The sequence below is a fragment of the Maribacter cobaltidurans genome, assembly GCF_002269385.1.
Taxonomy (GTDB): Bacteria; Bacteroidota; Bacteroidia; order Flavobacteriales; family Flavobacteriaceae; genus Maribacter; species Maribacter cobaltidurans.
Genome location: NZ_CP022957.1, coordinates 3,020,344 through 3,251,029, shown reverse-complemented (window position 1 = coordinate 3,251,029; position 230,686 = coordinate 3,020,344). Strand labels below are relative to the sequence as shown.

Sequence of the window (230,686 nt, the reverse complement as noted above, 5' to 3'; positions counted from 1 at the left end):
AAAAGAATCGAGGTGATACCAAACGTTGAAAAGATCTGACCAACTCAAACCTTAAAAAGACTTCAAAAGAACCGTCATTAAACTGGGTTCCTCCAAGTTCTGTGGTTTCCCTATCATAAGCCAATCCTAACATAAATTGTTCGGATATTTGAAAACCGACCAACGCACTTACTGCAGCATCCCATCTGTATGCCGCACCGAAGGTAAATTTATCATTGAACATAAAATTGGCCGAGAGATCCACCTGTAAAGGAGCCCCTCCCACAACCTTGGTCAAAAGTGCTGGTTTAAATTTTAGATTCCCGTTCAAGTCAAAAACATATCCAGTTATCAGGTAAAAGTTTATTCTTTCCTTTGATAAGAACTCAAGTGCATTGGCATCCGTTTGGGAATTATCAAAATGTTCTGTCTGTAATAGATTGGGAGCGGATAGACCTACATAAAAATTATTGGTATGATAATACATTCCCAATCCAAAATTTGGCGAAAACCTATTTTCGATATTATCCGTACTTACCGGTTCCGCATCAAAATTTCTTAGTTTATTAAAATCAAGGCTCAAAATATTGCCACCAGCCTTCAATCCAAACGATAGTTTGGCCTCCCTTGAAACCTCTATAGTATAGGAGACCATGGCATCCAAATAGGTTTCCTGTACCGTTCCATTACCTATCTCATCGTTTACAATTGACACCCCATAACCCAATTTGCTATTTCTTATCGGTGAATGTAAATTAAGTGTAAAAGTACTTGGGGCACCTTCCAGACCAACCCATTGAGAACGGTATAGGCCAGCCATACTCAATTGCCCCCTTGATCCTACATAACCAGGATTAACAGTCATGGTATTATACATGTACTGCGTATATTGGGCATCCTGTTGGGCATTTGCTTCATTCATAAAAATAGAAGCAAATGCTAAAAAAATAAGGCCCTGATAATTGATTTTCATATAGTTAAGCTTTTATCGGCTGATGTAAATATACTCACTATCCACAAAATTTTCCCCGTCCAATGTAGTATAGTTGAATATGTAAAAGTATACCCCAGAAGGCAAATAATCCTCTACGCTTAGCGTTGAACGACCCCGGGAGCGACCATCGAACACGTTGTTTTGATTGTTATAATTTTCTCCTTCATATACCGCTACTCCCCATCTGTTAAAAATTTTCAAGGTACTTTGTCTTATATTCTCCGTACCTCGAATAAAGAGAAAGTCATTTCGCCCGTCTGCATTAGGGGTTATTAATTGGTTTACTTCTACTTTCTGGGCAATGGACTCCTCTACTAAGATACTCACTGTAGCCGTATCACAGTTTCCTTCGGAGTCACACACCGTATACTCTAAGCTGTCCGTTCCATTAAAGTTTTCATTGGGAGTATAAACGACGATATCATCCGTGATATCGTCCGGGGTTCCGCCATTGTTTATTTCCACTATTCCATTTGCAGGATCAGTTACAGTAAATTCACCATCTACCGGAATTCCAGTATCATTGGCCAAAACGTCTATATCTATGGACGTGTTGTGAGGGGTAGTAACTTCGTCATCGACGACATCCAACATCTGTGGCGTACCCACATTTATAGTTACTGTAGCGGTATCACAGTTACCTTCCGTATCACAAACCGTATACTCAAAGGTGTCCGTTCCGTTAAAACCGGCATTGGGAGTATAAACTACTATATCGTCTGTGATATCGTCCTGTGTTCCGCCATCGTTTATCTCCACTATTCCGTTGGCAAGATCGGTTACGGTCAATTCACCATCCGTTGGAATTCCAGTATCGTTGGCCAAAACGTCTATTTCTATGGTCGTGTCCTCAGGCGTAGTTACTTCGTCATCGACAACATCCAACACTGGAGGTGTACCTACAGTTATCGTTACGGTAGCCGTATCACAGTTTCCCTCGGTATCGCAGACCGTGTATTCAAAGCTATCCGTTCCGTTAAAACCAGAATCGGGGGTGTAAACTAAAATATCGTCCGTGATGTCGTCCGGTGTTCCGCCATCGTTAATCTCCACTATTCCGTTGGTTGGCTGGGTTACAGTAAGTTCTCCGTCTGATGGAATATTCAAGTCATTCTCTAATACATCAATCTCCGTTGTAGTATCCTCAGGGATTGCGGCCTCATCGTCCACAACGTTAATTAGGTCTATCGTTGGATCTAAGTAATCAGGTGTTCCATCACCATCCGTGTCGTCATTAGTGGGGTCATCATCACCATCAGGATCCTCATCGGGCGTGTTGATGCCGTCCCCATCATCGTCCAAATCGCGATAGTTCACGTCCTCGGTTCCGTCTGTATCCGGTAAATCATTCGCTGGGTCATCTATTTCATCATTTACGTCGAAACCATCGTTCACGTCACTGCCTTCATAGCCGTCGTCCAGTCCGTCACCATCGGTATCGATACCCGTAAAGGTCTGGTCCGGGATACCGTCAAAATTGAAGTCGTTCCCCTCGTTGTTGTCCGGTACCAAATCATTATCCGAGTCGTTGTCAAGGTAATCCAATTCATCGGTACCGTCCGTATTGACAGGGATAAGTCCACCGGGGTAGGCACTGTTCACACCTTCATTACTTAGATAAGTTGCCTCATCGTCATCGTTCGGTGCTATATAGCCGTCCGTGGTCTGTGCCTCCACATTGTCCGGGATTCCGTCATTATCACTGTCTATATCCAAATGGTTTGGATATCCATCGCCGTCCGAATCCAAAGGATTTGTCAACGGGTCATCGTCAATGTCCAGATTCGGGTCCTCCACTGTATCCAAAATTCCATCATTATCATCGTCCAAATCTACGCTATCGGGAACGCCGTCCCCATCCGTATCCGTTCCTGGAGAATCGGGATCTAAATAATCAGGAGTTCCATCGTTGTCCGTATCGTCATTAGTCGGGTCCCCATTACCGTCAGAATCCTCATCGGGAGTGTCGATGCCGTCTCCATCGTCATCCAAATCACGATAGTTCACGTCCTCTGTACCGTCCGTGTCAGGAAGGTCGTTGGCAGGGTCATCAATCTCGTCGTTGACGTCGAAACCGTCGTTCACATCGCTGCCTTCATACCCGTCGTCCAGTCCGTCACCGTCGGTGTCGATACCGGTAAAGGTCTGATCCGGGATACCGTCAAAATTAAAGTCGTTCCCTTCGTTGTTGTCAGGTACCAAATCGTTATCCGTGTCATCGTCTAGGTAATCCACTTCATCCACACCGTCCGTGTTGACGGGTGTAAGCCCTCCTGGATAGGCACTGTTCACCCCATCATTACTAAGATAGGTGGCCTCATCGTCATCGTTGGGAGCAACATAACCCGATGTGGTCTGCGCTTCAACATTGTCCGGAATACCATCGTTATCGCTGTCGATGTCCAAATGGTTTGGATATCCATCGCCATCCGTATCCAAAGGATTTGTCAACGGGTCATCGTCACTGTCTAGATTCGGGTCCTCCACCGTATCCAAAATTCCATCGTTATCATCGTCAAGATCTACACTATCGGGAACACCATCGCCGTCCGTATCGATAGTAGCACAAACATCCGGCTTAAGATACAAATGGACCCAGTTTTCCAAATTTGCAGACGTAGTAAAAAATCTAATTGAACTAACATTCTTATCCGAATACCATCTTGCAGCCTCAGGAAGGAAAAAAGAGTTACTAGAAATATTTTCAACATAATACTCGTTTACGTTGGTAACAGATTGAACTGTATTTGGCAAATCATCAGTGCTCAACATGTAATCAACATTATCCAAGGCCTCGATTCCATCCCGCTTATGAGCCTGCAAGTACCTTGAATGTTCTGCGATTACATAAACGGGAACTGTCCCTGAAAAACTGAAAACCAAAGAATTGTTTTGGTCAACAGAAAAGAAATTCCCATAAACATTTTGATTCCCAAAACTGACAGATACAATAACACTTCCCTGTGGCAAGTTCCATTTGCTACTAATATCCTGTACAAATTCCTCATAAATGTTATTCTGATTTAACTCAGAAATGTAAAAATCCGTAGTAAACAATTCCAAAAACTGATATTCGTTACAATCATTATAGTTACCCTCCAACGTTCCTCCATCAGAATTTTGGTTATCTAGTTTGAAGCCAATTCCAAAATGGGCGTTTACGGTAAGAAAACCAAATAAGAACGCGAAAAGAATCGTCCAATGTTTCGACTTAGAAACAAATAATTTATTGCATAGATTTTTTACGTGCATAATGATAAGTTTTAAAACATATCACCTCAGCATGTAAGTCAAAGGGGGTAGGATTTGGGATTCTCCTATTGGGAAATTACACGCAAGATACATTCTTAAAATGCAAGTATTGTTTAATTCGGATAAGTTGTTAATAAATCTCCATAAACTGTGAAAAAATACTTACATACTCCCTAAATATAGTCTTTAAGGCAATATTTAACTTTAAAAGTCATCATCCTGTTTAACCAAAATCATTAACAAATGCATCCCATTTACAAAGTGGTCAATTTAGCTTATTTTTGCCGCAAATTTTGACCGAATGAGTTTCAAAAAAGAAATTGAAAGAAGAAGGACTTTTGGTATTATTTCGCACCCAGATGCCGGTAAAACTACACTTACTGAAAAATTATTATTATTTGGGGGAGCCATTCAAGAAGCTGGTGCTGTAAAAAACAACAAAATAAAGAAAACGGCGACAAGTGACTTCATGGAAATTGAAAGGCAGCGAGGAATTTCCGTGGCTACTTCCGTTTTGGCCTTTATTTACAAGGATAAAAAAATCAATATTCTCGATACTCCCGGACACAAAGATTTCGCAGAGGATACTTTTAGGACCCTGACCGCGGTAGACAGCGTAATTGTAGTCATTGATGTGGCAAAAGGTGTGGAGGAACAAACTGAGAAGTTAGTGGAAGTTTGCCGCATGCGTAAAATTCCCATGTTGGTTTTTATAAACAAACTGGACAGGGAAGGACAGGATGCTTTCGACCTACTGGATGAACTCGAACAAAAACTTGGACTTTCAGTAACTCCATTGAGTTTTCCTATAGGTATGGGATACGATTTTAAGGGTATTTACAATATTTATGAAAAAAACATAAATCTATTTAGCGGTGACAGCAAAAAGAATATAGAGGAAACAATTGCCTTTGATGATATTGAAAGTCCTGAATTGGAAAAAATAATCGGTACAAAAGCAGCCGAAAATCTCAGAGACAACCTGGATTTGGTGTGGGGAGTGTACCCAGACTTCGAAAAGGAACTTTATTTAAAAGGGGAACAGCAACCGGTATTCTTTGGTTCGGCATTAAATAATTTTGGGGTAAGGGAATTGCTGGATTGCTTTATAGAAATTGCTCCTTTTCCAAAGGATAAAATGGCCGAGGAGCGATTGGTAAAAGCCGATGAAAAAAACCTGACAGGATTCGTATTTAAAATTCATGCCAATATGGACCCTAAGCACAGGGATCGTTTGGCATTCGTGAAGGTAGTTTCCGGTACGTTTGAGCGCAACAAACCCTATCATCATGTGCGGTTGGACAAGAATTTGAAATTTTCCAGTCCCAATGCCTTTTTTGCCGAGAAAAAAGAAATTGTAGACGTCTCCTATCCAGGGGATATTGTAGGACTCCATGATACCGGGAATTTCAAAATCGGGGACACCTTGACCGAAGGAGAAGTTTTACATTATAAAGGTATTCCCAGCTTTTCACCCGAGCACTTTCGGTATATAAACAATGCTGATCCCATGAAGTCTAAACAGCTTTATAAAGGAATTGACCAATTGATGGATGAGGGTGTAGCTCAGTTGTTTACTTTAGAAATGAATGGTCGAAAAGTAATCGGAACAGTTGGTGCATTACAATTCGAAGTAATCCAGTATCGGTTGGAACACGAGTATGGCGCAAAATGCAGTTATGAGAATTTTCCAGTATATAAAGCCTGTTGGGTGGGGACAGATAATACTAAAAGCGATGAGTACAAGGAATTTATCCGGGTAAAGCAAAAGTTTCTGGCCAAGGACAAAAGGAATCAGTTGGTGTTTCTGGCCGATTCTCAATTCTCCCTACAGATGACACAGCAAAAATATCCTTCAGTAAAACTATATTTTACTTCTGAACTAGAATAAAAAAGTCCCGCTTTAAAGCGGGACTCTTCTTTTCTTATGCCTCTCCTGTAGGACCAAAATTTAAGGGTATGGTCGGTTGTTCATAATCCTTAATGGTACCATGGGCCTTTTCAAATCGTTGTACATTATCGTTTAATGCCTTTAAAAATTTCTTGGCGTGCTGGGGCGTCAATATAATTCTACTTTTGACCTTTGCCTTTGGAGCACCGGGCATCATACTAATAAAATCAACTACAAATTCTGAAACTGAGTGATTTATAATGGCCAAATTCGAGTAGATACCCTCAGCCGTTTTTTCATCCAACTCTATATTGATTTGTTTCTGATTTTGATTTTTATTTTCGCTCATACTACGTACAAATGATATTAGAAATAAAAAACCCTCATATGCATGAGGGCTTTTAATATTAGAATCTTAAGGCTTCTTTTCTAGCCATGATTTCATCGTATTCTTCTTTAGATCCTACGATTATGTTCTCATAGTCCCTCATACCAGTACCTGCCGGTATTTTGTGCCCTACGATTACATTTTCTTTCAGACCTTCCAAAGTATCCACTTTACCACTAACGGCCGCTTCATTCAATACCTTGGTTGTCTCTTGGAAGGAGGCCGCTGATATAAATGACTTGGTCTGCAACGAAGCTCTCGTGATACCTTGCAGTATAGGAGTTGCTGTTGCAGCAACTGCATCCCTTGCTTCTACCAATGCCTTATCATTTCGTTTAAGAACCGAGTTTTCATCCCTTAGCTCTCTTAGAGTAACGATTTGACCTGGTTTAAGGTTTTCAGAATCACCGGCTTCCATTACTACTTTCTTACCAAAAATCTCATCATTTTCAATGATAAAATCATCTTTATGAATCAATTGGTTTTCCAAGAAAATAGTATCTCCCGGATCTTCTATTCTTACTTTACGCATCATCTGTCTAACAACAACCTCAAAGTGCTTGTCGTTAATCTTTACACCTTGTAAACGATATACTTCCTGCACCTCGTTAACCAAGTATTGCTGTACAGCCGATGGACCTTTGATGGCCAAAATATCCTCTGGAGTAATGGAACCATCGGAAAGTGGCATACCAGCTCTAACGTAGTCATTTTCTTGAACAAGAATCTGGTTAGATAGTTTTACCAAATATTTTTTTATCTCTCCCAATTTGGATTCGATAATGATTTCTCGGTTACCCCTTTTAATCTTACCGAAAGAAACAACACCGTCAATCTCGGAAACAACAGCCGGATTAGAAGGATTACGTGCTTCGAACAATTCGGTTACCCTTGGAAGACCACCGGTAATATCCCCTGCCTTGGCAGACTTACGAGGTATTTTAACCAAGATTTTACCCTCTTTGATTTTATCTCCATCGTCCACCATAATATGCGAACCAACAGGAAGGTTATAGGAACGTAATGTTTCTCCTTTACTGTCTTGGATAAGCAACATTGGTATCAATCTCTTATTTCTAGATTCAGAGATTACCTTTTCTTGGAAACCAGTTTGCTCATCTATCTCAACTTGATAGGTAACACCTTGCTCAATATTCTCATAGGCAATCTTTCCTGGGAATTCGGAAACGATAACTCCGTTATATGGATCCCATGAACAAATCAAATCTCCTTTTTGGATTTTAGCCCCATCTTCGATGAAGAGCTGTGAACCATAAGGAATATTATTTGTACTTAGGGTGATACCCGTTTTACCGTCTACTACCTTAATTTCAGATGTTCTAGAAATAACGATATCTACTGGCTTACCATCAGAGTTTTCACCTTTGACCGTTCTTAGGTCCTCAATTTCTGCAATACCGGAGAATTTAGCCTCAAGCTTATTATCCTCGGATATGTTTCCTGCAATACCACCCACGTGGAAGGTACGCAATGTCAACTGAGTACCGGGCTCACCAATGGATTGGGCAGCAACAACACCAACAGCTTCACCTCTTTGTACCATTTTATTAGTAGAAAGGTTTCTACCATAACACTTGGCACAGATTCCCTGTTGCGCCTCACAAGTCAATGCAGATCTTACCTCTACCGTTTCTACAGGAGAAGCCTCAATTTTCTTAACATCGGACTCCATGATTTCCTGACCGGCAGTCAATAATAGCTCCTCAGTGATTGGATCGTAGACATCATGTAATGACACACGTCCTAAAATACGCTCCCCTAAGGTCTCAACGATTTCTTCATTCTTTTTAAGTGCCTGAACTTCAACACCTCTTAAAGTTTCACAATCTTCTATATTGATAATAACGTCCTGTGAAACGTCCACCAAACGACGTGTAAGATAACCTGCATCCGCCGTTTTAAGGGCAGTATCCGCAAGTCCTTTACGTGCACCGTGTGTGGAGATAAAATATTCAAGAATTGAAAGACCTTCCTTAAAGTTAGAAAGAATAGGGTTTTCAATAATTTCACCACCCCCGGCAGTAGATTTTTTAGGTTTCGCCATCAATCCGCGCATACCTGTCAACTGACGAATCTGCTCTTTGGAGCCCCTCGCACCAGAATCCAACATCATATATACCGAGTTGAATCCTTGTTGGTCTTCCCTAATACGCTTCATCGCCAATTCTGTCAACATGGCATTTGTAGAAGTCCAAACATCGATTACCTGATTATAACGCTCGTTATTGGTTATAAGACCCATGTTATAATTGGCCATAATACCATCGACCTGGCCATTGGCATCGGCAATCATATCATGTTTCTCCGCTGGAATGATAATATCACCTAAACTAAAGGACAATCCACCCTTAAAGGCGAAATCGTATCCCATAGTTTTAATCTTATCCAAGAAATCGGCAGTCGTAGGCACATCAGTAACGGATAAAATATCCCCGATAATATCCCTTAAGGATTTCTTGTTCAATACTTTATTAATATATCCGGCAGCTTCAGGCACTTCCATATTGAACAATACCCTTCCTACAGTAGTTGGAATGATTTGGTATACCAGTTCTCCCTCTTCATTAAAATCTTTGGCCCTAACCTTAATTCCTGCATTCAAGGCTACTTTACCTTCATTGAAAGCAATTTCAACCTCTTCCGCAGAATAGAAAGTTAACCCTTCTCCCTTTACAGGTGCCTCTGGAGTGGATATACGCTCTTTAGTCATATAATAAAGACCCAAAACCATATCCTGGGAAGGTACCGTAATTGGAGAACCATTTGCCGGGTTCAAAATATTATGGGAGGCCAACATTAACAATTGAGCTTCCAAAATAGCTTCTGGTCCCAATGGCAAGTGAACAGCCATCTGGTCACCATCAAAATCCGCGTTGAAGGCTGTACATACCAATGGATGCAGACGAATTGCTTTACCTTCTATTAATTTTGGCTGAAACGCCTGTATACCCAAACGGTGCAATGTAGGAGCACGGTTCAACAATACAGGGTGTCCTTTCAATACATTTTCAAGAATATCCCAAACAACAGGTTCTTTCTTATCTATAATCTTTTTGGCAGACTTAACGGTCTTTACAATACCCCTTTCAATCAATTTTCTAATGACAAAAGGTTTGTATAGCTCAGCAGCCATATCTTTTGGAAGACCACATTCGAACAATTTCATTTCTGGTCCAACTACGATAACCGAACGTGCCGAATAATCCACACGTTTACCCAATAGGTTCTGGCGGAATCGTCCTTGTTTACCTTTCAAGGAATCTGAAAGCGATTTTAATGGTCGGTTAGACTCCGTTTTAACCGCTGAAGCCTTTCTGGTGTTATCAAAAAGTGAATCAACAGCTTCTTGAAGCATACGTTTCTCATTTCTAAGAATAACTTCAGGAGCTTTTATCTCTACCAATCTTTTTAGACGGTTATTTCTGATAATTACCCTTCTATATAAATCGTTCAAATCGGAAGTCGCAAAACGACCACCATCTAAAGGAACCAATGGACGTAATTCTGGTGGAATTACCGGAATCACTTTCATGATCATCCACTCGGGTAGGTTTTCACGATTATCCTGAGATTCCCTCAAAGCCTCAACCACTTGAAGTCTTTTTAAAGCTTCGGTCTTTCTTTGTTTTGAAGTCTCCGTATTTGCCTTATGTCTCAATTCAAAAGAAAGGTCCTTCAAATTGATTCTTCCCAAAAGATCGATCAAACACTCGGCACCCATCTTTGCGATGAACTTATTTGGATCGGTATCCTCCAAGTATTGATTCTCCTGTGGAATGGATTCCAAAATGTTCAAATACTCCTCTTCGGTCAAGAAATCCATTTTCTGAATTTCCTCACCCTCAGGTCCTTTTGCAATACCGGGTTGAATTACTACATATCTTTCATAGTAAATGATCATATCCAATTTCTTGGAAGGAAGACCTAGCAAATAACCGATTTTGTTAGGCAAGGAACGGAAATACCAAATGTGGGCAACCGGAACTACCAAATTGATGTGACCTACTCTATCCCTACGTACCTTTTTCTCAGTAACTTCTACACCACAACGGTCACAAACAATACCACGGTAACGGATTCTCTTATACTTACCACAGGCACATTCGTAGTCCTTTACAGGTCCGAATATACGCTCACAGAACAATCCGTCACGTTCTGGTTTGTGCGTTCTATAGTTAATTGTTTCAGGCTTTAGAACCTCACCTCTGGACTCTGCCAAAATTGCTTCCGGCGAAGCCAATCCGATTGAAATTTTATCAAACCTTTTTACTTGATTATTATCTTTTATTCTAGCCATAATAGCGTACTGATAATGATTTTAATTGTGTTTAAAATAGCCTCTTAAGACCAGTGCTTATTCTTCCAACCTAATATCCAAACCTAATCCCTTAAGTTCGTGCATCAGTACATTGAAAGATTCTGGTAAACCAGGTTCCGGCATAGTCTCACCTTTTACGATGGACTCATAGGTCTTAGCCCTTCCGATAACATCATCCGACTTCACGGTCAATATTTCACGTAAAGTTGCCGAAGCACCGTAAGCCTCCAAGGCCCAAACTTCCATTTCTCCAAATCGCTGACCTCCAAACTGGGCTTTACCACCTAATGGTTGTTGCGTAATTAAAGAGTATGGTCCTATAGAACGTGCGTGCATCTTGTCATCTACCATGTGACCAAGTTTCAGCATATAGATAACACCTACAGTAGCAGGCTGATCAAAACGTTGTCCCGTTCCTCCATCATACAAATGAGTATGTCCAAATCTAGGGATACCGGCTTCATCCGTATACGCATTGATTTCGTCCAGAGAAGCACCATCGAAAATCGGAGTAGCAAACTTTCTACCCAATTTTAGTCCGGCCCAACCCAATACGGTCTCATAGATCTGACCAATGTTCATACGGGAAGGTACACCAAGAGGGTTCAACACAATATCTACTGGTGTTCCGTCTTCCAAGAATGGCATGTCCTCTTGACGCACTATTCTAGAAACGATACCCTTGTTACCATGACGACCTGCCATTTTATCACCTACTTTAAGCTTACGTTTTTTGGCAATGTAAACTTTGGCCAATTTCATGATACCTGCAGGCAATTCATCACCTACGGAAATAGTAAACTTATCCCTTCTTAGGTTACCTTGAAGGTCGTTCAATTTAATCTTATAATTGTGAAGTAAGTCCGCTACAGAATTATTGGTATCTGCATCCGTAGTCCAACTTCCACCAACCAAGTGGGCAAAGTCATCAACAGAATTCAGCATCTTCATGGTGTACTTCTTACCTTTTGGTAATACTTCCTCACCTAAATCATTTAATACACCTTGAGAAGTTTTACCATTTACCAAAGTAAATAGCTTTTCTACCAAGATATCCTTTAACTCTTGGAACTTAACTTCATATTCCAATTCCAATTTGGATAGTTCCTCCTTATCTTCGGAACGCCTCCTCTTATCCTTTACGGACCTGGAGAATAACTTCTTATCTATTACGACACCTCTAAGAGATGGTGAAGCTTTTAAAGAAGCATCCTTCACATCACCGGCCTTATCACCGAAGATAGCACGTAACAATTTCTCCTCTGGAGTAGGGTCTGATTCTCCTTTTGGAGTAATCTTACCAATTAAAATGTCTCCAGGTTTCACTTCCGCACCGATACGAATCATACCGTTTTCATCCAAATCTTTTGTTGCTTCTTCCGAAACGTTTGGAATATCATGTGTAAGTTCTTCAGCTCCTAGTTTAGTATCCCTAACCTCTAAAGAATATTCATCAACGTGGATAGAAGTAAATATGTCCTCTCTAACCACTTTTTCAGAAATCACGATAGCATCCTCAAAGTTATATCCCTTCCAAGGCATGAACGCTACGGTAAGGTTTCTACCCAGTGCCAATTCTCCTTTCTCAGTTGCATAGCCCTCACACAATACCTGACCTCTCTTGACCCTATCACCTTTCTTAACGATAGGCTTTAAGTTGATACTGGTACCTTGGTTTGTTTTTCTAAACTTCACCAAATAGTATGTTTTTTCATCTTCATCAAAAGAAATTAATCTTTCTTCGTCCGTTCTATCATACTTGATGATGATTTTCTGGGAATCCACATATTCTATAACTCCGTCCCCCTCGGCATTAATCAATACCCTAGAATCTGAAGCTACTTGTCTTTCCAAACCAGTACCAACGATTGGTGATTGCGGTTTTAAAAGTGGAACTGCTTGGCGCATCATGTTTGATCCCATCAAGGCCCGGTTCGCATCATCATGCTCCAAGAAAGGAATCAGGGATGCCGAAATAGATGCAATCTGGTTTGGTGCAACGTCCGTATAGTGAATCTCAGCTGGATCTACTACCGGGAAGTCGCCTTCCTCCCTTGCAATAACCTTATCAGTATCAATTTGTCCATTTTCCTTCAATGGAATGTTTGCCTGGGCAATTTTCATTCCCTCTTCTTCCTCTGCACTTAAATAGACATAATTCTCCAAATCAACTTTGGAATCTTCCACCTTTCTATACGGTGTTTCCAAAAAGCCCATTGGGTTTACCTTGGCAAAAACCGAAAGTGAAGAAATCAAACCAATGTTCGGACCTTCAGGAGTTTCAATAGGACAAAGACGACCATAATGTGTGTAGTGAACGTCACGTACCTCAAAACCTGCTCTTTCTCTTGAAAGACCTCCAGGTCCTAGTGCCGATAATCTCCTTTTGTGCGTAATCTCCGCCAATGGATTCGTTTGGTCCATGAACTGAGATAACTGGTTGGTACCAAAGAAGGAGTTGATAACAGAAGACAAAGTCTTTGCATTGATCAAATCAATTGGGGTAAATACCTCATTATCACGAACGTTCATACGCTCACGAATGGTTCTTGCCATACGTGCAAGACCAACACCAAATTGAGAAGACAATTGTTCCCCTACAGTCCTAACACGACGGTTGGAAAGGTGGTCAATATCATCAATCTCCGCTTTGGAATTGATAAGCTCTATTAAATATTTTATGATGGTAATGATATCTTCCTTGGTCAAGACCTGCTTGTCCATCCCTATATCAAGACCTAATTTCTTGTTCATTCTATAACGACCAACCTCACCTAAGTTGTAACGTTGATCAGAAAAGAACAATTTATCAATAATGCCTCTTGCCGTTTCCTCATCGGGCGGCTCAGCGTTACGTAATTGTCTATATATATGCTCAACAGCCTCTTTTTCAGAGTTTGTTGGATCTTTTTGAAGCGTATTGTGGATAATGGCATAGTCAGACTGTGCATTGTTCTCCTTATGTAATAGAATCGTTTTTACATCTGCTTCCAAAATTTCTGCAATATGCTCTTTTTCAAGAACCGTATCACGATCTAATACGATTTCGTTTCTCTCGATGGAAACTACCTCACCAGTATCCTCATCAACGAAATCCTCATGCCAAGTATTCAATACCCTTGCGGCAAGCTTACGACCTAAAACTTTCTTAAGTCCGGCATTGGAAACTTTTACTTCCTCGGAAAGATCAAAAATTTCCAAAATATCTTTATCCCTTTCAAACCCAATTGCTCTAAATAAGGTTGTTACGGGTAATTTTTTCTTTCTATCGATATAGGCATACATGACACCATTGATATCGGTAGCGAATTCTATCCAAGATCCTTTAAAAGGAATTACCCTGGCAGAATATAACTTGGTTCCATTGGCATGGAAAGATTGCCCAAAGAAAACACCAGGAGAACGGTGCAACTGGGAAACAACAACCCTTTCCGCCCCATTAATTACGAACGTACCACTAGGAGTCATGTAAGGAATAGTTCCTAAATAAACATCCTGTACGATAGTTTCAAAATCTTCGTGTTCCGGATCGGTACAATATAATTTCAATCTAGCCTTTAAGGGAACACTATAAGTAAGACCACGCTCAATACATTCTTGGATGGAATATCTTGGCGGATCGATAAAATAATCTAAAAATTCCAGTACAAACTGATTTCTAGTATCAGTAATTGGAAAGTTTTCCATGAAGGTGTTGTACAATCCCTCATCACCTCTTTGATCAGATTTAGTTTCAAGTTGAAAAAAGTCTTGAAAAGATTTAATCTGAATATCCAAGAAATCCGGATATTGCGGAGTGTTCTTAGCGGATGCAAAATTTATTCTTTCAGTCTGATTTGTGAACATCTACGGACAGTGTTTTGATCGTGAGTACTATTGGGGTGGTATACCTCTTAATATACCTAATTCTATAAAAAGGCTTAGGTCTAGCCGCAATAAGCGAAAAGACCTAAACCAAAAGTAATATGGTTAAAGCTATTATTTAAGCTCAACTTCCGCTCCTGCTTCTTCCAATGATTTTTTGATACCTTCTGCCTCGTCTTTAGCGATACCTTCCTTAACAGCTTTTGGTGCGCTATCAACGATATCCTTAGCATCTTTCAATCCTAAACCAGTTAATTCCTTAACCAATTTAACAACTGCTAGTTTAGAAGCACCTGCGGATTTCAAAATTACATCAAATTCTGATTTTTCCTCAGCGGCCTCACCACCTTCAGCGGCACCACCACCAGCAGCAACAGCTACTGCAGCAGCAGCAGGCTCAATACCGTATTCTTCTTTTAATATGTCAGCTAACTCGTTTACTTCTTTTACCGTAAGGTTAACCAATTGTTCTGCGAAATCTTTTAAATCTGCCATTTTCTATCGTTTAATAAAATTTTAAAATATACTTAGTTTTTAGTGCGTACTTATTTTTCGGATAATGTTTTAAGGATTCCGGCAAGTTTACCTCCACCAGATTTAAGTCCGGAAATAACGTTTTTAGCAGGGGATTGTAACAATCCAATGATTTCCCCGATCATTTCCTCTTTAGACTTAATGCTTACTAGAGCATCCAAAGTTTCATCACCTATGTAAACTGCTTCCTCAACAAAGGCTCCTTTTAATAAGGGCTTGTTTGATTTTTTTCTGAAATTTTTAATGAGCTTCGCAGGTGCATTACCTACTTCAGAGAACATTAAAGAGGTATTTCCCTTTAATACTTCTGGAAGTTCACCGAATTCCTTTTCGGAAGCCTCCATTGCCTTTGCAAGCAATGTATTCTTAACTACAGCTAGTTTTATGTTTGCCTTGAAACAAGCCCTCCTTAAATCTGAGGTTGTTCCTGCGTCCATTCCAGAAATATCAGCTAGATAAATAATGGAATTCTCACCCAACTGCGTAGTTAAATCCTGTATAACCGTTGCTTTTTCTTCTCTTGTCATAATTGATATTTTTAACTAGCAGTGCTTAAACTGACTTTGGGTCTAATTGAACACTTGGACTCATAGTGCTGGACATGTAAATACTTTTCATATAAACACCCTTTGCTGCAGTCGGTTTCATTTTGTTCAAAGTCTCCAATAGCTCCTTGGCGTTGCCCGCTATTTTATCAGGTGAGAAAGAAACCTTTCCTATCGCTGCGTGAACGATACCTGTCTTATCCACTTTGAAATCAATTTTACCTGCCTTAACTTCGGACACGGCCTTAGCTATATCCATAGTTACGGTACCTGTCTTTGGATTGGGCATTAAACCTCTTGGTCCCAAAACACGACCTAAGGGTCCTAATTTACCCATTACGCTTGGCATGGTGATGATAACATCAACATCGGTCCAACCATTTTTAATCTTATCCAAATATTCGTCCAATCCAACATAGTCGGCACCTGCTTCCTTAGCCTCGGCCTCCTTGTCTGGAGTTACCAAAGCAAGAACCTTAACATCCTTTCCGGTACCGTGTGGCAATGTTACCACTCCACGAACCATTTGATTCGCCTTACGTGGATCTACGCCCAAACGCACCGCTATATCAACAGATGCATCGAACTTTGCACTTGTTATTTCTTTTACTAAAGCAGAAGCCTCTTCCAAAGAATATAATTTATCCTTTTCAATTTTAGAGTGAGCTTCCTTTTGCTTCTTTGTCAACTTTGCCATTTAATTGCTTTTTAAGATTTTAAAAAGGTCTTTTACCCGCTACCTTCATACCCATGGAACGCGCAGTACCCGCAATCATACTCATTGCCGATTCTAGCGTAAATGCGTTAAGGTCAACCATCTTATCTTCGGCTATTGCCTTGATTTGGTCCCAGGTTACACTACCCAATTTTACTCTGTTAGGTTCGCCAGATCCTTTTTTAATCTTAGCCGCTTCCAATAGCTGAACTGCCGCTGGTGGTGTTTTTACGACAAAGTCAAATGACTTGTCCTTATAAACGGTGATAACAACAGGTAAAACTTTACCTTGTTTGTCCTGTGTACGAGCATTGAACTGTTTACAGAACTCCATGATGTTAACACCGGCAGCACCTAAGGCGGGTCCAACCGGTGGCGATGGATTCGCTGCACCTCCCCTAACTTGTAGTTTAACTACTTTACCTACTTCTTTTGCCATTGTTTAAAATTAAATTGAAAGCGTGTTAATGGAAGCAACACTACTTTTAAATATGTAACAATTATCTTAAATCTTTTCTACTTGCATATAGCTTAATTCCAATGGTGTTTTTCTTCCGAAAATCTTTACCATTACCTCCAGCTTACGCTTTTCTTCATTTATTTTTTCAACGGTTCCATTGAACCCATTGAAAGGGCCATCGATTACCTTAACCGTTTCTCCAAATACAAATGGTATGGCGACACTGTCCGTATTGACAGCAAGTTCATCCACCTTACCAAGCATTCGGTTGACCTCCGATTTTCTTAATGGAACAGGATCACCTCCTTTAGTTTCTCCCAAAAAGCCAATTACATTGGTAATAGATCGGATAATGTGCACCATTTCCCCACCTAAATTGGCCTTTATCATAATATAACCAGGAAAATAAACCCTTTCCTTATTGATTTTTTTACCGTTTCTAATTTGAATCACCTTTTCCGTAGGAACCAAAACCTCCTCCAGATAATCAGAAAAACCATGACGCTCGACCTCACTTTCAATGTAGCCCTTTATTTTGTTTTCCTGACCACTTACAGCCCTAACCACATACCATTTCTTTTCCAATACTTCTGACATAGAGCTCAAATTAGTTTAATACATAATCAAAATACAGCTGAACCACCCTACTAAAGACTGTATCCACACCCCAAGTTGCCAATGCAAAAATGATTGAGAAAACCGCAACTATTACCATTAGGTTGGAGGCTTCAGCCTTAGAAGGAAGGGTAACGTTATTCCTTAACTCCTCAACGGATTCTTTAATGTATGTAAGCATTTATACTGTATTAAGTTTAATAAATCTTGGATTTGAAAATTTTAACCGTCCCTTTTTGACAACTCAGTAGAGACTTACTTTAATTTCCTTTCGGATAAATTCACGTCTCAACAAAATCCAATCCTATTACTGCACGGGAGGAGAGACTCGAACTCCCGACACCTGGTTTTGGAGACCAGTGCTCTACCAACTGAGCTACACCCGTATTTGCGTATCTACGTTGTAAAGAAGACACGCATTTATATTTACATTTAAAGGTATCCGTCAAAAGACGGACACCCTTAAAATACATATTACATTAAAAAATTGGATTAATCCAAAATCTTAGTCACCTGACCAGCACCTACAGTTCTGCCTCCTTCACGGATAGCGAAACGTAGACCAACGCTAAGAGCGATTGGCTGAATCAACTCAACAGTAATTGTAAGGTTATCCCCAGGCATTACCATCTCAACTCCAGAAGGAAGTGAAATATTTCCAGTAACGTCAGTAGTTCTTACATAGAACTGAGGACGGTAGTTATTGTGGAATGGAGTGTGACGACCACCTTCTTCTTTTTTCAAGATATAAACTTCTGCCTCAAATTTAGCGTGTGGCTTAACAGAACCTGGCTTACAAATAACCATTCCACGGCTAATTTGAGATTTTTCAATACCTCTTAACAAGATACCAACATTATCACCAGCTTCCCCTCTATCCAATATTTTACGGAACATTTCAACACCAGTAATCGTAGAGCTCAATTTCTCAGCACCCATACCTATGATATCCACAGCATCACCTGTGTTCGCAATACCTGTTTCAATTCTACCAGTTGCAACAGTACCACGTCCAGTAATTGTAAACACGTCCTCAACAGGCATCAAGAACGGCTTATCAACATCTCTTTCTGGCAATTCGATCCAGTTATCAACAGCTTCCATCAACTCCATAACCGTATCAACCCATTTTTGTTCTCCGTTCAATGCACCTAGGGCAGAACCAGAAATAACAGGTCCGTTATCACCGTCGTACTCATAGAAAGAAAGCAATTCCCTTACTTCCATTTCAACAAGCTCCAAAAGCTCCTCATCATCAACCATGTCAACTTTGTTCAAGAAAACAACGATTCTAGGAATACCTACCTGACGGCCCAATAGTATGTGCTCACGAGTTTGTGGCATAGGACCATCTGTAGCGGCAACAACCAAAATAGCACCGTCCATCTGGGCAGCACCTGTAACCATGTTTTTTACATAATCCGCGTGACCAGGACAGTCAACGTGTGCGTAGTGACGGTTAGCTGTTTGGTACTCAACGTGCGATGTATTAATTGTAATACCTCTTTCCTTTTCTTCTGGAGCGTTATCGATTGAATCGAAACTTCTCTTTTCAGAAAGACCTGCGTTTGCCAGAACTTCTGTGATAGCAGCAGTCAATGTAGTTTTACCGTGATCCACGTGTCCAATAGTACCAATATTTAAGTGCGGTTTGGAACGATCGAAAGTTTCCTTTGCCATGTTTATTTAATTTTAATCTTAGTTTATATTAGTGTACAAATTTATACCTTAATTGAGCCAATGACGAGATTTGAACTCGTGACCTCTTCCTTACCAAGGAAACGCTCTACCCCTGAGCTACACCGGCGTAAAGTGTTGAATCTGCAATGTAGCAGACTCCTGCCTTCGCAGGAATGACAACAAAGTCAAGAAAATAGAGCGGGAGACCGGGTTCGAACCGGCGACATTCAGCTTGGAAGGCTGACGCTCTACCAACTGAGCTACTCCCGCTTATACATTTTCAAAATTTCAATTTAAAATACTTTTCGGCAAAACTATGTGGGGAGAGCAGGATTCGAACCTGCGAAGACATAGTCAGCAGATTTACAGTCTGCCCTCGTTGGCCGCTTGAGTATCTCCCCTATTTACCAGTATTTTAAGAACTTACGAGCCGATGGAGGGACTCGAACCCACGACCTGCTGATTACAAATCAGCTGCTCTAGCCAGCTGAGCTACATCGGCACTTTTCATACTTTTTTCAGCATAAAAAAGTCCGCTATTTCTAACGGACTGCAAATGTATAGATTTATTTGTTTTTTCAAAACAAATTTTCAAAAATTTTATTCAGGCATGTGGCCTTAATTTTTCTTTCCTCTTAATCAGTTTTCTTTCTAAAGAACTACATGCTGTATCCACGGCCTCTTCAAAGGATTTACACTGTTTTTTCACCATAAAATTGTTCTTTGGGACATTTAACTTAATTTCCACAATCTTGTTCTCCTTGGAGCTTGTATTCTCAACCTTCAAATAAACATCTGAACTTATGACTTTGTCATAAAAGGTTTCCAGCTTATCCAAACGGTTTTGCAGAAAATCAATCAATTTAACATCTGCATTAAAATTTACGGATTGTGCGTTTACTTTCATAAGCTAAAATTTTAATGTCCCTTAATGTTAATGGGACGGAATTAGACTATCTATTTATTTTTTCCCCTAGGGTGGGAAGAAGCGTGAATTCTTTTAAGTTCTGCAATGCTATTATGCGTGTACACTTGTGTCGACGCCAAACTTGCATGTCCCAACAACTCCTTTACTGAATTGAGATCGGCACCTTTATTTAAAAGATGTGTAGCAAAGGTATGCCTCAATATATGGGGACTCTTTTTCACCTTAGCAGAAACCTTTCTAAAATACTTATTTATAATTCTATAAACAAGGGTTTCATATATTTTATTGCCTGTATTGGTCAGGAAAACAGTGTCCACATCCTGTATTGTTTTTAAGCATTCCCTATCCCCTAAATATATCTCAAACAAAACAACGGTCTCCCTTAACAAAGGAATAATTCGCTCCTTGTTTCTTTTGCCCAAAACCTTCATTGATCTTTCTTGCAAGTCAACATTTTTTAGCTTCAAGTTCACCAATTCAGCCCTTCGTATACCCGTTGAATAAAGTAAGTGTATTATCAACTGGTCTCTTTTACCTTCAAAATCATCCGAATACTCTATACTGGTTAAGACATTGTCCATCTCCGTCTCGGAAAAGGGAGTCTGTATTTTTTTTGATGTTTTTAGGGCCTTATGCTTCGCCAAGGGATTAATGTCTATCTCGCCTATTTTTTGTAGAAATTTATAATAGGCCTTTAATGATGCAATCTTTCGATTGATGGTCCTTGTACTAACCCCATTTTCAGACAACGAGACTACCCAATTCCTTATAACATTATAAGGTATGGTATCAAGATCATCAACATGATGGTCCAATCTGCAGAATTCCTGAAATTCAAGAAAATCCTTACGATACGCCTGCACGGTATTCGTGGAGTATTTCTTTTCCAAGGACAGGTATTCAATAAATTGAATCAAAAACATATTCCAAAGTTAGGAAATGTAATCCTGGAAAAACACCCTAAATAAAAAATCCCGCCTTGGGCGGGATTCTTAAAATTTGTACAAGTAAAAAACCTAGATTTCCTCTTGGTCTCTTAAACCTTGAATATACTGTGCTTTTTGTATTTGTGCTCTTCTCTCTACTGAAGGCTTAGTAAACTGCTGACGTTTTCTCAACTGTCTCATTGTACCTGTCTTATCAAACTTTCTCTTGAAACGTTTTAAAGCTCTATCTATGTTTTCTCCTTCTTTTACTGGTATTATTAACATGGGCTACAACCTCCTTTCTTTATGATTAAGGGCGCAAAGATAAAAACTAATTTTCAATACACAACTTTTGGGTGAATTTAAAAATCCAAATCAATGAATTAATCTGCAGCTGGTCGATATTCTTTTTTATCAATGATAATCTTGGCAATAATTTCTCTAAGAATTTCGGAAGTTCCACCACCAATGGGACCTAATCTACTGTCTCTTAAAAGTCTTGCCATTGGGTAATCCTCTATATAGCCATATCCACCTAAAAATTGCAAACATTCATAGGCAACCTCGTCGGCCATCTTAGTCGATTTTAGTTTTGAAATGGTTGCTTCCTTGACTACGTACTCACCCTTATCCAATCTACCGGCCACATAGTAGTTATATTGTTTACACATTTCAATATCGGCATGCAAGTCCACAACACGATGGCGTAAAGCCTGAAATTTGTCAATGGTCTTCCCAAAGGCCTCCCTTTCTGACATGTACTGTAATGCATAGTCCAAAGCATACTCAGCTCTGGCATGGGCATTTACCCCCATAATTAAGCGTTCCAAACTAAAATGCTCCATAATATAGGAAAAACCCATATTCTCCTTTCCCATTAGATTTTTTAATGGAACCTCAACATTATCAAATGCCAATTCGGCTGTATCCGAAGCTCTCCAGCCCAATTTGTTCAACTTATTTGCGGTAACTCCTTTGCTTTTACGATCAACCACAAAAATACTTATGCCCTTATTCCCCAATTCCATATCGGTTTTTGCCGCTACAATCATGTAATCTGCATACACGCCATTGGTAATAAAAGTTTTTGATCCGTTCAGAATATATTTATCCTCCTTTTTTATGGCCGTTGTTCTCATGCTTGCCACATCACTACCACCAAAAGGTTCCGTTATACAAAGACAACCTATTTTTTCACCATCTACACTTGGTGTCAAATATCGCTCCTTAATGTCATCATTCGCCTCCTTATTCAAATGGGTCATGGCCAAATAGGCGTGGGCCCAAATGGCAGCCGCAAAACCTCCAGAATTTATTTTTTGCAACTCCTCCAACAAGATTACCGTATAGAAAATATCCAATCCCAGACCTCCATAGGCTTCTGGGGTGGCTAAACCAAAGTAGCCCATCTCCCCAAACTTTTTCCAAATAAATCGATCTATAGTACCTGTTCTTTCCCATTCTTCTACGTGGGGAACCACCTCCTTCTGCAAAAAATCCTTAAGGCTTTGCCTGAATAAAAGATGTTCCTCCGTGAAGTAAATCGTGCTCATAGCTTTATTTTTTGAGCGACAAATATAGTGGAATTCTATCAATCCTATCGGCCGGAAAATTCTCGATTTGCAACAATTCGTCAAAGGAATCGATACCTCCGTTAAGCTCCCGATATGCGACAATATTTTCCGCTACAGACCTAGGTATGTACACAAGTTTTGCCAATTCCGCAACCGTTGCCGTTTCTAGGTCAATTTTCTGAATCTGAGGTGCTTTAAGCACCTTATATCTTTGAAGTACACGTTGGGCAACTTCGGGATCTAACCCATATACATCGTTCAACTGGTCGTTTATTAAAAAACCTCCCAACCTATCCCTAAATTTCACGATTCGTTCAGACAATTTGTCCCCTATTCCATTTATTGATTTTAGCTCTTCGGCAGTAACCCTATTGATATCTAATATGGAAACCGATTTAAGTTCGTTTTTGGGTGAGCTAATTGGCACCCTATTCCTTGATCCACTTATTTTAACCTTCTGTGTCCATTCCGGAAACTTAAAGCTTTTGGATATTTTATTCAGCAAAGAATCCGAAACTCCAGTGACTTGCTGAAATTCTTCCTCGGAATTCACAAATTTCCCCTGTTCCCTAAATTCGTGTAAACGTTCAATTTCATCCAACGACATTCCTAACGTATAACCTTTATAATCTGTAATGAAATTAGGGTTGAAGGGATAGATTATTATGGAATCCTTTTGTGCTTGCCGTTCTTTTAATGAATCGATTTTTGACTGGACTTCATCATTAAGAATCAAAGGGTCATTCCTATCGACCTTAAACTGGGTATATAAACAAAATAGTATTTGGACCAGAACAATAAGCAACAATAAAAAGAAAATCCCACTCCGTTCCTGTTTATTGAACTTAAAGTGGGATTTTTTCAATGCCATCAGATAAAACTATTCGGAAACTGCCTTTACCTTTAATTTTATGGCATTCATATATTTCTTCAATTCAGCTTTTACCTTGGGTGCCAAGATTACAATACCCACCATATTGGGAACCATCATACCAAAAATCATAGCATCTGAAAAACCGATTACAGAACTCATACTAGCCGATGCCCCAACTATCACGAAAAGACAGAAAATAATTTTATAGGTATATTCCGTTTTTTTGGTCCTTCCAAAAAGATAGGCCCATGCTTGATAACCATAATAGGACCAAGAAATTTGGGTACTAAAGGCAAATAACACTACGGCCACTGTTAGCACATAAGGGAACCAACTGATTACCGAACCAAAAGCCCCGGATGTCAAAAGTATGGCATCTGCATCATTAAGACCTGCATTGCCAGGGTCAACATTGCCCGTAATAATTAAAACCAAAGCGGTCATTGTACAAACCACCACCGTATCAATAAACGGCTCCAATAGAGCAACCAATCCCTCGGATGCTGGATATTTGGTTCTAACGGCAGAATGCGCAATGGAAGCCGAACCGACACCGGCCTCATTTGAAAATGCAGCCCTTCTAAAACCTTGAATCATAACCCCTACTGCACCACCAACGATGCCAACTGGAGCGAAAGCACCTTGAATTATCTCATTGAAGGCCCAACCGATCATATCAAATTTTGCAATTAATACAAATAAAGACGCCCCTACATAAATGACTACCATAAAAGGAACAATCTTGTCGGTCACCTTGGCTATAGACTTAATACCGCCAATAATAACGATACCAACTAGTACGGCCATAACCACACCAAAGACCCACCTATAACCAAAGATGAAAGATTCCGTACCTCCGGTCATATTTTCAAAAAGTTGAACGGCCTGGTTCACCTGGAACATATTACCTCCACCAAATGAGCCTCCAATGCACATTACCGCAAAGGCCCCAGCCAATATTTTTCCTAAATTTTTATTCTTGAGTCCTTTGTTCAAATAGTACATAGGCCCACCAAAAATGGTACCATTTTCTCCAACATCCCTATATTTTACCCCTAGCGTACACTCCACAAATTTGGAGGCCATTCCCAAGAGTCCCGCGATTATCATCCAAAATGTAGCCCCTGCACCGCCTATGGAAACCGCTACCGCTACTCCTGCAATATTTCCAAGGCCAACCGTTGCCGATAATGCCGCTGTCAATGCCTGAAAATGAGAAACCTCACCATTGGAACTTTCATCCCGTATGGTATCAAGAATATCTCCATCAACAACAATTTCATCCTTGTTATCGGCCAGGTGCTTGTCAAGACTTTCCACCTTGTTCAAATCCACTCCGGCTGCAATACCTTCTTCCCCGTAGAGCTCCTTAGCTCCATATTTCTCAATATCCTCGTACTTGCCCATTACAACCTTTAAGGCCGTCCATACTCCTGTGAAATTGATAAAACGGAAATAGATGGTAAAGAACCCCGCCCCAAGTATTAAGGGGAACAATACCCAATATATTTTTATGTTCTCTGAAAAAGGTATCTGATAAAAAATAAAGTCTACGAACCACCCTGTCAGATTTCCGAAAACTTTATCGATTTTTTCATCTATACCCATTTCTCCTGCCTCTTGGGCCATTGACAAAAATGGTAACATGAACGAACAAAAACTCAGAAGTCTATACTTCATACTCTTTTGGATTTTTTAGTTAGTTAGAATGGCAATATCACAAAAAAAAAGAACCCATTCAAATTATAACGTTGAATTAACTTAAGTCAATATGAAACATTTCATTCAATTTTCTAATTTGTTCGGGTCGCCCCAATACAATTACCTTGCTTTTTGGCTGTAATTGTAAATCTGCTTCAGGATTGATAATGTATTCCCCGTCGGGTGCAATATAACCAATAATGGTACATCCCGTTTTTCTACGTAAATCCAAATCTCTTAGCGAATTACAGTCAACCTGATTTGAGAAATCCTCTATCGCAACCTCTTCTAAATTTGTTGTATGTTCCCCTTCTACCGAAAGCTTGTCCATAAAGGTTATCAAATCGGGCATTACCACTAAGGAAGCCATATGATCTCCTCCTATCTTATCCGGCATTATAACTTTGTTCGCCCCGGCCAGCTGCAATTTTCTTTGTGATGTTACCTGTGAGGCCCTGCTAATGATGAACAATTTGGAATTTAATTGCCTAGCTGAAAGTACAACGAAAAGATTGGCCGCATCATCTGGTAGGGTAACAATTAAATATTGGGCCCTATCAATACCAGCGGCGAGCAATACTTCGTCCTCATTGGCGTCTCCCTCCATGAACAAAATATCTTCTTCATACTTTTCAAGTAGCTCCTTATCCTTTTCTATAACAACAAAAGGTTTTTTGTACGCTTTTAACCTTTCTGCAGCCTGCATTCCGTTTCGGCCAAACCCGCAGACTACAACATGATTGGATAACTTGTCAACCGTATTTTTCACTTTTTTTTGTTTTAAGATTTGTGGATTATTCCTGCTTAATAAATATTCTGTAATCACCGAAATGGCAAAACCAACGATAAACACACTTGTCACTATTAATATGACCGTAAAGATTTTACCTTCCACACCCATGGGCCTCACCTCTGAGAAACCCACAGTGGTCACGGTAATTATAGTCATATAAAAGGCGTCTATCCAAGCGTAATCTGCAATAAATCGATAGCCCAAAACCCCGAATAAAAGCACCATAACCATTAGGGTCAATGCCAAATAGATTTTAGAGCGAAAAAGTTTAACCATAATTATAGATCAAAAACAGACGTTCTTTTGGTATACACCAAATCCTTGATTTTAAGCCAAAAGGCCAAAAATAGATATAGGGCAAACCCGAAGCCCAAGGTCATAAAGGTAAGATAGATAAAAGAGGTACGCACCACTCTGGCTCTAATACCAAGTCTATCGGCTATTCTTCTACAAACCTCGAACCCTCTCTTTTGGAGATAATGTAACAAGTCATAGAATATTTTCATACGGATAAAATTAGGTTTTTAAATTTAATAATCGGGTGCCTACAACACACCGTAAACATTTATTATTGCTACAATAGTTATTGTATAATTGCAATAGGGATTGACTTTCCCAGGCCGAATTTACCTCAATATTCAAATTCCTGTAACTATCTATGATTCCGTTCTTCTCCGCTTTAATTTTCTGAACTGTACCAAGAACACGCTCCGGTTGAGCCATTCCCTTGTGTTTTTGATAACAGAACCTAAGTGGGACAATAGTATTGATGGTCAAAAGGTCCACAAATTTTTTGGAAATCCTTTTAACTCCTCCTTTTGAAGTTTTTCCAAAATTATAATGTGAATCCCAATACGTTGAGGCACTTATTCCAAATTGTTGGAATATTTCATCATCGCTACAATGCATGAGGTGATGGAACAAATTATTGTTACCACCGTATAATGTAGCAAACTGTGATAACCGAATGGTAGGAAAATTAGGAGGCCTTAGTTTAAAAAACGAGGCAGAGCCGATTGAATGGTCAATATTGAATTTATGCCTTAAGTATTGAAAATTTTTCCTTAACTCTCCATAATACGAATCGATACTATTATCTGATTCTAAAAGACCGGCCATTCCAAAAAGCAAACTTTCCAACTCCAAAGGTTTGCCAATTAAATGTCTTACAATGGAAAAATCCAAATGCAAACCAATCTGCATAAAAGCCTCTCCATTGATTTTGCTTCCAAAATTTTTTAATAACAATACAAATAGAACCTTTTCCCAATCCTGTCCACATTCTTCCAAAAGGATTAAAATTACTTTGGATTTGTCCTCCAACCTTTCCAAATACAATCGCTCTTGCCAATGTATAAAATCAAATTTCGGGATTGTGTTGATATCATTTCCACAATTGATAAATCTTTCCCTTTGCCCTTGCATTAATTTTTGATATCTGCCCAATAGCTGTGAGTCTATATAGTTTTTCAACTCTAGGGTGGGAATTTCAGTACCATCGGCCCTAAATACGGATACATCGTCATTCCATACTACGTGAAGAATAACATTATCATAATTTTTATCCTCTTGATGGTTATGCGCATACCAATCTGAAGAGTTAACATGAATTTCAACGTTACCTGCCCAAAGCTGATCAGCAATCCGCACTTGGGCATTAAAAAAATCCGGTCCGCTCAGGTGATTATGTGAGCCAGAATTCAAAATTGTCAGATTCTCACCCTTTGAAGCCTTTAAGCCCTGGACAGGATATTTTTTGTACTTCCATATATAATGTAACAAGTCCTCGCGCATGTTTTAAAACTAAAAAGACCCGCTATTGGGCGGGTCTACAATTTAGTATTTAAATTTTATCTATTCGGCTACCTCTCCTTCCCAGTTCATAAAACCACCCTCTAAATTATAGGCATTTTTAAAACCAAGACTGTTCATAATGGCACAAGCCTGCCCTGACCTGTTACCAGACCGGCAGTATACATAATAATTTTTGGTCTTGTCCAACTTCTCCAGTTCATCAATAAACCCTTGTCCTTTATAAATATCAATATTGGTTGCATTGGGAATATATCCTTCCTCAACCTCATCTTCTGTACGAACGTCAAGGATAAATGCATTATCATCATTTTCTAATTGGGAAGTCCATTCCTCCTGTGATAAATCTGCCATCGCTATAAATCTTTTTTCAAAAGTAAAGGATCTAATCTAAAACTTTAAAAATTGTTTTAACAAAAATTTAGAAAATATAATGGTTCAATTCCAACTATTCATCATACATTTGTATATACAAATATTGTTTATACATGAATGTTGAGGAAGTAATTAAAACTACTAAAAAAATACCTATTGAAACCAGAACTATAATACATCTGTCCTTGGTAAGTAATAAGGTAAGTGAAATGATGACCTGTAGCCTCAAACCTTTTGGAGTTTCCATTCAACAATTTAATGTACTCCGTATTTTAAGAGGTCAGGGGGATAAACCGGCTAATTTATCCACTATCAATGATAGAATGGTTACGAAAATGAGCAATACGACCCGCTTAGTGGACAAACTATTGTCCAAAGGCTATGTTGAAAGGCAAATTTGCCCGGAAAACAGAAGAAAGGTTGAGATAAAAATTACAAAAGAGGGGCTTAATGTTCTAAATGACATTGATGGCATAAAAGTTGAAACAGAAAAGAAAATCCTTTCAAGTTTTAGTCAAGAGGAGCTAAAAAAGCTTAATGATTTATTGGATAAATTTTAAGAAGAAACATGAAAGAAATAATAAAGGATTTAAATTGGAGATACGCTACCAAAAAATTCGACACTACAAAAAAAGTTAGTCCAGAAGACCTAAATACATTACTGGAAGCTACCAGATTGAGTGCTTCTTCCTATGGTTTACAACCTTATCACATATTTGTTGTGGAAAATAAAGAAATACGTGAAAGGTTAAAACCCCATTCTTGGAACCAATCTCAAATCACCGACGCTTCCCACCTGCTTATATTTTCAAGTAGACAGGATTTTGGCGAGGAACTGATAGATGAATACTTGGCCAATGTTATGCAAACAAGGGGGCTCCCCGGTGAGGCCATAAAAGGATATTCAGAGTTTATGAAATCTAAATTAATGAGCTTATCCGATACCGACAAAAGCATTTGGACTTCTAGACAAGCCTATATAGCCCTTGGTAATCTGATGACGGTTGCCGCTTCCTTAAAAATCGATACTTGCGCAATGGAAGGTTTCGAGTCTGAAAAATATGATGAAATCCTTGGATTGGAAGACCAAGACCTCACCACAACGGTGGTATTGGCCATAGGTTATCGTTCCAGTTCCGATGAAACACAGCATTTGGCCAAAGTGAGGCACCCAAAAGAAAAATTATTTACCCATATATAATCATTAACAAAAGTTCAAACAATTAAATTAAAGACATGAAAAAAACAGTTTTAAGTATTGCATTGACCATGATTTTTGGATTTTCGGCAACTGCGAATTCACCAATCGATGGAGAAAAAAAAGAAGTTAAAGTAAATGAAAGTAAAGTTACGTGGAAAGGTTACAAAGTAACCGGCTCCCATGAAGGAACCATTGAGCTAAAATCTGGCCATTTGATGATGGACGGAAAAAAATTGACAGGTGGTGAATTTGTGGTAGACATGACCTCCATTACCAATTTGGATATGGCATCCGGAGAGGGAAAAGAGAAACTTGAGGGGCATTTGAAATCTGATGATTTCTTTGGGGTAGAGAATTACCCAACGGCAAAATTGGTGATCACCTCAGCAGAGCCCATGAACAAAAACTCCTATTCCGTTAAGGGCGACTTAACTATTAAAGGTAAAACCAATCCTGTAACATTTGTGGTTTCAATCTATGAAAATAAAGCTACCGCTACACTTAAGGTAGATCGAGCCAAGTATGATGTGCGATATGGTTCAGGAAGTTTCTTCGATAATCTGGGAGATAAAACAATTTATGATGAGTTCGATTTGGTAGTTGATTTAGCTATCTAGCACTTTAGAACGAAGACAAATATTATTGCTTTAAAATCCTCTTGAAATAACATCAAGAGGATTTTTGTTTTTTTTGGATATAAAATTTGTGACTTTCAATTTCCTTTCTATATTTACGCCAATGAAAACAATGAAAAATACTTGGTGGTGGAATAACTTACGACAATATTCGTGAGCTGGTTCTCCATTTAAACAATATAGAGGCTTGTCATCACGACAGGCCTTTTTTAATTTATAACCTTTATCATGTCCTACACCTTAAAGACATATTCAAAAAAAATACTTGCGGACACTATAACGCCCGTCAGTGTGTATTTAAAAATTAGAGATAAGTTTCCCAATAGCATCCTGTTGGAAAGCAGTGACTACCATGCCAATGACAACAGTTTTTCCTATATATGTTGTAATCCCATTGCATCCATAAAAATTCAGGATGAAAGAATTTACAAGGAATTTCCCGATGGCAGAAATGAAACTCTTGAAATTACTGAGGATACAGATGTAGTCTCGGAAATTGATGCTTTTGCCAAAAGTTTCAAGATAACTGAACAGGACTATAAATTTATAACCAATGGACTTTTTGGTTTCATGGCCTATGATGCTGTACGTTATTTTGAAGATGTGGAAATTTCCAAAAAACCGAATTCGGTCGAAATTCCGGATATCTATTATGCCGTCTACCAAAACGTGATCGCCATAAACCATTTTAAGAACGAAGCTTACATTTTCGCTCACTGTTATGATTCGGAGAATAATATTTCGGAAATAGAACGATTGTTGAACGTTAGGACATTTGCCTCCTATAATTTTTCCAAGGAGGGAGAAGTCAAAACAAACTTGAAGGACGAAGAATACAAACAACATGTAGAATTGGCAAAAAAACACTGTCAACGCGGTGATGTCTTTCAGTTAGTTTTGTCCAGAAGGTTTTCCCAAAAGTTTAAGGGTGACGAGTTCAATGTCTATAGAGCATTGAGATCAATAAACCCATCTCCTTACCTTTTCTTTTTTGACTATGGCGATTTTAAAATTTTTGGAAGCTCACCGGAAGCGCAGTTGATCGTTAAAAACGGTAAAGCGGAGATCCATCCCATTGCAGGCACCTACAAACGTACTGGAAACGACGAAAAAGATGCCGAACTGGCTAAAAAATTAGCCTTGGATGACAAGGAGAACAGCGAACACGTGATGTTAGTTGACTTGGCCAGAAACGATTTAAGCCGAAATGGCAATTTGGTCAATGTGGACACCTATAGGGAGGTACAGTATTTCTCCCACGTAATCCATTTGGTCTCCAAAGTTACGGGCTTGAAAAAACCGGACATCCCTACTCTAAAAATTGTAGCGGATACATTTCCCGCTGGAACTTTAAGTGGAGCCCCAAAACACATGGCCATGCAACTCATTGAAAAATATGAAAAAACGAGTCGGAGTTATTATGGAGGGGCAATCGGTTTTATGGATTTTAATGGCAATTTTAACCATGCCATAATGATCAGAACCTTCTTAAGTAAGAATCATGAACTTCATTTTCAAGCCGGTGCAGGGCTAGTCGCGGCGTCAAATGCCGATGACGAGTTACAGGAAACGTACAATAAATTAGGGGCTTTGAATAAAGCCCTGGAAATCGCAGAAACTATCTAGATGGCAAGAAAGATATTAATGATCGATAATTACGATAGTTTCACCTATAATTTGGTTCACTATCTCGAGGATTTGGATTGCGAAGTAATCGTAAAACGAAACGACCAGTTACATTTGGAAGACGTAGACGATTATGATGAAATTGTGCTTTCCCCAGGACCTGGAATTCCCGATGAGGCCGGCTTGTTAAAAACCATTATTGAAAAGTATGCACCAACCAAACGTATTTTTGGAGTCTGCCTGGGACAACAGGCCATTGCCGAAGTCTTTGGCGGGTCCCTGGTCAATTTAGACCAAGTTTACCATGGGGTGGCGACCAAAATAAGAATTACGGTCAATGACTATATTTTTGACGGTCTTGGGAAGGAATTGGAAATAGGCAGATACCATTCTTGGGTTGTAGACCCCAATCTGCCAGATTGCCTAGAGGCGACTTCCCTAGATGAAAACGGACAAATTATGTCGCTCAGACACAGGGATTACGATGTTAGGGCCGTACAATTTCATCCAGAATCCGTACTAACTCCAGACGGAAAAAACATGTTGAAAAACTGGTTAAAACACAAAAAATGAAAGAGACACTTAATAGACTCATTAACCATGAAATCCTGGAAAAGGAGGACGCGAAACAGATTTTGGTCAATATTGCCAAGGGAGATTACAACACCAGTCAGATTGCCGCTTTCTTAACCGTTTATATGATGCGGAGCGTAACTATAGAGGAACTGGAGGGTTTCCGTGATGCTTTGTTGGATTTATGCTTGGCTGTGGATTTATCGGAATACAACCCTATTGATTTATGTGGTACAGGAGGTGACGGCAAAGACACCTTCAATATTTCTACTTTGGCCTCATTTGTTACCGCTGGAGCGGGTCTTAAGGTTACCAAGCACGGCAATTACGGGGTTTCATCAAAATGTGGGAGTAGTAACGTGATGGAATTCCTAGGCATTAAATTCAGCAACGAGGCGGATTTCCTGAAAAAATCCATTGAGGAAGCAGGCATTTGTGTGCTCCACGCTCCCCTATTCCACCCCGCTATGAAAAATGTAGCTCCTATTCGAAAGGAATTGGCGGTAAAAACCTTTTTTAATATGTTGGGACCGATGGTAAATCCTGCATTTCCAAAAAATCAAATGGTGGGTGTTTTCAATTTGGAATTGGCAAGAATGTATGGCTATCTATATCAGAATACCGATAAGAACTTTACGGTTTTACACGCTCTGGACGGCTATGATGAAATCAGTTTAACTGGAGATACAAAAACGATTTCCAATGGGTCCGAATCCATCCTTAGACCCTCGGATTTTGGTGTTTCGCCTATATTGGCTGACACTATTATAGGTGGTGAGGACATCCCGGAATCCGCTCAGATTTTTATGAACGTATTGAACGGAAGGGGAACGGAGGCGCAAAACAATGTGGTATGTGCCAATGCGGGGATAGCCATTAGTACCGTTAAGGGTTTATGTCCAAAAGAAGGTTTTGAACTTGCGATGGAATCGCTTAAAAGTGGTAAAGGACTAGCCGCTCTAAAGAAATTACAAGCCATTAGCGCATCATGAATATTTTAGACAAAATAGTTGCCGACAAGAAAAAAGAAGTCGCCCTGAAAAAATCCATAATTCCCGCCTCACAATGGGAAAAATCGGTTCTTTTTGAGCGAAATAGAAATTCCTTGGCAGAAGCTTTGAAAAAAAGTAAAACAGGCATTATAGCGGAACACAAAAGAAGATCTCCTTCTAAGTCCACCATCAACCAAAATACCAATGTGGGTCAGGTTGCCCAAGGATATCAAAAGGCAGGTGTTTGTGGCATGAGCGTTTTAACGGACATGAAATATTTTGGAGGTTCGTTGGAAGATTTGCTATTGGCTAGGGCATCAGTAGATATTCCGCTTTTGAGAAAGGAATTCATTATTGATGAATACCAACTTTTGGAAGCAAAGGCCCATGGTGCCGATATCATTTTGTTGATTGCCGCAGTACTGACCACATCTGAAATTAAGAAGCTCTCGGAATTTGCCCAGTCTTTAAATCTTGACGTGTTACTGGAGGTTCATAATGAGGAAGAACTTAAGAAATCCATCATGCCAAGTTTGGATATGTTGGGCGTCAATAACCGAAACCTGAAAACATTTGATGTCAGCTTGGATACAAGCAAGGAATTATCCCTACTTATCCCGGATGATTTTGTGAAGGTCTCCGAAAGTGGTATAAGTTCTATTGAAGCCATTAAGGCTTTAAAACAATTTGGATATAAAGGGTTTCTAATTGGTGAAAATTTTATGAAAACCGAAAATCCTGGTCAAAGTGCCACAGAATTCATTAAATCGTTGGAACAATGAAATTGAAGGTCTGTGGTATGAAACACAACATTGCCGAAGTGGCTGCCCTTAGACCAGACTACCTTGGGTTTATCTTTTGGGATAAATCCAGTCGTTTTTTTGATGGTGAGATACCAATACTTTCCGAGGCGACTAAAAAGGTCGGGGTTTTTGTTAATGCGCCAATTGACCAAGTGCTTGAAAACATATCCAAATATAAATTGAATGCAGTGCAGTTACATGGCTCAGAAAGTCCACGGTACTGCGAGGACCTAAAAAATGAGTATTTAAGTACAGTTCAACAAGAAAACAAGGAAAACGAAATAGAAATCATTAAAGTGTTTTCCATCAAGAACGAATTTGATTTTTCAGTCTTGGTCCCTTACGAAGAAGTGTGTGATTATTTTCTGTTTGACACCAAGGGAAAATTGCCTGGAGGCAATGGCTATACATTTGATTGGTCCGTTTTAAAAAATTACCCCTCTACCAAACCCTATTTCTTAAGCGGCGGTATTGGCCTACAAAACGTGGAAAGTATTGTATCGTTTATGAAGCAACCAAAATCACAATACTGTCACGTAATCGATGTCAACAGCAAGTTTGAGGTGGCACCGGGATTAAAGAATATTGAAGAATTAGAAAATTTTAAAAATGCATTGTGGGAGATTTAGTCAATTATAGCATCAGTGTTTTTATGGGCTTTTTTGCCATTATGAACCCGATAGCGAATACACCCATTTTCTTAGGGTTGGTAGAAGGCCAAACAAAGGAGGAAAAGAAAAAAATTGCAAAAACCGCAACCTTAATAGCCTTTGTGATTATAGTTGTTTTCGCATTGGCGGGAAAATATATTTTCGACCTTTTTGGTATTACCATTCCGGCATTCAAAATCACGGGAGGCTTATTGATTTTTTATGTAGGCTTTGAGATGTTGATGTCCCAGAAATCGAAAATACATACAAATCAAAATGATGAAGAACCCAATAACGTAAGCGTGTCACCCCTGGCCATCCCCATATTGGCGGGGCCTGGTACCATAGTGACCGCTATGAACTATGTCACCCACGCAAATTTTGTACATATTGCCATCGTAGTAGCGGTATTTGGGGTAATTGTTCTCTTAACCTATTTGGCATTCGTTTCAAGTGATTTCATCGTAAATAAAGTGGGACCTAATTTGATTGCCGTAATCTCAAAATTAATGGGACTCATCTTGGCCATCATTGGAACGGGTATGTTGACCGAGGGTATTAAATTGACCTTTAACCTATGACATTTCAAATGATTGAACAACAAAAAGCAAGTCGATTCGATTTACCGGAGTACAAAATTATTGATTGCTCTGTAGAACTAAAAAAAAGCTGTCTTAAAAAATTAATATTATGACAAAAGAAAAAAGTTTGTCCATAAAAAACAGTGGAGGCTTTCATGTAGACGAAAAAGGTTATTATGGAGAATTTGGAGGAGCCTTTATTCCAGAGATGCTATACCCCAATCTGGAAGAGTTACGCCAAAAATATTTGGAAATAATGTATGAAGAATCCTTTCAAAAGGAATTCCATCAGTTATTAAGAGACTATGTAGGTAGGCCTTCACCTCTGTATTTTGCGAAAAGATTATCCGAGAAGCACGGTACAAAAATTTATTTAAAAAGGGAAGACCTCAACCATACAGGCGCGCACAAGGTGAATAATACCATTGGGCAGATATTAATGGCCAAACGGTTGGGCAAGACCCGCATTATTGCCGAAACCGGTGCAGGTCAGCACGGAGTGGCCACGGCAACCGTATGTGCCCTCATGGGAATACAATGTGTAGTGTACATGGGTGAAATCGATATAGCAAGGCAAGCCCCCAATGTAGCCCGTATGAAAATGCTGGGTGCCGAAGTAATACCCGCCACATCAGGAAGTAAAACCTTGAAAGATGCCACGAACGAGGCTATTCGTGATTGGATCAATAACCCTGTGGACACTCATTATATCATTGGTTCGGCCATTGGACCACACCCCTACCCTGATATGGTGACCCGTTTTCAATCGGTTATATCTGAAGAAATTAAATGGCAATTAAAAGAAAAGGAAGGAAGGGAAAATCCAGATTATGTTGTTGCTTGTATTGGTGGCGGGAGTAATGCTGCAGGAACCTATTATCATTTTCTTGATGAACCCAAAGTGGGCATCATTGCGGTAGAGGCCGCAGGTAAAGGCATTGATTCCGGGGAAAGTGCTGCCACCTCGGCACTTGGAAAAATCGGAATCATTCATGGGTGTAAAACCATGTTGATGCAAACACCGGATGGTCAGATTACGGAACCCTACTCGATTTCGGCAGGATTGGATTACCCTGGTGTTGGCCCCATGCACTCACACTTATATAAATCCGGCAGGGCCGAGTTCTATTCCGCAACGGACGATGAGGCCATGACGGCAGGATTGGAGCTTTCCCAACTGGAAGGAATTATTCCGGCCATTGAATCTGGTCATGCCTTTGCCATTTTTCAGCACAAAAAATTTAATCCGGACGATGTGCTTGTAATTAGTCTCTCCGGTAGGGGCGATAAAGATTTACAAACTTATATTGATTATTTTAAGCTAGCCTAAACCATGAGTAATCGAATACTTGACAAATTGAATTCGGACAAAAAATTATTGTCCATCTATTTTACGGCCGGATATCCTTCCTTGAACAGTACGTTACAAATCATTGAGGAGTTGGAGAGGAATGGCGTGGATATGATTGAAATAGGCCTGCCATTTAGCGACCCTTTGGCAGATGGTCCTACCATACAGGAAAGCTCCACGGCCGCCTTAAAAAATGGGATGACCACCGAAATACTCTTTGAGCAACTGAAAAATATTCGCAAGACCGTTGCCATTCCCTTGGTCATTATGGGCTATTTTAATCCCTTCCTACAATATGGGGTGGAGGAATTTTGTGAAAAATGTGCATCCATTGGTATCGATGGTCTCATTTTGCCAGACCTTCCATTGGATGTCTATCAATCTCATTACAAAGAAATCTTTGAGAAGTATGGATTGTTAAATGTATTTTTAATAACCCCCCAGACCAGTGATGAACGTATTCACCAAATAGATAATGCCTCCAACGGTTTTATTTATATGGTAAGTTCGGCAAGCGTCACCGGATCCAAATCGGGTTTTGGAAGTGAGCAAGAGGCTTATTTTGAAAGAATTGCCAACATGAATTTAAAAAATCCACAAATCGTGGGCTTTGGAATTAAAGATGCGGAGACTTTTCAGCAGGCCACCCAAAAGGCAAAAGGTGCAATCATCGGTTCGGCATTTATAAAATATCTTACCGAAAAAGGAGAAAACAATATCTCGGAATTCATTCAATCGATTCGATGAAATTTATAAACGACTGGAAAATAATTATTTTACTTTGCCTTACTTTAGGTTTGGCCCCTTTTTTTCCAGAACCTCATATTTGGGGGAAAATTAAATGGATTATGGGTGGTGCATAGGGCATGGCATTTATGGATTGGTTCGATGTCCTTTTCCACGGTTTTCCATTTCTACTTTTAATACGGAAAATTATATTATCCCTGTTTAAAAAATAGTCCCAATCCAATCGGTAGCCCTATCTTTAGGCTTACCTTATTAAGTAATCCTATTGAGTCAATAAATCATGAAAAAGATACTATTCCTTCTTATTTTTATAACATCCATTTTTAAGTCAACTGGTCAAGATTCCTCGGCTATTAAATCACAGGTACGTAAAACCATAGATGAACTTAAGGAGTTCGTTGCCATTCCTAACGATGCGCTAAATCCTGATGATATTGACGATAATATTTTATGGCTCCGAAACAAGTTTAGTCAGCGTGGTTTTAACACAAGTATTTTGGAAACCGATGGGCTTCCGCTATTCTTTGCATCATTACCGATGGACGACAACAAACCGACCATTCTTTTTTATATGCATTTTGATGGACAATCCGTAGACCGTTCCCAATGGAATCAAAAAGACCCGTATCTGCTTACCTTAAAATCCGAACAAAACGGGGAATGGAAGGAAGAATCTTTTGCCGAGTTGAACAAGGATATTAATTATGATTGGAGATTGTTTGGTAGGTCAACTTCTGATGATAAGGGCCCCATTGTTATGTTTCTTAACACTATTGATTTATTAAAGGCTGACGATGCTGAACTTCCCTTTAACATAAAGGTAATCTTGGACAGTGAGGAAGAAAAAAGTAGCGCACCCTTGCCCCAAGCGGTAAAAACGTACAGGGAGCTTTTAGAAGCTGATTTTTTAATCATAAGCGACGGTCCCATACACCCCTCCGGCTTACCTACGGTGGCTTACGGTTGCCGCGGAATTACAACCTTGTCCTTGACCACTTTTGGTCCAATAAAACCTCAGCATAGTGGTCATTACGGAAATTTTGCTCCCAACCCTGGATTTATATTGTCCCAACTACTGGCAACTTTTAAAGATAAAGATGGCCGTGTAATCATTCCAGGATATTATGATGGTATTGTTTTGGATGAAGCTACGGAAAACATCTTAAAAAGCGTCCCCGATGATGATACTGAAATCAAGGAAAGGCTCCAATTTAAATCGGCTGATAAGGTAGGTGATTTTTATCAAGAGTCACTGCAATACCCAAGTTTGAATCTAAGGGGATTGGGTTCAGGTTGGGTCGGTGAAGAGGCAAGGACCATAGTACCTGCAACCGCAACTGCTGAAATGGACCTTAGATTGGTTCCAGAATCTGATGGCAACCAGCTTAAAAATTTGGTAAAGGAGCATATCAAAAATCAAGGTTTTTATATTACGGACACCATTCCAACAAAACAAGAACGATTAGAACATGAAAAAATCATTATGGTTACCGAAGGTTCTGTAACGGATGCCTTTAGAACGGACTTGGACAATCCTTACGGAAATTTTATTGTGAACACCTTAAAAGACGAATTTCATGAAGACGTAGTGCAAATACGGATCATGGGAGGTACCGTTCCTATTTCACCTTTCGTGAATGAACTTAAAATTCCTGCTTTTTTGGTTCCATTAGTCAATCCGGACAATAACCAACATAGCCCCAATGAAAATTTGAAAATTGGGCAAATCGCCTATGGAATCCAAGCCTTCTATAGCATTTTAAGTACTCCTCTCTCAAATTAAGTCTGGTTTTAACATCCACTAACAAAGGTTTAATGCCACCTTAACTGAGTTTGCCCTTGCTGTTTCTTATCTTAAGGATGAATAAAAAAAGAAACATAATGGGAATTATAAAAGATAAAAAAAAGTTTAAAAGAAAACAGGAACAGGAAAATCCTACAAATCCTACTGGTAATACCAAAATTGATACGAACAAATTCGATATTAATGAAAAGACAATAAAAGACCAACAGAACAAAAAATAATTGTCTGAATAACCATAATAAAAAAGCCCGGCTCAGTGAGCCGGGCTTTTTTAATTTCCAGTTAATTCTCGCTACTAGGCTGAATTCCTACTAGCATTAATATTACCATAAAGAGATCGGGTCACAATTTTCTCATACAGATCTTGATGTTGGGTACCCTGACTAATTTTCTGCAGTGCATACTGCTGTATTACCAATAAGGGCAAAACAATATCCTCTCGAATTTTAATGGACTCCCTAGAAATGGCCTCTTTTTCCATCAATACTTCCATACCGGATAATTTAAGTAGCATTTTCTTGGAAAGCTCGAATTCCTGAAGCAATATCTCCCAAAAAGTACCATATTCATCATCCTCTTTCATATAGCTGGTCAATTCAAAATAACATTTGGAAAGACTCATCATACTGTTCATCATCAAGGCTTGAAAAAAGGGCACCTCATCATACAGTTTTTTTGCTTCCTCAAAACGGCCTTCATCCTCCAACTTTTTTAGAGCTGTACCAATACCAAAATATCCTGGTACGTTCTGTTTTAATTGGCTCCACGAACCTACGAACGAGATAGCCCTTAAATCTGAGAGCTCCAATTTTGCCTTATTCCCCCTTTTACCGGGCCTACTGCCAATATTTGCTTTGGTATAATATTTAAGGGTACTCATGTTCTCCAAGTAGGGCATAAATTTTTCATGATGTTTTAGGGCATCATATTTCGAAAAACTTAATTCCGAAAGTTCCTCAATAAGTGTTCTGGACTCTTCAGAGATTGTTATTTCCTTTCCTAAGATGGAATTGGAAAGACCTGCGGTCAACAATTGCTCGCTGTTATAAATAAATTGCTCTTTGGTTCCGTAGGTACTCGTTATAGTCTGCCCCTGTATGGTCAATTGTATTTCATTGTTGGCCACCTTACTGGTCTGCGCAGCGTAGAATCGGTGGGTTTTTCCTCCACCCCTTGCTGGTGGTCCTCCCCTACCATCAAAGAAAATAGCATTGATTCCATTGTTTTCACAAACACCTGAAAGCGATTCTTTAGTCTTTAGAATAGACCAGTTGGCCTTAAGATAACCACCATCCTTGGTACCATCGGAGAAACCAAGCATAATAGTTTGTTTATTGCCCCGCTGGAGGACATGTTCCCTGTACTCCTTCATATTGAACAACTGTTGCATGGTAGCTTCGGAATTGTCCATTCCGTCCATAGTCTCGAATAACGGAACTATGTCAAAAGTGATTTTCTTATCGGCCCAACCGCACCATCTAAACAAGGCATATACAAATAGAATACTGTAAATATCTTCGGAATTACTGATGATATATCGGTTACAACCCTCCTCACCATTTTTCTCCTGAATCGTCTGTAATTGAGAAATGTTCGCAATAGTGTCCTTAACGATATCTTCTGAAAAATCGTTTGGAGAAAGTTCTAATTTTTCATGAATCAGAATTCTGATAAGTTCGTCCTCCGACAGCTCTTTCAAATCCTCCTTAATAAAGCCTTTTTGTTTCAATACCTCTGTCATTACCTTAGTATGCATGCTATGATCCTGACGGATATCAATGGTCGCGAAGTGGGTCTTAAATATTTTAACCTTATCAATAAACTTATCCAAATCCTTTAGGTACAGACTATTGTATTTGCCGACCAAAGCTTCCCGTATCGAGAGCAATGGCTTGATAATATCATCATATCCAACGTCCTTGGTACTATCGAACATCGCATTGTATAAATTTCCTCTCAATTCATTAAGAGGCTCCTGAACTGCCCTGAACGTTAGTTTTTGCTGTAGTTTCTTTAAATCGTTGTAATAGCATTTCATCAACGTTAAACGAAGCTCGTTCATTACATCCCTTGTTATGTCTGCAGTTACAAAAGGGTTTCCATCTCTATCCCCACCGGGCCAAAAGCCCAGTTTAACGATATCATGATTCTCAAACTTCTTTGACCCTGTACTTCCCTTTATATAAGAGTACAGATCACCTATGGCATCATAGTACACATTTCTTAGGGTATAGATAATGTTCTTGGCCTCATCCAATGGGGTAGGTTTCTTGGCATTGATCAATGAAGTGAGTCCCAATTGCTGTAGGGCCACATCTATTTCATCAATCCGATCTTCAAGAATTAGGGTTCTAAGATTGGTAATAATATCAAGAACCGCAGGTGTGTAGAATTGGGTTGGGTGCGCGGTCAACACAATTCTTGCACTAAAATTATCCAGTTTGTCCCCAATCTGATCCCATAACCCGTTTCTTTCTACCAATTGAAAATAATCCCTTAAAGAAAGAGAACTGGAATGTCTATGCAATTTGGGGAACGCGGCGTCTTCAACACTATCATAAAGTACCACTTGTCGCTCCACATATTGAACCACACGGAACATGAAATCTATCTTGTCCTTTTCGGAGGACGCATTCACGAACTTTTCAAAGAACATATCCAATATTTCCCTTGGATTTAGTCCCTGATGTAGACCTTTTTCCGATTGATCCATTAAAAGAGGAATCAACATACCGACGTTTTCAACATTACTGTACGGTAGATTAAGAAAAAGACTATTGTAAACATTGAATTTATTTTCGACGGATTTTTTAAACTCCTCTAATCTTTCTGACTGCTGCATACATTAATTTAATTTTCAATTTATAAATGTTCCTCCTGCTTCATTTATTCACCTATAAAGGTCGATATTCTTTAAGAATGAAAAGCATGAATAAGCTTAAATAACAAAATAGATTTCCTTTACCACAAAAACAACAGTTTTGACAACAATAATTGAATAAAACCAAAAAACCGGCTTAGTTTTACCCTGTAATCGAGTAAATAATTTTTTCATTTTCATATAGTGTTCTCGTAAAAGAGTCTTGCCAAATAGCAAGGCTCTTTTTAGTTTTGGTTATACCCAAAAAATCTATATGAAGAACCTGCGGTATTGCATTACCCTATAATCCAAGGTATTAAAATCCGGTTTTTTTTCCTTCATCTGCTTGTATTCCGCTAAACTTCCAACGGCTCTGTTGGCAGCCCCCGAAGGAGCAATCAAGGAGACGGTTTGAATTTTTCTTTTTGTTTTTGGGTGGATAAAATCATGGATTCTTGGTATCCTATCCGAAACAAGGCGTAGACCAAGTCCATATTCCTTTAAGTGTTTCCTAAAGAAGTATTCAGGACCATTTTTACTGTTTCCCCCTGTAAATAAAAGTGTCTCTATCTTTGGAAAGAGTTCCAAATAATATAGAAGATTACGCAATTCAATATTTTCCATGCCAAGGTCAGAAGCATCCACCTTGCTGCGTTCCGCCGATGCTACAATATCACAAATACCAATTTTTTGACGAATCAAGAAGTCCTTTCGCTGTTGAACGGCTTTATCCGAGGTTTCAAAAACAAGTCCCAAATTGAAAATTTCATTCAAAATAGGCCATAATTGCCCATCCCGACTGCCATAACAAAAATCCACATCCCCTTCCTTGAGGTCCCCCGTTGTAAACCTAGGTGGCGGCAAGGTTCCAACTATAAGTTTGGTAGCTTCCTTAAAAAGAAAAGGTTTATATGGATGTGTGTGCTTGAACAAGCCGATACCGGATTACGGGAAATTTTGATAGAATGTTGCCCTGATAGGGATTTAACTAGCAATTTACTAACTTTATGGGTATAAACTACTGCAACTATGGGTAAAGGTGACAAAAAAACAAAAAGGGGAAAAATAGCTAATAATTCCTATGGAGCTAGAAGACCTAAAAAAATTAAAAGAAAGCCATCTGTAGAGGAGAAAATAAAAATTGGCAAAAGGAAATAAATCAATAATCTATCCTGAAATTAAATTCGACCTGATTTTCCTCATCAATGCCCAATTCATAGGTATAAAAGCCAATGGGTAGAGAATCTATAGCTAAAGGGTTTGGAGTATAGGTAAGAGTTGTGGAATCTGTAACAATAGTTAGCCCCATTTCCTCGGCCGCACTCAAAAATTCATAATATTCTGAAAGTCCTCCCGCCGAAATATTTTCATAAACCGTATCCTTTTCAACAATCCGGACTTCGTTAAAGTTAAAATCCGTTTGGTTCTTTATACGAATATTTACGGAATCCACATTATCATCGCGGTCCGTACAAGAAAGAATAACACCTAAAAAAACCACGCATACCAACAGAAACCTTCTCATGTCTTAATATAAGGATTAGCTATACCAGTAAAACGAAGGGAAGGGCAATATATTTTATCGAATAAAGACAGGTTCGTTTTCTTTTAAGGTATGTTCTTTACTAAACTCATAATCATCTAGGTCGAAACCTTTGATGTCCTCCAAAGACCTTGCACCCGAATCCAAAATATATCGCACCATGGAGCCCCTAGCTTTTTTAGCAAAAAAGCTTATGACCTTTAATTTGTCATTTTTCCAATCTTTAAATATTGGCGTAATGACAGGTACTTTCAGTGTCTTTTGGTCAATAGCGTTAAAATATTCGTTACTGGCCAGATTGACGAATAATTCTCCTTCTACGAGCTCGTTATTTAACTCGTCAGTCAATACCTTTTTCCAGAATTCATATAGGTTCTTTTTCCTACCTACTTTTAAGGAAGTGCCCATTTCCAAGCGGTAAGGCTGTATTAAATCCAGGGGTTTAAGAATTCCATATAATCCGGATAGGATACGCAAGCTATCTTGTAGGATGTTTAGCTTTTCTTCTGGAATCGAATATGCATCCAAGCCTTGATATACATCACCATTGAATGCATACACGGCAGGTCTTGCATTCTCCATGGTAAAGGGAGTTTTAAAACTTTGATTACGCTCCCAGTTCAATTGTGCTAAATTATCTGAAATGGACATGAGTTCTGAAAGGGCTTTGGGCTTTTTCTTAGCTAAAATTTTGTTCAGCTTTTGTGCTTCTTCCAAAAATTTTGGTTGGGAAAATTTGTCCGTTGGCAATTTACTTTCAAAATCCAGTGATTTTGCAGGGGATACTACAATTTTCATACGTTTTAATTTTCTTTTACAATGCTCCTTTTACTTTTCTAAAGAAACCAAAAATATAGTTTTTTTGCACCTTGTAAAATGGTTGACATAAGAGAGTTTTGATAGTTCTATCAATACTATCTATATGCTATTTTGGGCATAATTTCTCCATTTATCGATGCACGTACCCATATCAATGGGTATGTCCGAATCGAATTTCATATGCTTCCCTGTTACCGGATGTATAAAGCCCAAGGTTTTCGCATGTAGGGCCTGTCTAGGGAGTACCTTAAACGCATTCTCAACAAATTGCTTGTACTTAGTGAAAGTGGTACCTTTCAATATTTTGTCCCCACCATAGCGTTCGTCGTTGAAAAGAGTATGGCCAATATATTTCATATGAACCCGTATTTGATGGGTTCTACCTGTCTCCAATTTACAGGATACCAAGGTTACGTAACCAAGGCGTTCCAGAACCTTATAATGTGTAACAGCCTCCTTACCATCTTCTCCATCTGGAAATACATGCATTTGCAGTCGGTTCTTAGGATTTCTTCCGATGTTGCCGATTACAGTACCTTCATCATCATCAACATTTCCCCAAACCATTGCAATATATTCCCGCTCAGAAGTCTTATCAAAAAACTGTTTTGCCAAATGTGTCATAGCGGCTTCGGTCTTTGCAATGACCAGTAGTCCGGATGTATCCTTGTCAATTCTATGAACTAAGCCTGGCCGTTCATTGCTATTGGCAGGTAAATTTTCAAAATGATATATCAAGGCGTTTATCAGGGTTCCCGAATAATTTCCATGGCCGGGATGGACAACCATTCCCGCTGGTTTATTTACCACCAAAAGGACATCGTCCTCATAAACAATATCTAGGGGAATATTTTCAGGTACTAATAGATGTTCATGCGGCGGATGTTCAAAAAGGACTTTGATTTCATCCCCGGCCTTTACCTTATAATTGGATTTTACAATAGCTTCATTGACCCAAACGTGCCCATCCTTTGCGGCCTGTTGAATTTTGTTCCGGGTGGCATTTTCTATGAAGTTCATTAAAAATTTATCCACCCTTAAAGGATCTTGTCCTTTGGAGGCCACAAATCTGTAATGCTCAAAAAGATCGTCGCTATCTTCTTGTTCCAAACTAGTTATTGAGGTCATCATTATTCAGAATCGGTCTGGGTGGTACTTCCGGAAACATTTCCATTACCACAGATCAATTCAATTTTTGAGGTTTTGGGAAGTTTGTCACCTGGTTTAATGTCCTTCCCCTTATGCTTTATGTAATAGACCATATCCTTTCCCAATTGATCTATATAGGTTACCCTCTGCACGTCCAATCCCACTGCTTTTAGCATGGACGATGCATTTCGCTTTGTAACCTGTATAATATTGGGAACGGTCACTTTCTTATATCCAGAAGGATTGACCGTAAAATAAATTTTTCTATTGTTCTTTACCTTGGTACCTGCAGAGGGGTTTTGTTCAATAATGGAAAATCTAGGATACTCCGGATTATAATTAGCGGAATCCACTACTTCATATCTCAAACCTGCGCTCTCCACCTTTTTTCGCATATCCATAACGGAAAGCTTTGAAAAATCTGGAACTTCTACAAATTCACCATGATTGGTAGTAATGTTCAACCATCTAAACACCAAGAAAAGCAGTATCACCAAAATACCTAAGGCTAGTCCTAATTGAATCAGTAAAGTCTTGCTCTTTAAAAACCTGAAAAAATTTCTCATTTGATTTTTTGATTGGTACAAATATAATAAATGCCCTTGTACAAAATCGTGATTGAAAATTGGTAAAATATATTAGGAATAAAGTGCTATATAGAATTCAATTCTTTTTTCTTTAACGGGAATAATCCATATTTGTAGCATAAACCTCTAACTTAATTCATGAAAAAAAATATTGCTATCATTATGGGGGGCTATTCCAGCGAGTATAAGGTATCCTTGAAAAGTGGAAAAGTTGTTAACGATTATTTGGACAAGGAAAAATTCAACTGTTTTCCTATTCATATTTATAAGAATAAATGGGTGTATGTCGATGAAAATAACATTGAAGTTGCCGTTAACAAACATGATTTTACCGTAAAAAAAGATGGTAATACGATTAAATTTGATTGTGTATTCAACGCCATTCATGGATCACCCGGTGAAAATGGGCTTTTACAAGCCTATTTTGAGTTACTAAATATTCCCCAAACTTCCTGCGACTTTTACCAGGCAGCACTTACATACAATAAAAGGGATCTATTGAGCGTATTAAAACCTTATGGAATTAAATCCGCACCCTCATATTATCTAAATAAGGGAGATCTAATTAATGAAGAAGATATTATAAGTACAGTTAAGCTTCCATGTTTTGTTAAGGCGAACAAATCCGGAAGTAGCTACGGAATTTCTAAAGTATACAAACAAGAAGATTTGCATAAGGCTATCGAATTGGCTTATCAAGAAGATGATGAAATCATTATCGAAGGATTTTTGGACGGAACGGAAGTTTCCGTTGGTGTCATTACCTATAAGGGAAAAACAAAAGTTCTACCCATAACCGAAATTGTATCAGAAAATGATTTTTTCGATTACGAAGCAAAATATGAGGGTAAGTCTCAAGAAATTACTCCGGCGAGAATAACAAAAACGCAAGAAGAAAACGTGAGCCGTTTGGCGAAAAAAATTTATGAAGTGCTTAAAATGAAAGGCTTTTCAAGAAGTGAATTTATTTTTATGGGAGATGAGCCCTTTTTATTGGAGGTAAACACCACTCCAGGGCTTACCACTGAAAGTATATTGCCAAAGCAAGCCGCCCAAGCCGGAATAAGCCTCCCTGAACTATTTGAAAATGCCATTAACGAAGTTCTGTGATAAATTGAGTATTTTTAGCTGATACGATTATTTCAATTATATGAGGCGTGCTATTTTTCCCGGTTCCTTTGATCCACTTACTCTGGGCCATCATGACATTATCATGCGTGGTATAACCCTTTTTGACGAACTTGTTATTGCTATCGGGAAGAATGCCGAAAAAAAATATATGTTTACCCTTGATGAACGGATGTCTTTCATTAAAAAGTCATTTATCAGTGAACCTAAGATCAAGGTCTTGACATATGAAGGTTTAACGGTAGACTTTTGCAAAAAAGTAAATGCAAATTACATATTGAGAGGTCTAAGGAATCCAGCTGATTTTGAATTTGAAAAGGCTATCGCACATACCAATCGTAAACTTTCCGAAATAGAAACCGTATTCCTTCTCACATCATCAGGGAAATCCTACATAAGTTCTTCCATAGTTAGGGACGTTATCAGAAACGGTGGAGATTACACTGGACTGGTCCCCGAATCTGTAAGGGTTTCATCTTAAATAAGAATTCCAGGCGCATCCAAAATTCCCGTAATACTGAACAAATCTATCAAGATTTATGGTATCAATGTAAGAAAATACAACAAAATAAGACCTGTTCACAACAAATTTTGATTACTTACTTATTTATCCGATATTATTGTAGGAAATTACATATATATGTTGATTAACCCCCATATTCAATCCACATCATATTTAATAAAGCAATTGCCCACGCTTACAGTCTTTATTGATCGTGAATTCAAGATTATCCATGCTTCGGACAAATGGCTTTTTACATTTGGCGAAAATAGCGGTGCCATTCTTGGACGTAGTCTTTTCGAAATATTTCCGGATTTGAGCATAAAATGGCAAACCGTTCTTAAAGAATGTTTCGAAGGCAAAGCAAACCCAATGGGGGTTCAAAAATACAAGGATTCACATCTAAATGAAAAGTGGTATGAATGGTCCAACACATGTTGGTACAACGAAGAGGAGAATATTATTGGCGCTATCATTCAGATAAACGATGTAACCGAATCCCTTGAAAAAGAACTTGAACTTGAAAAAACCAAGGTACAGTTAAAGCATCAATCAGAAATATCTAAAACTGGTAGATGGGAATACAACATTTTAAACGATGAAATAACATGGTGCGACATTACCAAGGCCATTCACGAAGTAAGTCCGGACTATGTTCCCAAATTGGATACCAGTATAGGATTTTATAAAGAAGGTTATAGTAGAAATGCTATTTCCATGGCCATATATGAAGCTCAGGAAAAAGGAACCCCATGGGGTATTAAACTACAGATCATAACGGCTACGGGAAAGGAAAAATGGGTTTTTGCAGCAGGTAAACCCCTTTATGAGAAAAGAAAACTCATTGGTTTTACTGGGACCTTTCAAGATATTGATGAGCAGGTTCTTGCCAACGTGGAAACCAAAAAAAACGAAAAACTTTTAAGAACATTGGTTGATAACTTGCCATTGAATGTATATGTCAAGGATATCCATTCCAAAAAGATTTTGGTTAACAGAGCAGAATGCCTCTATCTAGGTGCTAAAAACGAAGCAGAGCTTTTAGGCAAGGATAATTTTGATATTTATGATTATGAAACCGCCAAGAAATTTACGGAACAGGACATAAAGGTTATGAGCAGTCTAGAACCTATACTAGGCGAAGAAGTGATTAGTACCAATAAAAGAGGAATACAAACTACTTTTCTAACTTCTAAAATACCTTTGTTGGATGAAAAAGGAATGGCAAACGGACTTGTAGGTATCAGTTTGGATATTACCAACATGAAACAAAAGGAGAAAGAACTACGGAACTTAATCGATGTCACCTCATTACAAAATAAAAAACTCATCAATTTTGCACATATAGTTTCCCATAACCTCCGCTCGCATACGGCAAATTTTTCAATGTTATTAGACTTCTTACAATATGAGGAGGACGAAAAGGAGAAAGCGAAAATAATGGATATGCTCAATAGTTCATCAGGAAATTTATTAGAAACTATTGAAAACCTAAATCAGGTTTTGGCCATAAATACCAACATCAACATAGAGAAAAAAGAAGTCAATCTTTACGACAAGGTAAAAATAGTAGAAGAAAATTTGAAAGATTTCATAATCGAAAACAATGCCGAGATAGAAAACAAAATAGTAAATACTCAAACCATAAAGGTAATACCCCAATATTTAGAAAGTATCTTGATAAACTTTATTACCAATGGAATCAAATATAAACACCCTAAAAGAAAACCTAAAATCTCCTTGCATCTATTGAAAGAAGAAAATTATTCGGTATTGACTATAACTGATAATGGTTTAGGAATAGACTTGAAAAAATACGGGAACAAACTATTTGGAATGTACAAAACCTTTCATTCGCATGAAAATGCAAGGGGAATGGGCCTCTACATCACAAAAAATCAAATTGAGTCCATGGGAGGAAAAATTGAAGTTGAAAGCAAGGTAGGATGTGGTACTACGTTTAAGGTTTTTTTTAATGAAAAAAATTAAATTCATTGGAATTATAGATGATGATCCAATAACGGTTTTCGGTATAAAAAAAATGTTAAATACCGTTGTGGAATGTGAAACTATAGAGGCTTACCAGAATGGTAAAATTGCATTTGATTCCATCAATAAAAAATTTATGGGGAACGAAGACATTCCAGAAATCATATTTTTGGATATAAACATGCCTATTATGGATGGATGGCAATTCTTGGAAGAGTTTCTTAAACTGCCCATTAAACAAAGAGTCCGCATTAATATTGTTACTTCATCCATTGACCTTTTCGACAAAAATAAAGGGGAGTATTTTAAGGATAAAACCCATCATGTAATAACCTTCAATAACAAACCCATAAAAAGACATGTAATAGCAGAAATTACAAAGGTCGCTTAAATTGGGCGTTTGGTGATTTTGACTACTTTTACAATGAGCGCATCGTATTATCAAATACTTGATGAAGTTTATTGTTATGAAAAAGTTTTTTATACCCCCATTTTTAGCTTTGTTCTTTCTTGCCTGTGAAAGCAAGACCGAAGATGTTGAGCTGGATTTTCCAATCACTTTTGAAACCTCTAATGGTACCGAAACCGCAACATACGAAGAGGTGGTCGATTTCTATTTGAAATTGGCAAAGGAGTTTCCCGAAATAAATACACAAACTATTGGAACCACGGATAGTGGTCTACCTTTACATTTAGTGACGTACAATGTGGATGGTGATTTTAATTTCAATAAAATAAATAAGGAAAAAACTGTCTTGTTTATCAATAACGGGATTCATCCGGGTGAAAGTGACGGAATTGATGCCACTATGTTGCTCTATCGGGATTTGGCTAGTGGAAAAATACCAGCACCAGAAAACACCGTAGTGGTTACCATACCAATTTACAATATTGGTGGCTCCCTGAATAGAAATTCAACTTCACGGGCGAACCAAAACGGACCAAAATCCTATGGTTTTCGTGGAAATGCACTCAATTACGATTTAAACAGGGATTTTATAAAAACGGATTCTAAAAACGCCAGGACCTTTGCCCAAATTTTTCATTTGATCAAACCCGATGTATTCGTTGATAACCATGTGAGCAATGGCGCAGACTATCAATATACCTTGACGCATCTATTTACCCAACACAACAAATTGGGCGGAGATTTGGGTACATATATCCATGAAACATTTATGCCGGCCTTGGAAGACTCCCTAGCTCATGACAATTGGGATATTACGCCCTATGTAAACGTGTTTAACAAGCCTCCGGAAATTGGCTTTTCCCAGTTTATGGACCACCCTAGATACTCTACAGGGTATACCACGCTTTGGAATACCCTTGGAATAATGGTTGAAACCCATATGTTAAAACCATACAAGAAAAGAGTAGATGGCACCTATGAATTGATGAAAAAAATGATAGCTCTTACCGAAAGGGATGGCAAGAATATCAAGGAGCTGAGAAACAAAGCCAAATTAGCTTTTTTAGAAAAGGAATATTACCCCATTAAGTGGGCAGTGGATAGTTCTAAAGTTTCCAAAATCACATTTAAAGGATTTCAAGCTGATACTATTTTAAGCGAAGTAACAGGTTTTGAACGATTAAAATACAATAGGGAAAAGCCCACGATAAAAGAAGTCATGTATTACGATTATTATCAAGCAATGGACTCCATTAAAATTCCCGAAGCATATATCATAAAGAAAGAGTGGAAAGGGATAGTAGATTTGCTAAATCTGAATGGAATCAAGTTTGACCTTATTGAAACGGATACCGTCAAACATGTTGAGTCCTACAAGATTGAAAGTTTTGAGACCTTAAACAGACCATATGAAGGTCATTATTTGCATTATAATACCAAAGTGTTATCGAACAAGGAAAATGTCTTGTTAAAGACCGGTGACATTATAGTGCCCACTCATCAAAACGGTATTAGGTATATATTGGAAACCCTTGAGCCCTCAGCCGTAGATTCATTTTTCAACTGGAATTTTTTTGACCCCATTTTGCAACAGAAAGAGGGTTTTTCCCCATACGTTTTTGAGGACACAGCCCTTAAAATACTCCAAAATGATTCAGTTTTAAAACAAGAATTTGAAGCAAAGAAGGAAAAGGAAAAAGCATTTTCAGAAAATTGGTATGAACAACTAGATTGGATATTTAAAAAATCCGAACTTTATGAAAAAGCACATAATCAATATCCCGTTTACAGGGTTTTCGAAAATTAAAATCCGGAAAACTGAATAATCTCAATCTCCTTCGAACAAAATTTTAATGTTCACATAAGAGTTCTGTAAGGCCTTTTGAATCTTCTTTGGCCCTTTCCATTTCACCTTAACGATACCTTCTTTTTTCTCAGGCTTGAGTTTTCCAGAATAATCGGTCTTCATGGCATACCAATGTACTTGTTTTAAGGTAATGGTTCCGCTATTCTTGAAAATATGGTACGTTGTTCTCAGAAAATTTTCAATTCTTAGACCCTTTACACCGGTTTCCTCCATGACTTCCCTAATGGCACAATCCTCTATGGACTCTCCCTTATCCAATTTTCCCTTGGGCAAATCCCATTTTTCGTTTCGGTAAATAAAAAGTACTTTCCCTTTTGGGTTTGTGACCACCCCTCCTGCCGCTACGACCAATGGAATTTCTTGGGTAAATTTCTTTAAGATTTCCTCAGAATTGGGATGATAAATATAGGCCTCTGCAAGCTTTTTCTTTTTTAAGGCCTTAATGGCATTATTGATAGATTCTTGATTCAAAAGGAAATACTCGCCCTCGGCTGTTTCGGAGAGTTTATTTGTTAAAATCAGGGGCAGTTCATTAACAAAAACTTTATACATTTGCTACATGGTTTTAAACATAAACACGGCTAAAAAAACAGCTGAGCTTTTGCTACAAATTAATGCAATTAAATTGAAACCCGAAAATCCTTTTACATGGGCCTCAGGTTGGAAATCTCCTATTTATTGCGACAACAGAATATTACTTTCCTATCCCTCCATTAGAAACTATATTAAGCACGAAATGGCAAAACAAGTGGAATCCATTTATGGCATGCCTGACGTAATTGCCGGAGTAGCCACTGGTGCCATTGGCATGGGAGCGTTGGTAGCGGATGCCCTTGGATTACCTTTTGTTTATGTAAGACCGGAACCAAAATCACATGGTAGGCAAAATCAGATTGAAGGATATCTGGTACCACACCAAACCGTTGTGGTTATAGAAGACTTGATAAGCACCGGTAAAAGCAGCCTGAATGCAGTGGAAGCCCTTAAGGCGCAACAGGCAAATATAAAGGGAATGTTGGCTATTTTTACTTATGGATTTGAAACTGCCAGTGTCAATTTCAAGGAGAAAAACGTTGAACTTCATACCTTGAGCGATTATGATCATCTAATTGAACAGGCATCGGAAACCAATTATATACAGGAAGAGCAGCTCAATACCTTAATGGATTGGCGAAAGAACCCTTCTAAATGGTTACAACAATAGAATATGTTTATAGAAACACCCAAAACAGTAGTCGCCAAAAGCGCAGAAAACACATTTGATTTTTTGAACGATTTGTCCAATTTTGAGCAGTTAATGCCAGAAAATATAGATAAGTTCGAGGTTTTGAATGAAAATAGATTTTTATTCTCCCTAAAGGGGATGCCAGAAATTGTGCTTGAAAAAAAAGAACAATTTCCCTATTCCAAATTAGTGTTAGGTGCGGCCAGCGATAAACTTCCGTTTACATTAACTGCAGATATAACCGGGCTTCAAGAAAATAAATGCGAAGTAGCCCTTCTTTTTTCTGGAGAATTCAATGCCATGATGGCCATGATGATAAAATCGCCCATCACCAATTTTATGAATACCCTTTCCAACAACCTAGGAAAAATTTAAAACAATAGCTTTATTTCCTTAATATCAAATTGTTGTAGGGTGTCATTCTCAAGTTGCACCAATAACATACCTTCTTTACTAACGCCCAGAATTATTCCACTGAACGTTGAACCGTTCATATTTTGGAACGTACTGGCGACACCTCTTCTAAACAAATTAGATTGATATTCCTTATAAATCTCATGCGTACTACCAATTTCGAGATTGCTTAAACCAGACTTTAAATTTTGCAATAGCGCATGTAATAGCTCATCCAAATCAAAATCTTTCTGTGTCTTGTTTTTTAGGGAAGATGCCTTCGGATTACCCGGAAAATGTATTTGGTTTACGTTTAGCCCTATACCTATTATTGCGGACTTCAAATCCGTTCCAGAAATAATGTTTTCAATTAATATTCCGCAAATCTTAAATGAACCTGACATAATGTCGTTTGGCCATTTTATCTTAATTCTTGGAACCTGAAGACTTTTCAAGGAATTATAAACCGCCAATGCAACGGACATATTCAAGATAAAGTGTTTATCCAAAGTAAATCCAGACATCTCTTTTAAAACACTGAATGTTAGATTCTTACCCGGTTCCGTTTGCCATGAACTATCCATCTGGCCCCTACCCTTTGTCTGGGTTTTGGCTACCACTACGGCGAAATCCTGGACCGTATTCCTTTTCACCAATTCCTTTAAATAGCTATTGGTGGACTCGGTGGCATCAAGTTTGATTATCTCCATGTATGGATGCTTTGGGCCAATCTTTAATCAATTGTTAAAAACTAGGCTTAAAAGAGCAAAAAAACAATAACTTTGTAGAAATTAAAACTTTTGAATGCAGAAAAGGAAAACTAGTGCAGATGAGTTAATTGCATTGATTTTACAGGGAATAGAAGAAGTAAAAGGACACAACATAAATTTACTTGACCTAAGGGAGATTGAAAATACCGTTTGCGACTATTTTATAATATGTAATGGTACTTCCAATACGCATGTAAATGCAATCGTAAGTTCGATTCAAAAAACAGTAAGTAAGGCCAGCAAGGACAAACCTTGGCATGTAGAAGGTACAGAAAATGCCGAATGGGTTTTAATGGACTATGTGAATATAGTCGTCCATGTTTTCCAAAAGCACATCAGGGAATTTTACGATATTGAAGGTCTTTGGGGGGACGCAAAGTTTACCACCATAGAAAGCAGCGTTAATAATTAAAAATAAATAATGGCAAAAGAGAATAGTACGAGTCCCAAAAAACCAAAATTCAGTTCTTGGTGGATATATGGATTGGTAGCAGTATTGCTTATTGGCTTTCAGTTGTTTAGTAGTGATGATTTGGCAAGTACCAAAAAAACGACTACATCTGAATTACAGGAATATTTAAGAAACGGAGATGTTAAGAAAATTTTGATCATCACCAATACCAATCAGGCCAAGGTATTTCTTACTGATGAGGCCATGAAAAAGGAAGTCCATAAGGATGTAGCTGAAAAGTCCTTTTTACCCACTTCCGGTAACGTACCCCAGTATACCTTGGATTATGGAGATCTTCAAATCTTTCAAAATGAAATTACAGAAATAAAAAAGGAGAACAACCTGGATACCATTATAGAATTCGGAAAAGAGTCAACGGCTATATTGGACTTTTTGCTTTCCTTATTGCCCTTTGTCCTAATTATTGGTATTTGGATATATCTTATGCGAAGGATGTCCGGCGGAGGCGGAGGCGGTGCAGGCGGCCAAATCTTCAATATTGGCAAATCCAAGGCAAAGCTTTTTGATGAAAAAACGGATACAAGAACCTCTTTCAAAGATGTAGCAGGTTTGGAAGGAGCCAAGGAAGAAGTCGAGGAAATCGTTGAATTTTTAAGAAATCCGGATAAATACACATCCTTAGGAGGTAAAATTCCTAAAGGAGCATTGTTGGTAGGGCCCCCAGGAACAGGTAAAACACTTTTGGCCAAGGCTGTGGCCGGTGAGGCAAAAGTTCCTTTCTTTTCACTTTCAGGTTCAGATTTCGTAGAAATGTTTGTAGGTGTTGGTGCCTCCAGAGTTAGAGATTTGTTTAAGCAAGCCAAGGATAAATCTCCGGCTATCATTTTTATTGATGAGATTGATGCCATTGGTAGAGCGAGAGGTAAGAACAATTTTACCGGTTCGAATGATGAAAGGGAAAACACCCTAAACCAACTATTAACGGAAATGGACGGTTTTGGAACGAATACAAATGTAATTGTATTGGCGGCCACTAACCGTGCAGATGTGCTCGACAAGGCATTAATGCGTGCAGGAAGATTTGATAGGCAAATTTATGTTGATTTGCCGGATATTAGGGAACGAAAAGAGATTTTTGAGGTGCACCTAAGACCTATTAAAACTGCGGAAACCTTAGACCTTGATTTCTTGGCAAGACAGACGCCGGGCTTCTCTGGTGCAGACATTGCCAATGTATGTAACGAAGCCGCATTGATTGCAGCAAGAAAGGAACAAAAAGCAGTAAATAAACAGGATTTTCTAGATGCCGTTGATAGGATTGTTGGTGGTCTAGAAAAGAAAAATAAAATAATTACTCCAGGGGAAAAAGAAACTATTGCATATCACGAAGCTGGCCATGCAACCGTTAGTTGGATGTTGGAACATGCTGCTCCTTTGGTTAAGGTAACTATTGTACCAAGGGGACAATCACTTGGTGCTGCCTGGTATTTACCAGAAGAAAGACTTATTGTAAGGCCAGATCAAATGTTGGATGAAATGTGCGCCACAATGGGTGGTAGGGCTGCCGAAAAAGTAATTTTTGATAAAATTTCCACAGGTGCCTTGAGCGATTTGGAAAAGGTTACAAAACAAGCTAAGGCTATGGTAACCATATATGGGTTAAATGATACTATAGGAAACCTAACATATTACGATTCCTCAGGGCAGGACTCTTATGGCTTCTCCAAACCTTACAGTGAGGATACTGCCAAAAAAATAGACCAGGAAATTTCAAAAATCATTGAAGAGCAATATCAGAGGGCCATTAAAGTTCTAACAGAAAATAAGGATAAACTTACTACACTAGCCCAAAGGCTATTGGAAAAAGAGGTTATCTTTAAGGAAGATTTGGAAAAAATATTTGGAAAAAGGTCTTTTGACAAGGATATTTTAGAAGAGGAAAAGAAAAAACAAGAAGCGGCTAAGTCCAAAAAAGATGCTGAAGAAGACGAAAAAATAGCTGAAAATAGTTAATTATGTAATTCTTTCGGCTTTTAAAAAAGTTGGATTGGTAGATTAATCATTTAAATGGGGCTTTTAGATATATTATTTGGTGGAGGAAAAAAGAAAATTTCCAAGGAAACTGCGGAAACACGTGGTGAACACATGCCGGATTTGTCGCTCCCTGTAGATGAAAAATTCACCATACACTTCAAAAAGAACGGGGGCAAATTTATCTATTGCATATCAGACCAAGAGGTAATTAAAGCCATTCACAGTATTACGGAGGAAAATGGTTGGGAAGACCATCCTTTTTTTGCCATGAATCCGCAATTGGTTAAAAAATTCTCAAAAGAGAATCTCTCCTTTACGGAAAGAATAAAGGAAAGCGAAGTATTTTTTACCACCTGTGAACATTTGATTGCCCAAAACGGCAGTATTCTAGTATGTTCGAATCAGTTGTTGGAAAAGAAAATAAATGAACTTCCCAGTAACGTTATTGTATACGCAACTACAAGTCAGTTAGTTGAATCCATTGGTGAAGGATTAAAGGCTATAAAGAAGAAATACGGACCATCTATTCCAGCCAATATTACAACCCTAAAACACTTTAAAGCTACAGAGGAAAACTCCGATGATTTCTTAACATACGGAAGTAGTACTAAAAATCTTTATCTTTTATTGTTGGAAGATTTATAGTATGAAAGAGGTTTTAAGAAGATCGCTTACTGGAGCAGTTTATATTATACTTTTATTATCCGCTGTATTTCTAAGTTCAGATGCTTTCGATTTTCTCTTTATGATATTTGGGCTTGCGTGTCTGTATGAATATAAGCGTCTTGTAAACCTAAAGGGATATTATATTTTTTTGGCATATCTAAGCCTATGGTGGGCCTATATTTATCTGATTCACGACCAAATTTTAGTAAACATATTAATGGTTATTACCATTTTTGTAGATGTATACTTATTGTTCTATCTTTTTTCCAAGAAGCAAAGAAGTTTTTCCACTTTTTATAAATTCCTTATTGGATTATTTTATATTGGGGGTGGATGCATATTCCTTACCATGATACCCTACAAAAATGATGCATTTGCCAAACTTCTGATAATGGGCATTTTTATACTCATATGGGTTAATGATTCATTCGCCTACATTGTTGGAAAAACATTGGGTAGAACTAAATTATTCCCTAGGGTTTCACCAAAAAAAACTGTGGAAGGAACCATTGGAGGTTATATCTTTGCACTGTGCGCCGCTTATATCATGGGAACACAGGAGCAAATCATTGGACCTGTTCAATGGATGGTTCTTGCAAGTGTCATAGTGGTAACCGGTAGTTTGGGGGATTTAATTGAGTCCAAACTAAAAAGAGCGGCAGGTGTTAAGGACAGTGGAGCCATACTCCCCGGACATGGCGGTATGTTAGATCGTTTGGATAGCTTGGTTTTCGCCGCACCTTTTGCATACTTAACATTAAATATTTTCACCTATGTTTCATAGAGAGGGTCAGAAAATAATATTGGCAACTTTTTTTATCACGGGAATTGCAATTTTATTGGCACATTTCTTCGTAAACACTTCATGGATAAAACTAGCCATCCAAATTACGGCTTTGGTTTTACTCGTTCTTATCCTTCAATTTTTTAGAAATCCAAAAAGAAGAACCAACAAAACATTCGATGAAATATTGGCCCCTGTTGATGGAAAGGTTGTGGTGATTGAAGAAGTAGAGGAAACCGAATATTTCAAGGACAAAAGGAAGCAGGTATCCATCTTCATGTCTCCCATAAATGTTCATGTTACAAGATATCCGGCTAGCGGAAAGGTTAAATATTCCAAATATCATCCAGGGAAATACTTAGTAGCTTGGCATCCAAAATCCAGTGAGGAAAACGAGAGAACAACAGTGGTCATTGGAACCCCAAAATTTGGAGATGTTTTGTTTAGGCAGATTGCCGGTGCCATGGCCCGTAGAATCGTAAATTATGCAGAGGTTGGCGAGAGTGTACAACAAGGTGACGATTCTGGATTTATCAAATTCGGTTCAAGGGTAGACCTGTTCCTACCACTAAATTCACAAATTAACGTTACCTTAAACCAAAAAGTAAAAGGAGCCGTAACCTGTATCGCCACATATGTGAATCCTAATGAGCAAGAAGAATCTACGTACTGATTTTGAGGCAGCGGTTGAATTCGTGAATACCTATGAATCACCTATCCCTGCCGATATTTTACTTAAACTTTATGCCTATTACAGGGTTGCCAATAAGAACTATACAAATCCAGGAAGCAAAACCCCATTGATTAATGCTTTCAAGGCAAATGCCCTAATACAGGCGCAGAACATTAGTATTGATGATGCCATGAAAGCTTATATAAAATTGGTTGATCTTGAATTAAAGCACTAGTTTTTAGACTTCATTGGTAAAGATCATCCAAATCTGCATGGCACAGGTCAATAAATAGCTGACTCACTTTTGAGCTGAGATCTATAAAAAACCGCTCCCCTTTCTCCTTAGTAGCCAATTCCGGATTTCCAGTACCCGTATCTGTACTAATTTTGGACCATTCCCTTTCTGCCCAAACGCCACCTTCGGAAAAAGCCTTTATCTTAAACTTCTTGTGGTCACCTTTCCCCCATTTTTCCTTTGGTAACACCAAATCAGGTCGAATAGAAAGCATCAAACTCGTTTCCATTTCATCGGCATGGTCTCCCTCATGATCAAAATATTGATACTTGTCCATCATCTGCGGGAAAAAACAAAAACAAATGAACATTTTAGGAAACAAAAGCCCCAATTCTCTTACAAGGGGCTTAAAATCATTTCCTCCGTGACCATTGAATATCAACAACTTGTAAATACCCTGTTCGTTCAAAACCGTAATTATATCCTTTAAAATGGCAAATTGGGTACTTGGATTCAGGTTGATGTCCAAATAGATATCTTTTTGACCCGTATTCACCCCAAACGGAATTGTGGGTAACACAATCACTTTATTTCCATCTTCCCAAGCCATCCTTGCAGATTCCGCAACGATGGCTTCTGCCTGGTAATTATCCGTTGCATACGGAAGGTGATAATTGTGGGCTTCGGTTGCACCCCAAGGCAAGACGGCCAGTTCAATATTCTCATCCTTTAGATGATTCCAATTGGTTTCGGCCAAAATATAAGGTCTGATCATAACAATATGCTTTTCTTTTTTAATGAACTCGAGAAATAGATACCTCCAACCATGGTGGTCAAGAAATAGAATAAAATCAAGGTTTTACCCATTGGAAAATAAGCATTCATTCCAAACCAATTACCCGTTGAAAAAATCAACATACATCCTAGAACACCCCTTAAAACCTCAATCCATAAAGCAAAGGGATCACCATCCATTAGGGAAGTGTACCCATAAACACCAACAAATACGATACCCCCATACAATATCAATTCTCCTGTGGTAAGATTTCCAAAATTACCAAACATGAACAACAACAAAATTAGGGACATAATGAGTTGAAAAATTAAATACCCATTAAAAGCTCTCGATGTAGGGGTACTGTATCTTTCAAAGCCATATACGTCCGTGATAATTTCCACAGGATACTTATCCTTAACATCATTGGGTCTCCACCCTGTAGGCATAAACCAAATTCTAATTTTATCCCAAATATTCTTCGTTCGCCAAGCATCCAAGAACAATCTCCAAAGATGCTGAAAATTAATACGGATAGGGTTCCATGTTCTGGCAGGCTTTAGAATTCCATATTGTGGTGGAATATCTGGCAATTCCTCCTGAAAAGTTCCGAACATACGGTCCCAAATGCTGAAAACTTGTCCCAAATTCTTATCAATATACTCCGGATTTATGGCATGGTGAACCCTATGTTGGGATGGTGTTACTATTATATATTCCAGCCATCCCATTTTTCCTATATGTTGTGTATGGTACCAAAATTGGGCAAATAACTGAATAGGAGCCAGTATGGCAATAATTTTATTTGGAACGCCTAAGAGGGCCGCAGGTAGCAAAAGAAAGGGGAAATAACCCAATAAATTGGATATGGATTGTCTTAATGCACAGGCAAGATTGAATTTTTCGCTGCTATGGTGAATAACGTGCTGATTCCAAAAAAAATTGACTTTATGGCTTAACCTATGGTTCCAATAGCCCGCAAAATCAATGGCTACAAAACCAATGACCCAAGTTAGCCAAGTTGGTTTAATATTCGTAATTGCTAAATGCTCCAATAAATATGGGTAGGATATCAAAACCAATACTATACCCAGGGAGTCCTTAATAATATTGGTAAGTCCCGAACTAATGCTGGATACAGTATCCAAAACGGTATACTTTTGGTCTTTTACAAAGTGGCCATAGGCCATTTCTATAATCAATAAGAGTATAAAAAATGGTATGGCAAATAGCAATGCGGTTGCGTAGGTTTCCAAAACTTTTCAATTGACCCTTAAAAGATACAAAGTCCTACTTAAAATCTAATAATGTAATTGTTTTAAGGTTCAAACCTTAGGATGTAGCCTTTACTATGGACATTTTCGATTTTGATTCTTGAATCCCTTTCAAGGAATTTTCTAAGACGAGTAATAAAAACGTTTAAACTTTTCTTGTTGAAGTAATCGTTTTTGCCCCAAATCTTAATTAAAATATCTTTGTGCGGACACAATTGATTCTTTTTGTCCACCAAATACTTCAATAGTTCACTTTCCTTTACCGTCAGATTAATTTTTTGGTCATCAACTACCAATTCTTGATTTAAAGAATTGAAATGGTACTTACCAATGGTATATGCATCCACCTCTACTTTTTTACTGGCCGTATTATCCAATCTTGATAAAAGGTTTTCTATTCTTATGACCAATTCTTCCTCATCTATTGGTTTTTTTAAATAGTCTACAGCACCCAGATAAAAACCTTTCAACACATCTACCTTTAAGGATTTTGCCGTTAAAAAAATAAAAGGCAGATTGGAATAATCTTCATTCATTTTCTCTGCCAATGTAAAACCGTCCATTTCTGGCATCATTACATCCAATATTGCCAAATCATAGTTGGATTGATCTAGTTTCACCAAGGCTTCCTTGCCCTGCTTTGCCCATGATAGCTCAAACCCCTTCATTCTTAAATACTCTGACAACAAATAACCCACGGCTTCATCATCCTCAACCAATAATATTCTTTTTTTTACTTCCATCCTTTCAATATTGGAATTGTTAAAACAACTTTTGTACCTTTCATCTCCTCACTCTCCATATACACCTTTCCTCCATGATTTTTTATTACTTTTTGTACATAGCTTAGTCCAAGACCATATCCTTTTACATTATGCAAATTCCCATTTTCTACCCTAAAAAATTTTCTAAAGACCCTTTGTTTATTATCTTTTGAAATTCCTATGCCGTTATCGGTTACTTCTATATAAAGCGAAGAATTATCCTTGTATGCTTTTAGTTTTATTTTTGGATCACCTGAGTATTTCTTCGCGTTGTCCAAAATATTATTGATTGCATTTTCCAAATGAAAAACTTCTGCATTGATCAAATATTCATCACCCTCTAGTTCAAATTGAAAAGTGCCTTTTTCGATGGTTACCAAGGTGTCAAATTCAGAACAAAGGGTCTTTAAGTAAGGTTTGAAGTCTACCTTGGTTAAGGTAATAACACTTTTCCCCGATTCCAAGCTCGCCAATTCCAAAACTTTTTCAATATGATTTGACAAACGGTTAACCTGCTGCCTGATTATTCCCAATACCGGTTTTTGTTTTTCAGAGGCGGTCTCATCCAATATTTTGGTAGCCAACCCAATGGAAAATACAGGGGTCTTTAATTCATGGGTGAGGTTATTGATGAACTCATTGGTCGTGGTAATAACGTTACTCTGCCAATAATAGGTCCTTAATACCCAAATAATGGTGACACAAATACCTATCAGAAACAATATACTGGGAAAGGTTAGTCCGTTTAATTTCCCCAAAAAATAATTATGGAGGTTTTCAAAATGAAGTTCAAGAACCATGGGCTTGCGCAATAAATCCGGCAGATAACCTTCCAACTCTATCGGGTAGGACTCCGTGCCTTCGCCCAATTCGAGTTTATTTGATGAGTTTAATATATAAATGCTATCCTTGGAAAACAGGGTATATGAAAATTCGGACTCAATTCCCTGATGCATCAATTGTTCTCTTATAAAGTCCTCTAAAAACATGTTGGAAACATTTTCAAGGCTATCAACGGTAACCCTAAAAAAAGAAGTATCTCTTTCCATAGCACTACCCATTAAAAAGGTTAGCCTATTATGCTCCCTTAAACCTTCCTTCACTACATCCGCTACCCGTTCTATCTTCGTCCCAAACTGTACTTTTGCCAAATTAAGACCTATACGCAAATATTGATATTGCACAATGGCCAAACCGATTATGGAGACCAAAAACAATCCTATATAGATATATCTCTTTTTCAAAACAGCTACTAAATAACCTAAATAACCGGTTTTATTAATGAATTTTAATATTCCATTAAGTTCATTAACCTTTCATTAAACCTCTTTACCCTCTACTTAAACCAAATGGGTGACCAATTCCCCTAAGTTTGTCAATGTTAATAAATTAATCTTGAGTTTAGTTACTATTTATAACATTATGTTAAAAGCCAACTCTTTGTAGCGCGGAGTTGGCTTTCGTTATTACCGCTCATTCCATACCACCAACTTAAAATTTAATCATGTTCAAAAGACCGTATTTCATATTGCTACTATTCTTAGTACTATCGATAAACAGCATAAAGGCACAAGGGTGCGTTGCCATCCGCCATTTTTCTTCTTGTGTGGGCAGTAGTCTGGAAAATAATTTATTGGGAACAGGAGACTTACAAATTGGCGTAAACTATAGGTATTTTAAATCATTTAGGCATTTTAGGGGCACTGAGGAAGAACCAGATCGTTTGGCCAATAATACCGAAGTCATTAACCATTCCCATGCCTGGGATTTTTTTGCCACTTATGGAATTAGCAAAAGAGTTTACACAAGTATTACCATTCCTACGGTAATAAACACCCGATCATCCCTATACGAACATGGCCGAGATGAAAGAAATGTAACGTTCTCCAGAGGATTGGCCGATATACGATTTGGGTTTGGTTATTGGCTTTTCGATATGGAAAAGTCTCCTAATGGAAATCTTGCATTGGGACTGGGAGTAAAATTACCAACGGGCGATTATAATGCATCGGACATTTTTTATAATGTTGGACCCAATGGAGAGCCACAAACGAGACCCGTCGATCAATCCATTCAACCCGGGGACGGAGGTTTTGGTGTAACCCTGGATTTTCAGCTTTATCAAAAAATTGCCACGGACTTTTTTGGATATGCAAGTGGTTTTTACCTGATAAACCCAAGGGAAACAAATGGAGTAAGAACCTTTAGGGAAACTTTAAGCCCTATATTGGAAAATGAAGCTATTATGGCCGTTCCAGATCAGTACTCTTTAAGAGGAGGACTTAGCTATACAATTTCCCCAACTTTCTCATCCTCGCTTGGCGCAAGGTTTGATTGTGTACCGGTTAAGGACTTAATTGGCGGTAATGAAGGTTTTAGAAGACCAGGAAATGTGCTATCCATTGATCCAGGATTAAGTTTTATGAAAAGTAATTTCTCCATAAACTTGAATGTACCCTTTGCTGTGCGAAGAGAAAGACCTCAAAGTTTTACGGACATGCAAACCGAAAAACTAACAGGTAGCCCAAGAAATGGTGATGCAGCCTTTTCGGACTATGTAATAAACCTTGGGGTTACCTATAGATTTTCCAATAATAAAGTAAAACTTTCTCCAGAACTGGAGGATACCTTTAAATAGAAATTCACTATAAATACAAAACCAAATGAACTTGCAAAACATTAAAAACCGTTATTTACAAATATCCATTGGTCTGGTTTACTTATGGTTTGGAGCCCTAAAATTCTTTCCCAACGTAAGCCCTGCAGAAGAACTGGCAACGAATACCATAAACGAACTAACCCATTTCTTAATACCGTCCAATATTGCAATAATCTTGTTAGCGCTATGGGAAACAGCGGTAGGAATTTGTTTTCTCTTAAACTTTCATAAAAGATGGTCCATAAGGATTGCAACCGTTCACATGTTCCTAACCTTCACTCCTCTCTATTTTTTTCCGGAATTAATTTTTAACGACAACATATTTTCATTGACCTTAGTGGGCCAGTATATTATAAAAAACCTTATTATTCTTGGAGCTTTGGGCGTTCTATGGCTAGAAACAATACCGACAAGTGTAGCAAATAAAGAAAAGGAAAAGACTGCTGCAGCGCCAACGTTAGGTTTTAATAAGCTATTTAGGCTTCGTTGGACAAAATAACATCAATACCTAGTTTGGCCCTACCATAATATGGGCCCTATGGGTACCGGGATCCATGAGCCAAGGCATTCCCTTTGCATGTGGCTTATCCGGCAATCCCGTAGATTCCGTAGTCGCAAAAGGAATATAAATAACATATCTAAATTTTCCGTTTGCCAAATCCCCGGTGGAACTGTCATAATCCTCATCGGAACCATAATAGACATACATCATACTAGGTTCTTTGGGCATATCCAATGTACCCTGGGATACCTCATCCCCCCTAATCTTGCGAATCTCCATTACATCCTTTCCTTGGGCCCTGAGCTCCCTACCCCGTTTCATGAAAGGTTCCAGTTTTTTCGAATAGCATGAGACGCTTATTCCTTCCCTGTTAGGATCATCGGAAAGACAAACTAAATTGCTTGTCCCTTCCCGAAGGACTACGAAATCCCCATCTGCGTTATATCCATATACCATTGTATCGCTACTGTCAGCCTCAGGAACTGGTAATAATGCCGTTTTTATTTGGATTTCTTTAGGTAATATTTTTCCTTTTTCGCCCTGGGCAAATGACCCTGCAAAAGAACTAAGTACTAGTAGTAAAAATAAATTCTTCATAATCAACTTGATTTATCCTAAATATAAGAAATAATACGCTTACATTCCATTAAGGAATGTTACCAAAACAAAAAACCAATCCTAGGTTAAGAATTGGTTTATAATACTTAAAAACAGTTAATTTACAGAGGTTTACGACCAGAAATGATATTGTAAAGAATTACCACAACGGCAATTACCAAAAGAATATGTATTAAACTACCTGTTGCTAAACCTGGAACTACCCCCAGCATACCTAACAACCATATTATAATACAAATAACTGCAACCAACCATAATAGACTTTTCATAATTTTAGTGTTTTTGATTCAGAAGGAAATTAGTCGATTTTAAATCAATATATTTCCTTTAACACTATGATTATTAACCCATTTGAATGGATTGAGACCTATTGCCTATTTCAAGTTGGACAAGCTCTTTTCCAAGGTCTCGATTTTCGCCTCGGCATCGGCTTGCTTTTTTCGTTCCATTTCGATTACTTTTTCAGGTGCATTGTTCACAAAACGTTCGTTGGAAAGCTTCTTTTGAACCGAATTCAAAAACCCCTTTGTATATTTTAATTCTTCCTCAATTTTGGCCTTTTCAGCATCCACATCGATTGCCCCACTGATTGGAATAAAATATTCATTGGATTTTACTCTATAGGAAAGCGCACCTTCTACAGCACCCTCTACATAAGAAATGGAGGAAAGATTGGTCAATTTGGATATTATTGAATCCCAGTCCGGCCCTTCATTTTCCTCATCTAAAATTGAAAGTTCCAAAGGTTCTTTCATTGGAATATTTTTTTCCTTTCTGATGGTTCTAATACCTGCCACGACCTCGGAAGCAAACTCAAATTTCATGATGAGCTGATCATTCGCCTCAAATTTCCGGGGCCATTCCGAAACGATCAAAGCTTGAGAAGAATCACGTTCGGCAATATGTTGCCAGACTTCCTCGGTCAAAAATGGCATAAACGGATGTAATAATTTTAAGTTCTGTTCAAAGATATGTATGACCTCATCAAAGGTTTTTCTATCAATGGGCTGCTGGTAGGCTGGTTTGATAATTTCCAACAGCCAAGAACTGTAATCGTCCCAAACCAATTTATAAATGGCCATTAACGCATCGGAAATTCGATACTTGCTAAAATGGTCCTCAATTTCACTAAGAGTACGATTAAACTTGGCCTTATACCAATCGACACCCATTTTGGAGGCTTCTGGTTGTGGAATATCCACAACTTCCCAACCTTTCAAAAGTCGAAAACCATTCCATATTTTATTCGCAAAATTCTTTCCTTGTTGACATAGGTCCTCATCGAACATTAAATCATTGCCCGCTGCAGAACTTAATAAAAGTCCTACCCTTACACCATCAGCTCCGTATTCATCGATAAGTTTTAGCGCATCGGGAGAATTTCCTAGTGATTTGGACATTTTTCTTCGCTGCTTATCACGAACCAATCCTGTAAAATAAACATTTTCAAAGGGTCTTTCATCCCTATATTCATATCCCGCAATAATCATCCTCGCCACCCAAAAGAAAATGATATCGGGTCCAGTTACCAGGTCATTGGTTGGATAATAATAATTGACCTCTGTATTATCTGGCTCCAAAATCCCATTAAATACACTTATGGGCCATAACCAAGAAGAGAACCATGTATCCAATACATCTTCATCCTGTCTTAAATCTTCCTTGGTGAGATTATCATTTTGAGATTTTGCCTTTGCCAATTCAAGGGCCTCTTCCTCATTTTTTGCCACCACAAAATCATCCTGGCCGTCCCCATAGTAAAAAGCAGGTATTCGTTGTCCCCACCACAGTTGACGGGAAATATTCCAATCCCTAATGTTCTCCATCCAATGACGGTAGGTATTATCGAACCTTTTAGGGAAAAACTTAATATCGTCGGAGTCCAAAACTGCCTTAATGGCAGGTTTTACCAAATCTTCCATTTTTAGGAACCATTGATCCGATAATCTAGGCTCTATAACCGCCTTCGTTCTTTCCGAAGTCCCCACTTTATTGAGGTGTTGTTCAGTCTTCACCAGAAAACCTTTTTCTTCCAGTTCTTTTGAAATTTCCTTTCTTACTACAAAACGGTCCTTTCCCTGATAGTGTAACCCATAGGAATTTAGCGTGGCATCATCGTTGAAAATATCAACGGTTTCCAAATCATGTTTTTCCCCCAAAGCTTTGTCATTGACATCATGGGCAGGCGTCACCTTTAAACAACCGGTTCCAAATTCAATATCTACATATTCATCCTCAATGATGGGAACAACCCTATTACAAAGGGGAACTATCGCCTTTTTACCTTTCAAATGATTGTATCTTTCATCATTTGGATTGATGCAGATGGCCGTATCCCCAAGGATGGTTTCCGGTCTGGTGGTTGCAATCGTTACCTTTTCATCTGAACCCTCAATAGGGTATTCCAAATAATATAATAAGCCCTGCTTCTCTTCGTAAATTACCTCTTCATCGGATAAAGTGGTCTTGGCCTCAGGGTCCCAATTGACCATTCTGTAACCTCGATAAATAAGGCCTTTCTCATAAAGGTCTACGAATACCTTGATAACGCTTTCATAGCGCTCCTTATCCATGGTAAAGGCTGTTCGATCCCAGTCGCAGGAGCAACCCAGTTTTTTAAGTTGTTCCAAAATAACCCCTCCATACTCATGGGTCCAATCCCAAGCATGTTCAAGAAATTCCTCACGAGAAATTTTATTTTTATTTATTCCCTGTTCCTTAAGTTTTGCCACGACCTTCGCTTCGGTTGCTATGGAGGCATGATCCGTTCCCGGGACCCAACATGCATTTTTACCTTTCAAACGCGCCCTTCTGATTAATACATCCTGAATGGTATTGTTCAGCATATGCCCCATATGCAGTACACCTGTTACGTTAGGAGGAGGTATTACAATGGTATAAGGTTCCCTGTCATCTGGTTTGGAATGAAAGTAGTTGTTCTGCATCCAGTAGTCATACCATCGCTTTTCTACCTGATGTGGCTCATATTTAGAAGGAATTTCCATTTTTGGAATAGTTTTTGAAATAAGTAATCGGATAAATTGGAGAAAAAACAAAACGGATTAGATATTTCATATATCCTTACCGTTTTTTTCTCGAATTAAATACGAAACAAAAATAAGTAACGTTAGAGTATAACAAAAGGATTTTGGAGTTGTTCTGAAAAGAATTAATTTTGAAGTTCATCCTAAATTAAAAATGATGAAAAAAATTGTACTTGTATTATTTGTCGGATTACTTGGATTAAGCCTTAAAGCCCAGGATAGTGCCGCAAAAATTGAGTTTAAGTCAGAGACTGTGGATTACGGTGAAATTGATAAAGGTTCAGACGGTATCCGTGTATTTGAGTTTACGAATACGGGTAGTGCCCCTTTGATCATTAGCGATGTACGTTCAAGTTGTGGATGTACCATTCCTAAAAAACCGGAAGATCCGATCATGCCAGGAAAAACTGGTGAGATTCAGGTAAAATATGATACCAATCGCGTTGGTCCTATAAGAAAAGCGATTACGGTGACATCAAATGCAGATACACCGACAAAAATTTTAAAAATTAAGGGAGAAGTAAAAGCTTCCAGTGGGACCAAATAAAAGGTCGCTCATAAAATAATAAAAACCCTCTTTTTAGAGGGTTTTTTATTTGAATAAATCTTTCAGTATAAAACTGAACAAAAGGTTGTTATTCGATCTTTCTACCAAAACCTTCACACGCTTGCCTTGCTTTTCATTTAGCATTTCCATTATTTCCTGGATTTTATAACGATGTATTCTTTTACCGTTTACGGCTAAAATGATATCGCCCTCCTTTAAACCGGCAGAATGCGCGGGACTACCTGCTCTTATACCTGATACAATAATTTCTGGAACCAAACTCAAACGTGTAGCGCCCTCCAATAAAATTTGGACGTTTCCATATGACCGTTCACTTTTTTGAACGACTCCGTTGAAACTTGCTATCCTTTCTGAAACGTATCTTACCCCAGCATGCTGTAAATCGATACCACTTACGTTATAATGAAACGGTTTTCTAAAATTTCCATTTCTTCTAATACTTATTTTTTCATTTGGATAATCGAAAACAATATTAAATCGCTTTAAGATTTCACCACCTAAACTACCATTTCTATTGCCCAAATTCTTAATTGTACTAAAAGTTAGCATATCGGGGAACGCAGCCTTTGCATCCTCTACATTGAAACCTCCAATCCTTAGTCCGTCTATCTTGGTTCTTTTGCCGTATATGTCACCTGCGAGCCCCTTCCCTAAATAATCTTCATAATATTCTTTTGGCAGCTGTATCCTTTCATCCTCAAAAAGCCAGACAGCATCGCTACTACCAGTATCCAGTAACATTTTTACATCTATATCCTCCTCACCCCTTAAAGAAACACTCGCATCCAAATAGGCCTTTCTATTTATAACATCTACCTGAAGTGTTTCATAGCGTTTACCTAATTTGGGACCCCCAGAATCTGGGTGATAAAACTTTATGGAACTACTGGCATAATTAATATCCACAATGAAATCCCTAAACAAATCGTAACCAATAATTCCATGTATGGGAATACCCAAACTTGGGGAAAAATTGATGCCCGCATCCATCACCACGTACAATTTCTGGGAAAAACTTTGAATATTTCCCAATTTAAAATAATTACCCTTGGATTTTAATGCACTAATCGATTCCCCTTCACCCAGTCCATTGATGGTAATTTCCGATACATTCTTTAATTCCAAAGAATCTTGATTGGCCAGATTGAACAATATTGGCGTACCAACACCTGAATCCAAAACAAAGGACAACTTGGTTCCATTAACCTCAATGGGAACTACAATTAAATTATTAATTAGCTGAAACCTGATTTTCTCAAATTCTTGATTCTTGGGAAGTGTATATCCCTGTGCACTGCATAAAAAAGGTAATAAAAGCAGTGAGAGCAGAAAATAAGGCAAGAATCTTTTTAACATGTTCTTTTCCAATTGATTGACACTCTTCAAGATACAATTTTTTTCTTTTGTTCGGTGTATTTTAACATTCCTAAAAAATCACAAATAAAACGTTCAGATATTGTAGGTTCCCCAATCATTTACCACTTTTGCGAAAAAGTAATCCTTATCTTATGCCTAAGATTTCCCAGAAAGGGCTTGCAATGCCTCAATCCCCTATTAGAAAATTGGTCCCCTTCGCTGAAAGTGCCAAAAAAAACGGTGCAAAAGTAATCCACCTCAATATAGGCCAACCTGATATTAAGACGCCCCAAATTGCATTGGATGCGGTTAAAAACAATCAGTTGAATGTTTTGGAATATAGCAGAACCGAAGGCTCTGAAAGTTATAGGGAAAAAATAGCAGCATATTACCATAAAAATCAAATCGAGGTCACCGCTGATGATATCATAGTTACCACAGGCGGTTCCGAAGCGCTTTCATTTGCCATGGGAAGTATAGCTGATAGTGATGATGAAATTATTATTCCAGAACCCTTTTATGCCAACTATAACGGTTTTGCTACGGCAAGTGGCATAAAGGTTATTCCGGTTGTATCTAAAATTGAAAATAATTTTGCGTTACCTCCTATAGAGGATTTCGAGAAGCTGATTACCCCTAAAACAAAGGCAATTCTCATCTGTAATCCGGGTAACCCTACGGGATATCTGTACAGCAAGGAAGAAATTAAAAAACTAGCCCAAATCGTTCTGAAACATGATTTGTTTCTTATTGCCGATGAAGTATATAGGGAATTTGTATATGATAATAAGGAACATTATTCCATTTTACAGGAAGAATCCTTGACAAATAATGGAATAATTGTGGACTCGGTTTCTAAACGATATAGCATGTGCGGGGCCAGAATTGGCTTCTTGGTATCAAAAAACAAAGAGGTAATCTCCACTGCCATTAAATTTGCCCAAGCAAGGCTCTCCCCACCTACCTATGCCCAAATAGCAAGTGAGGCGGCCTTGGATACACCTCAGAGTTATTTCGATGAAGTAAAGACGGAATACGTGGCCAGAAGAAATCTTTTAATAGCCGAACTAGAAAAGTTGGAAGGCGTTAAAGTCGCCAAACCACAAGGAGCGTTTTATTGTATCGCAGAATTGCCCATTGAGGATGCGGACGATTTTGCACAATGGCTTTTAGAAGATTTTAGAGTAAACAATGAAACGGTCATGGTTGCGCCTGCCGCTGGATTTTATGCCACAGAAGGATTGGGCAAAAATCAAATCAGGATTGCTTATGTACTTGACCAACCCACCTTGAAAAGGGCCGTTCATATTTTGGGTGAAGCTCTAAAAACGTATATAGGTTAATGGAGGTGTTTAAGGATTTTTCCCTGAGGAACTACAATACTTTTGGAATTGATGCCAAAGCCAAGTTCTTTGTTGAAATAAACTTGGTCCAAGACCTCCAGGACATTCTAGCCGATGACACATATCCAGATAAATTTATTCTGGGTGGTGGCAGTAATATGTTAATTACAAAGGATATAGATGCCCTGGTCATCCATGTTAATTTAAAAGGGATTCATATTCAAAATGAGGATGAGGACTTTGTAGAAATTAAGGTGATGGCCGGTGAAAACTGGCATGAAATGGTATTATGGACCCTTGAAAATAATTTTGGAGGTCTTGAAAATATGTCCTTGATACCAGGGAATACGGGTACCGCACCCATTCAGAATATCGGGGCCTATGGCGTAGAGTTGAAAGATGTATTTGTGGGTTGCGAGGCCGTTCGCAGGAGTGATCAAAACCTGATGTATTTTACAAAGGAAGAGTGCAAATTTGGGTACAGGGATTCCTTTTTTAAAAATGAAGGAAAAGATAAATACGTCATTACTTCGGTAATCCTAAAACTGACAAAAAACAATCATGCAATCAATACTAGCTATGGTGCCATTGAAGAAGAACTTAAAAAAAGCAACATTATAAATCCTAGCATAAAGCAGGTATCAAACGCTGTAATAAATATTAGAAACAGCAAATTGCCCAATCCAAAGGAATTGGGAAATAGCGGAAGCTTTTTTAAGAATCCGGTGATATCCAAAATCGCATTTGACAGTTTTATTGCCAAAAACCCAGAAGCTCCCTTTTATAAGGTTTCCGAGGAAGAATATAAAATTCCTGCAGGTTGGCTTATTGAACAAAGTGGCTATAAGGGCAAACGATTCGGGGATGCCGGGGTACACAAGAAGCAGGCGTTGGTTTTGGTGAATTATGGCAATGCTAAAGGGCTTGATATTTTAAATTTGGCCCATAAAATTATTGAAGATGTAAAGTCTGAATTCGGCATAACCATTCAACCCGAAGTTAATCTAATAAAATAACCCCTAGAACAAAATCCCAGGGGTTATACCAAACCAAACTAACCAAAAACTAAGTGGCAGTTACCAGCTGCTCACTTATAACATAATTTTTTAGATAACGCCGCTTTAGCAATCAATTTTATAAATTAGCGTTTATGGATATACGGACTGAAAACCTACCTTGGATCTTTTACATCAAAAAAAATTAAGTTCCTGTCTTTGCTATGAGCGCACTACTTGAAAAACATATTGTTGAACTTTTGCAGGAGCGAAATGACAAAGCGATTTCCCTATTGTATGACAATTACGGGGATACGCTTCTGGGAGTTGCCAATAAGGTCCTAAGAAATGAGGAACTTGCCCAGGATGTCCTACAAGAAAGTTTTGTGAAAATCTGGAAAAAGGCAGATTCTTATGATCCAACTAAGGCTAAGCTTTTCACATGGTTGTTTCGTATAACTAGGAACACGGCCATAGACAAATTAAGAAGTCTTAATACAAAATCGGATAAGGAAATCCAAATCGATGTTTCTGACGTATATAATTTAGGTGTTGAAAGTATTAGACCTGAGTTCATGGATGTTCAAGAACATCTGGATAAGATCGAGGAAAAATATCAAATCGTTTTAGACGCTTTGTTTTTCCAGGGAATGACCCAGCAGGAAGCTAGCGATGAGCTTGACATTCCTTTGGGAACGATCAAATCGAGATTAAAAATTGGATTACGTGAATTAAGAAAAGTTTACGGACCTGCAGTGCTTTTGATACTGTTAAACTTATGATTAAATGAGCCATAGCAACTATTGCTATGTACCAAAACGATTATTGGAAAATTACATCTGACCGATTTAAAAAATAAGAGATGAAAGATAAAATTAAAAAGTTCTTGGATACCGATTTATTGGAGAACTATCTACTTGGGACCACTACAGATTTGGAGACATTAAAGGTGGAACAGTACATAGCCATGTATCCAGAAGTAAGGGAAGCTTACAATGAACTACAGGAAAGTTTGGAAATTTTTGCAAAACTTCATGCCATCAAATCTCCGGAAGGATTGAAGGAAAAAATTACGGCACGTATTAAATCCGAGCGGGTTGGAAGAAAAAAATTCTTCAGGTTCGCTATTGCTGCCAGCATTGTGGCTTTAATCTTTGCCGGGTCGTCCTATTTTTATTGGGATCAAAACCAGAATTTACAGGAAGAAAATTCAATGGTCAGTAATAAGATCAAGTTGCTAGAAGCAGATATGAAACAACAATTGGAGGACGTAAGGAATCAATTCATAGTCCTGAACAATCCTAGCACAAAAAAATACAATGTAAATGGCAATAAAAAAGCTAAGGAGTTAAAAGCAGTTGCTTATATCAATCCGGTTAAAAAGTTGTCCTATATCAACGTGAGTAAATTACCAAACCTTCCAGAAGACCAATGTTTTCAAATGTGGGCAGAGGTTAATGGTGAAATGTTGAACTTGGGTATTATTGAAGAGGCCGGTGACAGTCAAAAATTATTGGCGCTACCTTATGCAGAAAATGCAATGGGTTATATTACTATAGAACCTAAAGGTGGCAACCAAATTCCCTCTGTGGACAATATAGTTGCGAATATTGCCTATTAGAACTTTTAAAGTATAAAGAAGTCTTAAAGCCCCGTAAATTGGGGCTTTATTTTTTTACCTTTGTGCTAAAGCAAATTCTGTGAAGAATGATAGTTATTTTTTTATCCGTTGTGTAAAGAAGCGGGATTTAAAAACGACTCATTAATCAGAAATGGTATATAGATTATAATTTGAGCAAAAAAAATTCTCGATTCTCAATGAAAGGACCGATGGCAAATTATATCTGACCAAAACATAAAAACGAAATTTGAACAGATGAAACTTATTTTACTCACCGTTGGACTCTTGGCATTGGCATTTTCTGGAATCGCCATAAAACTTTGGGCTAAGAAAGATGGAAAATTTGCAGGAACATGTGCCAGTCAAAGTCCTTATCTAAATAAGGATGGACAAGCTTGTAGCATGTGCGGTAAATTACCGGATGAACAGGAGTGTAAAAATGAAGCCATTTCCTAATCAGGAACTTTTTAATTTTTCAAGTACTATTGACAGAAGACGTTAATGACATTATCATCAGGGCCAAAGAAGGCAATCAGATAGCCTTCAGTAGATTACTGGATAGATTTTGGAACGATGTTTATGGTTTTCAGCTAAAACGCACCGAAAACGAAAATGATGCGGAGGACATTACCATCCAAACGTTCTCCAAGGCTTTTGATAAAATAAACACTTACGATGATAGATTTTCTTTTAAAACTTGGTTGATTACCATATCCAAAAACATTCATATTGATCTGGTCAGAAAAAGAAAGAAAAATCTTTTGGACTCTCAAAGAAATGAGGATGCTATAAAAGGAGTATATGACGATGCCTTGTCCATGGAGGACCAACTTATACAAGAACAAAACTTGGCCAATTTACTTCGTGACATTAAAAGTCTAAAACCCCACTATCAGGAAGTCATAAACCTTAGATACTTCAACGAGCTTAGTTACGCAGATATTGCGGAAAAACTTAACGAGCCGATCAATAATATCAAAGTAAAAATACTTAGGGCAAAAAAGCTCTTGGCCGAAATTATTAGAAACAAAAGTTAGGGAAATTAGACCTACATTGATTTCATTTCAGTCTATATCCAACATTCAGCATTACACTATTTACTTCGTATATTTGTAAAAAAAATAGGCATGTCCGTAGCAGTTAAAGAAAATGTGGCACCTCCCAAGGGAAAACCAAAATGGTTAAGGGTAAAACTTCCTACAGGAAAAAAATATACCCAACTCCGTGGTTTGGTGGAGAAGTATGATTTACATACGATTTGTACATCAGGGAGTTGTCCAAATATGGGCGAATGTTGGGGAGAGGGAACCGCCACCTTTATGATTCTTGGAAATATTTGCACAAGATCTTGTGGTTTTTGCGGTGTTAAGACCGGACGTCCAGAAAATGTGGATTGGGCGGAACCGGAGAAAGTAGCCCGTTCCATTAAAATAATGGGCATAAAACATGCCGTTATTACTTCGGTAGACCGAGATGACCTGAAAGATATGGGGTCAATCATTTGGGCAGAAACGGTGAAAGCCATTAGAAGAATGAACTCGAATACGACTTTGGAAACCCTAATTCCGGATTTTCAAGGTATTGAAAAACATTTGGACAGGATTATTCAAGTTTCCCCTGAAGTTGTTTCCCACAATATGGAAACCGTTAAACGATTAACAAGGGAAGTACGAATACAAGCTAAATATGAACGAAGCCTGGAAGTATTAAGGTATTTGCGTGCCAATGGTGTAAACAGGACAAAATCTGGTATTATGTTGGGTCTTGGAGAGCTGGAAGAAGAAGTGATTCAGACCATGCAAGATTTAAGGGACGTGAACGTTGATGTAGTGACCATTGGACAATATTTACAACCTTCTAAAAAGCATCTTCCAGTTAAAGAATTCATTACTCCTGATCAATTTAAAAAGTACGAGGAGATTGGGCTTGAAATGGGATTTAGGCACGTAGAAAGTGGGGCTTTGGTAAGATCTTCTTACAAAGCACATAAACATATAGATTAAATCTTGAATTCCTTGTTATAAATTGAAATCCGTAAAGAATTCAATTTAATTGCCCAACCAATGGAAAAAATAAAAATAGGAATCAATGGTTTTGGAAGAATAGGCAGAACCTTATTTAGGCTTATTCAAAACCATCCTAATATCCAGGTCGTCGCAATAAATGATCTCGCTGACGCTCAAACTCTTTCCCACTTACTTAAGTACGACAGTATTCACGGTGTTTTTAAAGGTACGGTAGACTTTACGGAAAACTATCTTGTGATAAACGGGGCGAAAGTAACCCTTACAAACCAATCGCATCCCAAGGATATTAATTGGGGAGCTAGCAAGATAGATTTGGTGGTTGAATGTACAGGGAAATTCAAAACCCGGTCCAGCTTGGAACATCACCTTAAAAATGGGGCGAAAAAAGTTATTCTTTCAGTACCGCCAACAGACCAAGATATCAAAATGATAGTATATGGCATAAATGAGCACATATTAACCGAAAGGGACCATATTATATCCAACGCCTCTTGTACCACCAACAATGCCGCACCAATGATAAAGGTTATAAATGACCTTTGTGGTATAGAGCAAGCCTACATTACAACAATCCATTCCTATACTTCCGATCAAAGCCTACATGATCAGCCCCACAAGGATTTAAGAAGAGCAAGGGCGGCCGGTCAATCCATAGTACCGACTACGACAGGAGCTGCAAAAGCCTTGACCAGTATCTTTCCAGAGCTGGAGGATGTAATTGGTGGTTGTGGAATACGGGTTCCCGTTCCCAATGGTTCTTTGACAGACATTACTTTCAATGTGGCAAGAAATACCTCCATTAAAGAAATTAATGATACTTTTGAAAAGGCGTCCAAAAATGAACTAAAGAACATTCTTTACTACACAGAGGACCCAATAGTATCTATTGATATAAACAATAGTTCCTATTCTTGTACGTTTGATTCTCTAATGACCTCTGTTATTGGTAGGATGGTAAAAATTATAGGTTGGTATGATAATGAAACTGGATATAGCAGCAGAATTATAGACCTTATAAATTTAATGGTAACTAAAAAGTACGTTTGAGAAAGAATTACTTTCATAAAAAACTTTTAACCCTTCTCCCACTATTTCTTTTGCTAGTAGCGGCACCACCTCTTTTTTCCCAAGATTCTGTACCCGTAAGGAATATGGACCCCTATTTTGACGAAGCCCGTAAACTAAGAAACCAAAATAAAATCGATCTAGCTTTGGAAACTTTGGACAAAGCGGCAGAAGAAGCGGAGGAAGAAGAAGACGTCAAAGGGTTGATCGACTGTTATCATGAACTTGCACTACTTTACCTCCAATTGGATAAGGAAAGTGACACACAATTTTATTGGGATCGTGCAAGCGTATTGCTTACGGATATTGCCTATCCCTATGGAGATGCCATACATAAATATATTGAGGCCACATTACTCTTTAGGGCAGACCAAAGCTATCAAGCACTGTTTATGTTGAATGAAGCAAAACAGCTTAACAATGACCGAAATTTTTTCAACAACATTTTGCTTACCGAAGCTCTGGTATACATGAAGTTAGAAAAATATGATAGTGCGGCAAAAAATCTGAATTCCTTAATTGTCAACACTGATATTTACGAAAAAAACTATTTGTCCACTCGAGCCTATCTGGGTTTGGCGCAATTATATTTCAAAACCGAAAATTTTGAGGAAAGTGCCAAAAATGCCGAAGAGGCACTGGCCTTGGCCAATGCCAATAGCTTTTTTTTAGAAATCAGAAAGGCAAACCGTTTACTTTCCAAAGTATATAGCCAGTTAGGAGCCTACCAAAAGGCTTGGGCCAATAGTCAGAACTTATTGAAAATACAGGACTCCCTATTTACCATTGACAAAGTAAAGGTAGAAGCTAAAACGGCAGATAAGATTAGGGATGACTACAAGACAGAATTAATTGCAAGACAGGACGGAACCATTCAAGAATTAAAGGAATCGCAAAACCGATCGGAATTAACATTGATTTTAACCTCCGCTTTTTTAATTATTATTTCCCTATTGGCAGTTTCCCTTTATAGAAATAACCAGATTAAATTAAAAACAAACGACCTTCTACAGACAAAAAATCAAGAGTTACAAGTAGCCAGGGATGGGGCGGTACAGGCCATGGAGGCAAAGACAAACTTTCTTTCCACTGTGAGCCATGAGTTAAGAACACCTCTTTATGCCGTAACGGGGCTCACACACCTACTGTTGGAAGAAAACCCTGCGGATCACCAAAAAGAACATTTAAAAGCCCTGAAGTTTTCTGGAGATTATCTGTTGAATTTTATAAACGATATTTTACACATCAATAAGATTGATGCCAACAAGCTAGAACCCTTGAATATGGAGTTCAACCTTAAAAAGGTCATCAATGAAGTGATGGATTCCCTGCAGCAAAGTGCTAAGGAAAATAAGACCAGATTGATTTTGGATTATGACAATGAAATCCCAAATCACCTAATGAGCGACCCTTTGAAGCTTTCCCAAGTTTTTATGAACCTCATTGGTAATGCCATAAAATTTACCCGAGGTGGTATTGTCGAGGTAATTTGCAGATTGAAGGAAAAAAATGGGGAGAACGTCACCGTTTATTTTGAAATTAAAGATAACGGTATAGGTATTTCCAAGGAAAAACAGCAAAGTATTTTTGACGGATTTGAGCAAGGATCAATACAAATAAACAGGGAGTACGGTGGTACAGGTCTTGGGCTAACCATTGTAAAAAGTCTTTTGGGTCTGTTTGAAAGTGAAATTGAACTCAAGAGCAAGCTGGGTGAAGGAAGTTCCTTTATCTTCGAAATTGATATGACAAGTAAGGACGATCTTTTGGATGAAGTGTCTTTTGAAATCACAAAAGGTGATTATGACTTTAAAGGACTACACATTTTGGTAGTTGAGGACAATAAGATCAATCAGGTGATTACCAAGAAAATGCTCAACAAAAAGGACATTTCCTGTGACATAGCCAGCAGTGGTGAAGAAGCCGTGACCTTGTCACAGGAGAACGTTTATGATGCGATATTAATGGATATTCATATGCCGGGCATTAGTGGGGAAGAAGCAACCATACAGATTAGAAAATTTGACCAACAGACTCCAATCATTGCGTTGACCGCCATTTCTTTGGACGATAGTGTAGAAAGCTTTTACGCTGCCGGTTGCAACGATGTAATCACCAAGCCTTTTAAGCCTGAAATCTTCTATCAAAAAATTGGTGAAAATATATTCGACAAGAAAATCAGGACTTCCCTTTCATAATTTCTTGAAGCGCTTCTGAAATCATTTGTTTCCCATCATCCATAAACCTATGTTTTACCTGTAAATAATAAAGATTGGGGATTCCTTTTCCCAACCGTACATAGTCCTTTTCCGTAGTCACAATAATCTCTTTCTTCTTAAGAGTTTCTACTTCCCTTTCAGAAAAAAAGTGATGGTCGCCAAAGGCTAAATGATCCAGGTCCAATCCCATATTTTTTAGATGGTTTACCAAAGGCACAGGATTGGCTATCCCAGTTACCAAAGTAATTTTCCTTCCTTTTAGCTCCTCTACTTCCAATTGGTGCAAATGCCCATGGACCATATTGTCATATTCCAAATAGCTAAAAAGTACTTTTTGGTGTTTTTTTGGTTTTAATTTTTTCTTGATCCGCTCTTGGTCATCTTCGGATAGACCTTGCGGGCACTTGGTTACAATGATAACATGAGCCCTTCCAGCCGCCTTTTTACTATCTCGCAAATTGCCTGTAGGCAAATACCAATCATCTACATACAGATCACCAAATGATGTTAACAAGAGAGAAAAATCCGGTTTAACCTTTCTATGTTGGTAGGCATCATCCAACAAAATGAGATTAGGGCTCACCTGTTCGGACAATTTCTTAATGCCCTCTCTCCTATTTGCGTCTACGGCCACAGTAGTGTCCTTGAACTTTTGATGAATTTGAAAAGGTTCATCCCCTAGTTCCTCCACCGTGGTGCTTTCATTTGCAAGTACAAAGCCAGCTGATTTTCTTCTATAGCCCCTACTTAAAACGGCAATTTTGTAATGAGGTTGTAATAATTCGATAAGAAACTCCGTCATCGGAGTTTTGCCCGTCCCTCCTACACTTAAGTTGCCAATACAAATGGTAGTTACATCGAACTTTTTAGAAATCAAAATATTCCTATCGTACAAAAAATTACGTATATGGACCACAGCCCCATAAAGTAAGGAAAATGGAAAAAGAAGTTTTCTAAGCAGTTGCATTTGAACGAAATTATAATATTTTATCTTTGACCACCTTATAATTTATTGAAAATGACGGTTAAAACAGTTGCCCAAATTCTGGAAGAACTTGCTCCCTTGGACCATGGGGAGGATTTTGACAATGTAGGCCTCTTGGTTGGGGACAGTTCTATGACGGTAAATGGTATTTTGGTGACCTTGGATACTATAGAATGTGTGGTGGACGAGGCAATCGAAAACGACTGTAACCTTATCGTAAGTTTTCACCCCATTATTTTTAACGGATTAAAAAAAATTACAGGGAAAAACTATGTTGAGAGAACTGTTTTAAAGGCAATTCAGAACAATATTGGCATTTATGCGATACATACTGCCTTGGACAACTCTCCAAATGGGGTCAATGCAAAAATTTGTGAAGTATTAGGCCTTACAAATACGCAAATACTGATTCCTAAAAAGAATACTATCAGGAAGCTCAATACGTATATACCCACCGCTAGTGCGGACCATCTAAAAGAAAAACTTTTTGAGGCCGGTGCAGGAAATATTGGAAACTATAGCAACTGTAGCTTCTCCCTTGAAGGTACAGGAAGTTTTAAGGCCGGGGAGAATAGTAACCCTACCATTGGGGAAATAGGAAAGACCCACTTTGAAACGGAAACTATGTTCTCCGTAACCTACCTTAAATCCTCTGAAAAGAATATTTTGAGTGCCCTAATGGAATATCACCCCTATGAGGAAGTGGCTTATGAAATATATTCCTTAGAAAACAAAAACCAAAATTTAGGTATGGGAATGATTGGGGAATTGAAGGAAGCCTTACCGGAAATGTCCTTTTTAAGACATTTAAAAAAAACAATGGACGCACAAGTTGTAAGGCATTCGGCATTAAGGAACAAACCCATTAAAAAAGTAGCGGTTTTGGGCGGCAGTGGCGCATTTGCCATAGGTGCCGCAAAAGCTGCAGGTGCTGATGTTTTCGTAACCGCAGATGTGAAATATCACCAGTTTTATGAGGCTGAAAATAAAATGGTAATTGCTGATATTGGACACTTTGAAACTGAGCAGTTTACAAAAAACCTTTTAGTTGATTATCTTACGGAAAAAATTCCTAATTTTGCAGTCCGTTTATCGGAAAGTATAACAAATCCCATCAAGTATTTTTAAATATGGCAAAAAAAGAAGATTCGTCTGTAGAAGCAAAGTTAAGGGCGTTGTATGACCTTCAATTAATTGATTCCAGAGTTGATGAAATAAGAAATGTACGAGGAGAACTACCTTTGGAAGTTGAAGATTTAGAGGATGATGTACTTGGCCTAAAAACAAGACTGGATAAGCTTAAAACCGATTTGGAAACCATTAATTATGAAATCGGTGCCAAGAAAAACCTTATTGAGGAAGCCAAGACCTTGATAAAAAAATACACGGAGCAACAGAAGAACGTTAGGAACAGTCGTGAATTCAACTCTATTAGTAAGGAATTGGAATTTCAGGAATTGGAAATTCAACTTGCCGAGAAAAACATTAAGGAATTCAAGGCACAAATAGAGCAGAAGAAAGAAGTTATTGCCGAGACCAAGGAGAAATTAACGGAACGTGAAACACACCTTAAGCACAAAAAAGGTGAATTGGATGCCATCTTGGCCGAGACTGAAAAAGAGGAAAAGGCGCTCTTGGAAGAGTCCATGAAATATCAGGATCAAATAGAGGAAAGATTGGTAAAGGCTTACGCCCGTATTAGAAACAACGTAAAAAATGGCCTTGCCGTTGTACCTATTGAAAGGGGAGCTTCCGGAGGTTCTTTCTTTACCATACCACCACAGGTTCAGGTTGAAATAGCTTCCAGAAAAAAAATTATTACCGATGAACATAGCGGTAGAATTTTGGTAGACCCTGCCTTGGCGGACGAAGAACAAGAAAAAATGGAAAAACTCTTTTCCAAGCTATAAGCTTTTTATAAATAAAACTTTTTAGGCCATCTTTTTAGGATGGCCTTTTTTATTTATATTATATAGTGATGAAAAGAACAATTCCACTGGCAATAATCCTACTCTTCCTCTACACTCAAAAAATGTATTCACAAAACTTATCAGATTATACATGGAAAAATAGGATTCTAATACTTACCGATACCGATTCAGAAAGGAGTAGTTCAAAACGAGCATTTGACTTAGTAAATTCACAGTTGAATTCCTGGCAAGAGAGGGATGTAGTCGTACTTTTTCTTTTCAATAAAAATCTAACCACCATCAGCCAAGAAAGGATAAATTACGAAAGAGAATTTCCCGAGAAATTCAACGGTTATATTTTAATTGGGAAGGATGGCGGAATTAAGTTAAAGGAAACCTATCCCTTAATCCCTAAAAAAGTCTTCGACCTGATTGACGGTATGCCCATGAGACAGGCCGAAATGAGAGCCAACAACGATCAATGACCCATTTCAAGTGCTTTTAGAATTTTATTTTCTACCTCAATGCTATCCCATTTCTCCTCAATTTTGGGCATGGCCATCACTTCTTGCATAATTTTCTCCTGAAAATCACCTATGGCCAAGGCTTCTGAATAAGGCCGGTCCGAAAAAGTAACCCTGCTATATACAGGAATCCATTTCTCAGGATATTTTTCTGAGAACCTTTTCTCTATCTTTTTTTGTAGCAAAAACATGGGATCTGCCGTTTTGCTACTCATTTCTATAAAATTTCGATAGCTCAATTCGGCTATCGCATCGCCATTTGGCTTACGGACTTCCTGATAATTTTTGAAGATAGCCTCCCAATCATCTCCCTGTTCCTGTATTATAGAGTTTAGCACATAAATATCCTCAAAACCTGCATTCATACCTTGTCCATAAAATGGGACTATGGCATGCGCAGAGTCGCCTACAAGGGCCACTTTATCCCAATAAGTCCATGGGTAACATTTCATGGTCACCATCGCACTTGTAGGGTTTTTAAAGAAATCCTGCATTAAGTTTTCAATATCGTTCTTAACGTTGGGGAAATAGGTGCCAAAAAAATGTTTGGCATCTTCCTTGGTCTTAATACTTTCAAAGGAAACATCCCCTTCAAACGGCATAAACAGGGTACAGGTAAAGCTGCCATCTAAATTGGGCATGGCAATAAACATAAATTGGCCGCGTGGCCAAATATGAAATGAGTTTCGGTCCAGTTTGTGCGTCCCATCTGCATTGGGAGGAATAGTAAGTTCCTTATAACCAACGTCAATGAAGTCCTGGGAATAATCGAACCGACTCCTTCGCTGCATTTTATGGCGTACCCTCGAAAAAGCCCCGTCACAACCGAACACTAAGTCAAAATCATAGGCCTTCCACTCCCCTTTTTCGGTTTCGCCGGTAAATACCTGGGCATTGGGTAAGTCAACATCCCAGACCTTTTCCTCAAATCTAAATTCAACCCCGGCATTTTCCGCAAGATCGATCATCTTTTTGTTGAGTACACCTCTGGAAATTGACCATATAGCTTCTCCTTCCTTCCCATATTTTTGATAGTATTCCGCCTTTCCTATAACATGCATCGCCCTCTTATCCAATGGAATTCCAATCTTCCTTATTTCTTCATCGATATTCACTTCCTTTAGTGCCTTCCACCCTCTATTGCTCATGGCCAGGTTAATGGACCTACCTGAAAATTCTACTTCTCGGATATCAGGTCTTCTATCAAAGACCGTAATCGTATGCCCATACTTTCTTAAATAAATGGCCAATAACGAACCTACTAGTCCTGAGCCTATAATTGCAATGTTCCTTTTAGTCTGGGTCATATGTTGTAAGCTAGATTGAGATATTTTTTAATGGGGAAGCAAAAAGAAATAAAACAGGTTTTAGTTAAATATTAACTCTTTTTGTTTAAGTAATAATTAATTTTATTAGACATTTTAAATAAGGTTATGCATTTCAACCATTCAGATTTAATAAATCTTCCCAATCGATATAGGGCAAATTTAATCAATAGTTCATCAGGATATAGACCAAGTAATCTTTTGGGCACAAAATCCCTTAACGGAGTTACAAATTTGGGGATTTTTAATTCAATCACCCATATTGGAAGTAACCCTGCGATGCTCGGTTTCATTCTGCGACCTTTGACGGTGCGTAGAGATACATATAACAACATTAAATCTACTGGTTTTTTTACAGTAAACCATGTGAACAGTTCCATACTCGAACAAAGCCATCAGACTTCGGCCAAATATGGGGAAACAACATCGGAATTTGAAAAAACAGGTCTGACCGAGGAATACCTCGATGGATTCCAAGCGCCCTACGTTAGAGAAAGTCATATCAAATTGGGTTGTTCCTACGTAAATGAATATCCTATTAAAGAGAACGGCTGCATCATGGTCATTGGGGCAATCGAGCATTTGTACCTTCCGGAGAATGCCATTTTTGACGATGGAAGTATGGATTTGGAAAGCGCCCAGAGCATCGCCAATATTGGATTGGACGGATATGCCTTACCAAAACTACTGAAAAGGTTTGCATATGCCCGGCCAACCGTGAAAACAGAGGAAAAAAAATGGCCCATAAAAAGCTTCATCTTGCCTCTAAAGTCTGCCCCGTTTGTGGACTTTCGTTTGTATGGAGAAAAAAATGGGAAAGAAAATGGGAAGCCATAAAATATTGTAGTGAAAAGTGCAGAAGAAACAAAAACAGCGTGCATGAATAATTTGGTTTGGTTCAGGAATGATTTACGGGTACAGGACAATGTCTCCCTTATTAAAGCGAGCAAGGGCGAGAAAGTGTTAGGGGCCTATTGTTTTGATGCGCTTTATTTTGGGCCGGGAGACTTTGGATTTAAAAAAACGGAACGGTTCAGGGCCCAATTTTCAATTGAGTCCGTAAAGGAATTACGAGCCAACCTGAAAAAATACAATATTCCGCTGTTCGTGTTTTTTGGAAAATCCTCGGAACATATACCACTGCTTGTTAAGGAACATGAAATTGATACGATTTATCTTCAAAAAGAGTGGACGCGTGATGAAGTTTCCATATCGGATTCCGTAAAAAGGCAATTTGATGAAAAGGTACGTTTTAATGAAAGCTACGATCAATTCCTATTTCATCCAGAGGACATTCCATATTCTAATTTTCAGGACATACCAAAGGTTTTTACGGACTTTAGAAAAAAATGCGAAAAACTCAGTACCGTGCGTTCCGTAGAAAAATTCGCGAAGGTTTTCCCCGAAACAAATCTTGTGGAAAACCAAACGAAAATTCCTTCGTTGGCCGATCTTGGTTTGTGCGAACCTATACAGGACAGACGATCGGCATTTCCATTTAAAGGTGGTGAAACACAGGCTTTGCAAAGAATCGACCATTATTTCTGGCAAACCAAAAAGTTGGCCTATTATAAAAAGACCAGAAATGGTCTCATGGGGACGGATTACAGCTCCAAACTTTCGGCTTGGTTGGCAAACGGCAGTATTTCTGCACGTACCATTTATTGGGAGGTAAAGAAATTCGAAAAAAAAGTTAAAAAAAATCAGGATACCTATTGCTTGATATTTGAATTGATATGGCGTGATTTTTTCAAATATGTATCCTTAAAACATGGTCCAAAAATCTTTCAGATCCGTGGAATATTAAATAAAAACTACGATTGGAATTTTGATAAGGCAACATTAAACCAATGGACATCGGGGAATACTGCAGATTCCTTTGTCAATGCCAACATGAAGGAATTGGAAAAAACCGGATGGATGAGCAATAGAGGTCGGCAAAATGTAGCGAGTTACTGGGCCAAGGAACTGGAGCAGGATTGGCGCTATGGTGTCGCCTATTTTGAAAGCATGCTAATCGATTACGATGTACATAGCAATTGGGGCAACTGGATGTACAACAGTGGTGTTGGCAACGACCCTAGGGACCGTAAATTTAACACCAAACTACAAGCGGAACGCTATGATGCCAATGGGAAGTTTCAAAGGGAGTGGCTCCAAGAATCCCTATTTTAAAATAATAATAAAATGAAAACCCTAAGATTGATATTAGGAGATCAGCTTAACCAAAAACATAGTTGGTTTGAATCGGTGGAGGACAATGTAATCTACCTCATGGCAGAAATGCGACAGGAGACGGACTATGTAAAACATCACATACAAAAGGTCACGGCCTTCTTTTTGGCCATGCGTTCCTTCAAAGAAGATCTATCGGACAAGGGACATAGGTTCATTTATTTAAAAATTGGGGATAAGAACAATCCCCAATACCTAACCAAAATAATAAAACATTATGTCAAGGAAACCAAAGCAGAACAATTTGAATACCAATTACCGGACGAATTTCGATTGGATGAGCAGCTAAAACAAATTGCTAAATCCTTAAAAATTGAAACCCGTGCCGTGGATACGGAGCATTTTTATACAAGTCGGTACGAGTTAAAGAATTTCTTTTCGGGGAAAAAACAACTTTTGATGGAATCCTTTTACAGAATGATGCGGAAGAAGCATGGCATCATGGTAGAAAATGGACAACCCGAGGGTGGAAAGTGGAACTATGACCAGAGCAATCGCAAAAAATGGAAAGGTGAACCAAAAATTCCGCATGAACGGGGATTTCGGAAAAATGTAAGCAAAGTGGTAGAAGAATTTAGGGAAGCGGGAGTGGAAACCTTTGGCGAAATTGAACTGGAAAATTTCAATTGGCCCATCAGTAGGGCAGATTGTCTTTCCGTACTCAACTACTTTTGTAAGGAGCTCCTAATCTATTTTGGGGATTATCAGGATGCCATGCATACCCAAGAGAAGTACCTCTTTCACTCGCGTTTGTCCTTTGCCATGAACTCCAAAATAGTAAGTCCTAGGGAAGTAATTGATAAAGTATTACAACACTACCATGAAAACAAGGAGGGCATCCATATTTCTCAAGTGGAGGGTTTTATACGACAAATCCTAGGTTGGAGAGAGTATATGAGGGGAATCTATTGGAAGGAAATGCCAAATTACGCCCATATAAACAAATTGGAAAACCACAATAAACTCCCAGAATTTTTCTGGACCGGCAACACCAAGATGAACTGCCTAAAACATGCCATTGGACAAAGTTTGTCAGATGCCTACTCCCACCATATACAACGACTTATGATAATTGGAAATTTTGCCTTACTTACCCAAATGGACCCAGATGAAGTTGATCGCTGGTACTTGGGAGTTTATATTGACGCCATTGAGTGGGTTGAAATTACCAATACGAGGGGTATGAGCCAATTCGCAGATGGTGGAGTCGTTGCCACTAAACCCTATGTAAGTAGTGCCAATTATATAAATAAAATGAGCGATTACTGCGGTTCTTGTCATTATAAACACAATGTAAAGAAAGGGAACGACGCATGCCCGTTTAATATCCTATACTGGAACTTTTTGGATACTAAAAAAGAGTATTTCAAGGACAATCAGCGTATGAACATGATGATGAGTTTGCTAGAAAAGAAAGAAACTGGGGAAATGGAGTACATTCGAAAAAAATCATCCGAAATCATCAATAATCTTGATGAATTTTAACAAATAATTAAACTTAAAATACGTTCAATCAATTAACTTTAGTAATGATAAATAGACTATTCCGCGAGAGCGTCTATATATATCCAAGAAGGTCCTTCACATTGACGGTGTGAAGGACCTTTTTTTTATGGAATATTATTCCTTAATTAATCCATAACTGCGTCAACTATTCCATACTCGATGGATTCTTCTGCGTTCATCCAATAGTCACGGTCAAAATCCTTCAACACTTTTTCAAAGGTTTGTCCACAGTTGTCCGCCAATATTTGGGCACTTAATTCCTTGGTCTTTATAATTTCCTTCGCCTGTATTTCTATATTGGATGCTTGTCCCCTGGCACCACCGCTTGGTTGGTGTATCATTACCTGCGCATGGGGCTGTATAAAACGTCGTCCCTTTTTACCAACGGATAACAAAATAGACCCCATGGATGCGGCTAATCCGGTACAAATAGTAGAAACCGGACTCTTCAATGATTTTATGGTATCGTACATAGCGAAACCAGAGGTTACATATCCTCCCGGACTATTGATGTACAATTGTATTTCTTTATGGTTTTGCATATCCAAATACAGCAATCTATCTATGACATGTTTGGCGGAATCGTCATCTACCTGCCCCCAAAGAAAGACCTTTCTTTCGGCCAACATTTTCTCATCTATAGCTTCCTGTATTTTTCCTTTTTTAGAACTCATATTTGTTTTTTTTTAATCAGTCTCAAAATTAAGGAATAAATTATGAATCCCTCTTATTTTGATACGCCCAAAAAATCGTCCAAAATTAGTCACTTACCTCAACGGTACTCTCCACAATTTTCTTGATGGGCACGACCAACTTACCCGATTTGGTCTTCACGACCATGGAAATGTTATCAATGGCTTCTACCTTTCCCTCAATTTTGCCAATTTTTACCTGATCCCCAACCTCATAGATTCTCCTAGAATAAAATGTTCGCAAAAGGTCTCCTACCACCTCTCTGGCACCAAGACCCAAAGCCAAGGCGAACGCCAATAAAAAAGCACCCAATATTAAGGTAAAATTACTGGTTATGATTTGGGTTTCTATACCTGCTTGGTTCAAAGCGGTAATGGAAACAAAAAAAGTAATCAAGTAAAATAGTGCGCCACTGACCACTTTTGATCCGCCCACACCCATGGATTCAAATAGTTTCAAGGTTGCCTTTTTTACTACCGTAGCCAAATAGAGTCCGCCAACAAGCAGTAGCAAGGCACTTATAAAGGTAGGTAGGTAGCCCAATAGGGAATAGATGCCATCGGATATGGCGTTCAATTTTAATATCTGGGCCAAAACAACGGTAAACATTAAAATCAAAAGAATTTTGGCGGTAGACAAGGCTACCTTGAGCAAATCGATTTTGAGTTGCTTGTCCCCAAATAATTTGGCGTCTGCCACACGTTGGGAAAGAACGTCGATTTTAACCGCCTTCAAGATTCGTTTTAGGATGAATAGTATTATTTTAATGATTAACCATGCTAATATCAAACCAACGATACCCAAAACAATTTGGGGAATCATTTCCGCGGCGGATTTTAATAAACTACCAAAACTATCCGATAAAGTATCTTTGAGTTCATTAAGTGTTTTCATAGTTCCGTTATTTAGTTTTATTGGTTTTTAAAAGTCCTTCGATAAGACTGCCGTAATTAGAGGTAAACAAGGTTGCCATTTCCATAATGAGTTTGGCCAAGGCAACATCATTCATCACCTTCTGACGTAGCTCCGGTGGGACATCCTTAAGATCTCCCTGCATTTTCTTAAATGGATTTTGGTCCTGCTCTAACATTAGGGTAATGAATTATAAGCTTCTATGACTTTGGCTTTGGCTCTTTTTAATCTCATTTTTACGGCACTACTACCAAGATCCAATGTTGATTCCAATTCCTTAATAGAAACCCCGTCTTGGTACTTGAGCATTAAAATCGTCTTATCCTCTCCAGGTATCATATCCAATGCCTGTTTCAATTTTTCTACCTGCAACTCCAATAAATGTTCATCTGTCACCTCCTGGGACAATCTGTATTCCTCGCCACTTATATCATTGGACCTATCACTGATTTTCCTGCCCTTGTCCCGGTTGACATAATTAACGCAAAAGTTATAGGTAAACGAGTATAGCCAAGTTGAAAATTTTGATTTTCCTTGAAACGAGGCCAATTTCACGAATACCATTAAAAACACATCTTGTGTAAGGTCCTCCGCCTCCTTTTGTGATTTGGCAAATCCGTAACACTTATTGTACACCATTTTCGCATATCGATCATAAAGAACACCAAATAGCATGGAATCCTTTTTGGCCACTATCTCCTTCACCAGATCCTCATCCGTAACGTCCTTGTAAGGGTCATTAGCATCCAATTTTGTTTTGAATTGGTTACTTATGATAATAAGACACAGTTTGCGTAAAAAGGTCACCCTCTAAAAATTATTATGAATTCCAAAAATAGGTTAAAGTTTCTGTTATTGTTATCTTGAACTATAAATCATAATCGCAATGAAAAAAACCTTCGTTTTACAAATTCTCCTTTTGATTTTAATAAGTAGTTGCAAAAGCAATGGGAAAAAGGAGCAAGAACAAGAAATGGTTGAAAAAGAAAATACCATATTGGAAAAAATAGCCCAAGCCAACGGATATGACAATTGGAGGAACATAGAGCGCATAAAGTTCACATTTAACGTAGATAGGGATTCTTCCCATTTTGAGCGCACTTGGCAATGGAACCCCAGAACCAATGATGTAGTTTTCATGACCCACGAGGATACGCTTAGTTATAACCGAAAAGAAATGGATAGTGTAATCGCAAAAACGGATGCCGGTTTCATTAATGACAAATATTGGATGTTGGCGCCCTATCAATTGGTCTGGGACCAAAACAGTTTCACTTATGAACACCAAGATGCCGTTCAAGCTCCCATGAGCCAGGATACCTTGCAACAATTGACCATCGTTTATGGGAACGAAGGTGGATATACGCCGGGTGATGCCTATGACTTTTATTTTGGAGATGACCATGTCATCAAAGAATGGGTTTTTAGAAGAGGCAATCAAGAAGAGCCCAATATGGTAACCAGTTGGGAAGACTACAAAAATTTTGATGGGCTTAATATCGCCACCATGCACAAAATGGGCGAAGGCAATTTTCAACTATACTTCACGGGAATTGAGGTAGAATAATTACAAATGATTTAGATAATTATAATAGGGTTATGAGAAATTGCCTGTTACTATTTCTTTATCTGTCTTGTACTTTACTACACTCCCAAACTGAATTTGAAGGTATCATAATGGATGCCGATGAACATACCCCTTTAGAATTTGTACATGTATTCAATAGGAACAACAGCACAATCAGCAATACCGAAGGTAGGTTCTTCATAAAAACTTTACTGGATACGGTCATTCTTTTTAGAAACGGCTATAAAAAAAAGGTACTCCTAACAGAAGCCTTGACCGACACGATCTACCTTAAAAAAAAGGTGGTGGCCCTGGACGAGGTAATCGTTACCAATGCCAAAACCATCCTTCAAAGAATCAAGGATTCCATAAATTCCAATTATTTATTGAAACCGCACATGGAAACCTTTTTCATCCGGGCTTTACTCAGAAAAAACGATAGCTTGGTTCGCATGCAGGATATGACGGGAACCTTACTACGTAAAACCTCTATTTACGGTAATGGTCTGGAAATGGAAAAAAAGGATTATCAAGTGCAATTGGCTGAAATGCGCCAATTAGGCATTATTAGAGACGAGCATGGCATATACTTTGAGCTTCCTTCGCTTTATAACATCTTTGGCGAATTTATGCGGTTGAACGCCATGGGTCCGGAGTTTGAAGTAATTGAAAAGCCCTATGAGAATAGTGAGGAGATACGGGTCGAATTCAATTCGCTTCCTTCAGAAGATGGCAGTAGTGCGAAGGGCCACTACATTATCAACGGAGAAAACAATGCCATTTTATCTTTTGAAGTTGTTAGCCAAGGAGCTATAAATAGTCCTAATCCAGCAGAGGATAAATATTCCCATTTTCTTAAAGGAAGTTCTTCCATGTATTTTAAGGAAAATGCGGAAAAAGGGCTTTATTATCTGCATAGGGCAAAACGTACGTTTTCCTTAGAAGTAAAAACGGAACAACATCCTATGCCCGATGTTTACGATATGGAAATCACCTTATACACCCCAGAAAGCTTTGGCAATGAAAAGATAAAAAGCAACGTCAATGAGCACAAGGATATTTTTAAGTTAAAACATCCGTACAATGCAGATTATTGGGAGCAACAGTCCTGGCTTCCCCTAACGGAGGAAATCAAAAAGTTTATCGATACCATGGGACAGGGAACCTTGGGGTTAAAGACAAGAGGTAACATGAATTGAGGCAAACATACCTATCACCTCCCCTATCCCCTTCTTTTCTTGAGAATGGCCGTCGCCCCAAGAATAAACAAAGCCACTCCCAAAAGCACTATAAAACTTGTTTTAAGGGAATAATTGTCCGCCAAAAAACCCAAAATAGGTGGAGCACACAGGAAACCGGAATATCCGGCACCAGCGATAAAGGAAACGCCTTTGGAAGATTCTACACCCTTTACATTTCCGCCTATTCTAAACAATTCCGGCACCATAGCGGAAAAGCCCAGACCACAGATTGCAAAACCCGTAATTGCCATGTACGTGGATGTGGTCAAGACCAAAACATACCCGATAATACTTAACAAAGTACCCAAGGCCACCATTTTTACCGACCCGATACTGGCGCTTACCCCATCACCCAAAAACCGACCTAAGGTCATCGTCACCTGAAAACCTAAAAATCCGGCACCCCATAAGGCTTCAGGGGCCAAACTGACTTCTTTTAGGTACAAGCCGCTCCAATCCACAATGGCACCTTCGCTCCCCATGGCAATAAAGGAAATGAGCCCCAACAATAATAAGGGTTTAAACAATTTCAAGCTAAAAGTATCCTTTTCAATGGTAGCTGCAATTTCATTTACATAGTTTTTATGGAATATGAAATTAACAATGAACACTAGGGTAATCGCCATGGCCATATGAAGCACTGGATTATCCAAAGGTCCAATCAAAAAGCTTCCCAAACCTGCCAAAACGCCCCCCAAACTATAGAACCCATGGGAAGCCGACATAAATTTTGCGCCATCCTTTTTTTCCAGTTCCGTGACCAAGGTGTTCATGGATATATCCGTAAACCCATTGGAAGCACCGAACAAAAACAGACTACCCATCAGCATATAATAGTTAGGACTCAAAAGCGGTAAAATAGCGGTACAACAACTAATAAGTACACCGTACCAAGTCGCCTTCCCTACCCCAATTCGATTAATGATGGATGACGCAAAGGGAAAAACGATAAACACCCCAAGTGAAAGACAAAAAATGGCAATTCCCAATTGGGACTTATCTATTCCAAGATTTTCCTTTACCGTAGGAATATAAATGGCCCAGGTCCCAAAAAGAATATTGATACTTGCAAAAACCCATGAGGGACCAAAATACCGTGCATTCAAGAAAATTAATCCTAGTGACCTCATCCAAGTGTATTAATCTTTATTCAGAATACCTTCTTTCAATATTTGTCCAAAACGATACATTTCCTCAAATGAACAATAAAAAGGGGCCGGTGCCAAACGTATCACATTAGGTTCACGCCAATCAACGATTACCCCATGGTCCATGAGATAGTTGAACAATACTTTACCTTGTCCATGCAGGAAAACGGAAAGTTGACAACCCCTCTCCTGGGGGGTAATAATTTCAAAACTGCTATCAACATCTTTATCGATTTCCCCTAAAACAAACTCCAAATACGACGTGATGGATTTTTGTTTTTCAATCAGGGCCTGCATCCCCACTTCTTCAAAAAGTTCCAATGAAGCTAAATAAGGTGCCAGCGATAGGACAGGGGGGTTACTGATTTGCCAGGCATCTGCATTGGACATGGGCTCAAACTGCGGCTTCATTAAGAACCGTTCCTCTTTTTTGGTACCCCACCAACCCTCGAACCTTGGAATGTCCTTTCTGTTCAAATGTCTTTCATGTATAAATACGCCTGATGCATTTCCAGGCCCACTGTTCATGTACTTATAACTGCACCATGCGGCAAAATCGGCATTCCAATCATGGAGTTCAAGCGCAACGTTACCAACGGCATGGGCCAGGTCCCAACCCACATTTGCCCCAACGGCCTTACCAGCCTCGGTAATCGCCTTCATATCCATAACCTGTCCATTATAATAATTAACGCCACCAATCAGGACCAGGGCAAGCTCATCCCCTACTTCATCAATTTTAGCCAGAATATCCTCAGTCCTCCAATAATGCTCACCCTCCCGTTTTTTAACCTCAACGATGGCATTTTCAGGGTCAAAACCATGAAACCTTACTTGACTTTGGAGCATATATTGATCACTGGGAAATGCCTTTTCCTCACATACTATTTTGTACCGTTTTGGATTTGGGGTATAAAAGGAAACCATAAGCAAATGGAGATTTACGCTCAAAGTGTTCATCACGGTGATTTCTTCAGGGCGGGCGCCTACCACTTTGGCCAAAGGATTGGCTAGCCGCTCATGATAGTCCCACCATGGTCTGTTTGCATAAAAGTGTCCCTCTACGGCCAATTCGGCCCAATCCTTCATAATCTCGTCCACAAATTCTTTAGAGCGTTTTGGTTGTAGTCCCAAAGAATTTCCTGTGAAATAAATAACCTCTTTACCTTTTACCTTAGGATAGACAAACTCATTGCGGTATTTGGCCAATGGGTCCCTTTTATCCAATTCTTGGGCAAATTCCAGGGTATTTTCAAACTTCATAGATCTTTATTTTTAAGGGAAAACCAACTCAGAGGATGATGTTATTACTTTAGGTTGATGCCCTTGATATTTTATTTTCTTGTATATCCTGTAAAAGTAGGGATATACCATTGAAAGAAAATCATTGTTCTTATCAGATTTTGGGTTAGGCATCTGGCGTAAACCTCATTTCTATAATATGCCTTTTGAATCCAACCTTTTCATACGCTTTTAACGCTGGCTCATTGTCATCATAGACAGTGAGCCGGATTTCCTTAAGGTTTTTGGACCAAACCCAAGTTTTAAGTTCCTCTATTATTTTGGCATTGATGCCTTGTCCCCTATACTCAGGAACAGTATACATAAATCCCAAGTATCCATAATGGGTATGGTCCAAGTAATGCCTTGCCTCCTTAATTACTGCATATCCACTAGCTACCAACCTTTTACCTATACATGCCACAAACACCTGGGCATCTTTGGAAGTTATCAATTCCCTGAGGTCATAATAACTAATTTCCCCTTGCCTAATGGTGGGGTCGAATGGGCGTTCTGCTAAAATGACTTCCTGCTCAAATTTTAATAGCGTCTGCAGGTCATGGATGTCGGCCTCTCGTATGGTCACCCCATTTTCCATTTTACTATTTTCCATTCTTTAAAAATAATGCTTAAAAAGGTATTTTTGTAAAAAGAAATCCATGCATTTTATATCTAAGGTACTGGAGGATTACCTAGCCGATCATTCACAGGAAGAACCCGAAATATTACAGGAACTTACCAGAGAAACTCATTTAAAAGTGATTCAGCCCAGAATGCTTACCGGTCGATTCCAAGGAAGGGTCCTGAGTCTGATTTCTAAAATCATAAACCCTAAATATATTTTGGAAATAGGTACCTATACGGGCTATTCTGCTATTTGTCTGGCCGAAGGATTACAAGAAAATGGGCAATTGCATACCATTGACGTGAATCCGGAACTCCATGAAATTCAACGCACTTATTTTGATAAGAGCGGAAATGGGGAACGAATACATCAGCATGTTGGAGATGCCCTAGAAATCATTCCATCCTTGGACCTTACATTCGATTTGATATTTATTGATGCGGAGAAAAAACAATACGACAATTATTTTGAAGCAGTATGGCCCAAAACAAGACCGGGAAGTGTCATCCTTTCCGACAATGTACTTTGGTCAGGAAAAGTAGTGGAACCCTTGGATGAAAAAGACAAAGCCACAAAAGTCTTATTGGATTACAACAAAAAATTGAGCAATCATCCCAAATTGGATACCGTGTTATTGCCCATTAGGGATGGTTTAACGCTAAGTAGGGTAAAATAAAGGACTTATAAACGGCATGGAACATCCAGGCCGTGCATATTCCAACCAAGGCCCCTGCAATCACATCCAACGGAAAGTGTACCCCCAAATAAATGCGGCTTAGTATAAATAAAATGGGCCATACGTAGAATATCCAAGTCCACCGGAAACGGTGTCTCAAAGAGAGATAAATGAAAGTGGTAACCGAGAAGGACATAGATGCATGTCCTGAAAAGAAGCTATAGTTTTTGGGGTTTCTTAGGACTCTGATCAATGACCGTATTTCTTCATCGTTGTTAGGTCTAACCCTCTCCACCCCCAATTTGGTGAAGTGGGTCAATGTATCCACAAACAAAATCATGGCTCCAAGAACCAAGAGCAGCACTATGACCTGTCTCCATTGAAATGCCCAAAAGATTAAAAGAAGAAAGACTAAAAAAAGTGGAATCCAAGGAGGGTATTTCGTTACGGTATCCCAAAAGGGGTCATATTTTTCAACACCAAGATTATTTAGGTAAACCAATGTTTCACGATCCCATTCCAAAAGCCAATCTAGCATAGGCCTGGGGCTTACTTTCGCTTAATGGTACCGGAGATGTCCCCTATTTTTTTTCCGACATCACCAAACTCTTTTTTGATATCCTTGCTGATACCGGAATCTATACTGCTCTTTACGTCATCTATATCCTTTTGGATATCCGTAATAACACTGGTATCTATACCTTGTTTATCGGCGCTCCGTTGAATTTCCCTTTTGATATCATCCGTAGCATCCCTTAATTGTCTCATGCCTTTTCCCAATCCCTTGGCAATACCAGGAATTTTATCCGCTCCAAAAACCATCACCACAATGAACATGATGAAAAATATTTCGGCACCACTTATGAATAAAAAATGTATTGAAATCATACTACAAATATAATCAAGTTTGGATGCGCAATAAAAAAGCCCTGTTCTTTAACAGGGCTTTTTACAAAAATTTCTTGATTATTTTCCTTTGATATTTTCCTTGAACTTGTCAAAGTCGTTTTGTTCTTCCTTCTTAGGCCAGAAATTATTAGTGGTATCTATATCTGCGGTTTCCATTTTGGGATCCACAACGACACCCGTTAGTTCACTGGTAGAGGAGATGACCAAACTCACTTCGTCATCGTTCTTTCTCCAAATTTCTGCCGGATAGGTGATATTTTGGGTCGTACCATCCGCATAGGTATATTCTACGATCAACGGCATTGGTATTCCTCCAGGTTTGTCATAAGTAATCTCATAGAAATATTTGGGCTCCTTAACCTTGGCGCGCTCTTCGGCCGTCATATTGTCCATCATAAACTCCTTTAGCGTCTTTGAACTTTCTGTTGGAGATTTCCCTTTAAGGTTCGGGTCAAAATCCTCACTATCCTCTTCGGCCAAATAGACCAATGGTGGCAAATCTGCTTCGGTCATGTTTCGGGCCGCCATATATTCCTGCATCTTTTTGGTCGGCTTATCCGTGACATAGTATTTCTTGATACCTTTTACTCCTATATCTACGTAATCCGTAGTATAGAACCATCCCCTCCAATAGTAATCCAAATCAACTGCCGATGCATCCTCCATAGTCCTAAAGAAATCCTCTGGAGTAGGATGCTTGAACATCCATCTTTGGGCATAGGTCTTAAAGGCATGGTCAAAAAGCTCCCTTCCCATAACCGTTTCTCGCAAAATATTCAATGCGGTAGCTGGCTTTCCGTAGGCATTGGGACCTAATTGATATACGTTTTCCGGATTGGACATGATAGGCGAAATTGTACTTTGGTCACCACTCATGTAAGGAACGATTTTGGCAGGATCTCCCCTTCTTGAAGGATACTTGTCATTTGGCGCAATAGCTTCTGGATAAGCTTCTCCAAATTCCTGCTCCGCCATGTATTGCATAAAGGTATCCAAACCTTCGTCCATCCAACCCCACTGACGCTCATCGGAGTTAACGATCATAGGGAAGAAGTTATGTCCAACCTCATGGATAATTACACTGATCATACCATATTTTACCCTATCGGAATAGGTGCCGTCCTCATTGGGCCTACCATAGTTCCAGCATATCATGGGATATTCCATACCCTGATTTTTGGCATGTACCGAAATTGCTTTTGGGTAGGGATAATCAAATGTGTGCGAAGAATACGATTTTAAGGTGTGCGCCACGGCCTTGGTAGAATATTCCTCCCAAAGCGGGTTACCTTCTTTTGGATACATGGAAACCGCCATGATATCCCTATTCCCCATTTTTACCGCTTGCATATCCCAAATAAACTTTCTTGAGGTAGCAAAGGCAAAATCCCGGACATTTTCTGCTTTTAATTTCCAGGTTTTGGTTTTGTCCGAAAATCCTTTTTCAGCAGCTTCAGCTTCTTCCTGCGTTACGATGATTACAGGTTTGTCATATGATTTTAAGGCTTGCTCGTAGCGCTTCATCATTTCCTTGGTATAGACTTCCTTTCTATTTTGAAGTACCCCGGTACCATCCAAAACGTGGTCTGCCGGTACGGTGATGTTCACTTCATAATTTCCAAAAGTAAGGGCAAATTCGCCGCTACCCCAGAACTGATGGTTTTGCCAACCTTCAACATCGCTGTAAACGGCCATTCTTGGAAAAAACTGCGCGATTACATAGGCACGATTACCGTCCTTAGCAAAATATTCATACCCAGAGCGAGCACGGTTTACCGTATGATCGGGTATATTATAGTTCCATTTTACGGAAAACGTATATTGCTCACCACTTTTGAGCGGAGTTGGAATATCCACACGCATCATGGTAAAATTAATGGTATATGGTAAGGCCTTGCCTGAAGCATCCTTTACATAATCTATATTGAAACCACCGTCAAAAGGTTCTCCCATATGCTTTGAGGCAAAAGAACTTGGCGGCTCTGCCAATTGAACTCCATTCCCATTTCTCAATGGTGCCTTGGAATCCTTAGCACGAACGTTCTGATCTAACTGTAACCAAAGGTACTCTAGGTCATCTGGAGAGTTATTGGTATAGGTAATGGTTTCCTCACCAAAGATTTTGGCATTCTTATCATCCAAGGTAATGTCCATCTTATAATCCGCCTGCTGCTGATAATAATCCGGGCCTGGCGCTCCGGATGCGGAACGATAGGTATTTGGGGTAGCAAATTCCTCATACAACTGCTTGAATTTACTTTGATTGTAATGGCCAGGCTCCCTTTTCTGTTGCTCCTGTTCCTGTGCAAAGGAAACGGCGGCGAACAGAAATAAAAGAGAGGCAAAAGTGTATTTAAATCTTCTCATTATTTGTTAATTTTTTATCCGCGGGAAATTAAAGTTTTTTAAAGAATTTCTTAACATACGTTATAAATTTAACATTCCTTTAGTATCGGATTTTATTAGTACATAACTCTTTTTCTCACCCTCGATCTTAAAGTGGACTACGTTCTGCTGTTCATCGAACATGTCCATCAGCATTTCATTGGTAATGGCAATGGTTGAAACCTTGGGGAGGTCTATCTTGGGTACTTCCAAATAACATATGATCATATCGGTATCATACTTTTTTCCCAATAGGGTATAGGGCACTGTTTTGCCGTCTATTTCAACAATGAACTTGGAGCGCAGGTACTTTTCAAAATACTCGCGGTCCATTTCAGATTCTGATTTGGTTCCCAATTTGGGCTGAATACCGTAACGTTCCTTTAATACCGCATTCATGTCGTCCAAAAAAACACGGGTAATGATCTGCAGGGCATCGTCCTTTTCAGAGTATCCCACATTGGTGACACTAATATAGAATTTGTGCGCCACGGTAAAGGCCAAAAGTGGCAAAAGAAAAAGGAAGAGCGCTTTTTTCAAATGTTTCATTGTTGTGTGTTTATTACTTTTAAGCAAACGATATGCCAAAAAAAGGGCTAGTCCAAACCATTGTTAGTCCTATAGACCAAACTTCTTTGTTCCAAGTATTCCCAGATTTTAAAAAGGTCATGGGTGTCCACTATTTTTTGAAAAGCTGTATCCACTTCACAAAAGTAAAAAAAGTCATCTGTCTTATTTTCGGGAATCTTAAGTTTAGTACGGTATAGGGAATCTGCATAAAACTCCCTTACGCGTTCCGTCCTACTGTAGATTTTATCGCGCTCCACCCGTTTTTTTAGCATTTTGGTCCTTCCTGTTATTGAATTTATTATTGGATCAAAGGCCAATTTGGCCCCTTCGAAAGGTATATAAGAAGCACTTCGCAGTAATCGTTCGCTTTGCGTCATTTTTTTTACATAAGCATTTGGAAGTTCCAAGGTAGAGGCCGTGACCACAGGTTCCGTATCCAATCTTTCCAAATCCTTTGAAATGTTGCCCGATAGATTATACGGGGTAACGATCACCTCATCCAATTCTTCCAAAGCTTCGTCCAACGGGACGACGACAGTAGTACTTTCAAAAATGGATGGGGTTACTATAATTTGTTTCTTCTTGAGCTGCACGGCGGAAAAGACCAAGGTGTCATTCATTCTGACCGGAATACTAAAAAATCCGTTTATATCCGTAATAGTGGCCCTTTGGGTGGTAAGGTTCATAACGTGGGTAGCGGCCACGTCACCATCGGTACTGGTCACCCGGCCCTCCAGATTTTTGGTTTTTCCGGATTGTGCCAAAACAAAGACCGGAAAAAAAAGACTCAAAAGGAACTTATTCCTCATCCAATGTTTCCCGAAAAGACTTACTTAGATTCACCAGGGAATCGATCAACTGAAACTCGTTTTCCTTCCTTAATAAAGACCTGGCCGGTAGCTTTTGGTCACAATAAGTCAAAAATGGTTCTATCTGACTTTGGGTCAGCTTTAGGTCCTCCACAAAAAATCGAGTGTCATATATCCTTCTCAGTACATCGCTTACCGCTACTTGTGGGCCCTTTTCCGGTGCCTCTGCCTTCGATTTAAAAATGGCCTTAAAAATATTCACGAAATTCAGTCCGTCCTGCATGCCCCTATCCGTTTGGGAAAGGGCTATATTCTCCACCTCCGTGGACCTATCGATTTCATATTCCACCTGCTTGAACTCCTCGTTCTTCAATTGCAGATAGCGCTCTTCGTTTTCTGGCGTGACCACTACCTCGTCCAGTTCCGTAATTTTCTCGTCCACGCTTACAATAACCCTGTTTTTCTCTAGAATTTCTGGAGTGATTTTCACAATTTGATATTGGTAGTTTACGGCGGTAAAGATCAGCTCATCGCCTTCTTTTACACGAATGGCAAATTCCCCTTCCTCATCTGTCACCGTGGCTTCCTCACTGGTAGAATTGATTACATATTCGTTGGCCACATCCACATTTTTGTACAACACATGACCATAAATAATTCTACGTCCATCATCTTGGGCAAACGAATAGGAGATGGAAAGGAACAAAAGGAACGAGAGTAGATTCTTGGCCATATTTAGGTTTGTATATCATTGCCAAAGATAGGCAAGAAGGTTTATAGCCATAAATTACGCACATGTACGTGTTTTAAAAAAAATCCGACAAATAAACTTTTGTTAATTTCTTTGACTTCAACCAAAACCCCTATGTAATACCTTGAAGGATACCGGGTTAAAACATTCACTTTAACCGATATAGCTTACATTTTATCCCAAAGAGCCATCTTTTTAGCTATAAAAAAAGGTTTGGCCTAGAGATAATCCTATTTTTGTTTTCCCACTATATTTAAGACAGATTCCGCTATATGAAATTGGCCATAACATTTAGAGATACCCTACCCCGGATGTTGCATGGCGAATTACATCTGACGCATAAAAAACAATAAAATTCTACAGATGAAACGTCTCCTAATACTATCCTTTATATTGTCCTTGGTAACGAACGAAGCCCTTGGACAGGTTAAGATCGGTGATAATCCACAGACCATAGATCCAGCTTCCGTTTTGGAACTGGAAAGCAACTCCAAAGTCTTGGTGATTACCAAGGCGACTACCGCACAAATGGAAACAATTGCGCCACAGCGTGGGGGAATGGTGTACAATACGGATACCGAATGTATCCATTACTTTGATGGCACCCAATGGGTGAACCTTTGCGATGCGGTTAGCTTCAATATTACCAACGATCCCATTGAAAACCTTAGAAGCACCATAGCCATCACCCAAACCCCAAATAGTTATAATCTGGAAGTGGCTCCCAATAGTATTCGAAGTGAACAAATTGTGGACGAAAGTATCAATGGTGTTGACCTACAGGACAATTCCATAGGCCGTAACAAATTGGGAGATGCTGCAGTAGGGCCGGAAGAATTGGCCACGGAATCCGTGGATTCCGACGCGATTATCGATGGCACTATCCAAACTCGGGACTTTGCCGCAGACATTCCGGACCAATTACTGACTACCGACCCCAATGGTATAGTGGCTTGGCAGGATCAAAACGATATTTATGAACTTAGTTTTTCAAAGGCCGATACTACGTTGACCATTAGACCCTCCACGGGCCTAGGAAACAATATGGTTAATTTGGGGGCATTAATTGGATCTGATGATCAGGCAATCGAAGTTTTTAATTTTAATTCTGGTAATGGACAACTTACCCTAACATTAGAAGATGGGGGTACGGAGACAGTAAATTTAGGTGGATTAAGCACAGTAGAAGTAGATGGAATTATTGGAAATGAAATAACTGATGCAACGGATGCGACCTTGATACGTGCCGGAGCAGGAAACGCTGCAAACCCTTATACCTTGGATGTAGCACCCTTAGGAATTGGGACTGCAGAACTGGCAAACAACTCCGTAAACAATGCCAAACTGGCAAACAACGCTGTACAATCTGTAAATATTGCTAATGGAACAGTAGCAACAATTGATATTGCTCCATCCGCCCCGGCACCAGCAAATACACAGATACTTTCAACCAATACTGCCGGTGTCGTAGAATGGATTGATGTACCTGAAGGTGCAGCAGAGATAGATGGGATTATTGGGAACGAAGTCTCGGCCGTTGCCGACGCAACACTTACCCTCACTGGGGTCGGAACAGCTGGTGACCCACTAACTATAGATGTTGCACCTTTAGGAATTGGCACGGCAGAACTGGCAAATAATTCTGTGAACAATGCCAAACTTGCCAACGATGCTGTTCAATCTGCTAATATATTGGATGGCACAATTGCTACCGGAGATATCGCACCGGCTGCAGCTACTCCAGCAAACACTCAAGTTTTAACAACAAGTACAGCTGGTATAGTTGGCTGGATTGACCTACCAACAGGTGGTACGGGAACTACGGAATTGGCCGATCAAGCAACAATAACAGGTGACGGAACTTTAGGAAATGAATTTACCGTGGGTACGATTGGTTCAGCTCAAATTACCAATGCCACCATTTTGTTGGAAGATTTAGGTCAAAACGGGGCGGGGGACGGACAGGTTTTGAAATGGAATAATACCTTGGGAGAATGGCAACCAGCAAATGATAATAATGGTGGAGGTACTGGTATATCAGACACCGACGCCAACGACGGGCTATCGAACTTCAGTGTAACCACGGGATACAACATAAACGTGGACGGTACCACAATCGAACTCGCCACCGATGCACTGCAAATCGCCGACGACGGCGTGGACGCCACGAAGATAAATGCGGACGTCGCAGGCAACGGGCTCAACCAGAACGCCTCCGGTGCTTTGGAAATCACCCCCGGAACGGCCGAGGACCAGATACTTAAATGGAACAACACATCGGGAACCTGGGAACTTGACACCGATGTGGCCGGCAGCGCGGTCACCGACACCGACACTAACGACGGACTTTCGGATTTCAATGCGACAACTGGGTACGACCTGAAGGTCGACGGAACGACCATCGAGCTAAACGCCGATGTATTGCGGATAAACGACAACGGCGTGGACGCAACCAAAATCAACCCGGACGTAGCAGGCAACGGGCTCAACCAGAACGCCTCCGGTGCTTTGGAAATCATCCCCGGAACGGCCGAGGACCAGATACTTAAATGGAACAACACATCGGGAACCTGGGAACTTGACACCGATGTGGCCGGCAGCGCGGTCACCGACACCGACACTAACGACGGACTTTCGGATTTCAATGCGACAACTGGGTACGATATAAATGTCGACAACACAACCATCGCCGTAAACGCCACGGACCAACTCGAAGTGCCGGACGACGCGATAACCGCCGACAAGATAAACGGCAACGTGGTCGGCAACGGGCTCAACCAGAACGCCTCCGGTTCTTTGGAAATCATCCCCGGAACGGCCGAGGACCAGATACTTAAATGGAACAACACATCGGGAACCTGGGAACTTGACACCGATGTGGCCGGCAGCGCGGTCAACGACACCGACACTAACGACGGACTTTCGGATTTCAATCCCACCACCGGCTACGACCTGAAGGTCGACGGAACGACTATAGAAACCGTTGCTGATGAACTTCGGGTTAAGGGGTCGGCAACCGACGGACAGGTGCTCACAACATTAGGGGGCGTCGCCACCTGGGAAAATTTAACAAATCCAGTAAATACAGGAGCAATTTTGTTTTCCGATGGAAATGGGGGTGTTAACGAAAATGTTGCTCAACTTAATTGGGATGGAAATAGCTTGGGGATTGGTGTTGCTAGCCCTACTGCTCAACTCCAAGTTGCTAATCAAATTAGAGCAGGGTCCTTTTCTGGTCCTGACACAGGAGGTTCAGCTGCTTTGCCTACATACCGTTTTAACAGCACAACAAAAAATGATGGCATGTTTCAACCTGGCGAAGATGAAATCGCATTTTCAGCTGGTGGTAATGAAGGCTTGAGAATTCTAGGAAATGGCAATGTTGGAATTGGAGTTACGGTTCCCCAACAAAATTTACACGTTGCTGGTAATATTCGAACAGATGGGAGTTTTCTTTCGAATGATAACATTATTGGAGTACCAGATTATGTCTTCCAAAAATACTTTTTAGGAGTGTCCAACTTAAACAGTGAATACCAATTTCAATCTTTAAAGGAAATTGAAAGTTTTATCAAGAAAAACAATCATTTACCCGGTGTAACTTCAGCTAAGACGGCCAAAAAAGAAGGGGCTTGGAACTTGAGCAAATCCAATCTTCAAAACTTGGAAAAAATAGAGGAACTTTTCCTCCATACCATAGAACAGGAAAAGAAGATTGAGACCTTACAGGAAGAAAACAAAGCACTTTCCAGGGAATTGGACGCCTTAAAAGAACAAGTAAAAGCCATTCAACACCTATTAGCCAAAGAAAATGAATAGAGCTCTCAACATCATCGCGTTCTTTTCCTTGGTTTGTGTTACGGCCCAGACCGCGCTATATAACAATGGCAACATCCGTATCCATGAGGGGGGTAACTTAGGTTTCCATACGGATTTTATCAATGACTCCCCTTTTGATGGTAACAGGGGCCTTGCCGGTTTCTATGGAACCGACCTGTCCGTTTTTGGGAGTATAGTCCCCATGTTTTATGATGTAGAGGTTGCCGTGGACAATGACTTAATTTTAAACCTTGGTCTGGATACCAACAACAACACCAATTTTATCCTGGGGGATATCTATACCCCAAAATCCAACAGTGCCGTCTATTATAATTTTTTGACGGACGCCTTTTACAATGGGGACGGCAATCTTACCAAAATAAATGGTTATGCGGCCATCACCAACCAACAGAATTTTTTGTTCCCCGTGGGCGATGTGGAATTTTTAAGGCCCTTGACCTTGAACTCCGAAGCTGCGAATCCCTTTGCCAAGTGCGCCTATTTTTTTGACAACCCCGGTACTCAGGGGGTCATTCCGGGCAATTTTGATACCTCAGTCCTGGATGTTGACATTGAGGCCGTTTCCACTTTGGAATTCTGGCGTTTGGAAGGCAGTATTCCATCTACCGTATCCATTTCCTGGAACGAACGAAGCAATCTCACCGCCCTTACGGATGATCCCACAAAAATAATTCCCGTAGGTTGGAGCAAAATTTCACAGCGCTGGATCAATTTGGAGGTCGGTATGGTTACCGGCACCTTGGACCAAGGGTTTGTAACCACCGAAACCTTTGTCCCCGATGAGTATGAAATTATTACACTTGGCGTTTCCCAAATACCTTTTGAACCTTTGGCCAAGGATGTACCCACCTTGGACAACTTTTTTATATCTCCAAATGGGGACGGCATCAATGATCGCTTTTACGTGGAGGAATTGGAGGAATCCCCAAACAACATGGTACGAATCTATGATCGTTTTGGGCTGAAGGTTTTTGAAAAGGAAAACTATGTGGACGAATTTGTGGGAATGTCCAATGTGGACAACTTCGTAATCAGTAGGGAGGATGGCCTTCCCATTGGAATTTATTTTTATACCATAGATATGTTGGACCTTGATTTGAAATACCAAGGTTTTCTATACTTGGCCAGATAACGGAAAAAATACATTTTGAATAAAGTGGGAACGCTTAAAAGCGGGTAATAATCCCGTTCGTTTGAACGTTATATACCTATCGTGGACTTTGTTTAAAACAAGTCCACCCGATTTATTTGCTTAATTTTAAAAAGTATATATCCATATAACGGAAACAAAACCAAAATGAAGAGAAGGTCTTTTATCCAAAAAAGTAGTGGAGCCGCATTAGGGCTTTCATTGCTCCCTAATATTTTGATGCAGGAAGCCGAATATTCCATAGCTGAACTTATGGGAAAGGCCCCTATTGAACTTTATGGAAAGGATATTAACCTAAGGAAGGAAGCCCATGATGCCTTTTTGGATATGAAAAAAGCTGCATACTCCGATGGTATCGATTTGAAGATCGTTTCCAGTTTTCGGGATTTTAGTAGACAGGAAGGTATATTTGAACGAAAGTATATCACCTATACTGATGAAGGTATGGAACCCATGGCCGCCATTGAAAAAATTATAGAATACTCCACCATTCCGGGAACCAGTAGGCACCATTGGGGTACCGACGCCGATATCATTGACGGTTACAGAAATGTAGAGGGCGATGTACTGGATCCTGAAAAATATGGTAACGGAGGTCCTTATGAGGACTTTAAGTTATGGATGGACGAGAATTCAGAAACTTACGGTTATCACTTGGTCTATACGGACGACCCTAAAAGAAGGGGATTTAAATACGAGCCCTGGCACTACAGCTATGCCCCTCTATCCATTCCGATGTTGGAAGCCTACAGAGGTTTCAACGTAATAGCCCTTTTGGAAAAGGAGGAATTTTTTGGCGCAGAACATTTTACCCGCGCCTTTCTCAGAAGCTACATACAGAACAATATTTTGGACATAAATAGGTCTCTTCTTTAACGCCATTGCTGGATGGTATAAGAAAAAGGTTACCAATGCCCTGGAGATAAATTGAAAATTGATGATTTTGGTGTCTTCTTATGATTCAGGCTGCTATGGTACATATGAAATGATCAAGTTTATGAAAAATTAAGGGCCACCCCTTGGCCAAATCTTGTTCCCGAGTTTCAGAGTACACATCCAAATCCAAAAAATAGAATAGAAAAATTAGGGACGCCATTGAAAAATATAAAGCAGAAGTATAAACGTTAATTTTTGCGGATAATCGGATATATAACATCAATGCCTCTTTCTTTTTACTATATTTAGCGTTCCCGAATTACTTTACTATTAAAATTTAACCCTTATAGCTTTGATTTAGTAATGTATATCGATTTTTATCGGTATCTAAACGAGACACTATAATGGGAACACTAACACACTTTAAGAATCTTTACGTGGGCGCTTTTGAAAATTGCAAACCAGAAATATTGGTAGTGCTTTTGAAAGTCTATTCGGTCTTTTGCGCCTTGATGTTATTTATGGCCGTGTATGCATTCGTTTATAGGGCAGTCAATGGATTTGAATTTTAACGATTACTCTTTTACTTGAACACTATTTAGAGTATTTAAAATAAAAAGGCCCATCGAAATCGATGGGCCTTTTTTCTAATTCAAATAAACCCTACAAAATTAAGAGTTGGAATTAAGAACTTCCAATACCTCGGTTGCCTTTGACATTTCTGCGTAGTCCTTTGCCGTATAACCTTGGTCACTTTTTAGGTTCAAATTGGCACGGTTCAGCATTAACACCTTTAAAACTTCTGCTTTGTTATATCTTGCTGCATACATGGCAGGAGTCATTCCCAAGGATGCTTCATTTACGCTCTCACCTGTGGCAATCAAACTTCTTACTTTCTCAACATCGCCTTGCATTGCAGCCTTACAAAGTGAGTTGATATTATCATTTACTCGAGTTACCACAATATTATCTATATCGCCTTCTAAATTTGTATTTGCATAGGCTCCTGAGAAGGTCAAAATTCCTAGGGAAACCATTGTTAGAATTGTATTTTTCATAATATGACTATTTAATTAAAACTATATTTTATTATATAATCAAAATTAAGCATCAATTTTTATGAATTTCTTATTTTAAGAAAACAATAGCAAAAAATTAACACTACTCATAAATTTCCATACTTTAACTTGAATATTCAGTTATTCTCTATAGCAAAAAATAATTTACGAATTAAATTCAAGCGAAAAGGGCCAACATATCAACATAGTTAGGATGTCAAAAAAGCCCTGTTCCTGCAATAAAGGGGAACAGGACTTTCGCCTTTTGATTGATGGTCTGTTACTGAAAGATTAACTGCCCAAAGCGTTCTCCAGAATGGCAAGAGCATCGGTAGCGTTGGAGAGTTCGGCATATTTAGTTACCGAAAATCCTTGATTACTTTTAATGTTCAGGTCGGCCCCATTGTCAATAAGTAATTGAAGTACTTCGGCCTTGTTATAACGTGCAGCGAACATCACAGGAGTCATTCCTAGGGATTTCTTGTTGATATCCTCACCGAGTTCAATCATGCGCTCCACGGTAGTAATATCACCTTGCATTACCGCTTTACAAAAGGAACTGATTTCATAGGCCTTAAGATTTTTCTCAATTGCGATTGGGCCATAAGCCATAGATTCTGTGGCCATGAGGCCGCCACCCATGAGTAGCATCGCCATGGACATTGTTAGGATTGTTTTTTTCATGATGAATGAATTTAATTGATGAATAGATTGTTATTATATAAATATAGACTCCTCTTATAGGATGATGTTACAGGATTAACAGTTAAATAACTAAATTTTAACAAAAGCGACAACCAACCGTTAAATCCTTTAACGATATCGCATTAAACTCTAAAAAGACTTGATGCAGACTAGTTAAACTTCAGGAATCATAGTATTTTTGAATATTAAATTTATGAGTTAAAGATGAACAAGAAAGTTATCTTAATGATATTGGACGGATGGGGTAAATCCCCGGACCCAAAAGTTTCTGCAGTAGACAAGGCAAACACGCCTTTTATAGATAGTTTATATAAGAATTATCCAAACGCCAACCTCCTTACCGATGGAATGAACGTAGGTCTGCCGGAAGGTCAGATGGGTAATAGTGAAGTAGGCCATATGAATTTGGGTGCGGGTAGAATAGTTTATCAGGATTTGGCCAAAATCAATTTGGCCGTTAAGGACAATACCTTAAAGGATGAACAAGCCCTAAAGGATGCTTTCGCCTATGCCAAAAAGAACAATAAGCCTGTACATTTTCTAGGTTTACTTAGTGATGGTGGGGTACATAGCCATATTGATCACCTAAAGGGATTGATTACAGCTGGTTCAGATTCCGGTGTAAAAGAAATGTACATTCATGCCTTTACGGATGGTAGGGATGTGGATCCTAAAAGTGGTAAAGGCTTCTTGGAGGATCTGGTTGCCTTTTGTTCAGGGAAAAATGCCAAATTAGCCTCTGTGGTAGGAAGGTATTTCGCCATGGACCGCGATAAACGATGGGAACGAGTAAAAAAGGCCTATGACGTAATGGTCAATGCAGAAGGTGAAAAATCAAAGGATATCGTACAAAGCATCCAACATAGCTATGATAACAATATCACGGACGAGTTCATAGAACCAATCGTCATGACCAATGAAGAAGGAAATCCTGTAGCACAAATACAAGATGGTGATGTGGTCATATTTTTCAACTTTAGAACGGACAGGGGACGGGAACTTACCCAAGTACTAAGCCAAGAGGACATGCATGAACAGAATATGCATAAGTTGAATCTTTATTATGTGACCATGACCAACTACGATGATTCCTTTAAAGGGGTACATGTGGTATACGATAAGGAGAACATAAAAGAAACCTTGGGCGAAGTACTTGCCAATGCCGGCAAAAAACAGATTAGGATAGCCGAAACCGAAAAATATCCCCACGTAACATTTTTCTTTAGCGGAGGAAGAGAAGTACCCTTTGACGGGGAAAAAAGGCTTTTGTGTCCCTCTCCCAAAGTGGCCACCTATGACCTTCAGCCAGAAATGAGCGCCTATGATATTAGGGATGCCATTATTCCAGAATTGGAAAAAGGGGAGGTTGATTTTGTTTGTCTCAATTTTGCCAATCCAGATATGGTGGGCCATACCGGGGTAATGGAAGCTGCAATAAAGGCCTGTGAAACCGTAGACAAATGTGCCAAGGATGTAATTACTACAGCAGTTGAGAATGACTACTCGGTCATTGTTATTGCGGATCATGGAAATTGCGAGACCATGATAAATCCTGATGGGACCCCGAATACGGCACATACGACAAACCCGGTGCCACTTATTTTGGTGGACAAGGATATCAAAAGTATTAGGGATGGTGTTTTAGGGGATATAGCCCCAACTATTCTAAAACTAATGGGTGTTGCCCAGTCGTCCTATATGACCCAAAAATCCTTAGTGGACTAGCCAAATCCAAAATAAGTTTACTTTTGCACCTATGGTAAAAATAAAATCGGCAGAAGAGATAGAACTGATGCGCGAAAGCGCACTAATTGTTTCAAAAACCTTGGGAATGTTGGCTTCGGAAATAAAACCGGGAGTCAATGCCTTGTATTTGGATCAATTGGCGGAAACCTTTATTCGTGACCACGGTGCAGAACCTGGGTTTTTGGGTATGTATGATTTCCCCAATACCCTGAATATGAGCCCAAATGCCCAAGTGGTCCATGGAATTCCAAACTCTGAGCCACTCAAAGATGGTGATATTATATCCGTAGATTGCGGAGCCTTAAAAAATGGTTATTATGGTGATCATGCCTATACCTTTGAAGTTGGGGAGGTGGCCCCGGAAACCAAGAAGTTATTAAAAGTGACCAAGGAATCCCTGTATATTGGCATAAGGGAATTTAAGGTAGGTAATAGAGTGGGTGACGTGGGGTACGCCATTCAAAACTATTGTGAAAGCCATGGTTATGGTGTAGTGAGAGAACTTGTGGGACACGGATTGGGCAAAAAATTACATGAAAGTCCAGAAATGCCCAATTATGGCAAACGAGGGCGTGGCAAAAAATTTGTGGAAGGAATGACGGTGGCCATAGAGCCCATGATCAATATGGGAACCAAGAATATAAAACAGCTCAAGGATGGTTGGACCATCCTTACGGCAGACGGAAAACCCAGTGCGCATTTTGAACATGATGTGGCCATTGTAAACGGAAAACCGGAATTGCTTTCTACCTTCCAATACATTTATGACGCCCTAGGAATTATAACTGATGAAGAGGACGAGTTTAGACATAAAAATCTACAGTCTTAGTTTTTTAAAGATAATTGAGGAACAACCTCAGTCCTTTCTGAAATAACAATTTTGGCTAATCGGTTACATGAAGAAAATCTTCAAGTTTTTTCTTAATCTCATACCAAGACCCTTTCTAATCAAGGTAAGTTATTTGGTTAGACCAATGCTTTCCATTTATTATTCCGGAAAGAGATACGAAGACCCTATCGATGGGAAGACCTTTCGCAGTTTTCTGCCGTATGGCTATGAAAACCCAAGAGAAAACGTGCTCTCCCCTTCTACCCTATCCCTGGAAAGACATAGGTTGCTATGGCTCTACCTAAAAAATGAGACCAACTTCTTTAAGGATGGCCTAAAAGTTTTGCACTTTGCTCCTGAACAGGCATTTTACAAACGGTTTAAAAATTTAAAGAATCTAGATTACACCACTACCGACCTAAATTCTCCATTGGCAGATGTACCTGCGGATATCTGTAATTTACCTTTTGAAGATGATAGTTTTGATGTAATTCTTTGTAATCATGTATTGGAACATATACCCGATGACACCAAGGCCATGCAGGAACTATATAGAATTCTTAAACCTGGTGGTTGGGGTATTTTTCAAATTCCACAGGATTTGGGCAGATTACAAACTTTTGAAGATGATACAATCACGGATAAAAAAGAAAGAGCCCGAATATTTGGGCAATACGATCATGTAAGGATTTATGGTAGGGATTATTTTAACAAGCTAAGGTCCATTGGGTTCCAGGTTGAAGAGATAGACCTGACCTTAAAAATGTCCAAGGAAGACATTGAAAAGTTCAGATTGGCCAAAGGAGAAATTATTCCCTTGGTCAAAAAATAACTACTCTACCAACAAGGACTTAAATCCTTTGGTCAAAAATTCCTTGGCTACTCCCTTTTCGTCCAAATAAATGATATAGGCCTCTAAGTTTTTATTGGAGTTAATCACTTTAAATGCTTCTGGTAGATCCATGGCCATAAAAGCCGTGGCATATGCATCTGCCGTAGCACAATTAGTAGCGAGAATGGTTACCCCTAAGGTATTTGAATTTTTTGTGTAACCGGTTATGGGGTCCACCGTATGGACATATTTTTTTCCGGTCACACTATCTATCCTAAATTTTCTGTAATTTCCAGAGGAAGCCAAAGCCCTATCCGTCAAATTAATCAACAGTTTTAATTTTCGTCCAGTGACCACTTGAGGATCATCGATACCCACAACCCAAGGTTTTTCCTTTTCCAGATTAATACCCTTGGCCACCACTTCCCCACCAACTTCTACTAAATAATTCGCAATACCCTTCCTATCAAGCATCAAAGCCAATCTATCTATAGCATATCCCTTTGCTATGGCATTAAAATCGAAATAGATATTAGGGTTATCCTTTACAATCCTATTTTCAGGAGTTATCGATACTTTATTGAAACCCACATAGTTCAACAGACTATCTACAGAGGTACTATCCATAGATACCTGATTGCCCGGACCAAAACCCCAAGCATTTACCAATACACCCACCGTAGGATCAAAATATCCCCTCGTGTCCTTGTGGACTTCCCTTGAAAGTTCAAAAACTTCCCTGAACATTTTATCAACGACAAGGAGGCTATCCCCTCGGTTTATTCTTGATATGTCGGAATCAGGTATATACGTTGATAAAGAGTAATTTACCGAAGTAAAAACAGAATCAATTTCCTTTTGGAAATTCAACTCCTCATTTGCAAAGTAGATAATATTAAATGTAGTACCTAGAGCCTCTCCCAGAGTTTGATTGCGCACGACACCATTATTGCAGGAAAATACCAAAAGCATACCTGCGATCAAAATCCATTTCCTCATCATCATTCAATTTCAATTAAACCATCATAATCTACGATGTATTCTTCATTGAGATATACAGGTAGATTGTAATCCTTGGCATTTACCAAACCTACGGGTGCATAAAAAGTCCTTGCCTCAAACTTTAAGGCATGATCCCTCATTTTATATAAATCTGCCCTAAAAAAATCCAAATCTTGGGGATCTCCTGGGTATTCAATAGCTTTTACTACTACAAAACTCATCTTTTTTTCCTTAATACATACGAATTGCGGATTTTTACGTAGCTCACTATTCACCGCCAAAAATTCGTAACCATCTTCCTCCAACCGTTTTCCTACCAAATTCATGGCCAAATTATGAAGTTCTTGTTCCGTTAATGGTTTCATATCCCTCCAGTCCGAAAAAAACCGATATGTAAGCATATCGGTTTTTCTATTGTATTGTTATCTATTCTCTTAACCTCCGAAATCGTCGAAACGAATATTTTCGTCTGGAATACCAAAATCTTCACCCATTTTCTGAACTGCCTTGTTCATTAATGGAGGTCCGCAGAAATATAATTCGATATCTTCTGGAGATTCATGTTTACTTAAATAATTGTCAATTACACAGTTATGGATAAATCCAACAAATCCATCCCCTGGTGCATCTATATCCTCTTTCACTTTCCAATTATCCTCCTCCAAAGGCTCGGATAAAGCCAAATAGAATTTAAAGTTCGGAAATTCTTTTTCCAATTCATAGAAATGGTCCAAGTAGAACAATTCCCTCTTGGAGCGTCCTCCATACCAATAACTCACCTTTCTATCTGTCTTTAATGTTTTAAACAGGTGATATAAATGAGATCTCATTGGAGCCATTCCGGCACCACCTCCAACGTAAAGCATTTCAGCATCCGATTCGTTAATGAAGAATTCACCATAAGGCCCGGAAATAACGCATTTATCACCTTTTTTCAAATTGAAAATATACGATGACGCTATACCCGGATTCACATCCATCCATCCATTTTTGGACCTATCCCATGGCGGGGTTGCAATACGTACATTCAACATAATTTCTCTTCCCTCTGCAGGGTATGAAGCCATTGAATAGGCGCGCTCCACAGTTTCAGGATTTTTCATTACCAAAGGCCAGAGATTAAATTTATCCCACTCCGCCTTAAATTTATCTGGAGTCTCATGCTCCTCGGGGTGGGCCGTAATATCAATATCCGAATATTTAACCTCGCATTCGGGTATTTCAATTTGAATATATCCCCCGGCCTTATAACCCATATCCTCGGGAATCTCCACAACAAATTCCTTTATGAACGATGCCACATTATAGTTTCTAACCACAGTGGCATCCCATTTTTTAATACCAAAAACCTCTTCCGGTATGGTAATTTCCATATCCTGTTTTACCTTGACCTGACATGCCAAACGAGCGCCTTGGTTCAGCTCCTTTTTGGAAAAATGCGGTGTTTCCGTCGGTAAGGCTTCACCCCCACCAGAAAGTACGTGACACTCACATTGTATACAGGTACCACCTCCACCACATGCAGATGGTAAAAAAACCTTTTGATTTCCCAGTGTTGAAAGCAAGGAACTTCCCGATCCTACCTCAATCTTCTTTTCCCCATTAATTGTAATGGTCACTGGCCCCGATGGGGATAATTTTTCCTTAGTGAACAATAACAAAGCCACTAATATCATTAGAAGAATTAAAAAAGCGACTACCGTAATCAATATTGTTCCGCCTGTACTTGCAGCTAAAATCATACTTATTTTTTTACGTCATTATAAGAAATCTCCTTCTCGTCAATCTCAGAATTATTTTCAGTTACCTCTTTCGTAGATGTTTCCTTTTCTTCCACTTTTGGAGTTTCTAGGTTAACTGTTTCCTGAGCTTCCTCTGCAGCATCGTCACCACCAGTCAACATTCCACCAAAACTTTGAAAACCAATCCCCATCAATCCAGTAATTATAAAGGTGATTCCAAGGCCCCTTAACGGAGGGGGAACGTTGGAATACCTAATTTTTTCACGAATAGCGGCAATGGCCAAAATGGCCAAAAACCAACCTATTCCCGAACTAAGACCATAATTAAAAGCAAGTCCAAATGTTTCTATTTGTCTGGATTGCATAAATAAAGAGCCCCCCAAAATCGCGCAGTTTACGGCAATCAAAGGCAAAAATATACCCAAGGAGTTATACAAGGATGGAGAAAATTTTTCAACGATAATCTCTACCAATTGCACCATCGTCGCAATAGTGGCAATAAAAAGGATAAAGGATAGAAAACTAAGATTGTAATCTGCATATTCCGGGCCTAACCAAGACAATGCGCCTTCCTGCAAAAGATACCTATCCAACAACCAATTCAATGGGACCGTTACTGCAAGTACAAAGATTACGGCAGCACCCAGTCCGACAGCTGTTGCCACTTTTTTGGACACAGCCAAATAGGAACACATTCCCAAGAATACGGCGAACACCATATTGTCTATAAAAATGGACCTGAAAAATAATTCTATATGCTCTAACATAATACTAAATCTAAGTATGTTTTTAATTTTCTTCTACCAAAGCAGGATTCCTGGAACGCTGGACCCAAATAATAATACCAACCACGATTAGGGCCGCAGGAGGTATAATCATAAAACCGTTGTTCTCATAACCTATGGAATACAATCCCGTTTTTTCAATAGGATCCCCCAAAACAGGAAATCCAAAAAGTGTTCCCGAACCTAATAGCTCTCTAAAAAAACCTACGATGACCAATATGATTCCATACCCCAAGGAGTTCCCTATACCATCCAAAAAAGACCTCCACAAACCATTCCCTAATGCGAATGCTTCAAAACGTCCCATAATAATACAGTTGGTAATGATAAGACCTACGAATACGGAAAGTGTTTTACTCAATGGATATGCAAAAGCTTTCAATACCTGATCCACAATAATGACCAAGGTTGCCACAACGATAAGTTGCACTATGATTCTAATTTTTGATGGAATGATATTACGCATCGCAGAAATAACCACGTTTCCAAGACCTAAAACGAACATCACTGCGATTGCCATAACCACGGAAGCCTTAAGCTCTGCGGTAATGGCCAATGCGGAACATATACCCAATACCTGAATGGTAATCGGGTTGTTATCCGCTAATGGATCCTTAATTAGATTTGCATCTTTTTTTGATAAAAGTCCCATATTAATTTGTTCTAATAGTTTTTAAATAATCCTTGTAAAGATTCACGGTTTCCTTAATCATGGCAGATACTCCATTTCCGGTAATAGTGGCACCGGCCAAGGCATCTACTTCGTTATCCTCTTTATCATTGTTCAAAGGGTCATTATTCCCTTTTGCCACATTAATTCCTGCATACCTGGTCCCATCCATAATGCTTTCACCAGAAAAGTCATCCATAAAATATCTTTGATTGATGTTTGCCCCAAGACCAGGGGTTTCACCTTTATGATCAAAAAATACCCCTTGAACAATCATTTTATCATCCAAAGCAATATATCCCCAGATATCGTCCCATAATCCTTTCCCATACATTGGAATAACATAAAACTTTTTACCTTCCTTTTCTCCAATAAACAAGGGTAACTCAGGTGTTTCACCCTTTTTGGCCAAGGCCAATTGCTTTTTCATGTCAATCAAATACGCCTCGTCGTTATCTACAATTTGATCCCCTTTGATAATAATTTGTTCCGTAATGTATTGGGAAAACTTATCCTCGACAATATCCGTTGGGACAAAATTCACACTTCCTTCATCAACATTATCGTTGATTCCCATGGCGTAAAGAATATTCTGTTGTTTTTCAAAACGCATATTCTCATTTATTCTACCACTTAACCCAGTAGCCAAAAAAGCCAGAATAGAACCTACTACGATTACCATGACTGCGGCGAACACCACAGTGTACACATTTTTATCTGTATTGATTGCCATAATTAAACCGTTTCTGCTTTTAATTCTTCAGCTTTACCGTCTGTATCCTTAGGAAGCACGACGGCGTTCTTAAATCTTTTCAATCGCCTATTTATATTTGCTTTCACCACATAATGGTCAATAGTAGGAGCGAATACATTCATTAACAATATTGCCAAGAAAACCCCTTCTGGATATGCAGGATTGAAAACGCGAATCATTACGGAAATAAAACCGATAAAGAAACCATAAAACCATTTTCCACGATTGGTCTGTGACCCTGTAACCGGATCGGTCGCCATATAGACTATACCAAAGGCGAGACCTCCTACAATTAAGTGTTTCCAAAAATCGAAACTCATTAATCCATAAAATTTGCTAGTCTCGGTAATCCAACCGAATTCAACTACTTGGTTAAAAATAAGCCCCATAACCAAAGAACCGATTACAGCACTCAACATAATCCTCCAGCTTGCTATCTTGCTAAAAATCAAGAAAAGTCCACCGATCAATATCAACAGAGTTGAAGTTTCACCCACAGAACCAGGAATAAAGCCAAAGAACATATCCGATACGGAATAACTCACATCCGAATTTTGTGCCAAGGAACCCAGAATGGTCTCACCAGAAATAGCATCGGGTCCGCCAGCGCGTTCAACAGCGCCATGTACCCAAACCTTATCCCCACTCATCCAAGTAGGATAAGCAAAAAACAAAAAGGCTCGAATGGTCAACGCAGGGTTTAAAATATTCATACCTGTTCCCCCAAATACCTCTTTACCTATAACAACTCCAAAAACTACAGCTACAGCCAACATCCAAAGTGGGGTGTCTACAGGAACGATTAAAGGAACCAACATTCCAGTTACCAAATATCCCTCCTCAACCTCATGACCTTTTATTACGGCAAAAATAAATTCCACCAAAAGACCAACACCATAGGATACAACAACAAGAGGAAGTACTTTAATAATCCCGATCCAAAAATTATCCCAGGTTAAAAAATTTTCAAAAAATGACAAAGTCCTTGGACTACCATTGGCTGCATCTATTGCAGCGTAATGCTGATAGCCCGCGTTGAACATGGAAAAAACAAGCACTGGAATCAATGCCATAATCACCGTATTCATGGTTCTTTTCAAATCATCTACGGCCTTAACATGGGTGCCCCCGTGTGTAGTTTCGTTTGGAGTAAACAAAAAAGTATGAAAGGCATTGAAGGCAGGCGCCATCTTTTTGCCCTGATACTTAAGCTTTAACTCATGCATTTTACTTTTTAAGCTCATAATATCCTATCCTATTTCTTTTTGTAACAAATCCAACCCTTCACGAATAATCTTCTGATGGGGTTGTTTAGATATACATATAAATTCAGTTAAGGAAAAATCCTCTGGAGCGACTTCATAAAGTCCCAATTGCTCCATCTCATCCAAATCCTTCACCATACATGCCTTTAACAACTGCAGTGGGTAAATATCCATTGGAAACACTTCTTCATATTGGCCCGTAACTACGAATGCCCTATGCTCTCCATTGGTATTGGTATTTAAGTCATATTTCTTATTAGGTTGCAACCAGGAGAAGGTTAGTGCCCGAGTAGCGGAAACCTTATTAAATACAGGTTTGTTCCAACCAAAGAGCTCATAATCATCACCTTCCGGGATAACAGTAACGGTATTGTTATAAAAGCCCAAATGACCATCCGGTTTGCTTTTGGACCCTGTTAGCACATCACCATTGATAACCCTAAAATTTTCTTCATTAACACCACTTGCATAAAGGAAAGTAGAAATCTCTGCCCCTATTTTGGTCGTATAATATTTTGGTGACTTTACCGATGAACCTGCCAGGGCAACCAATCTTTCCGCATTGAACTTACCCGTAAGCAAAAATTCCCCGATTACAATCAAATCCTGAGGAGAAACGGTCCAAACCAATTCACCCTTATTTATGGGGTCTATTTTATTTATTTGGGTACCTACCAAGCCCGCCGGATGCGGTCCGGATACTTTATGCAAGGTAATACCCTGTAATCCAGATAATGGGGAGCTACCTGATTTCCCTACAGATACATGAACTTTGCCCGGAGTAAGTTTTCCCAAAGCGCTTATCGCAGCTTGAAGTTCGGCTTCCTTACCTTTTAGAACATAATCCAAATCAGCAGCTAAAGGAGCGGTCGCATAACCTGAAATAAAGATTGCTTTTGGCGTCGTCAAGGGATTTGCTATTACCTCATAAGGTCGCTGCTTAATAAAGGGCCAACATCCTGATTTTAATAAAGCTGCCTTAATTTCTTGACCTGTGGCATTTTCCAAATCCAATTTCTTGTGCTCAACAACCTCTTGGGTTTTATCGGCCAAAATTTTTACCTCAAGAATTCTTCTTCTTGCACCCCTTACGATTTCAACCAATTCACCACTTACCGGCGAAACAAAAAGCATTTCCTCAACACCTTTATTATAGAACAACGGTTCCCCAGCTTTTACCTCGGCCCCTTCCTTCAATAACATTTTGGGTGTTAATCCGTGAAAATCATCAAGTTTAATCGTATAAACATTACTTAGGACCGCTTTTGAAGTTGACAATTCGGCTGCTCCTACCAAATTAATATCCAGTCCTTTTTTAATTCGAATGTCTTTTGACATATTATTGTAGACCTTAGGTTAACAAAATTTGGTGCGAATTTACTACTTAATGAAAAGTTTTCATAATAATTAACCATAAATTAGGCATTCTGTCGACGTTAATTTTTTAGGCATCCTTTTTGTTTACCTTTAACCCAAATTTTAGCTGTTAAATGCGATTATACCTTAAACAAATAATGTTAGGCATCCTTTGCGTGCAAAGTATTGTGGCACAGGTTCAAGAGGAAAAAAACCCGCCAGAAAACATTAAGTCAATTATTTTTAGAGGACCTACGGACGACCAATTTCCCGTAGTGCAAATTGGTGAATCCATGCATCTTGAATTTGATGACCTTTTGGCCAACGAACAGGATTATTATTATAAAATAGTGCACTGTGATTACGATTGGACTCCTTCGGACCTCTTAAAATCACAATACTTGGACGGCATTGACAACCAACGTATCATTAATTATGAAAATAGCTATACAACGCTGGAAACTTATTCCAATTATCAACTTACGATCCCCAACGAAAATGTACGATTAAAGGTTACAGGTAACTATGTTCTGGAAATTTATAATAATAGCTATGAGCTACAGTTTTCCAGAAGGTTTATTGTATACAAGGATGTCGTTAAGGTTGCGGCACAAGTAAAACGCTCTAGGGATTTTAATTTTCTCAATGAGAAGCAAGTGGTCCAGTTCAGGATAAATTCCGGAAACTTTAGATTGGTCAACCCAAAAAAGGAAGTTAAGGTAGCCATAATACAAAATAACTATTGGGGTACGGCTATTTACAACATTGCCCCACAATTTACCATAGGAAGTGAATTGGTCTATAAATATGATCAAGAAACGGCCTTTTATGGGGGTAATGAATATCTATTGTTCGACACCAGTGATTTAAGAGCCCCAAGTTCGCAGATTGCAAGAATAGAAATTGGAGACCTGTACAACCATTACCTCTTTAGCGATAATTTTAGGGCAAACGAACCATACACATATTTTCCCGATATAAACGGGGATTACGTTATAAGAACTTTACAGGGGGATAATGCTTCACGAGAGGCGGAATATACAAAGGTACATTTTAGCCTACCCTACACCGAAACTCTGGGTCTAGACGATGTGTTTATTTTTGGCAAATTCAACAATTATGCGCTAACAGATGAAAACAAGATGACCTATAATGAAGACAATGGTATGATGGAGGCAACCTTGGAACTTAAACAAGGCTTTTACAACTATAAATATGTCACCAAAGGCGATGATGGAAAAATAAATTTGAATCCCGTTGGAGGAAATTTTCACTTTACCGAGAACAATTATCTTATCTTAGTGTACTATAGAAATTTTGGAGACCTTTATGATTCTATAATAGGTGTTGGATCGGCAAACTCCAGGACCATTAGCAACTAACAAAAAATCCATTAGACAAGAGTCCTATGGAAACCAAACCAAGCGTTAATACAACAGGGCGATATCAGTTAAGATATAGGGGCGTAGAATGCCTAAACTGTGGTCACCCTTTGGACATAAGCGATAAATATTGCCCCAATTGCTCACAAGCAAACAGTACTAAAAAGTTAACTCTCAAAGATTTCTTTGAGGAGTTCTTTTCCAATATTATCTCCTACGATTCCAAATTGTTCAGAACGCTTGGGTCACTCTTACTACGTCCAGGTAGAATCACTAAGGCCTATATATCTGGCCAACGGGTTTCATATACAAACCCTTTCCGGTTTTTACTAAGTTTGGCCATAATCTATTTTCTGCTGATTGGCCTTTCAGGAGATTTGGAACGATTGGACAGGTTTGGTACTGGCCCAAACGAACTTCCCATAAATTTTAGTGGTTCCATGGTTGAAGATTTGGATTTTGGGAATAGCCAAGAGGACAAGGCACAGGTTATGGCGGAACTAGACTCATTGGAATTAAATGATTTAATATCAGAGAAGATAAAGGTTAGGGACTCCATTATCATGGCCGACCCTAAAAAACAACTTATAGCTGCATCAGAAAAAACGTTTTTTGGTTCTTTAATCCGCAAACAGGAAATATTTGGCACATTAATACAAAAGGATACTTTATATGTCTTTGATGATGCAAAAAACAAGTATTTGCTCGATGACAATTGGCATAACAGAACATCCTTTAATATGGCACGAAGCATTATAAGGGTAAAAAGACAACCGGGAGCCTATTTAAATTCCGTGCTCTCCAAACTACCATTTACTACATTCTTCTATTTACCGGTATTCACCATCTTCATTTGGCTGGTCTATATCAGAAAAAAGTATACATATACCGATCATTTAATATTTAGTTTCCATAATCAATCTTTGTTCTTTATATTGCTCATTATTAGCTATTTGATTGATTCTGTTTTTGGAATAGACACTAGCGGTATTTTTATTTTGATTTTCGCAATTTACTTGTATAAAGCCATGCGAAATTTTTACGATCAAGGTAGATTTAAAACTATTGTTAAATATATTTTCCTAAATACTATTTTCGTTATTTTAGCTATTATGGGAGCTGCACTATTGTTTGCAGGTAGTATGTTTACCTATTGAGAATTATGACGACACAAGTTACCAAAGGCATTAAAATATCCGTTAAAACAAATTTTGAAGGCACCTTCTTCAAAAATTACAAAATGCATTATGCTTTTGGATACACCATTACCATCGAAAATCAAAGTAAGGATTCCGTTCAGTTAACATCGCGCCACTGGCGTATATACGACTCCCTTAATGATGTTGAAACGTTGGATGGGGAAGGTGTGATCGGAAAAAAACCAGTAATAAAGCCCGGGGAGTCCCACACCTATAATTCAGGATGTCTTCTTACATCGCCTATCGGTGCCATGAAGGGACATTACAACATGATCAACTTCACTTCAACGGAAAATTTTAGGGTTTATATTCCAACATTCAAATTTAGTGCTCCATTTGCCTTAAACTAAGAAGGTTTTAACCTCAATTTAGTTTTTAGTGCAATACCCTTTTAGTAAATTTGGTCAACTACTAATTTTAAAATAAAAATTGACCATGGGTAAAGGATTTTTCCAAGTACCGGCCGCCATTAATGAGCCAATAAAAAGTTATGCGCCAGGCACACCTGAGCGTGACGAAGTCTTAAAACAATATAAATCTTATTACGATAGTACAGTTGATGTACCAATGTATGTTGGGCACAACGAGGTAAGGACGGGTAATACCAAGCCAATGTCCCCTCCGCATGACCATCAACACATTCTGGGCCATTATCATGTAGCCGAAAAGAAACATGTTGAAGAGGCCATTTCCAATTGCCTTGACTCAAGAAATGCGTGGGCGAATTTGACATGGGAACAAAGAGCGGCCATTTTCCTAAAAGCTGCCGAACTTATTGCAGGACCTTATAGGGCAAAAATCAATGCTGCCACTATGTTGGCCCAGTCAAAAACCATCCATCAAGCGGAGATTGATTCCGCCTGTGAACTAATAGATTTTTTAAGGTTCAACGTAGAATACATGTCGCAAATTTATGAGGAGCAACCCTATTCCTCCGAAGGTATTTGGAACAGGGTCGAATATAGGCCTTTGGAAGGTTTCGTATATGCCATTACACCATTCAACTTTACGGCCATTGCCGGAAATTTGCCCGCTAGTGCAGCCATGATGGGTAATGTAGTAGTTTGGAAACCCAGCGACAGTCAAATTTTCTCCGCCAAGGTAATTGTGGACGTATTTAAAGAAGCCGGTCTACCGGATGGCGTTATCAATGTTGTATATGGAGACCCTGTGATGATTACGGAAACCATTTTGGCCAGCCCTGATTTTTCTGGTATACATTTTACAGGTTCCACGCATGTATTCAAAGAACTATGGAAACAGATTGGCAACAATATTCATACATATAAAACCTACCCCAGAATTGTAGGGGAAACCGGGGGAAAGGATTTCATCATTGCGCACCCTACGGCACAACCCAAGCAAGTAGCTACCGCAATTACTCGGGGCGCTTTTGAATTTCAAGGACAAAAATGTAGTGCTGCGTCAAGGGTATATCTACCAAAATCCACTTCAAAGGAGATTCTTGACCTTGTCAAAAAGGATGTGGAATCGTTTAACAAACCAGGTTCTCCTGAAGATATGGATAATTTTATCACCGCCGTCATCCATGAAGGTTCGTTTGATAAACTTGCGAAGTACATCGACCAAGCAAAAAATGACAAGGAAGTCGAAATCATTGTTGGTGGAGGGTATGATAAATCAAAGGGTTATTTCATAGAACCAACCGTTATTTTAACGACGGATCCGCATTATTCCACCATGGAAACAGAACTTTTTGGCCCAGTGGTAACTGTATATGTGTACGAAGATGCGGAATGGTCCAAAACACTGGAGTTGGTAGATCGCACTTCGGAATATGCATTGACCGGAGCCGTACTTTCCCAAGACAGGTATGCAATAGATGAGGCCACCAAGGCATTGCAAAATTGTGCGGGAAACTTTTACATAAACGATAAACCAACAGGAGCCGTAGTAGGTCAGCAACCTTTTGGTGGCGCTAGGGCTTCTGGGACCAATGATAAAGCCGGGTCGGCTCAAAATCTTTTAAGATGGGTATCCCCAAGATTGATAAAGGAGACGTTTGTCACTCCAGAGGATTATAGATATCCCTTTTTGAGTTAATGGACTGAAATTAAAATCGATACAAAATTAAATCCGATTAAGATTTTATTTAAATTTAAGGTGTTTTCGGAAAATCTGGAAACACCTTCAACCTTTAAAAACACTTTAAATGAAAAAATTATTTTCGCTCCTGTGCTTAGTCATTGCAATTGGTTTTACCCATGCACAGGAAAATTTAACACAGAATACCATCCAAGGGCTACTTAAGGGCAACCAAGATCAGGTTATTCAACTTGCCGAAGCATTTTCTGAGAATCAGTATGACTGGAGACCTATGGAAGGAGTAAATTCCGTAGCGGATGCACTGCTACATGTAGCCAGTGCCAACTATTTTATTGGAACTAAAATGGGATTTGCCCCACCAGAAGACGTAGATATTATGGCATTGGGAAAAATTACCGGAAAGGACAACATCATTACCGCCCTCAAAGAATCAAACGCCTGGGTGTTGGACAAATTAAATGAGGTTAGTACGGATGAACTAGCAAATGAAGTTGACTTTGGCTTTATGAAAATGAATAAATTAGGGGGCCTTTTAATAATTATGGAGCATAACGGTGAGCATAAAGGACAATTAATAGCCTATGCCCGTTCCAATGGAGTGGTTCCTCCTTGGAGCAAGTAATATACTATTCTTTAAAAAATTAAAGCGCCAAACAGGCGCTTTTTTTATGCAACAAGGAATTTTTCACACAATTTAAATGTAAATTTAACGTTAATTAATTGTAAATTAAATGTTTTCTTCTGAAATTTACAATTGATTATGAATACTTTATCCAAAACATATCAAATTATTAAGCTCTATTTTCTTTGCTTTAGGATTCATATGTGGAACCGCCTCAAAAAATATGGAAAGAAATGTCACCTTAGCTATTATAGTCTACTAAGCCTGTGAAGTTTAACCCTTAAATTTCAACGGGAGATAAACTACCTTCTTGGTTTCAAAGAAAGCGTTTTCGAAATAGTCAGAAAGTTCATAGATTTCGGCCTTTATATAAGGTTCCAGTTCTTCCTTTAAATCTCCTCCTTTCAAATAAAGAATCCCATTCCTTCTATCGTGTTGGGACTCCTTTTTAATTTTACCCTTTACCCAATGCACAAAGGTTGGCATGGCAGCTACGGCCCTACTCACTATAAAATCGAATTGCATTGGAACATCCTCTACCCTTGAGTTTACTGTTTTTACATTTTGTAGGCCCAACCTTTCTACGACCTCGTTTACCACCTTTATTTTTTTTCCAATGGAATCCACCAGCGTAAATTTTACGTCCGGATAAATAATGGCCAAAGGTACTCCAGGAAAACCACCCCCCGTGCCTACATCCAGAACTTCAGCTCCATCTTTGAACTCCTGAATTTTGGCTATACCCAATGAATGTAAAACATGCCTCAAATAAAGTTCATCAATATCTTTTCTAGAAACCACATTGATTTTCAGGTTCCAATCTTTGTAGAGTTCCTCCAATAAAACAATTTGATTTTGTTGCTCTTTCGATAAATTGGGAAAATATTTGAAAATGGTTTCGGCAGTCATCCTTATATTTGTATAATTATAAAATGTATATATTCACTTTTGCAAAGATTTCTTTTTTAATCAACCTACCAAACTATTAGGATATCATTTGCGTTATATTTAGAAACAAAGATTACCGGTTATGGAAAACAAAACCATTAGATTCCCCAGAAAAGATTCAACTCAATTTTTCAAAACCCTAAACAGTAGGGTAAACGATTACTTTAAAAACAACAAAATAAAGAAAACAGGAAACTGGAAACTACATTTAAAAACTGTAGTCATGTTCACCTTGTTTTTGGCGCCCTACTTCTTGATTTTAACTTTGGGACTTCCCAACTGGGCCAATATTCTACTTACCATAGTCATGGGCGTAGGCATGGCGGGTGTTGGTATGAACGTTATGCACGATGGAAACCATGGTTCCTACTCCAACAAAAAATGGGTGAACAAAATTATGGGCAGCAGTATATACATTCTTGCGGGAAATGTCTATAATTGGCAGGTACAGCACAATGTTTTGCACCATACCTACACCAACATCCACGAACATGATGAAGATATGGAAGCCGGTAGGATTCTGCGTTTCTCCAAACATGCCGAATGGAAGAAATACCATAAATTTCAGCATTTCTACTCTGTTTTTTTGTATGGTCTGCTAACCTTTAATTGGGCTATTACCACGGACTTTCAGCAAATGTATCGGTATATGAAACGCAAACTCGCGTATGGAAAACTGCCCAGTGCGACCTTTAACTGGAGTACTTTGATCATAACCAAAATACTTTATGTTACTATTTGGATTGTATTACCCATGTTGGTGCTGGACATAGCTTGGTGGAAAATTCTCATTGGCTTCTTCTTGATGCATTATGTGGCCGGAGTAATTTTGAGTGTGGTATTCCAATTGGCCCATATTGTAGACCATGCAGATACGCCACTGCCCGATGACAATGGTACCATGAAAAATACCTGGGCAATACATCAATTATTTACAACAGTAAATTTTGGTACTAAAAACAAGATTGTAAATTGGTTCACGGGAGGCTTGAACCATCAGGTTGAGCATCATATCTTCCCCAACATCAGCCACATACATTACACAAAAATTTCAAAAATTGTGAAACAGACCGCGCAAGAATTTAATTTGCCATATCACGAATATAAAACTACTAGAAAAGCCATAATTTCGCACTTTAAACATTTAAAGGAATTGGGCAAACAGCCTACTTTACAGTACTAGTAATTTTATTTATATGAGCAATCAACTTTCGGACAGGATAAACAGCCTTACACCTTCCGCTACATTAGAAATGGCTGCAAAAGCACGCGAGTTAAGGTCTGCAGGCAAGGACATTATAGGTTTAAGTTTGGGCGAACCGGACTTCAACACACCGGACTATATAAAAGATGCCGCCATTAAGGCCATCAACGAGGACTATAATGCCTATACGCCGGTTGATGGCTATGTGGAGTTAAAAAATGCCATCATCACAAAATTTAAAAGAGATAACAATCTTACTTACGAACCCTCCCAAATTGTAGTTTCAACGGGCGCTAAGCAATCTCTTTATAACGTTGCCCAGGCCATGATCAATGAGGGTGATGAAGTTATTTTACCTTGCCCGTACTGGGTTAGTTATGCCGATATTGTAAAGTTGGCAGATGGTGTTCCTGTTGAGGTTCCCACATCCCTGGAGAACGATTTCAAAATGACTCCGGAGGAGTTGGAAGCTGCTATTACACCAAAAACAAAAATGCTTTGGTACAGTTCTCCCTGTAATCCCAGTGGATCAATTTATAGTAAGGAAGAATTGAGAGGTTTGGCAGATGTACTACAAAAATATCCACAGATTATCGTGGTCAGTGACGAAATCTATGAACACATTAATTACGGTGTAACAAAACATGCCTCTATGGCCGAGTTCGAGGATATGTATGATCGAACAGTTACCGTAAACGGAGTTGCAAAGGCTTTTGCCATGACCGGATGGAGAATTGGATATATTGGTGCACCTTCCTACATTGCCAGGGCCTGTAACAAGTTACAGGGACAGGTAACAAGCGGGGCAAACTGTATTGCACAGAGAGCGGTAATCACCGCCTTGGAAGAATCCCCTGACCGTATTCAGTATATGGTGGATGAATTCAAGAAACGTAGAAAATTGATTTTGGACCTTTTAAATGGTATCCCAGGATTTAAATGCAACGAACCGGAGGGAGCCTTCTATGTATATCCCGATGTAACCGCGTATTTTGGGAAAACGTTGAACGGTATCAAAATCAACAATGCTTCCGATTTCGCTATGTACTTATTGGAACATGCCAATGTAGCTACGGTTACGGGTGATGCGTTTGGTAATGGAAATTGTATTCGGATTTCATATGCGGCTTCGGTCAAGGAGATTGAGGAAGCTATATTCAGAATTAAAAAATCGCTTTCCTAATTTGAGATTTTGAAATATTATTTGAAGAGCCCTTTCATGTTAAGGGCTTTTTTGTTTTAAATGAATTTCCCACTTACAACCATATTATGTTCTTTTCCAAAAATAGGGATTCAACAATATAAGGACAGTGAAAAGCTCCAACCTTCCGGCCAACATCAAAAACCCACACCACCATTTGGCCAAATCGGGTAAACTATTAAAATTGCTTACCGGATTTAAACTACCCAATGCAGGTCCAACATTACCTAATGAGGATGCTGCTCCACCCACGGCCGACTCAAAATCGAGACCAAGCATACCCAAAACAAGTGCCCCAATAATAAAGAGCAACATGTACAGTACAAAGAAGCCTATGATGTTATAAACTATCTTCTCCTTTACTGTTTTGTTATTGTACCTAACCGGTATAATAGCGTTACTATGCAGGGTTCTTTTAAACTCCAAAAGTCCATTCTTTATTATCAAAAGATGCCTCATAATCTTTATACCCCCCGATGTGGAACCTGCAGAACCACCCATGAAAAACAATCCGAAAAAGAAAACGGTTAAAAAAGGTGTCCATTGGGTAAAGTCGGCACTTACAAATCCAGTAGTCGTAATGACCGAAATAACCTGAAATGCGGCATGCCTAAAGGAACTTTCGGCTTTCCCAAGGACCATAGGATACCCCGGAGTTTCTTCGGTAATATTGGCTTGAAAATAAATAACCCCGGCCACGACTATGGAAAATATCACAATAGCAATGGAGTAATATTTCCATTCTTCGTCCTTGAGAATTCGCTGCACCTTACCCTTAAAGGCGTAATAACTCATTACAAAATTACTACCGGCCAAAAACATAAAAACAATTATGATGTATTGAATCAAGGGTTGGTCGTTCCAATAAGCGATACTTGCGTTTTTAGTTGAAAAACCACCGGTTGACAATGTCGCCAAGGCATGGTTGATAGCATCAAAAAAAGACATACCGGCCAGTTTTAACAGAATAGTCTCAGCAACGGTATATCCCAGATATATTAACCACAAGCGCTTTGCCGTATCCGTTATTCGCGGGTGTAATTTGTCCGCACTGGGTCCAGGGGCTTCCGCAGAAAATAACTGCATTCCACCGATACCCAGCAATGGTAAAATCGCAATGGCCAATACAATGATACCCATACCACCGATCCAATGCGTAAGACTTCGCCAAAAAAGAATTCCTTCGGGCATGGACTCGATGTCATCCATTATCGATGCACCCGTTGTTGTATATCCCGAAACCGTTTCGAAAAAAGCATTTGTAATATCGGGAACCGCTCCCGAAAAAATATAGGGAAGCATCCCAGAAATAGACATGACCAACCATCCAAAGGTGACTATGATATAGCCTTCTTTTTGTTTGACCTCCTTCCTGTGTCCCCTTGTGTAGTACATGGCAAAAACACCTGCAAACATGGTTGCCACGGATGCTAGGGTTATACTGAGGGTTGCCCCATCCTCATAAATACCACTTACCAACGCGGCCAATAACATAAAGCCGCCGTTGCAAAGAAGCAACAGCCCCATTAAATGAAAAATGATTCTTGAATTTAAGCGCATGTTATAGGAACATTCGTTCTATTTTCGGAATCTGTTCTGGATGGCAACAAACAACAACCCTATCTCCCTCCTTGATCACGAATCCCCCCAGGGCTATGATTCCCTCGCCATCCCTAACCACTCCTCCAATGGTGGCGTTTTTTGGAAAGTTCAACTCCCTAATGGTAGATCCAGTTACTTTGGAATCTCTTTTCACTATAAATTCCAAGATTTCAGCATTCAAGTTGTTCAGCCTCATCAAGGCAACGACCTCACCCTTTCTAATATGCCTAAAAATATTGTTGGCAGCCAAAAGCTTTTTGTTGATTAACGTATCTATACCAATCGAATGGGATAACTGAAAATAATCCATATTTTCCACTAAGGCGATAGTTTTCTTTATATGCTTGGATTTAGCCACCAAACAGGACATTATGTTGGTTTCTGAATTACCTGTAACGGCTATGAAGGCATCCATGGATTCAAGGCTTTCCTCATCAAGTAGCTCCACATTTCTACCATCGCCATTAATTACTAGGGCATTGGGAAGGTCATCCGCCAAATCAAAAGCCTTTTCCTTATTTTTTTCAATCAATTTTACGTTGAAACGTTTTGAACATAGGTCCCTGGCCGTCTTATATCCTACCTTGCTACCGCCAAGTATCATCACGTTTTTAATATCCTCCTTCTTCTTCCCCGTTAGCTTATAGAGCTCGTCTACGCCTTCCTTTACGGTAATAAAATAAACTTGGTCCCCCTCTTTAAAATATGTATCACCGCGAGGTATAACGGTATACTGGGTGCCTAATCTTTGAAGAGCTATGGGCATAAAATGCAACTCCGGAAATACATTTGCCGCCTCCTTGACCATTTTCCCAACGAACGGCGCAGATTTTGGAAGGGACACTCCCACCATAATCAGTGCGCCTTCCTCAAATTCATAGGTATCGTTAAAGGCAGATTTGTTCAACAACAATTGAATCTCCGTAGCAGCCAACTCCTCTGGTGAAATTAGTTCGTCAATACCCAATTCCGAAAATTTCAACAATTCCTTATTATCTACAAATTCCGTATTGGAAATTCTGGCGATGGTTCTCTTACAACCCAATTGCTTTGCCAACATACAGAGGGTCAGATTGGTAGTCTCCGATGAAGTCACCCCAATAACAAGTTCAGAATCCTGCACGGAAGCATCCTTCAATATAGCAATGGAAGTAGCATCTCCCCTGAGGACCCTTATGTCCAAATGATTGTCGGCATACGCCAAACTCTCCTTATTGGTATCTATCAATGTGATATTCTGGGATTCGTACGATAGTAATTTCGCCAAATGAAATCCAACCTCACCAGCTCCGGCAATTATTATTTTCATTTAAATTCTTAAGATAGCTTTATCGGAAAATTAAAATAATTCCGATTGCCGTTCTTTGAAGGAGCAGCAGCTATGTTTTACAAGTAAGTGATTTAATGGCAACAAAATTACATAATTTTATGAGCTTTCAATTTATTTTCAAGCTTTTAAGAAGGATTTAATCGTTCATTGAGTTTATCAAAAATTCAAAGAACCTTGTTCTATATTGTATCTTTACCCAAAATTTTGCAGATGCCGAAAAAAGTTACCCCTTATAAGGACTCAAACTTGGGTAAAAAAGAGCAGGTCACCCAAATGTTCGATACCATTTCTACAGATTATGATGGCCTAAACCGTGTCATCTCCTTTGGTATCGACATTAAATGGCGTAAAAAAGTTGTTGCCCTTTTAAAGGAAGAATCTCCTGAAAGTATTTTAGATATTGCCACGGGCACTGGGGATTTGGCAATCGCCATGGTAAAAACAGGGGCAAAAAAAATTGTAGGTCTGGATATTTCTCCAGGAATGCTTTCCGTAGGTGAAAAAAAAATAAAAGAAAAAAACCTGTCACCTATTATTGAAATGGTTGTTGGTGATAGTGAAAATCTTCAATTCGAATCCAATTCCTTTGATGCCGTTACCGTTTCATTTGGTGTTCGAAACTTTGAAAATCTCGAAAAAGGCTTAGAGGAGATACTCCGTGTTTTAAGACCAGGTGGTACTTTAGTTATCTTGGAAACTTCTGTTCCTACTAAAACACCTATTAAACAAGGTTATAACCTTTACACTAAAAACGTTCTTCCATTAATTGGGAAATTATTCTCAAAAGACAATTCGGCATACGGTTATTTGAGTGAATCTGCGGCTTCCTTTCCACATGGAGAAAACTTCAACAATATTTTACGGGAAATCGGGTTTATAGATGTAGCGAACAAACCTCAAACATTTGGCGTAGCTTCTATATATGTCGCCAAAAAAGAAGGGTAGCACAAAGATTGACTGCAGTAAATGAAGAAATGGTTTTTCACATGTTTGGGAATGTTGATTTTGACCCCGGCCTTATATGGTCAATTTAACGAAAACCCCGTTTTAAATAAGGAGAACGAAGACAAGAAATTCCTAAACTTGGGCTATTTCCTGGGATTCAACCAATATGATTTTAAGTTTGATTATAAGGATGACCAGGGGTTTGATGTCAATGGCAAAGACCTCACCAATGTGCAGGTAGCCAAATCGTTGGGCTTCAATGTGGGGTTAATCGGGGAAATGCGTATCAATCAATTTCTGGACGTTAGACTGGAACCCGGTCTCCATTATACCTCCAGGTTATTAGGCTTTCCCTCTCCATTGATAGAAGATGAACGCAATAAACTTAGAGAAGTAAAATCTACCTACATAAATTTCCCCTTACTTTTAAAGGTCAGTACAAAAAGATTAGGAAATTGGAAACCATTTTTAATAGGTGGCGGATCTATGTCATTAAATTTAGGAAGTAATGAAGCAAGCTTGGATGATAATTTGTCCCGCACCTTTAGAATGACCAAATGGGTTACCAACTACGAACTGGGTTTTGGTATCGATTTTTACCTTGAGTATTTTAAATTTAGTCCTTCCATTAGAGGTGTTTTTGCCCTTACCGATGAACTTATCAGGGATAATGACCCCAACAGTCCTTGGACAGGAAACATCGACTCTATGAAATCTAGAGGAATATTTATCAATTTCACCTTTGAATAGGTTAGGGAAATTTAACTCCTTCTTTTTATTTCATTCAAAAAAATTGCTGTAGCAGTGGCTACGTTAAGACTTTCAGTGGATTTTTCTCCAAATTGAGGAATACCTACTTTATAATCACATAAATTTCCAATTATTTCGGAGATACCATTTCCCTCATTGCCCATGACAAGTACACCTTTGTTGGGAAGCTTGGACGTATGTATATTTTCACCATCCATAAAAGTACCAAAAACTGGACCTTTAGATGCTTTTAAAAATTCGGTCAAATCCAAATACTGAATGTTCACCCTGGCAATGGAACCCATGGTAGCCTGTAATACCTTGGAGTTATAGCAATCCACGGTATCATTGGAACAGATTAGGGTCTTAATTCCAAACCAGTCGCACAGCCTTATTATCGTACCCAAATTTCCAGGGTCCTGTACTCCATCCAGGGCAACGATCCATCCGTCAATATCCACTCTGGCACTAGGTCTTTTGTAGAAAACACCAAGTACACCGTTTGGATTTTTAAGGCTACTTAACTGCTTAAGTTCCTTCATGGAAATATTTTCTACTTGGGAGATTTTTGAACCGCTTAATTCTTCACCTGTAGAGAACAGTTTATACGCCTTAAACCCGGATTCCAGTAATTCCCCCACCGCCTTAGCGCCTTCCATGACAAAGAGGCCCTTTTCATTTCGGTATTTTTTTTGCTGTAGGTTTTTTATAAGTTTCAATTCACTTTTTACAACCATTCAAATGATGTATTTTTGATTTCTATGAAGACCGTAGCATGCTATAAACACTACATAGCTAAAATAAGCTTAATCTTGCTACTGGCAATATTCCATACATCATGCAATTCGCTTAAAAAAGTTGAGGATGATGAGTATTTGATTGTTAAAAACACCATTTTGGTTGATTCCGTCAAGGTTAAGGGCGAGGATGTCCATAGCCTTATTTACCAAAAAACCAACACCGCCATTTTAGGGTACCCCCTACGTCTTAATCTTTACAATCTCGCAAAGGAAAATCCAGATTCCCTTTACCAGGTTTGGCTTAACAAAAAGCCGAAAAGAAAAGAAAGACTTGTGAAACTCCTTTCCCAAAAACAAGTGGACAGACTGGGAGAATCCTTTTTGGTGAAAGGATTAAGTACATGGCTAAAGGATGTAGGTGAAGCTCCCGTTATTTTGGATACCGCACAAACAAGAAGGAGCTTGGAAAGATTAAGTGCTTTCTACAATAGCAAGGGATATTTTAACAACAGCACAACCTATGCCATAGACACGACCAATAGAAAAAAAAAGGCGGCCGTGGACTACCAAATCAATTTGGGCAAACCTTTCTATATTGATTCGCTTTCCAATGATATTTCCTCCAAGGCAATCGATTCACTCTACTTTCTTCATGCCAATGAATCACTTGTGCAAAAAGGAGAACAGTTCGATCTCAACAATTTTACGTTGGAACGAGAAAGGTTAACCACCATTTTCAGGAATGGCGGAATCCGAAATTTTCAGGAAAGCTCCATCACCTTTGATATTGAAAGGGATACCGTAAGAGCTTCTGATGACCAAAAAATGAACATAAACCTAAACATTGGGGATTTAAGAAGACGTGGGGAAAACCAAGTAACCACCTCCGAATATATCGTAGAGAAAATTAACAAAATCAACGTTTATACCAATTTTCTATCGGCAACGAACGGGGCTCCCATAGATACCGTTCATTATAAGGATTTGATTATCCACTACGCCGGAAAATTTAAAATAAAGCCGAAGACTTTGGATGATGCCATTTTCTTTGAAAAGGATAGTATATACAGGGATTTGGACAAAATAAGAAGTTCCAGACAGCTTAATAGTTTAAACATATTTAAGTATCCCAACATTATTTTTGAAGAAGATAGCGTCCAAAACTTGGTGAATACCAATATTTATTTAGCTCCAAAACCAAAGTATTCCCTAGGCACCAATTTTGAAGTAAGCAGGTCGAATTTAAGAAGGATAGGTGTAGGTATGGGTGCCTCCCTGCTAATAAGAAATATTTTTAAAGGAGCGGAAAATTTAAGCCTTTCCGCAGATGGCGCTTTTGGCCTTTTAAGTACTGAAATATTTCAGGATGATTTTTTCTCGGAAATCGGAGGTGATATTTCCCTGGACTTCCCAAGAATTTGGTTTCCCTTTATCAATACCTCAAGCATTATACCTAATTATACCCTTCCCAAAACCAGGATTGCCATAGGTACCAGTTTTCAAAAAAATATTGGTCTGGATAAACAGACCTTTAATACGATTTTGGGATACAATTGGTCTCCCAACGATTTTAAAAAGCATGCGATTGAACTACTTAACATTCAGTTCGTTAGAAACGTCAATAGGAATCGCTTTTTTAGTGTTTACCGAAATACCTATGAGCAATTGGATGCAATTGCGGATGATTATGACGGATACCAGGACCCTAACGACCCAACAGACTCCGCACAAAGTTTCCCCGAGCTGGCACCATTTTTTGAAACCGTGGAAGGAACGGAAAACCCTCGTTTATTGGTTCCGGATGACAACCCTGATACTCCCAATGGAACAACCGGATTTACGGAAGCCATATTGAACGGGACCGTTTCCCCTATTTTTTCTGATGACCTAAGACAAGTTAGTAGAATTGAGGAAAGACGGCAAAGACTTACGGAAAACAACCTCATTTTCACTACCAATTATACATTTAACAAAAACAACCGAAATGGTATTCTGGATAACAATTTCTATCAATTTAGATTCAAAATAGAAAGTGCCGGGAACCTATTGTCCGCATTTTCCAATTTGGTGCCTTTTAATGAAAACGAAAACGGGCAATTACTGGTTTTTGGTGTACCTTTTTCCCAGTACATTAAAACCGAGTTCGATTATGTAAAGTATTGGGACCTCTCCCGTTCTAACGTTCTCGCCGCAAGAGTTTTTTTTGGTATAGCCATACCGTACGGCAACTCCAACAACATACCATTTGTGCGGAGTTACTTTGCCGGTGGTTCCAATGACAATAGAGCTTGGTTTCCATATTCTTTGGGGCCCGGAAGCACTTCTGCATTGAATGACTTTAACGAAGCGAATTTAAAATTGGCGTTGAATCTGGAATATCGTTTTCCTTTGTTCGGCGATTTGAACGGGGCCGTATTTGCGGATGCCGGCAATATTTGGAATGTGTTTGATGATGTGGAAAACAAGGATGCCACTTTTAACGGTTTTGAATCGTTAAAGGATATCGCCTTGGGATCAGGCCTTGGCCTACGATATGATTTTACCTACTTTTTATTCCGATTGGACCTTGGTTTTAAAACCTACAATCCGGCAGAAATCCCCTCCAAAAGATGGTTCAGGGACTACAATTTTGCAAATTCTGTATTGCAAATAGGCATAAACTATCCCTTCTAAGTTTAATTGTTTTATTACTTTTGTTGCACAATTTTAGAAACTAAAAACACCAATAAGGATTATGGCTCATAATATTAAACCAGGAGTAGCTACCGGAGATCAGGTACAGGAAATTTTCAAGTATGCAAAAGAAAAAGGTTTTGCGTTACCGGCCGTTAACGTAATAGGTTCAAACACTATTAACGGTGTACTTGAAACTGCCGCAAGCTTAAACGCTCCTGTCATCATTCAATTTTCAAATGGAGGTGCACAGTTCAATGCAGGAAAAGGACTTTCCAACGAAGGCCAAAATGCCGCTATAAAGGGTGCTGTTGCGGGAGCCAAACATGTACACCAGTTAGCCGAAGCATATGGTGCAACGGTAATCCTACATACGGACCACTGCGCCAAAAAATTACTTCCTTGGATAGACGGATTATTGGATGCAAGTGAAAAACATTACGCAGAAACTGGAAAATCTTTGTTCAGCTCCCATATGATTGACTTGTCCGAAGAGTCCTTGGAAGAAAATATTGAAATCTGCAAAGGTTATTTGGAGCGAATGAGCAAAATGGAGATGACCTTGGAAATTGAATTGGGTATCACGGGAGGTGAAGAGGATGGTGTGGACAATTCCGGTGTAGACGATTCAAAACTATACACGCAACCAGAAGAAGTGGCCTACGCTTACGAGGAGCTTTCCAAGGTTAGCCATAGATTTACAATTGCCGCTGCCTTTGGAAATGTGCATGGGGTATACAAACCGGGTAATGTAAAACTGACTCCAAAAATTCTAAAGAACTCTCAAGAGTATATTTCTGAAAAATACGGTGTAGGTCATAATCATATAGACTTTGTTTTCCATGGAGGGTCAGGTTCATCCGTTGAAGAAATTAGGGAAGGAATAAGTTATGGAGTTATTAAAATGAACATTGATACAGACCTGCAATATGCCTTCTTGGCAGGGGTTCGTGATTATGTACAGGATAATAAAGACTATTTGCAGTCACAAATAGGAAACCCCAAAGGTGCTGACGAACCGAACAAAAAATTCTATGATCCTAGAGTGTGGTTAAGACATGGTGAAATTACCTTTGTTGAGCGTCTAAAGCAAGCCTTTGAAGACTTGAACAACGTAAATACGCTGTAATTTTTGAGATAAATTTTAAATGGAAGACATGACGGCTTGGTTTAAAAGAAAGGAAAAAGGAATCCAGACTTCAACAGAGGAAAAAAAAGACACCCCTAAGGGCTTATGGTATAAGTCCCCCACAGGTAAAATCGTAGAATCGGAAGACCTCGCCAAAAACTTTTATGTAAGTCCGGAGGATGATTATCACGTCCGCATAGGAAGTAAGGAATATTTTAAAATCCTATTTGACAACAATAAATTTACGGAATTGGATTCCAAGCTTTCTTCCAAAGACCCTTTAAAGTTCGAGGATACAAAAAAATACGGGGACCGACTTAAGGCCGCCCAGAAAAAGACCGGTCTAACGGATGCCGTACGTACCGGCTTTGGAAAATCCATGGGAAAGGATATCGTTATTTGCTGTATGGATTTTGCCTTTATTGGAGGGTCCATGGGTAGTGTTGTGGGTGAAAAGATTGCAAGGGGAATCGACTATGCCATTAAGAAAAAAGTGCCTTTTGTGATGATTTCCAAATCTGGAGGTGCCAGAATGATGGAAGCGGCACTGTCCCTAATGCAGTTGGCCAAGACCTCGGCAAAATTGGCACAATTGGCCGATGCAGGTTTACCTTACATTTCGCTGTGCACCGACCCTACTACAGGGGGAACCACAGCTTCGTATGCTATGTTGGGCGATATCAATATTGCTGAGCCTGGAGCCTTGATTGGTTTTGCGGGACCTAGGGTGGTAAAGGACACCACTGGTAAAGAACTGCCAGATGGCTTCCAATCCTCTGAATTTTTGCTGGAACATGGCTTTTTGGATTTTATCTCGCATAGAAAAGACTTAAAAAAGAACATAAATCTCTATTTAGACCTTATCCAGAACAATCCGATACGTAAAAAAGAGGCATCTGCTTAAATCAAAAAAGTTTCTTGGGATTCCAAAAAAAGATATATCTTTGCGCCCTGATTGAAAAACAATCGGATACATAAAAATCATTTAACATAATATTGGAATGTATTTAACCAAAGAAATAAAAGCCGACATCTTTAAGAAGCATGGCGGAAAAGCGGAGAACACAGGTTCTACCGAAGGACAGATTGCGCTGTTCACACACCGTATCAATCATTTGACCGGTCACCTTAAACAAAATCACAAAGATTATAACACAGAAAGATCTTTGGTGAAATTGGTAGGTAAGCGCAGAAGTTTATTGGATTATCTTAAAAAGAAAGATATTGTAAAATACAGGGAGCTGATCAAAGAGCTTGGTATTAGAAAATAAATTAAAAAAAGGGGATGGTTAGCCATCCCCTTTTTTCAAAAATATGCTCCAAGTCTAAGGAGTAAAAATAGACACACACAAAAAGCTACACACAGTTTTTCATTGGTCCACACAACAACACAACAATACCGACCATAAAAATGGCGGTTAGACCATTGTTTAACAAACCTGAAAGCATCAGGTTTTAATCAAATTTTATGATTCCAAAAGTATTTAGAGAGGTCATTGACCTTGGTGACGGTAGGGAGATTTCTATCGAAACCGGAAAATTGGCAAAACAGGCCCATGGTTCTGTTGTTGTTCAATCTGGAAAATGTATGCTGTTATGTACAGTCGTTTCCAATTACAAACAAAGTGATGTGGACTTTCTTCCACTTACAGTAGATTACCGTGAAAAATTTGCCGCTGCGGGGCGTTACCCAGGTGGATTTTTCAAAAGGGAGGCACGCCCAAGTGATGGTGAAGTATTGACCATGCGCTTGGTAGACCGTGTATTGCGACCATTGTTCCCAAAAGATTATCATTCCGAAACGCAGGTTATGATACAATTAATGTCGCATGACGAAAATGTTATGCCAGACGCGATGGCAGGTTTGGCGGCGTCTGCTGCCATTCAATTGTCGGACTTTCCATTTGAGTGCCCCATTTCAGAAGTAAGGGTAGGTCGAGTGAATGGAGAATTTATTATCAATCCATCATTTGCCCAATTGGAAGAATCCGATATCGATATGGTTATCGGTGCATCGGCAGACTCCGTGATGATGGTAGAGGGAGAAATGGATGAAATTTCCGAGGAGGAAATGACAGAAGCCATCAAATTCGCTCACGAAGCCATCAAGGTTCAATGTGCCGCTCAAGTAAGATTGGCCGAAGCATTCGGAAAAAAAGAAGTTCGTGAATACGAGCCAGAAAGAGAAGATGAGGATTTAGCCAAAAAAGTTCATGATCTTGCCTATGACAAGGTATATGAAATTGCCAAGGCCGGTTCTGCCAAACATGAAAGAAGTGCCGCTTTTGATGCTATTAAGGAAGAGGTAATTGCTTCCTTCAGCGATGAGGAGCAGGAAGAATTTGGTGGATTGATATCCAAATATTTTTACAAAGCGGAAAAAGCTGCCGTTCGTGATCTTACCTTGAACGAAGGCTTACGATTGGATGGAAGAAAAACGAACGAAATTCGTCCTATTTGGTGTGAAGTAGATTACTTACCATCTACCCATGGTTCGGCAATTTTTACCCGTGGAGAAACACAGGCATTGGCTACGGTAACTTTGGGTACTTCAAGAGACGCCAATCAAATAGATATGCCATCCCAGGAAGGTGAGGAAAGATTTTACCTTCACTATAATTTCCCTCCTTTTTCAACAGGGGAAGCCAGACCCATTCGTGGAACTTCCAGAAGGGAAGTTGGTCATGGTAATTTAGCCCAAAGAGCTTTAAAAGGAATGGTACCAGAGGATTGTCCATATACAGTTAGGGTCGTATCCGAAGTATTAGAATCCAACGGATCTTCTTCCATGGCTACCGTTTGTTCGGGAACTATGGCACTTATGGATGCCGGTGTTCAATTAAAAAAACCGGTTTCCGGTATTGCTATGGGATTGATTACCGATACAGAATCCGGTAAATATGCCGTGCTTTCTGATATTTTGGGAGATGAGGACCACTTGGGTGATATGGACTTTAAGGTAACAGGAACCGCCGATGGTATAACAGCATGCCAAATGGACATTAAAGTTAAAGGATTATCCTATGAAATTTTGGTGAAAGCTCTGAAACAAGCAAGAGATGGCCGTCTTCATATTTTGGAAAAATTGACGGACACTATCTCCGCCCCAAATGCGGACGTGAAAGCACATGCTCCAAAAATGGTTACCCGTATTATTCCAAACGAATTTATAGGTGCCTTGATTGGACCAGGTGGAAAGGTGATACAAGAACTTCAAAAGGAGACCAAGACAACAATTGTTATCAACGAAGATCCGGTAACGGAAGAAGGTATCGTAGAAATCTTAGGTACAGACCAAGCAGGAATCGATGCTGTTTTGGCTAAAATAGATTCGTTGATGTTCAAACCGGAAGTAGGTAGCGTTTACGAGGTAAAAGTGATAAAAATGCTTGACTTCGGTGCTGTGGTGGAATACACCGAGGCCCCTGGCAATGAGGTATTGCTTCACGTTTCCGAATTGGCTTGGGAACGTACAGAGAATGTATCCGATGTAGTGAACATGGGTGATGTTTTTGATGTCAAATATTTTGGAATAGACTCCAGAACAAGAAAGGATAAAGTTTCCCGTAAGGCTCTTTTACCTAAACCGGAAGGTTTTAAGGAAAGACCTCCACGCGATAACAATCGCAGGGATGACCGTCGTGGAAACGATAGAAATCGTGATCGCGATAGAAAACCAAGAAGGGATTAAGTTCAATTCTTATTAATTTACATAGCCCCGGCCATTAGCTGGGGCTTTTTTGATTCGTTTTATCGATTAATTGAACTTTTTTATACCCAATTGTAACATTCCATGAAAATTTACGTATAAGTATATGCAGTCTATGCAAATTGAACTTAATTTTTATTCATGAGACAGCTTAAGATTACAAAACAGGTCACCAATAGGGAGACCGCATCCTTGGACAAGTACTTGCAAGAAATTGGAAAAGTAGACTTGATTACCGCTGATGAAGAAGTAGAGTTGGCACAACGCATCAAGGCAGGCGACCAGATCGCTCTTGAAAAACTAACAAAGGCCAACCTTAGATTCGTGGTATCCGTTGCTAAGCAGTACCAAAACCAAGGTCTTACTTTACCGGATTTGATTAACGAGGGAAACCTTGGTCTGATCAAAGCTGCACAGCGTTTTGACGAAACGCGGGGATTTAAGTTTATCTCCTACGCCGTATGGTGGATCCGTCAATCTATATTACAGGCATTGGCAGAACAGTCTCGAATTGTTCGCTTGCCATTGAACAAAATTGGATCTATTAACAAGATCAACAAAACCTTTGCTTTCTTGGAGCAGGCACACGAACGTATTCCATCCGCAGAGGAAATTGCCAAGGAATTGGATATGACCGTTGAGGACGTAAAACAATCCTTGAAAAACTCCGGTCGCCACGTATCTATGGATGCACCTTTGATCGATGGTGAAGATTCCAACCTTTACGATGTATTGCGTAGTGGCGAGTCTCCAAACCCAGATAAGGAATTGTTACACGAATCCTTACGTACTGAAATAGAGCGTGCCCTTGAAACACTTACCCCAAGAGAGGCAGATGTCATTAGATTGTATTTTGGACTTGCGGGTCAACATTCCATGACTTTAGAGGAAATAGGAGAAACTTTTGACCTGACTAGGGAAAGGGTAAGACAAATTAAGGAAAAAGCCATTCGTAGGCTAAAACATACATCTAGAAGTAAGATACTAAAGACATATCTAGGCTAACTAGAAAAATTACACGTTAAAGATTCCCTAAATTGGAAATTTGGCATATAAGTTGTAATTTTAAGGTTACAAACAGTTTATCATGACTGTTCGTTTTTTGATTGATGAATAAACTCCGGCTGATTACCGGAGTTTTTTCATTTTATACTTTCCATAAAATTTCCATAAAACAGACATTTCATTGTATTAGCGATTTGAATAACTTTCTTATATTGACATGAAGTACAACACTTATGAAGTTATTTTCAATTCTTCTAATTTCAACTGTATTGATTATTTCCTGTAATCCAAAAATCGATTTAAAAAACTACGACGCCTACCCCACTGCCTACAACGTAAACCTTTGGCCCCACTATACAAAGGACGCTACCGATTTCAAATTATGGGCACCAACGGCTGAAGAGGTAAAACTAAATTTATACTCCACGGGCAACGACGCGGATCTATTGGAAACCCATCAACTAACTCACAATAAAAACGGTGTTTGGAACATTAAAATTAAAGGTGATTTAAATGGCACCTATTACACGTTTCAAGTAAAAATTGGAAAAACTTGGCTAAACGAAACCCCCGGTATTTACGCCAAGGCCGTTGGGGTAAATGGAAATAAGGCCATGGTCTTGGATATGAAAACCACAAACCCTTTAGGTTGGGAAAATGACGAAGGGCCCACCTTGGAGACACCTAATAAGGCAATAATCTATGAATTGCATGTAAGGGACATGACCATTCATCCTCAATCTGGAGTTAAACATAAGGGGAAATTTTTGTGCTTGGTAGAGCAAGGCGCCAAAGGTCCAGAGGGTATCAAAAAAGGTATAGACCATTTAAAAGACCTAGGTATCACCCACGTACATTTGCTACCCTCCTTTGACCATTATTCCATTGACGAAACAAATTTGGATACTCCCCAATTTAATTGGGGATATGACCCTAAAAATTACAATGTACCGGAAGGTTCTTATTCGACCGATCCTTATAATGCCGAAGTGAGAATAAAGGAATTCAAACAAATGGTAAAATCCTTTCACGATAATGGTATTGGGGTGATTCTCGATGTGGTTTATAACCATACCGGTAAAACGGAGGAATCACTTTTTAATCAGGAAGTACCAGGATATTATTATCGGCATAACGAAGATGGCAGCTATTCCGATGCGGCCGCCTGTGGCAACGAAACGGCATCGGAAAGGTCTATGATGAGAAAGTTTATGCTGGAATCGCTTTTATATTGGACCCAGGAATATCATATAGACGGATTTCGATTCGATCTAATGGGTATCCACGATGTGGATACCATGAACGAGATTGCCCAAGAAATCAAAAAAGTCAATCCCGATGCCCTATTATATGGTGAAGGTTGGACAGCAAAAGACTCTCCTCTGCCGGAGGAAAAAAGAGCTTTGAAAAAGCATATGCAGCAACTTCAACAAATTGCAGCGTTCAGTGACGATATTAGGGACGGACTAAAAGGTTCCGTTTTTGATGATATGGATACCGGGTTCGTAAGCGGTGCTAGGGGTAAGGAAGAATCTATCAAATTCGGGGTTATTGGTGGCATTCAACATTCTCAAATCAACTATGACAGTATAAATTATTCCAAGGCGCCTTGGGCCAAAGAACCTTGGCAATCCATTTCCTATACTTCTTGCCATGATAATCATACGTTGTTCGACAAATTGATGATTTCAAAACCAGATTCCAGCGAGGAAGAAATAAAAGCCATGCATAAACTCGCCAATGCCATTGTATTAACTTCCCAAGGCATTCCATTCCTACATGCAGGCGTGGAGTTTTTAAGGTCTAAAAATGGAGAACATAACTCATATAATCTTCCGGATAGTGTTAATCAAATTGACTGGAACCAAAAAGTAAAAAACATGGATGTTTTTAACTATTACAAAAATCTGATATCCCTAAGAAAAAAGCACCCAGCATTCTCCATATCGAATGGCAATGAGGTTCAAGAACATCTAAAATTTCAAACCGTAAAAAATGGGGTTATTTCATTTAGTTTGGACAATAATGCCAACGATGATTCTTGGAAGGAAATTTTAGTCATTTACAATGCAAACCAATATCCTTACAGATATACATTTAAGGACACATATCACCTATCCGTTTTTAAGGATGATTTTGACTTTGAAGGTCAAAAAATAATCAAGGATTTTATAGACGTCCCAGCTATTTCCATGGCAATAGCTTTTAAAAAGTAAAGTAAGTGACTCAGAAAAATAATCCCCTTCACAGCGTAAAATTGGTTACAATCTTGGAACACCTTACCCAAGTGTACACATGGGAAGAATTGTCAACTGAAATAAACATCAATTGTTTTAATAACGATCCTTCTATTAAATCCAGTTTAAAGTTTCTTAGAAGAACGCCTTGGGCTAGAAAAAAAGTTGAAAACCTCTATTTAAAAAGCTTGAGTTAAACATGGCACTTCATATTGTTCTTATTGAGCCCGAAATCCATACCAATACTGGAAATATAGGAAGACTTGCCTTGGCTACTGGCTGTAAACTTCACTTGGTTAAACCCTACGGGTTTGAAATTACCGATAAACGATTGAAAAGGGCCGGCCTTGATTATTGGCAGCATCTCGATATACAAGAGTATGAAAATCAGAAGGAATTTTTTGAATCGCATAAAGAGGAAAAAATGATGTTTTTTTCCTCCCACGGTTCAAAAGACTATTGGGATGCGGTTTACACAGAAAATACATTTCTCATTTTTGGTAAGGAATCTAGTGGGCTTTCCAATGAAATTTTGGAAAAACATACGCATGAAATTTTCAAAATCCCACTTTATAGTCCTCATGTAAGGAGCTTAAATTTAGCAAATGCAGTTGCCATTACGGTATATGAAGGTCTAAGACAATTACATTAAATTTCTATACTTAAGTTTTGTATCTTTTAGGTATCTAAAAGACCAACTTTTTTATTCATGAAAAATCATTTTATTCGGTTCATCGCAATATTGGCAATAGTTGCGATGACTAATGCTTGTAACACCGAAACCAAGAACGAAACAACCAACCAAGCCTCTGAGATCAAATTTAATATTCCCGAAGGGTTTACCTTGGAGGAAATATATCATCCAAGCAACAATGGGCAGGGTTCATGGGTAGCGTTAGCGCAAGCGGATAATGATCAAATATACGCCTGTGATCAATATGGTAACATCTACCAATTCAACGCACCCAAAATTGGAGAAACACTGTCATCAAAAAATGTAATTCCTTTAGAACTTGAAATTGGTGAAGCTCATGGACTTCTATGGGCCTTTAACAGCCTTTATGTAGCTGTGAACAAAAATTGGGATGACGAAATACCAGATGAGGAAGAAAGAGGAAGTGGTATTTATAGGATTACCGATGCTGATAATGATGGTGCTCTTGACAGCATAACGATGTTGTTAAAACTTGATGGCGCCGGAGAACACGGACCGCATAGTTTTGTTCTATCGCCAGACGGTACGGAAATTTATTTTATTGCCGGAAATCATACTCTAATTCCAGAAACCGTAAAGGAGAATAGCCTTTTGCCTACTAACTGGGATGAGGATAACCTTTTTCCTCCATATCTAGATGCCAGAGGTCATGCCAACGATATAAAAGCACCGGGAGGCTGGATTGTCAAATTCAATGAAGACGGTACCGATTGGGAGTTGATTTCGGCCGGGTATCGAAACCCCTTCGATATGGCTTTTAATAATGACGGGGAACTTTTTGCCTATGACGCAGATATGGAATGGGATATAGGTATGCCATGGTACCGCCCTACACGTATTAATCATGTTACAAGTGGCAGCGAATATGGTTGGCGCACCGGATCTGGAAAATGGCCTGCCTATTATCCGGATAATCTTCCCGCGGTTCATAATTTGGAACAGGGATCACCTACTGCAGTACTTTCGGCGTCTACACTAAATTTCCCATCCGAATATAAAAATGGTCTTTTCGTTATGGATTGGAGTTTTGGTACGGTGTATTTTATCGATTTAAAACCGAACGGAAGTTCTTACACGGCCGAAAGGGAAGAATTCTTATCGGGAACTCCCCTACCCTTAACAGATATGATTGCTGGGCATGATGGCAATCTTTACTTTGCTACTGGAGGTCGACGATTGGATTCACACCTATATCGCTTGAGATATACAGGCGCAGAGAGCACTGCCGTCCTTGCAAAAAGCGAAGCCGATAAATCCAAAAGAAATCTGCGCAAGCAATTGGAACAATTTCATAAAGCCACAGGTCCAGAAGGGGTAACATTGGCTTGGCAGCATTTGAACGAACCCGATCGTTTTTTACGCTATGCCGCTAGAGTTGTATTGGAACATCAGCCTGTAAATAGCTGGTTAAAGAATTATACCAATGAAACGGATGCCGTAAAAATCATTGAGGCTAGTATCGCTCTAACCCATCAAGGGGATAAAAAATTACAACCACTTATTTTAAATAAGCTTCAACAAATAGACATCAATGCATTGCCAGCAGAAAAGCAAATGGACCTTTTACGCGCTTATTCCTTGAATTTTATACGTATGGGACCTCCCTCTAAAAATGAAGGAGCTGCAATTATTGATAAACTGAACCCGCTATTTCCAAATTCGAACAATTCAATTTCCAAAGAACTTGGACAAATTTTGTTGTACTTAAATGCTGATGGAATTATCGAAAAACTGGTGCAACAACTTGAATACCACACCGAAAACAAAACAGTAACCGAAGGGGTTGAAATGCTTTCGGAAGAAGCTTCATTACGAAGTGAGCAATACGGACCATTAATTAGGGACGTTATCGAAAAAATGCCACCGAGCGAGGCTATTTACTATGGGATGCTTTTGAGCAATGCAAAAGAGGGTTGGACCAAAGATTTGCGCAAACGTTACTTTCTTTGGTACTACGATGTATTGGCCGCTAATGGAGGTATGAGTTTTAAGGCCTATATGGAAAATGTTCGCCAAAGGGCCATGAATAACGTACCTGATGACCAGCGTCCCTATTTTGAGGAAATTTCAGGCTCCTATTCCCCAACCAGTGTCATGGAAGACCTACCCCAACCTATTGGACCCGGAGGAAACTATACGGGCGGTGACATGGGAGATATTGTTTGGGGCGATGATGGACTCAATAATTACAAAGGTACTATTGAAGACGGTAAAAGGGCTTTTGCGGCAGCCACCTGTATTCTTTGCCATAGAATTAGAGGCGAGGGCGGAGCGACAGGCCCAGACTTAACACAAGCACATACCAAATTTGGAACTTATGACCTTTTATTCGCCATTTACAGTCCCAACGACGAAATTTCGGATCAATATGCCAATACCTTATTCCACCTTGAAAACGGAAATAAAATTGCCGGTAGAATAAAATCCGAAACGGAGGAAGAAGTTGTTCTAATGCCCAATCCATTTAACGAAACGTACACGACTACCCTTAACAAGAAAGAGATAACAAAAAGGGAATTATCCCCAATTTCTCCTATGCCATCAGGACTATTAAATCACTTGGGCAAAAAAGAAATAGTAGATTTAATTGCGTATATAAATGCTGGTGGCGACGAAAACCATGAGCTTTATACGGAATCAAAAGAAAAATAATCCAAACCTAATTCAGAACACTACATACATGAAAGAAATATTGACCAAATTACTATTAGTAAGTTTTATCATCATCTCACCAAATTGCTTTGGACAGGATGCATCAAATACAAAATCTCAAGCAGAAATTATTCCCGTTTCATTTTATGAAGGACTGGAATGGCGGAACATTGGTCCCGCACGTGGTGGACGTTCCCTAGGCTCGGCCGGTAGTCCAAGCAGACCCAACGAATATTATTTTGGAGCTACCGGTGGAGGATTGTGGAAAACTACTGACGGCGGCAATGTATGGAAACCTGTTACGGATGGCCAAATTAACAGTTCGTCCGTGGGTGCCGTAGCTGTAGCGGAGACCAACCCAGACATCGTATATATTGGAATGGGTGAGGTACAGCTGAGGGGAAGTATTACACAAGGGGATGGTGTATATAAATCAACAGATGCCGGTGAAACTTGGAAGCATTTGGGTTTGGAGGAAACTCAGGCCATTGCTAGAATCCGGATTCATCCTACAAATGCAGACATTGTTTATGTGGCCGCTCTGGGACATCCTTATGGTGACAATGAAGAACGTGGGGTATTTAAAAGTGTCGATGGAGGTGAGTCTTGGAAAAAAGTATTATATATAAGCCCAAAAGCAGGTGCCGTAGATATGATAATCGATAGAAACAATCCAGATGTACTCTATGCCAGCACTTGGCAGGTACAAAGAAAAGCTTGGAAAATGTGGGGTGGTGGACCGGATTGTAAATTATGGAAATCTACCGATGGAGGAGAAACTTGGACCGATTTGACCAAAAACCCTGGTATGCCAGAAGGTCCTATTGGTAAAATTGGTGTTACGGTTTCCCCTGCTGACTCCAATCGTGTATGGGCCATTGTTGAAGCCAATGAAGGAGGAGTCTTTAGATCCGATGATGCAGGTAAAACCTGGGAGCGTACCAATGATGAGCGTAAACTTAGACAACGCGCCTTTTACTATTCCAGAATTTATGCTGACCCTATAGACAAAGAAACCGTGTACGGCCTCAATGTGGATTTTTGGAAGTCTACTGATGGTGGAAAAACCTTTGATACAGAAATAGAAGTACCTCACGGTGACAACCACGATCTTTGGATCGACCCAAATGACCCTAATCGGATGATATCTTCCAACGATGGTGGGGGAATCGTTAGTATCAACGGAGGAAAGACCTGGACGGAAGAAGACTATGTAACTACACAATTGTACCATGTTATGGCCACCAGTGATGTACCCTATCATGTGGCGGGTGCCCAGCAAGATAATAGTACGGTGGCCGTACCAAGTGATGGATGGGACCATATGCAGGCCCGCGGTCCCAATCATGGGTGGTATTATGCCGTAGGTGGTGGGGAAAGTGGTTGGATAACACAACATCCTGAAAATCCGGATATTTTTTATGCAGGCAGCCAAGGGGCCTTGCTGACTAGATATGACAGAAGCAATGGGCAATCACGGGACATACAGGTATACCCAAGATTTTTTTCTGGAGAACCGGCAAGTGCCTTGCCGGAACGTTGGCAATGGACCTTCCCCATTATGTTTGCCCCTCAGGATTCTAACGTAATGTATACGTGTTCCCAACATGTTTGGAAAACAACGGACGACGGCCAGTCATGGGAAAAAATCAGTCCAGACCTTACCTATGCGGACCCTTCCACACTTGATAAAACCGGAGGTGTTATTACGATGGACATGAACGGACCTGAGATTTATGCCACGGTGTTCGCTCTTGCCCCATCAAATCATGACATCAATACCATTTGGGCCGGTTCTGACGATGGTAAAATACATATCACCAGGGATGGCGGCAAAAATTGGGAGGATATTACCCCAGAGGGTTTGCCAAAATTTTCGAGGGTAAGTATTATTGATGAGTCGGTTCATAACCCGGGAACCTTATATGTTGCGGCCAACCGATATCAGGTGGACGATAGACAGCCCTATGTTTTTAAAACCCATGATTACGGAAAAACATGGACCAAAATTATAAATGGCATTTCCGACGGACATTTTGCAAGGGCCGTTAGGGAAGATCCGGTAAGGGAAGGCCTATTGTTCCTAGCTACCGAGCATGGTGTCTATTTTTCCCTGAATGATGGTGAACTATGGCAAAGTCTTCAACTGAAACTGCCGGATACACCGGTTAGGGATTTGGTCGTTAAAGACAACGATGTAGTTCTTGGCACTCATGGACGCGGTTTTTGGATATTGGACGATATACAACCTTTAAGACAGTATGCTCCTGAAATGAAAGAACAGGATGCCGTTCTTTTTCAACCTGAAAATGCTATCAGGGGAGTTACCAAAGCTAATGTTCAATACTATTTAAAGAGTCAGTTGGATACCATTACATTCGAAATTTATGATGCCAAGGATAATTTGGTAGATAGCTTTTCGGGAAGTAAGCCAGAATATAAGGAAGACCCCAACATTCCAAGTTGGCAAAGGGGCGGTTCCACCAAGCCAACTACCGCACAGGGTTTAAATACGTTTACTTGGGATTTACGATACCCGGGGGCTACCACATTTGATGGAATGATCATTTGGAGCGCCAGACCAGCAAGAGGACCAAAAGCACCATTGGGTACCTACAAGGTGAAAATGAAGACAGGGGATTATGAAAAAACATATTCCTTCAACGTTGAAATAGATCCCAATTTAAAGGGTATTACCAAAGAAGATTTGGATGAGCAGTTTGAACTGGCCAATAAGATAATGAACAAAACCAGCGATGCGAACAAGGCGGTTATTAAAATTCGGGAAATGAAATCATACCTTGAAGACAACAAATCGAAATTCACATCGAGGGAATATGCTAGAACCGTAGTTCCATTTATGGAAAAATTATCCGAAGTGGAGGAGGAACTGTATCAGGTAAAAAACCAGTCCGGCCAAGACCCGTTAAATTTCCCTATAAAGTTGAACAATAGATTGGCCTCGTTAAGGAGAAGTGTAGAGTCTGGGGAAGCCAGACCAACCGATGGCGCTTACAAGGTATACGAAGAATTATCGGCTGATCTTAAAGTACAATTGGATAAATTGAACAAAATAGTATCGAACGACAAACCCAAGGTCAATAAACTTTTAGCTGATAAGGGATTAAAAGAACTGGAATAACATTTCATATTGGTGGGGGGAATACTAGTGGCTTCGGTAAACAAATGACTATTTTTGTTCGGAATAAATGGATACGCACAAAATGACCAAGACCAAAATAGCACCATCTCTTTTGGCAGCAGACTTTGGAAATCTGCAGCGTGATGTTGAGATGGTCGAATCCAGCGCGGCAGATTGGCACCATATTGATGTTATGGACGGAGTTTTTGTCCCCAATATTTCATATGGAATGCCCGTAATCAAGGCCATTCAGAAATATGCAACCAAACCTTTGGATGTACATCTGATGATTATTGACCCCGATAGATATATCGATAGTTTTGCAGAATTGGGAGCCGCCTCCCTAACAGTTCATTACGAAGCTTGTACACACTTACACAGAACCGTTCAGGCTATCAAGGCCAAGGGGATGAAAGCAGGCGTTGCCTTAAATCCGCACACCAATATTAGTTTGTTGGAAGATATCATAAACGATATTGATATCGTATTGATAATGAGTGTTAATCCAGGATTTGGGGGACAATCCTTTATTGAGAATACCTACCAAAAAATAAAGTCATTAAGGGAACTCATAAAAAGAAAAAAAGCCTCGGCACTAATAGAAATCGATGGTGGTGTAACTACGAAGAATGCAAAACAATTGACGGATGCTGGCGCCGATATTCTTGTGGCCGGAAGTTTTGTTTTTAAAAGTGATAATCCTACTCAGACCATTTCTGACCTAAAAAAAGCGGCCGATTACCAATAAGGTTAAGGCGGCCCATTTGCAAAAAGCTAAAAGGACCACCTTTTGTAAAACCTAAAAACAAACTAATACTGTTCCAAAAGGTACTTTATCAAATCCGTGGTGGTTACAATCCCGACCAAGGTTTCCCCATCTACCACAGGGAGCGCATGGAACTCATTATGCGCTAAAATTTCAGCCACTTCCTTAATTGTAGTATCGGAAGAAATACTCTTAAGATTTTTGGCCATCACTTGAGAAATGGTGAACATATTGTAAACAACAGTTTCCACTTCTGAATCATCTTCGTAAGCACCATCGGCGAAACTAATCCGAAGCAAATCCGTCAAGCTCAACATTCCAATAATTTTATCACCTTCTACCACCGGAATATGGCGGATATTGTTTTCTTTGAATAAACGTTCTGCGGTATCCAGTTTATCAGTACTATTAAGTGTAATGATATTTTTTGTCATAATCGTTGATACGGGCACTCTATGTCTAAGACTCATAACTTTGGTTTTAAATGATATTTAAAGTTCCGATAAAACGAACACATTGAGCATGATAAAAATCATAAATGAAAGTATTTTAATTCCATTTTCAATTCCTTTAGCGAGGACGTTTCTTATCTAAAATAGCTAGTTTTGCACTACTGATAATAAAGTCTATTTTAATCAATTAAGTAGGGATGGGATTATTTGATATTGTAATCATAGGAGGGGGACCAATTGGCATTGCTTGTGGGTTGGAAGCACAAAAAAAAGGATTATCCTATATTATTTTGGAAAAAGGGCCTATTGTAAATTCCTTGTTCAATTACCCAACCAATATGCAGTTCTTTTCGTCCTCGGAGAGATTGGAAATAGACGAAATACCATTTATTAGTAAAGAGGCCAAACCGAAAAGGGACGAGGCATTGGAATACTACCGAAGAATCGTAACTTCCAATAAGCTCAACATACACTTGTTCGAAAAAGTTCTTGATGTTGAAAAAGTTGACCAAACCTTTCAAGTAAAAACGAGTAAAGGTGCATATGAGGGCAAAAACGTCATCGTGGCCACAGGTTTTTATGATATTCCCAATTTACTAAACGTGCCAGGGGAAGATTTGGACAAAGTAGCCCATTACTATGGAAACCCCCATTATTATGCCGGTCAAAAAATTGCCGTAGTTGGCGCCAGTAATAGTGCCATAGATGCGGCCTTGGAATGTTGGAGAAAGGGTGCTGAAGTCACTTTGATTGTTCGCGGACCGGAGGTTGGTCAGCGGGTCAAATATTGGGTAAGACCCGATATTATAAACAGGATCGAGGAAAAAAGCATAATGGCCTATTTTAATAGTACCGTGAAGGCCATCCATGAGGATTCCATAGAAATCATCAATGAAGATGGAGAAACCCTGAGTTTACCCAACGATTTTGTCCTGGCCCTAACCGGTTACAAGCCTAATTTTAAATTTTTAAAAATGTTGGGAATCCATATTTCAGATGATAAGAAAAGACTACCGGAATACAACCCTGGAACTATGGAAACCAATGTTAAAAATCTTTATTTGGCTGGTGTAATATGCGGTGGCATGGAAACCCACAAATGGTTTATTGAAAATTCAAGAATACATGCCAAAATGATCGTTGCCCATATTCTTGACAAAAACCATAAATAACATTTTTAATTCCAACCTCCTCCCAAGGCAAGATATAAGTTCACCACGGCTTGTAGCTTATTATTTTTCGTAGAGATAAGGTCCAAATTTGTATTCAGCGCATTTTGTCTTGCGTTCAATACTTCAAGATAATTAGCCAAACCATTATCCAATAGCTCTTGGGAATATTCCCGAGCCATGGTATAAGCTTCATACTCCTTTTTCTTCACTTCAATTTTTTCCATAGCCGCTTGGTAGGAATAAAGTGCATCGGATACTTCCTTAGAGGCGTTCAGCAAGGCATATTTAAAATCCAACATAGATTGTTCCTGTTGGGCCTGGCTCACTTCATATTGTGTTCGTATTCTTCTACCATTGAATAATGGCTGTGTAAGTCCTCCTACAATGGAAGCAAACAAGGAATTAGTATCGAACAATTTATTGAAATCCAAACTTTGAAGCCCTCCATTGGCGGTAAGGGTAATGGATGGATAAAAATTACTTCGGGCAACATTGGTAAGTTCAAAAGCATTTACAAGACCATACTCGGCGGATATAACATCGGGCCGGTTCGCCAAGAGTTGGGCGGGTACCCCAATACTCAGTGGTGTATTTATTTTTTGCTCTTCCAAGGTACTTCTTACAATTTCCTTTGGTTCATCACCTAAAATCAAGGACATGGAATTTTCCAAAAGCTTTACTGAATTTTCCAAGTCGATCAACAATGCCTGTGCCGTATACAATTGGGCCTCCGTTTGTTTTACGGCGACCTCAGTAACATTTCCCGACTCTTTTAAAGCTTTGGTAGTCTCCAATCCGCTGGAACGGGTTTCTATGGTCAGTTTTGTAATCTGGATTTGCTCGTCCAAAGACAATAGTTGATAATAGAGAGAAGCTATATTTCCCACCAAGGTACTTTTCACCGCTTTATGGGCGGCGACCGATTGTAGGTAACTTGCCTCGAAAGCCCTTTTATTACTTCTGATTTTACCCCAAATATCGGCCTCCCAAGACAGTCCACCACTTACCTCGTATTGATCCAACCTACTAAAAAGACCTCCAAACTGACTATTCCCGGAAATCTCCGTATGGGTATATTTTGGGTTGAGATTCAGGGTAGGAAAATAGCCGGCCTTTCCCTGTTTTAAATATGCTTCCGAAGTCAAAATGCGTTGAATGGCCTTTCTAATGTCAATATTATTTTGAAGACCTTCTTCTATATAACCTTGTAGATATGGGTCTGTAAACAATTCTTTCCATGAAATTGTTGCCAAGGAAACACTATCTCTTTGTAGGGAATCCGTTCTAAAATATTGTGACTCCAATACCACATCCTCCGGTCTTTCATACGTCTTGGCAGAAAAGCATGAAACCAAGATTATTGGCAAAAATGCCGTAAAACCAATTTTTATATATTTTGACAATCGCATACTATACTAATTATTCTGTTTTTCTACCGTTTCGAATTTTGGCTCTCCGGATATTTTTTCCTGTAACCACTGAAAGAAAATGAATAAGGTGGGAATAACGAAGACACCTATTACGGTACCAATGAACAAACCACCCACGGCGCCAGTACCAATAGATCTATTCCCTTCTGCCCCTACTCCACCTGCTAGGGCCAAGGGCATCAATCCCAATATGAAAGCAAAGGAGGTCATTAAAATTGGGCGTAGTCTTGATTCTGCACCTTCCACGGCAGCATCAAGGATTGATAATCCTTGCTTTCTTCTCTGCAGGGCAAATTCCACAATTAAAATCGCATTCTTGGCAAGAAGACCTACTAACATGATCAAGGCAATTTGGAAGTAGATATTATTTTGAAGTCCGGCCAATTGCGTAGTCAAATAGGCACCAAAAACACCTAACGGCAACGACAGCAATACAGAAAAAGGTATTAGATAACTTTCATATTGCGCCGCAAGCAGGAAATACACGAACACCAATGACAATAGAAAAATAGTCGTGGTCTGGTCTCCGGCATTCACTTCTTCACGTGTCAGGCCGGAATACGCAATTGAAAACGTTGTCGGTAGGGATTTGGCCACTTCTTCCACGGCCTTTATAGCATCTCCCGAGCTATATCCTGGATTCGTGGCGGCCGTAATCTTCGTGGAGTTGAACAAATTAAACCGTGTTACGGATTGTGGTCCATACACCCTTTCCAAACTGATAAATTCCGTAATGGGGGTCATGACACCTTCGGAAGTTCTAACGAACATTTGGTCCAGATTGTCGCGATCCGCCCTATCCTCTGGAAGTGCCTGAACATACACACGGTACTGTTTACCAAAACGGGAAAAATCCGCAGCAAAGATACTCCCGATATACCCCTGTAGGGTGGCAAAAATACTACTTATGGATACCCCAAGTTCCTTGGCCCTTGGCACGTTTATTTCAAGTTCATATTGCGGATATCCCGTATCAAATGAGGACTGCGCATATTGAATTTCCGGTCTTTGGGTCAAGTTGGCAATAAATTCCTTGTTCACCTTATCCAAATCCGTGAAAGAACCACTGGCGCGATCTAATAAATTTACCTCTACACCCGAGGAACGTCCAAAACCTGGAATACTTGGAGGGGCAAAGAATACTATATTAGCTTCAGGAATCGTTGCCGCGGCTCCAAACATTTTTGCTGTTATGGCCTCCATGGACAACGAATCTGCTCCCCGCTCGTCCCAATCCTTTAATCGAACAAAACCCAGACCGTAATTGCTGCCTGCACCTCCCAAAAAGCTACGTCCCTCAATAACTGAACCATCCAAAACCCCTGGTATCTGCTTGATTTTGGAATACAACTCTTCATTGACCTCATGGGTTCTGTCAATGGAGGAACCCGGAGGAAGCTCAATGTTCATAAATACAATACCGCGATCTTCATCGGGAACAAAACCAGTTCTAACCACACTGGATGACCACCAAATACCAACAAAGGCCAAAACAAGAATAAATGCGGTTACCCACTTATGTTTGTACAGAAAATGAACGGACCGGCCATATTTTTGGGTAGTCGCCCTAAAACCGCTATTAAACGCATCGAAGAATCGCTGTTTAAAATTTTTCTTTTTTCCTTCATCCTCCTCTGTATGTGGTTTTAAGAACAATGCACAAAGTGCCGGGCTCAAGGTAAGCGCATTAATTGCAGAAATGATGATGGCCACAATCAAGGTTACCCCAAATTGCTCATAAAATACCCCTGTAGGTCCCGTGACAAAGGTTACCGGTATAAATACGGCCGCCATGACCAGAGTGATGGATATAATCGCTCCCGATATTTCATTCATAGCCGTTACTGTTGCCTGTTTGGCATCCTTGGCTCCCTTGTCCAATTTGGCGTGTACCGCTTCCACAACAACAATGGCATCATCCACTACAATACCAATGGCCAAAACCAAGGCAAACAAAGTCAACAAGTTGATGGAATAACCAAAAAGATTCAAGAAGAAAAATGTTCCAATTATGGAAACCGGAACGGCAATGGCAGGAATGAGAGTAGACCTAAAGTCCTGAAGAAAAATAAAAACGACGAGGAATACCAACAAAAAGGCCTCTACCAAGGTACTGGCCACTTTTTTTATAGAAGCGTTCAAGAAATTATTGGTGTTGTAGGGTACAAAAATATTGATACCCGCCGGAAGGTCTTCCTTGATCTGTTCTAGCCTATTTTCAATTTCAAGAATTATTTCCCTGGCATTAGATCCCTTGGTCTGATAGATTCCCATGTTTACGGCCGGATGACCTGACGTCATGGAACTTGCTGCATACGACTGGGCCCCTAATTCTATTTCGGCAATATCTTCAAGCCTCAGAAATCGTCCATTGTCCAAAGCCTTTACTACAATATTACTGTACTGGTCCTGAGTTTTAAACCTTCCCCCATATTTTATTACATAGCTAAAGGCTTCCCCATCATTCTCGCCTAATGATCCAGCTGCTGCTTCTAAACTCTGTTCATTTAAGACGGCTACCACATCCGAGGGTATTAATCCATAGGCCGCTAATTTTTCGGGTTGCAACCAAATTCGCATGGCATAGTCCTTGGAACCGAATACATTGACATTACCAACTCCATTTACCCTTTGAATCTCCGGAATTACATTTATTTTAAGGTAATTCTGCACAAAGGTTTCATCATAATCCGGATTGGTACTGTAAAAGGACATGAACATCAGCGCACTGGTCTGTTGTTTTTGTGTAGTAACGCCGGTCTGTATTACGGCCTGTGGTAGTTGTGAATTGGCCCTAGCTACTCGGTTTTGCACGTTTACCGCCGCGATATCAGGACTTACATCTTGGTCAAAAAATACGTCTATAGTGGCCGTACCGCTATTGGTAGCCGTGGATGTAAGATAGGTCATCCCTTCCACACCGTTAATTTGTTCCTCCAAGGGAATAATTACACTTTCCAAAATGGTCTCGGCATTCGCACCGGGATAGTTGGCACTCACACTAATGGTAGGAGGCGCAATATCCGGATATTGGGTAATGGGCAGTGAGGTAAGACCCAACAATCCCAAGATGACGATAATAATCGAAATTACGGTTGAAAGTACTGGCCGTTCAATAAACTTTTTTAGCATATTCTAATGTGTTTTCAGTAGTTCAACTATTATCTAAATAATTTTTTAATGGGCTTTGCAACGCTATCGAAAGCAACGGATTTTGGAATAATTTTGGTATCCCCCCTTAATTTGTCAACCCCCAGACCCACAATTTTATCACCTTCTTGAATACCGCTTTCCACCAAGTAGAGATTATGCACCTCGTTAATAACGGCAATACTTTTGGATACGGCCGTACTATCTGAAAGCACCTGATACACATATACACTGCCCTGTCTGTCAAAAGTGCTTTCCTTGGGAACCACTAGAACATTCTCATATTTTTTGGGTATTCTAATCTTAGCGCTGTTGCCATTGGTCAAAATCCTTGAAGGGTTGTCAAATTTGGCCCTAAAGGTGATAGCACCCGTAGCGGCGTCCACTTGCGAATTTATGGTCTCGATTTTCCCTTTTTGATCGTATACCCTCCCATTGGCGAGAATTAGTTCAACTTCGGGTAGATTCTGTATCTTCTCGTCTATAGTATTGCCTTTCGTATCCTGAATAAAATCCAAATAATCCTTTTCGTTCATGGAGAAATAAGCATACACTTTGCTTATATCCGCAACGATAGTAAGGGGCTGGGCATTGTTTGGACTTACCAAGGCTCCTCTTCTGTATCTGATGGACCCTACGTAACCATCAACGGGACTTTTAATAAGCCCGTGATGTTGGCATTGATAGAATTATAGGTGCTTTTTGCCTGTTGCAACTTTGCCTTTGCGGTTTCCAGCTGCACACTGCTGATGATATTCTTTTCAACCAAAGGTTTTAATTTATCCACCTCCACCTGAGCAGCATTAACATTTGCTGAAGCCGCGGCGGCATCCTGACTTAGGGATTGGGTTTCCAATTTAAAAAGAGTCTCTCCCTTTTTTACCTGTTCCCCCTCATCTACCAAAACATCCGTAATATAACCCGAGATTTTGGCCCTAACCTCACTATTAACAATGCCCTCAATACTTGCCGGATAGGTAGTAAAAGAAGTGACATCCTTGGTGGGTATTTCTATTACCTGAAACGAAGGGACTGCGGATTGATTACCCGAATTTCCATTGGTTTTACCACCACAGGAAATTAAGATTAGGGTTGAAAGGACAAAAAGGAAGGTGTAAATTTTCTTCATATTGGTTAACTTAATAGTTTTTAGTTTTGTTCTTTGAAGTCCCTTATTCGTTGTAAGGTTTGTTCAATATTCAATTTTTCCTGTTCCAGGAAGGCGTGAAAAATATTTCCGATATACCCCTTTTTGCTATAATTTTCTGGATTGTTCTCCTGATTGAAATCAATTATTTTTTGGGTAAGTTCCAAATCGGAATTGACGGTTTCATACCGTTCACGTAACATATTTTGCAAAAAGCTACCGGAACTCCTGAAATATCTTTTCCGTTCACCGGGCCGTGTATAGTATTCCAAGTACTTTAATTGCAACAGAAGATTTAAATTGGTGGAAACAGAACTTTTGCTAGCCTGAGTAATCTCCATAAGTTGCTCAAAGCTAAAGCCCTCTATGGAAGACAAGACCATAATAGCATAGATTCGGGCGGCCAATGGTGGCAAATTATGGCGCTTCTCAAAATAGAGCCCCAATTCCTCTATCAACTTTTTTTTATGTTCTGAGCACAGCCCCATAGTTCAAATTCTGGAACAAAGCTACTTTACAGTTCGTTTTGTTCCGAACTAATCGGCTTAAAATAATGTTAATGTTTAAAGGTCCTCCTATTATGAAGGGTAAAGGACTAACAATATTCAAATGGCATAAAAAAAATCCCAATTCAAATACATGAACTGGGATTTACCCTAGTGACCTCCGCAAGACAGAGTTCAAACTTTTTGAGGGAGGATATTAAGATTATTATTGACAAAGCATTTAATATTAGAAATACAAAGGAGGTCACTGAATTTAACGATATCCTACCGTAGCCTTTCCTATATTTTTAGGAAAGGCTACATATATAATAAAATAGAAAATTAAGGGAATTGAAATTGGCATGTGGAACTAATATTGCACCTAGCACTTTAAAAGTAATAGTCATTCATTTTCCTTAAGCACTATGTAAAGAGGTGAAATCAAATATAAAATGTCTTATGACTATATCGTCAGGGTGTTCCGATTCGTAATACTTATTGTGTAAATGATAGGTTTTAGGCTTCAAGGATTCGGGCTCCCTGTCGTCTTTCTTTAATAGCTTATTAACTCCACCTACAGTTTTGTCCAAATCTCCCTCTAACACATACCCAAGTAGGCATCCGTTCTCATACTTTTTTGAAACAAAACTGTTAATCCCAGTATCAATATAACGTCGTTTTAAACCAGAATCTTTTTCCTTTAGATTTTTGGCTTCCATATTGTATTCATACTCTAAGGATGAGTTTATGGTTACTAATCTAAGGTCAATTCTAGGTAGTCTCGCTGCAAAACCCTTTTCCTTTTCTAAATCATATTTTGGTAAATGCTGTTCAACATTTGTAACTATACCCCACTTTAATCTTAGTGGGTTTTCATTAATGTGTTCGTTCAATTCCGAAGTAATATCATTTTCATCCCAGTTGAGTTTGATAACCTTGGTTTCCATAGCAGAAACATAAGATTCTGTTATTAGTTGAAAGCATTTTTCTTCAAAGCCCCTTTTGAAGCAAGTAATTATTACTTTGTTTAACCCCATTTTACTATACTTCATTAAGGATTTCCAGTATTAATTCTGAAGCATCTTCAATAGCCATCGATTGAGTCCAGAATCGCCTCTGATTGGGACGAACAATAAAAATTTCATTACCTGTTTTGTAATTTAATTTTTTTCTGAAATAAATATTGGTTGCTTTCTTTCGCCATAGAACCTTATCGAGTTGTCTCAGCTCTTCATCCAAGTTTTCCTTAGATTTTATTACACCACTTTCGCTAACGCCAAAAGACAATTTAATCATCATTAATGGTGAAAAATATGGCATTTTAAAAGTCGTAGCGCTACAAGCTATTTCTTGATTCTGAAGAAATTCGTTTATTTCTGAAGAAATCCGTTTTGCATAATCCGTTACATCTGTAATTGGTAATAGAGCTTTTGATTTTTGCTTGTTTTCGAAGAGGTCAAGACTGAATTCCAGGCTGTCGTTTATTATGACCATTTCCCTATCGGTCATTCCCAAAACATCTTTCAAAATTACTTTGTCAATCTTTTCTTCTAACTGAGAATAATCCTTTTTGAAAAAATCCGATTTAATCCCATTCATTATTTTATCAAAATGACCTACAATTTTTGATAAGTTTTCTTGATTGAGTAAACTTATAATTGCTGGGGTATCCATCACTTCATCCATGAAAATTTGCTCTCTTTCTATTCCCCAGGAAGAACTAACCATAAATAAAATATAGGTAGTTATTTTTGAGTTGAAAATAGCTGTCAAAGCTTTCTTATTATCACTTTCTACATTTCCATTAAAAACGTAACAGGCTGTTGTGCAATATCCGAAGTAATCAATATATGATGCCGTTAGCTTTCTGTTCTTCTGTCCCTTTTTAAATAATACATAGGGTGGTTCAAATATATTTTTGTCTATATTTCTAAAATACTTATCGTTCTTTTGCAAGGCATGACTAGGGGTGTAAAATCTTTGGATGTGTCTTGAATTGATTACATGCTCAGGAATAAAATCTTGATGCTCTATGTCTCCATTTAGCCCAGCTCTAGGCAAACTCCAACCATTTTGGGTGTTTTTCAAAAAAGCGTCCATCGAGACAGTTCTACTTGATATTTTCTCAATTATATTAAAATCGCTCATTCCGCCCCACATAGCAACCTTCCAAATTTTAGTGGATGGTTTTTGACATTCCTCTCTGGGAAGATATTTTAAATCAGTACTATCAATACTTACGCCTTCAATGACATTTGACTTTATATATGTTTTAGGCGCATAATAGATAATTGTGTCTGACCGCTTTTTAGGCGCATTTTTTCTATAAAATATAACGCTAATTGGACCTGTTGCCGAACCAAATAATTGACCTCCAAAATCCTCTGGCACTTTCCTTAGAATTGAAAAATTATATATCTTTTCTACATAGCATTCATTAAAAAGCCACTCTCGAAAGGATTGATATTTGCCATTAGTATTTGTTAAAACTTTAGTATTGAATATCAAGGCAATTTCGCCATTCTCTGAAATTTTGGTTGCCTTGTGTAAAAATGGTAGAACCATTTCTTTAGCGAACCCATATTTATCACTATAATCCCGAATAGATTGGGATAGATTTTTAGTTCCAAAAGGTGGATTTCCCACCACCAAATCAAAATCTATTTCTTCAATTTCTGGATTCTCCTTTATAGTATCTGCACGAAACAAATTCATGCCTTGTTCAACTAGAGTATCATCCGAAGGGTCATTTATCAGATATGGTAAGCGATAGTCTTTATTTTGCCAAATTGTCTTAGGATTCAAGTTATCTACCAAAGCCAAATAAAGACTAAAAGCAGCTACCTTGATGGACTGAGGGTGTATCTCTATACCAAATATATTATTCGTCAATAGCTTCTTGAGCTCATTAAAGTCTGTAAGCTTTTCTGTATTTGCATTTTCGTGACGTTTGACTAGACGTTTAAAACTTTCAACCAAAAAAATCCCCGAACCACAAGTAGGGTCTAGTACCTTAACATTAAATTCTTTTTCTGTCTTAGAGATTGGTAATTTCTCATTCAATATAAGCTCAACTAGGGAGGGTGGTGTGTAATAAGTACCTGTATCTTGTTTTAAAGTAGGGTTTATTTCAGCAAGGAAATTCTCATAGATTTCGCTCAGTAATTCTATTTGAATAATGCTAAAATCGAAAAGGCGTAAGTCTTCAAAAAGATTTTGTTGCAAGGAATTATCATTGCCGTTGATAAAGCACTTTCGGATAATTTTTAAATGTTCCCTAGAGATTGACTCATTGCTATCTACAGTAAAAACATTACCATTAAAATATTCTTCTAGTTTCTTAAAAAGGGAATATGTTTTATCTGCATCGTCTAAAATATCGAAATAAGACTTTGCTCCATTTTTTATTTCAGAATAGAATTTTTCATCAGTCGCACCTCTATCTTCTAAATACAGAAGAAATAGAGATCGCATTATTATTTTGTGGATAAGGTTAATTTCTAACCCTTCTTCCTGTAATTGCTTGGCAGTATAGGTAAGGCTCTCAACAAGGTATTTATCAACCCTTCGTTGAAGGCTAATTTTCTTTCTTATCTCATAGGCTTCTTCCAATGTCCATATAATACCTGTATCGATGGCAATGGTGGAAAAAAGATTTTGAAGCTGTTTGAGTTTGGTTTTATCCTTGAACGTGTAAGACTCAATTTCGAGTGTCTTAAGCTCCTTCTTATAGTCAAATTCATCTGATTTGATTATAAGAGGTTTCTCGGCACAATTGTAAATACGGATTTCAGTTTCCGAATAAACGTATAGAAAAATTACCTTTTTGAAATTCCAGATTTTTTTTTGAGCCTTTGCAACTTGAAGAAGAGCCCCGTCATCAAATTTTTCAACCCTTTTTAAAAAAACCGCTGGATAACTGTTATGATTTTCGTCGGTACTGAAATAAATTTCATCAATACCAAAATCTTTTACTTGATTGATTACAACTAACTGACTTTCAGAAATATGATTAGATTCTGAAGTAACAGAGATAGCCTTTTCCAAACCTAAAATTTCTATTATATCAAAATCAATCATATCGAAGTCCGTCCAAAATATTTGATGGTTAGTTTACATACTAAATTAATTCCAAAGGTACAAATGATTTTGCGATTTTGACAATCAAAGTTTTGCCATTATTTGGAATATTTCCATTTTTTTGGATAAATTAAGGGGCTACAACAGGCCTATCATTAACAGCAATTTCAATCATGGTAACTGTCTGTCCCAATGATTCAGGTTGTAATAATTGTAATTGATTTTTTCATTTTAAGAAATTTTTCAAATAATCTGAACCCAGATAGTGTCAGTTTAAAAAAATATTCATAAGTTGTAATACTACAAATAGAAAGGCATTTTATTGCATTAACCTAAAACTATAATTATGAACAAAAGTGAAGATTTAAAAAACTTCAAAGTCGAAGAACTAGAGCAAAGATTAGAGATGGCAAAGTGGAAAAACGAGAGTAATTATGCTTGTACAAGTGGTGATTGTAGAGGCTATATTGGAGCTAGTTACACTTTCTAAACCTATCAAACTTTTGTCATCCGGATTCATGATAAATGAATCCGGATTTCTTTTGCCCTAATATCCTATATAATTTCTTTATTAATTCGTTGCAATTCAGCCAAATAATTCAAATAGATGTATATTGTTCTAAACGAATTAGTCTTAATATTTACCAAAAGATGCCTGATTTATGAAAAAGATATACTTTATTGTCTTTTTTCTTGGGAGTATTCATCTACATTCTCAAATAGTTTTGGATTCGATGACCAGGGAGCCAATACAGTTTGCCCACATCACTGATGAAAAAGGTCAGGGAACAACCACAAACGAAGTTGGAAAATTTTCAATTGATTATTTTGTCGAATCCAATAATATAGAATTCTCTCATTTAGCTTATCGAAAAAAAAATATCAAAAAAAATAACTTAAGTAAAAAGGATACAATTTGGTTGAGTCCTTATATTATCAGTTTGGAGGAGGTCTTTGTTAGGGGAGAAACCGCAAAGGATATTATAATAAAAGCTATTAAAAGCATCCCACAGAATATAATATCGAATCCATTTAATCTTTATGGCTTTTATCGTGAAAGTGTACAGGAAGATGGAAAAGGCGCTATGTTAACCGAAGTTTCTTTTATGACTTATAATGAAGGAGACAATAATCCCCAAGGCTATCAAGCAGAAATCATTCAGGGTCGTCGAACAGAAAACCACACAAAGCTAAATTTAGATGCCGTTGGGGGCATAGCCACGATTGTTCGGAACGCCGATATGGTACGTTCAAAAAGCAGAATGTTCGATATTGACAATCTTTCAGACTATACTTTCAAATATGTTGGAGAAATCGAATCTAGGGAAAACCCTATTCTCATTATCGGGTTCTCACCATCAAACGACAATATCTATAACAACAATATGGGTAAAATTTATATTGAAAGAGAAACCATGGCAATTGTTCAGATAGAAACGCAAAAAGATCCAGAAAAAATTAAAGCGATTGTGGCATCATCCCTTGAGGGGAAAAAATCAAAAAATCCTGTATTTATATTAATAGAGGCAAAAGCAACGATAAAATATCGTAAAGTCCATGATAAATATTTCCTTTCTTTTGTTGAAGTGGACAACGTTAGGAACGGCATTTTAGGCCAAGAAAGCTACAGGTACAGTTCAAACGCCAAATATATATTGACGCGTGTAGAACACATATCACCAAAAAAGTTGTCTACTAACTACGATGTTGAAGAAGGATTTAACAAACAAGTTATTGCAATACCAAAGTTGGAAGGCTGGAATGAGAACAATACAATGTTCTTTAGTGAAGAGGAAAGAAAGATATTAAAGGACATAAGGGATTTACGTAATTGATTTTTAAGAAAATTATATAAACAGTGATTGGTTGATAAGTACAAAATATTTTTTTGATTACAGAGATGACAATCTTTTCAAAGAAGCGATTGAAAATGTACAGATATACTTGAATGGGCTTGGCTATCCCAAGGAAGTAATCGATAATATTTGCTACCAAAAGTTTATCCGGAACAACCCTGATTACTATTTATATTACCCATATCTTTTCAATTCAGCTTTCGATTTTTCTGATAAAGAGGTGTTGGATATGTTGTCAATCGCTGGATTTCTTTACTATCGGTCCATTATTTTGATGGACGATATTTTTGACAACAAAAAGGAAACATCGAATTTCAACGTCTTTCTAACAATTAATATCTGCCAAGAGGAAACTGTCAAGATATTATCGACTTTCTTTGAAACTGATTCTGAATTTTGGGATATATGGGGCAAAAGAAAATTTGAATATGTTAAGGCTTATAAATTGGACAAGCAAAGCCACAATATATCTTCGTTTGCGGAATATGAGGTTTTATGCGATTACAAGTCTTCTTTTGGAAAAATAGCGATAGACGCTCTATTTGTACTTACAGGGAAACATTATCGAAATGAATACCAAAACGTTCTTAAATCGCACAAGGATTTTTATGTTGCTTTTCAAATATTGGATGATGTTTCAGATTATGAGGAAGACTATATTAATCAGCAGTTCAATATTTCAAAAAACCACTTAGAAAAGAGAGTCGATGACATTGAATCATATAGTTTAGGTGATCAAAAAAAGCTTCTTTATCTGGAAGGTGTGGCCGAAGAACTATACTTAAAGGCTTATGAACATATTATAAGGGCCTTTGAATTTGTGAGAGATTATAAAGCGCCCAGATGGAAGGATGAATTGCAGCGGATGCAAAATACAATTACAATAAACAACCTGAATATAAATGGATATATAAGATTTAATAAATACTTGAAATCACAACATATTGATAGATCGAGTAATGGTTCGGGCAAAATAGAAAATTCCGAAGTCTTACATTATTTATTTGAAATTCAAGAAGAAGATGGTAGTTGGACAGATTATTTTAATGATGCAGGGAACAGTAATGTTTGGACTACTTCCTTTGTATGCTATTTTTTATCTCACTGGTACAAGTCCCATTTTGATTTGAGTAAATCAAAGGAGTTTTTACTTTCCAATCGCTATGAAGAAAAGAATTTATGGGGATATAATTCAAACTGGATACCAGACGCAGACTCTACGTCCTTCACAATACTTGCCTTACATAGTCTGGGAACTGATTTCTGTGAAGACGAACTTGAAGAATGGTTCAGTTTTCAAAATGAAGATGGAGGTTTTTGTACCTATAGAAATGAAAAAGAGCTATTGGCTTCACTAAACACCAAGGAAGTTAATAACGTTGAAGGTTGGTTAAATTCACATTTCTGTGTTAGCGCTGTTGCATATTTAGTTTTTTGTCAGCTAGGCATTAATAATGATAAAAAACGAAAATTGGAGTCATTTCTAATTGATAAAATCGAAGATTTAGATGAAGTACCATACTGGTGGACCAGCAGGGATTATGCAATTTCTTTCTTGGTGTTAGCATGTTGTATCAATATGAATAAAAAAATATTCAACCTTTGTTGCAATGAATTAAATAAAAAATCCAATCCTGTCAAGTATGGGGCTCATAATATATTTTATGTTGCCTTGTGCCTTTTGAGCAGAATCAAGTCCAAGCATATTTTTAATTATGATAATCTGCCTGATAAACTTTTGTCGGAAATTTTGTTAAATGCCCAACTAGAAAATGGCTCATGGAGGGGAAACTATTCTATGAGAATACCCTCACCGGATATATTAGATCCTGAAAAACAAATCTATGGATGGAAAAAGGATAATAAAGGAACAAACATTGTCTTGCAAGACTTTAATGGGGTGTTCACTTCTGTTGTCTCTTTTGTTGCATTGGAAAACTATAAGTCGAGCCTAAATGGACGTTAAAAGCAAAATACCTGTTTTATCACCAAACATTGAAATCCTTCCTTTTGATAAGAACGAGTTTATCATAAAACAAACTGAATATGGACATCGCATAAATGTCAATAAGGATACTTTGGATATAATTAAATTAGTGGACGGTAAACGGAATCTTCAAAAGATAAATGAACTTTATGGTATACACAAAGGTGTGTCTGCCAATCTGCTTGACAATTTATTATTTGGTACCTTGGCCACTTACGGGATTATAGAATCAGCAAATGTTGAAATTAAGAAAATAGGAAAGCCCTCTTATTTAAAGCTAAGTTTCACATTGCTAAAGAATAAGACCATATTGCCAATAGTGAGGCTTATGTCCCCATTGTTCTCAGATAAATTATTTTACTTTTTACTGGCTATTTTTTCTTTGGTCGTTTTTGGAACATTAATCGCTCATTTTAACTCCATCAAAATAGGTCTTGAAAATCTCAACTTTGGTCAATGGGCATTATATATTTTATTTGCAGGTACAGTGTTGTTTTTCCATGAAATGGGACATGCTGCTGCCTGTCATCGATTTGGTGCTAAATTTGGGGATATTGGATTCGGTTTTTACCTACTTTCACCAGTGATGTTTGCCGATGTTTCAGATATATGGAAATTAAAACCGAATAAAAGAATCATCGTGAATCTATCTGGAATCTATATCGAATTACTGATTGCCTCCATATTGGTTTTATTTTTTTTTATAACTCGGACAAACAATTATTTAGTATACAGCTCGGCCATATCATTGTCATTGCTGGCTAATTTGAACCCTTTCCTTCGTTATGATGGATATTGGGTATTATCGGATATGATTGGGGTTCCAAACCTAAGAATGGCATCAAATAAAATTTTAAAAAAGGTTTTTCAAAATGAAACATCTATTCGTCACTTGAGAGGCAAAGATTTTTTTTTGGTATTTTATGCACTGACGAGTCAAATACTGATATTAATTGTACTAGGCGGAATATTGCTTTATGATTCGAATGGTATAATAAAATTCCCGGAAAATGTTTTTACTTATTTATCAGAGGTATTTTCAGGACGCTCAAGACCAAAATTCTCGGATTTGTATAGGTTTATATTACCCATCATTTTTTATGTTACTGTATTCAGTTTTCTATTTTCATATATAAAGGAGCGACAAAAAAAATGAAAACCTATAGTAAACATATAATTTTTTTTGCTTTACTCTTCACAATCTCTTTCGGATTTGGTCAAGAGACTCGACTTATGTTAAATGGCACGGTCAAAAGCCTTAACACTGAGGTTGAAGGCGTACACATTCTAAACCTTACTAGCAAGAGAGGGACCATAACCGATTCGTATGGACGTTTTTCTATAGGTGTCATATCAAAGGATACACTATTATTTTCATCTGTTCAACTAAAGCATAAATATCTGGTTGTAACAGAGGATATTTTATCCTCCAACCATTTGAGGATAGATTTAGAGGAACTTATCAACGAATTGAAAGAAGTGGTTGTAAGACCATATAATCTGACTGGAATCTTGGACAAGGACATTTCAGCATTAAGGTTATCAAAAAATGTTGATGCTTCTTCTTTGGGGCTTCCCAATGCCGATGTGAGGGTCCTTTCCCAATATGAACGAAAACTGTTTGAAGCTGATAATGGAAAGTTTGTTAATTTGTATGGACACTACTTTGGATTGGGAATTAGCATCAATCTGCATAAAATTCTAAATAGAGCATCGGGGAGAACCAAAAAGCTAAAAAAATTGGTAGAACAAAATGAACAAACTATTAAATTAGAGGAGTTTGAGTATTTGTTCAACGATTCCCTTCGATTGCAGGAATTAAAAATCCCCTTTTCAAAAAAAGAACAATTTTTCGTTTATTGTCTCGCTGATTCCAATTTTGTTGATCTCATAGAAGCCGAAGACCACTTGGGAATATTAGAGCTTATTAAGAAGAAAAGCAAAATATTTATATCAGAAAACCGACGCCAACCTTTTTGATTCGGATGCTTTCGCACACTTCGAATCTTTAGCCTGATTCTAGTCCTAGACCCATTTTGAAGTACTCGATTGGGGCCTTTACTTTGCTCTGAAAAACTAACTCAAAAACGTAATAGAGCAAAATTTCCGAATTACTATAAATTCGTAGAAACGAATTCCTCTGTAGATACCCAAAAAAATTAAAAATTGTCATCAAAATACTGGATTCCCACATTTCAACCACACCCATCCTTTTTTCATACCCACATTATGCAGAAAAACGACAGATAGCACCCTAAGTGTGTAAGCTTCCCCTAGATAGAACTGCTCATTTTTCTAATACTTCATCAAAGTTATCGTTTTTAATTCCTTGTGCGGTACCGCACAAGGAATTAAGCTCCAGATATTGTTTGGGGGACACATATCCCAGGGCCTTGTGTGGTCTGTAATTGTTGTAATCGTCCATCCAAATCCGTGCCTGTTCCCTTACCTGATTAATGTCCTCAAAGATGAACCTATTGAGGGCCCCTCTCCTAAAACTGCCGTTGAACCGTTCCACAAAAGCGTTCTGGGTCGGTTTTCCCGGTTGTATATATTTGAACTCTATTCCATGCATCTCGCTCCATTGGGAGGTGAGCTTTGCTATGAATTCCGGGCCGTTGTCCATGCGTATGCGCTTGGGCTTGCCCCTTCGGTTTATCAAGTGGTTCAGGACCCATACCACCCGGTTGCTTGTCAGGGAAAAGTCCACTTCGATGTGCAGCGCCTCCCTGTTGTAATCGTCCATGATGTTGAGTGCCCTGAAACGGCGTTTGTTCTCCAGGACGTCGGTAACAAAGTCCATGCTCCAAGTATGGTCCGCCTCCGCTGGGACCTCCAAAGGTTCCTTTACACGGGACGGCAGGCGTTTCTTCGCCTTTCTTCTCAAGGGCAGTCCCAGTGCTCTGTAGACACGGTAAACGCGCTTATGGTTCCATGGCCTCCCCTCCGCCCTCAAACGGTGATAGGCCATCCAGAAACCCTCCTCCGGATGTTCCCCGGCCTTTTCCCGAAGTGCCTCCTCTATATCGTCGTCATCTTTTGGCAACGGACTGTAATAATATACGCTCTTGCTCATGTTAAGGACACGGCACGCCCTGCTGATGCCGTAATGGGCAAGATCCTTTCCGATGCTTCGCTTTCGGCAGGGCCTCAGAGCTTTTTTTCGATGATCTCCTTGGCCATTTGGTGGTCCAGGGCCAAGGTGGCGTACATCTGCTTGAGCTTGCGGTTCTCCTCCTCGAGCTCCTTGATGCGCTTGAGCTCCTTCCCGCTCATACCGGCGTACTTCGAACGCCACTTGTAAAATGCGGCGGAGCTGACCCCATGGTCACGGGTTATCTCTGCAACGGACTTGCCGTTGTCGAACTCCTTTAAAATCTTCGCGATCTGTGTTGGTGAAAATTTGCTCTTCCTCATAATGCTGTTTAAAATTAAGATTATTATTCTACTTTTAAACAGTTCGGTTTTAAGGGGAGCTTACAAGTGGAAGTCACCAAATATTATTACATTATTTTTATGGACTCAGCACCCTTCGGGTGTAGCCTTCCCCAAAAATGTAAGGCTACACCTCTACGGTGTTTGTGGTGTCTATTAGCTTTCTAATGGGAGCAGTGTATTGAAACCGTTATTTATTTCAGTTCAAGTTTGTCAATTTTATTTCCGACTGTAAATTCTTTCATTTCTTTTTCGAGATTTTTAAAATCAGCTTTTTCTACTTTGTTTATAATTTCTCCGTTTTTCATTAAATATATTTCATCACAAGTATTCTCTAAAGTTGAAAATATATGAGATGAAATAATTACTGTTTTCTCTAATTTTTTAAATCTTTTTATGATTTCAGTTATGATTAAATTACTTTGTATATCAACACCATTGAAGGGTTCGTCTAAAATAAACACATTATTTTCCTGTAAAAGTATGGCGGTTAAAGCCAATTTCTTTTTCATTCCAGTCGAGTAGGTTGATGCATATTGATTCAATGGTAAACCAAAAATGTTTTTGTTCTCAATTTTGGTTATTTCTGTTTGTCTTGCATTGGCAAGTAGCTGTATATATTCTTTTCCGGTAATTTTAGAGAAAAAATATGGTTCTGTCAATAAAAGTCCTAGATGGTCTTTTAATTCTGTAAAGTCGGACGAGATATTCCCTTTATAGCTTTCAAGTCCTGAAATACACCTAAATAGGGTTGTTTTTCCTGCTCCATTTTCTCCAACAATTCCATATATTTTACCTTTTTTAAATTCTAAATCTATTGAATTTAGAACTTGTTTTTTACCATAAAATTTTGATAGTTTTTCAATTTTAATCATTTAAAAGAGCATTTAACTTTTTAATTGATCGGGAATAAAAGAGAGGAATAAATATTAAAAGTACTGGTGGAAGCATAAAACTTATTGCAATTAAAATTCCTTGAGACATGTTCATTTCTTTCGGAAAAGACGAATATTTAGCAAAAATCATTGATGTGAGATAAGCATAGCACAACAGAAAAAATACAATTAAAATATCGATTTCCCTATAAAATGAAATACTTAAAGCCATTATGATTGGTAAACTTAAAAATGTGAAATAGATTAAGCACGTTTTCGTTTTTTCTATTAAAAATTCTTTTGGAGATAGATTGTAATTCCAGACGAAATATTCGTTTTCCATATTTGGATAATACGAAAAACAAGTCAATCCAATTAATAGCATGGAAAAAACACCAAGGTTAAAATTTCCAACTGATATTGAAACATAAGTTAAGAAATAAGCTATTGGGAAAACAAAGAATGTCTTTCTAAATCCAATAGTAAATTCAAATGGTTTTTTGCTAAATGGTGTTGGGATTGTCACATTTAAATCTGTACTAAAGTTGAACAGTGTGATCACAAATACACATAAATTTAATATAAGAGAAAAGACAAATTGTTTCTGATAGATTAAAAAAAGAGTAAAAGGCAAAGAATAAAGAATATTTTCTGATATTCTCAATTTTTTGTATTTGCCTTTATTGAAAATAGATTTTAAGAAATCATTTCTTTTGGGTTCACTTAATTTTGAAATGAAACTTAATGCAAATAATCCATAAGCATAATTCGCAAATTCTGTTTTTTGAAATAGGTAATAGGACAGCAATATAAAAACTGAAGGTAAAAGAGCATATCCAATCAAAAGTGGAATTCCGAAATCAATCATTTTCCGGTTCAGCATTTTAAATTGGAGTTGGAAATATTCTTTCATTTGCAATTTTTGTCATAATGATCGGCAACCGTTCATATCCTGAACTTTCTTGTGAATATACATCCAGTTTTAGTTGGCTATGCCCAATTCCCGTAATTTATCGTTCAGTATGGCCTCCATGGTCTTGGAGTATCTACTTGCCATCTAAGATAAAGATATCATTTCATTGAAGTTTTGTTCCCATTTTTCGATGTAATGGATATGAATCGTTCCATCGATTTTTAATGGACCATTGATTTTGTCATGGGATCGGCACCCTTACGGGTGCTTTTTGTGGAAAGGGGAAAAGAGGGGATTTCCAAAGATACTTTGTCCTTTCTGGATACAGACGACCCCATTGGTTCGAGATGGGCAATGAATGAATACCTGCTAAGCCCGTCTTTTCCTTAAATGATATTTTGATTATGCCGGGCACATCTTAAGAAGTCTTTCGGATAATCTCCAAACTCATTTATCCATACAAATGATTAAATATGCAATTGTATGTATATACAATTATACATGTGTACAATTATATAATTATACGAATGAAGAGTTGTTTTAATATTTGAACAAATCTGATGAGCACTTAATTAATGTAATGGTACGAAGGGGTATATTGAGCAATATTGATTTTCACGTTCCCTTACATGAATGCCATACTCCTTTTGTTTTTTTCTCCCTTTCCACTTTTCATTCCTTCATATGTCAGAATAGATCATGGAAAAACGTATCGACGTAAACTTTCAAAAATGGGAACTGTCAACTATAAAATGGATTTTTTAAAGACCGAGCCCTTTGTTTTTCCACCTTCTCTTTCTGGAAGGAGGGGAAAAACGCAGACCTTTTGATTTTGCATATGCCTCGACCATCCCTGTCCATCTTTGGCCAAGTTCGGGCCAAGAACTGGGAATCATGGAATTCTCCGTTAAGATTAAGCGATTGCTTTCACTTTTTCGGTCCGTTGCCTTGTTGAAATTGCCGAGGGCCGACAGGTCATTGGCCAAACCGCTGGGTAGTCCCTCAACGTTGAAGATGGTGCCAAACTCTTTACCGATGAGCATACTTTCCCTTTTCATAAGCTCGGTATGCAGTCTTTCAAGGGAATACAGTCCACAGAGCAACAAAAGGTCCCCAAAATCCTTTTGGGTCCCTCGATTGGCGGCCGACACCAATTTCAATGCCCCGATGTCGAGTTCATTGATCAATCTAATGTTGTAAAATATTTCTATGGGATGGAGCAATGGAATATTCTGGATGATGTCTATTTTTGATCGGGACCCCGTTCCTTTGTACGTTCACCCTGAGAAAGGCCATTTGGTCATCCCCGAAGTTTTCCTCCAAGAGGCCCAAAAGCCCGTCTTTGAAGTTTGATTTGAAATAAGCACTCATTTCCCTCAATCTTTCGACCCCGACCACACCTTGGGAAAAGAGGTCGATGTCCGTGGAGACCCTATGATTGTGCCGGATAGCGAGGTTGGTCCCACCTCCAAGGTTAAAGTCCTTTAAACAATCTGCTTGCATCAATTGGACAATCACGCTTTTCAACTCGTCCGAAACGGCTTGGTCGACGGCCATTATCCAAATGAGGGGTTGTAGTTCTTCATGTGGTCCGGTCTGATGCCATAACGCTTGGCCACTGCCCTGATACTGCTGTTCCCGCAAATCTGTTCGCTCTTTTTCGCGCACCGGACAATGTCACTTATCGGGTAGAGCCTTTCGAGAAGCTCAAAATATTGTGGGTCTCCCATGTTGCGGGACAGTACCCTTTCGATGATAAAGATCTTGTCCTTTTCTACATCAAGTACGCTGGGGTCGACATCCCAAAATACAGGTCCGGGAAAGTAACCCTTTAGGTTCTTTCCTTTGGATGATGCTATGTTGTGCGACTTTTTCATGGTTCTTTCTATATCAAATATACGAAATATCCCGGTGTCCGGCCCATGGCCCGTGTTCAATATGACCTGGGATGACAATCGGCCCATTGATCTAATATGGAAAATTCTGTCCAAAGGAACCTATCGGGCCGTTTTCCCCCTTCCCATAGGAATCCTTGGTTCAAGCTCAGTGCAATTTTTGGTTTTCCTTCTGAAAAGACCCTCCGATGATTTGCCGTACAAAACCTTGTGTACGGTAAAACCCTTGCAAACAATCCATAGGCCATAGGTTTGCCATATTGTTGATCGGGGGTCACGAAGCAAGTTGTGTTTTTGCTAACAAAAACCCTACGCACTTCGTTTGAAGGTTGCTTTGTGATGCTCACAAAATATATAAAAATGGGAAGGCCAAAAAAAGAATTGACGTCATTGAAAATAATACAGGTCAACATCAGAATGACCGTTGATGACTATATCAAGGTTTCCCTTAGTGCGGAGACCATTGGCTTATCTATAACCGAATATATCCGAAGAAAGATTACCAAAAGGTCCCTGCCAAAGAAAAGGATAAGCCCATATGACCGGAAACTTTTTGTTGAACTGAGCCGGGTGGGAAACAATCTGAACCAAATTACCAAGGTGGTAAACTCGGGCATTTGGGACCCTTTCAGTATTCATAGACAATTGGAAGAAGTAAAAGTGCTATTGCAATATCTTAAATCAAATATCGCACACAATGATTGGTAAGATAGTCATAGGAAAGGATTTTTATGGAGTGCTGGCCTACAATGAAAAAAAGGTACGTGAAGGGTTCGGGTATGTCATTGACTCAAATATCGAGCATTCCACCCCCGTTAAAATGACGCAGGAATTCAATTTGATAAGGGAACTTCGTCCAAGCCTTGGCAAAGCAGTTCTTCATGTATCCCTGAACTTACCGCACTCGGATTATTTGGATGATAAGACGTTCGTATCGTTTGGGTGTGATTATTTGATGAAGATGGGTTTTGACAACAATCAATTTATAATGTACCGTCATACCGATACCGAACATGAACATATCCATATCATAGCCAATCGGGTAAGGTATTCGGGGAGATTAACAAGTGACAGTAATATTAAAAGAAGAAGCCGTAAAATACTTGATAATCTGGAAAAGAAATACGGACTAACCCAAATTGTTGGTAACACAAATATCAAAAAATCACTTACCCAAAAAGAAATAGAGAAGACCCTAAGAACGGGCAATGTTCCAATTAAACTTGTTATTCAAGACAAAGTCGGTTCGGTAATTTCAAAGGCAACGGACACAGCGCAATTCATCACGTTACTACAACAACAAAATATTTCTCCAAGATTCAACATTAGCAAAACATCGGGAAGAGTCTCGGGCATATCCTTCAAATATCAGGGAGTTGTATATAAAGGCAGTACACTCGGTAAAAAATTTTCATGGAACAGCATCGTAAAACATATCGCTTATGAGCAAACAAGAGACCGTTCAGTTATACTATCGGCTAATGAAAAAGAACGAGGAACTCATCTTACTGGCGAAAGAAACAATGGAACGACAATCAGGCCTGAACAAAGAAATAATAGAACTGCGCAAGGCACTGAAAATTCTTCTGGGCAATCAGAAGGTCATCTGGGAAAAACTGAAGGAGATGGAACAGTCCAACCTCTAGTAGATGAAACGGAATGGAATCCGTTTAAACTTGAACTTATGGATGAAGGTATCAAGAAAAAGCGCAAAAGAAAGAAGAAAAAGAAAGGACTGAACCTATAGAAGATATTATGAAAGAGAACAAGAAGTTACAATCTTCGGAATTAACTCCATCTGAAGTTCAGGTACTGGAGATGATACGGAACAAAAGGTTCCTATCCATTAAGTTGATAATCAAAAACGGGGAGGTCGATACAATCGAGGGTTTGGAGCGACTACATACAGGAGAGCGTATTATCGATATGTTGAAACAACATGATTTTCAGAATCTTGAAATCAAGCAAAGTAATGGTAAAATTGTTTGCGTGAACAGGATATTCAAAAAAAAGATAAACCCGTGTACCAAAACCAAAAGTTGTTAACCAACAACTCATAAGTATGGATAAAATATTGATTTCTTGAGATTTTAATCAATTAAAAAAAGGTAAATTAAAGCCTGCTTTCACAAATACGGGAGTGACCTTCAAACACAGGAGCTGTCGATATTTATAGGAAATGTCAAACTCAATACTTGAGCTAAAGCAGAAAAACAAAAAATTCGACAGCGCATGGCTGAAAACCTATGAAGGTTTTGAAGATTACTCGGAAGAAGATGCGGAAAAGATTGTAGAACAGCTTCAAGCACTTGCCAACATAGTCTGTGACCATGTCCAAAAGGTAAGTAAAGACGAAGATTAAATTTAAAAAACAGCAACTAAATAATAGTTGCATTTTAGTATCTTTGATAATGGGTGGATTTAGGATTATGTTCGTGAACGAACGAAACAATAGGGAATAAAGCGGATCAGGAAAATAGAAGCAATGGCAGATAATTTGGAACATGAAGGGTATTTCGGTTCTGTGGAGTATAGTTCTCGGGACGGGCTGCTACACGGAAAAGTTATCGGAATAAACGACTTGGTCAGCTATGAGGGTACTTCGGTCAAAGAGCTGAAGGAGGCTTTTGAAGGGTCCGTCGACCATTATCTTGAAACCTGCAAGGAGCTTGGTAAAGAACCGAACAGGTTTTATAGGGGAGGGTTCAATATCCGTACATCCAGTGAAATCCACAGGGAGCTTTCGATAATGGCCGAAAGGAAAAAAATGAAACTGAACGAACTGGTCAACAAGGCCTTTGATTATCTGGTAAAGAACGAGGACAAGGTCCTGAACCAAAATAAGGTCGAACAATGAGAACGGGAACCAAAAGAATGTTGACCGCAAGTGGGGAATGGGCCAAACATTTGAGGCCATTTCGAAAAAGAGTGTTCTGGAAAGCCGAAAGACAGGCCCAAAAGAAAATAGAAATCGATTCAAAATTCAAATAGCCCATGGAAGGAAAGGATCCGTTCGTCGCAACCAGAAAAAAATACGATTCCCTAAAGGAGAAATACGATAAATTGATCGTATCGGCCTTTGATGCCGATGATTTCAGGAGATACAATGAAATCCTGTTTTCCGCCCACAGTTGTGGTATAGAGGGCAATAGCTTCAGCGTGGACGACACGAGGGAGCTTAAGGAAAAGGGGTATGCCGTTAATCTTGTCAACAAGACCTTACTGGAAGCGTTCGAAATAATGGACCATTTCAATGCCTACGATTATATCCTGAAAAACAAGGGTTCCGATTTCAACGAATCCTTCGTAAGAACGGTACATAAAATATTGACCAAAAATACATTGCCTTATAAAGGCCACAAACCCGGCGAATATGCCAAGACCCAAATGGCGGCCGGCGATACGGTATTCCGTGACACCAAAAAGGCCATAGCGAACATGCCAAGGCTTCTGGCCAGTTTTGACGATGCCATCAAAAACAAAAAAACGCACCCTTTGGAGTTGAGCGCCATATTCCACAAAATGTTCATTTACAGCCATCCCTTTCCGGATGGTAACGGAAGGTTAGGCCGGTTGCTGTCCAATTTTATTCTGGAGAAGTTCAAACATCCCCATATCATTATTTTAAAGGAGGATAGGCAGGAATATATCGATGCACTCAAAGCTTCCGAGAAGCACAACAATATGTTGGCGATAGTCAACTTTTTCTATGATACATCGATCAAGAGAATGCAAAATGAAATAGGTCAAAAAAAAAACCTTTCGAAGAATTTCAACTTGGGTTTTGAGGACGGGAATAAAAGAAAAAAGGGTTTTACAGGCCCAAAAAAATAGCATATGGACTTAGAGGTATTCGAGCAATTTGCCAAGAAGGAAAAGGGAAGAATCATAGGTAAAAGTAATACGGCCGTCATTTACACCCGTGTTTCCAGCAAAGAGCAATTTGACAACAATGCCAGTCTAACTACCCAACTCAAATATTGCCAAGAGTATGCGATCAGAAAAAAGCTAGAGGTAATCGAATATTTCGGGGGAACCTATGAATCGGCAAAGAGCGACGAACGTAGGGAATTCCAAAAGATGCTAAGCTATGTCAAGCGACGCAAGAACATCGGTTATATCATTGTCTATTCCTACGATAGGTTTTCAAGAACTGGCGCGAACGGTGCATATATCAGTGGGCAACTAAAGAAACAGGGAATAGCGGTCGTTTCGGCCACCCAGGAAATCGATGTTACAACAAGCGCAGGTACGTTCCAGGAAAATCTTTTCCACATGTTTTCCCACTTCGACAACCAAATCCGCAGGGACAAATCCATTACGGGCATGCAGGAGAAGTTACGGAAGGGATACTGGACGGGAGCTTATCCCTTTGGTTACACCAATACCAATCCCGGAAAGGGGAAGGTTCCTAATTTCGTGATTACCAAAAAAGGAAGACTACTCAAGCAAGCGTTTTTGTGGAAGGCGAACGCAAATATGTCCCATGTCGAGATTGCAAAACGCTTGGAAGAAAAGGGCTTGAATATCAACGCAAAAAAACTGACCGACCTTTTCAGGAACCCTTTTTACTGCGGGCTTATTGTCAATAGTCTGATTCCGGGAGAGGTAATTCCGGGAAAACATGAAGCTTTAATACCAAAGAAAGTATTTCTTAAAATCCATGATTTGCTTCACGCAGGGAATTCACCGAAGAAATATTCGTTCGACGATGAAAACCTGCCATTGAAAAAGTTCGTCAGATCCTCGGTTTGCGGAACACCTTACACTGGATTTATCGTAAAGAAAAAGGGCCTGTATTATTACAAGAACAGGCGTAAGGGCAGTAAGGAAAACAGAAGTGCCAAAAAGCTCCATGTAGAATTTTTGAATCTATTGGGGAGGTTTACAATAGCCGATAGAAAGTATATCGAACCCTTGACCGAGATAATTCACGACACCCTGATCGATAAGAACCAAGAGGCACTTGACGACCAAAAAAGGTTGACCAAGGAACTCGGCCAGCTCGAAGAACAAATCAATACATTGGAAAGAAGGTTCGTTGTACTGAACGAGATTACAAAATCGCAGTACGACCTTTTTATGCCGGAACTAAAAGCAAAACAAAGGGAATTGGAGGTAAAACTGGAAAATGGGGGAATCAATAGTTCAAACCTCAAAAAGTCGGTAAAGATGGCACTTAACTATGCCTGTAACCTGCCTAAATTGTGGGAGTTAGGCGATTTGGAAACTAAAAGAGCCGTACAATATATGGTGTTCCCTGACGGGATTAGGTATGACTTCAAAAACAAGCTAGTTCAAACTTTTCGGGTCAATGAAATTTTTGGTGCAATCTCCTCGTTTTCAGATAATTGTAAGGAAATTGAAAAGGGGACTTTCCATCCAAATTGTGGAAAATCCCCTTTAGTGACCCCGGAGGGATTCAAACCCCCAACCCTCAGAGCCGAAATCTGATGCGCTATTCAGTTGCGCCACGGAGCCATTTTCTTATTCTAAGAATTTAATTTTTGCTTTACAATGGCAGATATCATTTTACCATCTGCCTGGCCGGCCAGTTCTTTAGAAACGATACCCATAACTTTTCCCATATCCTTCATACCGGAAGCACCTGTGGTATCGATGGTTTGAACCACCACTTTTTCCACCTCTTCTTCGGTAAGTTGTTCCGGTAAAAATTGTTCTATAACCGTTACTTGTGCCAATTCCGGATCGGCCAAATCCTGTCGTCCCTGTTCCATAAAGATAGCTGCGCTATCCTTTCTCTGTTTTACCAATTTCTGAACCAACTTTATTTCGTCCTCTTCGGTTAATTCCTTTCCGGAACCGCTGGTACTCTCCAACAAAAGGGCAGACTTGATGGCCCTGAGAGATTCCAAGGCTACAGTATCCTTGGCCTTCATGGCTATCTTCATTTGTTCCATTACTTTGGATTGTAAACTCATCATTGTTGGATTTTGGACTGCAAAGATAAATAATAAACCCGAAAACTAAATTTGTTTTCGGGTTCAAAAAGCTTTATAGGTCCAATACTAATCTACGTTATCGTGTAAGAATGAATTGTTGGACCTTAATTGAATATCGTCATTACTGTCCCCGCTTAGGCTCGTTCTGGAAATTTTTTTTTCCCTTGGACCGTCATTCAAGTCAACTCCTTGTCTTTTATAAGCGGGTTCCTTTTCTATTTCATCTATGTTGCTTAAGCTATTTTTAAACTTATAGTTGAAATCCTTCAGCTTTCTTCTACGCTCATCGGCCCTTTCCCTTAACAATTCCTCGATAGGAGTTTCCATGGGGTCTACGTTAGTTTCTTGGGGTTTGCTTTCCTTAGATGAAACCGTCTTTTTTTCAAAAACCAGTTCATCTTCAATAATTTTAGGTTCAAACTCCTCTGCTTTTGATTTTGCGCCGGTCAACTTATTCTCAAGTTCCATATAGTCGTCCAAACTGTAGCGTGTTTCTCCCTTTTTATTGTACTCCAATACAGGAATAATCTCTACACTATCCTTAACATCCAGGTCCTTGATTTCATCATCCAAATTGAATACCACAACATTTTCCCTTTCATCTTCGTCCGAAGACATATCAAAACTCATGGCGAATTGGTCCTCTTCCTCTTCCATATATTTCAAGATTTCCGGCTCTACAACTTCAATATCCCTCAATTCCGCCGACGAATCAATGATAACAAAGTCATCCTCGGAAATATTATCGGCTATGACCTCTTCATAAAACACATTAAAATTCCGTATATAATTGGTAGTGGGAATCAAATCGAAATCTCCTGGGTCTAAAAACTGATATCGTTCCACTGGCTTTTCTATTTCCTCCTCTTCCTCTATTTCAAGGGTATGCACGGTTCTTTTGTTTGATAGCAACTCGGCTTCCGCCTTTTGGTTATCATCTAGGGTATGAATAATTTTCTTGGCCTCGGTATTTACAATATCATCTTGTTGCTCTACATTAAATCCCGTGGCAATCACCGTTACGGCAATAGCTTCTCCCAAAGATTCATCCTCACCTACACCCATAATGATGTTGGCACCATAGCCTGCCTCTATTTGGATATGGTCATTGATTTCTCCTATTTCGTCAATAGTGATTTCCTGAGCCCCAGATACTATAAGCAACAATACATTTTTGGCCCCGGTAATCTTATTATCGTTCAACAGTGGAGAGTCAAGGGCTTTCATAATGGCTTCGTTGGCCCTTGCAGAACCTGAAGCAATGGCAGACCCCATGATGGCAGTACCACTATTGGAAAGAACGGTCTTGGCATCACGTAAGTCGATGTTTTGGGTGTAATGATGGGTAATCACTTCTGCAATACCCCTAGCGGCAGTTGCCAAAACCTCGTCCGCCTTGGAAAACCCTGCCTTAAAACCAAGGTTTCCATAGACTTCCCTTAGCTTATTATTGTTGATTACAATTAAGGAATCGACATTTTTTCGTAATTTTTCTATACCCAGTTGGGCTTGATCACAACGCATTTTACCTTCAAATTGGAATGGCATCGTAACGATGCCTACCGTTAGGACATCCATTTCCTTAGCGAACTTTGCGATTACGGGAGCAGCACCAGTACCTGTTCCCCCGCCCATTCCCGCGGTAATGAAAATCATTTTCGTAGTCCTGTCAAGCATACCTTTGATTTCCTCCATACTCTCCATCGCAGCCTGTTCGCCTACTTCTGGATTGGCACCAGCTCCCAATCCCTCCGTCAACGACACACCCAATTGGATCTTTATGGGCACCGGACTATTATCCAAGGCCTGCGCGTCTGTGTTACAGATGACAAAATCAACCCCATTGATACCGGCTTGGAACATGTGGTTAATGGCGTTGCTACCACCACCACCTACACCAATGACCTTAATGACATTGCTTTGATTTTTAGGAAGATCAAAAGAAATACTGTCAAATTCGTTGTGATTACTCATACTTATTTTTATTACTGGTTATTATATGCTTATTCTATTTTTTCTACTCTGCGTTATCCAAAAAGTCCTTTAATTTTTCAGACCATCGATCAAAAACCGATTTACGTTCCTTTTTATTGGGATTCATCATGGATTCTTCTTCAAAACCGGCCATAACGGGTTCTTCCTCCCCTTTACTAATTTTATTGGTGTTGATGGCCGTCATTCTTTCTTGGTTCCTAATGGCGTTCATTAATAGGCCCACAGCCGTCGCGTATAAGGGACTTGCCACCTCTTCATCAGAATCGCCCGCCAAATGTTCGTTAGGGTAACCAATACGGGTATCCATACCGGTGATATATTCCACCAACTGTTTTAAGTGTTTCAACTGACTACCACCTCCTGTAAGTACAATTCCGGCTATCAATTTCTTTTTTTGTTCATCGTGACCGTAATTCTTGATCTCCACATATACCTGCTCAATAATTTCCACCACTCTGGCATGAATAATTTTTGATAGGTTTTTAAGGGTGATCTCCTTGGGCTCACGACCTCTTAATCCTTGGATTGAGACAATTTCATTGTCCTTGTTTTCGCCGGGCCATGCAGACCCAAACCTAACCTTTAGACTTTCTGCCTGCTTCTCTATAATGGAGCAGCCTTCCTTGATATCCTCGGTAATAACACCGCCACCAAAGGGTATTACAGCCGTATGTCTAATGATTCCATCCTTAAAAATGGCGAGATCCGTAGTACCGCCCCCTATATCTATCAGGGCAACACCGGCCTCCTTCTCCTCATGGCTCAAAACAGCATCGGATGATGCCAAAGGCTCCAAGGTTATATTGGCCAAATCCAAACCGGCACTTTTGATACATCTGCCCACATTCTTTATGGATGAAACCTGACCTACAACTACATGGAAATTTGCCTCCAGTCTACCGCCGTACATGCCAATGGGCTCCCTTATTTCAGCTTGTCCGTCAACCTTGTATTCCTGGGGCAATACATGAATAATTTCTTCTCCCGGAAGCATAATCAACTTATAGACCTGATTGCACAATACGTCCAAATCGTCCTCGTTGATAACTTCCTCGGAATCCTTTCTGGTAATATAATCGCTATGTTGTAGACTGCGGATATGCTGTCCGGCAATACCCACCACAACAGAACCTATTTTTAGTCCTGAGTTTGTCTCCGCCTGCTCCACAGCTTGCTGAATGGATTTGATAGTTTGCGTGATGTTGTTAACAACCCCTCTATGCACACCAAGACTTTTGGATTTACCTATACCTAAAATCTCAATCTTGCCATACTCATTCTTTTTACCGATGATGGCCACTATTTTTGTGGTCCCTATGTCTAAACCGACCGAATAATTTCCTTGTTCCATTGTTGTTAAATTTTAGTGCACACTACCTGGTTATTGAATTCCAAACTAACTACGGCAAAATCCTCCAAGGTCTTATCCTTATTGGCCTTGGCATAAAATGCTTTAAAGTTGCTGAACTTTGCTTCCAAATTTTCAATATCCCCTAAATTCACTACAAACTGGTTCAGCCTAAACTTCAATTGATAATCATCTTCTGCCTTGATATGAATACCGATTACATTCTTACGTAAAAAATCGTCCTTATTGATAAACTCCAAAATTTTATACACGTCCTCCAGACTCTTACCTGTAATGTCACCTGTTATAATAGGGACCCTGGCCGAATAATTGGACGAAAACGGCATACGCTTTCCTTCATCATCCAGATAGAATTTTGAATTCCCCTCAATGCGTCCGATGGGTTTACGTTGAACAATTTTAGACGTTAGCTTACCGTCTATAGTAATATAGACTTGGGCACTTTTCACCATTTCATTGGCCTCAAGGGCCTTTTCTATAGTATTCAAAACTAATTTTTCTTTAGGCACATTTTCTAGGCGTCCATAATTTTGTATTAACAATTTATTAACCGCTCCCTCAGTGATATACAAATTTTGGTCTCCCAAAAATTCCACCCTGCTGCTGACTACATTTTTGTTGCGATTTCTATTGTTAGAAAATGCGTAAAGCCCCATTATTACTAACATTAGCGCAACTATCTTCAATACATTCCAATTAATGCGCATATTCCAATTCTTTTTTAACTTTAATTATTTCTAGCCCAATATCTCCGGCACCCATCATGACAAGCACCTCGGGATTTTGTTTTTTTATTTCTGAAACCAACTCCTTTTTTTGTATAATTTTCTTACGGGAGTTGGTCATTTTTCCCATTAACCAAGCCGTATCTATACCAGGTATAGGTTCTTCCCTAGCCGGATAGATTTCCAAAAGCAAAACACTGTTAAATTTGGACAGGCTCTTCGCAAAATCATCTCCAAAATCTTTCGTCCTACTGTATAAATGAGGCTGAAAAATTGCCAATACCCTTTTATTGGGGTGCATTTCCTCAATGGCATCGTACACGGCATCAATTTCAGTAGGATGATGTGCATAGTCATCAATAAAAACAAAGTCCTCATTTTTAATTCTATAGGAAAACCTTCGCTGTACTCCTTTAAAGGTAGCCAAAGCTTCGGCTAGGCGATACGGTGGGGAACCTGCCTGTATCGCCATAGCAAAAGCAACCAAACCGTTCAATAAATTATGTCTTCCCGGTTTGTTGAACTTAACCCCGGAATAGGTTTCTTCCGGAGTTCCCAAATCAAAAATGTAGGCACCATGTTCTACTCTTATATTTCTTATACAATAGTCTGAATCATCGTCAATACCATATGTAATACCTTCTAGGGGCAATCCTTTTCTTATAAACAATTTACCCCCCGGTTTTATTCTGTCCACAAATTGTAGAAAGGATTTCTTCAGTTCTTCGGCATTCCCATAAATATCCAAATGATCGGCATCCATGGAGGTTATACAGGCCACGTTTGGGGAAAGCCGTAAAAACGACCTGTCAAACTCATCCGCCTCAACAACGGAATAATCTGTTCCCTCTAACAGAAAATTACTATTGAAGTCTTCTGATATACCTCCCAAAAAAGCAGTTAGCGGCGTCCCGGTTTCCTTTAACAAGTGGGCAAGTATACTCGAAGTGGTCGTTTTACCGTGGGTGCCCGCCACTGCAAAGCAGAATGAATCCTTGGTAATGAGTCCCAATACCTCAGAACGCTTCTTGATGATAAAACCGTTCCTCAAGAAATATTGATATTCCGAATGTGTGGTTTTTACCGCTGGCGTGTAGACAATCAAGGTTCCCTTGGAATTTAAAAACGCCTCTGGAACCAATTCCAAATTATCATCATAGTGGATGGAAACATCATGGCCGGATAATTCAAGCGTCAAAGGAGTTTCGGTCTTATCATAACCTGCAACCTCCTTACCGATAAACCTAAAATATCTGGCCAATGCGGACATACCAATACCTCCGATACCTATGAAGTAAACCCTATGTATGTCCTTAATTTCCATTTTGGCTAATTCAATAATTTTTCTATTTCGTCACATATGTCCTTAGTGGCATTTGGCAGGGCCAATGCCTTTATATTTTTAGCGAGATTTTCCTGTAATTCCCTCGACTCAAAAACGGATTGAAACCGAGTCTTGAAATCTTCATCCAAATTGCTTTCCTTAATCATGATAGCGGCATCCTCGGCCACCAAAGCCTGAGCATTTTTTGTCTGATGATCCTCCGCAACCACAGGCGATGGTATAAAAATGGTGGGTTTTCCAACCAAGCATAGTTCAGAAACCGCTCCTGCGCCGGATCTTGAGATAATAAAGTCAGCCGCGGCATAGGTCTTGGCCATATCGTTAAAAAAGGCATGGACCTTCACGGTATCCGAATTCAGTGGTTTGTATGTTTCTATATAACCCTTGCCACATTGCCAAAGGACCTGAAGGCCCAAAGACTTGAAAAACTCAAGATTTTCCGCAATTAGGGCGTTGATTCTTTTGGAACCCAGACTTCCACCAAGTACCAAAAGGGTTTTTCTCCCTGTTTCGAGACCAAAAAACCGTAATGCCTCGTTTTTGTCCTCATTGATGGAAATCAAATCCGACCTCACGGGATTACCCGTTTTTACAATTTTATCCGATGGAAAAAAACGCTCCATTCCATCGTAGGCCACACATATTTTGGCGACCTTATCCTTAAGTAATTTATTGGTGATTCCAGCAAAGGAATTTTGCTCCTGAAGCACACAAGGTATTCCCCTACCCGAGGCCACCTTTAATAAAGGACCACTAGCAAAACCACCCGTGCCCACAACCGCATGGGGTTTAAATTTGGTTACTATTTTGCTTGCCTTAATCAAACTACTTATCAGTTTAAATGGAAACATCATATTTTTAAGGGTCAGTTTCCGTTGTATCCCTGTTATCCACAATCCTTCAATTTTGTATCCCGCTTGGGGAACCTTCTCCATTTCCATCCTATCCTTTGCTCCCACAAAAAGGAATTCGGCATTCGGATATCTTCGTTTCAGTTCATCGGCAATCGAAATTGCCGGATAAATATGACCTCCTGTTCCCCCTCCGGAAATGATAAATCTATAATTGCCCACTCAATACTTCTAAGGGGTTACTCTCATCGATATCCACAGTACTTTCCTTGGTCTGCGCCGTATTTTTATTGCTTGCGCTCAAAATGATTCCAATGGCCAAACAGGTCATCCAACTAGAAGTTCCCCCGCTACTGATCAAGGGCAAATTTTGCCCGGTAACCGGAAACAACTCCACGGCAACGGCCATATTGATCAATGCCTGAAACACGATGGGCAGACCCACTCCTAACACCAAAAGCTTACTGAAAATAGTGCTACATCCATTGGCCACTACCACAATCCTAAAGAGCAAAAACAGATAAAAAAACATTAACGCAAAGCCACCTATCAATCCATATTCCTCGACAATAATGGCATAGATAAAATCCGAAGAACTCTGTGGAAGAAAATTCTTCTGTACACTTTTACCTGCACCTTTACCCATGACACCTCCCGTTGCAATGGCAATTTTAGCCTTTTCTATCTGATAGGTACCTTCCGTATCCTCAGGGTTGCTAAAACTATCAATACGGCTCATCCACGTATCCACCCTATTGGGAAACAAACCCGGGGCAGCCTTGGCCACCAAAATGAACAAGGCCAAACAGGCAATTCCAGTTCCTACAATTGCCAACAGATACTTTAATGGATATCCGCCTAAAAAACAAAGCATTAACACCATGGAAAAAATAATACCGGCCGTTGAAAAGTTAGCAGGAAGGATAAGTACCACCACCAAAAAAACAGGTAACCACAATGGTAGGATGCTTTCTTTAAAAGAAACCTTCACATCCCTAATTTTGGATAAGTATCTGGCAACATAGATCATCAAAACCACGGCCGCCAAGTTGGATGGCTGAAAACCAAAACCAACAAGTGGAAGGCGAATCCAGCGACTTGCATTGGTTTCACCTGCTGTTGTGCCCTGTGCCAAAACAAAAACGAGCAGTACAATCACAATAGGCATGGCAATTAAGGACAAGCCCTTAAAAAAATGCGTCGGTATTTTATGAACCCCGTAAATAATTCCGAAACCTAAAAACAGTAATAGGGCGTGTTTAACCAAATGCCCCACCGTTGTACCATTGCCCACAACATAAACCAGATTACTACTGGCACTGTACACGGGAAGAAAAGAGAATAATGCCAATAGCGCCGCAATGGCCCAAATGGCTTTATCCCCGTTAATATTTTGCAATAGGTTTCGCACGTACTATAGGTTTTTTACACAGTTCTTGAATTGATTCCCGCGGTCCTCATAATTCTCAAAAAGGTCAAAGCTGGCACAAGCCGGTGACAGTAATACCGTATCTCCTCTTTCGGCTATCTTATAGGCCACTTTCACCGCTTCTTCCATGGCATAGGTCTCCACCAATAGATCTACCACATTACCAAAGGTTTCCTTTATCTTTTCATTATCAACACCCAAACAGACAATGGCTTTTACTTTTTCCCTCACCAAAGGCATCAAGTCCTTATATTCGTTACCCTTGTCCACCCCACCAACAATCCAAACCGTAGGTGTTTTTAAACTATCAAGGGCATAATATGTAGCATTTACATTGGTAGCCTTGGAATCGTTGATATACTGAACATGGTGTATTTTCAATACTTTTTCCAGACGATGCGGCGCACCTTGGAAATTGGAAATGCATTCCCTAATGGTTTCTTTCCGAATACCTACCAATTTTGCCACCATGGCCGCTGCCATGGTATTCTTTACATTGTGCTGGCCTTCGAGTGCTAAGGTGTCTGTCGTCATTTTTATAGTGTCTTCTTGAGTTGTTATATTAATTTCATTGTTTTCTAAATAAGCTCCTTCCCCAAAGGACCGCTTTAGCGAAAAGGGCATTAATCTGGATTTAACGGGATGTTCCTTTAACCAATCAACAATAACTTCATCGTCTGCATCATAAATGAAATAATCCTCGTCCGATTGGTTTTTGGTGATAAGGAATTTGGAAGCTATGTAGTTTTCGAACTTATACCCATATCTGTCCAAATGGTCCGGTGTAATGTTGGTAATTATGGAAATATGAGGTTTAAATTCCCTTATACCGTCCAATTGAAAACTGCTGATTTCCAAAACGTAGTAATCGAAATCCTCTTCAGCTACCATTTTGGCGAAACTATCCCCAATATTACCGGCCATACCCACGTTTAACCCACCATTTTTTAAAATGTGAAAGGTGAGCATCGTGGTCGTGGTCTTTCCGTTGCTTCCAGTTATCCCGATGATCTTTGCATCGGTATATCTTGATGCAAATTCAATTTCAGAGATAACGGGAATGCCTTTATTGACCAACTCCTTCACCAACGGAACGGAATCCGGAATTCCAGGACTTTTCATGACCACATCGGCCTTCATTATTTTTTCCTCGGAATGTGTTGATTCTTCCCAATCAATCCCAAAATGTTCAAGAACGTTTTTATATTTTTCCTTTATTTTTCCCTTGTCGGAAACAAAAACATCAAATCCTTTTTTTTGTCCTAAAATGGCCGTACCCACACCACTCTCACCTCCACCAAGCACTACCAAAAAAGCCATTTACCTCACCTTAAGTGTTACAATGGTCACAACGGCCAACATAATGCCCACAATCCAAAATCGGGTTACAATCTTACTCTCGTGATATCCTTTTTTTTGGTAATGATGATGTAATGGGGACATTAAAAAAATACGTCTTCCCTCGCCAAATTTTCTCTTTGTATACTTGAAATAGGCTACTTGTAGCATTACTGAAATAGACTCTGCGAAGAAAATACCGCACAACAATGGAATCAATAATTCCTTTCTTACGATAATGGCGATTACTGCAATTACCCCTCCAATGGTAAGGCTTCCCGTATCTCCCATAAAAACTTGGGCGGGAAAGGTATTGTACCATAAAAAACCTACCAAGGCCCCAACGAACGCCGTAATAAAAATCAATAGCTCACCAACCCTTGGGATATACATGATATCCAAATACTCCGAAAAAATGATGTTACCGGAAACCAAGGCGAAAACACCCAGGGTAAATACTATTATGGCTGAAGTTCCTGCTGCCAGGCCATCGATACCATCGGTTAGATTTGCACCATTTGAAACTGCTGTGACGATTAAAATGATGATGGGAATGAATATCAACCAAGCATAGTTCTTTGCTCCCTCTCCCATCCAACCAATAAAACTTCCATAATCGAATTCGTTATTTTTAAAAAAGGGAACGGTAGTCATTGTAGACTTAATTTCTTCACCCCTTACCTCCTCTACCGTAAACTGTTCGGTTATTATGGTCTTATTATGATCACGCATGGTAACTTCTGGATGAAAGTAAAGTACAGCACCTACCAATAGACCCAATACCACTTGACCTATAACCTTAAATCTTCCTTTAAGGCCTTCCTTGTTTTTCTTGAACACCTTAATATAGTCATCTATAAAACCGATAACACCCATCCACAACGTGGTGAAAATCAACAAAATGATATAAATATTATCCAACCTTGCGAGAAGCAAAACAGGAATCAGGGTCGCCATTATAATGATTACACCTCCCATAGTAGGAGTTCCTGCCTTTTGCTGTTGTCCTTCTAGACCTAAATCCCTAATGGTCTCACCAACCTGCTGTTTCTGAAGAAATAGGATTATTTTTTTACCATATGCCGTGGCAATTATAAGGGAAAACAAGATGGCCATACCCGCACGAAAAGTACTGAACTGGAACAAACTTGCTCCAGGCAGTTGATATTGCTTTTCTAAATATTCGAACAGGTAGGTTAACATATATTATTCTTAATTCCCTTTGTAATCCTTATTTACTTATAGCCTTTAAAAATTCCTTTACCATTTTGAAATCATCAAAATCAATGCGTTTACCATTAGTCTCCTGATACGTCTCATGCCCCTTACCGGCTATTAAAATGATATCATTGGCAGCTGCCAATTGGCATGCCGTCTTTATGGCCTGCTCCCGATTTTCAATGGATAAAAATTTTTTTACATTCTGAGGTTCCACCCCTCCCTCCATTTCGGAAATTATTGCGCTAGGTGATTCCGTCCTTGGATTATCCGAGGTGAAAATTGCCTTGTTGCTCATTTCCGAAGCGATATTGCCCATTACCGGACGCTTAGATCTGTCTCTGTCGCCACCACACCCCACAACGGTGATGACGTTTTCATTTCCAGTCCTCAACGTGTTGATTGTCTCAAGCACATTTTTTAAAGCATCCGGCGTATGGGCATAATCAACTATTGCCGTTATTTTATTTTTAGATATATAATATTGGAACCTTCCATCGACATTTTCCAGTTCGCTCAGCAAGCGTAATATCTCCAATTTTTCCAGTCCTAATAAGTCTGCCGCAGCATATATGGAAAGCATATTATAGGCATTGAAGTGCCCTATTAGTTTTGTCCATAATTCATTATCATCAATTTTCAACAACTGGCCATCAAATTGGTTTTCCAAGATCTGTGCCCTATAATCCGCATAATTCTTTAGGGCATAGGTGTATTTTCTGGCCTTTGTATTCTGTAGCATCACCAGACCGTTCTTATCATCTATATTGGTCAATGCAAAGGCTTTTTTTGGAAGATTATCAAAGAGCTTTTTCTTTGTATCCCGATACTCGGCAAAAGTCTTATGATAATCCAAATGATCATGAGAAATATTGGTGAAAATAGCCCCTTCAAAAACCAGCCCCTCCGTCCTTTTTTGATGTATGCCATGGGAGCTGACTTCCATAAAACAAAACTCCACTCCAGCTTCGTTCATCAATCTTAAATGATGGTTGATGACCAAGGCGTCGGGTGTGGTATGACTCGTAGAATATTCCGTGTCGTCCACCATAATCTTTATGGTAGATAACAGGCCTACTTTATAACCTGCCTTTTTGAACAATTGATACAAAAGACTTGAAACGGTTGTTTTACCATTGGTTCCTGTTACGCCGACCAGCTTTAGATTCTTAGAAGGATTGTCATAGTAGTTGGAGGCCATTACAGCTAGGGCCTGTTGTCCATTTTCTACTTCTACATAGGTGACGTCATTCATCATTTTTTTGGGTAGTTCCTCACAAATGACAGCCCTTGCACCTAATTCAACTGCCTTATCGATGTACTTATGACCATCTGTAACCGTCCCCCTAGTGGCCACAAAAGCATCTCCTTTTTGAACCTTTCTTGAATCAAAACATACTGATGCCACCTCACAGTTAGTTGTTCCACTAACGGCGGAGATATGCACACCGAACAATATGTCCTTTAACAATTTCATGAAAGTTCCAGTACTATTTTTTTCACTTTATTTAAATCGGTTCCTTTTGAAATCGACTGATTCTTTACTTTTCCATTTCCTTTTACCTCTACTTCCAGTCCCAGATTTTCCAGTATGGAAATGGCATCCATACCACTCATCCCTCGTACATTTGGAACCTCCTTATATTGTTTTTGGATATTTGCGTAGTAGTCTTGGTAAGCCTCTTCCAATCTGTTCTCAAATGCTTCCTTAACATCGACTTCATCAGTTAATGGTGATGTAGCATAGATTTTTTGGGCAATTGATTTGAATACGGGCCCGGACACATCGGCACCGTAATAGCCCACACTTTTATCGGGCTCGTGAATGACCACAATGCAGGAATACTTTGGATTGTCTGCAGGAAAATATCCCGCAAAAGAGGAGATGTACTTTAGCTTATCCGGATCTTTGCTCACATAGTTTTTCTGGCATGTTCCCGTTTTACCCGCCATGGAGAAATTAGGGGAATACAGACCGTGTCCCGTACCATGTTTCTGTTCCACCACATCCTTTAATAACTGTTGTACCTTTTTAGCGGTTTCTTTGGAACATATAGAAGGGTTTAGCACCTCCTTATCAAATTTTTTAACGGTTTTGTTCCACTCTTTCACCTCCTTGATTAATCTAGGTTTGATCAACTCTCCATCATTGGCAATGGCATTATAGAAAGCCAAAGTTTGAAGTGGGGTCATGGCCACCTCATAACCATAGGCCATTTGGGCCAATGATAAACCGGACCATCCCTTATCACCAGGATACCTCAAAACAGGTTTGCCCTCTCCTTTTACGGGAAGGCCTAGTTGCTTATGAATATCCATACTCATAAGGCGGTTCACATATTTTTCAGGGTTCTCCTTGTAATTGTTATGAATAATTTTTGCGAACGCAGTATTAGAAGAAACCTCAAAGGCCTTTGCCACCGAAATTTTACCATATCCGCCATTTTTGGAATCCCTAACATAGTGGTTATAAATTTTCCATTTTCCTTTTTCGGTATCCACTACGGTGCTGGTATCGATTACCTTATCCTCCAAAGCAGCTACTAAATTGACCAACTTAAAGGTGGACCCTGGTTCATGCGATTCTCCAATAGCATAGTTTAACCGCTCATAATACTTTCCTTCAGAAGTTCTTCCTAAATTGGAAATGGCCTTTACCTCTCCCGTTTTGGTTTCCATTACAATCACTGTTCCGTGATCGGCCTTGTAATGCTCCAACTGTCTTAGAAGGGCGTGGTGGGCTATATCCTGTATATTGATATCAATAGTGGAATAGACATCATAACCATCCTTAGGCTCCACGATATTATCATACCCTATGGGCTTCCATTGGTTCTTGGCGATTTTCACTTTGGACCTTTTCCCTTCGATTCCGCTCAGGTACTCACTAAAAGCACCTTCCATACCCACCCTGGTATGGTACCCCTTTTCATCAACACGCTCATAACCCACGCTTCTTTCCGCTATTTTACCCAAAGGATGTTCACGTTTGGTACTCTGCTCAATTACAATCCCACCCTTAAAAGGACCCTTTTCAAATAGCGGAAAGCCTTTAACGGCCATATATTCCGAATAATCCAGGTTTCTGGCAATCAGGGCATACCTATTTTGATTTTGTCTGGCCTTTCTAAGAATTTGTTGATAATGGGATGATTCCTTATTGAATAATTTCGCCAAGGCATCTGACAAGGGCTTTACGTTTTCCTTAAAGTCCTTTTCACTTACCGTTACGGCATCAAAATGAATATTGTATTTAGAAACCGAAGTGGCCAGCAAGCTCCCGTCATCTGAATAAAGGTTACCCCTATTGGGAGCGATAGTAAACATCTTTGTGGTCCTCGTTTCCGCAAGAGCCATATATTTCTCGCCATCCACCACCTGAATGGAGACCAGCTTGAACAATACCGCACCTGCAAAAACCACAAGGCATGCCGCAACGATATAAAGTCTGGACAATATGGATTTATCAGTTGCTGGCATTATCTAATTAGAAGGGTTTAATGATTTTACTTTTATTTTTTTTGGTGGGTTTTCCGATGGATACAAACCCTTTTCCTGTACCGTACTGGTGATTGTGGATTCCAATTTTAATTTCTGTAAATCTGAACGTGCATCTACAAACTCGTTTTTTAACTCTTTTACACTTTCGTTCAGTGCCGCTATTTTATGCACCTTTTTATCGGCGCTATGGGAACTACTTATCATGATTGCGGCCAAAAAGGAGGTGAAGATGATGAACCTCCAGTTCTTTAGCGAATCGCCATCCACCAAAAACTTTCCCTTCAAAATATCCAGTATACCTTTTTTTACTTTCATCATAGTTATACACGTTGCGCTATTCTTAACTTGGCACTTCTTGCCCTACTATTTTCCTTTATCTCTTCTTTTGTAGGGACTATGAGCTGCCCTATTTTTTTCAAAGGCACATTTATATTGCCATAAAAATCCTTTTCTGGCTCCCCCTCAAATTGCCCTGACCTTATAAATCTTTTGACCAAACGGTCCTCCAGCGAATGGTAGCTAATAACACTTAGCCTTCCTCCAGCATTCAGCAGCTCCGGCACCTGTTCCAAAAACTCCTTGATTACGGCTACCTCTTGATTTACTTCAATGCGAATCGCCTGATAGATCTGGGCCAAAATTTTATGCTTTTTATGTTCCGGTAAAAACTTTTTCAGCACTTGCCTTAATTCTTCGGTTGAACTTATGGGTTCCTTGCTCCTTTCCGTAACGATGGTATTTGATATGGCATTGGCATTGCGCAAATCCCCATAAACAAAAAACATATTCCTTAACTCATCATAAGAATACGTGTTCACCACATCATAGGCCGAAAGCGCATTTCGCCTACTCATTCTCATATCCAATACCCCATCAAAACGTGTGGAGAATCCTCTTTCAGCTTCGTCGAACTGATGTGAGGATACTCCGAAATCGGCCAAGATTCCATCCACTTTCCGTATGCCATAGAACTTTAAAAATTGGGTGACGTACCTAAAGTTTTCCCCTATCAGCAAGAACCGATCATCATCAATACGATTCTTCTGTGCGTCTTCGTCCTGATCAAAGGCGTACAACTTCCCATTATCGCCCAACCTTTTCAATATTTCTTTGGAATGACCTCCTCCACCAAAGGTCACATCCACATAAACACCATCTTCCTTTACCGCCAGCCCATCAACGGACTCTTTGAGCAATACCGGATTATGATACATCGCCTCCAGGCTTTTCGGCATATTTGACCTCATATGCCAACTGTTCCCTTTCTTCCGGAGAGGACTCTACATCTCCATCATAAGTCGCCTTGTCCCAAATCTCCAAATGCCTGTCCATTGGTGACAGTACAACATCTTTCTTAATATCCACAAGACCGATTACGTCTTTGGGAATCAACAATCGTCCCGTGGCATCAATTTCTACCTGTCGCAGTCCTGAGGTAAATTTTCGTTTAAACTCACGATCCTTTCTGCTGTCCCCTAGTCTTTCATTTAGTTTTTTAACCTCGGATTCCCACTCATGTTTGGGATACAGCTCCAAACATTCATCGTAGTAGGACTTTTTTATAAAAAAACCATTACCCAACATTGGAGCCATTTGATTCCTAAGGGATACAGGTAACATTACCCTCCCTTTGGCATCTGCCTTACAGTTATAAACACCTGAAAAATAGATTTCCAAAATTGTTGGTCTTTCTTATTAAACTCAAATATATAAATATTATTACCACATTTTACCACAAAAAACCACTTTGTTAATAAAATAGCAAAATTTTGCCTCAATTTTGACACAAGTTGACTCTGAAATAGCATTAAAGACATTTTCCAAGGAGATGGAGACAATCTTACAATGGCAACCAGGACGTTTTTGACAGACAGATATATTCTATTCTATTCTATCTAATTACCTATATTTGCCCAAATATCAGAACCCTATTAGATGGAGGACGAAATAAGAAAAGACGGAAAATTCAGGTATATTGAAAAAGGGGAAGGTACCCCCATCATTATACTGCACGGCCTTATGGGCGGCCTAAGTAATTTCCATGGTGTAACGGACCATTTTCCCAAAAAGGGATATAAGGTGCTGGTTCCAGAGCTTCCAATCTATGATATGCCCATGCTTAAGACCAATGTCAAGAATTTTGCCAAATACCTTGAAAAGTTTATTGAGTATAAAGGATTGAAAGATGTTATCCTATTGGGTAATTCCCTGGGAGGGCATATTGGTCTTCTGCATACTAAATTATACCCTAAAATGGTCAAGGCGCTCGTGATTACTGGAAGTTCTGGCCTCTATGAAAGTGCCATGGGAGATGGATACCCCAAAAGGGGCGACTATGAATTCATTAAAAAGAAGGCACAGGATGTTTTCTACGACCCAGAGGTGGCCACCAAGGAAATTGTTGATGAAGTTTACGCCACTGTAAACGACCGTATAAAACTGGTAAAGACCTTGGCCATTGCCAAAAGTGCCATACGACACAATATGAGTACGGATTTACCGACCATGAATACTCCAACATGTATTATTTGGGGAGAGAACGATACGGTAACTCCACCAGATGTTGCCGAGCTTTTTCATGAACTGTTACCAGATTCCAATTTATTTTGGATCAAGGAGTGCGGCCATGCCCCTATGATGGAGCATCCGGAAGAGTTCAATACCATTTTGGAGAAGTGGCTGCAAGAGCGTAACTTCTAAATTTACCTCAATGAAAATCAAGTCGGCAGACTTTATAATAAGCAATTCGGATGTTGCCAAATGTCCCAATGAACCAATACCTGAATATGCTTTTATCGGACGATCCAATGTAGGAAAGTCCTCCTTGATCAATATGTTAACGGATCGAAAGAACCTGGCCAAGACATCGGGCAGACCAGGAAAAACCCAATTGATCAACCATTTTAAGATCAACGACAATTGGTTTTTGGTAGACCTCCCAGGTTATGGTTATGCCCGGGTTTCCAAAAAGGACAAAAAGACCTTTCAGAAATACATAACCGATTACTTTTTACAGCGACAACAACTGGTTTGCTCCTTTATCCTAATCGATATTAGACATAAACCACAGGCCATTGATTTGGAATTTATGCAATGGATAGGGGAAAACGGCATTCCCTTCGCAATCGTTTTTACAAAAGCCGATAAGTTAAAGCCCCTGGCAATCCAAAGACATGTAACCGAATACCTTGAACATTTATTGAACGACGTTTGGGAGGAAGCACCGCAATACTTTATTACTTCTTCAAGTAAAAAACTAGGAAGGGACGAATTGTTGGCTTACATAGACGCAATAAACCAGGAGTATTTTGACGCAAACCGAAACAGCCCGATATAGCTGCTACCGAAGCTATAGGGTACAATTTACTTTTTCAGTTCCAGTTTTTCAGCAAAATAATCGCAAAAATCCTTCATAGTAGCCGTCATTTTTTCATCTTGGGTGGCCCTCATAAAAGTATCCGATAAGGAAACCAAGGTTTGATGAAAGAAAATTTTCATTTCATCCACGGGCATGTCCTTGGTCCATAAATCTATTTTCAAAGACTCTTGGTTTTTGCTATCCCAAACGGAGAGCAACATGGCTTTGGCCTCTTCATTATCTATACCTCCATCCTGTGCGGACCATGAAAGTTTTTCCGGTACCCTATTTTCATCGAGACCAACTCTTAAAGTAATTTCAGACTCATGTAACTCTGCCATCTAGCTTCTTGGTTTATAATTTGATTTCTTGAAAATTTCCTCAGCGGGCATGGTCAGTAACTGCTTCAGGTTCACCTCATTCTTTTCCATGAAGGCCCTAACGATTTGCCAACCTATATATCTTCCCAATCGGCCCGGGGATTCATTGTCCAGCTCCAGGCCAAACTTTGAGAAAGGGGCCGGGTCCAAAAAACGTTGGTTCAACCTAGTTTCTGTACTGTATAGATATTCATTCTCCACAAAGTTTCTCCAAATAGGCTCCTCGTTCGCCATGGCCCAATCCATTTCTTCCTTGCTATACCCAATCTTTATTTCATCTTTTGCATTGGGCATTAATTTATCCTTCAAGTATAGTTCCTTTCCAAAATAAATCATTCTTGCTAGGTAGGAACGGTCCCTTGGCCTTGGGACTACTTTTTTTGCAAAGGCACTGGCCACATCGCTCACCATGAATTTTCTATCTAGAATCTTTGCCACATAGCGCTGAAACCCTCCATAATATTTATGCTGGGAACCCAAATAATTGTCTAACCCCATAAATAGGAGCGTATCGGCCAGAATAATCCTGTTATCATAGTCCACATCGTTGGTAACCGTGATTATTTTGGGAGTCTTCTGCTCGGGAAAATAGTATTTTATGTGTTTGAACAATTCCAAAAGACCTTCCTCCTCGTCCTCAAAGCTATTGAAGGTATTTCCTACCTGTTGGAACAGTTCAATCTGAAGGGAGTCGTTCATTTTGGCGATCCATACACTGTCCGGGGCCGGAAAAAGGTATGGATACATTTTCCTCAATTTGGGCAAACCTTCCTCTCCCGCCTCTGCGAACAACCTATCGAATCTTTCTATTTTTAAATCCAGAGGGATTTTCGATATCTCTTCCTCAACCTTATCGCTGTCATTACATCCAATAAAAATCAGTAAAATTGATAATACAATAAAAATGGGTTTTCTCATACGAAGTATTTCCAAATACATTTTATTTTTAAATAAGGACAACTTATTTTTAAGGCAAAGTTAATCGATCTAAACAAATATTATAAGGGTATGCAAACGGAAAAAGTTATTGATCACATAGTAGGTTGGCTCAAGGATTATGCGCTCAATGCAAACCAAAAGGGTTTCGTCATAGGTGTTTCCGGGGGTATAGATTCTGCGGTAACCTCCACCTTATGTGCCAAAACCGGATTGGACCTGCTTTGTTTGGAGATGCCCATACACCAAGCCCCAAACCAAGTTGACAGGGCTTCCAACCACATAGATTGGTTACAAAGGAATTTTCCAAACGTCAGTAGGCAACCTGTGAACCTAACCCCTGTTTTTGATAGTCTTGTAGCTGCTTTTCCTAAAGTTGAAAATGAAGAGGAAAGGTTTATGTCCTTGGCGAATACCAGGGCCAGGTTACGCATGACCAGTCTCTACTATTTTGCAGCTTTAAATAGGTATCTTGTTGCCGGAACCGGGAACAAAGTGGAAGATTTTGGTGTCGGATTTTACACAAAATATGGGGATGGTGGTGTAGACCTAAGCCCCATTGCCGATCTATTGAAAACCGAGGTTTATGAAATCGCAAAAAAATTAGGGGTCAATGAAGAAATAATAAAGGCTGCTCCTACAGATGGTCTATGGGGAGACGACAGAACCGATGAGGATCAAATTGGGGCCTCTTATCCAGAGCTGGAATGGGCCATGAAGATGAAGGACGAGGGAAAAACGATAGATGATTTTACAGGAAGGGACAAAGAGGTCTTTTCAATTTTCACGAGATTCAACACCATGAATCGTCATAAAATGGATCCTATTCCAGTTTGTACTATTCCAGAATCCCTAAAATGACCACTCACCTAATAATGAGGTTAATAAATCGAATAATAAATCGATTTTCATGACGTTCAAGAAAAATAGTACATCTTTGTCTTCTAATTTTGATATTTTAGTCCTACATTGCATGTACTCTTTTTCCTTAGTAAAAAGACAACCGGCCTAAACTATCTTGAAAAAACAACATAATGATAAAAGTTTTAATTGCGGATAATCATCCGATCATCCGTATGGGTGTAAGGAATGTCCTAGAATCCGCTAATGGTTTTGATATGGTGGACGATGTTGCCACCACAGAGGAGCTTTTCAAAAAACTACAAAATGTAACCCCCGATGTTGTAATGCTTGAAATGGACATTCCAGAAATGAACGGAATAGCCGCTTTAAGAAAAATCAAAAAAGAATATCCCAACGTAAAGGTACTCATGTACAGTGGACAATCTGAAGATGTCTATGCGCTTAGTGCCATTAGAGCTGGAGCTTTTGGGTATCTATCCAAATCTTCCGATGTGGATTATATTCTCTCGGCGGTCAAAAAAGTTAGTGAGGGAAGCATGTTTATAACCAATGAATTGGCGCAAAGATTGGCTTTTGACGAAGGAACAAAAAAACCAAGAAGATTCTTCCGAAAACTATCCACTAGGGAAATTGAGGTCTTGAAACTTCTTGCAAGCGGTAAACGAAACAAAGAGGTTGCCCAAGGTTTGAACCTAAACGAAAAAACCGTAAGTACCTACAAGGCCCGTTTGATGAAAAAGCTCAATGTAGATAATATGGTAGACTTGTTGCAGCAGGCCAAAGCCCTGGAACTTTACTAAATATTATTTTTACCAAATAAAAAAGACCCGCCTTAAGAGCGGGTCTTTTTTATTAAGGGCATTAAGAAAGTACCCTATTCAACTTTTGGTTCAATAATTTATTGAGCTGTAAATAGTTCATGATTTCTTCCAGGATTTCCTTGTTTTCCTCAGATGGATTGTCCGTTTCATTTTGTAAGGCCTGCATCCTTCTTTTTATCAAAAAGCACCTCAGGGTTAAGATGGTCTCACTTACCAATTGGGCTATTCCAATATTCTTTGTCTTGGGATAAATATCCTTACGCTCCCAATTATGCAATGTATATCTTTCCTCTTCCATAAGTATAGAGGACACTTCGTTGGCCATATCCTGTTCCAATTCGGCTATAAAATCGCTTACCTTAAAATTCTCGGTTTCATTTAACGCGGCAATCAATTTATAATAAACGTGCCTAAAATTGGGGTTTGCCAATTCTATTTCATCTTCCTGTAAATCCAGATACACTTTTTCATAGACCTTTATTTCCAAAGACTCAGGCTCCAGTATAAGATCTCCATTTTCATTTTCCTTTAAAACCAAGTCTTCAAACTGTTCCTTTTGATCCCCGTAAAGCAAAAGACTTTCGATAATTTTTCGCTCCAATTCATATTGAACATCTACTTTTTCACCTACAGGTTCGTTTCTAACAACATCAAAAGCTTTCTGCTCCTGTTTTTCCTTTTTAATGGCATCTGCCTGATCTTTTTTACCAATTTGGGCCAAGGTACCGAATAGTACATTTTCCGAAATGTTCATAATCTGTGCACATTCCTGCACGTAGATTTCTTTTTTTATCCGATCCGGGATTTTGGAAATACTGTTTACGATATCGCGTACCGTATCTGCCCTTTTTATGGGGTCATTGGAAGCTTCTTTGACCAAAAGTGATGCCTTGAATCTAATAAAATCCTTGGAATTATCCTTAAGGTACTGCTCAACCTCCTCCAATTCATTATTCTTGGCAAAACTATCCGGATCTTCGCCTTCCGGAAAAGTGCAAATGCGTACGTTCATGCCCTGTTCCAAGATCAAGTCTATACCTCGTAATGAAGCTCTTAACCCCGCGGCGTCACCATCAAACAGTACCGTGATATTTTTGGTCAACCGGTTAACCAATCGAATTTGTTCCGGCGTCAGCGCTGTACCGCTGGACGACACCACATTGTGAATCCCTCTTTGGTAAAATTGAATAACATCAGTATATCCCTCTACCAAATAACAGTTATCCTCTTTGGCAATCGCCTGTTTGGCATAGTAAATGCCGTAAAGCACCTTACTTTTATGGTAAATTTCACTTTCAGGTGAATTTAAATACTTGGCCGCCTTTTTGTCTTTGGTGAGAATGCGACCTCCAAACCCCAAGACCCTGCCGCTCAAGGAGTGAATTGGGAACATCACCCTACTTTTAAAACGGTCGAACTTTTTGGGGTTATTTGGATTGTTGGGATCTTCCTTGACAATCGTAAGTCCCGTTTTTTCAAGATATTCCAATCTATAACCGTTATCCAAAGCCGCCGTAGTAAAACCATCCCATTGATCGAGACAGTATCCCAGACCAAACTTGTTAATGGTTTCATCCGTAAATCCGCGCTCCTTAAAATAACTTAGCCCAATAGCCTTACCTAACTCCGAATTCCATAAAATATTCTTAAAATAATTTGCGGCATATTCAGATACCAAGTACATGCTTTCGCGTTCATTGGCCTGCTCCTTTTGTTCGTTGGATTGCTCCGTCTCCTCAACCTCTATATTGTATTTTTTCGCCAAATATTTGATGGCCTCAGGATAGGTGAAATGCTCATGCTCCATTAAGAAGGCCACCACATTTCCACCTTTCCCACTGCTAAAGTCCTTCCATATCTGCTTGACCGGGGAAACCATAAAACTAGGGGTGCGCTCATCTGAAAAAGGGCTCAAGCCCTTAAAGTTTGAACCTGATTTTTTCAGCTGTACAAAATCTCCTATCACCTCTTCTAAACGGGCCGTTTCAAATACTTGATCTATGGTGGTTTTGGAAATCATCCTTGCTTTTTCCTGAGTGGGCTATACGTGAAAATAGCCTTTAAAATTATTACATTTGGTGAAAATAAAGGAAAATAATGATTCTTTTCTTTGGAACCCGGCCTGGCAAATCCGAAACCAAACTTCTCCATGGTGTCTCTTGTCCTTACTGTAACCAAACGGGCACTCTAAGTGCCTCTATTTCTTCAAATTATTTTCATCTATTTTGGATAAAGCTCTTTAAAATTTCCTCATCGAAAATTGTGGAGTGCAGTCATTGCAAACGAGTCTATTACCCAGAAGAGTTTAGCGAGTCTATGACCGCGGCCATTGACAATTAAATAGGACATACCCTCCTTGGATATGTCCTAACTAACTCAAATAAACATAAAACTTAATTTTTAAAGATCGAACCTTAAACCCAGAGATACATTTCTTTGCTCAATTTCCGCATTACTAAATATGGGGTTTAAATCATATTTTAAATAGAGTAGCACACCATCAAAACCTGCATAAGCACTTAGTCCGTAAATCAAGTCATTGGTGTTGTAATCCCTTTTCAATTTATCCTTAACGCTATCACCGTCCTGGTTATATTTTAATTTTTGTCGAGTTCCCAGGTTAAAACCACCATAAGCACCTATTCCCAAACGAAACTGGTTGTGCAAGGAATACCTCATAGTTTTTTCGGTTTTCTTAAGTTTGGATGGACCAAACTCTAGATGCACTGGAAAAACAAGATTATCCATTCTAAACTTCGCTTTTTGCAATTCAAAGTCAAAATCCTGTAGTTCCGCATTTCCTTGATCGTTTAATACAAGATATTGGTTATCCTTAATTTTGAGTCCATTGAACTGAAAAGAGAAGCCATAATTCAATCTTAGAAAATTCGTGTTCTGAAAAACACGGGTACGCCACTGCCAGCCCATTTCAAAAAAACGACTACCTCCTAGCTTATAGGGAGATTCATCCAAAGATTGTCCATCAATAATTGCATTATTTAAGCCAACGGCAAGCACAAAATCAGAGTAAGTTCTACGATCATATTTTATTTCCTTTTTCCAAGGCTTGGAATTGAAAATAAAACTTTCTCCAGGCTTACCCCCGATATCGATTCCAATCCGAATTTGTCCTTCCTCTACGGAATCCACTTTAATATGGGTTAATAATACACCCTCATTACGTTCTAAAAGCGCAATTTGATTATCAATGATCATCAATCTATTCTCAATGTTCAAGGCCCGTTTTTGGGCAGCGGCCTCCTTTAAGGTTTTAGCTTCCTCAGCGGATATTAGTCCATCTTCGAATCGCTCATTAATATCAGCAACTTCATATTTTAAAGCGTCCTTTTCCTGCTCGGTAATTTTTGCTTTTTGACTCTTTAATACTTCTATTTTCTTTTCATAATCCTCTTGGGCAGCTAATGAATTCACCACGAATAGGGTGAAAAAAAATAGGGCAAACGTTGTAATTGTTTTCATTTTTAATTGATTTTGATTTTTGATGAATAAAACTCCAGTCCCACTCCCCATAGTAAATTATGGAGCTTAATGTGATTTAATTGATATTGATTTTTAATTATTTCGGTCTGCGACAGCAGTCCTAACTTTAAGAAAACCGGCTTTGAGCGATTCAAAAATTTGGTCTCGGAAGGATTGATCAAGTTCATCCTCAACCTCTGTTAACAAAGCCATGGCGTTAACGGTTCTATCTTGATTGAAAAGCTTTTCCCTTAAAATATCTTTTTGGGCATTTAACAATAAAGAATCTACTTCAGCGTCTGATACCTTTCCATTGGCTTCAATAGCATCTACCTGTGCAATGACCTCAGCAATTTTGGCATTTAAAATATCCTTTGGCAGTACAAGCTCCAACGTTTTTTCCGGTAATTCTATTCTATCCGTATTTGTTGCCAAAGCATTGGTATCCCTTAAGTCCTCTTGCACCAAATCTGGCTCCGGTTCTACTCCTTCACTTTCACTTATGGAATCAATTATATTTTTTTCAGTTTCGTCTTCCATTACAATAGCATCTGGAACGTTCTCGTACAGGTCGATGGCCTTATCTTCCTTGTTGAGTTCCTTTTTGGTATTGGAATCTTCCGTATCTACTACTGTTCCGTTATCCACACCTTCAATGTCCTTTGGCGAATTAAGGTAAAAGAGGGAAAAACTTACCAAAATCAATAAGCTTGCAGCAACCCCTATCCAAAAGTAAGTAGGCCTACCTTGTTTTTTTGAGCTATTGATTTGGCCGGAAATTTTTTCCCATGCTTCGTCCGAAGGAGAAATTTCCCGTTCGTTCATCTTGCTCTTTATGTATTTTTCAAATTTATCTGGTTCCATAACCGATGATATTTTGTTTCTCTAAATTTTCTTTAAGTATTTTTCTTGCCTTGAACAATTGTGTTTTAGAGGTACTTTCCGAAATGTCCAGCATATCCGCTATTTCCTGATGTTTGTACCCCTCTATCGTATACAAGACAAATACCATTTTATATCCTTGAGGCAAGGCATCTATAAGTTGTTGAATGTGCTCCGTATCCAAATCCGAAATTTGCTCAGAATTTGTAGATTGATTGTTCTCAAACACCTCATCATCATATACCACAAATTGTTGCTTCCTAAGAAAGGAGATACTCTCCCTAATCATAATTCTCCGTACCCATCCTTCAAAACTTCCCTCAAATTTAAAGGACTCCAAATGTTTGAACATTTTTACAAACCCCTGAATCATTACATCCTCGGCAAAATGGATATCCTTTATATACTGTCTACATACACCCAGCATCTTGGGAGCATGTTTGGCATATAAAGTCTTTTGGGCTTCCCTGTTCCCATCAATGGCTTTCTTTATAATTTGCCGTTCGTTTTTATAAAAGGGTATAATCTTCAAATCTTTTAAGGTCTTCTATTAACATAGACGCAGGTAAAATTGTTTTGGTTGCCCGAGTTAAAAAATAATTTTAATATCTGACATCTAGGTTGAATCCTACTCCCATATTATTATATTTCTTGAATTTCGATTGACTTGATTTTTTAAAAAGTGTCCCACTGTTGAACATTCCAAGAGAAAAAAATATAGCTTCATCCTTCTTATTTTCCCTTTCTGTTTCTACCCATTCAAGAGAAACGATTACATCATTATTCAAAACTATGTTGTAGGGTTTTAAATCTACAGTTATTTTTCCAACCTGTTCTGGTTCCATTGAAACAAGAATATTATCAGAAAGGATATTTTCTTTTGGCTTATTGTTTTCAACGTTATAAAAATTGATTCTAAAAGTGGATTTTGAACTTAACCTGTTATAAGAAACGTTGAAGTTAAAAGCATCCACAAATGTCGGAGTTTTTCGAATGTTGATTTTAACGCCCATTTCTGCACCAGGCTGGTCATAACTAAACCCTGTACTGATGAATTTCGATTCGGTTTTGTTCCCGAGTATTTTTTTCTTGAATGCCTTTGCTGAAACGACAACCTCTTCCAATTCATTTATTTGTTCTTTAAGTTTTATTGAAATCGGGCGTGTTTTTTGAGCTATGCCCCTGATCAAAAACTCAACAGGTTTATAACCTATTGATGAAATTCTTATGGTATCGTTTTCAAATCCCTCTTTTAAATTGAGAGTAAACTTACCTTCGGTATCTGTAACTGTTCCAATTTCTTTGTTTAAAATCCCAATATTTACGTAGGGCAAAGGCGTATCATTTTTATTATCTAGAACAATACCCGTTATTTCAGTTGCTGCATTGGGCTTAATCGAAATGTCATATAGTTCCTTGTTGACATAGCTTAATGTACTTATGTCTTCCCAAACTGGTTTAAAAACACCCTTATTTTCTAATGTCTTTTTAAAAAAGGCAATGGTCAATTGCTCAATGTCTCTAAAAATTTTTATAGAATTTTCTGAAGCATCAAGTATCGAAGGAATACAAGTAAAGTCAGAATGGGTACTATTTGTAAAACGCAAATAGTATTTTTCGGAATTAAGTTCCCGAAAATAATTAAAGTCTTTTAAAGGTTGGAACTCATCAAGTTTATTGCCACTTTCCAGGTAAAGATATTTTATGTTTTGACTCTTTGGTTCTAAAAGTTTTGAATCGTGGATTTCTTGAATAAATCGGTCATTCTCCTCTTCTTCCCCAAAATAATGGGTTTCTGTCCCGTCCAATGAAACAAAGGTTTTTGTATATCGATTTCTGTTGACAAAAACCGCTGTACTCATTCCTCCCCAACTGCAACCAATTACACCGATAGTATTGAAATCTACATTAAAAAAGCTGTTTTGCTTTAGATATCGAATGGCAAATTCAGCGTCATAAACTTGTTCTAACATATCCTCTTTTTGATTGGTCATATCACCGGGGTAGCGACCAACGGACCAAACAGAAACGACTAAAAACCCATTTTCCGCAAGTTTTTCAAGGATTTTATAGTTTTCAAATCCCATTCCGTTAAAACCTGCCATATAAATGATGACAGGATGTTTAATTGAGGAAGGTTCGACGTTAGAAAAGCTGTTTGTTTGAATGTTCAATAATTTTTGACCATCCGCACCTACACCTAATTCGGAAACATAAAACTGTGCAAGTTCATTAGTTATTCCGGAATAATCCTGGTTATCCTGATAGTTGACCGCCCGTTGTTCAAATAGACCGAACAAATCTCCGAACTTTAATGCTTTTTCTTTTTTTTCGCTTGATGGATACCAAATGTCCAAATCGACAGGACGATAATGTAGGATGTCGGTTGGTTCTGTATCCGGTTTGTATATTCTTGTACTGTCTTTTAATTGGAAAGATTTAAATCCGGCATGATAGGTTTGAGCTAAGCAAATACTAACATGTAGTAGGCTTACAACCAGTGTAAATTGGATTTTACCATAGCGGAGGTCGTTCATCTAATAAACAGAATTATTTTAATTGGCCGACTTTGATTTAAATCAAAAACGACAAATTTTCAAACCTTTTTAAAGTCTTCTATGAAATAGACGCATTCAGGCACAATATAGTTGTCTTGTGATTAAGAATATTTTTTAACCCATTAAAAAAAAGTAATTTAAGAAGGAAAACTATAAATTATTTTTTACGCTCTACTACATAATTTACCATAAGTTCCAAGGAATCCCTGTAGTCAGATTCTGGGTATTGTTGCAGTAAGGATAATGCTTCGTCCTTAAATTGGAGCATTTTCGCAACAGCATAATCTAAGCCACCAATTTGTTTAACAAAAGTTATGACCTCTTTTACACGCTTTTTGTTTTTATTGTGGTTTTTAACGGAGTTAATGAGCCAGCTTTTTTCCTTTTGGGAACAGTTATTCAGGGCATAAATTAACGGAAGGGTCATTTTTTGCTCCTTGATATCGATTCCCGTCGGTTTGCCTATTTTTTCCTCTCCGTAATCAAAGAGATCATCCTTTATCTGAAAGGCCATACCGCACAATTCACCAAATTTTCTAAAAGTTTCCACATCTTCGCTTTCCGGTTTAACCGAACAGGCACCCAAACTACAACAGGCTGCTATCAATGTGGCCGTTTTTTGGCGAATGATATCGTAGTACACTTCTTCCGTGATATCCAATCTACGGGCCTTTTCAATTTGCAACAACTCGCCTTCGCTCATTTCCCTTACCGCCACGGATATAATCCGAAGTAAATCAAAATCCCCATGGTCTATACTAAGTAATAATCCTTTGGACAAGAGGTAATCTCCAACGAGAACGGCAATCTTATTTTTCCAAAGCGCATTGATGGAAAAAAAACCTCTACGTTTATCACTTTCGTCTACCACATCATCATGCACCAAAGTAGCCGTATGGATTAATTCTATGACCGATGCTCCACGATATGTACGTTCATTGACTTCGCCATTATTCAATAATTTTGCCGTAAGGAATACGAACATAGGTCGCATTTGCTTTCCTTTTCTATTGACAATGTAATACGTTATTCGGTTGAGAAGCGCCACTTTCGAGGTCATGGACTCCCGAAATTTGGTTTCAAAAAGATCCATCTCCCGGCTTACCGGTTCCTTTATTTGAGATACAATTTTCAAGCAGTTTGGCTTAGAATTTCAAAATTAGCGAAAAGGGTTCGGTTATCTATGGTTTTGGTATTTGGAAAAAACCTTTTTTATCGCTTTTAAAGCACTCATCAAGACTTATTCGCCAATTGTCCGCAGGCCGCATCAATATCTTTTCCACGAGAACGCCTTACTGTAACCGTAATACCATTTTTCTCAAGTCGTTCTACATACATCTCTATGGCCTTATTGGATGCTTGTTGAAATTGACCATCGTCGATGGGGTTGTATTCTATCAAATTGACCTTGGAGGGGGCAAACCTACAGAAATCCACCAAGGCATCTACATCTTCCCGTTTATCATTTATTCCCTCCCAAACCACATATTCATAAGTAATACGGCTTTTTGTTTTTTGATACCAATAAACCAGTGCCTCGCGAAGATCTGCTAGGGTAAAGGTTGCATTAAACGGCATTATGGAAGTTCTGGTTTCGTCGATAGCCGAATGCAGTGAAACGGCCAATTTGAATTTGACTTCATCATCCGCCATTTTTTTTATCAGTTTTGGTACTCCCGATGTGGAAACCGTAATCCTCCTAGGGGACATACCCAGACCTTCCGAAGATGTGATTTTTTCAATGGCCTTGAGTACATTGTTGTAGTTCATTAGGGGTTCTCCCATGCCCATGAAAACGATATTGCTCAATGGTCTATCAAAATAGAGTCGGCTCTCGTTGTCTATGGCCACCACTTGATCGTAAATTTCGTCTGGATTGAGGTTTCTCATTCGCTTTAAACGGGCCGTGGCACAAAACTTACAATCCAAACTACATCCTACCTGACTGGATACACAGGCCGTTGTTCTAGTTTTGGTGGGAATAAGAACGGATTCGACTATCAAATCGTCATGTAACCGTACGGCATTTTTAATTGTCCCGTCCGAGCTTCTCTGCATTTGATCAACCTTAATATGGTTGATAACGAAGTTCTCTTGTAGCATGTCCCGGGTTTCTTTGGACAGGTTGGTCATAACATCAAAGGAATGGGCTGATTTTTGCCATAGCCATTCATACACCTGATTGCCCCGAAAAGCCTTATCGCCTTGGGAAACAAAAAAATTCCTTAATTGGTCCCTGGTCAATGCCCTAATGTCCTTTTTTATTGTTTCCATCAATAACAGATGTCATTATCTACAAAAATCCCGCTTTTCCAAATCATTGATAAAGCGGGACCCTTCATGTTTTTCTCCTCAAAAGATGGAGAATATTATCTTAAAATGAGCATGGCATCGCCATATGAGTAGAACTTATAGCCCTCCATAATGGCTTCCTTATATGCCTTTTTCATTAAATCGTGGCCCATAAAAGCCGAAATCATCATCAATAAAGTCGATTTTGGCAAATGGAAATTGGTAATCATAGAATTAGCAATGCTAAATTCATAAGGAGGAAATATAAATTTATTGGTCCAACCTTCAAACGTGTTCAAGGTATGATTGGAAGATACGGCACTTTCCAATCCTCTCATGGCTGTAGTACCTACCGCACAAATACGCCTTTTTTTCTCAATCGCATTATTGACGATTTCTGTAGCCTTTTCATCAATAATCAATTCCTCACTATCCATTTTATGCTTGGAAAGATCCTCCACCTCTACAGGGTTAAAAGTACCTAAACCAACGTGCAATGTCAATTCTGCAAAATCTATTCCCTTTATTTCCAATCTCTTCAAAAGATGTTTGGAAAAGTGAAGCCCGGCAGTGGGCGCCGCAACGGCACCTTCATGTTTGGCGTAAATGGTCTGGTACCGCTCTTCATCCTCAGGTTCCACATCCCTTTTAATATACTTTGGCAACGGAGTCTCTCCAAGTTCCCTTAGTTTTCTTCTAAAATCCAAATAGGCACCATCGTATAAAAACCTTAAGGTTCTACCACGGGAAGTGGTATTGTCTATAACCTCTGCAACAAGGGTTTCGTCATCACCAAAATATAATTTGTTCCCTATACGAATTTTACGCGCTGGATCCACCAAAACATCCCATAATCGCTGCTCCTCATTAAGTTCTCGCAACAAGAACACCTCTATGCGAGCCCCAGTTTTTTCCTTGTTACCATATAAACGTGCCGGAAAAACCTTGGTGTTGTTAAGGACCATCACATCGCCTTCATCAAAATAATCGATCATGTCCTTGAACATTTTATGCTCAATTTTACCTGTTTTGGTATCTATGACCATTAATTTGGACTCATCCCTATTTTCTGACGGATGTTCTGCCAATAACTCCTTTGGAAGCTCAAAATTAAAATTGGATAATTTCATGTATAGATAATTATTGTTTTTGGTCACATGTAACACCCAAATAAAAATTTCCTTGAATATTGAAATTTTTTTCTGAATGTTTCATTTAATTCTTTTTATGGACCGCTAAGGCCGGATGTAACTTTCGCACAAAAATGTACTAAGGTCAGAAATGCAATTATCGTTTATCACTTGATGCAATCAGAGTACAGCTTTTTGCGGCTGCAAATATACGACCCACAACAGGGGGTTGTCAAGTAAATGGGTAATTATAATTCCTTGATACCAAATTGTAAAGCTTTTAGGTCCTCATAAAAATCCGGATAAGACTTGGTGACCACCATGGCTTCGTTAATAATCAATGAAGTTTTCAAGGCCAGAGGTGCAAAGGCCATGGCCATTCTATGGTCGTTATAGGTATCGATGGCAATCTCGCTATTTATATTTTTCGCGGGTTTCAAAGTAAGCGTCTTATCCGAAACGGATATGTCCGCTCCCAGTTTGGTCAATTCTGTATGTAGGGCATCTAAGCGATCGGTCTCCTTGATTTTCAGGGTATGAAGTCCCGTCAAATAACAGCCCATTCTAAGGCCAAAACAGGTGACCGCTATGGTTTGGGCAATATCCGGGGCGTTCGCCAAATCGAAACTTACCGTTGCTTTTGTAGGTTCCGAAACTTTTTTCAAGGTGATTTGGTTCTCGCCAAATTCGGTTTCCACTCCAAATTCCCCATACAACTTATGAAGTACACTATCGCCCTGAAGACTATTTTTTTTATAGGCGGAAAGTGTAATTTGGGAGCCTTCATCAGAAAGGGCAACGATACTATAGAAATAGGAAGCAGAACTCCAATCTGATTCCACCACCAAAGTAGTTGGTTTTACCTCGGTTTTTGGCTTTACGGTGATACTATTGCCTTGAAAGCTACTTTCTACCCCAATTTCAGTTAGAAGGGCCAAAGTCATTTTTATATAGGGAACCGATGTGATTTTACCCGTCAATTCAAGTTCAAGTCCATTTTCCAGGCTTGGCGCAATTAGTAGCAATGAAGAAATATATTGGCTACTAACGTTCGCCGGAAGACTAACTTTATGTTTCGATAATTTTTTTCCCTTGATATGCAGGGGGGGATAGCCCTCTTCTTTAACATAGGAAATATCCGCACCAAGTTCCTTTAAGGCATCCACTAAAATTTGCACGGGCCTTTCCGTCATTCGCTTTGATCCGGTAAGAATGACATCGCTACCTTCCATAGCCGAAAAATAGCCTGTCAAAAAACGCATTGCAGTACCCGCATGATGTATGTCCACCGTTCCTTCCGTCCTCTTTAATCCGGCCTCCATCACCTGAGCATCATCAGAATTGGAAAGGTTTAAAATTTGTATTCCCGGATACAGGGCTGATAACAATAAGGAGCGATTTGATTCGCTTTTGGACCCCGTTATTTTAAAGGTCTCTTTAAGTAGTTGATTCTTTGGGCCGGTAAGGTGAATTTTCAAGATGCTAGCTATTAAAAACAAACGTCAAAGATAGCACTATTTCAACTTTTTGTTATTGTGATGCCGGTCATGATCACGCTTTGTTTTTAAATCTAACTTTTTGTCAAAAGCTTGTTGTAAATCTACTCCGGTCTGGTTGGCCAAGCAAAGTACAACAAAAAGCACATCGGCCAACTCTTCCCCTAAATCCTTGGTTTTATCGGACTCCTTTTCGCTTTGCTCCCCATATCTTCTGGCAATGATTCGTGCAACCTCCCCAACTTCCTCTGTAAGTTGTGCCATATTGGTAAGCTCATTAAAATAACGAACCCCGTGTTCCTTGATCCAATCATCTACCGCTTCTTGTGCATTTTTGATATTCATTATTCCCTGTTTTTTGTATCGATTATAATAGTGACAGGACCATCATTGAGAAGTTCCACTTTCATATCGGCCCCAAAGATTCCCGTACCTACATTTTTACCCAGTTCTTTTTCCATGTGCTTAACAAAAGCTTCATAAATGGGTGTGGCAACTTCAGGTTTTGCGGCCTTAATATACGAAGGTCTATTTCCTTTCTTGGTGGAAGCGTGGAGTGTGAATTGGCTAACCACAATTATATCGCCGTTTATCTCTAAAACGGATTTATTCATCACCCCATCCTCGTCATTAAAAACCCTAAGATTAAGCACCTTTCTAACCAACCAATCAATATCCTCCGTGGTATCCTCATCGCTAATCCCCAAAAGCAACAGTAATCCGCTTCCAATAGAAGAAATCAACTTTCCCTCTACCTTTACACTGGCCTTGGTTACCCGCTGAATTACCGTTCTCATTTCCTTTCCCCGTGTATGTCCATTCTATAATTCTCTTCTTCCCCCGTTATCATTTGTAAATAGCTTCTATATCTGCTCCATGAAACTTTCCCTTTTTCCAAAGCATCCTTGACCGCGCATTTAGGCTCATCCAGATGGATGCAGTTATTAAATTTACAATCCTGCTTCAATTCAAAAAGTTCCGGAAAATAATCCCCTATCTCCTCCCGTTCCATATCCACAATGCCAAACCCTTTTATTCCTGGAGTATCTATGATTTGCGCATCAAAACTAAGGTCGAACATTTCCGCAAAAGTCGTAGTGTGCTGTCCTTGTAAGTGCTGTTGGGATATTTCAGCGGTTTTTATCTCCAAATTGGGCTCTATGGCATTGATCAAGGTTGATTTCCCTACCCCGGAATGCCCCGAGAACATGGAGGTTTTCCCCACCATCATTTCCTTAATTTTATCCACATTTTTACCCGTTTTGGCTGATATGCCTATGCAGGTATAACCAATCTTTCGGTATAATTCGGCAAGATATTTTATCTCGTCCGTTTCCTCATCGTTATAAGTGTCAATTTTATTGAAGACCAGGACGGTTGGCACTTCATAAGCCTCGGCAGTTACCAAAAATCTATCAATGAATATGGTATATGTCGTTGGATTATTTAGGGTAATCAATAAAAAAACCTGATCAAGGTTGGCGGCGATGATATGTGTTTGCTTGGATAGGTTGACCGATTTTCGAATGATATAATTTTTACGGTCTACAATGCCATGGATAACGCCGACATTTTCCTCACCCTTGTCGTCCAACTCAAAAAGGACCTTGTCGCCTACAGCAATTGGATTGGTGCTTTTAATTCCCTTAATCCTAAATTTGCCCTTTATCCTGCATTCATAGAACGTTCCGTTCTTGGCCTTAACGGTATACCAGCTTCCCGTTGATTTATAAACTGTTCCTTCCATGCTTAACGTACCAAATACAAAGAAACAATAATACTTTTAGAAACAGAATAAAAGCATTGTTTTGAACATACCAAAATTTTGAAAATCAGTACTTTCCTAATTTGGACTTTTAAGCTACTTTTAAATTCAATTAACCACCCTTTAAAACTAAAAAATCATGAAAAGAGTTGTTAACATTCTATTTGTTACGGTACTTACGATGATAACCGCACAAGCCCAAGAATACAAAATTATCACAACCGTTGAATCCATTGTACCCAGTGGATTGGGAAGATCAAGAATTATCGATGCGAATGCAGACCGGGATTATAAAGAATTTTCATCGGTTCAAACAGCCGATGACAATACAAGGAACAAAGCTGATCGCTCCGATATTCGGGTGAAGGATTTTGAAGAGACAAAACTTCTTAATTTCTATAATATTGCTGGTATCCGGTTTCAAAATATTGCTGCCAACGATGCCCTGATTTCTTCTAAACTTACGGCCATGGCCGCCGAGGGATGGGAACTCGTTTTTGTGACCAGCGGTGTTGAGGCAGATGCTGGTGAAAAAGATGGACAGGGAATTTTTGTAACCCGATTTGTATTTAAAAAATAAAAAAGCCCGGTCATTGACCGGGCTTTTTTATTTTATCCATTTACAATCTTTTCTTGGTGATTGATGGATTCTTGGTGAATTGCCTTGAACATTCTCAAGATAAATTCCTCGCTGAGTCCTTTGGTTTCACCTTCCAAAATCATAGCTCCTAAAATCTGGTTCCATCGGTTGGATTGTAAAACCGCAACATTTTTCTCCTTTTTAAGTGCCCCGATACTGTCAGAAATTTTCATTCTTTTACCCAGAGTTTCTATTAATTGATTGTCAATGACATCGATCTGTGCCCTAAGGTTACTCAATTTAGAGTTGTATTCCGCTTCGGGATCGGTTTCCTTTCTAATCTTTAAGTCTTTCATAATCTGGACCAATCTTTGTGGTGTGACTTGCTGTGCAGCATCACTCCAAGCATTGTCAGGATCGTGGTGGGTCTCTATCATCAAACCATCAAAATTCAAATCCAACGCTGTTTGGGAAACATCAAAAATCATATCTCGCTTGCCCGTGATATGGGAAGGATCATTGATTAAAGGCAAATCCGGAAATTTATCCTGAAACTCAACTGCCATCTGCCATTCTGGAATATTCCTATATTTGGTCTTTTCATACGTGGAAAAACCTCTATGAATTGCACCTAATTTTTTAATCCCAGCGGTGTACAGCCTTTCTATTCCACCCAACCAAAGGGCTAAATCTGGGTTTACAGGGTTCTTCACCAAAACTATTTTATCGGTTCCTTCCAAAGCATCCGCCAATTCTTGCATGATAAACGGGCTCACGGTGGAACGTGCACCAATCCACAACAAATCAACATCGTACTCCAAGGCCAATTCCACATGGGCCCTGTTTGCCACTTCCGTAGCGGTCTTTAAACCCGTTTCCTCTCGTACTTTCTGCAACCATTTAAGGCCCAAAGCTCCCACCCCCTCAAAATTACCAGGTCGGGTTCTTGGCTTCCAGATACCGGCACGGTAATAATTTACATCGGTATCCTTTAATTCATGTGCAATCTTTAACACTTGTTCTTCTGTTTCTGCACTACAAGGTCCTGCAATGACCAGTGGATGGTCCAACTTCATATCATCTAACCAGGATCTCATTTCTTTCTTGTTCTCCATTACTTCTTATTTAGCGGTATTCCCTTTAATATTGATTTTATTTTATTCGTATTGTTCATTTCTTTGTAGATACCCTCAAAATCATCGGCCAATAAAAGCTCCCTGAAATCCGTAAGATTCTGTATATATTCGTTTAGGGTGTCTATTACATTCTCCTTGTTCTGTTCAAAAATAGGTGTCCACATGGCCGGAGAACTCTTGGCCAAACGCACGGTACTTTCAAATCCACTGCCTGCCATGTCAAAAATATCACGTTCGTTTTTCTCTTTTTCAATAACCGTCTTTCCTAACATAAATGAACTGATGTGTGACAAATGCGAGACATAAGCTATGTGTTTATCATGCGCCTTGGGATTCATATATCGAATTCGCATTCCTAAGGATTGAAAAACCTCCAAGGCCTTTTCCTGAAGCTTAAACGCTGTTTTTTCCACTTCGCAAATAATATTGGTCTTACCTTGATATAGACCATTTATGGCCGCCGAAGGACCGGAAAACTCCGTTCCCGCAATGGGGTGGCAAGCCAAAAAATTTCTTCTTTTAGGGTGATTTGCCAATGCCCTACAAATAAGTTCCTTGGTAGATCCCGCATCACAAACCACACAATCATCATGTACTATGTCCAATATTTTTGGCAATTCCTTCACTGTGGCATTCACCGGAATACTAACAATCACAAAATCGGCCTTATCCAAATCACTATACGTCGCCTTGTATTCAATAAGACCCAATGCCAAGGCCTCTTCCAAATGTTCCGGATTGGCATCGATTCCAAAAATCTTAGCCTCTGGCATTTTTGCCTTGATATCCTTTACGAAGGAACCTCCTATCAATCCTATACCGATTACAAAAACGTTCATATTATAATCTATCTATGGCTTCCTGAATTTTTTCTTTGGTCACACATAACGAAAATCTAATATATCCCTCTCCATTACTTCCAAAAATGGTTCCCGGGGTAATGAAGATATCCTTATGATATAACACGTTATCTATGAATTCCTCCGAAGAATTAACACTCATGGGCAGTTTGGCCCAAACGAACATTCCAACGGCATGCTCATCGTAACTACAACCTAATTTATCCGCCAGTTTAAAGATTAGGTCTCTTCTCTCTTTATAGACTTCATTAAGGTTGCTATACCAGACATCCGTACTTTCCAACGCGGCCACAGCTCCCTTTTGAATTCCATAAAACATACCGGAATCCATATTGCTCTTTACCTTTAAAATAGCCTCTATAAAGGTGGAGTGGCCCAAAACAAAACCGACACGCCAACCTGCCATATTAAAGGTTTTGCTCAAGGAATTGAGTTCCAGACAAACATCCATGGCGCCATCTATGGCCAAAATGCTTTTGGGTTTGTCATTGAGCACAAAGCTGTATGGGTTGTCGTTTACCAAGAGAATTTGGTTTCTTTTCGCAAAAGCAATCAGATTTGAAAATTGTTCCTCAGTGGCAGTGGCCCCAGTAGGCATATGCGGATAACTCAACCACATCAATTTTACTCCGCTCAAATCCTGTGATTCCAATATATCCAAATCCGGAAACCAGCCATTTGATTCGGTAAGATCATAATATATCGGTTCAGCCTCTACCAATTTAGTAACCGAGGTATAGGTTGGGTATCCCGGATTGGGTACTAGAACGCCATCACCTTTATTGAGGAATGCCATGCTAATATGCATAATACCCTCCTTGGAGCCCATTAAGGGCAGTATTTCGTTTGCTGGATTTGCCATTACCCCAAACCTTTCCTTATAGAATTTGGCTATACCATTTCTTAGTTCCGGCAATCCTTGATAGCTCTGATACTGGTGCGCACCTTCATCTAAAATAGCACTTTGAACACTTTGAATTACCTCTGGTGAAGGAGCCAGGTCAGGGCTTCCTATACCCATATTGATGATAGGCCTACCTTTGGCCATTAGTCCCCGTACTTCCCTTAACTTCTTAGAGAAATAGTATTCCTTTACCGATTTTAATCGTTCGGCCGTTTCAATCATATCATGGCATTTTTATATTCCCCTAAAACTTTTATATCTTCCAACATGATATTCAATAGTGATTTGGCCTTGGCGAAATCACTATATTTTGTAAAGGTTACATCCACAAAAAATGAATATTTCCATGGGGTTTCTATAACTGGAAGCGACTGAATCTTGGTCAGGTTTAGGTTGCAATCGCTCATCACATTCAGCACCGTAGCCAAGCTGCCGCGCTTATGGTCCGTAAGAAACCGCAGGGAAGCTTTGTTTATTTCCTCCTTGGGAAGCTCCTTATTTTTTGTCTTTACAATAATAAAACGAGTAGAATTATTTTTAATGGTCTGGATGTTATCTGCTACGATGTCCAAATCATATAATTCGGCCGCAACCTTGGGTGCTATGGCCGCTACATGTTCCAATCTTTGCTCATGGATTCGCTTGGCCGTTTCGGCCGTATCCACATCCTCTATCAACCTTATACCGGGGTAATCCTTAAAAAATTCTTTACATTGGAGTAGCGCCATAGGGTGTGAGCTGACTTCTTTTATATCCTCAAATTTTTGCCCCTTCAACACCATTAAATTATGATGGATGTTCAAGTAATATTCCCCGATAATATGGAGGTTATTACGGTGCACCAACGCATAATTGGGAATGATTGAGCCGGCAATGGAGTTCTCAATGGCCATTACACCCTTATCGGCCTTCTTTTGTAGTAATTGGTCCACTACCGCATCGAAGGATAGACATTCTACCAATTCCAACTCCCCATCAAAATAGTCCTTCGCTACCTGATGATGATTGGACCCTTTTATTCCCTGTATAGCTATTCGTAACGCCACAACTTTTCCTAAAAAAAAAGTCCCGTTTTTCACGGGACTTTTATATTATATTTTTTTCAATACACTACAACAGTCCCGCACCTCTCTTAAAAAAGAAGTAAAAATAAAAACCGTTCCAGAAATATTGCTTTGTCATAATCTTTAAAACCGCGGCTAATGTAGTAATTATATTTAAATAGCCAAGAAAAGTCCTTAGACTTTTTTAAAAAATTAGAAAAAGAAGTGAAAATTTGATTTTAGCGAGAATCAAAACTTTAAGGCCAATCCAATTCCCTTATCGGAAGGAACTAACCTGTAGGTAGTCTTTCCTAAACTATCGTTGAATTCCAAAATAGCATTTTTCTTATTCTTATTGGCAAGGCAGTAAAAAATGGAACCTACCACTGCTGTACTTGCAAAACCAATGATTGGGGCCGTCGTTTCCTTGTCATTGTTCTCATTGACCAAGTACCAAATACCAAAACCCAAATTGGCGGTTGCGGCCGCGAAGGTTACCCCAAATTGTTTTTTGGATTTCGACCAATACACTTCCGAAGCTGGATTGGAATCCATGGCCATTCCAAATTCCTTCCAAGTCATTTTATCCTTATCCTGATAAAACTCATCACCCCACATACCTTGAAAAACGGTAATCTCTTGGGCATAGGATTGATTTGTATAAAATAGTATTGATAATAATGACGCAATGTATATTACTTTTTTCATGTTTTTTTTGTTTAAAGTTAAATAACATTAATTAAACAAAATGATGTTTGGTGGGCTTTAACATGTTTTTAATATGCTTCAATCTAATACATTTCCCAATTTATCCAAATATTCATTCAAAATGGAGGTTTCCAACTTTCCTTTTTGTTCTTGTCCATTTTCCAATAAAATATCTATCAATCTATTATATCCATATAAATCCGAGAGAATCAATTGTGCCTTGGCATATTGGTCCTCTTCATCTAGGGATAGGTAATACTCCAGATTATCCCTATATTTTTTCGACAAATCAATAAATAATTCATCTGCTCTTGCCTTTTCCCCCAATTTGTAATAACCGGACAAAAACGGTTCTACGAAAGTGGGATAACCATAAAATGCCAAAGGAATATTTTCCATGGTCATGTTTATCAGCTCTTTTGCTTTTTTGGGTTTATGTTCTTCCAATAGTTTTTCCAACAAACGGGCCAAGGCAATCCTATTGGTTACCCCAAACTGTTTCCTTGTTTGTGGGTCATGGTAAATATCCGCACTACCAGAATTTCCCCAGTCCCATGTTTTTACTATGTCCAACATTAAATCAGAATCTATTCTTCCCTTATCGAAAATATTTTCAGACTTGGTTTTTATCGGCACCAATTTATAGACCAGACCATCCAATTGCAAATAGTCGGTCATCCAAACATACTCGGAATCATCAAAACTACCACCGGAGAAATAAATGGGCCGTTCCCAATTATTGTTCGCAATAATATCCAGCATTAAAAGACTCCCTTTTCCTATTCCAGATTGTGGCAAGTCAATATCTATGTAATCCACAATTTTTAAGGCATCCTCCTCTTTTACAAGGCCGCTATCCAAAACTTTTTCTCTGTTTACAGGAACACGTAACTTATAGGTGGGATAATATATGGCGTTGAGATAGCCATTGGAATAACCACTGATATCGCGTCCTTGTTGTTGCAATAGATATTTTACTTTAGTTTGTGGAGCATCGCTGGAAATCCATTTCATAAAATCCTGTATGGACCATCGCTTATCCGATACCGGAGCATAATATACCACATCCCGGGTTCCGTAGCGATACTGCTCATGGGTAAGTTGGGAGGGTATGGCCGGACTTTCATATGCCTGTCTTTTCATTTGATCTATGTACCAGTCCGCATTAAAATAGGTTGTTACAATAACACGGGTATCCGTTCTATATTTTTCGATCTCCTGCGCATACCACAATGGAAATGTATCTATATCACCAATGGTGAAAAGAATGGAACCCACATCTTTTTGGGTGGAATCCAAGTACATTTTAGCCATTGTGAGTGCTGTATACCTTCCTGACCTGTCATGATCATTCCAATTTTCCTGCGCCATAAGCATAGGTACCGCCACAAAACACCCTAATAAAACAACCGGAACCAACAACTTTGGCTTCATATAGTTTATTAAAATTTTGAATACAGCATAAACTCCCAGACCGATCCAAATCGCAAACACGTAAAAGGAACCCACCAAGGAATAATCCCGTTCCCGAGGTTGAAATATGGGTGGATTGGTGTAAAATTGTATTGCCAATCCGGTGAAGAGAAAAAAAACACAAAGTATCCAAAACCGTTTCCGGTCTTTTGAGGCATGAAAAAATAATCCGCAAAGACCCAATATAAGAGGTAGAAAATAATAGGTGTTCCTTCCTTTGTTTTGAAGTTGCGCATCTGGCAATTTTTTCTGGTTTCCCAAACGAAAACCGTCTATTGCAGCAATGCCCGAAAACCAATCCCCATTACCGTCAAAACGTCCTTGTACATCATTTTGTCTACCCACGAAATTCCACATAAAATAACGCCAATACATATATCCGAATTGAAAATGAAAGAGATACTCTAAATTTTGCCATAAAGTTGGTGGGTGTACCTCCAAATAGTCCTTTGCATCCTCCAAAAATTTGATATATTCCTCCACTCCAATCCTATTATTTTCCAGTTGCTTCCTAATATTCCCAACGGCTTCTTGCAGTTCCCTGTTTTTTACATATTCAGGTTTTATTGAAAAATCCAACAAACCGTAATAGCGCATGTAGTTCTCTGCATTTTGATCGCTCCACATTCTGGGCAGCCACCCGGAATGGGCCTCGCTTGTGCCCTGCAAGGCCTCTTTATAATCATTTATGATTTCGTATTTACCCGTCTTTACATTCTTTTCATATTTAGGGCTATCGTCCTTATCCGGATGATTAGATGCGTATTTATCCGAATAATAGGCTCCATAAAAAGGGCTTTCGGCCGCGGGATATTGCTCCCTATTGTAATACGCCAATAAAGCCTTGGCATTGGCTGGGTCATTCTCATTGATTACCGTTTGGGCATTCGCCCTTATCGGCAACATGAACCAAGTAGAGCAGCCCAGCAACAAAAACATTATGGAAAGTAGTATTGTGTTTAGCTTGTAAAGCCTTCTTTTTATCGTATAACGGACCACCACCAGAAAGACGGATAAAATAACCAGTCCGAAAAGTAAACTTCCAGAATGAAAAGGCAGGCCAAAAGTATTTACAAAAAACACCTCTCCCCATCCAAAGAACTTTAGCAACAGGGTGAACGAAAACTTAAAGACCATCATAAGCATACCCACTGCCAAAAAATGGGCAGCCACAAAATTCTTGAAGGTAATATCTCTATATCTCTTAAAATAAAAAAGTAAGCCTATGGCCGGAATTACTAAAAACCCCATAAACTGAATACCAAAGGTTAGCCCCGTAACAAATGAAATAAGTAGCAACCAGCGATTGCCTCTAGAATCCCCTATATCATCAACCCATCTAAGGCCCAGCCAAAACAATAATGACAGGACTAGACTGGCCGTGGCGTACACTTCCGTTTCGGTAGCATTAAACCAAAAACTATCGGAAAAAGTAAAGGTTAAAGAACCAACCACACCACTACCCAAGACCATGATATCCGAAGCACGATTATGGGTCGATTTGTGCAAAAGGTCTTTTAACAGGCGCGTAATGGTCCAAAAAAGAAATAGTATGGTAAAGGCACTTGACAGCACGGATACATAATTTACCATGAAGGCAATTTGTGACGCATCTTTTGCAAATAGGGAAAAAAATGCTCCAAGCATTTGTAAAAAAGGTGCCCCAGGTGGATGGGCTATTTGCAGTTTTGCGGAAGCGGAAATCAACTCACCCGAATCCCAAAAACTTACAGTGGGTTCCACCGTTAAGGAATACACGACAAGTGATACGGAAAAAACCGTCCACCCTAGAACGGTATTCCACTTCTTAAATTTATTTTCCAACATATACCAAATCCTTTTCTCAAAGGACTTCAACGAAGGGAAAAAGGCAAATTAAAAAACGTTGTATTTATAGACTAGTACCCGTACTAATTTTTGAATTTTCTCAGCAATTCCGTTCTTGAGGAGATATTCAGCTTTTGATAGATATTGGTGATATGGGTCTTTACCGTACTCGGACTGATAAACAGTTCACTGGCAATTTCCTTATTACTCCTGCCCATTAGAATCAATTGGCGAATATTCTGTTCCTGTCTGGTAAGGGACTCCTTGGGATAGAAACCTTTTTTCTTGAACCGAAACAACGCTACCGTTAGTCCGAAAAGCAATAGTATTAGTCCTAGATTCGCCATTTTACTCCAACTATATTTTTGCTCTACGTCGGCAAGTGTTAAAAAAGCCATCCTACGGGATAAGAATTGATACTCCTCTGGCTTCATATCGCTTTTTTGTAATTCCGTTAAAAGGGAAGTGTAGTATTTTGGGTTTTCGGCTATATCCTTGTCCAATAGTCCCTTTTCTGCCAATTGTTGAATTCCTATTAATTTGACTATTAAAATTTTCAGGGAATCCTTTTTGTAAAACTCCAACTTTGCCGTATATGCCTCGGTTATTGTATCCTCTACCGACCGGCCCATAGGTTCTTCCTCCTGTATTGGGAAAGCCATTTCATTGGAACCAGACGTATTTCGTGCAGAAGCCATGCCACCAGAACTGCATATGGCCGTAATTGGGCTAAGGTAGACCCCGAGCAATAACATGCAAAGTAAAAGCGGTGTTTTCACTTTTCTAAAAATTAGGTACCATAAAGTTACAAAATATGACTCATTGTCCATCTTGTACGGACCCAACAAGAAGTTCAGGTTGATAAATCAATCCCTAAAAATCAACCGACCATTAAAAATTTCTTGGACATCCACATTCTCAGGGCGATTAAAGGAAATAACATCGCCATTTCCACGAATAGTTCCAGAAATGGATTCTTGGGGGTTGACCAACATATCGTTGCTTCCTCTGTGATTAATTGAGACCGTCTGGGCCAGTAACTCCCGTGCCTCTATTCTAGAATCGCCCGCTGCAATGTTCATGTTTAGGTTTTGGGTAGCCCCTCGCAAGTTAAAATAGGCTATACCATTTACGACAATATTTAAACTCCCCGTATTTAAATCCAAATTAAATTCCCCATCCGTGGTTTCAGCTTCCGGGACTACAAAACTTTCTGAAAGTAAAGTCAAACTTGGATAGGCCAACACCCCATCACTTTTTATGGGAAGACCCGTGCTACTTCTAATTTCCGTAATGTTCGGTGAGGTCACATAAACGGTTGTTAAACCATACTCCCTAAAAAGATTACAGCCATTCGCGTTGCGTAAAATAAGTCGGTCACCCTCCACCGCTAAGGAGACTTCCTCCCTAAGGTTTTCACCAGTCTCGAGTTCCACTTTTTGCGTATCCCCTTCTGATAGAACAAGCGCTACTTTTTCGAATACCGTTATCTTGGTGAATTCAGGCAGCACTATTTCCTCTCGCACCAAATCACCAGCTGTTTGTAAACAATCCGGTGCGTTTTCCGAATTGCAGGATGAATTAATACAAAGCATCAAAACCATAAAAACTGTTTCTATGGAAACAAATACCCTTTTTATGTTTGTATTTAGGTTTTTCATGAATTACAATCTAATTCCTACACCAAATTCCACGGCCTCGGCTGCTGCCCCGTGCGATTTCAGGGTAATGGCACCGAATATTTTGTTTCCAAAATATCTTTTCAATCCGATTCTATTATACATTCTTCCTTCAAAATCAAATGGATAATACACATAATAACCTAACTGGGTAATAATAGACATACTATTGATAAATAGTTCGTGACCTAAAAAAACGCCAACCCTTTTATAATCATCATCGGGCCTTACGTCCATCTCAGGAAATGACGTGCCCTGAAACCGAATCAACTCCTTCAAAAAATTAGAAAAGAACACATCCCCTCCCAGCTGAATGGCACTTTTCCTCCCCAATCGCTTATCCGCATAGACGGAGAAAATAAAGAATCCGTATTGCCCTGAATCGATTACATCACTCTCATTAAGTCCTCCCCTTAAAATCAAATTATATTTTACGGGCTCGCTAATTTTCTCCCTATCCGAAGTATTGATATAGGACAATTCCTCTCCTCCGTCCAAATCATAGGTAAGGCCCATATTTAAAGCAAAGGTATTCGTGGAAGTATTCGGGGACCTAAAATTACCATTGGAATAATGGATGACAGAAACCCCAGCTTTAAAGCCCAATCCTGCAATAATGTTTTCTTTATGGTAGTTGACCATGAGATAGGTAGAACTCATAAAGTCCGAGCCATAAGCATTGTTCCTAAAGTTTTCGACTTTATCATACGGATTGGTCGTGTAGGCAATACCCTGTCCTATCCTAAACTGGATATTTCTTTTAAGGAAGTAAAAATTATAGTGCGCATATAGCCCAAAATTCCTCCCCAATGTAGCATTATTCATATCCTGATAAATGAACGAGGCACCATAATCCGGATAATTATAGAGTTCCTCCCATTCTTGGGAACCATAGGTTTTCCGATTGTAACCCAAAATAAAACCACCGGGGTGGTTGGCAATTAAATGGGAAATATCAGGGTTATGAAGTAAGATCGAGCCATAGAATTGGCTAAAATCCAAGGTATGTTTTTTGATTTCCGAATTTTGGGAAAAACATAGCGTTCCCAAAAGGGACATTAACAAAAAACATTGCTGTTTCATGGGGGTCAAAGGTAGTAAAGTTGGTTGTTAGTTTTTAGTTATTGGTTGATTGTATTTCCCAATTAAAACTGAAATTATTACTTGTACTCCTTTAAAGAGTCCTATAACTAAGGGCCTAACTTAAAAAACCTCTTTCGCAATGGCTTTAATATTGTCCGATTTTCCCATAGAATAATAGTGCAAAACGGGTACACCTGCCGCCTTAAGCTCTTTGGATTGCTGAATGGCCCACTCTACTCCTATTTGTCGTACTTCCTTATTGTTTTTGCAGTTCTCCACTGCATCAATCAAATCCTGAGGAATATCAATACGGAATACCTGTGGCAACAATTGCAAGTGTCGCTTAACCGCAACCGGCTTTATTCCCGGTATTATCGGTACATTGATACCCAAATTTTTGGCAGCCTCCACAAATTCAAAATACTTTTGGTTATCAAAAAACATTTGAGTTACTACATAATCGGCTCCGGCATCTACCTTTTCCTTTAAGCGCTTTAAATCTGTTTGTAATGATGGTGCCTCCAAGTGCTTTTCGGGATATCCCGCTACTCCAATACAGAAATCGGGATAATCATCAGAGGTAATTGTTTCATGTAAATACTGACCATGACTTAAATTCCGAATCTGTTCCACCAACTCCTTGGCATAACAATGTCCGCCTTCCGTAGGGGTAAAATATCGTTCCTCCTTTATGGAATCTCCCCTGAGGGCCATCACATTGTCAATACCCAAATAATGGCAATCCACCAAAACGTATTCGGTTTCCTCCTTGGTAAAACCACCACATAATAAATGTGGAACGGTATCCACATGGTATTTATGCTGAATGGAAGAACAAATCCCCACCGTTCCAGGTCTCATACGGGTCACCTTCTTTTCCAAAAGTCCACCTTTGTCAATATATACATACTCTTCCCTGGATGTGGTCACATCAATAAAAGGCGGTTTAAATTCCATCAGAGAATCTATATTATCATACAGTTCCTGTATACTTTTCCCCTTAATCGGCGGTATCAATTCAAAAGAAAATAAGGTCTTTCCCTTAGCCTGTTTTATATGTTCCGTTACTTTCATTTAGTAAGATAACTTATCACTTTATTTTTTTGGCGTTCCCTAAAGGTCGGGCTTTACGCTATATTTTTATAAATCTACAATTTATAAAAGATGCCGCTTCAATCCCTAACGCATATCAATCATCCGCAATATTTGGTGCGAGCCATTTTTTAGCCTTTTCCAAACTGATTCCTTTTCTCTGGGCAAAATCGGCCACCTGGTCCTCCTTAATTTTTCCCAGACCAAAATATTTTGCTTCTGGATTTGCAAAATAGTATCCCGAAACCGATGCTGCCGGCCACATGGCCAGACTGTCCGTTAGCTTTACCCCTATTCTTTCCTCTACTTGAAGTAGTTCCCAAATGGTCAGTTTTTCCAAATGATCCGGACAGGCCGGGTATCCCGGTGCCGGACGAATTCCTTTGTATGACTCCTTGATCAATTCCTCATTGCTTAAATTCTCATCCTTGGCATAGCCCCAGTACTTGGTTCTCACCTCCTTATGCAAATATTCCGCAAAGGCCTCGGCCAAACGGTCCGCCAGGGCCTTCACCATAATGGAATTATAGTCATCCAAGTTCTTTTCAAATTCAGCGGCAATTTCAGCAGTTCCAAAACCTGTAGAAACACAGAAAGTCCCTATATAATCTTGGACACCGCTTTCCTTTGGCGCAATAAAATCGGCCAATGCGTAATCTGCAACGCCTTCCCTGCGCTGTAACTGTTGTCTCAGGGTTCTAAATACATAGGTATTTCCATCACTGGGGTTCATGACCTCGATATCATCGGTGTTCACCGTATTTGCCGGAAACAATCCAAATACAGCTTTTGCTTTTAGCTGTTTCTTATCCAAAATTTCCTTCAACATCTTTTGGGCATCGGCAAAGAGATTGGTGGCCTCTTTCCCCACGACATCGTCGGTCAATATATCGGGATATTTTCCATGCAATTCCCAGCTTCTAAAGAAAGGGGTCCAATCAATGAAGGAAACCAATTTATCCAGCTCTTGATCCTCTATCACCTGTGTCCCCAACATATGAGGTTCCTTTATTTTAGTACTACTCCAGTCGATTTTAAACTTATTCTCACGGGCCTGAGCTATCGTTTTATATTCCTTCTTCACGGAACGTTTCAAAAACTTGTCCCTAAAGTCATCATAGTCTTCCTTAATTCTCATTTTGTAAGCCGCGGAAGTTTCTTTCTGTAAAAGATCGCCAACGACGGTTACGGCCCTGGAAGCATCGTTTACATGGACCACGGCCTCCTTATATTGTGGGTCTATTTTTACGGCCGTATGTGCCTTACTGGTGGTTGCCCCACCAATCAACAACGGAATACTGAAGTTATTGCGCTGCATTTCCTTGGCCAAGTGTACCATTTCATCCAAGGAAGGCGTAATCAACCCACTAAGACCAATAATATCCACCTTTTGTGCTATGGCCTCGGCAATGATTTTCTCCGGTGGTACCATTACCCCCAAATCAATAATCTCATAATTGTTACATGCCAATACAACACTGACAATATTCTTTCCAATATCGTGGACATCCCCCTTCACGGTCGCCATCAGTATTTTTCCATTGCCTTCCGAATCCCCTTCCTGCGGATTGGCCAATTTCTCCTCTTCAATATAGGGCAATAAATAGGCAACGGCTTTTTTCATGACCCGGGCAGATTTCACCACTTGGGGCAAAAACATTTTACCGCTCCCGAATAAATCTCCGACAACATTCATTCCGGTCATCAAATGACCTTCAATGACTTCAATAGGTTTGTCAGATGCCTGTCTGGCTTCCTCTACATCCACCTCTATATACTGGTCGATTCCTTTGACCAAGGCCCTTGTAATTCGTTCCTGCAGGGGTTCCTCTCTCCAAGAATTATCCACTTTGCTTTCCTTGGCCTTACCTACAACGGATTCCGCAAATTCCAATAATCGTTCGGTTGCATCCTCCCTGCGATTCAACATTACATCCTCAACATGCTCCAGAAGGTCTTTGGGAATATCATCATAAACCTCCAACATTGTTGGGTTTACGATACCCATGTTCATGCCAGCCTTAATCGCATGATATAAAAACACGGAATGCATGGCCTCCCGAACTGGATTATTACCACGAAATGAAAAAGAAACATTACTTACTCCTCCACTAACACTACAATAGGGTAAATTTTCCCGCACCCACTTAGTTGCTTTTATGAAGTCCAACGCATTGAGTTTATGCTCATCCATACCCGTGGCTACCGGGAAGATATTGAGGTCGAAAATGATGTCCTCTGGCGGAAAACCAACCTGGTCCACCAAAATATCATAGGAACGTTTGGCGATTTCAATACGTCTTTCGTAATTGTCTGCCTGGCCTACCTCATCAAAAGCCATAACGATGACCGCAGCCCCATATCGCTTTATCAATTTGGCGTGATGTATGAATTCGCCTTCGCCCTCCTTCAAGCTTATGGAATTAACCACACATTTTCCTTGTACAACTTGTAATCCTGCCTCAATAATTTCCCATTTGGAACTATCGATCATAAGAGGCACTCGGGCAATATCAGGTTCGGCAATGACCAGATTCAAAAACTTGACCATCGCTGCTTTCCCATCGATTAGACCATCGTCCATGTTGATATCGATAATCTGGGCTCCTCCTTCCACCTGTTCCCTGGCAACATCCAAAGCTTCCTCAAATTTTTCCTCTTTTATCAGCCGCAGAAATTTCTTGGAACCTGCCACATTGGTCCTTTCCCCTACGTTAATAAAATTACTTTCTGGTGTCACCACCAAAGGTTCCAGACCACTAAGTTTAAGGTATTTTTTTTGTTTGCTTTCCATATCTATACCTGCTCTACCATTAATGGTCTTGGCTTGTAATCCTTAACCAAATCAGCAATTGCTTTTATATGGGCGGGCGTAGTTCCACAACAACCTCCAATAATATTGATTAACCCTTTATCCAGATACTCCTTAATTTGACTCGCCATTTGTTCCGGATTTTGGTCATATTCTCCA

At 39.2% G+C, this 230,686-nt stretch carries 218 protein-coding genes, 6 tRNA genes and 1 pseudogene (2 of these 225 running past the window's edge); 98 read left to right on the top strand and 127 right to left on the bottom strand.

Annotated elements, in window-relative coordinates; genetic code table 11:
• Both CJ263_RS14415 and CJ263_RS14410 read right to left on the bottom strand, forming a co-directional pair.
• Nucleotides 1-901 carry the 5' portion of a PorP/SprF family type IX secretion system membrane protein gene (locus CJ263_RS14415; RefSeq protein ID WP_229702429.1) on the bottom strand. It extends 2 nt beyond the left edge of the window, so only the first 901 of its 903 coding nucleotides appear in the window; its start codon is at nucleotides 899-901; its stop codon straddles the left edge of the window (only 1 of its three bases is visible, at nucleotide 1).
• 63 nt (nucleotides 902-964) lie between these two features.
• Nucleotides 965-4,225 carry an Ig-like domain-containing protein gene (locus CJ263_RS14410; protein WP_094997919.1) on the bottom strand — a complete coding sequence of 1,087 codons (3,261 nt, stop codon included), beginning with the start codon at nucleotides 4,223-4,225 and terminating at the stop codon, nucleotides 965-967.
• A gap of 301 nt (nucleotides 4,226-4,526) precedes the next feature.
• Here CJ263_RS14410 and CJ263_RS14405 point away from each other — a divergent pair, with 301 nt between their 5' ends.
• The gene (locus CJ263_RS14405) at nucleotides 4,527-6,116 is read left to right on the top strand and encodes a peptide chain release factor 3 (protein ID WP_094997918.1); all 1,590 of its coding nucleotides are present in this window, start codon (nucleotides 4,527-4,529) and stop codon (nucleotides 6,114-6,116) included.
• A 34-nt stretch (nucleotides 6,117-6,150) separates the two neighbouring features.
• Here the strand turns inward: CJ263_RS14405 and CJ263_RS14400 are convergent, their stop codons facing one another.
• The 25 genes from CJ263_RS14400 to CJ263_RS14280 form a co-directional block, all read right to left on the bottom strand.
• Nucleotides 6,151-6,465 carry a DUF3467 domain-containing protein gene (locus CJ263_RS14400; protein ID WP_094997917.1) on the bottom strand — a complete coding sequence of 105 codons (315 nt, stop codon included), beginning with the start codon at nucleotides 6,463-6,465 and terminating at the stop codon, nucleotides 6,151-6,153.
• 58 nt (nucleotides 6,466-6,523) lie between these two features.
• Nucleotides 6,524-10,822, bottom strand: coding sequence for a DNA-directed RNA polymerase subunit beta' (gene rpoC, locus CJ263_RS14395; RefSeq protein ID WP_094997916.1), 4,299 nt, complete (start codon nucleotides 10,820-10,822; stop codon nucleotides 6,524-6,526).
• Between the two features lie 57 nt (nucleotides 10,823-10,879).
• On the bottom strand, nucleotides 10,880-14,689 hold the full coding sequence (gene rpoB, locus CJ263_RS14390) for a DNA-directed RNA polymerase subunit beta (RefSeq protein WP_094997915.1): 3,810 nt from the start codon (nucleotides 14,687-14,689) through the stop codon (nucleotides 10,880-10,882).
• Nucleotides 14,690-14,821: 132 nt separating this feature from the next.
• Nucleotides 14,822-15,202 carry a 50S ribosomal protein L7/L12 gene (gene rplL / locus CJ263_RS14385; protein WP_094997914.1) on the bottom strand — a complete coding sequence of 127 codons (381 nt, stop codon included), beginning with the start codon at nucleotides 15,200-15,202 and terminating at the stop codon, nucleotides 14,822-14,824.
• A gap of 50 nt (nucleotides 15,203-15,252) precedes the next feature.
• Nucleotides 15,253-15,768 carry a 50S ribosomal protein L10 gene (gene rplJ / locus CJ263_RS14380; protein ID WP_094997913.1) on the bottom strand — a complete coding sequence of 172 codons (516 nt, stop codon included), beginning with the start codon at nucleotides 15,766-15,768 and terminating at the stop codon, nucleotides 15,253-15,255.
• A gap of 25 nt (nucleotides 15,769-15,793) precedes the next feature.
• Nucleotides 15,794-16,483 (bottom strand): 50S ribosomal protein L1, encoded by a 690-nt coding sequence (gene rplA / locus CJ263_RS14375; protein ID WP_094997912.1) that lies wholly within the window; start codon nucleotides 16,481-16,483, stop codon nucleotides 15,794-15,796.
• Between the two features lie 19 nt (nucleotides 16,484-16,502).
• A complete protein-coding gene (gene rplK, locus CJ263_RS14370; protein ID WP_094997911.1) occupies nucleotides 16,503-16,940 on the bottom strand; it encodes a 50S ribosomal protein L11 in 438 nt (145 codons plus the stop codon).
• A 66-nt stretch (nucleotides 16,941-17,006) separates the two neighbouring features.
• Nucleotides 17,007-17,558, bottom strand: coding sequence for a transcription termination/antitermination protein NusG (gene nusG / locus CJ263_RS14365; RefSeq protein ID WP_094997910.1), 552 nt, complete (start codon nucleotides 17,556-17,558; stop codon nucleotides 17,007-17,009).
• Nucleotides 17,559-17,568: 10 nt separating this feature from the next.
• The gene (secE, locus tag CJ263_RS14360; protein WP_094997909.1) at nucleotides 17,569-17,757 is read right to left on the bottom strand and encodes a preprotein translocase subunit SecE; all 189 of its coding nucleotides are present in this window, start codon (nucleotides 17,755-17,757) and stop codon (nucleotides 17,569-17,571) included.
• Nucleotides 17,758-17,889: 132 nt separating this feature from the next.
• Nucleotides 17,890-17,962: transfer RNA gene (locus CJ263_RS14355), tRNA-Trp, on the bottom strand.
• 106 nt (nucleotides 17,963-18,068) lie between these two features.
• On the bottom strand, nucleotides 18,069-19,256 hold the full coding sequence (gene tuf / locus CJ263_RS14350) for an elongation factor Tu (protein ID WP_094997908.1): 1,188 nt from the start codon (nucleotides 19,254-19,256) through the stop codon (nucleotides 18,069-18,071).
• 55 nt (nucleotides 19,257-19,311) lie between these two features.
• Nucleotides 19,312-19,383 (bottom strand) — tRNA-Thr (locus CJ263_RS14345).
• A 70-nt stretch (nucleotides 19,384-19,453) separates the two neighbouring features.
• Nucleotides 19,454-19,526, bottom strand: a tRNA-Gly gene (locus CJ263_RS14340).
• Between the two features lie 49 nt (nucleotides 19,527-19,575).
• Nucleotides 19,576-19,657: transfer RNA gene (locus CJ263_RS14335), tRNA-Tyr, on the bottom strand.
• Between the two features lie 27 nt (nucleotides 19,658-19,684).
• Nucleotides 19,685-19,758 (bottom strand) — tRNA-Thr (locus CJ263_RS14330).
• A 102-nt stretch (nucleotides 19,759-19,860) separates the two neighbouring features.
• Nucleotides 19,861-20,163, bottom strand: a complete 303-nt coding sequence (gene hpf / locus CJ263_RS14325) for a ribosome hibernation-promoting factor, HPF/YfiA family (RefSeq protein WP_094997907.1) — start codon at nucleotides 20,161-20,163, stop codon at nucleotides 19,861-19,863.
• 50 nt (nucleotides 20,164-20,213) lie between these two features.
• On the bottom strand, nucleotides 20,214-21,107 hold the full coding sequence (locus CJ263_RS14320; RefSeq protein ID WP_094997906.1) for a tyrosine-type recombinase/integrase: 894 nt from the start codon (nucleotides 21,105-21,107) through the stop codon (nucleotides 20,214-20,216).
• Nucleotides 21,108-21,200: 93 nt separating this feature from the next.
• On the bottom strand, nucleotides 21,201-21,395 hold the full coding sequence (gene rpsU, locus CJ263_RS14315; RefSeq protein WP_047244701.1) for a 30S ribosomal protein S21: 195 nt from the start codon (nucleotides 21,393-21,395) through the stop codon (nucleotides 21,201-21,203).
• A gap of 98 nt (nucleotides 21,396-21,493) precedes the next feature.
• Nucleotides 21,494-22,663, bottom strand: a complete 1,170-nt coding sequence (locus CJ263_RS14310) for an acyl-CoA dehydrogenase family protein (RefSeq protein ID WP_094997905.1) — start codon at nucleotides 22,661-22,663, stop codon at nucleotides 21,494-21,496.
• Between the two features lie 4 nt (nucleotides 22,664-22,667).
• The gene (locus CJ263_RS14305) at nucleotides 22,668-23,555 is read right to left on the bottom strand and encodes a ComEA family DNA-binding protein (protein WP_094997904.1); all 888 of its coding nucleotides are present in this window, start codon (nucleotides 23,553-23,555) and stop codon (nucleotides 22,668-22,670) included.
• A gap of 9 nt (nucleotides 23,556-23,564) precedes the next feature.
• Nucleotides 23,565-25,238, bottom strand: a complete 1,674-nt coding sequence (locus CJ263_RS14300) for an alanine/glycine:cation symporter family protein (RefSeq protein WP_094997903.1) — start codon at nucleotides 25,236-25,238, stop codon at nucleotides 23,565-23,567.
• A 76-nt stretch (nucleotides 25,239-25,314) separates the two neighbouring features.
• On the bottom strand, nucleotides 25,315-26,328 hold the full coding sequence (locus CJ263_RS14295) for a potassium channel family protein (protein ID WP_094997902.1): 1,014 nt from the start codon (nucleotides 26,326-26,328) through the stop codon (nucleotides 25,315-25,317).
• A gap of 2 nt (nucleotides 26,329-26,330) precedes the next feature.
• Entirely contained in the window at nucleotides 26,331-26,558 is a 228-nt protein-coding gene (locus CJ263_RS14290; protein WP_094997901.1) for a PspC domain-containing protein, read from the bottom strand.
• Nucleotides 26,559-26,568: 10 nt separating this feature from the next.
• A complete protein-coding gene (locus CJ263_RS14285) occupies nucleotides 26,569-27,846 on the bottom strand; it encodes a DUF2851 family protein (RefSeq protein ID WP_094997900.1) in 1,278 nt (425 codons plus the stop codon).
• 60 nt (nucleotides 27,847-27,906) lie between these two features.
• Nucleotides 27,907-28,218: a rhodanese-like domain-containing protein gene (locus tag CJ263_RS14280; RefSeq protein WP_094997899.1), complete on the bottom strand. Its 312-nt coding sequence runs from the start codon at nucleotides 28,216-28,218 to the stop codon at nucleotides 27,907-27,909.
• A 134-nt stretch (nucleotides 28,219-28,352) separates the two neighbouring features.
• Here CJ263_RS14280 and CJ263_RS14275 point away from each other — a divergent pair, with 134 nt between their 5' ends.
• The 13 genes from CJ263_RS14275 (at nucleotide 28,353) to CJ263_RS21140 (ending at nucleotide 39,423) form a co-directional block, all read left to right on the top strand.
• Nucleotides 28,353-28,799: a MarR family winged helix-turn-helix transcriptional regulator gene (locus CJ263_RS14275; RefSeq protein ID WP_094997898.1), complete on the top strand. Its 447-nt coding sequence runs from the start codon at nucleotides 28,353-28,355 to the stop codon at nucleotides 28,797-28,799.
• 8 nt (nucleotides 28,800-28,807) lie between these two features.
• Nucleotides 28,808-29,440 carry an NAD(P)H-dependent oxidoreductase gene (locus CJ263_RS14270; RefSeq protein WP_094997897.1) on the top strand — a complete coding sequence of 211 codons (633 nt, stop codon included), beginning with the start codon at nucleotides 28,808-28,810 and terminating at the stop codon, nucleotides 29,438-29,440.
• 35 nt (nucleotides 29,441-29,475) lie between these two features.
• Nucleotides 29,476-30,057 carry a YceI family protein gene (locus CJ263_RS14265; protein WP_094997896.1) on the top strand — a complete coding sequence of 194 codons (582 nt, stop codon included), beginning with the start codon at nucleotides 29,476-29,478 and terminating at the stop codon, nucleotides 30,055-30,057.
• Between the two features lie 246 nt (nucleotides 30,058-30,303).
• Nucleotides 30,304-31,701 (top strand): anthranilate synthase component I family protein, encoded by a 1,398-nt coding sequence (locus CJ263_RS14260; protein ID WP_094997895.1) that lies wholly within the window; start codon nucleotides 30,304-30,306, stop codon nucleotides 31,699-31,701.
• Nucleotides 31,702-32,274, top strand: coding sequence for an anthranilate synthase component II (locus tag CJ263_RS14255; RefSeq protein ID WP_094997894.1), 573 nt, complete (start codon nucleotides 31,702-31,704; stop codon nucleotides 32,272-32,274).
• A complete protein-coding gene (trpD, locus tag CJ263_RS14250; protein ID WP_094997893.1) occupies nucleotides 32,271-33,266 on the top strand; it encodes an anthranilate phosphoribosyltransferase in 996 nt (331 codons plus the stop codon). Before CJ263_RS14255 ends, trpD begins: the two co-directional genes overlap by 4 nt.
• Complete coding sequence (gene trpC / locus CJ263_RS14245; protein ID WP_094997892.1) at nucleotides 33,263-34,048, top strand: indole-3-glycerol phosphate synthase TrpC; 786 nt, start codon at nucleotides 33,263-33,265, stop codon at nucleotides 34,046-34,048. The genes trpD and trpC overlap by 4 nt, the downstream gene beginning before the upstream one ends.
• Entirely contained in the window at nucleotides 34,045-34,698 is a 654-nt protein-coding gene (locus CJ263_RS14240; protein ID WP_094997891.1) for a phosphoribosylanthranilate isomerase, read from the top strand. The genes trpC and CJ263_RS14240 overlap by 4 nt, the downstream gene beginning before the upstream one ends.
• Nucleotides 34,686-35,300: a MarC family protein gene (locus CJ263_RS14235; protein ID WP_094997890.1), complete on the top strand. Its 615-nt coding sequence runs from the start codon at nucleotides 34,686-34,688 to the stop codon at nucleotides 35,298-35,300. The genes CJ263_RS14240 and CJ263_RS14235 overlap by 13 nt, the downstream gene beginning before the upstream one ends.
• Before the next feature lie 109 nt (nucleotides 35,301-35,409).
• Nucleotides 35,410-36,630, top strand: a complete 1,221-nt coding sequence (gene trpB / locus CJ263_RS14230; RefSeq protein WP_094997889.1) for a tryptophan synthase subunit beta — start codon at nucleotides 35,410-35,412, stop codon at nucleotides 36,628-36,630.
• 3 nt (nucleotides 36,631-36,633) lie between these two features.
• Nucleotides 36,634-37,398 (top strand): tryptophan synthase subunit alpha, encoded by a 765-nt coding sequence (gene trpA / locus CJ263_RS14225; RefSeq protein WP_094997888.1) that lies wholly within the window; start codon nucleotides 36,634-36,636, stop codon nucleotides 37,396-37,398.
• A gap of 280 nt (nucleotides 37,399-37,678) precedes the next feature.
• On the top strand, nucleotides 37,679-39,181 hold the full coding sequence (locus tag CJ263_RS14215) for a M20/M25/M40 family metallo-hydrolase (protein ID WP_094997887.1): 1,503 nt from the start codon (nucleotides 37,679-37,681) through the stop codon (nucleotides 39,179-39,181).
• 98 nt (nucleotides 39,182-39,279) lie between these two features.
• Nucleotides 39,280-39,423 carry a hypothetical protein gene (locus tag CJ263_RS21140; protein ID WP_188669454.1) on the top strand — a complete coding sequence of 48 codons (144 nt, stop codon included), beginning with the start codon at nucleotides 39,280-39,282 and terminating at the stop codon, nucleotides 39,421-39,423.
• A 74-nt stretch (nucleotides 39,424-39,497) separates the two neighbouring features.
• On the opposite strand, the gene CJ263_RS14210 is transcribed toward CJ263_RS21140, so the two are convergent.
• Together CJ263_RS14210 and CJ263_RS14205 are read right to left on the bottom strand one after the other, a co-directional pair.
• Entirely contained in the window at nucleotides 39,498-42,044 is a 2,547-nt protein-coding gene (locus CJ263_RS14210) for a phosphoenolpyruvate carboxylase (protein ID WP_094997886.1), read from the bottom strand.
• Between the two features lie 288 nt (nucleotides 42,045-42,332).
• Nucleotides 42,333-42,995 carry a uracil-DNA glycosylase family protein gene (locus CJ263_RS14205; protein WP_094997885.1) on the bottom strand — a complete coding sequence of 221 codons (663 nt, stop codon included), beginning with the start codon at nucleotides 42,993-42,995 and terminating at the stop codon, nucleotides 42,333-42,335.
• A gap of 96 nt (nucleotides 42,996-43,091) precedes the next feature.
• On the opposite strand from CJ263_RS14205, the gene CJ263_RS14200 reads away from it, so the two are divergent.
• Nucleotides 43,092-43,220: a 30S ribosomal protein THX gene (locus tag CJ263_RS14200; RefSeq protein ID WP_094997884.1), complete on the top strand. Its 129-nt coding sequence runs from the start codon at nucleotides 43,092-43,094 to the stop codon at nucleotides 43,218-43,220.
• 1 nt (nucleotide 43,221) lies between these two features.
• On the opposite strand, the gene CJ263_RS14195 is transcribed toward CJ263_RS14200, so the two are convergent.
• The 4 genes from CJ263_RS14195 to CJ263_RS14180 all read right to left on the bottom strand — a co-directional run bounded on the left by CJ263_RS14195 (nucleotide 43,222) and on the right by CJ263_RS14180 (nucleotide 46,139).
• Nucleotides 43,222-43,587, bottom strand: coding sequence for a hypothetical protein (locus CJ263_RS14195; RefSeq protein WP_094997883.1), 366 nt, complete (start codon nucleotides 43,585-43,587; stop codon nucleotides 43,222-43,224).
• Nucleotides 43,588-43,641: 54 nt separating this feature from the next.
• On the bottom strand, nucleotides 43,642-44,403 hold the full coding sequence (gene yaaA / locus CJ263_RS14190) for a peroxide stress protein YaaA (protein WP_094997882.1): 762 nt from the start codon (nucleotides 44,401-44,403) through the stop codon (nucleotides 43,642-43,644).
• A gap of 120 nt (nucleotides 44,404-44,523) precedes the next feature.
• On the bottom strand, nucleotides 44,524-45,552 hold the full coding sequence (locus tag CJ263_RS14185; protein WP_094999261.1) for an RluA family pseudouridine synthase: 1,029 nt from the start codon (nucleotides 45,550-45,552) through the stop codon (nucleotides 44,524-44,526).
• Nucleotides 45,553-45,554: 2 nt separating this feature from the next.
• The gene (locus CJ263_RS14180; RefSeq protein ID WP_094997881.1) at nucleotides 45,555-46,139 is read right to left on the bottom strand and encodes a PASTA domain-containing protein; all 585 of its coding nucleotides are present in this window, start codon (nucleotides 46,137-46,139) and stop codon (nucleotides 45,555-45,557) included.
• 159 nt (nucleotides 46,140-46,298) lie between these two features.
• Between CJ263_RS14180 and CJ263_RS14175 the strand changes: the two genes are divergently transcribed.
• From CJ263_RS14175 to CJ263_RS14155, 5 genes are all read left to right on the top strand, one after another.
• The gene (locus tag CJ263_RS14175) at nucleotides 46,299-47,270 is read left to right on the top strand and encodes a D-alanine--D-alanine ligase (RefSeq protein WP_094997880.1); all 972 of its coding nucleotides are present in this window, start codon (nucleotides 46,299-46,301) and stop codon (nucleotides 47,268-47,270) included.
• A 40-nt stretch (nucleotides 47,271-47,310) separates the two neighbouring features.
• Nucleotides 47,311-47,769 (top strand): pantetheine-phosphate adenylyltransferase, encoded by a 459-nt coding sequence (gene coaD / locus CJ263_RS14170; protein ID WP_094997879.1) that lies wholly within the window; start codon nucleotides 47,311-47,313, stop codon nucleotides 47,767-47,769.
• A 159-nt stretch (nucleotides 47,770-47,928) separates the two neighbouring features.
• Nucleotides 47,929-49,779 (top strand): PAS domain-containing sensor histidine kinase, encoded by a 1,851-nt coding sequence (locus CJ263_RS14165; RefSeq protein ID WP_094997878.1) that lies wholly within the window; start codon nucleotides 47,929-47,931, stop codon nucleotides 49,777-49,779.
• Nucleotides 49,766-50,170: a response regulator gene (locus CJ263_RS14160; RefSeq protein ID WP_094997877.1), complete on the top strand. Its 405-nt coding sequence runs from the start codon at nucleotides 49,766-49,768 to the stop codon at nucleotides 50,168-50,170. The genes CJ263_RS14165 and CJ263_RS14160 overlap by 14 nt, the downstream gene beginning before the upstream one ends.
• A 76-nt stretch (nucleotides 50,171-50,246) precedes the next feature.
• Nucleotides 50,247-51,995, top strand: coding sequence for a M14 family metallopeptidase (locus CJ263_RS14155; protein ID WP_094999260.1), 1,749 nt, complete (start codon nucleotides 50,247-50,249; stop codon nucleotides 51,993-51,995).
• A 21-nt stretch (nucleotides 51,996-52,016) separates the two neighbouring features.
• On the opposite strand, the gene CJ263_RS14150 is transcribed toward CJ263_RS14155, so the two are convergent.
• Nucleotides 52,017-52,607, bottom strand: a complete 591-nt coding sequence (locus tag CJ263_RS14150; RefSeq protein WP_094997876.1) for an NUDIX hydrolase — start codon at nucleotides 52,605-52,607, stop codon at nucleotides 52,017-52,019.
• Between the two features lie 7 nt (nucleotides 52,608-52,614).
• Between CJ263_RS14150 and pyrE the strand changes: the two genes are divergently transcribed.
• Together pyrE and CJ263_RS14140 are read left to right on the top strand one after the other, a co-directional pair.
• Nucleotides 52,615-53,259 carry an orotate phosphoribosyltransferase gene (pyrE, locus tag CJ263_RS14145; protein WP_094997875.1) on the top strand — a complete coding sequence of 215 codons (645 nt, stop codon included), beginning with the start codon at nucleotides 52,615-52,617 and terminating at the stop codon, nucleotides 53,257-53,259.
• 3 nt (nucleotides 53,260-53,262) lie between these two features.
• Complete coding sequence (locus tag CJ263_RS14140; protein ID WP_094997874.1) at nucleotides 53,263-53,655, top strand: orotate phosphoribosyltransferase; 393 nt, start codon at nucleotides 53,263-53,265, stop codon at nucleotides 53,653-53,655.
• On the opposite strand, the gene CJ263_RS14135 is transcribed toward CJ263_RS14140, so the two are convergent.
• Nucleotides 53,652-54,383, bottom strand: coding sequence for a biotin--[acetyl-CoA-carboxylase] ligase (locus tag CJ263_RS14135; RefSeq protein ID WP_094997873.1), 732 nt, complete (start codon nucleotides 54,381-54,383; stop codon nucleotides 53,652-53,654). The two genes, CJ263_RS14140 and CJ263_RS14135, sit on opposite strands and share 4 nt — an antisense overlap.
• A 94-nt stretch (nucleotides 54,384-54,477) precedes the next feature.
• Between CJ263_RS14135 and rsfS the strand changes: the two genes are divergently transcribed.
• Genes rsfS through CJ263_RS14105 form a run of 6 tightly spaced genes read left to right on the top strand, consistent with a single transcriptional unit; the run spans nucleotide 54,478 to nucleotide 59,247 of the window.
• Nucleotides 54,478-54,855, top strand: coding sequence for a ribosome silencing factor (rsfS, locus tag CJ263_RS14130; protein ID WP_094997872.1), 378 nt, complete (start codon nucleotides 54,478-54,480; stop codon nucleotides 54,853-54,855).
• Nucleotides 54,856-54,864: 9 nt separating this feature from the next.
• A complete protein-coding gene (ftsH, locus tag CJ263_RS14125) occupies nucleotides 54,865-56,868 on the top strand; it encodes an ATP-dependent zinc metalloprotease FtsH (protein ID WP_094997871.1) in 2,004 nt (667 codons plus the stop codon).
• 54 nt (nucleotides 56,869-56,922) lie between these two features.
• A complete protein-coding gene (locus CJ263_RS14120; protein WP_094997870.1) occupies nucleotides 56,923-57,534 on the top strand; it encodes an LUD domain-containing protein in 612 nt (203 codons plus the stop codon).
• Nucleotide 57,535: 1 nt separating this feature from the next.
• Nucleotides 57,536-58,339 carry a phosphatidate cytidylyltransferase gene (locus tag CJ263_RS14115; RefSeq protein WP_094997869.1) on the top strand — a complete coding sequence of 268 codons (804 nt, stop codon included), beginning with the start codon at nucleotides 57,536-57,538 and terminating at the stop codon, nucleotides 58,337-58,339.
• Complete coding sequence (locus CJ263_RS14110; protein ID WP_094997868.1) at nucleotides 58,329-59,012, top strand: phosphatidylserine decarboxylase family protein; 684 nt, start codon at nucleotides 58,329-58,331, stop codon at nucleotides 59,010-59,012. Before CJ263_RS14115 ends, CJ263_RS14110 begins: the two co-directional genes overlap by 11 nt.
• On the top strand, nucleotides 58,987-59,247 hold the full coding sequence (locus CJ263_RS14105; RefSeq protein ID WP_094997867.1) for an acyl-CoA-binding protein: 261 nt from the start codon (nucleotides 58,987-58,989) through the stop codon (nucleotides 59,245-59,247). The genes CJ263_RS14110 and CJ263_RS14105 overlap by 26 nt, the downstream gene beginning before the upstream one ends.
• Nucleotides 59,248-59,257: 10 nt before the next feature.
• On the opposite strand, the gene CJ263_RS14100 is transcribed toward CJ263_RS14105, so the two are convergent.
• From CJ263_RS14100 to CJ263_RS14085, 4 genes are all read right to left on the bottom strand, one after another.
• Nucleotides 59,258-60,022 (bottom strand): creatininase family protein, encoded by a 765-nt coding sequence (locus tag CJ263_RS14100; RefSeq protein ID WP_094997866.1) that lies wholly within the window; start codon nucleotides 60,020-60,022, stop codon nucleotides 59,258-59,260.
• The gene (locus CJ263_RS14095; protein ID WP_094997865.1) at nucleotides 60,019-61,278 is read right to left on the bottom strand and encodes a sterol desaturase family protein; all 1,260 of its coding nucleotides are present in this window, start codon (nucleotides 61,276-61,278) and stop codon (nucleotides 60,019-60,021) included. Before CJ263_RS14095 ends, CJ263_RS14100 begins: the two co-directional genes overlap by 4 nt.
• A 62-nt stretch (nucleotides 61,279-61,340) precedes the next feature.
• Nucleotides 61,341-62,039 carry a response regulator transcription factor gene (locus tag CJ263_RS14090; RefSeq protein ID WP_094997864.1) on the bottom strand — a complete coding sequence of 233 codons (699 nt, stop codon included), beginning with the start codon at nucleotides 62,037-62,039 and terminating at the stop codon, nucleotides 61,341-61,343.
• On the bottom strand, nucleotides 62,030-63,304 hold the full coding sequence (locus CJ263_RS14085) for a sensor histidine kinase (protein ID WP_094997863.1): 1,275 nt from the start codon (nucleotides 63,302-63,304) through the stop codon (nucleotides 62,030-62,032). Before CJ263_RS14085 ends, CJ263_RS14090 begins: the two co-directional genes overlap by 10 nt.
• A gap of 260 nt (nucleotides 63,305-63,564) precedes the next feature.
• On the opposite strand from CJ263_RS14085, the gene CJ263_RS14080 reads away from it, so the two are divergent.
• Nucleotides 63,565-64,698: a transporter gene (locus CJ263_RS14080; protein WP_094997862.1), complete on the top strand. Its 1,134-nt coding sequence runs from the start codon at nucleotides 63,565-63,567 to the stop codon at nucleotides 64,696-64,698.
• 25 nt (nucleotides 64,699-64,723) lie between these two features.
• On the top strand, nucleotides 64,724-65,218 hold the full coding sequence (locus tag CJ263_RS21135; RefSeq protein ID WP_188669455.1) for a hypothetical protein: 495 nt from the start codon (nucleotides 64,724-64,726) through the stop codon (nucleotides 65,216-65,218).
• Nucleotides 65,219-65,227: 9 nt separating this feature from the next.
• Here the strand turns inward: CJ263_RS21135 and CJ263_RS14070 are convergent, their stop codons facing one another.
• The 3 genes from CJ263_RS14070 to CJ263_RS14065 all read right to left on the bottom strand — a co-directional run bounded on the left by CJ263_RS14070 (nucleotide 65,228) and on the right by CJ263_RS14065 (nucleotide 68,844).
• A complete protein-coding gene (locus CJ263_RS14070) occupies nucleotides 65,228-65,818 on the bottom strand; it encodes a hypothetical protein (RefSeq protein WP_094997861.1) in 591 nt (196 codons plus the stop codon).
• 122 nt (nucleotides 65,819-65,940) lie between these two features.
• Entirely contained in the window at nucleotides 65,941-66,108 is a 168-nt protein-coding gene (locus CJ263_RS20990; protein ID WP_158657167.1) for a lmo0937 family membrane protein, read from the bottom strand.
• Nucleotides 66,109-66,213: 105 nt separating this feature from the next.
• Nucleotides 66,214-68,844, bottom strand: coding sequence for a valine--tRNA ligase (locus tag CJ263_RS14065; protein WP_094997860.1), 2,631 nt, complete (start codon nucleotides 68,842-68,844; stop codon nucleotides 66,214-66,216).
• A 193-nt stretch (nucleotides 68,845-69,037) separates the two neighbouring features.
• Here CJ263_RS14065 and CJ263_RS14060 point away from each other — a divergent pair, with 193 nt between their 5' ends.
• Nucleotides 69,038-69,430, top strand: coding sequence for a DUF1573 domain-containing protein (locus tag CJ263_RS14060; RefSeq protein ID WP_094997859.1), 393 nt, complete (start codon nucleotides 69,038-69,040; stop codon nucleotides 69,428-69,430).
• A gap of 45 nt (nucleotides 69,431-69,475) precedes the next feature.
• On the opposite strand, the gene CJ263_RS14055 is transcribed toward CJ263_RS14060, so the two are convergent.
• On the bottom strand, nucleotides 69,476-70,837 hold the full coding sequence (locus tag CJ263_RS14055) for an aspartyl protease family protein (RefSeq protein ID WP_229702424.1): 1,362 nt from the start codon (nucleotides 70,835-70,837) through the stop codon (nucleotides 69,476-69,478).
• 122 nt (nucleotides 70,838-70,959) lie between these two features.
• Between CJ263_RS14055 and CJ263_RS14050 the strand changes: the two genes are divergently transcribed.
• From CJ263_RS14050 to CJ263_RS14010, 9 genes are all read left to right on the top strand, one after another.
• Nucleotides 70,960-72,150 carry a pyridoxal phosphate-dependent aminotransferase gene (locus CJ263_RS14050; protein ID WP_094997857.1) on the top strand — a complete coding sequence of 397 codons (1,191 nt, stop codon included), beginning with the start codon at nucleotides 70,960-70,962 and terminating at the stop codon, nucleotides 72,148-72,150.
• Nucleotides 72,150-73,166 carry a UDP-N-acetylmuramate dehydrogenase gene (gene murB / locus CJ263_RS14045; RefSeq protein WP_094997856.1) on the top strand — a complete coding sequence of 339 codons (1,017 nt, stop codon included), beginning with the start codon at nucleotides 72,150-72,152 and terminating at the stop codon, nucleotides 73,164-73,166. The genes CJ263_RS14050 and murB overlap by 1 nt, the downstream gene beginning before the upstream one ends.
• Nucleotides 73,167-73,369: 203 nt before the next feature.
• Nucleotides 73,370-73,927, top strand: a complete 558-nt coding sequence (locus CJ263_RS14040; protein WP_094997855.1) for an RNA polymerase sigma factor — start codon at nucleotides 73,370-73,372, stop codon at nucleotides 73,925-73,927.
• Nucleotides 73,928-74,007: 80 nt separating this feature from the next.
• Nucleotides 74,008-74,766, top strand: a complete 759-nt coding sequence (locus tag CJ263_RS14035) for an anti-sigma factor (RefSeq protein WP_094997854.1) — start codon at nucleotides 74,008-74,010, stop codon at nucleotides 74,764-74,766.
• Nucleotides 74,767-75,021: 255 nt separating this feature from the next.
• A complete protein-coding gene (locus CJ263_RS14030) occupies nucleotides 75,022-75,222 on the top strand; it encodes a membrane or secreted protein (RefSeq protein ID WP_094997853.1) in 201 nt (66 codons plus the stop codon).
• 29 nt (nucleotides 75,223-75,251) lie between these two features.
• Nucleotides 75,252-75,803: an RNA polymerase sigma factor gene (locus CJ263_RS14025; RefSeq protein ID WP_094997852.1), complete on the top strand. Its 552-nt coding sequence runs from the start codon at nucleotides 75,252-75,254 to the stop codon at nucleotides 75,801-75,803.
• Nucleotides 75,804-75,893: 90 nt separating this feature from the next.
• Complete coding sequence (gene lipA, locus CJ263_RS14020) at nucleotides 75,894-76,769, top strand: lipoyl synthase (protein WP_094997851.1); 876 nt, start codon at nucleotides 75,894-75,896, stop codon at nucleotides 76,767-76,769.
• Between the two features lie 60 nt (nucleotides 76,770-76,829).
• Nucleotides 76,830-77,840: a type I glyceraldehyde-3-phosphate dehydrogenase gene (gap, locus tag CJ263_RS14015; protein ID WP_094997850.1), complete on the top strand. Its 1,011-nt coding sequence runs from the start codon at nucleotides 76,830-76,832 to the stop codon at nucleotides 77,838-77,840.
• Complete coding sequence (locus CJ263_RS14010; RefSeq protein ID WP_229702425.1) at nucleotides 77,837-80,056, top strand: tetratricopeptide repeat-containing hybrid sensor histidine kinase/response regulator; 2,220 nt, start codon at nucleotides 77,837-77,839, stop codon at nucleotides 80,054-80,056. Before gap ends, CJ263_RS14010 begins: the two co-directional genes overlap by 4 nt.
• Here the strand turns inward: CJ263_RS14010 and lpxK are convergent.
• Complete coding sequence (gene lpxK, locus CJ263_RS14005) at nucleotides 80,037-81,044, bottom strand: tetraacyldisaccharide 4'-kinase (RefSeq protein ID WP_094997849.1); 1,008 nt, start codon at nucleotides 81,042-81,044, stop codon at nucleotides 80,037-80,039. The two genes, CJ263_RS14010 and lpxK, sit on opposite strands and share 20 nt — an antisense overlap.
• 51 nt (nucleotides 81,045-81,095) lie before the next feature.
• Here lpxK and CJ263_RS14000 point away from each other — a divergent pair, with 51 nt between their 5' ends.
• The 3 genes from CJ263_RS14000 (at nucleotide 81,096) to CJ263_RS13990 (ending at nucleotide 83,457) form a co-directional block, all read left to right on the top strand.
• Nucleotides 81,096-82,190 (top strand): Nif3-like dinuclear metal center hexameric protein, encoded by a 1,095-nt coding sequence (locus CJ263_RS14000; RefSeq protein ID WP_094997848.1) that lies wholly within the window; start codon nucleotides 81,096-81,098, stop codon nucleotides 82,188-82,190.
• Nucleotides 82,191-82,192: 2 nt separating this feature from the next.
• On the top strand, nucleotides 82,193-82,972 hold the full coding sequence (locus CJ263_RS13995) for a zinc ribbon domain-containing protein (RefSeq protein WP_094997847.1): 780 nt from the start codon (nucleotides 82,193-82,195) through the stop codon (nucleotides 82,970-82,972).
• A gap of 68 nt (nucleotides 82,973-83,040) precedes the next feature.
• The gene (locus CJ263_RS13990) at nucleotides 83,041-83,457 is read left to right on the top strand and encodes a DUF4174 domain-containing protein (RefSeq protein WP_094997846.1); all 417 of its coding nucleotides are present in this window, start codon (nucleotides 83,041-83,043) and stop codon (nucleotides 83,455-83,457) included.
• On the opposite strand, the gene CJ263_RS13985 is transcribed toward CJ263_RS13990, so the two are convergent.
• Entirely contained in the window at nucleotides 83,451-84,803 is a 1,353-nt protein-coding gene (locus CJ263_RS13985) for an FAD-dependent oxidoreductase (protein ID WP_094997845.1), read from the bottom strand. The genes CJ263_RS13990 and CJ263_RS13985 overlap by 7 nt on opposite strands.
• Before the next feature lie 126 nt (nucleotides 84,804-84,929).
• Here CJ263_RS13985 and CJ263_RS13980 point away from each other — a divergent pair.
• The 4 genes and pseudogenes from CJ263_RS13980 to CJ263_RS13965 all read left to right on the top strand — a co-directional run.
• A pseudogene (locus CJ263_RS13980) lies at nucleotides 84,930-85,364 on the top strand (flavin reductase family protein); the annotation flags it as partial.
• A 194-nt stretch (nucleotides 85,365-85,558) separates the two neighbouring features.
• The gene (locus CJ263_RS21270) at nucleotides 85,559-85,708 is read left to right on the top strand and encodes a DUF2256 domain-containing protein (protein ID WP_094997843.1); all 150 of its coding nucleotides are present in this window, start codon (nucleotides 85,559-85,561) and stop codon (nucleotides 85,706-85,708) included.
• Complete coding sequence (locus CJ263_RS13970) at nucleotides 85,701-86,996, top strand: DASH family cryptochrome (protein WP_094997842.1); 1,296 nt, start codon at nucleotides 85,701-85,703, stop codon at nucleotides 86,994-86,996. The genes CJ263_RS21270 and CJ263_RS13970 overlap by 8 nt, the downstream gene beginning before the upstream one ends.
• 12 nt (nucleotides 86,997-87,008) lie before the next feature.
• Nucleotides 87,009-88,541, top strand: coding sequence for a cryptochrome/photolyase family protein (locus tag CJ263_RS13965; protein WP_094997841.1), 1,533 nt, complete (start codon nucleotides 87,009-87,011; stop codon nucleotides 88,539-88,541).
• Between the two features lie 146 nt (nucleotides 88,542-88,687).
• Here the strand turns inward: CJ263_RS13965 and CJ263_RS13960 are convergent, their stop codons facing one another.
• The 4 genes from CJ263_RS13960 to CJ263_RS13945 all read right to left on the bottom strand — a co-directional run bounded on the left by CJ263_RS13960 (nucleotide 88,688) and on the right by CJ263_RS13945 (nucleotide 90,917).
• A complete protein-coding gene (locus CJ263_RS13960) occupies nucleotides 88,688-89,236 on the bottom strand; it encodes a ClpP family protease (protein ID WP_094997840.1) in 549 nt (182 codons plus the stop codon).
• 85 nt (nucleotides 89,237-89,321) lie between these two features.
• Entirely contained in the window at nucleotides 89,322-90,149 is an 828-nt protein-coding gene (locus CJ263_RS13955; RefSeq protein WP_094997839.1) for a mechanosensitive ion channel family protein, read from the bottom strand.
• Between the two features lie 7 nt (nucleotides 90,150-90,156).
• Nucleotides 90,157-90,345 (bottom strand): hypothetical protein, encoded by a 189-nt coding sequence (locus CJ263_RS13950; RefSeq protein ID WP_094997838.1) that lies wholly within the window; start codon nucleotides 90,343-90,345, stop codon nucleotides 90,157-90,159.
• Nucleotides 90,345-90,917: an RNA polymerase sigma factor gene (locus CJ263_RS13945; protein ID WP_229702426.1), complete on the bottom strand. Its 573-nt coding sequence runs from the start codon at nucleotides 90,915-90,917 to the stop codon at nucleotides 90,345-90,347. Before CJ263_RS13945 ends, CJ263_RS13950 begins: the two co-directional genes overlap by 1 nt.
• Before the next feature lie 136 nt (nucleotides 90,918-91,053).
• On the opposite strand from CJ263_RS13945, the gene CJ263_RS13940 reads away from it, so the two are divergent.
• Together CJ263_RS13940 and CJ263_RS13935 are read left to right on the top strand one after the other, a co-directional pair.
• The gene (locus CJ263_RS13940; protein ID WP_094997837.1) at nucleotides 91,054-91,734 is read left to right on the top strand and encodes a hypothetical protein; all 681 of its coding nucleotides are present in this window, start codon (nucleotides 91,054-91,056) and stop codon (nucleotides 91,732-91,734) included.
• Between the two features lie 32 nt (nucleotides 91,735-91,766).
• A complete protein-coding gene (locus tag CJ263_RS13935) occupies nucleotides 91,767-92,933 on the top strand; it encodes a peptidase associated/transthyretin-like domain-containing protein (protein WP_158657166.1) in 1,167 nt (388 codons plus the stop codon).
• Between the two features lie 23 nt (nucleotides 92,934-92,956).
• Here the strand turns inward: CJ263_RS13935 and CJ263_RS13930 are convergent, their stop codons facing one another.
• From CJ263_RS13930 to CJ263_RS13920, 3 genes are all read right to left on the bottom strand, one after another.
• Entirely contained in the window at nucleotides 92,957-94,105 is a 1,149-nt protein-coding gene (locus CJ263_RS13930) for an MFS transporter (protein WP_094997835.1), read from the bottom strand.
• A 9-nt stretch (nucleotides 94,106-94,114) separates the two neighbouring features.
• Entirely contained in the window at nucleotides 94,115-95,386 is a 1,272-nt protein-coding gene (kynU, locus tag CJ263_RS13925; RefSeq protein WP_094997834.1) for a kynureninase, read from the bottom strand.
• Between the two features lie 145 nt (nucleotides 95,387-95,531).
• Nucleotides 95,532-96,017: a GNAT family N-acetyltransferase gene (locus CJ263_RS13920; RefSeq protein WP_229702427.1), complete on the bottom strand. Its 486-nt coding sequence runs from the start codon at nucleotides 96,015-96,017 to the stop codon at nucleotides 95,532-95,534.
• Between the two features lie 46 nt (nucleotides 96,018-96,063).
• Between CJ263_RS13920 and CJ263_RS13915 the strand changes: the two genes are divergently transcribed.
• Complete coding sequence (locus CJ263_RS13915) at nucleotides 96,064-96,705, top strand: O-methyltransferase (protein ID WP_094997833.1); 642 nt, start codon at nucleotides 96,064-96,066, stop codon at nucleotides 96,703-96,705.
• Here the strand turns inward: CJ263_RS13915 and CJ263_RS13910 are convergent.
• The 6 genes from CJ263_RS13910 to CJ263_RS13885 all read right to left on the bottom strand — a co-directional run bounded on the left by CJ263_RS13910 (nucleotide 96,671) and on the right by CJ263_RS13885 (nucleotide 102,111).
• Complete coding sequence (locus CJ263_RS13910) at nucleotides 96,671-97,243, bottom strand: phosphatase PAP2 family protein (protein WP_094997832.1); 573 nt, start codon at nucleotides 97,241-97,243, stop codon at nucleotides 96,671-96,673. The two genes, CJ263_RS13915 and CJ263_RS13910, sit on opposite strands and share 35 nt — an antisense overlap.
• A gap of 11 nt (nucleotides 97,244-97,254) precedes the next feature.
• On the bottom strand, nucleotides 97,255-97,593 hold the full coding sequence (locus tag CJ263_RS13905) for a Sec-independent protein translocase subunit TatA/TatB (RefSeq protein ID WP_094997831.1): 339 nt from the start codon (nucleotides 97,591-97,593) through the stop codon (nucleotides 97,255-97,257).
• 78 nt (nucleotides 97,594-97,671) lie between these two features.
• Complete coding sequence (locus tag CJ263_RS13900; protein WP_094997830.1) at nucleotides 97,672-99,981, bottom strand: M1 family metallopeptidase; 2,310 nt, start codon at nucleotides 99,979-99,981, stop codon at nucleotides 97,672-97,674.
• A gap of 60 nt (nucleotides 99,982-100,041) precedes the next feature.
• Nucleotides 100,042-100,548: a DUF6702 family protein gene (locus CJ263_RS13895; RefSeq protein ID WP_094997829.1), complete on the bottom strand. Its 507-nt coding sequence runs from the start codon at nucleotides 100,546-100,548 to the stop codon at nucleotides 100,042-100,044.
• Nucleotides 100,549-100,595: 47 nt separating this feature from the next.
• On the bottom strand, nucleotides 100,596-101,378 hold the full coding sequence (locus CJ263_RS13890; RefSeq protein ID WP_094997828.1) for a hypothetical protein: 783 nt from the start codon (nucleotides 101,376-101,378) through the stop codon (nucleotides 100,596-100,598).
• Nucleotides 101,368-102,111 (bottom strand): carboxypeptidase-like regulatory domain-containing protein, encoded by a 744-nt coding sequence (locus tag CJ263_RS13885; protein WP_094997827.1) that lies wholly within the window; start codon nucleotides 102,109-102,111, stop codon nucleotides 101,368-101,370. Before CJ263_RS13885 ends, CJ263_RS13890 begins: the two co-directional genes overlap by 11 nt.
• A 381-nt stretch (nucleotides 102,112-102,492) precedes the next feature.
• Between CJ263_RS13885 and CJ263_RS13880 the strand changes: the two genes are divergently transcribed.
• The 4 genes from CJ263_RS13880 (at nucleotide 102,493) to CJ263_RS21130 (ending at nucleotide 108,567) form a co-directional block, all read left to right on the top strand.
• A complete protein-coding gene (locus tag CJ263_RS13880) occupies nucleotides 102,493-105,948 on the top strand; it encodes a hypothetical protein (RefSeq protein ID WP_158657165.1) in 3,456 nt (1,151 codons plus the stop codon).
• Complete coding sequence (locus tag CJ263_RS13875) at nucleotides 105,941-107,101, top strand: gliding motility-associated C-terminal domain-containing protein (RefSeq protein ID WP_094997825.1); 1,161 nt, start codon at nucleotides 105,941-105,943, stop codon at nucleotides 107,099-107,101. The genes CJ263_RS13880 and CJ263_RS13875 overlap by 8 nt, the downstream gene beginning before the upstream one ends.
• 165 nt (nucleotides 107,102-107,266) lie before the next feature.
• Nucleotides 107,267-107,995: a M15 family metallopeptidase gene (locus CJ263_RS13870; RefSeq protein ID WP_094997824.1), complete on the top strand. Its 729-nt coding sequence runs from the start codon at nucleotides 107,267-107,269 to the stop codon at nucleotides 107,993-107,995.
• Between the two features lie 404 nt (nucleotides 107,996-108,399).
• Complete coding sequence (locus tag CJ263_RS21130) at nucleotides 108,400-108,567, top strand: DUF6747 family protein (protein ID WP_188669456.1); 168 nt, start codon at nucleotides 108,400-108,402, stop codon at nucleotides 108,565-108,567.
• A 99-nt stretch (nucleotides 108,568-108,666) separates the two neighbouring features.
• On the opposite strand, the gene CJ263_RS13865 is transcribed toward CJ263_RS21130, so the two are convergent.
• Complete coding sequence (locus tag CJ263_RS13865; RefSeq protein ID WP_094997823.1) at nucleotides 108,667-109,053, bottom strand: ankyrin repeat domain-containing protein; 387 nt, start codon at nucleotides 109,051-109,053, stop codon at nucleotides 108,667-108,669.
• 291 nt (nucleotides 109,054-109,344) lie between these two features.
• Nucleotides 109,345-109,737, bottom strand: coding sequence for an ankyrin repeat domain-containing protein (locus CJ263_RS13860; protein ID WP_094997822.1), 393 nt, complete (start codon nucleotides 109,735-109,737; stop codon nucleotides 109,345-109,347).
• A gap of 225 nt (nucleotides 109,738-109,962) precedes the next feature.
• Here CJ263_RS13860 and gpmI point away from each other — a divergent pair, with 225 nt between their 5' ends.
• The 3 genes from gpmI to CJ263_RS13845 all read left to right on the top strand — a co-directional run bounded on the left by gpmI (nucleotide 109,963) and on the right by CJ263_RS13845 (nucleotide 113,165).
• On the top strand, nucleotides 109,963-111,483 hold the full coding sequence (gene gpmI, locus CJ263_RS13855; protein WP_094997821.1) for a 2,3-bisphosphoglycerate-independent phosphoglycerate mutase: 1,521 nt from the start codon (nucleotides 109,963-109,965) through the stop codon (nucleotides 111,481-111,483).
• 31 nt (nucleotides 111,484-111,514) lie between these two features.
• Nucleotides 111,515-112,333 (top strand): type I methionyl aminopeptidase, encoded by an 819-nt coding sequence (map, locus tag CJ263_RS13850; protein ID WP_094997820.1) that lies wholly within the window; start codon nucleotides 111,515-111,517, stop codon nucleotides 112,331-112,333.
• Nucleotides 112,334-112,400: 67 nt separating this feature from the next.
• Nucleotides 112,401-113,165, top strand: a complete 765-nt coding sequence (locus tag CJ263_RS13845) for a class I SAM-dependent methyltransferase (protein WP_094997819.1) — start codon at nucleotides 112,401-112,403, stop codon at nucleotides 113,163-113,165.
• On the opposite strand, the gene CJ263_RS13840 is transcribed toward CJ263_RS13845, so the two are convergent.
• The 8 genes from CJ263_RS13840 to CJ263_RS13805 all read right to left on the bottom strand — a co-directional run bounded on the left by CJ263_RS13840 (nucleotide 113,166) and on the right by CJ263_RS13805 (nucleotide 120,721).
• Nucleotides 113,166-114,164, bottom strand: a complete 999-nt coding sequence (locus CJ263_RS13840; RefSeq protein ID WP_094997818.1) for an FAD:protein FMN transferase — start codon at nucleotides 114,162-114,164, stop codon at nucleotides 113,166-113,168.
• Nucleotides 114,165-114,166: 2 nt separating this feature from the next.
• Nucleotides 114,167-114,532, bottom strand: a complete 366-nt coding sequence (locus CJ263_RS13835; protein WP_094997817.1) for a Na(+)-translocating NADH-quinone reductase subunit F — start codon at nucleotides 114,530-114,532, stop codon at nucleotides 114,167-114,169.
• Nucleotides 114,533-114,601: 69 nt separating this feature from the next.
• Nucleotides 114,602-115,909 carry an NADH:ubiquinone reductase (Na(+)-transporting) subunit F gene (gene nqrF, locus CJ263_RS13830; protein WP_094997816.1) on the bottom strand — a complete coding sequence of 436 codons (1,308 nt, stop codon included), beginning with the start codon at nucleotides 115,907-115,909 and terminating at the stop codon, nucleotides 114,602-114,604.
• Between the two features lie 2 nt (nucleotides 115,910-115,911).
• Nucleotides 115,912-116,676, bottom strand: coding sequence for an NADH:ubiquinone reductase (Na(+)-transporting) subunit E (gene nqrE, locus CJ263_RS13825; RefSeq protein ID WP_094997815.1), 765 nt, complete (start codon nucleotides 116,674-116,676; stop codon nucleotides 115,912-115,914).
• A gap of 22 nt (nucleotides 116,677-116,698) precedes the next feature.
• Nucleotides 116,699-117,346: an NADH:ubiquinone reductase (Na(+)-transporting) subunit D gene (locus CJ263_RS13820; protein WP_094997814.1), complete on the bottom strand. Its 648-nt coding sequence runs from the start codon at nucleotides 117,344-117,346 to the stop codon at nucleotides 116,699-116,701.
• A 1-nt stretch (nucleotide 117,347) separates the two neighbouring features.
• Nucleotides 117,348-118,097, bottom strand: a complete 750-nt coding sequence (locus CJ263_RS13815) for a Na(+)-translocating NADH-quinone reductase subunit C (RefSeq protein ID WP_094997813.1) — start codon at nucleotides 118,095-118,097, stop codon at nucleotides 117,348-117,350.
• A gap of 2 nt (nucleotides 118,098-118,099) precedes the next feature.
• The gene (locus CJ263_RS13810) at nucleotides 118,100-119,362 is read right to left on the bottom strand and encodes an NADH:ubiquinone reductase (Na(+)-transporting) subunit B (protein ID WP_094997812.1); all 1,263 of its coding nucleotides are present in this window, start codon (nucleotides 119,360-119,362) and stop codon (nucleotides 118,100-118,102) included.
• A gap of 6 nt (nucleotides 119,363-119,368) precedes the next feature.
• On the bottom strand, nucleotides 119,369-120,721 hold the full coding sequence (locus CJ263_RS13805; protein ID WP_094997811.1) for a Na(+)-translocating NADH-quinone reductase subunit A: 1,353 nt from the start codon (nucleotides 120,719-120,721) through the stop codon (nucleotides 119,369-119,371).
• A gap of 152 nt (nucleotides 120,722-120,873) precedes the next feature.
• Between CJ263_RS13805 and CJ263_RS13800 the strand changes: the two genes are divergently transcribed.
• From CJ263_RS13800 to CJ263_RS13780, 5 genes are all read left to right on the top strand, one after another.
• The gene (locus CJ263_RS13800; protein ID WP_094997810.1) at nucleotides 120,874-122,121 is read left to right on the top strand and encodes a type IX secretion system plug protein; all 1,248 of its coding nucleotides are present in this window, start codon (nucleotides 120,874-120,876) and stop codon (nucleotides 122,119-122,121) included.
• A 26-nt stretch (nucleotides 122,122-122,147) separates the two neighbouring features.
• Nucleotides 122,148-123,278 (top strand): DUF3667 domain-containing protein, encoded by a 1,131-nt coding sequence (locus CJ263_RS13795; RefSeq protein ID WP_094997809.1) that lies wholly within the window; start codon nucleotides 122,148-122,150, stop codon nucleotides 123,276-123,278.
• A 5-nt stretch (nucleotides 123,279-123,283) separates the two neighbouring features.
• Complete coding sequence (gene apaG, locus CJ263_RS13790; RefSeq protein WP_094997808.1) at nucleotides 123,284-123,670, top strand: Co2+/Mg2+ efflux protein ApaG; 387 nt, start codon at nucleotides 123,284-123,286, stop codon at nucleotides 123,668-123,670.
• Nucleotides 123,671-123,755: 85 nt separating this feature from the next.
• A complete protein-coding gene (gene pruA / locus CJ263_RS13785; RefSeq protein WP_094997807.1) occupies nucleotides 123,756-125,384 on the top strand; it encodes an L-glutamate gamma-semialdehyde dehydrogenase in 1,629 nt (542 codons plus the stop codon).
• Nucleotides 125,385-125,493: 109 nt separating this feature from the next.
• Nucleotides 125,494-126,009 (top strand): DinB family protein, encoded by a 516-nt coding sequence (locus CJ263_RS13780; protein ID WP_094997806.1) that lies wholly within the window; start codon nucleotides 125,494-125,496, stop codon nucleotides 126,007-126,009.
• 273 nt (nucleotides 126,010-126,282) lie between these two features.
• Here the strand turns inward: CJ263_RS13780 and rsmG are convergent, their stop codons facing one another.
• Complete coding sequence (gene rsmG / locus CJ263_RS13775) at nucleotides 126,283-126,918, bottom strand: 16S rRNA (guanine(527)-N(7))-methyltransferase RsmG (RefSeq protein WP_094997805.1); 636 nt, start codon at nucleotides 126,916-126,918, stop codon at nucleotides 126,283-126,285.
• 121 nt (nucleotides 126,919-127,039) lie between these two features.
• On the opposite strand from rsmG, the gene CJ263_RS13770 reads away from it, so the two are divergent.
• Together CJ263_RS13770 and CJ263_RS13765 are read left to right on the top strand one after the other, a co-directional pair.
• Nucleotides 127,040-128,140 (top strand): fatty acid desaturase family protein, encoded by a 1,101-nt coding sequence (locus tag CJ263_RS13770; protein ID WP_094997804.1) that lies wholly within the window; start codon nucleotides 127,040-127,042, stop codon nucleotides 128,138-128,140.
• A gap of 13 nt (nucleotides 128,141-128,153) precedes the next feature.
• Nucleotides 128,154-129,344 (top strand): pyridoxal phosphate-dependent aminotransferase, encoded by a 1,191-nt coding sequence (locus CJ263_RS13765; RefSeq protein WP_094997803.1) that lies wholly within the window; start codon nucleotides 128,154-128,156, stop codon nucleotides 129,342-129,344.
• An 84-nt stretch (nucleotides 129,345-129,428) separates the two neighbouring features.
• On the opposite strand, the gene CJ263_RS13760 is transcribed toward CJ263_RS13765, so the two are convergent.
• Both CJ263_RS13760 and trkA read right to left on the bottom strand, forming a co-directional pair.
• The gene (locus CJ263_RS13760; RefSeq protein ID WP_094997802.1) at nucleotides 129,429-130,922 is read right to left on the bottom strand and encodes a TrkH family potassium uptake protein; all 1,494 of its coding nucleotides are present in this window, start codon (nucleotides 130,920-130,922) and stop codon (nucleotides 129,429-129,431) included.
• A gap of 1 nt (nucleotide 130,923) precedes the next feature.
• Nucleotides 130,924-132,273, bottom strand: a complete 1,350-nt coding sequence (trkA, locus tag CJ263_RS13755) for a Trk system potassium transporter TrkA (protein ID WP_094997801.1) — start codon at nucleotides 132,271-132,273, stop codon at nucleotides 130,924-130,926.
• Between the two features lie 231 nt (nucleotides 132,274-132,504).
• On the opposite strand from trkA, the gene ubiE reads away from it, so the two are divergent.
• Together ubiE and porT are read left to right on the top strand one after the other, a co-directional pair.
• Nucleotides 132,505-133,239, top strand: a complete 735-nt coding sequence (ubiE, locus tag CJ263_RS13750) for a bifunctional demethylmenaquinone methyltransferase/2-methoxy-6-polyprenyl-1,4-benzoquinol methylase UbiE (protein ID WP_094999256.1) — start codon at nucleotides 132,505-132,507, stop codon at nucleotides 133,237-133,239.
• A 21-nt stretch (nucleotides 133,240-133,260) separates the two neighbouring features.
• Complete coding sequence (porT, locus tag CJ263_RS13745) at nucleotides 133,261-133,989, top strand: type IX secretion/gliding motility protein PorT/SprT (protein WP_094997800.1); 729 nt, start codon at nucleotides 133,261-133,263, stop codon at nucleotides 133,987-133,989.
• 11 nt (nucleotides 133,990-134,000) lie between these two features.
• On the opposite strand, the gene CJ263_RS13740 is transcribed toward porT, so the two are convergent.
• Nucleotides 134,001-134,726 carry a TrmH family RNA methyltransferase gene (locus CJ263_RS13740; protein WP_094997799.1) on the bottom strand — a complete coding sequence of 242 codons (726 nt, stop codon included), beginning with the start codon at nucleotides 134,724-134,726 and terminating at the stop codon, nucleotides 134,001-134,003.
• A 75-nt stretch (nucleotides 134,727-134,801) separates the two neighbouring features.
• Between CJ263_RS13740 and tamL the strand changes: the two genes are divergently transcribed.
• The 12 genes from tamL to rpe all read left to right on the top strand — a co-directional run bounded on the left by tamL (nucleotide 134,802) and on the right by rpe (nucleotide 152,739).
• Nucleotides 134,802-137,402: a translocation and assembly module lipoprotein TamL gene (gene tamL, locus CJ263_RS13735; RefSeq protein ID WP_308423237.1), complete on the top strand. Its 2,601-nt coding sequence runs from the start codon at nucleotides 134,802-134,804 to the stop codon at nucleotides 137,400-137,402.
• A gap of 61 nt (nucleotides 137,403-137,463) precedes the next feature.
• Nucleotides 137,464-138,531 (top strand): class II fructose-bisphosphate aldolase, encoded by a 1,068-nt coding sequence (gene fbaA, locus CJ263_RS13730; RefSeq protein WP_094997797.1) that lies wholly within the window; start codon nucleotides 137,464-137,466, stop codon nucleotides 138,529-138,531.
• Nucleotides 138,532-138,559: 28 nt separating this feature from the next.
• Nucleotides 138,560-139,435, top strand: a complete 876-nt coding sequence (gene accD, locus CJ263_RS13725) for an acetyl-CoA carboxylase, carboxyltransferase subunit beta (protein ID WP_094999255.1) — start codon at nucleotides 138,560-138,562, stop codon at nucleotides 139,433-139,435.
• A gap of 97 nt (nucleotides 139,436-139,532) precedes the next feature.
• A complete protein-coding gene (gene rpsO, locus CJ263_RS13720; protein WP_094997796.1) occupies nucleotides 139,533-139,802 on the top strand; it encodes a 30S ribosomal protein S15 in 270 nt (89 codons plus the stop codon).
• A 197-nt stretch (nucleotides 139,803-139,999) separates the two neighbouring features.
• Entirely contained in the window at nucleotides 140,000-142,222 is a 2,223-nt protein-coding gene (locus CJ263_RS13715; RefSeq protein ID WP_094997795.1) for a polyribonucleotide nucleotidyltransferase, read from the top strand.
• Nucleotides 142,223-142,381: 159 nt separating this feature from the next.
• Nucleotides 142,382-143,245 carry a sigma-70 family RNA polymerase sigma factor gene (locus CJ263_RS13710; RefSeq protein WP_094997794.1) on the top strand — a complete coding sequence of 288 codons (864 nt, stop codon included), beginning with the start codon at nucleotides 142,382-142,384 and terminating at the stop codon, nucleotides 143,243-143,245.
• A gap of 233 nt (nucleotides 143,246-143,478) precedes the next feature.
• Nucleotides 143,479-145,461, top strand: coding sequence for a type I pullulanase (gene pulA / locus CJ263_RS13705; protein WP_094997793.1), 1,983 nt, complete (start codon nucleotides 143,479-143,481; stop codon nucleotides 145,459-145,461).
• 5 nt (nucleotides 145,462-145,466) lie between these two features.
• Nucleotides 145,467-145,679 carry a VF530 family protein gene (locus tag CJ263_RS13700; protein ID WP_094997792.1) on the top strand — a complete coding sequence of 71 codons (213 nt, stop codon included), beginning with the start codon at nucleotides 145,467-145,469 and terminating at the stop codon, nucleotides 145,677-145,679.
• Between the two features lie 2 nt (nucleotides 145,680-145,681).
• The gene (locus tag CJ263_RS13695; RefSeq protein WP_094997791.1) at nucleotides 145,682-146,134 is read left to right on the top strand and encodes a tRNA (cytidine(34)-2'-O)-methyltransferase; all 453 of its coding nucleotides are present in this window, start codon (nucleotides 145,682-145,684) and stop codon (nucleotides 146,132-146,134) included.
• Between the two features lie 57 nt (nucleotides 146,135-146,191).
• On the top strand, nucleotides 146,192-148,849 hold the full coding sequence (locus tag CJ263_RS13690; protein WP_094997790.1) for a c-type cytochrome: 2,658 nt from the start codon (nucleotides 146,192-146,194) through the stop codon (nucleotides 148,847-148,849).
• A 28-nt stretch (nucleotides 148,850-148,877) separates the two neighbouring features.
• Nucleotides 148,878-151,991, top strand: a complete 3,114-nt coding sequence (locus tag CJ263_RS13685) for a VPS10 domain-containing protein (RefSeq protein WP_094999254.1) — start codon at nucleotides 148,878-148,880, stop codon at nucleotides 151,989-151,991.
• An 82-nt stretch (nucleotides 151,992-152,073) separates the two neighbouring features.
• Complete coding sequence (gene rpe / locus CJ263_RS13680) at nucleotides 152,074-152,739, top strand: ribulose-phosphate 3-epimerase (protein ID WP_094997789.1); 666 nt, start codon at nucleotides 152,074-152,076, stop codon at nucleotides 152,737-152,739.
• Between the two features lie 62 nt (nucleotides 152,740-152,801).
• Here rpe and CJ263_RS13675 read toward each other — a convergent pair whose 3' ends face one another.
• Nucleotides 152,802-153,227, bottom strand: a complete 426-nt coding sequence (locus tag CJ263_RS13675) for a CBS domain-containing protein (protein ID WP_094997788.1) — start codon at nucleotides 153,225-153,227, stop codon at nucleotides 152,802-152,804.
• Between the two features lie 179 nt (nucleotides 153,228-153,406).
• On the opposite strand from CJ263_RS13675, the gene CJ263_RS13670 reads away from it, so the two are divergent.
• A complete protein-coding gene (locus CJ263_RS13670) occupies nucleotides 153,407-154,381 on the top strand; it encodes a YpdA family putative bacillithiol disulfide reductase (RefSeq protein ID WP_094997787.1) in 975 nt (324 codons plus the stop codon).
• Nucleotides 154,382-154,386: 5 nt separating this feature from the next.
• Here the strand turns inward: CJ263_RS13670 and CJ263_RS13665 are convergent, their stop codons facing one another.
• From CJ263_RS13665 to CJ263_RS13640, 7 genes are all read right to left on the bottom strand, one after another.
• Nucleotides 154,387-155,790 carry an efflux transporter outer membrane subunit gene (locus tag CJ263_RS13665; RefSeq protein ID WP_094997786.1) on the bottom strand — a complete coding sequence of 468 codons (1,404 nt, stop codon included), beginning with the start codon at nucleotides 155,788-155,790 and terminating at the stop codon, nucleotides 154,387-154,389.
• A 6-nt stretch (nucleotides 155,791-155,796) separates the two neighbouring features.
• Nucleotides 155,797-158,943 (bottom strand): efflux RND transporter permease subunit, encoded by a 3,147-nt coding sequence (locus CJ263_RS13660; RefSeq protein ID WP_094997785.1) that lies wholly within the window; start codon nucleotides 158,941-158,943, stop codon nucleotides 155,797-155,799.
• A 29-nt stretch (nucleotides 158,944-158,972) separates the two neighbouring features.
• Nucleotides 158,973-159,590, bottom strand: coding sequence for an efflux RND transporter periplasmic adaptor subunit (locus tag CJ263_RS21410; RefSeq protein ID WP_317044138.1), 618 nt, complete (start codon nucleotides 159,588-159,590; stop codon nucleotides 158,973-158,975).
• Between the two features lie 5 nt (nucleotides 159,591-159,595).
• Entirely contained in the window at nucleotides 159,596-160,090 is a 495-nt protein-coding gene (locus CJ263_RS21405; RefSeq protein ID WP_308423238.1) for an efflux RND transporter periplasmic adaptor subunit, read from the bottom strand.
• Nucleotides 160,091-160,110: 20 nt separating this feature from the next.
• Nucleotides 160,111-160,596, bottom strand: a complete 486-nt coding sequence (locus tag CJ263_RS13650; protein ID WP_094997784.1) for a GbsR/MarR family transcriptional regulator — start codon at nucleotides 160,594-160,596, stop codon at nucleotides 160,111-160,113.
• Nucleotides 160,597-161,009: 413 nt separating this feature from the next.
• On the bottom strand, nucleotides 161,010-161,540 hold the full coding sequence (locus CJ263_RS13645; protein WP_158657164.1) for a hypothetical protein: 531 nt from the start codon (nucleotides 161,538-161,540) through the stop codon (nucleotides 161,010-161,012).
• A 94-nt stretch (nucleotides 161,541-161,634) separates the two neighbouring features.
• On the bottom strand, nucleotides 161,635-164,673 hold the full coding sequence (locus CJ263_RS13640; protein WP_094997782.1) for an HsdM family class I SAM-dependent methyltransferase: 3,039 nt from the start codon (nucleotides 164,671-164,673) through the stop codon (nucleotides 161,635-161,637).
• A gap of 346 nt (nucleotides 164,674-165,019) precedes the next feature.
• Between CJ263_RS13640 and CJ263_RS20985 the strand changes: the two genes are divergently transcribed.
• From CJ263_RS20985 to CJ263_RS13620, 5 genes are all read left to right on the top strand, one after another.
• On the top strand, nucleotides 165,020-165,163 hold the full coding sequence (locus CJ263_RS20985) for a hypothetical protein (protein ID WP_158657163.1): 144 nt from the start codon (nucleotides 165,020-165,022) through the stop codon (nucleotides 165,161-165,163).
• A 172-nt stretch (nucleotides 165,164-165,335) separates the two neighbouring features.
• Nucleotides 165,336-166,508 (top strand): carboxypeptidase-like regulatory domain-containing protein, encoded by a 1,173-nt coding sequence (locus tag CJ263_RS13635; RefSeq protein WP_094997781.1) that lies wholly within the window; start codon nucleotides 165,336-165,338, stop codon nucleotides 166,506-166,508.
• Nucleotides 166,509-166,539: 31 nt separating this feature from the next.
• Nucleotides 166,540-168,495: a hypothetical protein gene (locus tag CJ263_RS13630; RefSeq protein ID WP_094997780.1), complete on the top strand. Its 1,956-nt coding sequence runs from the start codon at nucleotides 166,540-166,542 to the stop codon at nucleotides 168,493-168,495.
• Between the two features lie 112 nt (nucleotides 168,496-168,607).
• Entirely contained in the window at nucleotides 168,608-169,672 is a 1,065-nt protein-coding gene (locus tag CJ263_RS13625) for a zinc metalloprotease (RefSeq protein WP_158657162.1), read from the top strand.
• Nucleotides 169,669-170,496, top strand: coding sequence for a carboxypeptidase-like regulatory domain-containing protein (locus tag CJ263_RS13620; protein ID WP_094997778.1), 828 nt, complete (start codon nucleotides 169,669-169,671; stop codon nucleotides 170,494-170,496). Before CJ263_RS13625 ends, CJ263_RS13620 begins: the two co-directional genes overlap by 4 nt.
• Nucleotides 170,497-170,803: 307 nt before the next feature.
• On the opposite strand, the gene CJ263_RS13610 is transcribed toward CJ263_RS13620, so the two are convergent.
• The 6 genes from CJ263_RS13610 to CJ263_RS21470 form a co-directional block, all read right to left on the bottom strand.
• Nucleotides 170,804-171,933 (bottom strand): IS3 family transposase gene (locus tag CJ263_RS13610; RefSeq protein WP_094997699.1). Its coding sequence is split into 2 segments (ribosomal slippage): nucleotides 170,804-171,672 and nucleotides 171,672-171,933, totalling 1,131 coding nucleotides; the frame shifts between segments, so codons are not numbered across the junction.
• A 212-nt stretch (nucleotides 171,934-172,145) separates the two neighbouring features.
• A complete protein-coding gene (locus tag CJ263_RS13605) occupies nucleotides 172,146-172,826 on the bottom strand; it encodes an ABC transporter ATP-binding protein (protein WP_094997776.1) in 681 nt (226 codons plus the stop codon).
• Entirely contained in the window at nucleotides 172,819-173,739 is a 921-nt protein-coding gene (locus CJ263_RS13600; RefSeq protein ID WP_199768149.1) for an ABC transporter permease, read from the bottom strand. The genes CJ263_RS13605 and CJ263_RS13600 overlap by 8 nt, the downstream gene beginning before the upstream one ends.
• Before the next feature lie 761 nt (nucleotides 173,740-174,500).
• Nucleotides 174,501-174,926, bottom strand: a complete 426-nt coding sequence (locus CJ263_RS13595) for a hypothetical protein (protein ID WP_094997774.1) — start codon at nucleotides 174,924-174,926, stop codon at nucleotides 174,501-174,503.
• 1 nt (nucleotide 174,927) lies between these two features.
• Nucleotides 174,928-175,407, bottom strand: a complete 480-nt coding sequence (locus tag CJ263_RS13590) for a nucleotidyl transferase AbiEii/AbiGii toxin family protein (protein WP_158657161.1) — start codon at nucleotides 175,405-175,407, stop codon at nucleotides 174,928-174,930.
• Nucleotides 175,296-175,616, bottom strand: coding sequence for a DUF6922 domain-containing protein (locus tag CJ263_RS21470; RefSeq protein ID WP_094997772.1), 321 nt, complete (start codon nucleotides 175,614-175,616; stop codon nucleotides 175,296-175,298). Before CJ263_RS21470 ends, CJ263_RS13590 begins: the two co-directional genes overlap by 112 nt.
• Before the next feature lie 378 nt (nucleotides 175,617-175,994).
• On the opposite strand from CJ263_RS21470, the gene CJ263_RS13575 reads away from it, so the two are divergent.
• The 8 genes from CJ263_RS13575 (at nucleotide 175,995) to CJ263_RS13545 (ending at nucleotide 181,088) form a co-directional block, all read left to right on the top strand.
• Nucleotides 175,995-176,342 carry a plasmid mobilization protein gene (locus tag CJ263_RS13575; RefSeq protein WP_158657160.1) on the top strand — a complete coding sequence of 116 codons (348 nt, stop codon included), beginning with the start codon at nucleotides 175,995-175,997 and terminating at the stop codon, nucleotides 176,340-176,342.
• On the top strand, nucleotides 176,332-177,381 hold the full coding sequence (locus tag CJ263_RS13570; protein WP_094997769.1) for a relaxase/mobilization nuclease domain-containing protein: 1,050 nt from the start codon (nucleotides 176,332-176,334) through the stop codon (nucleotides 177,379-177,381). The genes CJ263_RS13575 and CJ263_RS13570 overlap by 11 nt, the downstream gene beginning before the upstream one ends.
• An 8-nt stretch (nucleotides 177,382-177,389) precedes the next feature.
• Nucleotides 177,390-177,680: a hypothetical protein gene (locus tag CJ263_RS13565; protein ID WP_147378291.1), complete on the top strand. Its 291-nt coding sequence runs from the start codon at nucleotides 177,390-177,392 to the stop codon at nucleotides 177,678-177,680.
• A gap of 133 nt (nucleotides 177,681-177,813) precedes the next feature.
• Nucleotides 177,814-177,996, top strand: coding sequence for a hypothetical protein (locus tag CJ263_RS13560; protein WP_094997767.1), 183 nt, complete (start codon nucleotides 177,814-177,816; stop codon nucleotides 177,994-177,996).
• Nucleotides 177,997-178,119: 123 nt separating this feature from the next.
• Nucleotides 178,120-178,491: a type II toxin-antitoxin system HicB family antitoxin gene (locus CJ263_RS13555; RefSeq protein WP_094997766.1), complete on the top strand. Its 372-nt coding sequence runs from the start codon at nucleotides 178,120-178,122 to the stop codon at nucleotides 178,489-178,491.
• Complete coding sequence (locus CJ263_RS20980) at nucleotides 178,488-178,625, top strand: hypothetical protein (protein WP_158657159.1); 138 nt, start codon at nucleotides 178,488-178,490, stop codon at nucleotides 178,623-178,625. Before CJ263_RS13555 ends, CJ263_RS20980 begins: the two co-directional genes overlap by 4 nt.
• 3 nt (nucleotides 178,626-178,628) lie before the next feature.
• Complete coding sequence (locus CJ263_RS13550) at nucleotides 178,629-179,468, top strand: Fic family protein (RefSeq protein ID WP_094997765.1); 840 nt, start codon at nucleotides 178,629-178,631, stop codon at nucleotides 179,466-179,468.
• A gap of 3 nt (nucleotides 179,469-179,471) precedes the next feature.
• Nucleotides 179,472-181,088, top strand: coding sequence for a recombinase family protein (locus CJ263_RS13545; RefSeq protein WP_094999253.1), 1,617 nt, complete (start codon nucleotides 179,472-179,474; stop codon nucleotides 181,086-181,088).
• Here CJ263_RS13545 and CJ263_RS13540 read toward each other — a convergent pair.
• The 15 genes from CJ263_RS13540 to CJ263_RS13470 all read right to left on the bottom strand — a co-directional run bounded on the left by CJ263_RS13540 (nucleotide 181,042) and on the right by CJ263_RS13470 (nucleotide 197,045).
• Nucleotides 181,042-181,115 (bottom strand) — tRNA-Arg (locus CJ263_RS13540). The two genes, CJ263_RS13545 and CJ263_RS13540, sit on opposite strands and share 47 nt — an antisense overlap.
• 11 nt (nucleotides 181,116-181,126) lie before the next feature.
• Nucleotides 181,127-181,576 carry a GatB/YqeY domain-containing protein gene (locus CJ263_RS13535; protein WP_094997764.1) on the bottom strand — a complete coding sequence of 150 codons (450 nt, stop codon included), beginning with the start codon at nucleotides 181,574-181,576 and terminating at the stop codon, nucleotides 181,127-181,129.
• A gap of 87 nt (nucleotides 181,577-181,663) precedes the next feature.
• Nucleotides 181,664-183,571 (bottom strand): cell division protein FtsZ, encoded by a 1,908-nt coding sequence (gene ftsZ, locus CJ263_RS13530; protein ID WP_094997763.1) that lies wholly within the window; start codon nucleotides 183,569-183,571, stop codon nucleotides 181,664-181,666.
• A 43-nt stretch (nucleotides 183,572-183,614) separates the two neighbouring features.
• Nucleotides 183,615-184,943 (bottom strand): cell division protein FtsA, encoded by a 1,329-nt coding sequence (gene ftsA / locus CJ263_RS13525; protein WP_094997762.1) that lies wholly within the window; start codon nucleotides 184,941-184,943, stop codon nucleotides 183,615-183,617.
• Nucleotides 184,944-184,948: 5 nt separating this feature from the next.
• Nucleotides 184,949-185,668: a cell division protein FtsQ/DivIB gene (locus tag CJ263_RS13520; protein ID WP_094997761.1), complete on the bottom strand. Its 720-nt coding sequence runs from the start codon at nucleotides 185,666-185,668 to the stop codon at nucleotides 184,949-184,951.
• Nucleotides 185,658-187,010, bottom strand: a complete 1,353-nt coding sequence (gene murC / locus CJ263_RS13515; protein WP_094997760.1) for a UDP-N-acetylmuramate--L-alanine ligase — start codon at nucleotides 187,008-187,010, stop codon at nucleotides 185,658-185,660. The genes CJ263_RS13520 and murC overlap by 11 nt, the downstream gene beginning before the upstream one ends.
• Nucleotides 187,011-187,015: 5 nt before the next feature.
• Nucleotides 187,016-188,104 (bottom strand): undecaprenyldiphospho-muramoylpentapeptide beta-N-acetylglucosaminyltransferase, encoded by a 1,089-nt coding sequence (gene murG / locus CJ263_RS13510; protein WP_094997759.1) that lies wholly within the window; start codon nucleotides 188,102-188,104, stop codon nucleotides 187,016-187,018.
• Complete coding sequence (locus CJ263_RS13505) at nucleotides 188,091-189,293, bottom strand: FtsW/RodA/SpoVE family cell cycle protein (protein WP_094997758.1); 1,203 nt, start codon at nucleotides 189,291-189,293, stop codon at nucleotides 188,091-188,093. Before CJ263_RS13505 ends, murG begins: the two co-directional genes overlap by 14 nt.
• Nucleotides 189,294-189,296: 3 nt before the next feature.
• Nucleotides 189,297-190,631, bottom strand: a complete 1,335-nt coding sequence (gene murD, locus CJ263_RS13500; protein WP_094997757.1) for a UDP-N-acetylmuramoyl-L-alanine--D-glutamate ligase — start codon at nucleotides 190,629-190,631, stop codon at nucleotides 189,297-189,299.
• Nucleotides 190,632-191,852, bottom strand: coding sequence for a phospho-N-acetylmuramoyl-pentapeptide-transferase (mraY, locus tag CJ263_RS13495; protein WP_094997756.1), 1,221 nt, complete (start codon nucleotides 191,850-191,852; stop codon nucleotides 190,632-190,634). It abuts the gene before it with no gap.
• Nucleotides 191,853-191,880: 28 nt separating this feature from the next.
• Nucleotides 191,881-193,344: a UDP-N-acetylmuramoyl-L-alanyl-D-glutamate--2,6-diaminopimelate ligase gene (locus tag CJ263_RS13490; RefSeq protein WP_094997755.1), complete on the bottom strand. Its 1,464-nt coding sequence runs from the start codon at nucleotides 193,342-193,344 to the stop codon at nucleotides 191,881-191,883.
• Complete coding sequence (locus CJ263_RS13485) at nucleotides 193,341-195,347, bottom strand: penicillin-binding protein (RefSeq protein WP_094997754.1); 2,007 nt, start codon at nucleotides 195,345-195,347, stop codon at nucleotides 193,341-193,343. Before CJ263_RS13485 ends, CJ263_RS13490 begins: the two co-directional genes overlap by 4 nt.
• A gap of 3 nt (nucleotides 195,348-195,350) precedes the next feature.
• Nucleotides 195,351-195,686: an FtsL-like putative cell division protein gene (locus CJ263_RS13480; protein WP_229702470.1), complete on the bottom strand. Its 336-nt coding sequence runs from the start codon at nucleotides 195,684-195,686 to the stop codon at nucleotides 195,351-195,353.
• A gap of 2 nt (nucleotides 195,687-195,688) precedes the next feature.
• Complete coding sequence (gene rsmH / locus CJ263_RS13475; protein ID WP_229702469.1) at nucleotides 195,689-196,603, bottom strand: 16S rRNA (cytosine(1402)-N(4))-methyltransferase RsmH; 915 nt, start codon at nucleotides 196,601-196,603, stop codon at nucleotides 195,689-195,691.
• A complete protein-coding gene (locus tag CJ263_RS13470; RefSeq protein WP_094997752.1) occupies nucleotides 196,572-197,045 on the bottom strand; it encodes a division/cell wall cluster transcriptional repressor MraZ in 474 nt (157 codons plus the stop codon). The genes rsmH and CJ263_RS13470 overlap by 32 nt, the downstream gene beginning before the upstream one ends.
• A gap of 258 nt (nucleotides 197,046-197,303) precedes the next feature.
• On the opposite strand from CJ263_RS13470, the gene CJ263_RS13465 reads away from it, so the two are divergent.
• Both CJ263_RS13465 and yihA read left to right on the top strand, forming a co-directional pair.
• Nucleotides 197,304-198,068 carry an alpha/beta fold hydrolase gene (locus CJ263_RS13465; RefSeq protein WP_094997751.1) on the top strand — a complete coding sequence of 255 codons (765 nt, stop codon included), beginning with the start codon at nucleotides 197,304-197,306 and terminating at the stop codon, nucleotides 198,066-198,068.
• A gap of 10 nt (nucleotides 198,069-198,078) precedes the next feature.
• Nucleotides 198,079-198,705 carry a ribosome biogenesis GTP-binding protein YihA/YsxC gene (gene yihA / locus CJ263_RS13460; RefSeq protein ID WP_094997750.1) on the top strand — a complete coding sequence of 209 codons (627 nt, stop codon included), beginning with the start codon at nucleotides 198,079-198,081 and terminating at the stop codon, nucleotides 198,703-198,705.
• 26 nt (nucleotides 198,706-198,731) lie between these two features.
• On the opposite strand, the gene gldC is transcribed toward yihA, so the two are convergent.
• Nucleotides 198,732-199,067: a gliding motility protein GldC gene (gene gldC / locus CJ263_RS13455; protein WP_094997749.1), complete on the bottom strand. Its 336-nt coding sequence runs from the start codon at nucleotides 199,065-199,067 to the stop codon at nucleotides 198,732-198,734.
• Nucleotides 199,068-200,024, bottom strand: a complete 957-nt coding sequence (gene gldB, locus CJ263_RS13450) for a gliding motility lipoprotein GldB (protein ID WP_094999251.1) — start codon at nucleotides 200,022-200,024, stop codon at nucleotides 199,068-199,070.
• A 90-nt stretch (nucleotides 200,025-200,114) separates the two neighbouring features.
• Between gldB and nadE the strand changes: the two genes are divergently transcribed.
• Together nadE and CJ263_RS13440 are read left to right on the top strand one after the other, a co-directional pair.
• Complete coding sequence (gene nadE / locus CJ263_RS13445) at nucleotides 200,115-200,903, top strand: NAD(+) synthase (protein ID WP_094997748.1); 789 nt, start codon at nucleotides 200,115-200,117, stop codon at nucleotides 200,901-200,903.
• A gap of 173 nt (nucleotides 200,904-201,076) precedes the next feature.
• Complete coding sequence (locus CJ263_RS13440; protein WP_094997747.1) at nucleotides 201,077-201,706, top strand: response regulator; 630 nt, start codon at nucleotides 201,077-201,079, stop codon at nucleotides 201,704-201,706.
• Between the two features lie 61 nt (nucleotides 201,707-201,767).
• Here CJ263_RS13440 and dnaG read toward each other — a convergent pair whose 3' ends face one another.
• Entirely contained in the window at nucleotides 201,768-203,747 is a 1,980-nt protein-coding gene (dnaG, locus tag CJ263_RS13435; RefSeq protein WP_094997746.1) for a DNA primase, read from the bottom strand.
• A 77-nt stretch (nucleotides 203,748-203,824) separates the two neighbouring features.
• Between dnaG and CJ263_RS13430 the strand changes: the two genes are divergently transcribed.
• Nucleotides 203,825-204,067 (top strand): zinc-ribbon domain-containing protein, encoded by a 243-nt coding sequence (locus CJ263_RS13430; protein WP_094997745.1) that lies wholly within the window; start codon nucleotides 203,825-203,827, stop codon nucleotides 204,065-204,067.
• A 60-nt stretch (nucleotides 204,068-204,127) separates the two neighbouring features.
• On the opposite strand, the gene CJ263_RS13425 is transcribed toward CJ263_RS13430, so the two are convergent.
• From CJ263_RS13425 to rsgA, 11 genes are all read right to left on the bottom strand, one after another.
• Nucleotides 204,128-205,207, bottom strand: a complete 1,080-nt coding sequence (locus CJ263_RS13425; protein WP_094999250.1) for a hypothetical protein — start codon at nucleotides 205,205-205,207, stop codon at nucleotides 204,128-204,130.
• A 93-nt stretch (nucleotides 205,208-205,300) separates the two neighbouring features.
• The gene (locus tag CJ263_RS13420; protein ID WP_094997744.1) at nucleotides 205,301-206,071 is read right to left on the bottom strand and encodes a hypothetical protein; all 771 of its coding nucleotides are present in this window, start codon (nucleotides 206,069-206,071) and stop codon (nucleotides 205,301-205,303) included.
• Entirely contained in the window at nucleotides 206,058-206,621 is a 564-nt protein-coding gene (locus CJ263_RS13415) for an RNA polymerase sigma factor (RefSeq protein WP_094997743.1), read from the bottom strand. Before CJ263_RS13415 ends, CJ263_RS13420 begins: the two co-directional genes overlap by 14 nt.
• Before the next feature lie 70 nt (nucleotides 206,622-206,691).
• Nucleotides 206,692-208,626 (bottom strand): carboxypeptidase-like regulatory domain-containing protein, encoded by a 1,935-nt coding sequence (locus tag CJ263_RS13410; protein WP_094997742.1) that lies wholly within the window; start codon nucleotides 208,624-208,626, stop codon nucleotides 206,692-206,694.
• Between the two features lie 178 nt (nucleotides 208,627-208,804).
• On the bottom strand, nucleotides 208,805-209,782 hold the full coding sequence (locus CJ263_RS13405) for a polyprenyl synthetase family protein (protein ID WP_094997741.1): 978 nt from the start codon (nucleotides 209,780-209,782) through the stop codon (nucleotides 208,805-208,807).
• A gap of 98 nt (nucleotides 209,783-209,880) precedes the next feature.
• Entirely contained in the window at nucleotides 209,881-210,921 is a 1,041-nt protein-coding gene (rlmN, locus tag CJ263_RS13400; RefSeq protein ID WP_094997740.1) for a 23S rRNA (adenine(2503)-C(2))-methyltransferase RlmN, read from the bottom strand.
• Between the two features lie 95 nt (nucleotides 210,922-211,016).
• Nucleotides 211,017-212,069, bottom strand: a complete 1,053-nt coding sequence (gene queA / locus CJ263_RS13395; RefSeq protein WP_094999249.1) for a tRNA preQ1(34) S-adenosylmethionine ribosyltransferase-isomerase QueA — start codon at nucleotides 212,067-212,069, stop codon at nucleotides 211,017-211,019.
• Between the two features lie 248 nt (nucleotides 212,070-212,317).
• The gene (locus CJ263_RS13390) at nucleotides 212,318-213,547 is read right to left on the bottom strand and encodes a 3-phosphoshikimate 1-carboxyvinyltransferase (RefSeq protein ID WP_094997739.1); all 1,230 of its coding nucleotides are present in this window, start codon (nucleotides 213,545-213,547) and stop codon (nucleotides 212,318-212,320) included.
• Nucleotides 213,548-213,583: 36 nt separating this feature from the next.
• On the bottom strand, nucleotides 213,584-213,910 hold the full coding sequence (locus tag CJ263_RS13385) for a nucleotide pyrophosphohydrolase (RefSeq protein ID WP_094997738.1): 327 nt from the start codon (nucleotides 213,908-213,910) through the stop codon (nucleotides 213,584-213,586).
• A complete protein-coding gene (gene dtd / locus CJ263_RS13380) occupies nucleotides 213,910-214,362 on the bottom strand; it encodes a D-aminoacyl-tRNA deacylase (protein ID WP_094997737.1) in 453 nt (150 codons plus the stop codon). Before dtd ends, CJ263_RS13385 begins: the two co-directional genes overlap by 1 nt.
• The gene (gene rsgA, locus CJ263_RS13375) at nucleotides 214,359-215,312 is read right to left on the bottom strand and encodes a ribosome small subunit-dependent GTPase A (RefSeq protein ID WP_094997736.1); all 954 of its coding nucleotides are present in this window, start codon (nucleotides 215,310-215,312) and stop codon (nucleotides 214,359-214,361) included. Before rsgA ends, dtd begins: the two co-directional genes overlap by 4 nt.
• A 157-nt stretch (nucleotides 215,313-215,469) precedes the next feature.
• Here rsgA and CJ263_RS13370 point away from each other — a divergent pair, with 157 nt between their 5' ends.
• Nucleotides 215,470-215,910, top strand: coding sequence for a hypothetical protein (locus tag CJ263_RS13370; protein ID WP_094997735.1), 441 nt, complete (start codon nucleotides 215,470-215,472; stop codon nucleotides 215,908-215,910).
• 32 nt (nucleotides 215,911-215,942) lie between these two features.
• Here CJ263_RS13370 and CJ263_RS13365 read toward each other — a convergent pair whose 3' ends face one another.
• The 12 genes from CJ263_RS13365 to CJ263_RS13310 all read right to left on the bottom strand — a co-directional run.
• The gene (locus tag CJ263_RS13365) at nucleotides 215,943-217,025 is read right to left on the bottom strand and encodes a bifunctional 3-deoxy-7-phosphoheptulonate synthase/chorismate mutase type II (RefSeq protein WP_094997734.1); all 1,083 of its coding nucleotides are present in this window, start codon (nucleotides 217,023-217,025) and stop codon (nucleotides 215,943-215,945) included.
• A complete protein-coding gene (locus tag CJ263_RS13360; RefSeq protein ID WP_094997733.1) occupies nucleotides 217,025-217,885 on the bottom strand; it encodes a prephenate dehydrogenase in 861 nt (286 codons plus the stop codon). Before CJ263_RS13360 ends, CJ263_RS13365 begins: the two co-directional genes overlap by 1 nt.
• A gap of 1 nt (nucleotide 217,886) precedes the next feature.
• Nucleotides 217,887-219,032 (bottom strand): pyridoxal phosphate-dependent aminotransferase, encoded by a 1,146-nt coding sequence (locus CJ263_RS13355; protein ID WP_094997732.1) that lies wholly within the window; start codon nucleotides 219,030-219,032, stop codon nucleotides 217,887-217,889.
• Nucleotides 219,029-219,856: a prephenate dehydratase gene (locus tag CJ263_RS13350; RefSeq protein WP_094999248.1), complete on the bottom strand. Its 828-nt coding sequence runs from the start codon at nucleotides 219,854-219,856 to the stop codon at nucleotides 219,029-219,031. Before CJ263_RS13350 ends, CJ263_RS13355 begins: the two co-directional genes overlap by 4 nt.
• A 246-nt stretch (nucleotides 219,857-220,102) precedes the next feature.
• Nucleotides 220,103-220,561: a hypothetical protein gene (locus CJ263_RS13345; protein ID WP_094997731.1), complete on the bottom strand. Its 459-nt coding sequence runs from the start codon at nucleotides 220,559-220,561 to the stop codon at nucleotides 220,103-220,105.
• Nucleotides 220,562-220,639: 78 nt separating this feature from the next.
• The gene (locus CJ263_RS13340) at nucleotides 220,640-223,861 is read right to left on the bottom strand and encodes a glycosyltransferase family 117 protein (protein WP_094997730.1); all 3,222 of its coding nucleotides are present in this window, start codon (nucleotides 223,859-223,861) and stop codon (nucleotides 220,640-220,642) included.
• Nucleotides 223,862-223,944: 83 nt separating this feature from the next.
• A complete protein-coding gene (locus CJ263_RS13335) occupies nucleotides 223,945-224,640 on the bottom strand; it encodes a response regulator transcription factor (protein ID WP_199768148.1) in 696 nt (231 codons plus the stop codon).
• A gap of 87 nt (nucleotides 224,641-224,727) precedes the next feature.
• The gene (locus CJ263_RS13330) at nucleotides 224,728-225,522 is read right to left on the bottom strand and encodes a head GIN domain-containing protein (RefSeq protein WP_094997729.1); all 795 of its coding nucleotides are present in this window, start codon (nucleotides 225,520-225,522) and stop codon (nucleotides 224,728-224,730) included.
• A 3-nt stretch (nucleotides 225,523-225,525) separates the two neighbouring features.
• A complete protein-coding gene (locus CJ263_RS13325) occupies nucleotides 225,526-226,623 on the bottom strand; it encodes an acyloxyacyl hydrolase (RefSeq protein WP_094997728.1) in 1,098 nt (365 codons plus the stop codon).
• 120 nt (nucleotides 226,624-226,743) lie between these two features.
• A complete protein-coding gene (gene metF, locus CJ263_RS13320; RefSeq protein ID WP_094997727.1) occupies nucleotides 226,744-227,697 on the bottom strand; it encodes a methylenetetrahydrofolate reductase [NAD(P)H] in 954 nt (317 codons plus the stop codon).
• 115 nt (nucleotides 227,698-227,812) lie between these two features.
• Nucleotides 227,813-230,509, bottom strand: a complete 2,697-nt coding sequence (gene metH, locus CJ263_RS13315) for a methionine synthase (RefSeq protein ID WP_094997726.1) — start codon at nucleotides 230,507-230,509, stop codon at nucleotides 227,813-227,815.
• A gap of 2 nt (nucleotides 230,510-230,511) precedes the next feature.
• Nucleotides 230,512-230,686, bottom strand: the final stretch of a protein-coding gene (locus CJ263_RS13310; protein ID WP_094997725.1) for a homocysteine S-methyltransferase family protein. The gene runs 830 nt beyond the window's last position; the window shows 175 of its 1,005 coding nt (coding positions 831-1,005); its start codon lies off the right edge, out of view; the stop codon is at nucleotides 230,512-230,514.

Coding starts and splice junctions, on each gene's coding strand:
- CJ263_RS14410 (WP_094997919.1), bottom strand. CDS start 4,225: ATGCACGTAAAAAATCTATGCAATAAATTATTTGTTTCTAAGTCGAAA.
- CJ263_RS14405 (WP_094997918.1), top strand. CDS start 4,527: ATGAGTTTCAAAAAAGAAATTGAAAGAAGAAGGACTTTTGGTATTATT.
- CJ263_RS14400 (WP_094997917.1), bottom strand. CDS start 6,465: ATGAGCGAAAATAAAAATCAAAATCAGAAACAAATCAATATAGAGTTG.
- rpoC (WP_094997916.1), bottom strand. CDS start 10,822: ATGGCTAGAATAAAAGATAATAATCAAGTAAAAAGGTTTGATAAAATT.
- rpoB (WP_094997915.1), bottom strand. CDS start 14,689: ATGTTCACAAATCAGACTGAAAGAATAAATTTTGCATCCGCTAAGAAC.
- rplL (WP_094997914.1), bottom strand. CDS start 15,202: ATGGCAGATTTAAAAGATTTCGCAGAACAATTGGTTAACCTTACGGTA.
- rplJ (WP_094997913.1), bottom strand. CDS start 15,768: ATGACAAGAGAAGAAAAAGCAACGGTTATACAGGATTTAACTACGCAG.
- rplA (WP_094997912.1), bottom strand. CDS start 16,483: ATGGCAAAGTTGACAAAGAAGCAAAAGGAAGCTCACTCTAAAATTGAA.
- rplK (WP_094997911.1), bottom strand. CDS start 16,940: ATGGCAAAAGAAGTAGGTAAAGTAGTTAAACTACAAGTTAGGGGAGGT.
- nusG (WP_094997910.1), bottom strand. CDS start 17,558: ATGTCAGAAGTATTGGAAAAGAAATGGTATGTGGTTAGGGCTGTAAGT.
- secE (WP_094997909.1), bottom strand. CDS start 17,757: ATGCTTACATACATTAAAGAATCCGTTGAGGAGTTAAGGAATAACGTT.
- tuf (WP_094997908.1), bottom strand. CDS start 19,256: ATGGCAAAGGAAACTTTCGATCGTTCCAAACCGCACTTAAATATTGGT.
- hpf (WP_094997907.1), bottom strand. CDS start 20,163: ATGAAAGTAAACGCACAATCCGTAAATTTTAATGCAGATGTTAAATTG.
- CJ263_RS14320 (WP_094997906.1), bottom strand. CDS start 21,107: ATGTTTTTGATTCAATTTATTGAATACCTGTCCTTGGAAAAGAAATAC.
- rpsU (WP_047244701.1), bottom strand. CDS start 21,395: ATGTTAATAATACCAGTAAAAGAAGGAGAAAACATAGATAGAGCTTTA.
- CJ263_RS14310 (WP_094997905.1), bottom strand. CDS start 22,663: ATGAGCACGATTTACTTCACGGAGGAACATCTTTTATTCAGGCAAAGC.
- CJ263_RS14305 (WP_094997904.1), bottom strand. CDS start 23,555: ATGGCATTGAAAAAATCCCACTTTAAGTTCAATAAACAGGAACGGAGT.
- CJ263_RS14300 (WP_094997903.1), bottom strand. CDS start 25,238: ATGAAGTATAGACTTCTGAGTTTTTGTTCGTTCATGTTACCATTTTTG.
- CJ263_RS14295 (WP_094997902.1), bottom strand. CDS start 26,328: ATGGTTAAACTTTTTCGCTCTAAAATCTATTTGGCATTGACCCTAATG.
- CJ263_RS14290 (WP_094997901.1), bottom strand. CDS start 26,558: ATGAAAATATTCTATGACTTGTTACATTATCTCCAAAAGAGAGGGTTC.
- CJ263_RS14285 (WP_094997900.1), bottom strand. CDS start 27,846: ATGCGCGAGGACTTGTTACATTATATATGGAAGTACAAAAAATATCCT.
- CJ263_RS14280 (WP_094997899.1), bottom strand. CDS start 28,218: ATGGCAGATTTATCACAGGAGGAATGGACTTCCCAATTAGAAAATGAT.
- CJ263_RS14275 (WP_094997898.1), top strand. CDS start 28,353: ATGAATGTTGAGGAAGTAATTAAAACTACTAAAAAAATACCTATTGAA.
- CJ263_RS14270 (WP_094997897.1), top strand. CDS start 28,808: ATGAAAGAAATAATAAAGGATTTAAATTGGAGATACGCTACCAAAAAA.
- CJ263_RS14265 (WP_094997896.1), top strand. CDS start 29,476: ATGAAAAAAACAGTTTTAAGTATTGCATTGACCATGATTTTTGGATTT.
- CJ263_RS14260 (WP_094997895.1), top strand. CDS start 30,304: ATGTCCTACACCTTAAAGACATATTCAAAAAAAATACTTGCGGACACT.
- CJ263_RS14255 (WP_094997894.1), top strand. CDS start 31,702: ATGGCAAGAAAGATATTAATGATCGATAATTACGATAGTTTCACCTAT.
- trpD (WP_094997893.1), top strand. CDS start 32,271: ATGAAAGAGACACTTAATAGACTCATTAACCATGAAATCCTGGAAAAG.
- trpC (WP_094997892.1), top strand. CDS start 33,263: ATGAATATTTTAGACAAAATAGTTGCCGACAAGAAAAAAGAAGTCGCC.
- CJ263_RS14240 (WP_094997891.1), top strand. CDS start 34,045: ATGAAATTGAAGGTCTGTGGTATGAAACACAACATTGCCGAAGTGGCT.
- trpB (WP_094997889.1), top strand. CDS start 35,410: ATGACAAAAGAAAAAAGTTTGTCCATAAAAAACAGTGGAGGCTTTCAT.
- trpA (WP_094997888.1), top strand. CDS start 36,634: ATGAGTAATCGAATACTTGACAAATTGAATTCGGACAAAAAATTATTG.
- CJ263_RS14215 (WP_094997887.1), top strand. CDS start 37,679: ATGAAAAAGATACTATTCCTTCTTATTTTTATAACATCCATTTTTAAG.
- CJ263_RS21140 (WP_188669454.1), top strand. CDS start 39,280: ATGGGAATTATAAAAGATAAAAAAAAGTTTAAAAGAAAACAGGAACAG.
- CJ263_RS14210 (WP_094997886.1), bottom strand. CDS start 42,044: ATGCAGCAGTCAGAAAGATTAGAGGAGTTTAAAAAATCCGTCGAAAAT.
- CJ263_RS14200 (WP_094997884.1), top strand. CDS start 43,092: ATGGGTAAAGGTGACAAAAAAACAAAAAGGGGAAAAATAGCTAATAAT.
- CJ263_RS14195 (WP_094997883.1), bottom strand. CDS start 43,587: ATGAGAAGGTTTCTGTTGGTATGCGTGGTTTTTTTAGGTGTTATTCTT.
- yaaA (WP_094997882.1), bottom strand. CDS start 44,403: ATGAAAATTGTAGTATCCCCTGCAAAATCACTGGATTTTGAAAGTAAA.
- CJ263_RS14185 (WP_094999261.1), bottom strand. CDS start 45,552: ATGACCTCAATAACTAGTTTGGAACAAGAAGATAGCGACGATCTTTTT.
- CJ263_RS14180 (WP_094997881.1), bottom strand. CDS start 46,139: ATGAGAAATTTTTTCAGGTTTTTAAAGAGCAAGACTTTACTGATTCAA.
- CJ263_RS14175 (WP_094997880.1), top strand. CDS start 46,299: ATGAAAAAAAATATTGCTATCATTATGGGGGGCTATTCCAGCGAGTAT.
- coaD (WP_094997879.1), top strand. CDS start 47,311: ATGAGGCGTGCTATTTTTCCCGGTTCCTTTGATCCACTTACTCTGGGC.
- CJ263_RS14165 (WP_094997878.1), top strand. CDS start 47,929: ATGTTGATTAACCCCCATATTCAATCCACATCATATTTAATAAAGCAA.
- CJ263_RS14160 (WP_094997877.1), top strand. CDS start 49,766: ATGAAAAAAATTAAATTCATTGGAATTATAGATGATGATCCAATAACG.
- CJ263_RS14155 (WP_094999260.1), top strand. CDS start 50,247: ATGAAAAAGTTTTTTATACCCCCATTTTTAGCTTTGTTCTTTCTTGCC.
- CJ263_RS14150 (WP_094997876.1), bottom strand. CDS start 52,607: ATGTATAAAGTTTTTGTTAATGAACTGCCCCTGATTTTAACAAATAAA.
- pyrE (WP_094997875.1), top strand. CDS start 52,615: ATGGTTTTAAACATAAACACGGCTAAAAAAACAGCTGAGCTTTTGCTA.
- CJ263_RS14140 (WP_094997874.1), top strand. CDS start 53,263: ATGTTTATAGAAACACCCAAAACAGTAGTCGCCAAAAGCGCAGAAAAC.
- CJ263_RS14135 (WP_094997873.1), bottom strand. CDS start 54,383: ATGGAGATAATCAAACTTGATGCCACCGAGTCCACCAATAGCTATTTA.
- rsfS (WP_094997872.1), top strand. CDS start 54,478: ATGCAGAAAAGGAAAACTAGTGCAGATGAGTTAATTGCATTGATTTTA.
- ftsH (WP_094997871.1), top strand. CDS start 54,865: ATGGCAAAAGAGAATAGTACGAGTCCCAAAAAACCAAAATTCAGTTCT.
- CJ263_RS14120 (WP_094997870.1), top strand. CDS start 56,923: ATGGGGCTTTTAGATATATTATTTGGTGGAGGAAAAAAGAAAATTTCC.
- CJ263_RS14115 (WP_094997869.1), top strand. CDS start 57,536: ATGAAAGAGGTTTTAAGAAGATCGCTTACTGGAGCAGTTTATATTATA.
- CJ263_RS14110 (WP_094997868.1), top strand. CDS start 58,329: ATGTTTCATAGAGAGGGTCAGAAAATAATATTGGCAACTTTTTTTATC.
- CJ263_RS14105 (WP_094997867.1), top strand. CDS start 58,987: ATGAGCAAGAAGAATCTACGTACTGATTTTGAGGCAGCGGTTGAATTC.
- CJ263_RS14100 (WP_094997866.1), bottom strand. CDS start 60,022: ATGATCAGACCTTATATTTTGGCCGAAACCAATTGGAATCATCTAAAG.
- CJ263_RS14090 (WP_094997864.1), bottom strand. CDS start 62,039: ATGGAAGTAAAAAAAAGAATATTATTGGTTGAGGATGATGAAGCCGTG.
- CJ263_RS14080 (WP_094997862.1), top strand. CDS start 63,565: ATGTTCAAAAGACCGTATTTCATATTGCTACTATTCTTAGTACTATCG.
- CJ263_RS21135 (WP_188669455.1), top strand. CDS start 64,724: ATGAACTTGCAAAACATTAAAAACCGTTATTTACAAATATCCATTGGT.
- CJ263_RS14070 (WP_094997861.1), bottom strand. CDS start 65,818: ATGAAGAATTTATTTTTACTACTAGTACTTAGTTCTTTTGCAGGGTCA.
- CJ263_RS20990 (WP_158657167.1), bottom strand. CDS start 66,108: ATGAAAAGTCTATTATGGTTGGTTGCAGTTATTTGTATTATAATATGG.
- CJ263_RS14065 (WP_094997860.1), bottom strand. CDS start 68,844: ATGGAAATTCCTTCTAAATATGAGCCACATCAGGTAGAAAAGCGATGG.
- CJ263_RS14060 (WP_094997859.1), top strand. CDS start 69,038: ATGATGAAAAAAATTGTACTTGTATTATTTGTCGGATTACTTGGATTA.
- CJ263_RS14050 (WP_094997857.1), top strand. CDS start 70,960: ATGCCTAAGATTTCCCAGAAAGGGCTTGCAATGCCTCAATCCCCTATT.
- murB (WP_094997856.1), top strand. CDS start 72,150: ATGGAGGTGTTTAAGGATTTTTCCCTGAGGAACTACAATACTTTTGGA.
- CJ263_RS14040 (WP_094997855.1), top strand. CDS start 73,370: ATGAGCGCACTACTTGAAAAACATATTGTTGAACTTTTGCAGGAGCGA.
- CJ263_RS14035 (WP_094997854.1), top strand. CDS start 74,008: ATGAAAGATAAAATTAAAAAGTTCTTGGATACCGATTTATTGGAGAAC.
- CJ263_RS14030 (WP_094997853.1), top strand. CDS start 75,022: ATGAAACTTATTTTACTCACCGTTGGACTCTTGGCATTGGCATTTTCT.
- lipA (WP_094997851.1), top strand. CDS start 75,894: ATGTCCGTAGCAGTTAAAGAAAATGTGGCACCTCCCAAGGGAAAACCA.
- gap (WP_094997850.1), top strand. CDS start 76,830: ATGGAAAAAATAAAAATAGGAATCAATGGTTTTGGAAGAATAGGCAGA.
- lpxK (WP_094997849.1), bottom strand. CDS start 81,044: ATGCAACTGCTTAGAAAACTTCTTTTTCCATTTTCCTTACTTTATGGG.
- CJ263_RS14000 (WP_094997848.1), top strand. CDS start 81,096: ATGACGGTTAAAACAGTTGCCCAAATTCTGGAAGAACTTGCTCCCTTG.
- CJ263_RS13995 (WP_094997847.1), top strand. CDS start 82,193: ATGGCAAAAAAAGAAGATTCGTCTGTAGAAGCAAAGTTAAGGGCGTTG.
- CJ263_RS13990 (WP_094997846.1), top strand. CDS start 83,041: ATGAAAAGAACAATTCCACTGGCAATAATCCTACTCTTCCTCTACACT.
- CJ263_RS13985 (WP_094997845.1), bottom strand. CDS start 84,803: ATGACCCAGACTAAAAGGAACATTGCAATTATAGGCTCAGGACTAGTA.
- CJ263_RS21270 (WP_094997843.1), top strand. CDS start 85,559: ATGGCCCATAAAAAGCTTCATCTTGCCTCTAAAGTCTGCCCCGTTTGT.
- CJ263_RS13970 (WP_094997842.1), top strand. CDS start 85,701: ATGAATAATTTGGTTTGGTTCAGGAATGATTTACGGGTACAGGACAAT.
- CJ263_RS13965 (WP_094997841.1), top strand. CDS start 87,009: ATGAAAACCCTAAGATTGATATTAGGAGATCAGCTTAACCAAAAACAT.
- CJ263_RS13960 (WP_094997840.1), bottom strand. CDS start 89,236: ATGAGTTCTAAAAAAGGAAAAATACAGGAAGCTATAGATGAGAAAATG.
- CJ263_RS13955 (WP_094997839.1), bottom strand. CDS start 90,149: ATGAAAACACTTAATGAACTCAAAGATACTTTATCGGATAGTTTTGGT.
- CJ263_RS13950 (WP_094997838.1), bottom strand. CDS start 90,345: ATGTTAGAGCAGGACCAAAATCCATTTAAGAAAATGCAGGGAGATCTT.
- CJ263_RS13940 (WP_094997837.1), top strand. CDS start 91,054: ATGAAAAAAACCTTCGTTTTACAAATTCTCCTTTTGATTTTAATAAGT.
- CJ263_RS13935 (WP_158657166.1), top strand. CDS start 91,767: ATGAGAAATTGCCTGTTACTATTTCTTTATCTGTCTTGTACTTTACTA.
- CJ263_RS13930 (WP_094997835.1), bottom strand. CDS start 94,105: ATGAGGTCACTAGGATTAATTTTCTTGAATGCACGGTATTTTGGTCCC.
- kynU (WP_094997834.1), bottom strand. CDS start 95,386: ATGAAGTTTGAAAATACCCTGGAATTTGCCCAAGAATTGGATAAAAGG.
- CJ263_RS13920 (WP_229702427.1), bottom strand. CDS start 96,017: ATGGAAAATAGTAAAATGGAAAATGGGGTGACCATACGAGAGGCCGAC.
- CJ263_RS13915 (WP_094997833.1), top strand. CDS start 96,064: ATGCATTTTATATCTAAGGTACTGGAGGATTACCTAGCCGATCATTCA.
- CJ263_RS13910 (WP_094997832.1), bottom strand. CDS start 97,243: ATGCTAGATTGGCTTTTGGAATGGGATCGTGAAACATTGGTTTACCTA.
- CJ263_RS13905 (WP_094997831.1), bottom strand. CDS start 97,593: ATGATTTCAATACATTTTTTATTCATAAGTGGTGCCGAAATATTTTTC.
- CJ263_RS13900 (WP_094997830.1), bottom strand. CDS start 99,981: ATGAGAAGATTTAAATACACTTTTGCCTCTCTTTTATTTCTGTTCGCC.
- CJ263_RS13895 (WP_094997829.1), bottom strand. CDS start 100,548: ATGAAACATTTGAAAAAAGCGCTCTTCCTTTTTCTTTTGCCACTTTTG.
- CJ263_RS13890 (WP_094997828.1), bottom strand. CDS start 101,378: ATGAGGAATAAGTTCCTTTTGAGTCTTTTTTTTCCGGTCTTTGTTTTG.
- CJ263_RS13885 (WP_094997827.1), bottom strand. CDS start 102,111: ATGGCCAAGAATCTACTCTCGTTCCTTTTGTTCCTTTCCATCTCCTAT.
- CJ263_RS13880 (WP_158657165.1), top strand. CDS start 102,493: ATGAAACGTCTCCTAATACTATCCTTTATATTGTCCTTGGTAACGAAC.
- CJ263_RS13875 (WP_094997825.1), top strand. CDS start 105,941: ATGAATAGAGCTCTCAACATCATCGCGTTCTTTTCCTTGGTTTGTGTT.
- CJ263_RS13870 (WP_094997824.1), top strand. CDS start 107,267: ATGAAGAGAAGGTCTTTTATCCAAAAAAGTAGTGGAGCCGCATTAGGG.
- CJ263_RS21130 (WP_188669456.1), top strand. CDS start 108,400: ATGGGAACACTAACACACTTTAAGAATCTTTACGTGGGCGCTTTTGAA.
- CJ263_RS13865 (WP_094997823.1), bottom strand. CDS start 109,053: ATGAAAAATACAATTCTAACAATGGTTTCCCTAGGAATTTTGACCTTC.
- CJ263_RS13860 (WP_094997822.1), bottom strand. CDS start 109,737: ATGAAAAAAACAATCCTAACAATGTCCATGGCGATGCTACTCATGGGT.
- gpmI (WP_094997821.1), top strand. CDS start 109,963: ATGAACAAGAAAGTTATCTTAATGATATTGGACGGATGGGGTAAATCC.
- map (WP_094997820.1), top strand. CDS start 111,515: ATGGTAAAAATAAAATCGGCAGAAGAGATAGAACTGATGCGCGAAAGC.
- CJ263_RS13845 (WP_094997819.1), top strand. CDS start 112,401: ATGAAGAAAATCTTCAAGTTTTTTCTTAATCTCATACCAAGACCCTTT.
- CJ263_RS13840 (WP_094997818.1), bottom strand. CDS start 114,164: ATGAGGAAATGGATTTTGATCGCAGGTATGCTTTTGGTATTTTCCTGC.
- CJ263_RS13835 (WP_094997817.1), bottom strand. CDS start 114,532: ATGAAACCATTAACGGAACAAGAACTTCATAATTTGGCCATGAATTTG.
- nqrF (WP_094997816.1), bottom strand. CDS start 115,909: ATGATTTTAGCTGCAAGTACAGGCGGAACAATATTGATTACGGTAGTC.
- nqrE (WP_094997815.1), bottom strand. CDS start 116,676: ATGTTAGAGCATATAGAATTATTTTTCAGGTCCATTTTTATAGACAAT.
- CJ263_RS13820 (WP_094997814.1), bottom strand. CDS start 117,346: ATGGGACTTTTATCAAAAAAAGATGCAAATCTAATTAAGGATCCATTA.
- CJ263_RS13815 (WP_094997813.1), bottom strand. CDS start 118,097: ATGGCAATCAATACAGATAAAAATGTGTACACTGTGGTGTTCGCCGCA.
- CJ263_RS13810 (WP_094997812.1), bottom strand. CDS start 119,362: ATGAGCTTAAAAAGTAAAATGCATGAGTTAAAGCTTAAGTATCAGGGC.
- CJ263_RS13805 (WP_094997811.1), bottom strand. CDS start 120,721: ATGTCAAAAGACATTCGAATTAAAAAAGGACTGGATATTAATTTGGTA.
- CJ263_RS13800 (WP_094997810.1), top strand. CDS start 120,874: ATGCGATTATACCTTAAACAAATAATGTTAGGCATCCTTTGCGTGCAA.
- CJ263_RS13795 (WP_094997809.1), top strand. CDS start 122,148: ATGGAAACCAAACCAAGCGTTAATACAACAGGGCGATATCAGTTAAGA.
- apaG (WP_094997808.1), top strand. CDS start 123,284: ATGACGACACAAGTTACCAAAGGCATTAAAATATCCGTTAAAACAAAT.
- pruA (WP_094997807.1), top strand. CDS start 123,756: ATGGGTAAAGGATTTTTCCAAGTACCGGCCGCCATTAATGAGCCAATA.
- CJ263_RS13780 (WP_094997806.1), top strand. CDS start 125,494: ATGAAAAAATTATTTTCGCTCCTGTGCTTAGTCATTGCAATTGGTTTT.
- rsmG (WP_094997805.1), bottom strand. CDS start 126,918: ATGACTGCCGAAACCATTTTCAAATATTTTCCCAATTTATCGAAAGAG.
- CJ263_RS13770 (WP_094997804.1), top strand. CDS start 127,040: ATGGAAAACAAAACCATTAGATTCCCCAGAAAAGATTCAACTCAATTT.
- CJ263_RS13765 (WP_094997803.1), top strand. CDS start 128,154: ATGAGCAATCAACTTTCGGACAGGATAAACAGCCTTACACCTTCCGCT.
- CJ263_RS13760 (WP_094997802.1), bottom strand. CDS start 130,922: ATGCGCTTAAATTCAAGAATCATTTTTCATTTAATGGGGCTGTTGCTT.
- trkA (WP_094997801.1), bottom strand. CDS start 132,273: ATGAAAATAATAATTGCCGGAGCTGGTGAGGTTGGATTTCATTTGGCG.
- ubiE (WP_094999256.1), top strand. CDS start 132,505: ATGCCGAAAAAAGTTACCCCTTATAAGGACTCAAACTTGGGTAAAAAA.
- porT (WP_094997800.1), top strand. CDS start 133,261: ATGAAGAAATGGTTTTTCACATGTTTGGGAATGTTGATTTTGACCCCG.
- CJ263_RS13740 (WP_094997799.1), bottom strand. CDS start 134,726: ATGGTTGTAAAAAGTGAATTGAAACTTATAAAAAACCTACAGCAAAAA.
- fbaA (WP_094997797.1), top strand. CDS start 137,464: ATGGCTCATAATATTAAACCAGGAGTAGCTACCGGAGATCAGGTACAG.
- accD (WP_094999255.1), top strand. CDS start 138,560: ATGACGGCTTGGTTTAAAAGAAAGGAAAAAGGAATCCAGACTTCAACA.
- rpsO (WP_094997796.1), top strand. CDS start 139,533: ATGTATTTAACCAAAGAAATAAAAGCCGACATCTTTAAGAAGCATGGC.
- CJ263_RS13715 (WP_094997795.1), top strand. CDS start 140,000: ATGATTCCAAAAGTATTTAGAGAGGTCATTGACCTTGGTGACGGTAGG.
- CJ263_RS13710 (WP_094997794.1), top strand. CDS start 142,382: ATGAGACAGCTTAAGATTACAAAACAGGTCACCAATAGGGAGACCGCA.
- pulA (WP_094997793.1), top strand. CDS start 143,479: ATGAAGTTATTTTCAATTCTTCTAATTTCAACTGTATTGATTATTTCC.
- CJ263_RS13695 (WP_094997791.1), top strand. CDS start 145,682: ATGGCACTTCATATTGTTCTTATTGAGCCCGAAATCCATACCAATACT.
- CJ263_RS13690 (WP_094997790.1), top strand. CDS start 146,192: ATGAAAAATCATTTTATTCGGTTCATCGCAATATTGGCAATAGTTGCG.
- CJ263_RS13685 (WP_094999254.1), top strand. CDS start 148,878: ATGAAAGAAATATTGACCAAATTACTATTAGTAAGTTTTATCATCATC.
- rpe (WP_094997789.1), top strand. CDS start 152,074: ATGACCAAGACCAAAATAGCACCATCTCTTTTGGCAGCAGACTTTGGA.
- CJ263_RS13675 (WP_094997788.1), bottom strand. CDS start 153,227: ATGAGTCTTAGACATAGAGTGCCCGTATCAACGATTATGACAAAAAAT.
- CJ263_RS13670 (WP_094997787.1), top strand. CDS start 153,407: ATGGGATTATTTGATATTGTAATCATAGGAGGGGGACCAATTGGCATT.
- CJ263_RS13665 (WP_094997786.1), bottom strand. CDS start 155,790: ATGCGATTGTCAAAATATATAAAAATTGGTTTTACGGCATTTTTGCCA.
- CJ263_RS13660 (WP_094997785.1), bottom strand. CDS start 158,943: ATGCTAAAAAAGTTTATTGAACGGCCAGTACTTTCAACCGTAATTTCG.
- CJ263_RS21405 (WP_308423238.1), bottom strand. CDS start 160,090: ATGAAGAAAATTTACACCTTCCTTTTTGTCCTTTCAACCCTAATCTTA.
- CJ263_RS13650 (WP_094997784.1), bottom strand. CDS start 160,596: ATGGGGCTGTGCTCAGAACATAAAAAAAAGTTGATAGAGGAATTGGGG.
- CJ263_RS13645 (WP_158657164.1), bottom strand. CDS start 161,540: ATGGAAACCAAGGTTATCAAACTCAACTGGGATGAAAATGATATTACT.
- CJ263_RS13640 (WP_094997782.1), bottom strand. CDS start 164,673: ATGATTGATTTTGATATAATAGAAATTTTAGGTTTGGAAAAGGCTATC.
- CJ263_RS20985 (WP_158657163.1), top strand. CDS start 165,020: ATGAACAAAAGTGAAGATTTAAAAAACTTCAAAGTCGAAGAACTAGAG.
- CJ263_RS13635 (WP_094997781.1), top strand. CDS start 165,336: ATGAAAAAGATATACTTTATTGTCTTTTTTCTTGGGAGTATTCATCTA.
- CJ263_RS13620 (WP_094997778.1), top strand. CDS start 169,669: ATGAAAACCTATAGTAAACATATAATTTTTTTTGCTTTACTCTTCACA.
- CJ263_RS13605 (WP_094997776.1), bottom strand. CDS start 172,826: ATGATTAAAATTGAAAAACTATCAAAATTTTATGGTAAAAAACAAGTT.
- CJ263_RS13600 (WP_199768149.1), bottom strand. CDS start 173,739: ATGAAAGAATATTTCCAACTCCAATTTAAAATGCTGAACCGGAAAATG.
- CJ263_RS21470 (WP_094997772.1), bottom strand. CDS start 175,616: ATGAAAAAGTCGCACAACATAGCATCATCCAAAGGAAAGAACCTAAAG.
- CJ263_RS13575 (WP_158657160.1), top strand. CDS start 175,995: ATGGGAAGGCCAAAAAAAGAATTGACGTCATTGAAAATAATACAGGTC.
- CJ263_RS13570 (WP_094997769.1), top strand. CDS start 176,332: ATGATTGGTAAGATAGTCATAGGAAAGGATTTTTATGGAGTGCTGGCC.
- CJ263_RS13565 (WP_147378291.1), top strand. CDS start 177,390: ATGAAAGAGAACAAGAAGTTACAATCTTCGGAATTAACTCCATCTGAA.
- CJ263_RS13560 (WP_094997767.1), top strand. CDS start 177,814: ATGTCAAACTCAATACTTGAGCTAAAGCAGAAAAACAAAAAATTCGAC.
- CJ263_RS13555 (WP_094997766.1), top strand. CDS start 178,120: ATGGCAGATAATTTGGAACATGAAGGGTATTTCGGTTCTGTGGAGTAT.
- CJ263_RS20980 (WP_158657159.1), top strand. CDS start 178,488: ATGAGAACGGGAACCAAAAGAATGTTGACCGCAAGTGGGGAATGGGCC.
- CJ263_RS13550 (WP_094997765.1), top strand. CDS start 178,629: ATGGAAGGAAAGGATCCGTTCGTCGCAACCAGAAAAAAATACGATTCC.
- CJ263_RS13545 (WP_094999253.1), top strand. CDS start 179,472: ATGGACTTAGAGGTATTCGAGCAATTTGCCAAGAAGGAAAAGGGAAGA.
- CJ263_RS13535 (WP_094997764.1), bottom strand. CDS start 181,576: ATGAGTTTACAATCCAAAGTAATGGAACAAATGAAGATAGCCATGAAG.
- ftsZ (WP_094997763.1), bottom strand. CDS start 183,571: ATGAGTAATCACAACGAATTTGACAGTATTTCTTTTGATCTTCCTAAA.
- ftsA (WP_094997762.1), bottom strand. CDS start 184,943: ATGGAACAAGGAAATTATTCGGTCGGTTTAGACATAGGGACCACAAAA.
- CJ263_RS13520 (WP_094997761.1), bottom strand. CDS start 185,668: ATGCGCATTAATTGGAATGTATTGAAGATAGTTGCGCTAATGTTAGTA.
- murC (WP_094997760.1), bottom strand. CDS start 187,010: ATGGAAATTAAGGACATACATAGGGTTTACTTCATAGGTATCGGAGGT.
- murD (WP_094997757.1), bottom strand. CDS start 190,631: ATGGCTTTTTTGGTAGTGCTTGGTGGAGGTGAGAGTGGTGTGGGTACG.
- mraY (WP_094997756.1), bottom strand. CDS start 191,852: ATGTTAACCTACCTGTTCGAATATTTAGAAAAGCAATATCAACTGCCT.
- CJ263_RS13490 (WP_094997755.1), bottom strand. CDS start 193,344: ATGAAATTGTTAAAGGACATATTGTTCGGTGTGCATATCTCCGCCGTT.
- CJ263_RS13485 (WP_094997754.1), bottom strand. CDS start 195,347: ATGCCAGCAACTGATAAATCCATATTGTCCAGACTTTATATCGTTGCG.
- CJ263_RS13480 (WP_229702470.1), bottom strand. CDS start 195,686: ATGATGAAAGTAAAAAAAGGTATACTGGATATTTTGAAGGGAAAGTTT.
- rsmH (WP_229702469.1), bottom strand. CDS start 196,603: ATGCCGAAAAGCCTGGAGGCGATGTATCATAATCCGGTATTGCTCAAA.
- CJ263_RS13465 (WP_094997751.1), top strand. CDS start 197,304: ATGGAGGACGAAATAAGAAAAGACGGAAAATTCAGGTATATTGAAAAA.
- yihA (WP_094997750.1), top strand. CDS start 198,079: ATGAAAATCAAGTCGGCAGACTTTATAATAAGCAATTCGGATGTTGCC.
- gldC (WP_094997749.1), bottom strand. CDS start 199,067: ATGGCAGAGTTACATGAGTCTGAAATTACTTTAAGAGTTGGTCTCGAT.
- gldB (WP_094999251.1), bottom strand. CDS start 200,024: ATGAGAAAACCCATTTTTATTGTATTATCAATTTTACTGATTTTTATT.
- nadE (WP_094997748.1), top strand. CDS start 200,115: ATGCAAACGGAAAAAGTTATTGATCACATAGTAGGTTGGCTCAAGGAT.
- CJ263_RS13440 (WP_094997747.1), top strand. CDS start 201,077: ATGATAAAAGTTTTAATTGCGGATAATCATCCGATCATCCGTATGGGT.
- dnaG (WP_094997746.1), bottom strand. CDS start 203,747: ATGATTTCCAAAACCACCATAGATCAAGTATTTGAAACGGCCCGTTTA.
- CJ263_RS13430 (WP_094997745.1), top strand. CDS start 203,825: ATGATTCTTTTCTTTGGAACCCGGCCTGGCAAATCCGAAACCAAACTT.
- CJ263_RS13425 (WP_094999250.1), bottom strand. CDS start 205,207: ATGAAAACAATTACAACGTTTGCCCTATTTTTTTTCACCCTATTCGTG.
- CJ263_RS13420 (WP_094997744.1), bottom strand. CDS start 206,071: ATGGAACCAGATAAATTTGAAAAATACATAAAGAGCAAGATGAACGAA.
- CJ263_RS13410 (WP_094997742.1), bottom strand. CDS start 208,626: ATGAACGACCTCCGCTATGGTAAAATCCAATTTACACTGGTTGTAAGC.
- rlmN (WP_094997740.1), bottom strand. CDS start 210,921: ATGGAAACAATAAAAAAGGACATTAGGGCATTGACCAGGGACCAATTA.
- queA (WP_094999249.1), bottom strand. CDS start 212,069: ATGAAATTATCCAATTTTAATTTTGAGCTTCCAAAGGAGTTATTGGCA.
- CJ263_RS13385 (WP_094997738.1), bottom strand. CDS start 213,910: ATGAATATCAAAAATGCACAAGAAGCGGTAGATGATTGGATCAAGGAA.
- dtd (WP_094997737.1), bottom strand. CDS start 214,362: ATGAGAACGGTAATTCAGCGGGTAACCAAGGCCAGTGTAAAGGTAGAG.
- rsgA (WP_094997736.1), bottom strand. CDS start 215,312: ATGGAAGGAACAGTTTATAAATCAACGGGAAGCTGGTATACCGTTAAG.
- CJ263_RS13370 (WP_094997735.1), top strand. CDS start 215,470: ATGAAAAGAGTTGTTAACATTCTATTTGTTACGGTACTTACGATGATA.
- CJ263_RS13365 (WP_094997734.1), bottom strand. CDS start 217,025: ATGGAGAACAAGAAAGAAATGAGATCCTGGTTAGATGATATGAAGTTG.
- CJ263_RS13360 (WP_094997733.1), bottom strand. CDS start 217,885: ATGAACGTTTTTGTAATCGGTATAGGATTGATAGGAGGTTCCTTCGTA.
- CJ263_RS13355 (WP_094997732.1), bottom strand. CDS start 219,032: ATGATTGAAACGGCCGAACGATTAAAATCGGTAAAGGAATACTATTTC.
- CJ263_RS13345 (WP_094997731.1), bottom strand. CDS start 220,561: ATGAAAAAAGTAATATACATTGCGTCATTATTATCAATACTATTTTAT.
- CJ263_RS13340 (WP_094997730.1), bottom strand. CDS start 223,861: ATGTTGGAAAATAAATTTAAGAAGTGGAATACCGTTCTAGGGTGGACG.
- CJ263_RS13330 (WP_094997729.1), bottom strand. CDS start 225,522: ATGAAAAACCTAAATACAAACATAAAAAGGGTATTTGTTTCCATAGAA.
- CJ263_RS13325 (WP_094997728.1), bottom strand. CDS start 226,623: ATGAAACAGCAATGTTTTTTGTTAATGTCCCTTTTGGGAACGCTATGT.
- metF (WP_094997727.1), bottom strand. CDS start 227,697: ATGAAAGTAACGGAACATATAAAACAGGCTAAGGGAAAGACCTTATTT.
- metH (WP_094997726.1), bottom strand. CDS start 230,509: ATGGAAAGCAAACAAAAAAAATACCTTAAACTTAGTGGTCTGGAACCT.